The 230,686-nt window shown below is 59.0% G+C and carries 175 protein-coding genes, 4 tRNA genes, 4 pseudogenes and 2 riboswitches (1 of these 185 cut by a window edge); of the genes and pseudogenes, 91 read left to right on the top strand and 92 right to left on the bottom strand.

The features are described from left to right. Both BLU71_RS09730 and BLU71_RS09725 read right to left on the bottom strand, forming a co-directional pair. Positions 1-386, bottom strand: partial view of a LysR family transcriptional regulator gene (locus BLU71_RS09730; protein ID WP_042610327.1) — the start only. The gene continues 478 nt to the left of window position 1, outside the view; 386 of the gene's 864 nt are visible here — the first part of the coding sequence; the start codon lies at positions 384-386; the stop codon falls past the left edge of the window. A 109-nt stretch (positions 387-495) separates the two neighbouring features. Further along, the gene (locus BLU71_RS09725) at positions 496-2,223 is read right to left on the bottom strand and encodes a hydrogenase maturation protein (protein WP_083352935.1); all 1,728 of its coding nucleotides are present in this window, start codon (positions 2,221-2,223) and stop codon (positions 496-498) included. Between the two features lie 407 nt (positions 2,224-2,630). Here BLU71_RS09725 and BLU71_RS09720 point away from each other — a divergent pair, with 407 nt between their 5' ends. Both BLU71_RS09720 and BLU71_RS09715 read left to right on the top strand, forming a co-directional pair. Then, entirely contained in the window at positions 2,631-3,107 is a 477-nt protein-coding gene (locus BLU71_RS09720; protein ID WP_064361793.1) for an antitoxin Xre/MbcA/ParS toxin-binding domain-containing protein, read from the top strand. Further along, a complete protein-coding gene (locus BLU71_RS09715; protein ID WP_064361792.1) occupies positions 3,104-3,598 on the top strand; it encodes an RES family NAD+ phosphorylase in 495 nt (164 codons plus the stop codon). The genes BLU71_RS09720 and BLU71_RS09715 overlap by 4 nt, the downstream gene beginning before the upstream one ends. Positions 3,599-3,704: 106 nt before the next feature. Here the strand turns inward: BLU71_RS09715 and BLU71_RS09710 are convergent, their stop codons facing one another. After that, positions 3,705-4,022 (bottom strand): SCP2 sterol-binding domain-containing protein, encoded by a 318-nt coding sequence (locus BLU71_RS09710; protein ID WP_042610331.1) that lies wholly within the window; start codon positions 4,020-4,022, stop codon positions 3,705-3,707. 63 nt (positions 4,023-4,085) lie between these two features. Beyond that, entirely contained in the window at positions 4,086-4,796 is a 711-nt protein-coding gene (locus tag BLU71_RS09705; protein ID WP_064361791.1) for a histidine phosphatase family protein, read from the bottom strand. 204 nt (positions 4,797-5,000) lie between these two features. Here BLU71_RS09705 and sohB point away from each other — a divergent pair, with 204 nt between their 5' ends. Beyond that, the gene (gene sohB / locus BLU71_RS09700) at positions 5,001-6,032 is read left to right on the top strand and encodes a protease SohB (protein ID WP_083352934.1); all 1,032 of its coding nucleotides are present in this window, start codon (positions 5,001-5,003) and stop codon (positions 6,030-6,032) included. Between the two features lie 66 nt (positions 6,033-6,098). On the opposite strand, the gene BLU71_RS09695 is transcribed toward sohB, so the two are convergent. The 3 genes from BLU71_RS09695 to BLU71_RS09685 all read right to left on the bottom strand — a co-directional run bounded on the left by BLU71_RS09695 (position 6,099) and on the right by BLU71_RS09685 (position 8,940). Further along, complete coding sequence (locus BLU71_RS09695; RefSeq protein WP_039758643.1) at positions 6,099-6,593, bottom strand: DUF934 domain-containing protein; 495 nt, start codon at positions 6,591-6,593, stop codon at positions 6,099-6,101. Further along, entirely contained in the window at positions 6,577-8,235 is a 1,659-nt protein-coding gene (locus tag BLU71_RS09690) for a nitrite/sulfite reductase (RefSeq protein WP_042610334.1), read from the bottom strand. Before BLU71_RS09690 ends, BLU71_RS09695 begins: the two co-directional genes overlap by 17 nt. Positions 8,236-8,721: 486 nt before the next feature. After that, entirely contained in the window at positions 8,722-8,940 is a 219-nt protein-coding gene (locus BLU71_RS09685; RefSeq protein WP_042610335.1) for a DUF2970 domain-containing protein, read from the bottom strand. A 158-nt stretch (positions 8,941-9,098) separates the two neighbouring features. Between BLU71_RS09685 and BLU71_RS09680 the strand changes: the two genes are divergently transcribed. Continuing rightward, entirely contained in the window at positions 9,099-16,310 is a 7,212-nt protein-coding gene (locus tag BLU71_RS09680) for an NEL-type E3 ubiquitin ligase domain-containing protein (protein WP_083352933.1), read from the top strand. 139 nt (positions 16,311-16,449) lie between these two features. After that, entirely contained in the window at positions 16,450-23,805 is a 7,356-nt protein-coding gene (locus tag BLU71_RS09675) for a dermonecrotic toxin domain-containing protein (RefSeq protein WP_083352932.1), read from the top strand. A gap of 51 nt (positions 23,806-23,856) precedes the next feature. Here the strand turns inward: BLU71_RS09675 and metH are convergent, their stop codons facing one another. Further along, entirely contained in the window at positions 23,857-27,567 is a 3,711-nt protein-coding gene (gene metH / locus BLU71_RS09670; protein ID WP_083352931.1) for a methionine synthase, read from the bottom strand. Positions 27,568-27,721: 154 nt separating this feature from the next. Here metH and BLU71_RS09665 point away from each other — a divergent pair, with 154 nt between their 5' ends. Continuing rightward, the gene (locus BLU71_RS09665; RefSeq protein WP_083352930.1) at positions 27,722-30,016 is read left to right on the top strand and encodes a fatty acid cis/trans isomerase; all 2,295 of its coding nucleotides are present in this window, start codon (positions 27,722-27,724) and stop codon (positions 30,014-30,016) included. Positions 30,017-30,126: 110 nt separating this feature from the next. Here the strand turns inward: BLU71_RS09665 and BLU71_RS09660 are convergent, their stop codons facing one another. After that, complete coding sequence (locus BLU71_RS09660) at positions 30,127-34,584, bottom strand: SET domain-containing protein-lysine N-methyltransferase (protein WP_083352929.1); 4,458 nt, start codon at positions 34,582-34,584, stop codon at positions 30,127-30,129. A gap of 272 nt (positions 34,585-34,856) precedes the next feature. Between BLU71_RS09660 and nfuA the strand changes: the two genes are divergently transcribed. Further along, positions 34,857-35,441, top strand: a complete 585-nt coding sequence (nfuA, locus tag BLU71_RS09655; protein ID WP_003225494.1) for a Fe-S biogenesis protein NfuA — start codon at positions 34,857-34,859, stop codon at positions 35,439-35,441. A 166-nt stretch (positions 35,442-35,607) separates the two neighbouring features. Here nfuA and cobM read toward each other — a convergent pair whose 3' ends face one another. The 10 genes from cobM to BLU71_RS09605 form a co-directional block, all read right to left on the bottom strand. Then, positions 35,608-36,354, bottom strand: coding sequence for a precorrin-4 C(11)-methyltransferase (cobM, locus tag BLU71_RS09650; RefSeq protein WP_083352928.1), 747 nt, complete (start codon positions 36,352-36,354; stop codon positions 35,608-35,610). A gap of 78 nt (positions 36,355-36,432) precedes the next feature. After that, positions 36,433-36,846, bottom strand: a complete 414-nt coding sequence (locus BLU71_RS09645) for a cobalamin biosynthesis protein (RefSeq protein ID WP_083352927.1) — start codon at positions 36,844-36,846, stop codon at positions 36,433-36,435. Continuing rightward, positions 36,843-37,544, bottom strand: coding sequence for a CbtA family protein (locus BLU71_RS09640; protein ID WP_065617194.1), 702 nt, complete (start codon positions 37,542-37,544; stop codon positions 36,843-36,845). The genes BLU71_RS09645 and BLU71_RS09640 overlap by 4 nt, the downstream gene beginning before the upstream one ends. An 11-nt stretch (positions 37,545-37,555) precedes the next feature. After that, positions 37,556-37,753, bottom strand: coding sequence for a CbtB domain-containing protein (locus tag BLU71_RS09635; protein ID WP_042610342.1), 198 nt, complete (start codon positions 37,751-37,753; stop codon positions 37,556-37,558). A gap of 122 nt (positions 37,754-37,875) precedes the next feature. Continuing rightward, positions 37,876-38,096, bottom strand: a riboswitch (cobalamin riboswitch). Between the two features lie 33 nt (positions 38,097-38,129). Continuing rightward, positions 38,130-38,456: an AzlD domain-containing protein gene (locus BLU71_RS09630; protein WP_042610343.1), complete on the bottom strand. Its 327-nt coding sequence runs from the start codon at positions 38,454-38,456 to the stop codon at positions 38,130-38,132. Beyond that, a complete protein-coding gene (locus BLU71_RS09625; RefSeq protein WP_083352926.1) occupies positions 38,443-39,141 on the bottom strand; it encodes an AzlC family ABC transporter permease in 699 nt (232 codons plus the stop codon). Before BLU71_RS09625 ends, BLU71_RS09630 begins: the two co-directional genes overlap by 14 nt. Continuing rightward, positions 39,131-40,048, bottom strand: coding sequence for a sugar phosphate isomerase/epimerase family protein (locus tag BLU71_RS09620; RefSeq protein ID WP_083352925.1), 918 nt, complete (start codon positions 40,046-40,048; stop codon positions 39,131-39,133). The genes BLU71_RS09625 and BLU71_RS09620 overlap by 11 nt, the downstream gene beginning before the upstream one ends. After that, positions 40,045-42,465, bottom strand: coding sequence for an ATP-grasp domain-containing protein (locus BLU71_RS09615; RefSeq protein WP_064361779.1), 2,421 nt, complete (start codon positions 42,463-42,465; stop codon positions 40,045-40,047). The genes BLU71_RS09620 and BLU71_RS09615 overlap by 4 nt, the downstream gene beginning before the upstream one ends. Beyond that, positions 42,462-43,742, bottom strand: coding sequence for a hypothetical protein (locus BLU71_RS09610; RefSeq protein ID WP_064361778.1), 1,281 nt, complete (start codon positions 43,740-43,742; stop codon positions 42,462-42,464). Before BLU71_RS09610 ends, BLU71_RS09615 begins: the two co-directional genes overlap by 4 nt. Beyond that, the gene (locus tag BLU71_RS09605; protein ID WP_156889226.1) at positions 43,742-44,494 is read right to left on the bottom strand and encodes a 2OG-Fe dioxygenase family protein; all 753 of its coding nucleotides are present in this window, start codon (positions 44,492-44,494) and stop codon (positions 43,742-43,744) included. The genes BLU71_RS09610 and BLU71_RS09605 overlap by 1 nt, the downstream gene beginning before the upstream one ends. 347 nt (positions 44,495-44,841) lie before the next feature. After that, positions 44,842-45,047: riboswitch (cobalamin riboswitch) on the top strand. A gap of 98 nt (positions 45,048-45,145) precedes the next feature. Here BLU71_RS09605 and cobW point away from each other — a divergent pair. The 5 genes from cobW to BLU71_RS09580 all read left to right on the top strand — a co-directional run bounded on the left by cobW (position 45,146) and on the right by BLU71_RS09580 (position 53,906). Next, on the top strand, positions 45,146-46,210 hold the full coding sequence (gene cobW / locus BLU71_RS09600; protein WP_042610347.1) for a cobalamin biosynthesis protein CobW: 1,065 nt from the start codon (positions 45,146-45,148) through the stop codon (positions 46,208-46,210). Positions 46,211-46,213: 3 nt separating this feature from the next. Further along, a complete protein-coding gene (cobN, locus tag BLU71_RS09595; protein WP_083352924.1) occupies positions 46,214-50,062 on the top strand; it encodes a cobaltochelatase subunit CobN in 3,849 nt (1,282 codons plus the stop codon). 217 nt (positions 50,063-50,279) lie between these two features. Further along, positions 50,280-51,290 (top strand): ATP-binding protein, encoded by a 1,011-nt coding sequence (locus BLU71_RS09590; protein ID WP_083352923.1) that lies wholly within the window; start codon positions 50,280-50,282, stop codon positions 51,288-51,290. Continuing rightward, positions 51,206-51,955 carry a vWA domain-containing protein gene (locus BLU71_RS09585; RefSeq protein WP_083352922.1) on the top strand — a complete coding sequence of 250 codons (750 nt, stop codon included), beginning with the start codon at positions 51,206-51,208 and terminating at the stop codon, positions 51,953-51,955. The genes BLU71_RS09590 and BLU71_RS09585 overlap by 85 nt, the downstream gene beginning before the upstream one ends. 391 nt (positions 51,956-52,346) lie before the next feature. Beyond that, on the top strand, positions 52,347-53,906 hold the full coding sequence (locus BLU71_RS09580) for a TerC family protein (protein ID WP_064361773.1): 1,560 nt from the start codon (positions 52,347-52,349) through the stop codon (positions 53,904-53,906). 138 nt (positions 53,907-54,044) lie between these two features. Here BLU71_RS09580 and BLU71_RS09575 read toward each other — a convergent pair whose 3' ends face one another. Further along, positions 54,045-54,476: a thioredoxin family protein gene (locus BLU71_RS09575; RefSeq protein WP_083352921.1), complete on the bottom strand. Its 432-nt coding sequence runs from the start codon at positions 54,474-54,476 to the stop codon at positions 54,045-54,047. A 92-nt stretch (positions 54,477-54,568) separates the two neighbouring features. Next, positions 54,569-54,970 (bottom strand): hypothetical protein, encoded by a 402-nt coding sequence (locus tag BLU71_RS09570; protein ID WP_083352920.1) that lies wholly within the window; start codon positions 54,968-54,970, stop codon positions 54,569-54,571. 417 nt (positions 54,971-55,387) lie between these two features. On the opposite strand from BLU71_RS09570, the gene BLU71_RS09565 reads away from it, so the two are divergent. The 8 genes from BLU71_RS09565 to BLU71_RS09530 all read left to right on the top strand — a co-directional run bounded on the left by BLU71_RS09565 (position 55,388) and on the right by BLU71_RS09530 (position 62,037). Then, entirely contained in the window at positions 55,388-56,236 is an 849-nt protein-coding gene (locus BLU71_RS09565) for a transporter substrate-binding domain-containing protein (protein WP_064361771.1), read from the top strand. Positions 56,237-56,287: 51 nt separating this feature from the next. Next, positions 56,288-56,950 (top strand): amino acid ABC transporter permease, encoded by a 663-nt coding sequence (locus BLU71_RS09560; RefSeq protein WP_024012746.1) that lies wholly within the window; start codon positions 56,288-56,290, stop codon positions 56,948-56,950. 9 nt (positions 56,951-56,959) lie between these two features. Then, positions 56,960-57,622 carry an amino acid ABC transporter permease gene (locus BLU71_RS09555; RefSeq protein ID WP_042610356.1) on the top strand — a complete coding sequence of 221 codons (663 nt, stop codon included), beginning with the start codon at positions 56,960-56,962 and terminating at the stop codon, positions 57,620-57,622. Further along, the gene (locus tag BLU71_RS09550) at positions 57,619-58,410 is read left to right on the top strand and encodes an amino acid ABC transporter ATP-binding protein (RefSeq protein ID WP_064361770.1); all 792 of its coding nucleotides are present in this window, start codon (positions 57,619-57,621) and stop codon (positions 58,408-58,410) included. Before BLU71_RS09555 ends, BLU71_RS09550 begins: the two co-directional genes overlap by 4 nt. Positions 58,411-58,441: 31 nt before the next feature. Continuing rightward, a complete protein-coding gene (locus BLU71_RS09545; protein ID WP_042610358.1) occupies positions 58,442-58,831 on the top strand; it encodes a RidA family protein in 390 nt (129 codons plus the stop codon). A 129-nt stretch (positions 58,832-58,960) separates the two neighbouring features. Then, positions 58,961-59,725, top strand: coding sequence for an IclR family transcriptional regulator (locus BLU71_RS09540; protein WP_042610359.1), 765 nt, complete (start codon positions 58,961-58,963; stop codon positions 59,723-59,725). A gap of 38 nt (positions 59,726-59,763) precedes the next feature. Beyond that, positions 59,764-60,978, top strand: a complete 1,215-nt coding sequence (locus tag BLU71_RS09535) for an amino acid deaminase (protein ID WP_083352919.1) — start codon at positions 59,764-59,766, stop codon at positions 60,976-60,978. A gap of 135 nt (positions 60,979-61,113) precedes the next feature. After that, the gene (locus BLU71_RS09530; RefSeq protein ID WP_083352918.1) at positions 61,114-62,037 is read left to right on the top strand and encodes a sugar kinase; all 924 of its coding nucleotides are present in this window, start codon (positions 61,114-61,116) and stop codon (positions 62,035-62,037) included. A 115-nt stretch (positions 62,038-62,152) separates the two neighbouring features. Here BLU71_RS09530 and BLU71_RS09525 read toward each other — a convergent pair whose 3' ends face one another. Together BLU71_RS09525 and BLU71_RS09520 are read right to left on the bottom strand one after the other, a co-directional pair. Next, positions 62,153-62,428 carry a peptidylprolyl isomerase gene (locus BLU71_RS09525; RefSeq protein ID WP_083352917.1) on the bottom strand — a complete coding sequence of 92 codons (276 nt, stop codon included), beginning with the start codon at positions 62,426-62,428 and terminating at the stop codon, positions 62,153-62,155. A gap of 52 nt (positions 62,429-62,480) precedes the next feature. Next, positions 62,481-65,018: a hybrid sensor histidine kinase/response regulator gene (locus BLU71_RS09520; protein WP_083352916.1), complete on the bottom strand. Its 2,538-nt coding sequence runs from the start codon at positions 65,016-65,018 to the stop codon at positions 62,481-62,483. Positions 65,019-65,127: 109 nt separating this feature from the next. Between BLU71_RS09520 and BLU71_RS09515 the strand changes: the two genes are divergently transcribed. Both BLU71_RS09515 and BLU71_RS09510 read left to right on the top strand, forming a co-directional pair. Further along, positions 65,128-66,237: a PilT/PilU family type 4a pilus ATPase gene (locus tag BLU71_RS09515; RefSeq protein ID WP_083352915.1), complete on the top strand. Its 1,110-nt coding sequence runs from the start codon at positions 65,128-65,130 to the stop codon at positions 66,235-66,237. A gap of 127 nt (positions 66,238-66,364) precedes the next feature. After that, positions 66,365-70,006: a hypothetical protein gene (locus tag BLU71_RS09510; protein ID WP_083352914.1), complete on the top strand. Its 3,642-nt coding sequence runs from the start codon at positions 66,365-66,367 to the stop codon at positions 70,004-70,006. Positions 70,007-70,072: 66 nt separating this feature from the next. Here the strand turns inward: BLU71_RS09510 and BLU71_RS09505 are convergent, their stop codons facing one another. The 10 genes from BLU71_RS09505 to BLU71_RS09460 form a co-directional block, all read right to left on the bottom strand. Next, positions 70,073-72,028, bottom strand: a complete 1,956-nt coding sequence (locus BLU71_RS09505; RefSeq protein ID WP_083352913.1) for an acetoacetate--CoA ligase — start codon at positions 72,026-72,028, stop codon at positions 70,073-70,075. 150 nt (positions 72,029-72,178) lie between these two features. Next, positions 72,179-72,952 (bottom strand): 3-hydroxybutyrate dehydrogenase, encoded by a 774-nt coding sequence (gene hbdH, locus BLU71_RS09500; protein WP_064361762.1) that lies wholly within the window; start codon positions 72,950-72,952, stop codon positions 72,179-72,181. Positions 72,953-72,959: 7 nt separating this feature from the next. After that, the gene (locus BLU71_RS09495) at positions 72,960-74,351 is read right to left on the bottom strand and encodes a GntP family permease (protein ID WP_065617212.1); all 1,392 of its coding nucleotides are present in this window, start codon (positions 74,349-74,351) and stop codon (positions 72,960-72,962) included. 283 nt (positions 74,352-74,634) lie between these two features. Then, a complete protein-coding gene (locus BLU71_RS09490; RefSeq protein WP_042610368.1) occupies positions 74,635-76,041 on the bottom strand; it encodes a sigma-54 interaction domain-containing protein in 1,407 nt (468 codons plus the stop codon). Between the two features lie 132 nt (positions 76,042-76,173). Then, on the bottom strand, positions 76,174-77,748 hold the full coding sequence (locus BLU71_RS09485) for an ABC transporter ATP-binding protein (protein ID WP_083352912.1): 1,575 nt from the start codon (positions 77,746-77,748) through the stop codon (positions 76,174-76,176). Positions 77,749-77,757: 9 nt separating this feature from the next. Beyond that, positions 77,758-78,780 (bottom strand): ABC transporter permease, encoded by a 1,023-nt coding sequence (locus tag BLU71_RS09480; RefSeq protein WP_042610370.1) that lies wholly within the window; start codon positions 78,778-78,780, stop codon positions 77,758-77,760. Continuing rightward, complete coding sequence (locus tag BLU71_RS09475) at positions 78,780-79,841, bottom strand: microcin C ABC transporter permease YejB (RefSeq protein ID WP_083352911.1); 1,062 nt, start codon at positions 79,839-79,841, stop codon at positions 78,780-78,782. Before BLU71_RS09475 ends, BLU71_RS09480 begins: the two co-directional genes overlap by 1 nt. Next, complete coding sequence (locus tag BLU71_RS09470) at positions 79,841-81,709, bottom strand: extracellular solute-binding protein (RefSeq protein ID WP_083352910.1); 1,869 nt, start codon at positions 81,707-81,709, stop codon at positions 79,841-79,843. The genes BLU71_RS09475 and BLU71_RS09470 overlap by 1 nt, the downstream gene beginning before the upstream one ends. 130 nt (positions 81,710-81,839) lie before the next feature. After that, entirely contained in the window at positions 81,840-82,121 is a 282-nt protein-coding gene (locus tag BLU71_RS09465) for a peptidylprolyl isomerase (RefSeq protein ID WP_042610373.1), read from the bottom strand. Positions 82,122-82,216: 95 nt separating this feature from the next. Beyond that, positions 82,217-83,086 (bottom strand): esterase/lipase family protein, encoded by an 870-nt coding sequence (locus BLU71_RS09460; RefSeq protein WP_064362039.1) that lies wholly within the window; start codon positions 83,084-83,086, stop codon positions 82,217-82,219. A gap of 333 nt (positions 83,087-83,419) precedes the next feature. Here BLU71_RS09460 and BLU71_RS09455 point away from each other — a divergent pair, with 333 nt between their 5' ends. Further along, positions 83,420-84,499, top strand: a complete 1,080-nt coding sequence (locus BLU71_RS09455; RefSeq protein WP_083352909.1) for a hypothetical protein — start codon at positions 83,420-83,422, stop codon at positions 84,497-84,499. A 51-nt stretch (positions 84,500-84,550) separates the two neighbouring features. Here the strand turns inward: BLU71_RS09455 and BLU71_RS09450 are convergent, their stop codons facing one another. Next, positions 84,551-85,624, bottom strand: coding sequence for a 3-deoxy-7-phosphoheptulonate synthase (locus tag BLU71_RS09450; protein WP_083352908.1), 1,074 nt, complete (start codon positions 85,622-85,624; stop codon positions 84,551-84,553). Between the two features lie 336 nt (positions 85,625-85,960). Further along, positions 85,961-86,089, bottom strand: coding sequence for a hypothetical protein (locus BLU71_RS27900; RefSeq protein ID WP_265583234.1), 129 nt, complete (start codon positions 86,087-86,089; stop codon positions 85,961-85,963). Between the two features lie 143 nt (positions 86,090-86,232). Here BLU71_RS27900 and BLU71_RS09445 point away from each other — a divergent pair, with 143 nt between their 5' ends. The 6 genes from BLU71_RS09445 to BLU71_RS09420 all read left to right on the top strand — a co-directional run bounded on the left by BLU71_RS09445 (position 86,233) and on the right by BLU71_RS09420 (position 90,120). Beyond that, the gene (locus BLU71_RS09445; RefSeq protein WP_064361754.1) at positions 86,233-86,676 is read left to right on the top strand and encodes a GNAT family N-acetyltransferase; all 444 of its coding nucleotides are present in this window, start codon (positions 86,233-86,235) and stop codon (positions 86,674-86,676) included. A gap of 127 nt (positions 86,677-86,803) precedes the next feature. Next, complete coding sequence (gene uvrY, locus BLU71_RS09440) at positions 86,804-87,445, top strand: UvrY/SirA/GacA family response regulator transcription factor (protein ID WP_083352907.1); 642 nt, start codon at positions 86,804-86,806, stop codon at positions 87,443-87,445. A 2-nt stretch (positions 87,446-87,447) separates the two neighbouring features. Then, positions 87,448-89,271, top strand: a complete 1,824-nt coding sequence (uvrC, locus tag BLU71_RS09435; protein WP_042610377.1) for an excinuclease ABC subunit UvrC — start codon at positions 87,448-87,450, stop codon at positions 89,269-89,271. Between the two features lie 32 nt (positions 89,272-89,303). Next, complete coding sequence (gene pgsA, locus BLU71_RS09430; RefSeq protein ID WP_042610378.1) at positions 89,304-89,864, top strand: CDP-diacylglycerol--glycerol-3-phosphate 3-phosphatidyltransferase; 561 nt, start codon at positions 89,304-89,306, stop codon at positions 89,862-89,864. Between the two features lie 60 nt (positions 89,865-89,924). Further along, a tRNA-Gly gene (locus BLU71_RS09425) sits at positions 89,925-90,000 on the top strand. A gap of 46 nt (positions 90,001-90,046) precedes the next feature. Continuing rightward, positions 90,047-90,120 (top strand) — tRNA-Cys (locus BLU71_RS09420). Positions 90,121-90,205: 85 nt separating this feature from the next. Here the strand turns inward: BLU71_RS09420 and BLU71_RS09415 are convergent. Beyond that, positions 90,206-90,739 carry a GAF domain-containing protein gene (locus BLU71_RS09415; protein ID WP_371919855.1) on the bottom strand — a complete coding sequence of 178 codons (534 nt, stop codon included), beginning with the start codon at positions 90,737-90,739 and terminating at the stop codon, positions 90,206-90,208. A 502-nt stretch (positions 90,740-91,241) separates the two neighbouring features. Here BLU71_RS09415 and BLU71_RS09410 point away from each other — a divergent pair. Further along, positions 91,242-91,328: transfer RNA gene (locus BLU71_RS09410), tRNA-Leu, on the top strand. A gap of 93 nt (positions 91,329-91,421) precedes the next feature. Here BLU71_RS09410 and BLU71_RS09405 read toward each other — a convergent pair. Next, a pseudogene (locus BLU71_RS09405) lies at positions 91,422-92,090 on the bottom strand (tyrosine-type recombinase/integrase); the annotation flags it as partial. Between BLU71_RS09405 and BLU71_RS09400 the strand changes: the two are divergent. From BLU71_RS09400 to BLU71_RS09390, 3 genes and pseudogenes are all read left to right on the top strand, one after another. Beyond that, positions 92,087-93,010, top strand: a pseudogene (locus tag BLU71_RS09400) (VapE domain-containing protein); the annotation flags it as partial. The pseudogenes BLU71_RS09405 and BLU71_RS09400 overlap by 4 nt on opposite strands. Beyond that, positions 93,003-93,362, top strand: coding sequence for a hypothetical protein (locus BLU71_RS09395; protein WP_083352906.1), 360 nt, complete (start codon positions 93,003-93,005; stop codon positions 93,360-93,362). The pseudogene BLU71_RS09400 and the gene BLU71_RS09395, both read left to right, overlap by 8 nt. A 535-nt stretch (positions 93,363-93,897) precedes the next feature. Beyond that, positions 93,898-94,230, top strand: a complete 333-nt coding sequence (locus BLU71_RS09390) for a phage holin family protein (RefSeq protein WP_008080174.1) — start codon at positions 93,898-93,900, stop codon at positions 94,228-94,230. 137 nt (positions 94,231-94,367) lie between these two features. On the opposite strand, the gene BLU71_RS09385 is transcribed toward BLU71_RS09390, so the two are convergent. Then, the gene (locus tag BLU71_RS09385; protein ID WP_083352905.1) at positions 94,368-94,568 is read right to left on the bottom strand and encodes a KTSC domain-containing protein; all 201 of its coding nucleotides are present in this window, start codon (positions 94,566-94,568) and stop codon (positions 94,368-94,370) included. A 348-nt stretch (positions 94,569-94,916) separates the two neighbouring features. Continuing rightward, complete coding sequence (locus BLU71_RS09375; protein ID WP_083352903.1) at positions 94,917-98,204, bottom strand: hypothetical protein; 3,288 nt, start codon at positions 98,202-98,204, stop codon at positions 94,917-94,919. Positions 98,205-99,002: 798 nt separating this feature from the next. On the opposite strand from BLU71_RS09375, the gene BLU71_RS09370 reads away from it, so the two are divergent. Together BLU71_RS09370 and BLU71_RS27300 are read left to right on the top strand one after the other, a co-directional pair. Continuing rightward, positions 99,003-100,586 (top strand): hypothetical protein, encoded by a 1,584-nt coding sequence (locus BLU71_RS09370; RefSeq protein WP_083352902.1) that lies wholly within the window; start codon positions 99,003-99,005, stop codon positions 100,584-100,586. A gap of 488 nt (positions 100,587-101,074) precedes the next feature. Further along, positions 101,075-101,965, top strand: coding sequence for a hypothetical protein (locus BLU71_RS27300; RefSeq protein ID WP_156889225.1), 891 nt, complete (start codon positions 101,075-101,077; stop codon positions 101,963-101,965). A 266-nt stretch (positions 101,966-102,231) separates the two neighbouring features. On the opposite strand, the gene BLU71_RS09365 is transcribed toward BLU71_RS27300, so the two are convergent. Both BLU71_RS09365 and BLU71_RS09360 read right to left on the bottom strand, forming a co-directional pair. After that, a complete protein-coding gene (locus BLU71_RS09365) occupies positions 102,232-103,053 on the bottom strand; it encodes a hypothetical protein (RefSeq protein WP_156889224.1) in 822 nt (273 codons plus the stop codon). Positions 103,054-103,939: 886 nt separating this feature from the next. Beyond that, a complete protein-coding gene (locus BLU71_RS09360) occupies positions 103,940-104,266 on the bottom strand; it encodes a hypothetical protein (protein WP_083352900.1) in 327 nt (108 codons plus the stop codon). Between the two features lie 823 nt (positions 104,267-105,089). Between BLU71_RS09360 and BLU71_RS09355 the strand changes: the two genes are divergently transcribed. After that, entirely contained in the window at positions 105,090-111,113 is a 6,024-nt protein-coding gene (locus BLU71_RS09355) for a hypothetical protein (protein WP_156889223.1), read from the top strand. Further along, complete coding sequence (locus BLU71_RS09350; protein WP_083352898.1) at positions 111,101-115,450, top strand: hypothetical protein; 4,350 nt, start codon at positions 111,101-111,103, stop codon at positions 115,448-115,450. The genes BLU71_RS09355 and BLU71_RS09350 overlap by 13 nt, the downstream gene beginning before the upstream one ends. Before the next feature lie 268 nt (positions 115,451-115,718). On the opposite strand, the gene BLU71_RS27560 is transcribed toward BLU71_RS09350, so the two are convergent. Together BLU71_RS27560 and BLU71_RS09340 are read right to left on the bottom strand one after the other, a co-directional pair. Continuing rightward, on the bottom strand, positions 115,719-116,738 hold the full coding sequence (locus tag BLU71_RS27560) for an HNH endonuclease (protein WP_231982501.1): 1,020 nt from the start codon (positions 116,736-116,738) through the stop codon (positions 115,719-115,721). 137 nt (positions 116,739-116,875) lie between these two features. Beyond that, complete coding sequence (locus BLU71_RS09340; RefSeq protein ID WP_083352897.1) at positions 116,876-118,015, bottom strand: PD-(D/E)XK nuclease family protein; 1,140 nt, start codon at positions 118,013-118,015, stop codon at positions 116,876-116,878. 759 nt (positions 118,016-118,774) lie between these two features. On the opposite strand from BLU71_RS09340, the gene BLU71_RS09335 reads away from it, so the two are divergent. From BLU71_RS09335 to BLU71_RS27895, 3 genes are all read left to right on the top strand, one after another. After that, a complete protein-coding gene (locus tag BLU71_RS09335) occupies positions 118,775-120,187 on the top strand; it encodes a hypothetical protein (RefSeq protein ID WP_083352896.1) in 1,413 nt (470 codons plus the stop codon). A 127-nt stretch (positions 120,188-120,314) separates the two neighbouring features. Next, on the top strand, positions 120,315-125,486 hold the full coding sequence (locus BLU71_RS09330) for a hypothetical protein (RefSeq protein WP_083352895.1): 5,172 nt from the start codon (positions 120,315-120,317) through the stop codon (positions 125,484-125,486). A 435-nt stretch (positions 125,487-125,921) separates the two neighbouring features. Then, positions 125,922-126,050: a hypothetical protein gene (locus tag BLU71_RS27895; RefSeq protein ID WP_256590071.1), complete on the top strand. Its 129-nt coding sequence runs from the start codon at positions 125,922-125,924 to the stop codon at positions 126,048-126,050. Between the two features lie 37 nt (positions 126,051-126,087). On the opposite strand, the gene BLU71_RS09320 is transcribed toward BLU71_RS27895, so the two are convergent. The 5 genes from BLU71_RS09320 to BLU71_RS09300 form a co-directional block, all read right to left on the bottom strand. Then, positions 126,088-127,515: an MFS transporter gene (locus BLU71_RS09320; RefSeq protein WP_328810045.1), complete on the bottom strand. Its 1,428-nt coding sequence runs from the start codon at positions 127,513-127,515 to the stop codon at positions 126,088-126,090. A gap of 151 nt (positions 127,516-127,666) precedes the next feature. Next, positions 127,667-128,818: an MFS transporter gene (locus BLU71_RS09315; RefSeq protein WP_083352892.1), complete on the bottom strand. Its 1,152-nt coding sequence runs from the start codon at positions 128,816-128,818 to the stop codon at positions 127,667-127,669. Positions 128,819-128,833: 15 nt separating this feature from the next. Then, positions 128,834-130,069 (bottom strand): aromatic ring-hydroxylating oxygenase subunit alpha, encoded by a 1,236-nt coding sequence (locus BLU71_RS09310; RefSeq protein ID WP_042610381.1) that lies wholly within the window; start codon positions 130,067-130,069, stop codon positions 128,834-128,836. A gap of 155 nt (positions 130,070-130,224) precedes the next feature. Next, a complete protein-coding gene (locus BLU71_RS09305; RefSeq protein WP_083352891.1) occupies positions 130,225-131,571 on the bottom strand; it encodes an MmgE/PrpD family protein in 1,347 nt (448 codons plus the stop codon). Positions 131,572-131,711: 140 nt separating this feature from the next. Then, entirely contained in the window at positions 131,712-132,671 is a 960-nt protein-coding gene (locus BLU71_RS09300; RefSeq protein WP_064361751.1) for a LysR family transcriptional regulator, read from the bottom strand. 369 nt (positions 132,672-133,040) lie between these two features. Here BLU71_RS09300 and BLU71_RS09295 point away from each other — a divergent pair, with 369 nt between their 5' ends. The 7 genes from BLU71_RS09295 to BLU71_RS09265 all read left to right on the top strand — a co-directional run bounded on the left by BLU71_RS09295 (position 133,041) and on the right by BLU71_RS09265 (position 141,165). After that, on the top strand, positions 133,041-134,075 hold the full coding sequence (locus tag BLU71_RS09295) for a quaternary amine ABC transporter ATP-binding protein (protein ID WP_083352890.1): 1,035 nt from the start codon (positions 133,041-133,043) through the stop codon (positions 134,073-134,075). A gap of 51 nt (positions 134,076-134,126) precedes the next feature. Then, positions 134,127-135,080 carry a glycine betaine/L-proline ABC transporter permease ProW gene (gene proW, locus BLU71_RS09290; RefSeq protein ID WP_042610385.1) on the top strand — a complete coding sequence of 318 codons (954 nt, stop codon included), beginning with the start codon at positions 134,127-134,129 and terminating at the stop codon, positions 135,078-135,080. A gap of 42 nt (positions 135,081-135,122) precedes the next feature. After that, positions 135,123-136,133, top strand: coding sequence for a glycine betaine/L-proline ABC transporter substrate-binding protein ProX (gene proX / locus BLU71_RS09285; RefSeq protein WP_042610386.1), 1,011 nt, complete (start codon positions 135,123-135,125; stop codon positions 136,131-136,133). Between the two features lie 86 nt (positions 136,134-136,219). Further along, entirely contained in the window at positions 136,220-137,281 is a 1,062-nt protein-coding gene (locus tag BLU71_RS09280) for a GlxA family transcriptional regulator (protein ID WP_083352889.1), read from the top strand. 125 nt (positions 137,282-137,406) lie between these two features. After that, complete coding sequence (locus BLU71_RS09275) at positions 137,407-138,723, top strand: NAD(P)/FAD-dependent oxidoreductase (RefSeq protein WP_065617223.1); 1,317 nt, start codon at positions 137,407-137,409, stop codon at positions 138,721-138,723. Between the two features lie 47 nt (positions 138,724-138,770). Further along, a complete protein-coding gene (locus BLU71_RS09270; RefSeq protein ID WP_083352888.1) occupies positions 138,771-139,673 on the top strand; it encodes a dihydrodipicolinate synthase family protein in 903 nt (300 codons plus the stop codon). A gap of 1 nt (position 139,674) precedes the next feature. After that, positions 139,675-141,165: an aldehyde dehydrogenase gene (locus BLU71_RS09265; RefSeq protein ID WP_083352887.1), complete on the top strand. Its 1,491-nt coding sequence runs from the start codon at positions 139,675-139,677 to the stop codon at positions 141,163-141,165. A gap of 93 nt (positions 141,166-141,258) precedes the next feature. Here the strand turns inward: BLU71_RS09265 and BLU71_RS09260 are convergent. The 3 genes and pseudogenes from BLU71_RS09260 to BLU71_RS27725 all read right to left on the bottom strand — a co-directional run. Then, positions 141,259-141,429: pseudogene (locus BLU71_RS09260) on the bottom strand (polysaccharide lyase family 7 protein); the annotation flags it as partial. A gap of 42 nt (positions 141,430-141,471) precedes the next feature. Next, positions 141,472-142,647, bottom strand: coding sequence for an MFS transporter (locus BLU71_RS09255; protein WP_159245235.1), 1,176 nt, complete (start codon positions 142,645-142,647; stop codon positions 141,472-141,474). Between the two features lie 280 nt (positions 142,648-142,927). Further along, a pseudogene (locus BLU71_RS27725) lies at positions 142,928-143,128 on the bottom strand (hypothetical protein); the annotation flags it as partial. Here BLU71_RS27725 and BLU71_RS09245 point away from each other — a divergent pair. Continuing rightward, positions 143,121-143,303 carry a hypothetical protein gene (locus BLU71_RS09245; RefSeq protein WP_223259148.1) on the top strand — a complete coding sequence of 61 codons (183 nt, stop codon included), beginning with the start codon at positions 143,121-143,123 and terminating at the stop codon, positions 143,301-143,303. The pseudogene BLU71_RS27725 and the gene BLU71_RS09245 overlap by 8 nt on opposite strands. A 13-nt stretch (positions 143,304-143,316) precedes the next feature. Here BLU71_RS09245 and galE (BLU71_RS09240) read toward each other — a convergent pair whose 3' ends face one another. Further along, the gene (galE, locus tag BLU71_RS09240) at positions 143,317-144,342 is read right to left on the bottom strand and encodes a UDP-glucose 4-epimerase GalE (RefSeq protein ID WP_083352885.1); all 1,026 of its coding nucleotides are present in this window, start codon (positions 144,340-144,342) and stop codon (positions 143,317-143,319) included. A gap of 321 nt (positions 144,343-144,663) precedes the next feature. On the opposite strand from galE (BLU71_RS09240), the gene BLU71_RS09235 reads away from it, so the two are divergent. Genes BLU71_RS09235 through BLU71_RS09220 form a run of 4 tightly spaced genes read left to right on the top strand, consistent with a single transcriptional unit; the run spans position 144,664 to position 149,946 of the window. Continuing rightward, a complete protein-coding gene (locus BLU71_RS09235) occupies positions 144,664-145,833 on the top strand; it encodes a glycosyltransferase family 1 protein (protein ID WP_083352884.1) in 1,170 nt (389 codons plus the stop codon). Beyond that, complete coding sequence (glf, locus tag BLU71_RS09230) at positions 145,821-146,993, top strand: UDP-galactopyranose mutase (protein WP_083352883.1); 1,173 nt, start codon at positions 145,821-145,823, stop codon at positions 146,991-146,993. Before BLU71_RS09235 ends, glf begins: the two co-directional genes overlap by 13 nt. Continuing rightward, entirely contained in the window at positions 146,990-148,189 is a 1,200-nt protein-coding gene (locus BLU71_RS09225) for a beta-glucosidase (RefSeq protein WP_083352882.1), read from the top strand. The genes glf and BLU71_RS09225 overlap by 4 nt, the downstream gene beginning before the upstream one ends. After that, complete coding sequence (locus tag BLU71_RS09220; protein WP_083352881.1) at positions 148,186-149,946, top strand: ABC transporter ATP-binding protein; 1,761 nt, start codon at positions 148,186-148,188, stop codon at positions 149,944-149,946. Before BLU71_RS09225 ends, BLU71_RS09220 begins: the two co-directional genes overlap by 4 nt. Before the next feature lie 8 nt (positions 149,947-149,954). On the opposite strand, the gene BLU71_RS09215 is transcribed toward BLU71_RS09220, so the two are convergent. The 14 genes from BLU71_RS09215 to rfaH form a co-directional block, all read right to left on the bottom strand. Beyond that, positions 149,955-151,433, bottom strand: a complete 1,479-nt coding sequence (locus tag BLU71_RS09215; RefSeq protein ID WP_083352880.1) for a family 16 glycosylhydrolase — start codon at positions 151,431-151,433, stop codon at positions 149,955-149,957. A 31-nt stretch (positions 151,434-151,464) separates the two neighbouring features. After that, positions 151,465-152,520, bottom strand: coding sequence for a UDP-glucose 4-epimerase GalE (gene galE / locus BLU71_RS09210; RefSeq protein WP_083354319.1), 1,056 nt, complete (start codon positions 152,518-152,520; stop codon positions 151,465-151,467). A gap of 31 nt (positions 152,521-152,551) precedes the next feature. Then, positions 152,552-153,970 (bottom strand): oligosaccharide flippase family protein, encoded by a 1,419-nt coding sequence (locus BLU71_RS09205; protein ID WP_065617235.1) that lies wholly within the window; start codon positions 153,968-153,970, stop codon positions 152,552-152,554. Positions 153,971-153,987: 17 nt separating this feature from the next. Beyond that, a complete protein-coding gene (locus tag BLU71_RS09200) occupies positions 153,988-154,917 on the bottom strand; it encodes a glycosyltransferase family 2 protein (RefSeq protein ID WP_083352879.1) in 930 nt (309 codons plus the stop codon). After that, a complete protein-coding gene (locus tag BLU71_RS09195) occupies positions 154,911-156,218 on the bottom strand; it encodes an O-antigen ligase family protein (RefSeq protein ID WP_083352878.1) in 1,308 nt (435 codons plus the stop codon). The genes BLU71_RS09200 and BLU71_RS09195 overlap by 7 nt, the downstream gene beginning before the upstream one ends. A gap of 1 nt (position 156,219) precedes the next feature. Beyond that, entirely contained in the window at positions 156,220-157,326 is a 1,107-nt protein-coding gene (locus BLU71_RS09190; RefSeq protein ID WP_083352877.1) for a glycosyltransferase, read from the bottom strand. Beyond that, a complete protein-coding gene (locus BLU71_RS09185; RefSeq protein WP_083352876.1) occupies positions 157,323-158,402 on the bottom strand; it encodes a glycosyltransferase in 1,080 nt (359 codons plus the stop codon). The genes BLU71_RS09190 and BLU71_RS09185 overlap by 4 nt, the downstream gene beginning before the upstream one ends. 11 nt (positions 158,403-158,413) lie before the next feature. Continuing rightward, positions 158,414-159,121, bottom strand: a complete 708-nt coding sequence (locus BLU71_RS09180; RefSeq protein WP_065617238.1) for a WecB/TagA/CpsF family glycosyltransferase — start codon at positions 159,119-159,121, stop codon at positions 158,414-158,416. Beyond that, a complete protein-coding gene (locus BLU71_RS09175; RefSeq protein ID WP_083352875.1) occupies positions 159,118-160,476 on the bottom strand; it encodes a UDP-glucose dehydrogenase family protein in 1,359 nt (452 codons plus the stop codon). Before BLU71_RS09175 ends, BLU71_RS09180 begins: the two co-directional genes overlap by 4 nt. A 46-nt stretch (positions 160,477-160,522) precedes the next feature. Then, positions 160,523-161,914, bottom strand: coding sequence for an undecaprenyl-phosphate glucose phosphotransferase (locus BLU71_RS09170; protein WP_083352874.1), 1,392 nt, complete (start codon positions 161,912-161,914; stop codon positions 160,523-160,525). A 66-nt stretch (positions 161,915-161,980) separates the two neighbouring features. Continuing rightward, positions 161,981-164,290 (bottom strand): GumC family protein, encoded by a 2,310-nt coding sequence (locus BLU71_RS09165; RefSeq protein WP_083352873.1) that lies wholly within the window; start codon positions 164,288-164,290, stop codon positions 161,981-161,983. 2 nt (positions 164,291-164,292) lie between these two features. Continuing rightward, a complete protein-coding gene (locus BLU71_RS09160) occupies positions 164,293-164,826 on the bottom strand; it encodes a polysaccharide biosynthesis/export family protein (RefSeq protein WP_042609790.1) in 534 nt (177 codons plus the stop codon). A 12-nt stretch (positions 164,827-164,838) separates the two neighbouring features. Then, positions 164,839-165,999, bottom strand: a complete 1,161-nt coding sequence (locus tag BLU71_RS09155) for an outer membrane beta-barrel protein (protein WP_083352872.1) — start codon at positions 165,997-165,999, stop codon at positions 164,839-164,841. Between the two features lie 51 nt (positions 166,000-166,050). Beyond that, a complete protein-coding gene (rfaH, locus tag BLU71_RS09150; RefSeq protein WP_083352871.1) occupies positions 166,051-166,569 on the bottom strand; it encodes a transcription/translation regulatory transformer protein RfaH in 519 nt (172 codons plus the stop codon). Positions 166,570-167,255: 686 nt separating this feature from the next. On the opposite strand from rfaH, the gene BLU71_RS09145 reads away from it, so the two are divergent. Then, positions 167,256-168,230, top strand: a complete 975-nt coding sequence (locus BLU71_RS09145; protein WP_083352870.1) for an NAD-dependent epimerase — start codon at positions 167,256-167,258, stop codon at positions 168,228-168,230. 1 nt (position 168,231) lies between these two features. Here BLU71_RS09145 and BLU71_RS09140 read toward each other — a convergent pair whose 3' ends face one another. Together BLU71_RS09140 and BLU71_RS09135 are read right to left on the bottom strand one after the other, a co-directional pair. Continuing rightward, complete coding sequence (locus BLU71_RS09140; protein WP_083352869.1) at positions 168,232-168,441, bottom strand: hypothetical protein; 210 nt, start codon at positions 168,439-168,441, stop codon at positions 168,232-168,234. Between the two features lie 94 nt (positions 168,442-168,535). Then, positions 168,536-169,462 carry an alpha/beta hydrolase gene (locus tag BLU71_RS09135; protein ID WP_065617243.1) on the bottom strand — a complete coding sequence of 309 codons (927 nt, stop codon included), beginning with the start codon at positions 169,460-169,462 and terminating at the stop codon, positions 168,536-168,538. A gap of 118 nt (positions 169,463-169,580) precedes the next feature. Between BLU71_RS09135 and BLU71_RS09130 the strand changes: the two genes are divergently transcribed. Continuing rightward, positions 169,581-170,486, top strand: a complete 906-nt coding sequence (locus BLU71_RS09130; RefSeq protein WP_083352868.1) for a LysR family transcriptional regulator — start codon at positions 169,581-169,583, stop codon at positions 170,484-170,486. Positions 170,487-170,625: 139 nt separating this feature from the next. Here BLU71_RS09130 and BLU71_RS09125 read toward each other — a convergent pair whose 3' ends face one another. From BLU71_RS09125 to BLU71_RS09115, 3 genes are all read right to left on the bottom strand, one after another. Continuing rightward, complete coding sequence (locus BLU71_RS09125; protein WP_231982499.1) at positions 170,626-173,085, bottom strand: fimbria/pilus outer membrane usher protein; 2,460 nt, start codon at positions 173,083-173,085, stop codon at positions 170,626-170,628. 197 nt (positions 173,086-173,282) lie between these two features. Beyond that, complete coding sequence (locus BLU71_RS09120) at positions 173,283-174,032, bottom strand: molecular chaperone (RefSeq protein ID WP_064361721.1); 750 nt, start codon at positions 174,030-174,032, stop codon at positions 173,283-173,285. Positions 174,033-174,101: 69 nt separating this feature from the next. After that, positions 174,102-174,707 (bottom strand): fimbrial protein, encoded by a 606-nt coding sequence (locus BLU71_RS09115; RefSeq protein WP_083352866.1) that lies wholly within the window; start codon positions 174,705-174,707, stop codon positions 174,102-174,104. 322 nt (positions 174,708-175,029) lie between these two features. Between BLU71_RS09115 and BLU71_RS09110 the strand changes: the two genes are divergently transcribed. From BLU71_RS09110 to BLU71_RS09085, 6 genes are all read left to right on the top strand, one after another. Further along, a complete protein-coding gene (locus BLU71_RS09110) occupies positions 175,030-176,250 on the top strand; it encodes an EAL domain-containing protein (RefSeq protein ID WP_042609797.1) in 1,221 nt (406 codons plus the stop codon). Positions 176,251-176,424: 174 nt separating this feature from the next. Next, positions 176,425-177,132: a response regulator transcription factor gene (locus BLU71_RS09105; protein ID WP_042609798.1), complete on the top strand. Its 708-nt coding sequence runs from the start codon at positions 176,425-176,427 to the stop codon at positions 177,130-177,132. A gap of 7 nt (positions 177,133-177,139) precedes the next feature. Beyond that, positions 177,140-180,772 carry a transporter substrate-binding domain-containing protein gene (locus BLU71_RS09100; protein WP_083352865.1) on the top strand — a complete coding sequence of 1,211 codons (3,633 nt, stop codon included), beginning with the start codon at positions 177,140-177,142 and terminating at the stop codon, positions 180,770-180,772. Positions 180,773-180,875: 103 nt separating this feature from the next. Then, the gene (locus BLU71_RS09095) at positions 180,876-181,253 is read left to right on the top strand and encodes a type 1 fimbrial protein (protein WP_064361719.1); all 378 of its coding nucleotides are present in this window, start codon (positions 180,876-180,878) and stop codon (positions 181,251-181,253) included. A gap of 309 nt (positions 181,254-181,562) precedes the next feature. Beyond that, a complete protein-coding gene (locus tag BLU71_RS09090) occupies positions 181,563-182,024 on the top strand; it encodes a hypothetical protein (RefSeq protein ID WP_065617246.1) in 462 nt (153 codons plus the stop codon). Positions 182,025-182,139: 115 nt separating this feature from the next. Continuing rightward, complete coding sequence (locus tag BLU71_RS09085) at positions 182,140-183,768, top strand: methyl-accepting chemotaxis protein (protein ID WP_083352864.1); 1,629 nt, start codon at positions 182,140-182,142, stop codon at positions 183,766-183,768. A 37-nt stretch (positions 183,769-183,805) separates the two neighbouring features. On the opposite strand, the gene BLU71_RS09080 is transcribed toward BLU71_RS09085, so the two are convergent. Continuing rightward, positions 183,806-184,387, bottom strand: coding sequence for a hypothetical protein (locus tag BLU71_RS09080; RefSeq protein WP_083352863.1), 582 nt, complete (start codon positions 184,385-184,387; stop codon positions 183,806-183,808). Between the two features lie 325 nt (positions 184,388-184,712). Between BLU71_RS09080 and BLU71_RS09075 the strand changes: the two genes are divergently transcribed. Further along, positions 184,713-185,669 (top strand): fimbrial protein, encoded by a 957-nt coding sequence (locus tag BLU71_RS09075; protein ID WP_064361716.1) that lies wholly within the window; start codon positions 184,713-184,715, stop codon positions 185,667-185,669. Here the strand turns inward: BLU71_RS09075 and BLU71_RS09070 are convergent. The 3 genes from BLU71_RS09070 to ppk2 form a co-directional block, all read right to left on the bottom strand. Beyond that, complete coding sequence (locus BLU71_RS09070; protein ID WP_064361715.1) at positions 185,664-186,023, bottom strand: response regulator; 360 nt, start codon at positions 186,021-186,023, stop codon at positions 185,664-185,666. The two genes, BLU71_RS09075 and BLU71_RS09070, sit on opposite strands and share 6 nt — an antisense overlap. A 23-nt stretch (positions 186,024-186,046) precedes the next feature. After that, entirely contained in the window at positions 186,047-187,486 is a 1,440-nt protein-coding gene (locus tag BLU71_RS09065) for an ATPase domain-containing protein (RefSeq protein ID WP_083352862.1), read from the bottom strand. 249 nt (positions 187,487-187,735) lie between these two features. Then, positions 187,736-188,653, bottom strand: a complete 918-nt coding sequence (gene ppk2 / locus BLU71_RS09060; protein WP_042609805.1) for a polyphosphate kinase 2 — start codon at positions 188,651-188,653, stop codon at positions 187,736-187,738. Positions 188,654-188,830: 177 nt separating this feature from the next. Between ppk2 and pstS the strand changes: the two genes are divergently transcribed. From pstS to BLU71_RS09030, 6 genes are all read left to right on the top strand, one after another. Then, positions 188,831-189,862 (top strand): phosphate ABC transporter substrate-binding protein PstS, encoded by a 1,032-nt coding sequence (pstS, locus tag BLU71_RS09055; RefSeq protein ID WP_064361713.1) that lies wholly within the window; start codon positions 188,831-188,833, stop codon positions 189,860-189,862. Between the two features lie 74 nt (positions 189,863-189,936). Next, positions 189,937-190,902 (top strand): phosphate ABC transporter permease subunit PstC, encoded by a 966-nt coding sequence (pstC, locus tag BLU71_RS09050; protein ID WP_042609807.1) that lies wholly within the window; start codon positions 189,937-189,939, stop codon positions 190,900-190,902. Further along, positions 190,902-191,813 carry a phosphate ABC transporter permease PstA gene (gene pstA, locus BLU71_RS09045; protein WP_083352861.1) on the top strand — a complete coding sequence of 304 codons (912 nt, stop codon included), beginning with the start codon at positions 190,902-190,904 and terminating at the stop codon, positions 191,811-191,813. The genes pstC and pstA overlap by 1 nt, the downstream gene beginning before the upstream one ends. A gap of 75 nt (positions 191,814-191,888) precedes the next feature. Further along, positions 191,889-192,650, top strand: a complete 762-nt coding sequence (pstB, locus tag BLU71_RS09040) for a phosphate ABC transporter ATP-binding protein PstB (RefSeq protein WP_016774591.1) — start codon at positions 191,889-191,891, stop codon at positions 192,648-192,650. 93 nt (positions 192,651-192,743) lie between these two features. Next, positions 192,744-193,442 carry a hypothetical protein gene (locus BLU71_RS09035; RefSeq protein ID WP_083352860.1) on the top strand — a complete coding sequence of 233 codons (699 nt, stop codon included), beginning with the start codon at positions 192,744-192,746 and terminating at the stop codon, positions 193,440-193,442. After that, the gene (locus BLU71_RS09030) at positions 193,442-194,083 is read left to right on the top strand and encodes a hypothetical protein (protein WP_173867325.1); all 642 of its coding nucleotides are present in this window, start codon (positions 193,442-193,444) and stop codon (positions 194,081-194,083) included. Before BLU71_RS09035 ends, BLU71_RS09030 begins: the two co-directional genes overlap by 1 nt. 36 nt (positions 194,084-194,119) lie before the next feature. Here BLU71_RS09030 and BLU71_RS09025 read toward each other — a convergent pair whose 3' ends face one another. The 3 genes from BLU71_RS09025 to BLU71_RS09015 form a co-directional block, all read right to left on the bottom strand. Then, on the bottom strand, positions 194,120-194,512 hold the full coding sequence (locus tag BLU71_RS09025) for a RidA family protein (protein ID WP_082367688.1): 393 nt from the start codon (positions 194,510-194,512) through the stop codon (positions 194,120-194,122). Positions 194,513-194,745: 233 nt separating this feature from the next. Continuing rightward, a complete protein-coding gene (locus BLU71_RS09020; RefSeq protein WP_083352859.1) occupies positions 194,746-195,777 on the bottom strand; it encodes a chorismate mutase in 1,032 nt (343 codons plus the stop codon). A 34-nt stretch (positions 195,778-195,811) separates the two neighbouring features. Beyond that, positions 195,812-196,633 carry an NAD(P)-dependent oxidoreductase gene (locus tag BLU71_RS09015; protein WP_231982498.1) on the bottom strand — a complete coding sequence of 274 codons (822 nt, stop codon included), beginning with the start codon at positions 196,631-196,633 and terminating at the stop codon, positions 195,812-195,814. A gap of 148 nt (positions 196,634-196,781) precedes the next feature. Here BLU71_RS09015 and BLU71_RS09010 point away from each other — a divergent pair, with 148 nt between their 5' ends. Beyond that, positions 196,782-197,642: a LysR family transcriptional regulator gene (locus BLU71_RS09010; RefSeq protein ID WP_042609812.1), complete on the top strand. Its 861-nt coding sequence runs from the start codon at positions 196,782-196,784 to the stop codon at positions 197,640-197,642. 1 nt (position 197,643) lies between these two features. On the opposite strand, the gene BLU71_RS09005 is transcribed toward BLU71_RS09010, so the two are convergent. Then, positions 197,644-199,155 carry an MFS transporter gene (locus tag BLU71_RS09005; protein WP_231982496.1) on the bottom strand — a complete coding sequence of 504 codons (1,512 nt, stop codon included), beginning with the start codon at positions 199,153-199,155 and terminating at the stop codon, positions 197,644-197,646. Positions 199,156-199,323: 168 nt separating this feature from the next. Here BLU71_RS09005 and BLU71_RS09000 point away from each other — a divergent pair, with 168 nt between their 5' ends. Beyond that, positions 199,324-200,082 (top strand): SDR family oxidoreductase, encoded by a 759-nt coding sequence (locus tag BLU71_RS09000; protein WP_064361704.1) that lies wholly within the window; start codon positions 199,324-199,326, stop codon positions 200,080-200,082. Positions 200,083-200,161: 79 nt separating this feature from the next. Continuing rightward, positions 200,162-200,668, top strand: a complete 507-nt coding sequence (locus BLU71_RS08995; RefSeq protein WP_064361703.1) for a nuclear transport factor 2 family protein — start codon at positions 200,162-200,164, stop codon at positions 200,666-200,668. Here BLU71_RS08995 and BLU71_RS08990 read toward each other — a convergent pair. After that, on the bottom strand, positions 200,640-202,028 hold the full coding sequence (locus BLU71_RS08990; RefSeq protein ID WP_064361702.1) for a heavy metal sensor histidine kinase: 1,389 nt from the start codon (positions 202,026-202,028) through the stop codon (positions 200,640-200,642). The two genes, BLU71_RS08995 and BLU71_RS08990, sit on opposite strands and share 29 nt — an antisense overlap. Continuing rightward, a complete protein-coding gene (locus BLU71_RS08985) occupies positions 202,001-202,696 on the bottom strand; it encodes a heavy metal response regulator transcription factor (RefSeq protein ID WP_083352856.1) in 696 nt (231 codons plus the stop codon). The genes BLU71_RS08990 and BLU71_RS08985 overlap by 28 nt, the downstream gene beginning before the upstream one ends. Before the next feature lie 215 nt (positions 202,697-202,911). Here BLU71_RS08985 and BLU71_RS08980 point away from each other — a divergent pair, with 215 nt between their 5' ends. From BLU71_RS08980 to BLU71_RS08970, 3 genes are all read left to right on the top strand, one after another. After that, a complete protein-coding gene (locus BLU71_RS08980; RefSeq protein ID WP_083352855.1) occupies positions 202,912-203,520 on the top strand; it encodes a hypothetical protein in 609 nt (202 codons plus the stop codon). A gap of 71 nt (positions 203,521-203,591) precedes the next feature. Further along, complete coding sequence (locus BLU71_RS08975) at positions 203,592-204,209, top strand: cytochrome b/b6 domain-containing protein (protein ID WP_083352854.1); 618 nt, start codon at positions 203,592-203,594, stop codon at positions 204,207-204,209. After that, positions 204,206-204,976, top strand: a complete 771-nt coding sequence (locus BLU71_RS08970; protein ID WP_064361699.1) for a molybdopterin-dependent oxidoreductase — start codon at positions 204,206-204,208, stop codon at positions 204,974-204,976. Before BLU71_RS08975 ends, BLU71_RS08970 begins: the two co-directional genes overlap by 4 nt. A 771-nt stretch (positions 204,977-205,747) precedes the next feature. Here the strand turns inward: BLU71_RS08970 and BLU71_RS08965 are convergent. Next, positions 205,748-206,632: an AraC family transcriptional regulator gene (locus tag BLU71_RS08965; RefSeq protein WP_173867322.1), complete on the bottom strand. Its 885-nt coding sequence runs from the start codon at positions 206,630-206,632 to the stop codon at positions 205,748-205,750. Between the two features lie 137 nt (positions 206,633-206,769). Between BLU71_RS08965 and BLU71_RS08960 the strand changes: the two genes are divergently transcribed. The 3 genes from BLU71_RS08960 to BLU71_RS08950 are packed head-to-tail and all read left to right on the top strand — an operon-like array spanning position 206,770 to position 208,924. Further along, complete coding sequence (locus BLU71_RS08960; RefSeq protein WP_083352853.1) at positions 206,770-207,513, top strand: SDR family NAD(P)-dependent oxidoreductase; 744 nt, start codon at positions 206,770-206,772, stop codon at positions 207,511-207,513. Between the two features lie 35 nt (positions 207,514-207,548). Continuing rightward, the gene (locus BLU71_RS08955; RefSeq protein WP_083352852.1) at positions 207,549-207,950 is read left to right on the top strand and encodes a VOC family protein; all 402 of its coding nucleotides are present in this window, start codon (positions 207,549-207,551) and stop codon (positions 207,948-207,950) included. Beyond that, a complete protein-coding gene (locus BLU71_RS08950) occupies positions 207,947-208,924 on the top strand; it encodes a saccharopine dehydrogenase family protein (protein ID WP_083352851.1) in 978 nt (325 codons plus the stop codon). Before BLU71_RS08955 ends, BLU71_RS08950 begins: the two co-directional genes overlap by 4 nt. Before the next feature lie 18 nt (positions 208,925-208,942). On the opposite strand, the gene BLU71_RS08945 is transcribed toward BLU71_RS08950, so the two are convergent. Beyond that, positions 208,943-209,548, bottom strand: a complete 606-nt coding sequence (locus BLU71_RS08945) for a TetR/AcrR family transcriptional regulator (protein ID WP_083352850.1) — start codon at positions 209,546-209,548, stop codon at positions 208,943-208,945. A gap of 174 nt (positions 209,549-209,722) precedes the next feature. Between BLU71_RS08945 and BLU71_RS08940 the strand changes: the two genes are divergently transcribed. Together BLU71_RS08940 and BLU71_RS08935 are read left to right on the top strand one after the other, a co-directional pair. Beyond that, the gene (locus BLU71_RS08940) at positions 209,723-210,463 is read left to right on the top strand and encodes an SDR family NAD(P)-dependent oxidoreductase (RefSeq protein ID WP_083352849.1); all 741 of its coding nucleotides are present in this window, start codon (positions 209,723-209,725) and stop codon (positions 210,461-210,463) included. Between the two features lie 46 nt (positions 210,464-210,509). Beyond that, positions 210,510-210,983: a nuclear transport factor 2 family protein gene (locus BLU71_RS08935; RefSeq protein ID WP_083352848.1), complete on the top strand. Its 474-nt coding sequence runs from the start codon at positions 210,510-210,512 to the stop codon at positions 210,981-210,983. Positions 210,984-211,101: 118 nt separating this feature from the next. On the opposite strand, the gene BLU71_RS27555 is transcribed toward BLU71_RS08935, so the two are convergent. After that, the gene (locus BLU71_RS27555) at positions 211,102-211,254 is read right to left on the bottom strand and encodes a hypothetical protein (protein WP_197680936.1); all 153 of its coding nucleotides are present in this window, start codon (positions 211,252-211,254) and stop codon (positions 211,102-211,104) included. Here BLU71_RS27555 and BLU71_RS08930 point away from each other — a divergent pair. After that, positions 211,204-211,836, top strand: a complete 633-nt coding sequence (locus BLU71_RS08930; protein ID WP_197680946.1) for an SDR family NAD(P)-dependent oxidoreductase — start codon at positions 211,204-211,206, stop codon at positions 211,834-211,836. The genes BLU71_RS27555 and BLU71_RS08930 overlap by 51 nt on opposite strands. 209 nt (positions 211,837-212,045) lie before the next feature. Here the strand turns inward: BLU71_RS08930 and BLU71_RS08925 are convergent. After that, positions 212,046-212,133 (bottom strand) — tRNA-Ser (locus BLU71_RS08925). 123 nt (positions 212,134-212,256) lie between these two features. Between BLU71_RS08925 and BLU71_RS08920 the strand changes: the two genes are divergently transcribed. Next, the gene (locus BLU71_RS08920) at positions 212,257-212,928 is read left to right on the top strand and encodes a Bax inhibitor-1/YccA family protein (protein WP_042609827.1); all 672 of its coding nucleotides are present in this window, start codon (positions 212,257-212,259) and stop codon (positions 212,926-212,928) included. A 65-nt stretch (positions 212,929-212,993) separates the two neighbouring features. On the opposite strand, the gene BLU71_RS08915 is transcribed toward BLU71_RS08920, so the two are convergent. Then, entirely contained in the window at positions 212,994-213,323 is a 330-nt protein-coding gene (locus BLU71_RS08915) for a YceK/YidQ family lipoprotein (RefSeq protein ID WP_042609828.1), read from the bottom strand. 58 nt (positions 213,324-213,381) lie between these two features. Then, positions 213,382-213,819 (bottom strand): Lrp/AsnC family transcriptional regulator, encoded by a 438-nt coding sequence (locus BLU71_RS08910; RefSeq protein ID WP_042609829.1) that lies wholly within the window; start codon positions 213,817-213,819, stop codon positions 213,382-213,384. Between the two features lie 148 nt (positions 213,820-213,967). On the opposite strand from BLU71_RS08910, the gene BLU71_RS08905 reads away from it, so the two are divergent. After that, complete coding sequence (locus BLU71_RS08905) at positions 213,968-214,861, top strand: DMT family transporter (RefSeq protein WP_083352847.1); 894 nt, start codon at positions 213,968-213,970, stop codon at positions 214,859-214,861. A gap of 3 nt (positions 214,862-214,864) precedes the next feature. On the opposite strand, the gene BLU71_RS08900 is transcribed toward BLU71_RS08905, so the two are convergent. The 4 genes from BLU71_RS08900 to BLU71_RS08885 all read right to left on the bottom strand — a co-directional run bounded on the left by BLU71_RS08900 (position 214,865) and on the right by BLU71_RS08885 (position 219,013). Further along, positions 214,865-215,905: an FUSC family protein gene (locus BLU71_RS08900; RefSeq protein WP_172667926.1), complete on the bottom strand. Its 1,041-nt coding sequence runs from the start codon at positions 215,903-215,905 to the stop codon at positions 214,865-214,867. Between the two features lie 57 nt (positions 215,906-215,962). Next, complete coding sequence (locus BLU71_RS08895) at positions 215,963-216,922, bottom strand: HlyD family secretion protein (protein WP_056785734.1); 960 nt, start codon at positions 216,920-216,922, stop codon at positions 215,963-215,965. Between the two features lie 2 nt (positions 216,923-216,924). After that, positions 216,925-217,281, bottom strand: coding sequence for a DUF3302 domain-containing protein (locus BLU71_RS08890; protein WP_064361692.1), 357 nt, complete (start codon positions 217,279-217,281; stop codon positions 216,925-216,927). A 106-nt stretch (positions 217,282-217,387) separates the two neighbouring features. Then, complete coding sequence (locus BLU71_RS08885; protein ID WP_083352846.1) at positions 217,388-219,013, bottom strand: NADP-dependent glyceraldehyde-3-phosphate dehydrogenase; 1,626 nt, start codon at positions 219,011-219,013, stop codon at positions 217,388-217,390. 391 nt (positions 219,014-219,404) lie between these two features. Here BLU71_RS08885 and BLU71_RS28125 point away from each other — a divergent pair, with 391 nt between their 5' ends. From BLU71_RS28125 to BLU71_RS08835, 10 genes are all read left to right on the top strand, one after another. Next, positions 219,405-220,016 carry a transposase gene (locus BLU71_RS28125; RefSeq protein WP_080902524.1) on the top strand — a complete coding sequence of 204 codons (612 nt, stop codon included), beginning with the start codon at positions 219,405-219,407 and terminating at the stop codon, positions 220,014-220,016. 54 nt (positions 220,017-220,070) lie between these two features. After that, a complete protein-coding gene (locus tag BLU71_RS08875) occupies positions 220,071-221,669 on the top strand; it encodes a ShlB/FhaC/HecB family hemolysin secretion/activation protein (protein WP_083352845.1) in 1,599 nt (532 codons plus the stop codon). 12 nt (positions 221,670-221,681) lie between these two features. Further along, complete coding sequence (locus tag BLU71_RS08870) at positions 221,682-223,481, top strand: DUF2341 domain-containing protein (protein WP_083352844.1); 1,800 nt, start codon at positions 221,682-221,684, stop codon at positions 223,479-223,481. A gap of 11 nt (positions 223,482-223,492) precedes the next feature. Next, on the top strand, positions 223,493-223,918 hold the full coding sequence (locus BLU71_RS08865; protein WP_007915482.1) for an ExbD/TolR family protein: 426 nt from the start codon (positions 223,493-223,495) through the stop codon (positions 223,916-223,918). Positions 223,919-223,921: 3 nt separating this feature from the next. Continuing rightward, positions 223,922-224,626 (top strand): energy transducer TonB family protein, encoded by a 705-nt coding sequence (locus BLU71_RS08860; protein ID WP_064361688.1) that lies wholly within the window; start codon positions 223,922-223,924, stop codon positions 224,624-224,626. Positions 224,627-224,663: 37 nt separating this feature from the next. Continuing rightward, positions 224,664-226,361: a putative porin gene (locus BLU71_RS08855; protein WP_064361687.1), complete on the top strand. Its 1,698-nt coding sequence runs from the start codon at positions 224,664-224,666 to the stop codon at positions 226,359-226,361. A 17-nt stretch (positions 226,362-226,378) separates the two neighbouring features. Next, positions 226,379-227,008: a hypothetical protein gene (locus tag BLU71_RS08850; protein WP_064361686.1), complete on the top strand. Its 630-nt coding sequence runs from the start codon at positions 226,379-226,381 to the stop codon at positions 227,006-227,008. A 30-nt stretch (positions 227,009-227,038) separates the two neighbouring features. Beyond that, positions 227,039-227,509, top strand: coding sequence for a YbjN domain-containing protein (locus BLU71_RS08845; RefSeq protein ID WP_083352843.1), 471 nt, complete (start codon positions 227,039-227,041; stop codon positions 227,507-227,509). Then, on the top strand, positions 227,506-228,453 hold the full coding sequence (locus tag BLU71_RS08840; protein WP_083352842.1) for a peptidylprolyl isomerase: 948 nt from the start codon (positions 227,506-227,508) through the stop codon (positions 228,451-228,453). The genes BLU71_RS08845 and BLU71_RS08840 overlap by 4 nt, the downstream gene beginning before the upstream one ends. 141 nt (positions 228,454-228,594) lie before the next feature. Further along, the gene (locus tag BLU71_RS08835) at positions 228,595-229,575 is read left to right on the top strand and encodes a LysR family transcriptional regulator (protein WP_065617268.1); all 981 of its coding nucleotides are present in this window, start codon (positions 228,595-228,597) and stop codon (positions 229,573-229,575) included. 170 nt (positions 229,576-229,745) lie between these two features. Here the strand turns inward: BLU71_RS08835 and BLU71_RS08830 are convergent, their stop codons facing one another. After that, complete coding sequence (locus BLU71_RS08830; RefSeq protein ID WP_042610027.1) at positions 229,746-230,105, bottom strand: DUF6124 family protein; 360 nt, start codon at positions 230,103-230,105, stop codon at positions 229,746-229,748. Positions 230,106-230,686 lie beyond the last annotated feature (581 nt).

The raw sequence follows: 230,686 nt of genomic DNA, 5'->3' as shown, positions 1-230,686 counted from the left end.
TCGCCATCGCGGATTTCCATGCGCAACGCATGTCCGGGGATTTTCTCGCGCAGCTCCGCCGCCCAGCTAAGCATCAGCGGATTGCACAGGCTGACCTCGCCACCGATGTGCAGAACGTTGTGATAACCCTCGGGCAGCGGCAAGTCGCGGCGCGCGGCTTCCCAGGTCTGCACCAGTTGATTGGCGTAGATCACGAACGCTTCGCCATTGGCCGTCAACTTCGCCCCGGCGCGATTGCGCACGAACAGCGTACTGCCCAATTGGCTTTCGAGTTTCTGCACCCGTGCGGTGATCGCGGTTTGCGTGACGAACAGCTTCTGCGCGGCGGCGGCGAGACTGCCGTGACGAACGATTTCGAGAAAAGTGCGGGCGAGGTCGATGTCCATGAGGCGGGGCCGGTGTCTGGAGGTGGCGCGCATTGTAAGTCAAAAGCCCCTCACCCTGGCCCTCACCCTGGGGGAGGGCCAGGGTGAGGGGAAAGCAGACACCACAAGATCAACTGGCCAACTCGGTGCGCTCAAGCAAGCCCACTCGCGCCCAATCCTCTATGAGGCGCGCCGGCGTGCCACACACCCTGCGCTTGTAGACGAAGTGGCTGCACTTTTCGGCAAAGCGATTGCGGTCATGCAGCATGTCCTCCTGCATTTGCTCCAGCTCCGCGTCTCGGCATCGACGGATCAGTGCCTGATCGATCCGCAACTTGCGTTCGCGCACCGCCGCATAAGCGGGATCACTCAATACGCTATTCGCTCGTTGCAGCAGCCACAGGGAAAACTCGTCCGGACAGCGCGGGCCGATCTCCTGAACCATGCCCAGTTGCCAGGCTTGCACCGCACTGATCGGCAGGCAGGCCTGGGTCAATTGCTCGGCGATCGTCGGGCCGACGGCGCGGGGCAGGCTGTAGGTCCAGTATTCCGAGCCATACAGACCCATGCTTTTGTAGTGCGGATTGAGCACGATATCGGCGCGGGCAAACACGATGTCCGCCGCCAGCGCCAGCATCACGCCGCCCGCGCCGGCGTTGCCGGTCACGCCGCTGACCACCAGTTGCCGCGCGCTGAGCAGTTCGGCGCAGACATCGTCGATTGCCTGAATGTTGGCCCAGGCTTCGGCGCCGGGATCCTGCGCGCCTTGAATCACGTTCAGGTGCACGCCGTTGGAAAAACTGCCCCGGCCGCCCCTGATCAGCAGCACTTGCGTATCCCGGGCCTTGGCCCAACGCAGTGCCGCGACCAGGCGCTGGCATTGCTCGGTGCTCATCGCGCCGTTGTAGAACTCGAACGTCAGTTCCCCGACATGCCCGGACTCACGGTAACGAATCGGCTGATACGCTTCGTCGCTGAACGGCTGTGTGGCGATCGACCAGCTCAGCACTGGCACATGGTTGAGTTGTCCGGCCAGCACATGCCGGGCCGGTTGCTTGAAGGTTTCCTCGCTGGGTTGAGGTTTGCGTCGCAGCGCGCCGATCCACAGGCTCTGGTCGCCGGCAGCGATCAACACCGCGTCGTCATGCACCGCAAGAATCTCGCCGGGCGTGCCTCTTCGCGAGTCAAGGTGAGCGTCATACAGGTAATACTGCCCGCCAGCCAGACTTGCCAGCACGCCCGGTTGCCCGTCTGCTGCGTCGATACAGCGCTTGATGAAGCGCGCGCAATCGTGCCAGCTGAAGCTGCGATCAGCCTGTTTCATGTTCGGTTGCAAGCGCCCGCGCACGCTGGGATCGGCGTAATCCAGTTCGACCGGCCGCAACCCTTCGACGAATTTTTCCACCACCTCGCGGATGCACACCAGCGCCGCATCGCTGACGCGGCCGTTGTACAACTCGGATTTGCGCATGCCCGCAGGCAGGTTGAATTCGCAGGTGGCCCACACCGGCCCGGCGTCCATTTCTTCGACCGCCTGCAGCGCGGTGACACCCCAGATCGGCAGTTCGTTGCTGATCGCCCAATCCAGTGCGCTGGCGCCGCGGTCGCCAACGATGCCGGGATGAATGATCACCACCGGACGCCGGGCATCGGCCCAAAGTGCCTGTGGCACACGGTCCTTGAGGAACGGGCAGATCACCAGGTCGGCGCCGCTGTGCTCGACCTGTTCACACACCGAAGCCGGGTCGGTAAACAGCACCACGCTGGGCAAGTGCCCAGCGTGACGCAGTTCCAGCCAGGCCCGTTGCGTCAGGCCGTTGAACGCTGACGCCAGCAGAATGATCTTGAGCGATTGCATGGGATTCTTCCTTGAGTGAGTCGGCCGCAGGCTCCCGGTGAGCCTTCCCTGGCTTTCGATGGAGCGGGAAGCGTACGCAGTGCTTGCACGTCCACAGGTGACCGAGGTCAACGTTGTGTCAGGCAAGGCGAGAATTCACGCGCTGAAATTTCCGTTCAGGTCCTACGGAAACAGGAGTGTTTCGATCAGATACGTGGATATTTCTGACGACTTTTTCAGGTTGGTCGTCGGACGCTGGGGCTATAGCATCAGTCCTGACATTGAAGTCATCGAGCGCACAGATCGCTCCGGACCCGGACAAAGGATGGAACATGCGAATCCCACTGATTGAAAGCCATACGCCTGCTTATTCCCCTCGCCATTACTGGCGCGACGATCGCGCCAGATGCCCCTCGGAGGACGTCGCCATGCCGACTGCCAAAGCGCCCCGGCTCACCGGCTTGAAGAAGCTCGAGGGCAAGCCTCTGGAGTTGCTGTTGCGTGGACAGGACACCGGCGACGACCCGATGCTCGTCCTGCGCTGCACAAGCGAAGGATTCGAGCTGCTCGATGTGGTCAACATGATTGCCTCCTCCGAGCTGTACCAGCAGGGCGAGATGGTCAAACGCATCACCGGCAGATCCGTGAGAACTGTGCGACGTCTGCTCAAGGAAGGCGCGCCGGTGCGTCTGGACACGCCGCAGAGCATCCTCGCCTGGCAATATGCCGCGGCACTGGAACTGGCCACCGAAGTGTTCGGGCGTCAGGCCAAGGCCGAATCCTGGCTGGAGCAACGCGCAACGTACTTCTACGGCTATGTGCCACTCGATCTGGTTGGACATGCGTTGGGGTTCAGGATGGTGGAGGAGTATCTGAACCAGATCAAATACGGGGTTTATCAATGAATCCCTTGCCCTGGGATGATCGCTGGTACGCCTGGCGGCTGGATCGCGCGGTGTACAGCGAAACCTGGGACAGCGGTCTGGGTTCGAAACGGGACGGCGGCCGCTGGAATACGCCTGGACGGCGAGTCGTGTACGCGTCAGTCGATCCATCCACGGCGATTCTCGAGGTGGCCGCCCATGGCAGTTTCGACGCGCTTGATCAGGAACCCTATGTGTTGACCTGTTTTGAAATCGTTCACCAAGCCAGCGTGAGAATCGTGCAGCCGGAGGATGTGCCCAATCCGCACTGGCTCACCCCGATGAAAACCTCGCCCAACCAGCGAAAGTTTGCCGATGCACTGTTGGCTGAACACCCTTTTGTATTGGTGCCTTCGGTGGCAACGAGGCACTCGTGGAATTTGCTGGTGAGTTGCGATCTGGCGGAGGGTCAGTTCAGGATGGTTTCGCAAGAGCGGTTCGGGCTGGATACGCGGTTGTTGCAGGAGGTTTGATCGTATCTCCGCGAGCGGAGGACGAAGCCGAGCCCTGCGCTGATTCCCCTTGCATGAACGACAAATCCCGCCACAAGGGCGGGATTTGTTTGAACCCAGCAGCTTCTTACGAAGGGAACAGCTCGGACAGTTTCATCGACAGCATCATGTCGCCTTCAACGCGCAGCTTGCCGCCCATGAACGCCTGCATGCCGTCGGTTTCGCCGCTGACGATACCTTTCAGGGTTTCGCTGTCCAGCACCAGCGTGCAGTTGGCGTCCGGGTTTTCACCTTCCTGGATGTCGCAGGTGCCGTCTTTGACGATCAGTGCGTATTGCTTGTCTTCGTCGGTGATGTTGAAACCGAAGACCAGGTCCAGACCGGCAGCGGCTGCTGGGTTGAACTTGGCTTGCATTGCTTTTACGGCATCAGCTACGGAGGTCATGGTTCGATCCTTTCTTGGTCATGGGAGCTGGGTGGTTACAGCCAGGGTCACAGTAAGCCGGACTCAGCGAAAAGTGATGAGTTCCGGGGCCTTCAGCAGTTGCAGGTGTGCGTGACTGTTGAAGGAAGCCAGAGCCACCTCGCGACCGCGGAACTTCAGCTGGTTGAGCGAGGTGTTGACGATTTGCCAGTTCAGTTCAAAGGCCTGTCGGGCAGGCATTTGTGTAATCAGGTGGAGCAGGGCGGTGATGGTGCCGCCGGAAGTGAACACGGCGATTTTCTGGTTTTTTTCCGCCACATCGAGAATACGGTGCAGACCGGCCTGAACGCGCTCGACGAAACCCAGCCAGCTTTCCAGCCCCGGGGTGTCATGAGTGCCCGCGAGCCAGCGTTCGACGATCAAAGCAAAGATGCGCTGGAATTCACCGCGGTTCTGCGCGGCATTGCGCAGGATGTCGAGAGCTTCCGGCTCTTCCGGCAGCATCGCCGGGAGCAGGGCGCGGATGACCGCATCGGCATCGAATTCGTTGAAGGCGGAATCGGTTTCAAGAACGGGAACCGGCAGGCCTCTGGCACTGAATTGTTCCAGTGCACTGGTGGCGGTGTGCTGTTGACGACGCAGGTCACCGGCAAGGCAGCGGTCGAAGTTGATGCCCAGATCGGCAAGGTGCTGGCCGAGGATTTCTGCCTGACGCACGCCGGTCGGTGACAGAACGTCGTAATCGTCTGCACCAAAGGAGGCCTGGCCATGTCGTATCAAGTAGATGCTGCCCACGTCCGCGTCGTCCCGGTACGTTGAAGGTCAGGCGAGGTTATGAGGATGGCGGAGAGCTGTCAATGAAAAAACATACGCTTGTTTGAAATGCCCGTTACAGGCGTGTTGCCAGAGGTTTCACGGCTGGCCGACGAGCCGGCGCATGGGTATGCTGGAGCCATTCCGCGTGTGTTTCACGTTCACGCATTGCATTGAGGAGTCTCTGTGGATTTTTTCACCGAATACGCCAGCTTCCTGGCCAAGACTGTCACCCTGGTGGTCGCCATTCTGGTGGTGCTCGCCAGTTTCGCCGCGTTGCGCAGCAAGGGACGGCGCAAATCGGCGGGCCAGTTGCAAGTCAGCAAACTCAACGATTTCTACAAAGGTCTGCGTGAGCGCCTGGAGCAGACCCTGCTCGACAAGGATCAGCTCAAGGCATTGCGCAAGGGCCAAGCGAAAACCGAAAAAACCGCGAAGAAGCAGCAGACCCAGCCAGAGCCGAAGTCCCGGGTATTCGTGCTCGACTTCGACGGCGATATCAAGGCTTCGGCCACCGAGAGCCTGCGTCACGAGATCACCGCGCTGTTGACCCTGGCCACGCCGAAGGACGAAGTGGTTCTGCGCCTGGAAAGCGGCGGCGGCATGGTGCACAGCTACGGTCTGGCGTCGTCACAACTGGCCCGAATCCGCGATGCGGGCGTGCCATTGACCGTTTGCATCGACAAGGTCGCGGCCAGCGGCGGCTACATGATGGCGTGCATCGGCGACAAGATCATCAGCGCTCCATTCGCGATACTCGGTTCCATCGGTGTGGTCGCGCAGTTGCCTAACGTCAACCGCCTGCTGAAGAAGCATGACATCGATTTCGAAGTGCTGACTGCCGGTGAATATAAGCGCACCCTGACGGTGTTTGGCGAAAACACCGAAAAGGGCCGTGAGAAATTTCAGGAAGACCTCGACATTACCCATCAGCTGTTCAAGAACTTCGTCGCCCGTTATCGCCCGCAATTGGCAATTGATGAAGTGGCCACCGGCGAAATCTGGCTGGGGATCGCTGCCCTGGAAAACCAGCTGGTGGACGAACTGAAGACCAGCGATGAATATCTGGCGCAGAAAGCCAGACAGGCCGAGGTTTACCATCTGCACTACGCCGAGCGCAAAAGCCTGCAGGAACGCATCGGCATGGCTGCCAGCGGTTCGGTGGATCGTGTGCTGTTGAGCTGGTGGAGCCGCCTCACCCAGCAACGCTTCTGGTAAACAAGCAGGCATAAAAAAACGCCGGTCAATGACCGGCGTTTTTGTGTCCGCAGTAAACCCGCAGGCTTAGCGCCGACGAAACAACGGCAGCGGCTCGTCACTGGCGGCCTGGTAGGTCACCGAGAAGTCCTTGAGACCTTCCAGCGCTTCGTACGGATCTTTGTCCGCACGAATGGCAAAGGCATCAAAGCCGCAGCGGTGCATGTAAAACAGCTGGTCGCGCAGCACGTCACCAATTGCCCGCAGTTCGCCTTTGAAACCGTAACGGTCGCGCAGCAGACGGGCATTGGAGTAACTGCGGCCATCGGTGAACGCCGGGAAATTCAGCGCGATCACTTGAAACTCACTGACGTCTTCACCGATCTCTTCGGCTTCCTCGTCGGCATCCAGCCACACGCCCAGACCGCCATCACGGGCCTTGAGCATGCGGCTGTGTTCGCGCCATAACTGCAGAGGAACGATCAGATCGTCGCAGTTGCTGATCTCGTCGATGTTGAAATCCTTGGGCAGCAAGTGCCAGGTTTCGTCGACGACTTCGTTGTTCTTAATGATTCGCTGCATAGACGCGTTCCTTGAAGAGGTCGATGCCAATACGCTGGTAGGTGTCGATGAAGCGCTCGTCTTCGGTGCGTTGCTCAACGTACACGTCGATCAGCTTGGAGATCACGTCCGGCATGGCTTCCTGAGCGAAGGACGGGCCGAGGATCTTGCCCAGGCTCGCATCCCGGCTGGCGCTGCCGCCGAGGGAGACCTGATAGAACTCTTCGCCTTTCTTGTCCACGCCGAGGATGCCGATGTGGCCCACGTGGTGGTGACCGCAGGCGTTCATGCAGCCGGAGATGTTCAGGTCCAGCTCACCGATATCGAACAGGTAGTCCAGATCGTCGAAACGACGCTGGATCGATTCGGCGATCGGGATCGACTTGGCGTTGGCCAGCGAGCAGAAGTCGCCGCCCGGGCAGCAGATGATGTCGGTCAGCAGGCCGATGTTCGGCGTGGCGAAACCGCCTTCACGCAACTCGCCCCACAGGGTGAACAACTGACTCTGCTCGACGTCGGCAAGAATGATGTTCTGCTCGTGGGAGGTGCGCAGCTGACCGAAGCTGTAGCGGTCGGCCAGATCGGCGACGGCGTCGAGCTGTTTGTCGGTGATGTCGCCCGGGGCAACACCGGTCGGCTTCAGCGACAGCGTCACAGCGACATAGCCAGGCTTCTTGTGCGCCAGGGTGTTGCGGCTGCGCCAGCGGGCGAAACCCGGATGCTCTTTGTCCAGATCGGCCAATTGCGCGGTCTGGTTTTCGAGGGTCTTGTAGTCCGGATCGACGAAGTGCTTCGCAACGCGATGCAGTTCGGCTTCGGTCAGCGTGGTCTGGCCACCGCGCAGGTGCTCCATTTCCGCATCGACTTTCTGCGCGAACACTTCTGGAGTCAGCGCTTTGACGAGGATCTTGATCCGCGCCTTGTATTTGTTGTCACGACGGCCATAGCGGTTGTACACACGCAGAATGGCGTCGAGGTAGCTCAACAGGTCCTGCCATGGCAGGAATTCGTTGATGAATGCGCCTACCACCGGCGTACGACCGAGGCCACCGCCAACCAGCACGCGGAAGCCCAACTCGCCAGCAGCGTTATGGACAGGTTCCAGACCGATATCGTGGACTTCAATGGCAGCACGGTCACTGGTCGAACCGTTGACGGCGATCTTGAACTTGCGCGGCAGGTAGGCGAATTCCGGGTGGAACGTGGTCCACTGACGAACGATCTCGCACCATGGGCGTGGATCGATCACTTCATCGGCGGCGACGCCGGCAAACTGATCGGTGGTGACGTTGCGCAGGCAGTTGCCGCTGGTCTGAATAGCGTGCATCTGCACGGTCGCGAGTTCGGCGAGAATGTCCGGGATGTCTTCCACGGCCGGCCAGTTGAACTGCACGTTCTGCCGCGTACTGATGTGGGCGTAGCCCTTGTCGTAGTCGCGGGCAATCCTGGCCATCATGCGCACCTGGCGCGAAGTCAGTTGGCCGTAAGGCACCGCCACCCGCAACATCGGTGCGAAGCGCTGGATGTACAGGCCATTCTGCAGGCGCAGGGGGCGGAATTCTTCTTCGCTCAGCTCACCTGCCAGATAGCGTCGGGTCTGATCACGGAACTGCTTGACGCGGTCCTCGATGATCCGCTGATCGTACTCGTCGTATACGTACATATAAGTCCTGTTCTCAGGCTTGGGCTACTCGGAAAACGCTGCGTTTTCGCTTGCTGGAGTCCGATGATGCCTCTGCAATTCTGCGCGCACGGCCGCGCACTCCTGACGGAGCCGGGGCAATATACCCGTTTGCAGTTATGCGCAAAAGTGATGTTTGAGTATATGGAAAGAACCAAATCGCCTAACACGCATCACTGTCAACTAATCCACATTTGTAGTGCGGACAATCATCGTCTTAACTGTGATCGAGTCTTTGTGCAATCACCGATAAAACCGACAAGAGGCGATGCAATGAGCAACCCGACCAAAGCCAGAAAAAGCGACAGCAGTGTCGACGCATGGGCCATTCTGTTCCTGATCATTCTCGTAGTAGGGACAGCGGTCTTCTGGGTCAGCCACCAGTAAGCCAGGTTCCGGGCCTTTTCCTGGGCCCGGCCCCCTGCGCATCCGCATGAAGCCATGTAGCCAACGCCTCAGCGTGCCGGTTCACACGCCGGCCAGATGCAGCACCAGTTTGACGATGGCAAACAGCGTCAACCCGAACAGCGCCGTGAACAGAATGCCCAACATCACGAAATGACTGGGTTTGCCATGGGTAAAGTCTCGTTCCCTGTTTTTGCCGCTTTGTACGCCGAACGCCGCTGCCATGACGCTTTGCAACATTTGCCAAAAGGTCGGCGGTTTGTTGTCGACTGGATCGTCCATAAATCCCTCCGCTGAAAGTTGTGCCTCTCAAGCATAGTCAAATAGCGCTCGGCTGTTCGCAGACACGTCGTTACAACTGCCGCCTCTGCCTATATCCCTGTACCGCTGAAGCCACCCATACAAGTGATGTGCTGTCGCTCCATTTACAGGAGCGATGTATGTTTCCCGATTTTCTTATTCCTCAAGCCACGGACAAGCCCGCACCACCGCCTGCTACCGAGAGCCTGCACGGGCCTTTTCTGGAGGCTGCGGTGCCGCCATGGCTGATCGATGCTTCTGCTCTGAGAAAGGCCGAGTTCAAACAGGCCAGGACCGTCCTGCCGAACTGGTACAGCACCATGGAACCGGCACACCGTCGTGTTTTGCATGAAAGCTACGGCCACAGTTTCAGCACGCAGACGCGATTGGACCAGACCATGGCAGCGTTCAAGGACATTGATGCGTTCGCCCGGCCCATCCTGATGCAGGCGCTGAAAAGCCGTTTTCAGGTCGAGGTTGATGTCGACAAAACCCTGTTATGCCTCCGGCGCCCCATACGCGCCGGTCTCCTCGGCGAGGAAATCGGAACTTACGAATCCTTGACGCTCCCTTTGCTGCAGGCGGCGCTGCACAACTTCGAAAGTGACGAATGTCGGTACGGGGCGTTTCACCGCAGCTCCGGGTTCGCAATCCAGAACCCTGCCACGGAGGTCTACACGGCTGTGCCGGTAAATGTGTCGGTCAGAAACTTTCTCGGTCTGTGCCGTGAACTGGATATCGGTGCGAAGTATCAGGCCTATCTCGATTCTTTTTTCCATCCCGAAAACCCCAAGGCCGAGGCGAGGTTGCGCCGGCGGTTCATTGCCAGCCAGAAAACAGCCATGCGTGCGGCGGCTGATCGGGCTTTGTTGACCAAGGACATTCTGCCGGAAGACCACGCGATGATCATTTCGGTCATCAGAGGCGAGCGACATCCCAGAATCGGTCGCAATCAGGTCTGGTTTCAGGACCTGAGCCTGATGAGGCACAGGTTGGTGGGCTGTGTTGCGTTCAAGATCGCCGAAAGGAATCGCCCCACCGAGGCAGTGATTCTTTATGTGCCGAATGATCCGGTACATCCGCTGAAGCGCTATACCGGTACGCAAATGCAGAGCACCTTCAAGCGGCTGCTGACCGCTCGTGTTCCAGGGCAGTCGGCAGACATCGAACCGACGCCTTACCAGCGGTTTCTGAGCCAGTTCTTGCCCTACGAAAAACGTCCTTACTACTTCAGCCAGTTCGTGAAGGTTGCCGACTCTGCGTCCGACTGGCTGACGTCGCCCTGGCGCAAAATACTGGAAGCCACACTGACCGCAATCGAGATATGGAAAACCTCGCCCAAATACGCGAAGAGAGTGCCGGAGCCCGATCCCTACATTGCCGCCGCGTTGATGCCCCACGTGCAGGCTTTTCCCTGGGCTGCCAATTCCGACCTCTGGACTTACCTCTATGAAAAGCACCGCGAGAAGGTCTTCGCTGATGCCCGCTGCCACGCGGTTCCAACCGCCGACGTGGACGCCAGTGCACGAAACGCCAAACTGTCAGGCCTGCTGCAATTCGGCCTGCTGGCGCTGAATGTGGCGTCGATGTTTGTGCCGGTGCTGGGCGAGATCATGCTGGTGGTGATGGCCGGCCAGTTGTTGTTCGAAACCATCGAGGGCGTGGTCGAATGGAGCGAGGGTGACAGGCACGCCGCCAAGGCGCACTTCGTGGATGTAGCGGAGAACCTCGCGCAGATTGCAGTCATGGCGGCAGTCGGCGCGGGTTTCAAACGGCTGACGGCGGTAAAGCCGGAGCCGCTGATCGAGCAACTGCATCCCGTGACTCTGCCCACTGGCGAAACCCGTCTGTGGAAGCCCGACTTCAGTGGCTATGAACAGCACCTCACGTTGAGTGGATCAGTGCGGCCGAATGCACAGGGGCAGTACCGGATCGACGGCAAAATCTGTTTCCGCCATGGCGGCAGGTTCTACGAACAGACACTCGATGAGTCAACCGCTCAATGGCGTCTCAAACATCCCAGCGATGCCGACGCTTATCAGCCAGTCCTGAGTCATAACGGTCAGGGCGCCTGGCGGCTGGCGCTGGAGCAGCCGATGGACTGGGAGCGACTGACCCTGCTGCGGCGCATGGGGCATATCACCGACGACTTCAGCGATGAATCCCTGTTGATGCTCGCCGATATCAGCGCCGTCAGTGACAACGCCTTGCGCAAAATGCACATGGATCATCTACCGCCTCCTCCTGAATTGCACGACGCGATGCGCCTGTTTCGCGCCGATAGGGGAGCCAGGCAAATGATCGAGCAACTGCGCGGAGCGAGGCCCATTGATGAGGGGTATCTGTACGCACTGCCTCTGGTCACCGAAATGCCGCACTGGCCGGCTGATCGGGTACTGGAGTTTTTCCTCGGTGCCGAGGGCGAAGGATCGTCGATTCGGTACGGTGCGCAGACGTCACTGCCCGGGTTTGATCGCAAACCGGTCATCCGTATCAGCCGTGCGCAGGTATTGAACGGAGAAATGCCTGCACGAATTCTGGCAGCGCTGCAGGAAAACGAAGTACGCCAGCTCCTGGGCCCGGCCGACGCGCAGTTTCGTCCAGCGAGGCCAGACGCATTCAGTCGCAGGCTCGCCGATTATGCCCATACACGACAGTCGGCCATTTTCGACAGCCTTTACCGAGGCAGCGAACCGCTGGGCATACGCGGGCGCATGCTGCAGCGTGAATGTCCCGGACTCAGCGATGCGGCCGCAGAGGATGTGCTCGATCATGCAACGGCGGCGGAACTGGCTCGAATGGACGCTGCCGGGCGCTCCCCGTTGAAAATGCTCGAAGAGGCTCGCTGGCATGCTCGCCAGGGACGCCAGGTTCGTGCATTCGCCGGTTTGCACAGCGAGAACCTGGCTTCGGCAGACAGCCGAAGGCTGGCACTGTTTGCGCTGGAACAGTTGCCAGGATGGCCGCAGACATTGCGCCTGGAAATTCGCGAGGGCAGCACAACCGGCGCACTGCTCGACAGCATCGGTGGGCCTGCGGCACCGGTGAAACGCTATCTGGTGAAGAACGGGCCTGCTTATCAGGCCTTCGGTGATCACGCAGAAGCGCTCAACAGGTTATCGAATGCAGAGGACAGCTTCTATCATTCGCTCCTGCACGCGCTGCCCGATGACATACGCTTGGCCATTGACTTGCCGGAAGGAAGCCCTGGCAGCGAACTGCAACATAAAATCATCGGCTCGGCCCATGCGCATCGACGCCAAGCTGCGCACGTTCTGGCGCCGCAAGCCAAAGCGTTCAAACCACCGGTGCGGGTGAGCGCGAGGCTCAAGGGCTATTACGCCAGTGGCCGTGGACCAAACCTTTCGCCATCCCTGGAGTCACGGGTGGCGCATCTCTATCCGCAGGCGCGGCAGGCCGAGGCGTTCCTCACCCAGCAACGCGGCAGAAGTAATGCGCAGATCTTCAGCGAACTGGAGTCCCGGCGGGAAGACTGGGAAAGACTCGATACCACCCTGGAGCAATGGCAGGCTGGCCCGACCGGGAGCCAGGCCGCGCTGCACCGGGCGCAAGTGGCTCAGGCACTCAGGAATGCCTGGCGCAATGGCCCGCTGGCCGGGCAAGAAGTCGAAGCCGGGCGTCTCTCGCTGGTGTGCGATACGCCGTTGCCTGCGCTCTCCACACACTTTGCCCATATCAATGAACTGTCCCTGACGGGACTGGGCATAACGGATGCCAATGCGGACAGTTTTCTGGCGGCCTTCCCGAATGTCACGGATTTGTCGATCGGCGAACTGGGGCAACCTGCCGTTGGCCCCATGTCTGGGACCGGCGCGCTGACGACCCTGCCGGAGGCGGTCGGCCGAATGCCCGGACTGACCCGTCTGCGTTTTTCCACCGATGCGGCGTTACTGGCGCCAAGCTTTTCTCAACGGCTCAGCTCGCTTGCCAGGCTGGAAGCGCTGCGCATCGATTACTCAGGAGTCGATTCAACCACTCTGCATGAACTTGACCTGACGCCATTGACCCGCCTGCGCAGCCTGCGCATTGACGCGCCCCGTGCCTTGTGGCGATGGCCCGCGTACGTTGAGCGCCTTGCGCTTCTTGAGCGTCTGGATCTGACGCATACGTTGATAGAGACGCTGCCCGAATCGCTGTATCACGATCAAGAGCAGCTTTGGACCGGGCTGGCGCTCGACTGGTCGAGGGTGACCCCGGCGACCTTCCGGCGCGCTTACGAATACGTCAGCCGATATTCCGGCCCACTGGGCCACCTGCTCGATCTGCATCAGATGGTCGGCGAGTTCTGCCGCGCCGAACTCGACACGATGGCGCCAATGCCGAATTTCACTGACCCGTTATCCGCAGCGTTCAACGCGGCCTGGGGGACACCGCAGGCCAGAGTTACCGCCATCGAACAGCTTCGGGCGGAGCATGAAGCCATTTTCGCGGCGTTCTACACACCCTCCCTGCGGCATGGAACACGCTATGCGACCCTCCGGCGCCAGTGGTCCACGGGGCCCAACGCCGACGTTGTCAACGCGCTCAAAACCAGCTGGTATGGGACGGTTCGCCAACGGTACGGCCTGACCGCCAACGTGGCGACATTTGACCTGCCGGTGACCCGATCAGGCCACGCCATATCGCCGGCTACAGACTTGATCACCGAGTTGCCGCGACTGCCGGCAGCCAGTTTCTCCCACGTGCGTACAGTGCGCCTGGGAAGGCTGGACGTCCCCATTGAACAGGCTCGGCACTTTCTCCGCGCGTTCAGTCATGTCGAATCACTTGAATTCAGCGGTAATACCTTCACCGAGCTGCCCTTTGCGCCGGATGAGCTGTCAGCGCTGACGCATCTGGATGCAGCGGGGAACAGGATCGAGGTTACGCCTGTCGTGCAGCGGCAGATCGACGGGTTGCAGCGTCTCAGAAGGTTGAATTTGAGTAACAACCCGCTGGGCAACATCGATGTCAGCCTTTTGAGCCGATTGCGTGCCCTGAGCCTGAGATCGACGCAGTTGCGAACCTGGCCCGCCGGTGCCGAAAACCTGCCTCGGTTGACCTGGCTCGACCTGCGAGACAACCGGGTCTCGTCACTGCCCCCGTCGGTGTTGACCCATCCCGACGCGCTGATGAGAGCCAACCTGACCGGTAACGTATTCAGTCCTGAGGGTGAAGCAAGCCTGCACGCGGCGCTGCGGCGTATCGAGCAGGAACGGTGGCTGGGGCAGGGCACACTGGCGCGATTCGGCGCAGAACCGGTACCGGAGGCTTTCCCTCCTGCGGAAACAGGCTGGTCGTTTATCGAGCTGATGCTCTCGCTTCCGGAAGCTGCGACGGTGCTTCAAGGGCAAACGGGGCCGTCGACGCAGTTGCAACGACTGACTCGCCTCATGCCGGTCGAGCAAGCGCGGCTTCACTTGCAGAATCTGCGGGCGTCGGGGGCGAGCGATGCGCAGGTCGAAGCACGGATCACCGAATGGCAGCACCTTGGCGAGGCATTGGTCCGTCGGGCGAATGATTGGCTGTACACCCGCGAAGTGCGCACGGACACCTACAGGACCAATGCGCGAGACCGATCGGTCGCGGCGAGGCGCCTCTTCGAAGCCTGGCTGGACGGGCTCACAGAGCCTGTCGACAGGGCCCGGCTGGATCTGGATTTCCAAGGCCTGCAAACCGGTGATTTGCCGGAACTGGCAGTGCCGATTCCTGCAGTCAGAACGCTGGATCTGAGCCGCGTGGGCATGACCACGCGGGGCTCGGACGGGTTTCTCGCCGCTTTTCCCCATGTCGAAACCTTGTACATCAGTGGCAATCCCCTGGGGTCGGTGCCTGCGCCGGTACTGCGAATGCAGCATCTGCAACATCTGGAGATGCAGTATTGCGATCTCGCGGACGCGACGGAGCTTTACCCGTTGCTGGCCCGTGCGCGCCTTCGCAGGCTGGATGTCGGCTACAACGAACTTCGTGTCTTCAACCCGCCCGACTTTGGCGCTGTCCAGACCCTGGACCTGCGTTACAACCACCTGACTGCATGGCCTGGCCGTGTATTCGAGGCGCCGCAGTTGCACAGCTTGAACCTGAGCGGCAACGAGCTCACACGCATTCCCGGGGAATTGTTCAGCGGCGAGCACGAGCGTCTGATCCGGGGGACTGATCTCTCCGAAAATCGACGCTTGTCCCTTTCTGCTTTGCAGGACATGCGCCGCTATGCGCGTGAGCAGTCGGCGTCGCACGTGCTGGGAATGTCACGCCGAAACATTGAAACGATGATCGACACACACCTTTTCGGCGATCTGTTCGGTGGCGCAGAAGCGGCCGGAATTCCCGAAGACGACGTCGGCAATGTGGACCTTGATGATCCTGAGGCCGCTGTCCTGCCTGTCGAAGAGGTCCTGGATCCGCTCAACGATGTGGCCCCGAGATCAAGAGATCCGTGGCTCCAGCGCAGCGACGTGACGCTTGCGGCTCGCAGGGCGGACATCTGGGCGCAACTGGCGCAAGAGCCCGATCACCAGCGTTTTTTTCAGTTGCTGCGTTTGTTGCGCGACACGGACGACTTCCGGCTGGTACCGGCCGACCTGACGCGCAGAATGTGGGATGTCATGCAAGCAGCCACCGAGAGCAGCGAACTGCGCCAGTTGCTGTTTCTCGGCGCTGAAAGCCATGGCACGTGCCCGGACGGGCGGATTCTGACATTCAGCGACATGGAAGTGCGGGTGTCGGTGTATCGGGCACTGCACGACATCCCGGTGCATCGGATGGCTCTAAAGGGCCGGGCTTTATTGCGTCTGTCCCGGCAATTGTTTCGTCTGGACAGGATCGAGACGCTGGCTGACGCCGCAGGGCGGGGCAGGGATCGTGCCGAGGTGCGCCTGAAATATCGTATCGGTCTGACCGGTGGCTGGGGCGATGGGGTGGATCTGCCCGGGCAGCCGGCCTACATGCTCTATGACGAACCCCTCAGCGGTGAACTGCTGACTCAGACCCGGGCCTCGATCCTCGAGGCGGAGCGGACCGATGCACTGCCACTGAGCATGATCGCCCGCGATTACTGGATCACCTATCTGGAGGAACGTCTCCCGCTGGAGATGCAGGCGATTGACTCCGCGGTTGATCAGCAACGCCAAGAACGCTGGAGTGCATTGGATGATCGGCTCTCCCGGGGTGAAATCGATGCGCGAGAGTACGATCGGGAACTGGTCGAGCTGGGCAAGGCCATGGAACGGCTGCTCACCCAGAAACGTCTCGAGCTGACACGTCGGGAGATCGTCGATCTGCAGAGCTTTGCCGATGAGGCCGCAGAAGGAGATCGAGTCACACCGACACCGGGACCTTCGAGCCGCCCTTGACGGGCGCGGGCTGGCGTTGAAGATTGCGCCGTGAGTGATACATATCAGGTTACTCACGGCCGCACCGGCAATACCCGGATACCGCAGATCCGCTGACGGGACATGGTCTGCTGATCGCTCCATCAAACCAGGAGTGATCATGGTCACTATCCCATCCAACCCAGAGACGCCGCACGCTGCGCCGCTCGCACGAGTTGTCGCTGGCAGCCAGCCGACAAAGCTCAATACAACGCAAAGCCTGCACCGGGATTTTCTCGAAAAGTCCATCCCGCCGTGGCTGTCCGGCGCTTCGTCACAACGGCGCGAAGCGCTCAAGAACCTTCCGACTGCGCTGCCAGCGTGGTACCTCGACGCGACGCCGGAACAACGCAAGACGCTGGCCGACAGCATGAAGGCCAGTGTTGTCGCCCAGAACGATCTGGATAGAACCATGGCGACCCTTCAGGACGTCGAGACATTTGCCAGGCCATTGCTGCTCAAAGCGCTCAAGGACCGGCATCAATTACAAATCGATGTCGACAAGACGTTCCTGTGCCTGCGGCGTCCCGTCGAACTGGGCATTGAAAAGATCGAGCTGGCGTCCTTCGAGGTCCTCAAACTGTCGATGCTGGAAGCCGCGCTGCACAACTTCGAAGCTGACGAATGCAAGCAGGGCGCTTATCACCCGACATCGGGTTTCGTGGTAGCCACCTCCACCCCAGATACATTCGAGCACGTGAGCATCGGCCTGACGGTGACGCAGTTCCTGACGCTTTGCCGAGAGCTGGATGTCGGCAAGCAGTATCAGAGCTATTTGACGACATTCTTCCACCCGGACGATGCGGTGGCAGAGGCGGTGCTCAGCGAGCGCTTCATTGCCAGCCAAAAGGCGACGATGCGCGCCGCAGCCGATCAGGCGCTGTTGCAAAAAGACATTGAGCCGACGGATCACGCAATGATTGTGTCGGTGATCAACGGCAACATGCACCCGTGGATGGGCGATAAACAGGTCTGGTTCAGTGACCTGGGCGTGATGAAAAAAAGGCTCACCGGGTGCGTGGTGTTTGTCATTTGCCAGAAGTACCGCTACGGCGACGAGCTGATTCTTTACATCCCTCACGATCCGGAGCACCCGCTCAAGCGCTACACCGTCCAGCAGATGCGCGATGAGTTCAAGCGCTTGCTCACCGCCCGCGATCCCGTCCAAGAGCCCGGCGCAGAACCGACCGCGTACCAGCGCTTTCTCAGCGAGTTTCTGCCGTATGACCAGCGTGCCTATTATTTCAGCCAGTTCAGACAAAAGGCGGCCGGTTCCCCGAGCGATGCCTGGGCAATATGGCGCTCGCCATGGCTGGCTGTGGCGCAGGTACTGGCGGGCGGTTCGGTGTTCACCCGGATCCGTGAGCTGCCACCCGAGCGTGAGATCAGGTGGGATCCTGTGCCGGATCCCTACATTGCGCCATCGACGTTCGGTCGCAGCGGACGGGGGATTTGGGCGCCCAATGAGGATCTCTGGCAATACCTTTACACCCAGAGCCGCGCCAAGGTATTGGCCGACGCACGCAGCCATGCCGTGCCATCGGCGGATGTCGATGCGAAGGCCCGGGACGCCAAGCTCGCTCATCTGCTGCAGATCGGCATGCTCGGCCTGAACCTGGTCTCGATGTTCGTGCCGGTGCTGGGCGAGGTCATGATGGTGGTGATGGCCGGGCAATTGCTGAATGAGACCCTGGAAGGCGCGATTGAATGGAGTGAGGGCGATCGTCGGGCGGCGAAGGATCACCTGATCGATGTCGCGGAGAATCTGGCGCAGATTGCGTTGATGGCGGGGGTGGGGGCCGGGGTGCAGAAAATCTCCAGTGCCAGAGCCGTGCCGGTCATCGAGCGGCTGCAGCCGGTAACACTGCCCGACGGCGAAGCTCGTCTGTGGAGAGCCGACCTGAGAGCCTACGAGTCCGCTGTCACGCTGCCAGACAGCCCCGGCCCGAACCCTGCCGGCCAGCATGTGCTGGAAGGTCAGACCTTCATCCGCCAGGGCGGTAAGGTCTACGAGCAGTTTTACGATGAGTCGATCAGCAAATGGCGCATCAAGCACCCGACCGATGCCCGCGCCTGGCAGCCAGTGCTCGAGAGCAACGGACGCGGTGCCTGGCGGCATACGCTGGAGCGGCCGCGGGACTGGGATCGTCTGACCCTGCTGCGGCGCATCGGCCACGAAACCGAAGCCTTCACCGACGCGCAGTTGATCAAGGCTGCCGATATCAGCGGTGTCAGCGACGCCGCTCTGCGCAAGATGCACGTCGATTCTGCGCTGCCTCCACCGGAACTGACCCAGGCCATGCGCGTGATGCAGGCGGATAGCAACGCGGCACTGGTAGTCGAACAGTTGCGCGGGACAAAACCGATCGACGAACTGTATCTCTATGCGTTGCCGCTGATCACCGAAATGCCGCGCTGGCCGGCGAACCGGGTGCTGGAAGTATTCGACGGCGAGCAACTGTCCGGCAAGTCGGTCAGGTACGGTTTCGCACGGCGCTTTCGCGACGTCGGCGTCAAGGCACCGATTCAGATATCGCGGGCCGATATTCTCAGCGGTGGCCTGCCAGCACATATCCTTGCGGCGCTGGACGAGTCGGAAGTCACCCGGCTCCTGGGCGAGCAAGGCGCACGCGTGCGCGATGCCCGGCCGGCAGAGTTCGGCAAGCAGATCGCCGACTACGCCGACACTCGTCAGCCGGCGATCTACGACAGCCTCTACAAGGGAACCGACCCCATCGATTCCCGGATTGCGCGTTTGCAGAAGGCCTGCCCTGGACTCAGCGAACCCGCGGCACAAACGGTGCTGGCCCATGGACGCCCCGATGATCTCGAGCGACTGGACTCAGGCCATCGAGTGCCGCTACGCCTGCTGGAAGAGGCACGCTGGTACGCCCGTCAAAGCCGACAAGTAGCGGCCTATGCCGGCCTGCGCAGTGAAAACGTCGCTTCGGCGGACAGCCGGCGCTTGGCGTTGCACACGCTGGAGCAGTTGCCGGGTTGGACCGACAGCGTTCGCATTGAAGTTCGCGAGGGCAATGACGCCGGCCTGCTGCTCGACAGCATCGGCAGTGAAACAGCCAGCGAGAAGAAATACCTGATCAAGAAAGGCGCTCAGTTTCAGGCGTTCGACGACCGCGGTCTTGCACTCAACAGCCTGCCGCGCAACGGCGACAACTTTTACTCATCAATCATGCACGCCCTGCCTGATGACGTACGCCGCAGCCTCGGTGTGCCCGAGGTGGGGCAGTCCGCCCGGTTACAGAAAAAGATCATCGATCATGCCGATCGGCATCAGGCAGATGCGCCTGCGCTGCTCGCGCCGCAGGTCAAATGGATCAAGCCGCCCGTGCGTGTGAACACTACGTTGATCGGTTACCCCGCGAGCGGACGCGGCGCCGGGTTGCAAATGAACCTGACCGATCATGTGTGCGATGTCTATCCGCAGCTTACCTACGAACAGGCTAACGGTTTCATTCTCGAGCAGTACCGGACGGGTAAAGACGACAACGCGATTTTCCAGCTGTTGCAATCACGCCGCGAAGAATGGCAGCAGTTGAACAGGACGCTGGATGAATGGGCAGGCACATCCACGGCGGCGCCTTGGGAACGTTCTGCAACGGATCACAAGTTTCGCGCCGCGCAAGCGTTGAAAACCTGCTGGCGCAACGCCTTGTCCACCGGAGTTTCAGGTGCCGATGAACTTTCGATACTCACTTATGACCCCCTGCCAGAGCTGACGGCAGACTTCGCCCATGTGCGTAAACTTTCGATTGGCGGCAATGGCATCACCGACGCCAATGCGGACGCGTTTCTGGCGCGATTTGCCAACGTGCAAAAGCTGTCGCTGGGGGAGCGTGGCAGTCTGTTTGGCGCCTACATGGCGCATGAGCAGGCACTGACGACTTTGCCTCTGACTGTGACCCGGATGTCTGCACTGAGGAAACTCAAGTTCAGGACGGCAGCCACGGTGATGGCCTCCGACCTGTCGAGCAGACTGAGTACGCTGACCGCCCTTGAGGAGCTTCATCTTGCTTTCCTCGACGGTGGGAGCCATGCCGCTGGCCTGGATCTGACGCCCCTCAAACGCCTGAAGAAACTCCGGATCGAAGCGTCGGGCCTGACGCAATGGCCGGCCTATGTGCAGCAACTGCCTGAACTGGAACGACTGGACCTGACGCAGACCGCCATCGCTTCCATTCCCCAATCGCTCTATGTCGGACACGAAAGACTCTGGGCAGGTTTGTCGCTGGACTGGTCCATGTTCTCCCATGAAGCGTTCAAACCCGCTTACGACTATGTGAAAAACTACATGGGGCAGTGGCGACATCTGGTTGATCTGGACTTGATGGTTCGCCGCTATTGCGCCGGAGAACTGCAGTTCCTCACGGGCGAAGCCGGCCGCCTCAACCCGTTGCCTCAGCGCATCATGACCCTCTGGAATACCCCGGAAACCCGGCTCAAGGCTGTGGAGATTCTGCGTGTAGAGCACACCGCGATTTTCCGCCAGTTCTACGAAGCCAGCGCATCCGATGGATTGCGCACTGCAATTCCCGCCGCCCGCTGGCAAGCGCAGCCCAATGCACGGGTGGTACGTGCTCTGGAAAAGAACTGGCGTGCAGCCATCCGCCGGCGCTATCGCTTGAACGACGACGTTCGCCCTTTCAATGGGACGAACTGGGCAGCCAGTATCGATCTCGACGATGCCGGTGTGTTTGAACTGGTGGACACTGCATGGGTACAGGGCGAGGAGTCGGTCAGTGAGCTGCCGCGATTGCCAACCGGTGCGTTTGCTCACGTGCAGAGCGTTCGGCTGGACCGGTTGAATGTGCCGATCGACCAGATTCGCGATTTTCTCCAGGCATTCAGTGGCACCACCAGCCTGGAAGTCACCGCATGCGGATTGACAGAACTGCCGGTCCGGCCCGCCGATGCAAGCCACCTGACGCAACTGGACGTGTCTCTCAACCTTATCGGCGTTACCCCTGAGGTGCAGAGCCAGTTCAATGCCCTGAACAAACTGGAGCATCTCAATGCGCGGCTCAATCGCCTGGACACACTGGACGTTTCTCGCCTGACCGGGCTCAAGACGTTGAACCTCAGCTCCAATGGCTTCAATCAATGGCCGACCGGGGCGGAAAGCCTGCCGCACTTGCGGACATTGGATTTACGACATAACACCATTGGGTCGCTCCCCGATCAGGTGCTTGCCAACGACGCTGTGCTGCTGAAGACCCGTCTGCAGAACAACCGCTTCAGTACTCAAGGCGAGGCGGACATGCGGGCGGCGCAGCGCCGGATTGAAATGTCCGTTGGTTTGCCGGAAGGCGCCTTGCAACGGTTCGACGCGCAAACGGCGTCATTGCCGGCCAATCCAAGCGCGACCCCGCCGGAAAGTGCGCTGGAGCGCGCCGGCCAGCTGTTAGCGCTTGCGCCCGTTGCTGCAACTGGCGCCAGTTCCGACATGAGTGCCCGTGTGCTGGAGATATTTCCCTCGCTGACCCTTGAACAAGCGCAAGCCAGCGTTGCCCGATTGCGCGTTGAAGGCCTGTCCCCGGAGCAAATGGCGGACAGGCTGACCCAGTGGCGAGCAAGTGACGAGACGCTGACGCGTGAGTTGAACGGCTGGATTTTCGGCGCGGCGCCAGGACCTGGTGAAAGCGTGTCATCGTCCACAAGGTTCTTCAACGCGACGAGGATCCGCAATTGCTGGCGGGACGGTCTGACTGGGCTTTCCGAGTCTGCCGGACCAACGCTGAGCCTTTCAGCGGGGGTCATGAGCGATCTGCCCGCGCTGTCAAACGTGTTTGCCCATGTGCGGACACTGGATCTGACAGGGGTCAAGTTTTCAGTCGATAGCTTCAACCTCTTTTGCCCGGCGTTCCCTGAGTTGACCACCCTGAAACTCAACGGCAATGCACTGGAGCGGCTGCCCGAAGCTGTCGGTCGTCTGACCCGCCTGGAACGTCTGGAGTTGAGCGGTAATCGGCTGGCCGTGGCACAAACCGTGTATCAGCACGCGGGTGGGTCGCAGTTGCGCTGGCTCGACCTCAGCCACAATCAGCTGGAGGAGTTCAGCGCCACCAGCTTCCCCCGTCTGGAGACCCTCGATCTCAGCCAGAACGGGCTGGGATTCTGGCCTGATGGCGTGCTCGATCTGGCGCATTTGCAACGCCTGGACCTGTCGGGGAACAACATCATGGTCTTTCCGGATCGGCTGTTGGATGGCAACCATGAAGCGCTGGTGGACGGCACCGACCTGTCCGAAAACTCGCTGTCGCTCAATGGCCTGCAGCAACTGCGCGAATACAGTGCGGCCAACGCAGACCGTGATGTCATGGGTTATTCCCAGGATTTTCTGCAGGGTGAAATTGCCGAACGCGAATTGGAGACCGATAGCGATTCGGATTCTGGCTCCGGTCAGGGATCGGATTCTGACTCCGACTCCGACAGCGATGGCCCAAGTGGGGATGGCGGTGCCAGGCCCGTTGATACCCGCGCCGTCGTGCAGGCAGCGGAGTTCATTGCCTATCCGGCGCGAGATACGGCAGCGCCAGCGATGGCCGCCTGGATGACGTACACCCATGCAGATGCGCAAGCCGCGCGGCAGGCGTTATGGCTGCAATTGGCTGATCAGGACAACCATGAGCCGTTCTTTCATTTGCTCTCGACCTTGCCCGATACCCTCGAATTCAGTTTGTCAGGTGCCGATCTGACCCATCGGGTCTGGCAAGTCATCGAGGCGGCCACGGAAAATGCCCAACTGCGCAACCTGTTGTTTCTCAACGCCGAAACCCACGGCACCTGCCCTGATGGGCGAATCCTGTCGTTCAGCGAGCTGGAAACCCGCGTCTATGAATACATCGCCCTGCGCGATATTCCACGACACCGCCCGGAGCAGCGCGGCAGGGCCTTGCTTGATCTGAGTCGACGTCTGTTCCGCCTGGAAAGGGTTGACCGACTGGCCGAAGCTGCCGCTAGGTACAAGGACCGCGCGGAAGTCCGCCTGCAATACCGCATCGGCATGACTCGCGGCTGGCCGGACGGCCTGGAATTGCCGGCTCAACCAGAGCACATGCTGTACGCCACACCGATTCGCGGGCAGCGGTTGATTGATGCGCGTGCAGCCGTTCTCGCCGATGAAGCGTCGGACATGTTTCTGGAGGATCTGATCGGTCGCGATTACTGGATCCGCTATTTGCGCGAGCGCAACCCCGAGGTATTCGAGACACTCGAAAGCAACGCGAGCCGGCGTCAGGAGGAGGTCGAGGACCTCTACCCGGACAAAGACGATAGCGAAGCGACTCGTAACCGCTATCTGGAGGCGATGGCCGCACTGGAGATCGAACTGGCGGAAGCGCGCATTGAAAAGTTGAAAGAACTGTCTCGCGTGCAAATGCAGAGTCTGGCACTGGCGGGCGAAGGCACGGCACAACCTGATCCTTCTTCACCGCAGCCCGGCCCATCATGGCGCCCGTGAGCGGATGAATGATGAGGCCCGGGAGCAAGGTGCTGTCGGGCCTCATGCATCTCAGCTGTCGTAACCCAGATTCGGCGCCAGCCAGCGCTCGGTCACGCTCAGGTCCTGGCCTTTGCGCGCGGTGTAGCTCTGCACCTGGTCCTTGTCGATCTTGCCCACGGCAAAGTACTGCGCCTGCGGATGGGCAAAGTACCAGCCACTGACTGCAGCAGCGGGGAACATCGCGTAGTGCTCGGTGAGGAACACGCCGCTGCGCCCGGCACGCATTTCGGCCGCTTCCGGGTCCAGCAGGGTGAACAGCGCGGCTTTCTCGGTGTGATCCGGGCAGGCCGGGTAGCCGGGAGCGGGGCGGATGCCACGGTATTGCTCTTTGATCAGCGCATCGTTATCGAGGGTTTCGTCCTTGGCATAACCCCAGTGCTCTTTGCGCACTTGCTGGTGCAGCCATTCCGCGCAGGCCTCGGCCAAGCGGTCGGCGAGGGCCTTGACCATGATCGAGTTGTAGTCGTCGCCAGCGTCCTGATAGGCCTTGGCCACTTCTTCGGCGCCGATGCCGGCAGTGGTAATGAAACCGCCGACGTAATCGGTGACTTCGCTGTCCTTCGGCGCAACGAAGTCGGCGAGGCAGAAGTTCGGTTTGCCGTCGGTCTTGATGATCTGCTGACGCAGGTGATGCAGCCTGGCCAACGGCTTGCCGTTATCGTCGTACAGCTCGATATCGTCTTCGTTGACCTGATTGGCCGGCCAGAAACCGAATACCGCGCGGGCGCTGATCAGCTTTTCGTCGATCAGCTTGGCGAGCATTTCCCGGGCGTCCTTGTACAGCGCGGTGGCGGCTTCACCGACCACTTCGTCCTCGAGGATGCGCGGGAATTTGCCGGCCAGGTCCCAGGAGATGAAAAACGGTGTCCAGTCGATGTATTCGGCCAGCACCTTCAAATCGATATTGTCGAGCACCTTGCTGCCGGTGAAGGTCGGTTGCACTGGCTGATAGCTGGCCCAGTCGAATTGTGGCTTCTTGGCGATCGCGGCGGCATAGCTCAGGCGTTCGGTGCGGGCGCTGCGATTGGACGTGCGCTCGCGCACGTCGATGTATTCCAGACGGGTTTTCTCGACGAAACCGGCTTTCAATTCCTTGGACAGCAACTGCGTCGCCACACCCACGGCGCGCGAGGCGTCGGTCACATAGACCACGGCATCGTTGCTGTACTTCGGCTCGATCTTCACCGCCGTGTGCGCCTTGGAGGTGGTCGCGCCACCGATCATCAGCGGCAGATGGAAATCCTGACGCTGCATTTCGCGGGCGACGTGGACCATTTCATCCAGCGACGGGGTGATCAGGCCGGAGAGGCCGATGATGTCGCATTTCTGTTCCTTGGCGACCTGCAGGATCTTCTCGGCCGGAACCATCACGCCGAGGTCGACGATGTCATAGCCGTTGCAGCCGAGCACCACGCCAACGATGTTCTTGCCGATGTCGTGCACATCGCCTTTCACCGTGGCCATGAGGATCTTGCCCTTGGCTTCCGGTTTGTCGCCTTTTTCCAGTTCGATGAACGGAATCAAGTGGGCCACGGCCTGCTTCATGACGCGGGCGGATTTGACCACTTGCGGGAGGAACATTTTGCCGGCGCCGAACAGGTCGCCGACGATGTTCATGCCGGACATCAACGGGCCTTCGATCACTTCGATCGGCCGCGCAAACGACTGTCGGGACTCTTCGGTGTCTTCGACGATGTGCGTGGTGATGCCCTTGACCAGCGCGTGTTCCAGACGCTTGTTGACGTCCCAGTTGCGCCACTCTTCGGTCTCGGCTTCCTTGACGCTGCCGTCGCCCTTGTACTTGTCGGCAATGGCGAGGAGGGCGTCGGTGCCGTCCGGGGTGCGGTTGAGGATCACGTCCTCGACAGCGTCGCGCAGCTCCACCGGGATCTGATCGTAGATCTCCAGCTGACCGGCGTTGACGATGCCCATGGTCAGGCCGGCGCGGATCGCGTAGAGCAGGAACACCGAGTGAATCGCCTCACGCACCGGGTTGTTGCCACGGAACGAGAACGACACGTTGGACACACCGCCGGAGCTCAGCGCATACGGCAGCTCGTCGCGGATGTAGGCGCAGGCATTGATGAAGTCGACGGCGTAGTTGTTGTGCTCTTCGATGCCGGTGGCGACGGCGAAGATGTTCGGGTCGAAGATGATGTCTTCCGGCGGGAAGCCGACTTCATTGACCAGAATGTCGTAGGAGCGTTTGCAGATCTCTTTCTTGCGCGCTTCGGTGTCGGCCTGACCGGCTTCGTCGAAGGCCATCACCACCACTGCAGCACCGTAGCGCTTGCACAGTCGGGCGTGATGGATGAACTGCTCGACGCCTTCTTTCATGCTGATCGAGTTGACGATGCCCTTGCCCTGAATGCACTTGAGGCCGGCTTCGATGACTTCCCATTTCGACGAGTCGATCATGATCGGCACACGCGAGATGTCCGGTTCGCCGGCGATCAGATTGAGGAAGGTGACCATGGCCTTCTTCGAATCGAGCATGCCCTCGTCCATGTTGATGTCGATGATCTGCGCGCCGGCCTCGACCTGCTGCAGAGCGACTTCGAGGGCTTCGGTGTAGTTGTCTTCACGAATCAGCCGGGCGAACTTTGCCGAACCGGTAATGTTGGTGCGCTCGCCGACGTTGACGAACAGCGAGCTGCGATCGATGGTGAACGGCTCGAGGCCCGAGAGGCGGCAGGCTTTGGGAATGTCCGGAATCTGTCGCGGTGCATAACCGGCCACGGCGTTCGCGATGGCTTCGATGTGCCCCGGCGTGGTGCCGCAGCAGCCGCCGACGATGTTGAGGAAACCGCTCTGGGCGAACTCCTCGATGACTTTGGCGGTTTGCGATGGCAGTTCGTCATACTCGCCGAATTCATTCGGCAGGCCGGCGTTCGGGTGCGCGGAAACGTGGGTGCTGGCCTTGTTCGACAGCTCTTCCAGGTACGGGCGCAGTTCGCTGGCACCAAGGGCGCAGTTCAGCCCCACGGAAATCGGCTTGGCGTGGGCCACCGAGTTCCAGAACGCTTCGGTGGTCTGGCCGGACAGGGTGCGGCCGGAGGCGTCGGTGATCGTGCCGGAAATCATGATCGGCAGTTCGATATGCAGTTCTTCGAACACACCTTGCACGGCGAAGATCGCCGCTTTGGCGTTGAGGGTGTCGAAGATCGTCTCGATCAGGATCAGGTCGGCGCCGCCCTCGATCAGGCCCTTGGTGGCTTCGGTGTAGTTTTCTACCAGCTCGTCGAAGGTCACGTTGCGGTAGCCGGGGTTGTTGACGTCGGGCGACAGCGAGCAGGTGCGGCTGGTCGGGCCGAGCACACCGGCGACGAAGCGCGGCCTGGCCGGATTTTCGGCGGTCTTGGCGTCGGCAATCTTGCGCGCCAGACGTGCGCCTTCTACGTTTAACTCGTATGCCAGCTCTTCCATGCCGTAATCGGCCATGGAAATGCGCGTGGCGTTGAAGGTGTTGGTTTCGAGAATGTCGGCGCCGGCGTCCAGATAGGCTTTTTCGATGCCGCCGATCACGTCCGGACGAGTGATCACCAGCAAGTCGTTGTTGCCCTTGACGTCACTCGGCCAGTCGGCGAAGCGCTTGCCGCGATAATCCTGCTCTTCGAGCTTGTAGCTCTGGATCATCGTGCCCATCCCGCCGTCGAGAATCAGGATGCGCTCTTTGAGGGCTTGCTTGAGAGCTTGAAGGCGGACGCTGCGATCGGACATGTGGACTACTCGAAAAGACCATTACGAAGGAGCGGGATCATAGCAAACCTGTGCGCTTTTAGAGCACGTGCGGCTTTTGCATGAATATCGCTCATGTTGGTACGAGCGTCATAACGGTAGAATCGCAGCCTTTTTTACCATCGGGATCAGCAGCATGCCGTACCGCGTCATCAGTTTATTGTTGCTGGTCCTGAGCGGGAGCGTCGCGGCGCAAGATCCCGCGATGCCGCCTTCGATTTCCTACAGCAGGGACATCCAACCGATCTTCACCGAGAAGTGCGTGGCCTGCCATGCCTGTTACGACTCGGCGTGCCAGCTCAATCTGGGCAGTGGCGAAGGCGCCGCCCGCGGCGCGAGCAAGATGCCGGTGTACGACGGCGAACGCACCCAGGCCGCACCGACAACGCGACTGTTCTATGACGCCTTCGGCAAGCGCGCCTGGCAGCAGAAAGACTTCTATTCGGTGCTCGACGCCCAGGGCAGTCAGGCCGCGCTGATGGCGCGCATGCTCGAACTCGGCCACAAGACCCCGCTGACGCCGAACGCCAGGCTGCCCGAAGACATCGTCCTGGGGCTGAACCGCAACAATCTCTGCGCGATGCCTGGCGAATTCGACGCTTATGCCGGGGCGCACCCGAAAGAAGGCATGCCGCTGGCCGTCACCGGCCTGACCGATCAGCAGTACCAGACCTTGCAGCGCTGGCTGGCGTCTGGCGCACCGATCGACGAGCAGAGCCTGGCGCCGAGCGCGAAAGAAGCGATGCAGATCGCCCAATGGGAAAACCTGCTTAACGCCCCCGGTGCCCGGCAAAGTCTGGTCGGGCGCTGGCTGTTCGAGCACTGGTACCTGGCGCACATCTATTTCAAGGATGGCGAGCCGGGGCATTATTTCCAGTGGGTGCGTTCGCGCACGCCGAGTGGGCAGCCGATCGACCTGATCGCCACTCGCCGCCCCAACGACGACCCGGGCACGCGGGTGTATTACCGCTTGTGGCCGGTGCAGGGGGTGATCGTGCACAAGACGCACATCACGTATCCGCTGAGCGCGGCGAAAATGGCCCGGATCAAAAGCCTGTTCTACAACGGTAACTGGCAGGTCAACGCGCTGCCGGGCTACGGGCCACAGAGCCGCGCCAATCCGTTCGCCACGTTCGAAGCGATTCCAGCCCAGGCGCGCTATCAGTTCATGCTCGATAACGCCGAATACTTCGTCCGTACTTTCATTCGCGGGCCGGTGTGCCGTGGGCAGATCGCGACCGATGTGATCCGCGACAACTTCTGGGCGCTGTTCCAGGCGCCGGAGCATGACCTCTATATCACCGACCCGAACTACCGCGGCCAGGCCACGCCGCTGCTGGCGATGCCGGGGCAGAACGACGACGTCGGCAGCGTGCTGAGCCTGTGGCGCGACTACCGCGACAAGCGCAACGAATACGAAGCCCTGCGCCGCGACAGCTACGCCGATCTGCCGGCGCCGAGCTGGTCGACGCTGTGGGCCGGCAACGACAACGCCCTGTTGAGCATCTTCCGCCACTTTGACAGCGCCTCGGTAACCAAGGGTTTGATCGGCGAGGTGCCGCAGACGATGTGGCTGTTCGACTATCCGCTGCTGGAGCGCACCTATTACCAGCTCGCGGTCAATTTCGACGTGTTCGGCAACGTCTCCCATCAAGCGCAGACCCGCCTGTATTTCGACCTGATCCGCAACGGTGCCGAGCAGAATTTTCTGCGCCTGATGCCCGCCGACTCTCGCGAGGACTACCTCAATGATTGGTACCAGGATGGCGGCCAGTTCAAGATGTGGCTCGATTATGAGGCGATCGACGACGACAAACCGACTGCGCTGAAACTCGACGAAAAAGATCCGAAACGTGATTTCGCCTTGCAGTTGCTGACGCGCTACGGCGATCTGAATGCGCGGCCGGATCCGATCAACCGCTGCGACGGTGCTTATTGCTCACGGCCAAATATCGATCCGGCGTTGCAGAACGCAGAGCAGGCCTTGAGCCGTCTGGCCTCGCGCCCGGCAGCCGGGCTGAAAGTCATCGATCAGTTGCCCGAAGCGACCATGCTGCGTGTTGAGACGGCCAGCGGCAAGCGCGAGGTCTACAGCCTGCTACGCAACCGGGCACACAGCAACGTGGCGTTTTTGCTCGGTGAGTCGCGACGCTATCAGCCAGGGCTCGACACCCTGACGATCTATCCCGGCGTACTCACCAGTTACCCGAACTTCATGTTCAATGTGCCGGCCGCGCAGGTTCCAGCATTTGTCGATGCCATGGAAAACGCCCGGGACGCGAACCGGTTCGAGAAAATCGTCGAGCGCTGGGGCATTCGCCGCAGTCATCCGCAGTTCTGGGAGTATTTCCACGATTTGAGCCAGTACATCCACGAAACCGACCCGGTGGAAGAGGGTGTACTGGACATGAACCGGTACGAAAATCTTTGATCGGCCGTGGGCAGATGCTGTGTGAGCAGCGTTCATCTGTCTTCTGTCGGTGGTGCACGTATTCCTCTGTGCACCACCGAAGCGGCTGAAAACCTGATAAGCCGGGGCGGTCAAGGTTTCAGGTGTTTCCAGTAACTGGCGCCGTAATCGAGAAACAGCTCGCCACCCGCCGGGATTTTTTCCCACGCGACAAAGAACACCATGTACTTGCCGACGCAGATCGAACCGACGTTCTCCACGCCGATATTGGTCTGGCCGGGTACGTTGATGGCGTTGATCAGGCTCAGCACATTGCTGTTGCCGTGCCCGCTCAGGGTGGCGTTCTTGGTTGCCGTTTCGTAAAGATAGGTACTGACTTTCTCTGTGGATTTTTCAAGTATTTCCTCGCGCAGGGATTTGCCGGTGCGGTGCAGTTTGCCGATGTAAGGGCCGAGCACTTCATAAGGTTCGATATCGACCTTGGCGAACACCGATAAACCCCGCTCGGGACCTTCGGTCGGTCTCCTGATCTCGAAAAGTTGAGTCAGCCTCGCATGGTGCCGACCTTCGTCGGCGATCCACTCGTGGATATCCTCGGTGATGCGCCGGGTCATCTCTTTGAGTCTGGCACCCTGGAAGTGCGCAAAGAGCCGGTTGGCCTCAGTGATCGCGATATGTTCGATATCGCCTTCCAGCTTGCGCGTCAGGCTTGTTCGCACATCCGTCGGATCCTGCAGAATGGGCGCGTTGTTGTTGATCTGGTGCCCGAGCGAAGGTGTCAGGTCCTGTGGCAGGGTGGCGGTAACGTCCAGTCGAGGACGCTTGGAAGGGCCAGCCGTGGGTGGCGAGGATGGCCCGTCGCTGTGCGCAGTCGAGGGTTCGGGTGAATGCCTGACAGCCGATTTTTTCGCGGTGCCCGGGGGCAGTGATTTACGCGCGAGCAAGACCTCCGAATCCGTCGCTGCGACCCTTTGCAAGGTTTCCGCTACGGCACTTCTCAGTTGCCCGGCGTCGTTGACGAAGGTTGCCCAGAGCACGGGGTTCAAATTGTTCTCAGCGACAAACGCGTTCATCGTGCTGGCCGACCGTGTCACGTCGTAGCGCGCCCGCCATTGCTGAAGATGCTCTGGGGTCAGCGGGGTGAAGGCCTGGTGGTTTGCATAGGTTGCCAACACGGTGCCCGGCGCCCTGAAGCTGCCATCCATGTTGACATGGGCGAGGAAATCCTGAGGGTCCAGGTTGTGCTCGGCAGCGAATCCTTCGCGGGTCAGGCGGTTGCGACTGTCCTGCGACAGCGTCCGCCATTGCTCAAGATTGTCGAAGGAAATGGCCGTGCGAGCCGTGCCGGCCTGGTCCAGCAGTTGTTGGCCAAGGGGTTTCAACTGGCCCTGGGTGTGGACGAACTGCTGAAACGCCGCCCGATCCAGACCGTGCTTCTTCGCAAAAGCTTTTATGGCGATGTCCAGCATCACTTCGCTGAACTGCGACCACTTTTCCAGGTGCAAGGCTGTTACCGCGTTCGGCTGATCGGGCGCGCCACCAGCCACCCTGATTTCCTTTGTGTACCAATGCCCGGGTTTCACCGACGACAGGTTGATCGACAGGTCGCGGTTGGTTTTCGGGTTGACCAACACCACAGAAAAGCTGTTTTCCCCGGTCTGCGCTGTTTCTGCGATAAACCCGTAGGAGTTGTCCCTGACCTGGTAGACGGCAATGGTGCCGCGCTCGTCGATGTTGCAGATGAATTTCTGGTTATAGTCCGCACGAAAGAATATGCCGCGCGAGTCCGCTTTCAGGCCTTGAATCCAGTGCGGTTCTACCGCGTATCGACGTATCAGGGGGTTGCTGTTGCTGATCACCGTGACGGGTGGCCGGTAGCGCGGGCCGAACGCTTGATGGGAGACAGGGTCGATCAGGCGAAAGTCGGGCGCTGCGGCGGTGCCGACATTGCGCATGGGAATATCGGCGATGCCTTCCACGGTGCACAATTGGTCGCCGGCTCGATGCGGCACCCAGGTCGCAGGATCGACCGGACTGAGATGGCGCGCAGCAATGGTGCCGTCGCGCAGGTGTGCGATGCCCATCCGCACGTGTCGCAAGGTCGCGCTACTCAGTTTGCCGAGAGCAAAGCGACCCAGTCTGAGCAGGGCAATAACGCTCTCCAGAGGATTGAGCTCCCGCAGCGTAGAAACAAGCAACGTTCGTGTCAGGGTGGAGAGCCTTGGCAACGCGAGGCGCAGCCCGATTCTGCCAGCGCCGCTCAACAGACGGGTACAACCCGCAATGTACTTGCCGACGGGCAAGCCGAAAGACACCACATCGGTAAACAGGCCCAGGCCGCCAGACTCGATGCGTCTAGGATCACCCGATGTCAGGTCGTCGATGGAACCCCAGAACGGCACGAACATTTTTCCCCAGAAGGTCATGTCCTCGATAAAGTCCCGACCGATGTCCATGCTGCGCGTCGCTTTACGGGTCTGTTCCAGTAACGCTGGCTCATCCTTGAAGAACAGTTCTCTGGCGATCATCGCGGCCAGTTTTTCAGCTCGCGCCGACGTCAGGTTGTTCGCGGCAAAGGGCAGCGTCCGCGCCGCAACGTCCGGGGTTCGCTGTTCGATTGCAACAGCCTCGAACGTCTCGCCGAACTGTTCCACGATCAATACCGCTTGCTGGTTTTCCCTGGGTTTCGAGCCATCGCGGTAGGCTTCCCAGTCGAAGGGCAATTCAGTGCCTTTTCTGAAGGCGCCTCGGCTGGTCCGGCTGCTTGACCCGACCTTCTCGACGACAATCTCACCGCCCACTTGCAGCGACTTCATCTCTTTGCGCAGGCGCACAACGCCTGCGAACGGGAAAACTTCAATGTAACGTGGGTCGGTCGGGTAGGCAGGGTTGAGCGTGCGCAAAATAAACCCCGAGCGCGCACGAACGGCGTCGGTGTTCGTCCGGTTCTCATGCTCCACCTGGGTGTCATGCAGTGGCAGCCTTAACGAGTAAACGACCACTTCGTCGCGCTCAAGATCGGTGCCGCACGCCGGCAGGTACTGGCTCAGTAATGTTCTGATGAGCGTCGCGTAGGCGGCTCGCGGAGTATCCAGCCAGTTGCGGAAGGCCTCGTCGAATGCCGCGTCGGTGTCGTAACGAAAGCGGCTCGGGGGTCTGGACGCGAGGTTTTGCATTGCACTGACCATGTCGCGTTCGTGCTGCTCGAGTGTCTGCACTGCCAGCTCGACTTCACTCAGCGAGTACGGCGCATGACGAATTCCCAGCAGTCCCGTTTCCACTGCCCAATCCAGCGCAGAACGCGCTTTGGCTGCCGTTACCAGCCGCTGCTGCTCAACATCATCGGCATGCGCCTGATAATGCTCGGCTGGCAGGTTGAGCAGTTGTTCGAACGTCATATGCCGGGATGACCCGGGGGCAATGGTTTCGGCCAGAATAAAGCCGCTCTTGAAATTGGCCCAGGTGCTAGAAGTGCCGTAAGGAAGCTCCTCGGGAATGTCCTCGACCCAGGCTTCGCTGGCGATATTGCTTCTGAAAATCGCGACTGCCAGTAAGGCGGTGGTTTGATTGACGCCAAGCGTTCGTTGGAAATGCTCGACCAGCGATTGCCGTATGCAAGCGTAGCGGCTGCCGGTTTCGATAAGGATCTGCAACTCGTTTCGATGATTACTGTTGGCGTCGGGTTTTACCGTTAACCAGAGCGCTCGCCACAACAGTTTTTTCAACACGCCAGGGGGGCACTGCTGGTTGTCGCCTGCACCGTACCAGTCCAGTTCGTTGGCAATGCGTTGAGCCAGTTGCAGGTTCTTTGCAGAACCCAAAGCGGTTTCCAGGAGAGCGACGGGGGTGGTGTTGGCCAATTTCTCCAGTTTGTCATTGAGTTTTTCCGGCAGCAGGTTTGCCAACAGCGAACGGGATGTTTGCACTTTAATCTGGCGAACAATGCGCATGATCGCTTGATCACCCGCAGCGCCCAACAGGTGCTCAATGTCACTGACGTGCCCGTCATGTCCAAGCAGCCACAGTGCGCGATGGTCAACCAGATTGTGCAGAAGGCGCTGCCAGTCGGCGCTGGTGGCGGGCCGCTGCGGTTGCAGCGAGTAGTAGGCAAGCACCAGATCGAGCCTGACCGAGCCGTCGCTTTTGACGCCGTTGCCGACTTTACGGTGAATATCCAGCAAGACATCGACGTCGATAGACCAGTAGACCGGGACCTCTCTGAGAATCACTGAGTGACCGGCTATGCTGAAAACTTCCGGGGGGGAGGGCGCTGGCGTTTTGGCGGAGCTCAAGTGGAACGATACAAGGTCGTATAGGAAGTCATTGCCTAGAGGCGATTTATCGACGCCGCCCGGCGTTGAAATATGCCTGATAAAGTCTTCATCCTTTTCCAGCTTGTTCAAAACCCGAAATGCTTCCCGGCATTCGCGCCCCAGCGCAGAACTGGCAGGAGGGTGATAGTAAAGGTCGCGTGGGTCACTGTTGAAATGCTCACCAACGAGGGTGTGCAGGTAGCTGATCAGGTGGTTGAGATCCTGCAGTCTGCGCGGTGGCGTTCGGCTATAGAACCCTGATAACGATGTATTCATTGAGCGCCTTTGAAATAAGTGCAATGGAACTTGCAAGTAAACGAAGGCGGTGAATATATCGGCCGAAAAAATCCCCGAGGCATACATATATATGCCTTGTGCCTGTTTCAGTATCCATTTGTTTACGTGGCCGTCCGCGCGCGCAAGCGGGCCTGACGATGCCACGAGGCGCTGGGCGGAACGACGAATCCGGCGTTTTCCGACAAAAATACTAGGACTTTGTCAGCCGCGTCATTTGGCGTAAACTGCGCCCAAGCCTGCGAGGAGTTTTTATGACCGCTATTACCATTACCGACGCCGCCCATGATTATCTGGCCGATCTGCTCTCCAAGCAGAACACCCCGGGCATCGGCATCCGCGTTTTCATCACCCAGCCTGGCACTCAGTACGCCGAAACCTGCATTGCGTACTGCAAGCCGGGCGAAGAGAAGCCTGAAGATACGGCGCTGGGGCTGAAAAGCTTCACCGCGTACATCGATTCCTTCAGCGAAGCGTTTCTTGACGACGCGGTCGTCGATTACGCGACCGACCGGATGGGCGGCCAGCTGACCATCAAGGCGCCGAACGCCAAAGTACCGATGGTCAACGCCGACAGCCCGGTCAACGAGCGCATCAACTATTACCTGCAAACCGAGATCAACCCGGGGCTGGCCAGCCACGGCGGTCAGGTCAGCCTGATCGATGTGGTCGAGGACGGCATCGCCGTGTTGCAGTTCGGTGGCGGCTGCCAGGGCTGCGGCCAGGCTGACGTGACCCTGAAGGAAGGCATCGAGCGCACTTTGCTCGAGCGCATCCCGGAACTCAAAGGTGTACGTGACGTGACCGACCATACGCAGAAAGAAAACGCCTACTACTAAGGCGTTCGCTGTGTACTGAAACGGCGCTGTGGCGAGGGAGCTTGCTCCCGCTTGACTGCGTAGCAGTCACAACTCAGGCGACGCATCTACCCGTGATGAATGGGTTGTCTGATGCTGGGATCGCTCCGCGATCCAGCGGGAGCAAGCGCCCTCGCCACACTTGTTTTCAGGGTCTGTACAGATGCGCATGCCCGGCGCGATACAACGAAGACTCGCTGAACACCTCACTGCCCAACACTCGCCCGACCAGAATCAGCGCCGTACGCCGAAACCCCTTGGTCTCGACCTTCCCGGCAATGTCCGCCAGCGTGCCAACCACCCAGTCCTGATCCGGCCACGTCGCCCGATGAATCACTGCAATCGGACAATCCGCGCCGTAATGCGGCCGCAGTTCGACCAGTATCTTCTCCAGATGATTGACCCCCAGATGAATCGCCATGGTCGCACCATGCTGCGCCAGGCTCGCCAGTTCTTCGCCGGCCGGCATCGCCGTCTTGTCGGCATAGCGAGTGAGGATCACGCTTTGCGAGATGTCCGGCAGGGTCAGCTCGGCGCCCAGCAGCGCTGCGCAGGCCGCTGTGGCGGTGACACCAGGGATTATCTCGAAAGGAATCTGCAACTCACGCAAATAACGGATCTGCTCGCCAATCGCCCCATACAGACTCGGATCTCCCGAATGCACACGCGCGACATCCTGACCTTTGGCATGGGCGGCCCTGATCAAATCGATGATCTGTTCCAGATGCAGTTCAGCGCTGTTGACCACGGTTTCGGCCTGGTGACCTTCCAGCACTGCCGTCGGCACCAGTGAACCGGCGTAGATGATCACCGGGCAATTGCGAATCAGGCGTTGGCCTTTGACGGTGATGAGTTCCGGGTCGCCGGGGCCGGCGCCGATGAAGTAGACGGTCATCGTTGAATCCTTGAGGAGAAGCGCAGCCGCACTTCAAATGAAGTGTGCTCATGATCGATGGCGGGAATTATCCGGATTTTACCCCGCACCGGCCAATGCCAGCGTGGCCTGGGCATATTTCTGCCGGGAAATCAGCAGTTTTGCCGGCGCCTGAATCAGCTGCTCGGCCAGGGCCAGCGCAGCGCTTTCGGCGACGCCGTAGCAACCGGTGCGCTCGAAAGCGATCTGCGAATGATGGCTGAGACGCGGCTGGTAAACGGCCAGTTCGGCACTGCTGAAGTACTGCAACGGCAGATTCAACTGGGTGGCCAGCTCCAGCAGACCCGGTTCGTCGCGCTTCAGATCGATACTGGCCAACGCCTTGATGGCTCGCAGTTCAATGCGATGCGCCTGCAACGCCTGATCGAGCAGCGCGCGCAGCGTACTGGCCGGGCAGCCGCGCTGGCAGCCAAAACCGACAACCAGCGGCTGCGCGGCGCGGTCATCGGTCATGCCTGATAATGGCCCGCGCTTTTGCGGCGGAACAACCACGCACTGATCAGGCCCAGGGCCAGCCAGAACGCTATGTTGGTCAGCTGCGAAGCGATTTTGAACTGGGTTTCCAGTGCCTCGGGCGCGAGCATGGCATGCACTTGCGGTTGCGGCGCGCCGATCACATGGGGCACGGCAAGGATCGCCACACCGAGGATCTTCATCAACCAGTGGCGGCTGAAGGCGAGCAGAGCCAGACCGACCGCGGTCGAAGCGGCAGTGCCGATCCACCAGATCTGCCGCGACGCCAGATCGGCAGCTGCGGTACCCGGCAACTCCGGTGGCAGGCCCAGGGTCGGTGCGAGAACGAACGTGGCGTAACCGGCCAGACCCCAGAGCGGACCTTGCGAAGTCCTGGTCGGCGCGCGCAGGGTGTATAGGCCGGCGAGCATCAGGGCGAAACCCACCGCCACCACCAGATTACCGCCAGTGGTCGAGACCACGCGTTGCCAGCCGTCTTCCGGTTCCCAGGCTTCGGCATCATGGCTGTGGGCAGCGGTGCCGGCGGCGTGCTCGTGGACTTCGGCGACCGGTTCGGATTTCTCGAAGGTTTCGGCCTGAAGAATCAATGGCGATACCCAGAAACTTTGCAGCAGGGTCAGCAGCAGGGCGGCCAGCAAGCCGGTGAAGCCTGCGGTTTGCGCGATACGCTTGATCATCTCGGCAGACCTCAGTGGCACGGGAACGCGGCGCTGTGGCGGGTATCGTGAGCGGCGTTGTGCACCGCTTCGATGTGCGAGAAACCGGCGAACCAGACCAGGCTGGCACCGAGGATCGAGGCGAAGAGGGCGGCAGCCACGCGTTGGCCCAAAGTGGCTGTACTGGAGATGTGGTCAGTTTGGCTGGCGGTATTGCTGATGATCGACATAGCGCTTCCCTCTGAAATGTCAGCGGGTGAATCGAGCGCATGAAAATCCCTGCGAGCCGGGCACGCGGGGATTTCGAACAGCGCCCGCCCACCGCGGGTTTGTTTGTGGTCAGCGGCACGGGTGCGCGCTGGGTGTTGCGGGCCGGTCTCCGGGCTCACGAGGGGTTGGCACCAGGCCGACCTGCAAGCATCACCTTCCCATGCCGGGGCACAGTGGATCTGACGCTTCGCTCGCTTACCGTTGCGGGGGCAGCACCGGACTGACATGGGCTTTGAGTAAAGCACATGATTCACCGGTTTCCCGTTTCACCCTGTGAAGGGCACCCGTAACAAGGTGTGTAGGAGAGCATGGGCGGCGATGGCCGTCAATCGACCGCTAGCGCATTGCGAGCAGCACGTATAACGCCAAAGCGATCAGAAACGCATAGTAGGACTTGATTCGCGTCAGGCTCAGCAACCAGGCCAGCGCCACTGGCGCCACCCACGGCATGTTCTCCGCGTGCTGTCTGACCAGGGGATAAAGCGAACCCGCCAGCAGACTCACCAGCATCGCCACCGAAGTGTATTTGCCCAATCGATCGATAAAGGTGCGGGCGCCGCCCGACAGCCGTTCGACATTGACTGCCAGGGGCAGCAAGCGGCAGATCGCCGACACCAGTGCGCAGATCGCCACGTACAGCCAGAACGTACTAGGGTCGGTCATAGGCATAACTCGTCAGGACCGTGACCGCAAGCACCAGCAACAGGCTGATCTCGCCCAGCCACAACAGGCTCGCGGCGCTGGCCAGGCCGGCAATCCATTGCCCGTGGAAGCTCTGACGGTCGCGGGCCATCTTGCCCAGCGAAGCACTGAGGAAGATCGCGATTACCACGCTGGCGTGATCCATCAAGGCATTGTCGGCCAGGCTGGCGAAGCAATAGCCGGCCACGGTGCCAAGCAGAGCGGCGGCATACAGTAAAAAACACACGGTGTTGGCGTAGCGGCGGCTGAGCGGTTGCTGCTCCTTGCGAATCGACATCAGCGTAAAGGCTGCATTGGCCATCACCGCCAGCGCCGGGATGAACGCTTTGACCGGGCCATCAAGGCTGGATTTCAAGCTCAAGGTGAATACCAGAAAACGCAAATTGATACTCAGCGCCGAGACCAGCACCCCAAAGGCATTGAGCAGATGCGCGGGCGTCTCCAGCAGCGTCAGTTGCAATGGCGAGGCCATCACCGTGCCGCTGAACACCACCATGGCCGGCAACTCCAGGCCATGACGACGCCCGAGCATGCCGATCAGGGTGAAGGTCAGCAAGAGCGAGAACACGAAAGGCAGCGCGTCGCGGATGCCGGTCGCTATCTCGCTGTGTACCGCAGGTTTCGCCAGACTCGTTTCAGCCGGCATGGGTGTTCTGTCGCGCGTCGGCAAGTAAGGTCTCTACGCCCTGTTTGTAGGCCAGGGCCTTCTCCAGGTAATACTCGGTGGAAAAGCGCGGGATGAATTCCTCCACCACCGCCACGCCCCGATAACCATTGACCGCGAAACGATTGAGCACGTCGCTCAGACGCAGGTCGCCTTCGCCGATCGGCAGGTGCTGATGATGCGTGCCATTGAGGTCAGCGATGTGCAGGTGGCGGGTAACCGGTGCCAGTGCGGCGATGGCTGCGAACAAATCGTCGCCGTAGGGCATCAGCGAACAGAGGTGCGTTACGTCGATGGTCACGAAGCAACCCGTCTCGCGATGGAACCGCAGGTGTTCCTCGACCGTGAATACCGGGAACTTCGGACGCTGGCCACCCATGTTTTCCAGGCACAGAGCGATGCCGGTGGTATTGCAACGGGCCTTGACCTGATTGATCGCGGCGATCAGATTGTCCAGCAGTTCACCATTGTCCAGTTGGTCCTTGTAGCCAGGATGGAACGTCACGCTGGTAGCGCCGGCGGTACGGGAGAACTCCACGGCCGCGCTGAGACAATCCACGGCCTGTGCACGCTCAGCCTGATCCGCAGAACACAGGTTGTACTGACGCCCCCACCACCCGGCATGCACCGTGAGCGTGATGCCGTGTCGATGGGTAAAGTCGCGGATCTGGCCTGCCAGCTGGGCACGTTGACCGGTGTCCAGAGACCAGAACACCTGTTCGGCATCCTCGCCGATTTCGAACTCCACCGCCTTGAAGTACCGGGCCAGATCGGTGATCGAACCAAGAATGTCGGCCGGGTTGTCGTATACGTTAGTGGAAAACGAGATCAGCGGAAAGTCGCGGCTGATCGGTCCATCGATGTAGTACAGCGTCTGGTCTTGGGTCATTGCACCTGTCCTTGGGTAGTGAAGGGAGGATTGGAAATCGCGGCATTGAAAAGCGCCGGGTCATCCGCGTCACTGCAGGCCAGCAACACGTAACCGTGGCGATCGGCGGAGCGGCGGATCGGACGGCCGAACCTGTCCTGATTGAGGCTCGCGCGCAGTGCGAACGGCTGCTGCAGGAGACGGGCCTTGAGTGGCTGCGGATCGGTTGCAGGGTCTGCTTCGATGTAGCGGATGGCCATTTTCACGAACTGTTTTGCAGGCGCCGGCAGCGCAATACCGGTCATGCCGGCGATAGTGCTGGCGGCGAGGTGCACGCCTGTGGTTTTCCAGACCATTTCCCAGATCTGGTCACCGCCGAAGCGGGTCTGGGTTTCGATGAAATGCAGGCGTGAACCGTCGAGTTTGATCTCGGTATGCGCCGGCCCCCAACGATTGCCCATGCGTTCGAGCAGCCACAGCACTGCGTCTTCGATCCGGGCGCGACTGGCGCTGTCGAGTGCGGCGGGAAAATCATGCCCGGTTTCGACGTAACCCGGCGCGCCACTGGTGTGTTTGCGGGTAATGCCGAGAATCTGATGGTGGCCGTCCAGGCTCAGGGACTCGACGCTGTATTCGTCACCCCGGGCGAACGCTTCGATCAGATTACGACCTGCGAGCGCCAGACCTTCGGCATCTTCCGCCGTGTCGATGGCGTAGACGCCCAGGCTGCCTGAGCCATCGACGGGTTTGACAATGGCCGGGCCGTGGCGAAGCACGAAGGCGCGAACGTCCTCGACACTGTTGACCGCGCCAGCCGGCAACTCGTAGCGGCTGCCCTGGAGCAACTGGCGGAAGCGCAACTTGTCGCGGCTGACTTCGACGCTGCGCAGGCTGTTGTGGCTGATACCCAGTTGTTCACCCAGTTGCGAGGCGGGCAACAGACCCAGTTCCGAGAACGATACAACGGCGTCGAAGGGGCGTTGCTGGTGCAGCCGCTCGATCGTTTCGCGGTAGGCCGACAGGTCGGCGATATCCGCCGTCAGCACCAGCGTTGCCTGCTGACGCTGGTAATCCGTCACATCGGCTGGCTGTTGCACAAGGGTAAAGCGCAGCTGTCGCGCCGTGTCCCAATCCAGTCCCGAATCGCGCCCGCCGATCACCAGAACATGTCTGGTATCCGCTGCCCTGGCGTTTTCGCCATACACATCGATGTCCGCAACCGCCAGCAGTGACTGGCGCAGGCTTGCGGTGTCGGACTGTCTGAATTCGAGGTAAAGATAGTTTTGAAACCCGTTGCTGACCGGGCCGATGGCCTCTCCCGGATTCACGTAGGCGTACCAGCGCTGAAAACCCGGCACAGCGCTAATGCGTTCGGCGTGATGCAGGCCGTCAAAGAGACGGTCGGAACGGGCAAAGGGTGTGGCGATGCCGAACGGTGTTGGCGTCTGACTGGCCGAAGGCAGCGGTTGTGCACTGAGCGCCCGGTGGTAGCAGACATCCAGTGCCAGGTCCCAGGCTTGACGGATGACGTGAATCCGGCTGCCGCCCGGGCGTGCGCCGACTTCGAGGATTCGCGGGCCGTTGGCAGTGAGAATGAATTCGACATGGGCAAAGGTGCCCTTGAGCTCAAGGGCTTTGACCGCATCGTGGGCCAGGCGCTGGCAGCGCTCGTGCAGATGCGCATCGGCTGCAAGGGTCGAAGGCGTGTAACGGGCGAAGTGGTGGAAATCACCGCGACCGATATCGATACCGGCGATGACATCGACAATGGCAAAGCTGTGGATCGTGCCGTCCGGTTCAATCGCGCAATCAATGGAGTGATTGGACCCCTGAAGGAATTCCTCCAGCAGCAACTCATCGCTCTCGCGGGTTTTGCCGGCGACATACCGCAGCAGCATTGGCCATTCATGGGTCGCGTAATCGAGCAGCTCCTGTCGGTCATGGATGCAGCGCACGAACAGACTGCTGTAGAGGCTGGCCGGTTTGAGAATGAACGGGTAGGGCAGTTCAGCAGGGCGTGCCAGCAGATCGTCGATGCGCACTTCACGTGACACCACGTGCAGATCAGGGTTGTCCGATCGCAGGAAACGTTGACGCTGCAGCACCTTGTCGAGGGTGTTCTCGACGTTGCGGTGCAGATGAGCCAGTGCCGGAATTGCCGCGCACAGCTGCGCCGAGATGGCGACGTAGCTCTCACGGAAGTTCAGCACGCTGGTGAAGCGGTGCTGGTTGAGCAACTGTTGCGTCAGTTCAATCAGTTCGGCCGTCAGTCCTTTGGAAAAGTCGTACAGCGCGACCGGCAAAATCCGCTTCGCGTCGGCGATCTTGCTGGTTTTGCGGCTGTCGGCAATCAGCAGGGGCGTGATGCCCTCGGCCAGCAGGCCCTCGTATTCGCCATCGCGGATGTTGCCAAGAATCAGGCAGGCTGGCGCGCTCATTGGCATGTCTCCTGATCGAAGCTGTAGTGAACCTGGTTCAGGCGCTGGCAAATATGCGCCAAACGGATCCGGTCGACGCCGTTTGCACCGCCATTGAGGACGTTACGGATAATCTGCGCCAACGCCTCGAGATCCTCTGGGGTGATGCCCAGGCGGGTGATTTCCTGAAGTCCGAAGCGCAGGCAATCCCGACCGTTCACTTGTTTGTTGTTGACCCGGATGCCCAGCTCGTTGAGCTGCTGCGCCGCGCGCCTCGCCTGTTCGCCTTCCAGCAGCAGCAAGTGCGTGTCGGTGGGGTGCAGTTTCCAGCCTGGAATGTCGACCAGCGCGTCGTGCAGTTGCTGGCTATTGGCGCACATGCGTCGAGCGTAGGCCTGGCCGAAACACTCGGTTTCCATGAGGGTGACGAACAGTTGCAGCAAACCGGGCAGATTGGGCGACGACACCAGGCCGCCGCTGAGCGTCTGCTCGATCGACCGGGCCAGGTCGGCGCGGCGCGTGACGATCAGCGCCCGGTGCGGACCGGCCATGGACTTGTGGGTGTTGCCTTGCAGGATGTCGGCACCGTCGTCGAGCGGATTCGGGAATGCCTGACCTGCGATCAGTCCGAAAGTGTGCGAGGCGTCATAGAAAATCAGGGTTCGCTCGAGGCCGCAGCGGTCGAGCAATGCGCGCAACGGTCTGATGGCGATGGCGCGGATGGTCAGGCCATGATCGATCAGCACCGCCGAGGGAGGCGCAGCGAGTGACTGAACAACTTGCTGGAAATGCTCGAGATCGATTTGTCCGTCTGCTGTCAGCCTGCAATAAACGCTGTGTCTGCCGATTCGTCGTACCAGAGGTCCAGTGGCAAAATGGCCGCCGCTCTCGGGCGCCAGCGACACAATGGTATCCCCCGGTTCGGTCAGGGCGGCCAATACGCTCAGGGTGCAATGGACGCCGGAGAGTACGCGATATTCAACAAATGGCGCGTTGAACATCGCCTGCGCAGCTTGCGTCGCCAACGCCTTCAATGTCTCGACTTCAGGAAAGTGTTCGATCTGCATACCGTTGAATTCGGCGGCGTAGCGCTGCCCGTCAATGGCCTTGGCGTTGAACAGATAGCGCTCGTAGTGCCGGTTTTGCCCGAGCGTCCGCGCAGTGTCTGACAGGATGTTTTCATTGGCCGTCAACGACAGTGTGGAAGTTCGCCGCGAACAGGCTTGCTGGAACTGCTTCAGAATAAAATCATGGGTGCCAGGCAGGGCGATGGGAAGTGCATGATTTGAATGATTCATTAGAAGTCCGCCAGGTCGAAGTCAATGATCAACATGTCGCGGCTGCCGCGATCGGAATTAAAGCCTGATGTTTGCAATGGAGAAACATCGTGCATAAGTATCCGGTCATTCAACACGATAGTTTCCAGATAATCCGTAAGCGTTGCGTTGAACACACAGCCGCTATCGTCATGGAATATCCGGCTCTCGCCGCCAATGACATGCTGGCGATTGATCAGGTGTTGAAAAACAAAATCATGCCCGTCACGATGCCGGCCCTCGGGCGTGGCGTGCCCGCTATGGCCTGGATCGCAGAGGATGCGGAACTGATGGCAGGTCACTAGCCAGTCACGCCGGCCGACCGTCAACTCCATCAGCGCCAGGTCGGCGGCCAGCAACGAGCGCAATACTGCGGACTCGATAAACGTCGCTTCGCTGCGCTGATAAGTGCGCTGGACGCCGCCCAGCAGCGGATTGTGCGCTTCGGTCTGAAAAAAGTGGCAGTCGGGCAACGGCGTCCACTGGCCTTCGCGGTGGCGATATTCGAACTTGCAGATGCGCCGCTCGCGGGTACCGTTCTCCGCGCTCAAGTACGCATCGGCGCACAAACGCTCCCAGGTCGCATTGAAGTCGCGGAACGCGTCCCGACCGAGCGATGCAAGTTCTGCCATTGGATAATCGTAACTGTGCGCGTAGTGGCAATTACCCAGTAATTCGGAAAGTTGTTTTAATACGGCTTGGTCTGATTGCCGTAATGCATTGCCAGCGCTCACGGTGCTGACTCGCTTACAGTCTGGTTATGAAAAAACAGGATTGAACGCTGACGAAAATCAGGCATGCAGAAAATCCTTTTAGGTGTGATTCATAGTCCGTATGAATATTTATAGTTCATATCCTGTTTCAAATTATCAAATTGGTTTTTGTAAAGAAATGTAATGGGGTTGTTTAATAGCTCTAATTCACGCTCTAGCGCGAGTTGCGTTTTAATGCGTGCATCCATATATGTAGGAAATAACTTACAGACAATTTTTCAAATGAGAACTGATCGCGGCTTATATATGAAAGATTCATGTTCATATAGCGGCGACGTTGCAGCTGTTGACCCGCCTCCCGGGCATGCGTAGCCTTGCGCTTTCGAGGTTCTTCGGCACTTGCCGAAGCTAAGAAGGGAACGCGGTCGAAGCCGCGGCTGCCCCCGCAACTGTGAACGGTGATGTTCGTTGCCACGCCACTGCAGGCTCAAGCCAGCGGGAAGGCGCAACGAATGCCAGGCCCGGCGCCTGAACACCGTCAGCCAGGAGACCTGCCTCGTCACAGATTCTCACTACAACCGGGCGGGGTGATCCGGTGGCGAATGCTTCCGACGCGCACGCGCGCTGCCGGTTCTCGTCCCGTATGCCCGCCGCTTGCCAAAGGGCATACCGATGAAAACACTGGCCAAACTTCCCGTCACCATCGTCACCGGTTTCCTCGGTTCGGGCAAAACCACGCTGCTGCGCCATATGCTCGACAACGCTCAGGGCCGGCGCATCGCGGTGATCGTCAACGAGTTTGGCGAGCTGGGCATCGACGGGGAAATCCTCAAGCAATGCACCATCGGCTGCACCGAAGAAGAGGCCAGTGGCCGGGTGTACGAATTGGCCAATGGCTGCCTGTGCTGCACGGTGCAGGAAGAGTTCTTCCCGGTAATGCGTGAACTGGTTGCCCGCCGGGGTGACCTCGATCACATCCTTATCGAAACCTCCGGCCTGGCCCTGCCCAAGCCGTTGGTGCAAGCCTTCCAGTGGCCGGAAATCCGCAGCGCCTGCACCGTCGACGCGGTGATCACCGTGGTCGACAGCCCGGCCGTGGCCGCTGGCACCTTTGCCGCGTTCCCGGATCAGGTCGACGCCCAGCGCAAGCTCGATCCGAATCTCGACCATGAATCGCCGCTGCACGAGCTGTTCGCCGATCAACTGGCCAGCGCCGATCTGGTCATCCTCAACAAGGCCGATCAGACCAGCCCGGAAGATCTGGCTCGGGTACGCGCTGAAGTCGCCGAAGAACTGCCGCCAGCAGTGAAAATCATCGAAGCCAGCAACGGTCGCCTGCCACTCGACGTGCTGATCGGCCTCGGTGCCGGTTCCGAGGAGCACATCGACAGCCGCCATAGCCACCACGATCACCACCACGACGGTGATGACGACGACCACGATCACGACGCCTTCGATTCGATCTCCATCGAACTGCCGCAGGCTGATGAAAGCCTGCTGCTCGATGCGTTGACGCAACTGGTGGTGCAACACGGCATCCTGCGCGTGAAAGGTTTCGCGGCAATTCCGAACAAGCCGATGCGCCTGTTGATCCAGGGGGTGGGCACGCGTTTCGACAAGCATTTCGACCGCCAGTGGGGCGCCGAAGAAGCCCGCGTCACGCGCCTGGTGCTGATCGGTCAGGAACTCGATGCTGCGCAGCTCGAAGCGCAATTGCGCGCTGCGCTCAGCGTTTAACTCATGCACCTGCTCAGGACCCAGCCCGGCGGATTCGTCTCGGATGACAACATTGCCGACCTCGGACAAACCCCGGCCGAGCTGGTAATCCTGTGCAGCGGCGATTCCAGCCTGGCGCTGCTCGCCGAAGCTGCGCAGCAATTGCCGGAGGATTATCCGAGCCTGCGTCTGGCCAACCCGATGCAGGTGCAGAATCACGCGTCGGTCGATCTGTACGTGGACGAAGTGCTGCGCCACGCCAAGGTCATTCTGATCTCGCTGCACGGCGGCATCGCCTATTGGCGCTATGGTGTCGAGCGGCTGATCGAACTGTCCGAACGCGGCGTGCAACTGATTCTGGTGCCCGGCGACGACCGCCCGGATCCCGAGCTCAGCGACTTGAGCACGGTCAGCGCCGAAGCACGGGATCGCCTCTGGCAATTCCTGCGTCAGGGCGGCATGGGCAATGCGCTGGATTTCTTCCGGTGCCTGGGCAACCAATGGTTCGCCCGCGATTACCCGTGGAGCGAACCGCAGACCCTGCCGCGTACGGCGATTTATCACCCACAGAAAAACAGCGCTGCCCTGAGCGACTGGCAAGCCGAGTGGCTGCCTGCTCAACCAGTGGCGGCGCTGTTGTTTTATCGCTCGCACTTGCAAGCGGCGAACACCGCGTTCATCGATGTGTTCTGTCAGCGTTTGCAGGCGGCCGGGCTCAATCCGCTGCCGATCGCGGTGGCCAGTCTGAAAGAACCGGGCTGCCTGTCGGTGGTCGAGGAGTGGCTGGATGAGGTCGAGGCCGGGGTGATTCTCAACACCACCGGTTTTGCCCAATCGAGCCCCGAGGCGCCGCATCTGCGCCCGTTTCGCCGCAACATTCCGGTGATCCAGGCAATCTGCGCCCAGGACAACGAGCCCGGCTGGCGCGACAGCGAACAGGGTCTTGGGCCGCGGGATCTGGCGATGCACATTGCCTTGCCGGAACTCGATGGACGCATCATCAGTCGGCCGATCAGCTTCAAGGATCTGGCCTGGCGCAGCGAGCGCAGTCAGTCCGATGTGGTCTGCTACCGCGCCCAGCCCGAGCGCATGGATTTCGTCGCCGAACTGGCGCGGCGCTGGATCGATCTGGCGCGCGTGCCCAACGGCGAGAAACGCATCGCGCTGATCCTCGCCAACTACCCGACCCGCGACGGCCGCATCGGCAACGGTGTCGGCCTCGATACGCCGGCAGCGGCGCTGAACATCCTGCGCGCACTGCGCGAACACGGTTATCCGGTCACTGCCGAGTTGCCCGACAGCGGCACCGAGCTGATTCAGCAACTGCTCGGCGGGGTCAGCAATGACCTCGACAGCCTTGACCTGCGCCCATGCCAGCAAAGCCTGGCGATGGACGATTACCTGGCGATGTTCAACGCGCTGCCGGAAGCGAATCGCGCTGCGGTGCTCGAGCGGTGGGGATCGCCACACAACGATCCGATGTGCCGCGACGGGCGCCTGATGATCGCCGGCCTGCGGTTCGCTCTGACCTTCGTCGGCATTCAACCGGCGCGCGGGTATCAGGTCGATCCGAGCGCGGTGTATCACGACCCGGACCTGGTGCCGCCGCACGGCTATCTGGCGTTCTATTTCTGGTTGCGCAACACCTACGGCGCTCACGGCGTAATCCATGTCGGCAAGCACGGCAACCTTGAATGGCTTCCGGGCAAAGGCGTCGGTCTATCAGAGAATTGCTGGCCGGACGCACTGCTCGGGCCGCTACCGAATGTCTATCCGTTTATCGTCAACGACCCGGGCGAGGGCGCTCAGGCCAAACGGCGCACGCAAGCGGTGATCATCGACCATTTGATGCCGCCGCTGACCCGCGCCGAAACCTATGGGCCGCTGCGCAATCTGGAGTTGCTCGCCGACGAATATTACGAGGCGCAACTGCTCGATCCACGCCGCGCCCGTGAGCTTCAGCGCGACATTCTGCAACTGGTGCGTGACACGCAAATCGACCGCGAATTGCAGCTGGATGCTGCGCTCGACAGCGATGCCGATGCGGCGATCTGGCTGCCACGTCTGGACACTTATCTGTGCGATTTGAAGGAATCGCAGATTCGCGATGGCTTGCACATCTTCGGTGAGTCGCCGAGCGGGCGCTTGCGCATTGACACGTTACTGGCGTTGCTGCGGATTCCGCGCGGTGACGGCAAGGGCGCGCAGTCGAGCCTGTTGCGGGCCTTGGCCAAGGCGTTTGAATTGGCCTTCGATCCGCTGGATTGCACATTGGCCGATCCGTGGAACGGCCCGCGACCGAGCGAGTTGCAGGCCGTCAGCGATGAACTGTGGCGCACCGCCGGCGACACCCGCGAACGGCTCGAACTGTTTGCCACCGACCTGATCTCCCAGACACTGCAATCCCCCTGTAGGAGTGAGCCTGCTCGCGATGGCGGCGGATCAGGCAATTCAGTGTTGAATGACACACCGCTATCGCGAGCAGGCTCGCTCCTACAGGGATCGGGGTGGTCTGACGTAAATGTAATCATCCAGTCCCTGCGCGAAGTCGTCGCCCCACGCCTCGACGCTTGCGGCCCGGCGGAAATGCGCGGCCTGCTCGACGCCCTCAGCGGTCGTTTCGTCCCGGCCGGCCCCAGCGGCGCACCCAGCCGTGGCCGCCTCGACGTGCTGCCCACCGGGCGCAACTTCTACTCGGTGGACGTGCGAAATCTGCCGACGACCACCGCGTGGCGCATCGGCTTCCAATCCGCCACGCTGATTCTCGAACGGCATCTGCAGGATCACGGCGATCATTTGCGCCAGCTCGGCCTGTCCGTCTGGGGCACCGCGACCATGCGCACCGGCGGCGATGACATTGCTCAGGCCATGGCGCTGATGGGCGTGCGTCCGGTCTGGGCCACGGGCAGTCAGCGCGTGGATGATTTCGAGATTCTGCCGCTGAGTCTGCTCGATCGCCCAAGGGTCGACGTGACGCTGCGGGTCTCGGGTTTTTTCCGTGATGCATTTGCCAATCTGATCCGCCTGTTCGACGCCGCCGTGCAAGCGGTGGCCGCGCTGGACGAACCGGACGACTTGAATCCACTGGCCGCCAAAGTGCGTGCCGAGCGCGAGGTTCTGTTGGAATCGGGCGTCGATGAAGATACCGCGCGGCGTCAGGCCGGGTGGCGGATCTTCGGCGCCAAGCCGGGGGCTTATGGCGCCGGTGTGCAAGGCGCGATCGACGGGCGTCTGTGGCAGACCCGCGAAGACCTCGCCGAGGTTTACCTGAACTGGGGCGCCTATGCTTACGGCAGCGCTGACGAGGGTACGGCGGCACGTGAGCAATTCAGCCAGCGCCTCAGCCAGGTGCAGGCAGTCCTGCAAAACCAGGACAACCGCGAGCATGACCTGCTCGATTCCAACGATTATTACCAGTTTCAGGGCGGCATGCTCGCTGCGGTGGAAAGCCTGCGCGGCGAGGCGGCGGCCAGCTATCACGGCGATCACAGTCAGCCGGATCTGCCGAAGATCCGTACCTTGAAGGAAGAGCTGAACCGCGTAGTGCGCTCGCGGGCAGCGAATCCGAAGTGGATCGACGGGGTCAAGCGTCACGGCTACAAAGGCGCGTTCGAACTCGCTGCGACCGTTGATAATCTGTTCGCCTTCGATGCGACCACGCAGTTGATTGATGATCATCAATACGCGTTGCTGGCGGATGCGTATTTGCTCGATCCGGCGACGCGGGATTTTGTCCGTGAGCATAATCCCCACGCGCTGCGCGACATGACCGAGCGCATGCTCGAGGCGCAGCAGCGGGGGATGTGGCAGGAGCCGGGGGCTTATAAAGAAGCGTTAGAGAACTTGCTCTTGGATATAGAGGAAGACATGTAACCGCTCAGAGCTACCCTCACCCCAGCCCTCTCCCGGAGGGAGAGGGAGCCGATCTTTAGCGCTGTCGAAATGTGTGTCGCACCGATGCATCAGGTCGACGGAACTCGAAAGACCAACACGGTCAGTTCCCTCTCCCTCTGGGAGAGGGCTAGGGTGAGGGCAACAACTGCCACACCTAAATTTCAAGACCACTCACGACCACGAAAGAGAAAACCTGATGACCGACACCCCGCATTTCCCGCTCTCCGCCGTGGTCGGCGCCGATGACCTGAAACTCGCCCTGTGCCTGACGGCCATCGACCCGAAAATCGGTGGCGTGCTGATCGAAGGTCCGCGTGGCATGGCCAAGTCGACACTGGCGCGGGGCTTGGCGGATCTGCTCGCCAGCGGCCAATTCGTCACCTTGCCGCTGGGTGCTACCGAAGAGCGTCTGGTCGGCACGCTCGATCTTGACGCCGCCCTGAGCGACGGTCGCGCGAAGTTTTCCCCGGGGGTGCTGGCCAAGGCCGACGGTGGCGTGCTGTACGTCGATGAAGTCAATCTGCTGCCCGACCACCTGGTGGACCTGCTGCTCGATGTCGCCGCCAGTGGCACCAACCTGATCGAGCGCGACGGCATTTCCCATCGACATTCGGCGAAATTCGTCCTGATCGGCACCATGAACCCGGAAGAGGGCGAGTTGCGCCCGCAATTGCTCGATCGATTCGGCTTGAATGTCGCTCTCAGCGGCCATACCGCGCCGACCGAGCGCGGACAGATCATTCGCCGACGGCTGGATTTCGACAGCGGTCCGCAGGCGTTCTGCGCGCAGTGGGAAACCGAGCAACACGCCTTGCGCTCGCGCTGTGAAAGCGCCCGGAAGCTGTTGGTGGAAATCCCTCTGGACGATGCAGCATTGGCGTTGATTACCGAGCGTTGTTTCGCTGCTGGCGTCGATGGCTTGCGCGCCGATCTGGTGTGGTTGCGCGCGGCCCGCGCCCATGCCGCGTGGCGTGGCGCGGATGCGATTGCCGAGCAGGACATCGATGCCGTGGCCGAATTTGCCTTGCGCCATCGCCGTCGCGAACAACCTTCGGCCAACGCTGAGTCGCCTGCGCCACCGCCGTCAGGTGCAGAGAGCAAACCCGGCGAAGGGCAGGGCCAATGGGGCGAAATGCCGGCCACCGCGCAACTTGCCGGCGCCCGTCGCGAAGTCCCGAGCTGGCCGCCGCAGGCAAAAAAGCCCTAGGCATTCGCCCCCGATCCGACGCGGGGGCGAATGCCAGACCCCGCGCCGGACGCCTCGCCAATGGTCGCCAGGGCCAACGGCAGAGCGCCAGCAGCGGTTCGGTGAACTGGCCGGGGACGCTGCTCAACGGTCGCCCTCGGAACCGCGCTGATCTGCTGTTTCAGCAGCGCACCCGTTCACCCCACGAAGTCTGGTTGGTGATCGTCGATGCGTCGGCCTCGACCCGTCGCCATCGGGCCTTGAGCGACGCCAAAGGCCTGCTCGCGCAATTGTTCGACGATGCCTACCGCCAGCGGGCGCGGCTGGCCTTGCTGACGGCCAGTGGTGCCGTGCCGAAGTGGCAGGTGCAAGGTTTGAAGGCATCCAGTGGCCTGCGTCTCTGGCTCGACGGTTTGGGCGCCGGTGGCGGCACGCCGCTGCTTGCGGCGCTGGAGCAGGCGCAGCAATGGCTGACGGTGCGGCGCAAACACTTTCCCACTGAAATGCAGCGCTGTCTGATCCTGACCGATGGTCGGGTGAAAGACCTGTCGGCGCTGCCAGCGTTGGCGTGCCCGGCACTGCTGATCGACATCGAGCGCGGGCCGATTCGACTGGGCCGGGCGAAGGAACTGGCGACAGCGCTGCAAGCGCAGTATCGGCATATCGATGAGCCGGTTTCTCTCTGATACTTTCTGTGTTTGCTCGGGCCTCATCGCGAGCAGGCTCACTCCTACATTTGGAATGCGTTCCCCTGTAGGCGTGAGCCGGCTCGCGATGGGGCCAACACAATCAACCCATCTCTCCAGGCTGTACAGATTTTGAAATGATTTGCCGCTGTGGAGCGGACCCTTCGACCCTGTACGCTCCAAGGCCATTTTTCATTCAGGATTTACATGAACACCCTCTCGGAGCCTCCCAGTCAGCACTCTCCAACGCGCCTTCGTGCGGCCTTGATCCATTCGCAGCATCCCGTCTTCCGACTCCCGACTATGGTTGTTAACGCGGCTCTTGAGCCTTCGCGTTGCACTTCGCCGTGTCCGGCAGCCTGAATTCACTGAAGAGAGATCGAGACGTTTTATGGAATGGTTAGCGGATCCCACGGCCTGGTTAGGCCTGTTGACTCTGATCGTGCTGGAACTGGTGCTGGGTATCGACAACCTGGTGTTCATTGCAATCCTGGCCGACAAACTGCCGCCGCATCAGCGTGATCGCGCGCGCATCATCGGCCTGTCGCTGGCGTTGATCATGCGCCTGGGTCTGTTGGCGAGTATTTCCTGGCTGGTCACGCTGACGCAGCCGTTGTTCGAGGTGTTCGACAAGAGCTTCTCCGGGCGTGACCTGATCATGCTGTTCGGTGGGGTGTTCCTGTTGTTCAAGGCCACCATGGAATTGCACGAACGCCTCGAAGGCCACGTCGGCGAGCGCTCGACCAACACCGCCTATGCGCTGTTCTGGCCGATCGTGGCGCAAATCGTGGTACTCGACGCGGTGTTCTCGCTCGACGCGGTGATAACCGCCGTGGGCATGGTCGATGAACTGGCAGTGATGATGATCGCCGTGATCATCTCAATCGGCCTGATGATCGTCGCCAGCAAACCGCTGACCCGTTTCGTCAACGCGCACCCGACCGTGATCATGCTGTGTCTGGGCTTCCTGATGATGATCGGTTTTGCCCTGACTGCAGAAGGTCTGGGTTTCCACATCCCGAAAGGTTATCTGTATGCGGCGATCGGGTTCTCGATCCTCATCGAAGTGTTCAACCAGATCGCCCGGGCACGCCGCAAACGCTCAATGCAGGGCTTGCGTCCGCTGCGCGAGCGCACTGCGCATGCGGTAATGCGCTTGCTCGGCGGGCGCAAACTCGCAGTGGAGGAGGTCGGTGAGGAGATTTCCGATTTGCTCGACAACGGTGAAGCGCCGGTTGCCGAGCTGTTCGACCGCCGTGAGCGGGTGATGATCAGCGGCGTGCTGCAACTGGCGGAACGGCCGATTCGCCAACTGATGACGGTACGCGCCGATGTCGACCTGATCGACCTGGCCGATGATGCCGAGACCATTCGTACGAAGTTGATGCATTCGTCCTACTCGCGCTTGCCGTTGATTCGCGATGGCGCGGTGGATGAGCCGTTGGGCTTCGTACACAAGAAGGAACTGCTCAAGGAGTATCTGGCCGGCAACGAGCCGAACCTTGAGCATCTGGCCCGCAAGACCCTCAATCTGCTCGAAAGTTATTCGATCCTCAATGCGCTGGAGCAAATGCGCGCGGCCTCGACGCACATTGCTTTCGTGGTCAACGAGTTCGGTGATTTTGTCGGCGTGCTGACCATGACAGATATCCTCGAGTCGATCGCCGGCGAGTTACCCGATGCCAGCGAAATCGAAGGCCCGGACGTGGTCGAAGAGCGTGGTGGATTCCTCGTCAGTGGTGCGCTGCCCTTGGCACGAGTGCGCCAGCGCACCGGCTTCGGCGCTGAGCCTACCGAGGACTATCAGACCATGGCCGGGTTGGTCATGAGTCTTCTGGATCGCTTGCCGATGATGGGCGACCGACTGGAATACGAAGGCTGGCAACTGACCGTCAAAGCCGTTGAAGAACGACGCGTCACGCGGGTGCTGCTGGAGCGCGCTGCCGCGTAATACTCGCGCTTTTTTTACCAGCTGTGCCGGCCTTTTCGCGAGCAGGCTCGCTCCCACATTGCAACGCGGTTCGATGTGGGAGCGAGCCTGCTCGCGAAGGCGATTTGGCATGCACTTCACATCTCTGGTGAGGCTCGTTCAGAACATCCGGCGCAGGCGTGCAAGTGGGACTGTATGCAAAGTACGGAGTGTTCGGCGTAACCAAGCCAGATCATGCGTTCGTTTGCGCGCGGCAACGGGCGCTTTGGTCTTGCCGATATGCACGGCAAAATCCCGCGCGAGAGTTTCTTCCGTCCCAATGCCTTTGAGTTTTTTGAGCAACCTGCCGTTTTTGTAGAACAGCACTGTAGGCGTGCCGGCCACGTTCGGATGGCGAGGCGATTGGCTGGTGTTGAGCATATAGATGTTGGCGCGCAGCCGGTAAGGCTCGGCAATCTGCCGAAAGATCGGCCCTGCCCATTCGCAGGCGGGGCAGTGTTCATTGGCGAAATAAAGAATGACCGGGCGCCAGGTTTTCAGGGCTTCGCGGTACGTATCTGGCAGGACTGCCATCGGTGCTCTGGAACTCATCGAATGATCCTTTTTTCGAGTGAAACGGTTACGTGCTCGTGGAAAAAACGAGTTGCCCCTGATGACTGGCAACTCTTTTTTACAACTATGCGTCAGAGCAGCTTGGAAAGAGTTACGTCACCGAAGTAGGAACCATATTCACCGTTAGTCCCGTCATTGGATTCCAGTTTGACAGTGAACTTCAAAGTCGAAATCTGCGTCGTGAATTTTTCGGATTTGACTGTCCAGTCCTGACCACCTGCGACGTTGAGGTAAACCGGCTCGCCAGTCGGAACAGGCTGCACGGTAATGCGACCCGCAAATCCGGCCAGCGTTTTCATCCTTGCCGATAACATAAATGTCCCTCCGCCGCCTTCCCCAGTCAGGACCTCCTGACTAATGGAATGCGGAGTTCCAACGATGCAGTGACCGGTCACGAACTTGACGTCAGATGGATTGGACACCCAATGCATGCCCTGTTGAGAGAAGTCGCCGTTCTTGATCAGATTAGCCATGTCAATAGTCCTGTTGAGTGAGAGTCATAAGTGCCGCTGCCGCCCTCGTAAGGGCTGATCCAGTAAGCCTGCCGAGTTCATCGCGCACAACTGTCAACTCTGACAGGTAGACAGCTAAATCAGATAAACGGTATCCACGCAAATTGATCTCAATTGGCGTTTGCGCTCGCCTCATAAACGCTCACAACGTGCTCCCAAATGTGACGTCACTTCCCTCTACTGGGTAGTTATGGGACGCGGGTTTTCGGGGCAGCCCCTTTGCGGGGATGCGCTCTGTCCGTTAACGCACTGAATCATTTCAAGTTTCACGGCTGTCGCATTTTACGCTGAGGCTGTGGCACACTTTCTGCTGTCTATTCCGTAGTAACAAACCGTGTTCCGGTATAGCGGAATAAACACAATTCTGGAGTGCTTGCCATGCATCGCCGTCCTTCGTTATTCAAAGCGTGTGTTTTTGTTCTTGCAGCTTCTTCTTCGCTCGTCGGCCTGGTCCAAGCGGCTGACAGCAAGCTCGACAGTGTTCTCGCCCGTGGCAAGTTGATCGTGGGCACCGGCAGCACCAATGCGCCGTGGCACTTTCAAGGCGCGGACGGCAAGTTGCAGGGTTTTGATATCGACATCGCCAGGATGGTGGCCAAGGGGTTGTTCAATGACCCGAGCAAAGTCGAGTTCGTGGTGCAGTCGTCCGATGCACGGATTCCCAATCTGCTGACCGACAAGGTCGACATGAGCTGCCAGTTCATCACCGTCACCGCCAGCCGTGCGCAGCAAGTGGCGTTCACCCTGCCGTATTACCGCGAAGGTGTCGGCCTGCTGTTGCCTAACAACAGCAAGTACAAGGAAATCGAGGACCTGCAAGCGGCAGGCGATGACGTCACCGTGGCGGTGCTGCAGAACGTGTACGCCGAAGAATTGGTGCATCAGGCGCTGCCCAAGGCCAAGGTCGATCAGTACGACAGCGTTGACCTGATGTATCAGGCGGTGAACTCCGGCCGTGCCGATGCCGCCGCCACCGATCAGTCGTCGGTCAAATACCTGATGGTGCAGAACCCCGGCCGTTACCGCAGCCCGAGCTATGCCTGGAGCCCGCAGACTTACGCCTGTGCGGTCAAGCGCGGCGATCAGGACTGGCTGAACTTCGTCAACACCGCGCTGCATGAAGCCATGACAGGCGTTGAATTCCCGACCTACGCGGCATCATTCAAGCAATGGTTCGGCGTGGACCTGCCATCTCCAGCCATCGGTTTCCCAGTCGAATTCAAATGATCCCGTGAGAGTGGGGCGATTAGCGTCGCCCCGCTCAAGGTACTGCTGACCATGAACTATCAGTTGAACTTTGCCGCCGTGTGGCGCGATTTCGACACCTTGCTGGCGGGGCTCGGTCTGGGCTTGCAGTTGGCGCTGGTGTCGATCGCCATCGGCTGCGTGATCGGCCTGCTGATGGCGTTTGCCTTGCTGTCGAAGCATCGCGCCTTGCGGGTGCTGGCCTCGGTGTACGTCACGGTGGTGCGTAATACGCCGATCCTGGTGTTGATTCTGTTGATCTACTTTGCACTGCCAAGCCTCGGGATTCGTCTGGACAAGATTCCCTCGTTCATCATCACGCTGTCGCTGTATGCCGGCGCGTACCTGACCGAAGTGTTCCGTGGCGGCTTGCTGAGCATCCCCAAAGGGCAGCGCGAAGCTGGCCTGGCGATCGGCCTCGGCGAGTGGCAAGTGAAGGCCTACGTCACCGTTCCGGTGATGCTGCGCAACGTCTTGCCGGCGCTGTCGAACAACTTCATTTCGCTGTTCAAGGACACTTCGCTGGCCGCTGCGATTGCGGTGCCGGAGCTGACTTATTACGCGCGCAAGATCAACGTCGAAAGCTACCGGGTAATCGAAACCTGGCTGGTGACCACGGCGTTGTATGTCGCGGCCTGTTACCTCATTGCCATGCTGCTGCGTTACCTCGAGCAGCGTCTGGCGATCCGTCGATAGGAGGCTGCGATGTACCAATCTCCCAGTTGGTTGCATGAATTGTGGCTCGCCCGCGAGCCGTTGTGGCAGGGCTTTCTGACCAGTGTGCAAGTCTCGGCGCTGGCCATTGTCCTCGGCACTTTGCTCGGTGTGGTTGCCGGTCTGGTGCTGACTTATGGCAAGTTCTGGATGCGCGCACCGTTCCGCGTTTACGTCGATCTGATTCGCGGCACGCCAGTGTTCGTGCTGGTGCTGGCCTGCTTTTACATGGCGCCAGCGCTCGGTTGGCAGATCAGCGCGTTTCAGGCCGGTGCCCTGGGCCTGACGCTGTTCTGCGGCTCCCACGTCGCCGAAATCGTGCGCGGCGCGCTGCAAGCCTTACCGCGCGGGCAGATGGAGGCGGGCAAAGCCATCGGCCTGACGTTCTACCAATCCCTTGGCTACGTACTGTTGCCTCAGGCATTGCGGCAGATCCTGCCGACCTGGGTCAACTCGTCCACCGAAATCGTCAAAGCCTCGACTTTGCTTTCGGTGATCGGCGTCGCCGAACTGCTGCTCAGCACGCAACAGATCATCGCCCGGAATTTCATGACCCTGGAGTTCTACCTGTTCGCCGGTTTTCTGTTCTTCGTCATCAACTACGGCATCGAATTACTCGGCCGGCACATTGAAAAGCGGGTGGCCCTGCCATGACTCAAGCTCACGTTGCTTCACAGGATCAGGCGCTGCTGGACATTCGCGGCCTGCACAAACAGTACGGCGCGGTGGAAGTGCTCAAGGGTGTCGACCTGAGCATGCAGCGCGGCAACGTCGTCACCCTGATCGGCTCCAGCGGTTCCGGCAAGACGACGCTGCTGCGTTGCGTGAACATGCTCGAGGAGTTCCAGGGCGGGCAGATCCTGCTCGACGGCGAGTCCATCGGTTACGACGAGGTCAACGGCAAACGCGTGCGTCACCCCGAAAAGGTCATTGCTCGCCATCGCGCGATGACCGGCATGGCCTTCCAGCAGTTCAACCTTTTTCCGCACCTGACCGCGTTGCAGAACGTCACATTGGGCCTGCTCAAGGTGAAGAAGATGCACAAGGATGAAGCCGTGGTGCTCGCCGAAAAATGGCTGGAGCGTGTCGGCCTGCTGGAGCGGCGCAATCACTTTCCCGGTCAGTTGTCCGGCGGCCAGCAACAGCGGGTGGCCATCGCCCGGGCGATTGCGATGAACCCGAGCCTGATGCTCTTCGACGAAGTCACTTCGGCCCTCGACCCGGAGCTGGTCGGTGAGGTGCTCAATGTCATCAAGGGTCTGGCCGAAGACGGCATGACCATGTTGCTGGTGACCCACGAAATGCGGTTTGCCTTCGAGGTCTCGGACAAGATCGTTTTCATGAATCAAGGGCGCATCGAAGAGCAGGGACCTCCCAAGGAACTGTTCGAACGCCCGCAATCGCCGCGTCTGGCGGAATTTCTCAAGAGCACGCGGTTTTGAATCTGTACTTTTGCAATCAGGAGAAACACCCATGAGCATTACGCGTTACGGCACCGGCAGCACCGCCGCCGGCGGCCAGCCTCGTCCATTCGCCCGCGCTGTGGAAGCGGATGGTTGGCTGCACGTGTCCGGTCAGGTACCGGCGGTGGATGGCGAGATCATTGTCGGCGGCATCGTCGAGCAGACCCACCAGACCATGAAGAACCTGGTCGCGATTCTCGAAGAGGCCGGTTATGGCCTTGAGGACGTGGTCCGTGCCGGTGTGTGGCTGGACGATCCACGGGACTTCAGCAGCTTCAACAAGGTTTTCGCCGAGTATTTCAAACCCGAACACGCCCCGGCGCGCGCCTGTGTGCAGGCGAGCATGATGGTGGATTGTAAGGTTGAGATTGACTGCATTGCCTACAAGAAAAAGGCCTGATACACCGCGGCTCTTGTAGGAGCTGCCGAAGGCTGCGATCTTTTGGCATTTTTGGATGCGCCAGAAAGGCAAGATCAAAAGATCGCAGCCTGCGGCAGCTCCTACAGGGAATATCGAGTGAGTAATGACATGACCGAAGACACCATCAAACGCCGGGCACGCGGTCTGGACCGGGCGTTCGATATCCTCGATTTTCTCAAGGAAATCGGCCAGCCTTTGCGCCCCAATGATATCGCCAACGGCATCGGCAGCCCGAAATCCACGGTCTACGAACTGGTCGCCTCCTTGCTGGAACGGCGCATTCTGGAGCCAGTGGGCAAGGACGGCCACGTCTATCTGGGCCGCCAGTTGTACTTCCTCGGTCAGGCCCATCTGCGTCATTTCGATCTCAGCCGCGAGGCCGATCAGGCCTTGCAGGAGATCGTCAGCCAGACCCGCGAAACCGCGCAGATGTGCCTGCTCAACGGGCGCAAATATACGGTCGCGTTGATGAAGGAGGGTGAGCGGCATTTCCGCATCTCCTCCGACATCGGTGAAAACGCGCCGATCCCGTGGACCGCCTCCGGGCGCCTGCTGCTCGCGCACTTGAGCGATCAGCAGATCATCGACCTGATCGACGAGGACGACTACATCCTGCCCGACGGCGAGCGCCTGCCGCTGGAACGCTTTCTGGCGGAGATTCGTCAGGCCGGCATCGATGGCTTTTTCTCCTTCGACAGCGTCGCCGACACCTTCACCCATTGCTTCGCCGCGCCGGTCAAAGACCCGCAGGGCGTGGCGATTTGTACCCTGTGCATCGTCGCTCCGCGCGCCGATGCGAAAAACAACTACAACGACTATCGCCGGGTGCTGATTGAAAGCGCCAACAGCCTCGCCCGGCGTATCAACGAATAACCGCGGCTGCCTGCGGCCGCGACTGCGAGGATTGGACCATGACCACTGCCATCAACTCTGCCGTAGACAAAGGTGACGCCGCGACTGGCGCGCAACTGACCCGCGACGTCAGCCTGCCCGCGCTGGTGCTGCACCGCGAGGCGCTGGAGCACAACATCCGCTGGATGCAGAAATTTGTCAGCGACAGCGGCGCCGAACTCGCGCCCCACGGCAAAACCAGCATGACCCCGGCGCTGTTCAAGCGGCAGCTCGACGCGGGTGCCTGGGGCATCACCCTCGCCAGCGCCACCCAGACCCGCGCCGCTTACGCCCATGGCGTGCGCCGGGTGTTGATGGCCAATCAACTGGTCGGCACGCCGAACATGGCGTTGATTGCCGATCTGCTCGCTGATCCGACGTTCGATTTCCATTGCATGGTCGATCACCCGGACAACGTCGCCGACCTCGGGGCTTACTTCGCGTCCCGTGGGGTCAGGCTCAACGTGATGATCGAATACGGCGTGGTCGGCGGGCGCTGCGGTTGCCGCAGCGAGCAGGAAGTCATCGAGCTGGCCAAGGCCATCGATGCGCAACCGGCGCTGGCCCTGACCGGTATCGAAGGTTATGAGGGCGTGATCCACGGCGATCACGCGGTCAGCGGCATTCGCGAATTTGCCGCGTCGCTGGTACGCCTGGCCGTGCAGCTGCAGGACAGCGGCGCTTTCGCAATCGCCAAACCGATCATCACCGCATCGGGTTCGGCCTGGTATGACCTGATTGCCGAATCCTTCGAAACGCAGAACGCCGCTGGGCGTTTCCTCAGCGTGTTGCGCCCGGGCAGTTACGTGGCGCACGACCATGGCATCTACAAAGAAGCGCAGTGCTGCGTGCTCGAGCGTCGCAGCGATCTGCACGAAGGCCTGCGCCCGGCGCTGGAAGTCTGGGCTCATGTGCAATCGTTGCCGGAACCGGGTTTTGCGGTGATCGCCCTGGGCAAACGTGACGTCGCATTCGATGCCGGTCTGCCGGTGCCGCTGTTGCGCTACAAGGCCGGCGTGGTGCCGGCGGTGGGGGATGATGTCGGTGCGTGCAAGGTCACGGCGGTGATGGATCAGCATGCATTCATGACCGTGGCACCGGGTGTAGAACTGCGGGTCGGCGACATCATTTCCTTTGGTACTTCGCATCCGTGCCTGACGTTCGACAAATGGCGTGTTGGGTTGCTGGTGGATGATCAGTTGGCGGTCATCGAGACCATGGAAACTTGCTTCTAAGGCTTGAGATTGCGTTGCGGCGGCTGATCGCGAGCAGGCTCACTCCTACATTTGGAACGCATTTCAATTGTAGGAGTGAGCCTGCTCGCGATAGCACCAGAACAGCCACCACCGAACCCCCAGAGATCCCACCCGATGAAAATCCCCCGCAACACCCCGCGCATCGCCCTGATCGGCGAATGCATGATCGAACTGCAACAACGTGCCGACGGCAGTCTGCAGCAAAGTTTTGGTGGCGATACCCTCAATACCGCGGTTTACCTGTCCCGGGCCATGGGCGACAAGGCGCAGGTCGATTACGTCACTGCGCTGGGTGATGACAGTTTCAGCGACGCCATGTGCCAGATCTGGCGCAGCGAGGGCATCGGCCTGGACAGGGTGCAGCGCTTGCCGGGCCGTTTGCCCGGTTTGTACTGCATCCAGACCGATGCCAACGGCGAGCGGCGATTTCTGTACTGGCGCAACGAAGCGGCGGTACGCGATTGCTTTACCACGCCCGCGGCCGAGCCGATCCTCGCGGCCCTGCCGGACTACGACGTGCTGTATTTCAGCGGCATCACCCTCGCCGTACTCGGCATGCAAGGCCGCGCCCGACTGATCAGGACGTTGAGCGAAGCGCGGCAGCGCGATGCGCGCATCGTGTTCGACAACAACTATCGCCCACGCCTGTGGGCTTCGGTGGAGGAGGCGCGGGCGGCGTATCGCAGCGTCCTGCCTTATGTCGATCTGGCGTTGCTGACCGTGGATGATGAACAGGCATTGTTCGGGTTTCCCGACGCGCAAGAGGTGTTCGCCGCCTATGCGCAGTTCGGCACACCGGAGGTGGTACTCAAGCGTGGCGCCGAGGCGTGTCTGATTCGTTGCGCGGGGGAGACGTTTGAAGTGCCGGCGCACAAGGTCGACAAGGTAGTCGACACCACGGCGGCGGGGGATTCGTTCAGCGCGGCGTACCTGGCCAGGCGCTTGCTCGGCGGCAGTCCGGCAGAGGCGGCGCAGGCGGGGCATGAATTGGCCAGCCGGGTGATACAGGTGCCCGGAGCGCTGATCCCCCGAACTTGAAATGCAATTCCTGTAGGAGCTGCCGAAGGCTGCGATCTTTTGATCTTGACCCGCAAAAGCAAGATCAAAAGATCGCAGCCTCGTTGCACTCGTCAGCTCCTACAGCGAGCAGCGATCAATCCCGATAAAACACCTGCACCAGGTGATAGCCAAACTTGCTCTTGATCGGCCCATGCACGGTGCGCAGCGGTTTCTTGAAGATCACCGCGTCAATCGCGCCGACCATCTGTCCCGGGCGCACTTCATCCAGATCGCCGCCGCGTTTGCCGGACGGGCAGGTCGAGAATTTCTTCGCCAGGACATCGAACGCTTCGCCCTTGGCGATGCGCTGTTTGAGTTGTTCGGCCTCTTCGGCGGTTTTCACCAGAATGTGGCGGGCTTGGGCTTTCATCGTGCAATACCTGATAACGGGGTGACAGCGGGGCGCGCGATTATGCCCCAACTCACGGCCTCGGGTTGCTCAACTTGCGGATCTTGCTTGCCAGCACTTCAAGGACGAAGGGTTTGGCGACCATGTCCATGCCTTCTTCGAGAAAGCCCTGACGCTCGGCAGCAATCTGCGCATAGCCAGTCATGAACAACACTTTCAGACTCGGACGATGCTGGCGAGCGATCTCGGCCAACTGGCGGCCGTTCATGCCGGGCAGCCCGACATCGGTGACCAGCAGATCGACGCGTTGCGCGGATTCGAGCAAGGGCAGGGCGGTCTGGGCGTTCTCCGCTTCGACGGTTTTGTAGCCCAGTTCCTTGAGCAGATCGAGCACCAGCATGCGCACTGCCGGGTCATCCTCGACCACGATCGCGGTCTCGCCCGAGGATGAAGCGGCGATCGGCTCGGCGGTTTCGATTGAGGTGGTTTCCGTTGTCGGCTCCAGCAAACGCGGCAAGTACAGGCGCACGCAAGTGCCTTGGCCCGGCACACTGTCGAGGCTTACATGTCCGCCGGACTGTTGGGCGAATCCGTAAATCATCGACAACCCCAGGCCGGTGCCCTGGCCGATCGGTTTGGTGGTGAAAAACGGATCGAACGCCTTGGCCCGAATCGACGGGGTCATGCCGGTGCCATTGTCACTGACCGCGAGCATCACGTATTCCCCGGCCTTCACCGGCTCGAGAATGGTGATGTCGCTGCTGTCGAGATACACGTTCGCGGTCTGGATAAGTAACGTGCCGCCTTCCGGCATCGCATCGCGGGCGTTGATCACCAGATTGAGCAGAGCATTTTCCAACTGACTGACGTCGGTGCTGACCGGCCACACATCGTCGGGCAGGCGCAGTTGCAGATCGATCGGATCGCCCTTGGTGCGGCGGATCAGGTCTTCCAGCGAATGCACCAGCTCGTTGACGTTCAGTTGCTTGCGATCCAGCGACTGGCGCCGCGAGAACGCCAGCAAACGATGGGTCAGCGCCGCCGCGCGATTGGCCGATGAGACCGCCGCTTCGGTGAAACGGCCGATCTCGTCGGCGCGACCATTGGCGATGTAGCGCTGCATCAGGTCGAGACTGCCGATGATGCCGGTGAGCATGTTATTGAAGTCGTGGGCGATGCCGCCGGTGAGCTGGCCGACAGCCTCCATTTTTTGCGCGTGACGCAAGGCATCTTCCGCGCGCTCGCGTTCGAACATCTCGTTCTGCAGACGCTGATTGGCCTGGGCCAGTTGTTCGGTGCGTGCGCTGACCCGCTCTTCAAGCGTTTCATTGAGATTGCGCAAGGCTTCTTCGGTTTTCTTGCGCTCGGTTTCGTCGATCACAAAGATGTAGAAGCCGTTCACCGCACCGTCCGCGCCATGACGTGGCAGATAGTTCATCAAGGCATGACGGATGCTGCCATCGCGGTGTGGGGTGTAGAAACTGAAAGAACAGGAGCGTCCGGCCAGCGCTTCGGCAATGTACGGTGCGCGCAGGAAGTAGGCTTCTTCGCCAACCACTTCGCGGATCGTGCGCCCGTACAATTCCTGCGGCGTCAGGCCGTACCAATCGAGGTACGCCGCGTTGTTCAGGCGGAAACGCTCTTCGGCGTCGACATAGCTGATCAGGATCGGCATGGCGTTGATGATCAGCTGCAGCTCGGTCTGGCTCTGACGCAGCGCCTGTTCGGTGTGTTTGCGTTCGGTCAGGTCCAGCGCCGCGCCGAGAAAGCGCATGGGTCGACCGTGATGATCCTTGTAGCAGCGCCCGCGCGCGAAGACCCAGCGCAGCGTGCCGTCGGCTTGCAACAGGCGGTACTCCTCGGCGTACTCGGTGCCGTTCGTGATGCAGTACTTGATGCCGCGCGCGACCATGGCGCGGTCTTCCGGGTGCACGCCGTGCAGGTAGTCGCTGATCGGCAGCTGTGCGGCGGCGGCTGGATCGACACCGTGCAGTTCGGCAAAGTGCGCGTCGGCAATGAAACGGTCTTCGCCAATGTCCCAGTCCCACGTGCCGACGGCATCAGCCGCGGCCAGGGCCAGTTGCAGGCGTTCTTCGGACTGACGCTGGGCCTTGAGGCTTTCCTCGGAGCGGCGCTGCAATTCCAGGGCGATGCGTCGGCGTTCGTTGGTTTCGATGGCCGTGATCAGAATTCCCGCCACTTGTGCGCTTTCATCACGAATCGGGCTGTAAGTCAGATCCAGCCAGAAGTCGGTTTTTTTGCCGTCGCGCTGTACCGTGAAACGCTGCTCACTGAAGCTGCGAACCTGTCCCTGCAACACCGCCTGATAAATCGGCTCGGAAAAATCCCGCACTTCCGGCCAGACCTCATGCGTCGGCTGTCCGAACGCTTGCGGATGCTTGCTGCCGGCGAGCAGGGCGAAACCATTGTTGTAGATCTGCGTCAGCTCAGGGCCCCATAACAGCAGCATCGGCATCGGTGAATGAATCACGATATCCACTGCCGTGCGCAGGCTCTGCGGCCAGGTGCCGGCAGCGCCCAGCGGGCTGCGGCTCCAGTCGGTGCGGGCAATCAGGGCCTGAGCGTCATCGGTGGTGGGTACAGCATTCATGTTTCAATCCTGAGCGTGGTTCGGTGAGACGAGGTCTATCATTGTTGCAGGAGCCGCGCCAAGCGTAGGCCAAATCTGCTCATCCAATGCTTCGCGGGTGCTTTCAGCCATGGAAATCGATGCACTGTTATCAACATTGTCGCAAAAAAACGGTTCGGATCTGTTCCTCTCCACCGGCGCACCGCCCAGCGCGCGCGTTGACGGTGTGTTGACGGCATTGAACGATCAGCCATTCAAACCCGGCGAAACCGCGGCAATCGCCACCTCCCTGATGGACGCTGAGCAGCGCCGGGAGTTCGACCGGGATCTGGAAATGAACCTGGCAATCTCCCGAACGGGCGTCGGGCGGTTCCGGGTGAACATTTTCAAGCAGCGCAACGACGTCTCGATCGTCATCCGCAACGTCAAACTCGACATTCCGCAATTCGAAGACTTGAAGCTGCCGCCAGTGTTGCTCGAGACGGTGATGCTCAAACGCGGCCTGATTCTCTTCGTCGGCGCCACCAGTTCAGGCAAGTCAACCTCGCTGGCCGCCCTGATCGACCACCGCAACCGCCACAGTGCCGGGCACATCGTGACCATCGAGGACCCGATCGAATATATCCATCGGCACAAGCGTTCGATCATCAACCAGCGTGAAGTCGGCGTCGACACGCGCAGCTTTCATGCCGCGCTGAAGAACACCCTGCGCCAGGCCCCGGACGTCGTATTGATCGGCGAAATCCGTGATCGCGAAACCATGGAACATGCATTGTCATTCGCCGATACCGGGCATCTGGTGCTGTCGACGTTGCACGCGACCAATGCCAATCAGGCACTCGATCGAATCATCAATATGTTTCCCGAGGAGCGGCGCGAGCAGCTTTTGCAAACCCTGGGCAACAACCTGAAGGCTTGTGTATCGCAAAGACTTGTACGCACGGTTGACGGGCAGAGAAGAGCAGCGGTGGAAGTCATGCTGGGGAATCCGACTATTGAAGATCACATTCGGAGAAATGAGTTGGGTGAGTTGAAAGGCATAATGGAAAAATCCATCGATTTGGGCATGCAGACCTTTGATGGTGCTCTTTACAACCTGGTTCTGGAGGGGGCGATCACTATGGAAGAAGCATTCAAGAATGCAGACTCCATAAATAACATCAGGCTGCGATTAAAACTTTCCGGCGAATCAATTGATGCGCAGGGCCGCCATTCTGGCGGCTGGAGTTTGTTGGAGTAAAAAATCGTGTAGTTGCAGTTGTTGTTTTAAGTGTTGAGAAATATCGGTTAATAAACCTTCGCTTGAAGGTTTAATGCGTTTGTTTAAGGTTGCGTTCGTTGTTTAATTGTTGAATAAAGGACGCAATATGAGAGTAAGAAGTGTTTTTGAACAAAGCGCTGTGTTGACCGCAGAAGATAATAATTTCTGCTCGGAGGCTGATCAGTTTGAGCGGGCAGAGATTGTAAGTCGAATTTCCGGTAGTTATCAGGCCGGTTCGTCTTTACCGGATTTTGAGATGTTAAGTCTGGATTTACAGCCAGGTTCATCCATGCATTATGTGCAAAAACCTTTTAGCGATCTGCTCGCGAAGTGTGTAAATCGTTACGAACCGGGCGCGATTGCAATACTCAAGGGCGATGGGTTGTTAATGGCTGATGGGCTTGAGCAGGTGGCGGCTAGAATCAAGTCCGCGCCCGAAGCTCATGACGATTTTGAAGTGCTCAAAGACGGCCTCAATCTGACCGGAGGTCAAATCTGGTCGAATGGAAAGGCGAGTTACGCACAGTGGTTGCGCTTTCATGGTTTGCATGTCCCTACAGACATTGATCAACTGACGAAGTTGGTGGAATTTTTGACCTTGAGGTGGTCAGCAGCGGATCAGCTTCCCGATTACTGGGAGTGCATCAATGGCGGCGTGATCACATTGACCGCTGAAGAATGTAAAGAAATTCGTGATTTGACGACGGAGTTTTTTTCAGGCTCTTTGCTGGACATTTTGTATGAGCAGATCAAGCCGAAGTTGGCGGATCGCATTTCTTGGGAAAGTGCAGGTGATGTTGTTGCCCAGTTGATAGGCCATCAGTATTCACAGGCTCAGGCCAAGCGCTATATCGAAAGGTTGGCGTGGTGGGGGGCAAATAGTGATGAGGCGCTGGACAGTCAAAGACGTTCATCCGTCCTGTACACTGCGATTATTCTTCAGCTTGATCCGTTGATCGGTACCCAGCATAGGAGAAACTGTATTGCTGGTTTCGATATCTATGACCCCGAAACAGCGGCTGATCAATCTTTGAGTGTTGTCCGGGAAAACATTGAGAGTCACCTTGTTGACAGCAAGAAAATTTCTCGCCTGCTTGTTCCACTGGCATCTCACTTACTATTGTCTTCCATCGCCCCGGCGTTGCTGGTTAAAAACATTCCGGCATGGCTTACTGCGGGCTCTATAAGTTGGGTGGTTTTTTCGCAAACGGTTGGCTCTATCGAAATGACTGCCAAAGGCGCATCGCGCCTTATGACATATGACCAGGTTATGAAATTTGCTGATCTGGAATCGATCAGTAAATCAATTAGCGCTCTGCAGGGTCTGGCTTTGATCGATGCCGCTACGGACTGGGGGTTGATCAATGAGGTGATCACGCCCGAGGACATACAGACAACTATTGGAGAAGCAACGCAACGGGCAATGAATGCCTATCAAAACCACGTGGAGACTATTGTCAAAGGCACCAAAGCCTTCACTGCCCCCGTGCCAAATCGCAGGCGGATTGCTTTGGCCGCTCTGGAGCCGGCGCTGCCGAATTGCGATTTTCTGGAAGAGCCGATACTTCGCCCGAATACGTTTTCCGATTTGAGGCACTCTATACTCGAGTTGCAAATAGAGGACGAACTTGCTTCCGGCCAGTGGGACTGGAATAAACAACCCCACATACTTACTCAGTATCCACTGCTGCAATACTGTACTCCCACCCGAGTCGCCTTTTTGGCAGAGACGCGCGAGTATCACAAAAATATTCATGCCGCCATGGAAACAAACATAAAAATGGCGCTGGCGGGTATGCCACGTCAAGACCGGGATGTATTTGAAAGGAGCAGAATTACATTCTTTACAGTCCGTCGAACCGCCGGGACATTTATTCATGAGCCGGTAGATCACAGACAGACAAGTGCCGACCGGCAGGAAACGAAAGTTGTAGAGATCCAGGCTGATAAAGATCGTGCCCGAGGTCGATTTGCGCTGATAATGATCGCATCCCATGGCAATAATGAACTTCTATGCTACGAAATGTTCAGCTTGTTGGGTGAGTGTCGTAGAAATGATGCGCTGGGGGCTTTGATAAAGAATACCGGCAAAATGAGTATGCCATCCAGGCTGGATTATAAGGGCGGGCTTAACGACAAACATCCTCCAGTCCCAGAAACGCATAACGTCCCGATCGACATAAGCAGCTATATGAACGGTACTCAAGCGAACCCGAATTCAGCAGGTTCGATGATAATCGAGAAGCTCGGCACGATCGCAGCACCAATCATCGAGTCTGGCAGCAAAAAAAGTTATTATCAGTACTTCATCAGTGCACAGGCGCAGAATATTGCGAAGTTCATAGTCGCCAATCGTCCTATTGGCAGCGTAGATGAGCTGCTGGAGACATTTACTGATCTTACGGAGAAAGAGAAAAAAGCGCGGCAATACGATGAGGCGGTAACGTTTGTAATCGATCTGATTGTGCCGTTCAAAAAATGCATCGAGGACCTGGCGTCCGCAGAAAGAAATAAAGTTGTCGATGGTATCTACGGTTGTTCCATGGACGCTATTGGTGTTTTGTTTACGCTTGTAGGTGCTCCGGTCAAGGTGCTTAATATCGCTACAAAGTCGATATCGCAGACTGCCAAACTTGCTAAATTCCTGAAGTATGGTTTGCAATTGGCGGTCTCGACCTTCAATCCGATTGATGGGTTACCCTCGACGGGTTACAAAATTTCAAAAATATTAATCAGAAATGGATTGAGCTTGGCGCCCAAGGGGTTGAGGCTTCTAGATGCTGCTTCCTCGCAACTGAAAAACTTCACGGGGGGCAGACATTCCACTGATTTGATTCAGGCTGCCAGCCTTCCAGCGCTCGGGCAGGGGAAGTGGCGACCTCGCAGCGGGGCTCTTACTGCGCTGAGTGTCAGTGCGTTCAAGAAAAGTAATCATTGGTATGCGCTCACCCGGAGCGGTAAGCCTTGGGGAAAAAAGCTGCCGAACTTCGAATTCAAGTGTTCGTTTACTCTCCCAAGTGTACGACCAGAAAGTCTTACGAAACATATCATCGAACACGGCCTGCGCATTTCTAAGCAGAAGTTGGATTCCGCAATTACTGTATTGACGAACTCCCGGATCAATCTGGATACCGACCTGGCGATCGGTCTGTTTTTGGGGACTACGGACAATGGTCGCTCGAAGATCGAGGCACTACTAAAGACTGTAAGACTCGACTTTGCAGGGGTTTCCGCGAGTAATTTCTTTCTTGATCCGCTGAAGACTGATGATCAGGTCGTCAGTGTCGATGTCAATCAATACAACGAGTGGAAAAAAGCAGAGTTGCATGCTCGGAATGAAGTGCAGTTCATGACGGTTAACAATCAGAATCTCAATGTGGGTTTTGAATTCAGCAGATTCAATTATGGAGCAGTTGCCGATGATCTGTTACATGAGATGTGTCGAGCACAGGCCGGAACGGTAGATTACGCTTATGCTCCGGCGGCAATACGAAACAAGACCCAGCACTGTGACGTTAGCCGGTTATTGAATTTCGCTGCAGGGCACATACCTTATATTGGCCCAGCTGCTGGCGATGGTAGCGCTTTGCAAAACGCGGACTCGATTGCAATGCTGGTAGCTTTGCTCAGCCAGAAAGAGTCTGATCCATCAGAATTCAATATGAACATGACACGTCTGAAGTCTGCAGTTAAAAGGAGCGCAGGTCGAAAGATCACCGAGGAAGTCTGGTTGAATCTCAACGATTAAGCGTCCAGACCATTCCCGGGCCATTAGCCTGTGACTCGCGAATGGTCACCTTGACCTTTGCAATATTCACTGCTCAAGCTCCCACCGATCCCGAAACTGCTCCAGCGCTTCGGGATTGGCCAGCGCATCGGTATTTTTTACCGGTCGCCCATGCACCATCTCGCGCACAGCCAGTTCCACGACCTTGCCGCTGATGGTGCGTGGAATGTCTGTCACCGCCACAATTTTCGCCGGTACATGCCTTGGGGAGGTGTTGGCGCGGATCACCTGACGGATGCGCTGCTCCAGTGCTTCATCCAGTTCCAGCCCTTCGCGCAACCTGACAAACAGCACAACCCGCACATCATCCTGCCACTGCTGACCGATGGCGACGCTGTCCTGTACTTCGGTGATCTTCTCGACCTGACGATAGATTTCCGCTGTACCGATGCGCACGCCACCCGGATTCAGCACCGCGTCCGAGCGGCCATGGATCATCATTGCGCCATGGGGCAATTGTTCGGCGTAGTCACCCTGCGCCCAGAAGCCGGGAAAGAGACTGAAATAGGACTGGCGCAGTTTTGTGCCGTCAGGATCATTCCACAACCCGATCGGCATCGCCGGAAAATGCCGGGTGCAGACCAGTTCACCTTTTTCACCGATCACCGGCTGACCAGCGTCGTTCCACACCTCAACGGCCATGCCCAGGCTCTTGCCCATGATTTCTCCGCGGCGGACCGGTGACAGCGGATTGCCGTTGACGAAGCAGGAAACGATGTCCGTGCCACCGGACATCGACGCCAGGCATACGTCGGTTTTGAAGTCGCGATAAACGAAATCATAGCTTTGCGGCGACAGCGCCGAGCCCGTACACAGCAGTGTTTTCAAGCTGCTCAAGTCATGACTGTCACGGGGTCTGGCGCCGCCGCTTTCCAATGTGGCGAGGAACTTGGGACTGGTGCCAAACACGCTGATGCGCTCGTCGTCGATCAGGTCGAGCAGACGCTGAGGGTCCGGGTGGAACGGCGAGCCGTCGTAGAGCACCACGGCGCTGCCCACCGCGAGTGCCGAGACCAGCCAGTTCCACATCATCCAGCCGCAGGTCGTGTAGTAGAACAAGCGATCACCAGGACCGAGGTCGCAGTGCAAACCATGCTCCTTGACGAGTTGCAGCAGCACGCCGCCGGTGCTGTGGACGATGCATTTCGGCACGCCAGTGGTGCCGCTGGAGTACAGCACGTAGAGCGGATGGTTGAACGGCACCGGGGTGAAATCCGGCTCGCAACCCGGTTCGTAGAAATCTTGCCACAGAGTGACTTCGGCGTCGGTCTGGTAGTCGTCGATGCGGGCTTGCGGACGGGCGTACGGCACGATGATCAACTGCTGCAGCGACGGCAGTTGCGCCAGGATTTCGTTGAGCTTTGCGGTCTGATCGAGGGTTTTTCCGGCGTATTGATAGCCCGCGCAGGTGAGCAGCAGTTTCGGTTCGATCTGGCCAAAGCGATCGATCACGCCGTGGGTACCAAAGTCTGGTGACGAGCACGACCAGATCGCGCCAAGGCTGGTAGTGGCCAGCATCGCCACCAGTGTTTGCCAGGTGTTGGGCATGCACGCGGCGACGCGATCGCCGTATCCAATGCCCACCGCGCGCAGGCTGGCCTGGAAGCCTGCCACATGTTCGGCCAGTTCGGCCCAGGTCAGTTGCTCGCGCTGGCCATTTTCCGCAACGGCGACCACCGCCACGGCATCGTCGCGACGGCGCAGCAGGTGTTCGGCGAAGTTCAGCGTCGCGCCAGGAAACCACTCGGCGCTGGGCATCTGCGCACCTTCGTGGAAAACGGCGTCGGGTTGGGTATGGAAGCGGATGTCGAAGAAATCGACGATCGCCTGCCAGAAATCGCCGCGCTGCTCGATGCTCCATTGGTGCAGGGCAGGGTAGTCATCGAGCTGCAGCGAATGCCGCTGATTGATCTCGCGCCGAAACACGTCCATACGCGAACGGGCGATACGCTGCGGGTCGGGTTGCCAGAGGATGTCGGACATGGGTTGGCTCTTCTTATCTGATTCGTACAGGCCACGGAAATCATCTCCTGTGGGAGCGAGCCTGCTCGCGAAAGCGTTGTGTCAGAATCCCGAACTGTGTCTGATTTACCGCTATCGCGAGCAGGCTCACTCCTACAGGAGCGGGCAGGATTATTGCGCCAACCATCCGCCATCAATATTCCACGCCGCCCCGCGCACCTGGCTGCCAGCCTCGCTGCACAAAAACAGTACCAGCTCACCCAGATGCTCCGGCGTAACGAACTCCAGCGAAGGCTGTTTCTCGGCGAGCAGGTCATGCTGCGCCTGCTGCGGATCGACGCCCTTGGCCGCACGATCATCGATCTGCTTCTGCACCAGCGGCGTCAACACCCAGCCCGGACAGATCGCGTTGCAGGTGACATGGCTGGTCGCGGTTTCCAGCCCGACCACTTTGGTCAGGCCGATCACACCATGTTTGGCTGCGACATACGCGGCTTTGCCGGTGGAGCCGACCTGGCCATGCACCGACGCGATATTGATGATCCGTCCCCAGTTTTTCTCGCGCATGCCCGGCAAGCTCAAGCGAGTGCTGTGAAACACCGATGACAGGTTGATCGCGATGATCGAATCCCAGCGCTCGACTGGAAATTCTTCCACCGCCGCCACGTGTTGAATACCCGCGTTGTTGACCAGAATGTCGACGCCGCCAAACTCACGCTCGGCGTAAGCGATCATGTCGGCAATCTGCGCCGGGTCGCTGACATCGGCGGGATGATGGCCGACCTTGCCGCCGAACCGAGCGACCTCGGCAATCACCTTCGAGGCGTCGCCGAAACCATTGAGAATCAGGTTGGCGCCGGCCTGCGCCAGGCTCAGCGCGATGCCCAGGCCGATGCCGCTGGTGGAGCCGGTTACCAGCGCTGTCTTGCCGGAAAGAGTGGTCATGAATACCTCACACAATGCCAGTGGCGTAGAAAGTGCCGATCACCACGAAAACCGCCAGGGTCTTGATCAGCGTAATACAGAAAATGTCTTTGTAGGCTTCACGGTGGGTCAGCCCGGTCACCGCCAGCAGCGTGATCACCGCGCCGTTGTGCGGCAGGGTGTCCATGCCGCCACTGGCCATCGCGGCGACGCGGTGCAGCACTTCCAGCGGAATATTCGCCGCATGCGCCGCACTGATGAACTGCTCGGACATCGCCGCCAGCGCAATGCTCATGCCGCCCGAAGCCGAACCGGTGATGCCGGCGAGCAGCGTCACGGTGATGGCTTCGTTGACCAGTGGATTGGGGATTTGCTTGAGCCAGTCGGCCAACACCAGAAAGCCGGGCAGTGAGGCGATGACCGCACCAAAACCGTATTCGGACGCGGTGTTCATCGCCGCCAGCAACGCACCGCTGACTGCGCTTTTGCTGCCTTCGGCAAGCTTGCTGCGAATCGCCTGAAAGCCGAACGCCAACACCATGAGGATGCCGACCAGCAACGCCGCCTGCACCGCCCAGATCGCCGTGAGCTTGGCGATTTCGGTCGTGACTGGCGCGGCCATGCCCGGCAGGGCGAGGCTGTGGGTCTTGCCATACCACTGCGGAATCCACTGGGTGAACAGCAGGTTCATGATCCCGACCGCCAGCAATGGCGACAGCGCGATCCACGGGTTCGGCAGTTGGAGGTCTTCAGCGGTTTCCGGTTCGTTGCGCAGTTCGGTGCCATAGCCTTCACCGGCACGCTGCGCCTTGTTGCGCTGGCGCTGCAAAAACAGCATGCCGGCGCAGAACACGAATATCGTGCCGATCACGCCCAGCCACGGCGCCGCCCATGCGGTGGTATTGAAAAACGTGCTGGGGATGATGTTCTGGATCTGCGGCGTGCCGGGCAGGGCGTCCATGGTGAACGAGAACGCACCGAGCGCGATGGTCGCCGGGATCAAGCGCTTGGGAATATTGCTTTGGCGAAACATCTCGGCGGCGAACGGGTACACCGCAAACACCACGACAAATAACGACACGCCGCCGTAAGTCAGCAGGGCGCAAACCAGCACGATCACCAGCATCGCTTGCCGGGTGCCGAGCAAGCGAATCGCGGCGGCGACAATCGACCGCGAGAAGCCGGACAGTTCGATCAGCTTGCCAAACACTGCGCCGAGCAGGAAGACGGGAAAGTAGAGCTTGATGAAACCGACCATCTTGTCCATGAACACCCCGGTAAACGCGGGCGCGACGGCGGATGGATCGGTGAGCAGGACCGCGCCGAGGGCAGCGATCGGGGCGAAGAGGATAACGCTGTAGCCACGGTAGGCGGCGAGCATCAGCAGCGTCAGCGCTGCCAGGGCAATGATCACACTCATGGTGTGTCTCTCCAGGATTGTTGTTTTTATGGGGGGAACGGGTGGAGAGGCTGTAGCGATTACTGTGCCAAAACCCTAACCGATTGATATCTATGAATATTCTCTACGGTAAGGTCAGCATCTTGAGTGATTTGTCTCTATTTTGAGACGGCTAAAAGATCGCAGCCTTCGGCAGCTCCTACGTGGATTGTCGTATTTACCCTGTAGGAGCTGCCGAAGGCTGCGATCTTTTGATCTTGAAAAACCTATCTAAAAAAAGAGATTGCTGTCTCTTTAGCGAGACTCAAACGATTCCCAACGCCAGCATTTTCTTGTACAGCGTCGACCGCCCCAGCCCTAACCGCGCCGCAGCCTCCGGCACTTTCCCCGCGCATTGCGCCAGGGCCGACTCAATCAACTGCCGATCAAAACGCGCTCGCGCCTGGGCGAATGTCTCACCTACGGCGGCTTGTACGCCCGGATCGGCCGTGCGCTCAACCGGGGTGAACGACCCAATCGCCCCGCGAATATCCTGCTCGGTCAGCAGTAAGTCATCACTGAGCAGCGCCGCCCGTTCAAGCACATTGCGCAACTCGCGAATGTTGCCCGGCCACGCATGCTGGCCGAGCAGCGCCAGCGCATCGCGGTGCAATTCGTGCTGGCTGCGCAGTTCCTCCAGAATCGCCTCGCTCAGCGCGGGCAGGTCATCAAGCCGCTCACGCAGCGGCGGCACCTGGATTGGCAGGACGTTGAGGCGGTAGTACAAATCGGCGCGAAATTCGCCACGCTTGATCGCCGCCTGCAAATCTGTCGAAGTCGCGGCGATCACCCGCACATCGCTCTGAATCACTTCATTGGAGCCGACCGGTTCGAATTCCTTTTCCTGCAAAACCCGCAGCAGTTTGCTTTGCAGCGGCAGCGGCATATCGCCGATCTCGTCGAGAAACAGCGTGCCGCCCTGAGCGATCTGCAATTTGCCGGTACGGCCCTTGCGATCAGCACCGGTAAACGCGCCCGGTGCCGTGCCGAAGAACTCGGCTTCCAGCAAAGCCTCCGGAATGGCCGCGCTGTTGATGCTGACGAAGGCTTTGTGCGCCCGTGGCGAGGCGCTGTGAATGGCTTGCGCAAGCAATTCCTTGCCGGTGCCGGTTTCGCCGAGCAGCAACACCGGCGAATCAGCGCTGGCACTGCGCCGGGCGCGGCGTTTGACTTCGAGGCTGGCAGCGCTGGTGCCGATGAAATGGGCGAAGTTGTATTTGGTCTGCCGCGCGCGCAGCAGCGAGCGGGTCGAGGCCAGTTCTTCCTGCATGCTCAGGTAGCGCTTGAGCATCGGCGACAGCGTGCGCAATTCGTCGAACAGGGCAAAACCGATGGCGCCGATCACACTGCCGGCGTCGTCATGGATGGGCAGGCGCATCACCACCAGCGGTTCCTTCGGTGTGTCCTGCATGTCCAGCAGAATGGGGCGACCGGTGCGCACCACTTCGCGCAGCAGGCTGCCGGGGATCACGCTTTCGCAGGGTTTGCCGATGGCGCCTGCCGCAGATTCAAGACCAAAGCGCCGGGCGTAGCGCTCATTCATCCAGACGATGTTCGCATCGCGATCGACAATCACCGTGCCTTCACTGGACTGCTCGATGATCTCGAACAGCGAACGGATCGCCAGAGTGCGAACCCGTTGATAGTCCTTGAGGCTTTCGGTGGTGTTCATCTGCAAGGTCCTGAAAATATTTCGCCTGTTGAGGCTTCATCGCGAGCAGGCTCACTCCTACAGGGGGAACGCATTCCAATTGTAGGAGTGAGCCTGCTCGCGAATGCCGCGCCGCGGATTAACAGAAAAAACCTACCCCGGATGCGCCGCCGCCAACAGCTCTTTGGTGTACGGATGCTGCGGGTTATCGAACACGTTGTGACTGGCACCCCGCTCGACGACTTGGCCGTCCTTGATCACGATCATGTCATGGGCGAGGGCGCGCACCACCGCCAGATCGTGGCTGATGAACAGATAAGTCAAACCGTGTTTTTCCTGCAGGTCACGGAGCAGGGCGACCACTTGTTTCTGCACCGTGCGATCGAGTGCGGAGGTCGGTTCATCGAGCAGGATCAGCGCCGGTTTCAGCACCAGCGCCCGCGCGATGGCGATGCGCTGACGCTGGCCGCCGGAGAATTCATGCGGGTAGCGATGGCGGCTTTCCGGGTCGAGGCCGACTTCCCTGAGCACGCGAATCACTTGCTCGTCGCATTCGTTAGCCGTCGACTCACAATGCACTTCCAGACCTTCGCTGATGATCTGCGCCACCGACATGCGCGGGCTGAGGCTGCCAAACGGGTCCTGAAACACCACCTGCATTTGCCGCCGCCACGGTCGCAGTTGCTTTTGATTGAGGCCGTCGAGCGCTGCGCCCTGAAAGCGAATGCTGCCCTCGGAGTCGAGCAAACGCAGGATCGCCTGACCCAGCGTCGACTTGCCCGAACCAGATTCGCCAACGATGCCCAGGGTCTTACCGCGCTGAATATTCAAACTGATGCCGTCAACTGCGCGCAAATATTGCTTGCGCTGGAACAGTCCGCCAGCGACCTGAAAATCGACGCGCAGGTCTGCCACTTCCAGCACGTTTTCACGCTCGTCACGGGGCAGGGCTTCACCTTCGGGCTCCGCGTTCAACAGCACGCAGCTGTAAGGGTGTTTCGGCTCGGTGAACAGGGTTTCGCAGGGCGCCTGCTCGACAATCTCGCCGGCCTTCATCACACAGACGCGCTGAGCAATGCTGCGTACCAGATTGAGATCGTGGCTGATCAGCAGCAGCGACATGCCCAAGCGCTGTTGCAGGGATTTGAGCAGCAAGAGAATCTTGCGCTGCACGGTGACGTCCAGTGCCGTGGTCGGTTCGTCAGCAATCAACAACTCCGGTTCGCAGGCTAGCGCCATGGCGATCATCACCCTCTGCCGTTGCCCGCCAGAGAGTTGATGCGGATAGGCCTTCAGCCGTTCCCGGGGCTTCTGGATGCCGACCAGTCCGAGCAGTTCGAGAATGCGCTGCTGCGCTTGCTTGCCGCCCAGGCCACGGTGCAGCAGCAGGGTTTCGCCGATCTGCTTTTCGATGGTGTGCAAGGGATTGAGCGAGGTCATCGGCTCCTGAAAGATCATGGCGATGCGATTGCCGCGCAGTTCTCGCAAGACTTTCGGATCGGCGCCCAGCAGCTCCTGCCCTCGATAGCGGATGCTGCCACGGGATTGCGCCTCAGTGTCGGGCAGCAGTTGCAGGATCGAATGCGCCGTCACCGATTTCCCCGAACCCGATTCGCCGACGAGTGCCAGGCATTCACCGGGGCGGATATCCAGGCACAGGTCACGCACCACCGTCTGGCCATGGAAGGCGACATTGAGGTTGCGGATTTCAATCAGGTTGTCAGTCATGGTCACGCTTCAGGATCGAGGGTCAAAAGCGTCACGCAACGCTTCGCCGATGAATACCAGTAATGAAAGGATCAGCGCCAGGGTGAAGAACGCGGTCAAGCCAAGCCATGGCGCTTGCAGGTTCTGCTTGCCCTGACCGATCAGCTCGCCCAGCGAAGCACTGCCGGCCGGCATGCCGAAGCCGAGGAAATCCAGCGCGGTCAGCGTCGAGATGGCCCCGGTCAGAATGAACGGCAGGTAGCTCAGCGTGGCGTTCATCGCGTTGGGCAGGATGTGCCGGAAGATCACCTTGCGGTCAGTCAGACCCAGGGCGCGCGCGGCTTTGACGTATTCCAGATTGCGCCCGCGCAGGAACTCGGCGCGCACCACGTCCACCAGGGCCAGCCAGGAAAACAGCGCCATGATCCCCAGCAGCCACCAGAAATTCGGCTCGACGAAACCGGAAAGAATGATCAGCAGATACAGCACCGGCAGTCCCGACCAGACTTCCAGTACGCGCTGCCCGAGCAGATCGACCCAGCCACCGTAATAGCCCTGCAACGCGCCGGCAGCGATGCCGATCAGCGCACTGACGAAGGTCAGCATCAACGCAAACAGGATCGACACCCGAGCGCCAAAAATGACCCGCGCCAGCACATCGCGGGCCTGATCATCGGTGCCCAGCCAGTTGACCGACGTTGGTGGGCTCGGCGCCGGTTTGTTCAAGTCGTAGTTGGGCGTGTCGTCGCTGAACGGAATCGGCGGGAACAATAACCAGCCGCCCTCCTTGCGGATCAGGTTCTGCACGTACTCGCTGCGATAATCAGCCTGGAAGGGCAGTTGCCCGCCGAATTCCTGCTCGGTGTGGCGCTTGAGCACCGGGAAGTACCACTGTCCCTGATAACTGACCATCAGCGGCTTGTCGTTGGCGATCAATTCGCCGCCCAGCGTCAGCATGAACAGGCCGATGAACAACCACAGCGACCACCAGCCGCGACGGTTTTTCTTGAAACGTTCGAAACGGCGGCGCCCCAAAGGCGAGAGCGTGAGCATCAGGCGTTCCTCGCGGCGAAGTCGATACGCGGGTCGACCAGGGTGTAGCACAGGTCGCCGAGCAGTTTTATCAGCAGACCGAACAGGGTGAAGATGAATAGCGAGCCGAACACCACCGGATAGTCCCGTGAAACCGCCGCTTCGTAGCTCATGCGCCCAAGGCCGTCGAGGGAGAAGATCACTTCGATCAGCAGGGAGCCGGCGAAGAATACGCTGATGAACGCCTGAGGAATCCCGGACACCACCAGCAGCATGGCGTTGCGGAACACATGTCCGTACAGCACACGGCGTTCGCTCAAGCCCTTGGCCCGGGCGGTGACCACGTACTGCCGGGTGATCTCATTGAGGAACGAGTTTTTCGTCAGGATGGTCAGGGTGGCGAACCCGCCGATCACCAGCGCGGTGACCGGCAACACCAGATGCCAGAAGTAATCGGCGATCTTGCCCAGCGTCGACAGCGATTCGAAGTTGTCCGAAACCAGTCCGCGCACCGGAAACCAGTTCAGCGAAGTGCCGCCGGCAAATACCACGATCAGGAACATCGCGAACAGAAACGCCGGCATCGCATAGCCAATGATGATCGCTGTGCTGCTCCAGATATCGAAATGGCTGCCGTGGTGCACGGCCTTGCGGATGCCCAGCGGGATCGACACGAGATAGGTGATCAGGGTCGCCCACAGCCCGAGCGAAATGGTCACCGGCATCTTTTCCAGAATCAGGTCGGTGACTGTTGCGCCGCGAAAGAAGCTCTTGCCGAAATCGAGCTGCGCATAGTTTTTCAGCATCAGCCACAGGCGTTCGTGGGCAGGCTTGTCGAAGCCGTACTGTTTTTCGATGTCCTTGATCAGTTGCGGATCCAGGCCACGGCTGGCGCGCGAAGCGTTGCTCGATGTCTCGCTGGCTCCGCCGCCGGCACTGGCACCGCCGATGCCTTGCAGATGGGCGATGGCTTGTTCCACCGGTCCGCCGGGCGCGGCCTGAATGATCACGAAATTGACCAGCAGGATGATCACCAGCGTCGGAATGATCAGCAGCAGGCGCCGCAGTATGTAACCCCACATCAGTGCGGCCCTCCGGGTCTGCTGCGACTGATTTTCTCAGCGGTCATTTGTTGATTGGTCAGCGGTGTCCGACTGATTTCCCACCAGCTCTCGATGGCTTCGTCATTGCTGGCCTGCACTGTCGGAATGCCGAAGCGGTTCCACCAGACGGTCGAGGTGCCTGGCGGGTAATAGTTGGGAATCCAGTAGTAATTCCATTGCAGCACCCGGTCCAAAGCATGGGCGTAATGCAGCATGTCCGATTGGGTCGAGGCGCGGATCAGGCCGTTGATCAAGGTGTCAACCGCCGGGTTTTTCAGCACCATGTAATTGTTCGCGCCCGGATCGTTGGCTGCCGCCGAACCGAAATAGTTGAGCAGCTCGCCGCCGGGGGAGGTGGTGACGGGATAGCCGGTAACGATCATGTCGTAGTCGCGGCTCATCAGGCGGTTGACGTACTGCGAGGCATCGATGCGGCGGATATTGAGTTCGATGCCGATCTGTTTCAGGGTGCGCTTGTAGGGCAGCAGCAGGCGATCCATTCCGTTCTGGCTGACCAGAAAGGTGAAACTCAACGGCTCGCCGGCGCTGTTCACCAGTTGGTCGCCGTCCGGTTTCCAGCCGGCCTGTTCGAGCAGATCGAGCGCTTGCAGTTGCTTGTCGCGGATGATGCCGCTGCCATCGGTCTTCGGTGCTTCGAAGACTTTGCTGAAAACTTCCTCAGGTACCTGGCCGCGCAGCGGTTCAAGGATTTTCAATTCCTGCGCATCGGGCAACTGCCGGGCGGCGAGATCGGTATTGGAAAAGTAGCTCTGCTGGCGGATATAGACGTTGCGCATCATCTGCCGGTTGCTCCATTCGAAATCCCAGAGCATCGCCAGTGCCTGGCGCACACGACGGTCCTGGAACATCGGTTTTTGCAGATTGAACACGAAGCCCTGAGCCGACTGCGGCGCTTCGGTGGCGAGGTGGGCTTTCTGCAAACGGCCATCGCTAAGAGCTGGGCTGTCGTAGCCGATCGAGTAGCCGGTCGCGGAAAATTCGCGGTTGTAGTCATAGGCGCCGCCACGCAACACCTGGCGGGCGACGTCGGTATCGCCGAAGTACTCGATGCTGAAATGGTCGAAGTTGTACAGGCCGCGACTCACCGGCAGGTCCTTGCCCCACCAGTCGCCATTGCGTTCGAAGGTAATGCTGCGCCCGGAATCGACTTTGCCGACCCGGTACGGCCCGCTGCCCAGTGGCGGTTCATAGCCACCGCCGCCAGCGAAATCGCGACTCTTCCACCAATGTTCGGGGAACACCGGCAGGGTCGCGATATCCAGCGGCAGGGTGCGGTTTTCGTTGCTTTTGAAGTCGAAGCGCACGGTCAGCGGCGCTTCGATTTCGACGTCCTTGACGTCGGCGAACTGGGTGCGATAACGCAGGCTGCCCTGGGTCATCAGCAGGTTGTAGGTATAGCGAACGTCTTCGGCGGTGATCTGTTTGCCATCGGCAAAGCGCGCCTTGGGATTGATGAAGAAACGCAGCGACAGCCCGTCGTCCGAACGCTCCATTTTCTCCGCGACCAGACCATAGACGGTGTAAGGCTCATCGAGCGAGCGTTGCGCCAATGGAGAATAAAGGAGCCCGTCGATCTGTGTGACACCGATGCCTTTGTCTATATAAGGCAGCAAATGGTCGAAGTGACCGATTTCGATCGCCGAGCGACGCATCGTCCCGCCCTTCGGCGCTTGCGGATTGGTGTAGTCGAAATGGCTGAAGCCGTCGGGGTATTTGGCCGGTTCACCGTAAACGGTCAACGCGTGTTGCGGCGCAGCGTTGACACCGGCGGCACCCGTGAGCAGGGCGAGGGCGGTGAACAGCAGTGTGGGAAAAACCAGTCGCATCGTCAGCCTTGGAACGGAAAATCGATAAGCGCAAGTTGTACGCGAGCCGCGCGTCACTCGCCAGCCGTATATGTAACTGAAACACAACGGCCCACCAGAAGGCGGGCCGTTATCGCAATCGGACGACGAATCAGTCCTGACGGCTGGTGACTTCCAGCAGGTGGTAACCGAACTGGGTCTTCACCGGGCCTTGCACGACATTGATTGGCGCGCTGAACACCACGGTGTCGAATTCCTTGACCATCTGGCCAGGACCGAAAGAACCCAGATCACCGCCCTGGCGGCTGGACGGGCAGGTGGAGTTGGTCTTGGCGACTTCGGCGAAATCAGCGCCGGCTTCGATCTGAGCCTTGAGTTCGTTGCACTTGTCTTCGCTGGAAACCAGGATGTGGCGGGCAGTGGCTTTAGCCATGGGGAATTCTCCGAACTGTTTCAATAAAAGGTGGAGCCTACCGGAATCAGTGGGCGAATTCTCGGCAAAGTTCCATTCTCGATGGCAGAACCGATTCAGAGATCCGCCGCTCGCAGGCGCCGTGCATGTTCGACATACAGGTCAATCGGATCGGGTGATGGCCCGTTTACGCCAGTGGTACGCCGCAGGCTGGCCAGATGATCCATTGGATAATCAGAGCGGATCACTTGCCCCAGATGGGTACTGAAGCGTCCGACGAAACCGTCGTTCTGCTGGGGTTCGGTGGTGAAGTATTGCGACAGCCGCCGGCATATGTCCTGAACCGGATCCAGCGCTGGCAGCGTCGATTGGGGGACAACCCCGCTCCACGAGTAATAGCGCACCCCATTGACCTGCCCGGGGCCGTGGCCACCCCAGGTTTGCGGCAGTCCCTGCGGAAACCTGTCATTGAATTGACCGACGCCGACCGTGGTCAGTGCGTTGAGCGCGGCCAATGCATTCTGCGGCAGTGCCACATTACCGCTGAGTAGCGACAATAAATCAGCAAACTGCGTCGCCACGTTTTGTGCGACGGCCTCCGGCAGCTTGCCCGGGATCAGCGCATTGCGCAGGAAGTCGGCGAGCTCCGAGCCATGGTTCGGACCACTGACGGAGGTGACTGAAGCGACGACGTTTGGTGCAAGCGCCGCCGCGTAGCGTGCAGCGAGTGCGCCTTGGCTGTGTCCGATCAGGTTGACTTTCTTCGCGCCTGTGCCTCGCAGCACACAGGCAATCTGTGACAGCAATTGCTCACCCCTCATTTCGTTGTTGTGAGTCGCCGAAAGGTGTGGAACAAACAATCGGCAGCCGGCCGATTTCAGCGCGGACTTGACGTCATGGAACAGCTCGAAATGACCGATACGCTCGAACCCGAACAGACCGTGGACCAACAGGATGGGATAACGAGTTGTAGCATTCCGTTGCATGTTCTTACCTTTTTCGTAGAAGTTCATCGGGAAATCACCGGGCCACTCTAAAACACTCATCTCGTTGAAGAAGTACGAAGAGGCTTCACGTTGCGTTTGAAAATGGAATAGGGGGCGTACGAAATTTCGGATACCTGTGAAATCCGAATCGGAAGTTCATTGGGTCGTTTGTCGGCATAAGAGCCCCAAGCCCCCACTTGCCTACTTTGCGAGTAGCGATTACGCCGGCTTCGCGACGTATGCGGCTGACAGCCAGGACAGTCAAAGAAGTCCTCAATGTAGGTGTCGGTGTCGTCATCCAGGGCGGCACGTTATCCATGGAGTGGAGACGAAATGAATCACCATGAAATCGAGTTTTGCTGGCGCATGCATCAGCCGGTCGCGGCTCAAGTGTCAGCCGAACCGCTGTTCGCGCCGACGATCGACGGTCTGGAGGGCAGCGTCCTCGACCCTTCGCTAACCAGGGTCGTCGTACGGATCGCGCCCTACGCCAACATGACCTGTGGCGATCAGTTGGTGCTGTACTGGGAGGGGCTGGATATCGAAGGTTTTGCCTATCAATACGAGAGGATCCGGTTTATCAGCCAAGCCCAGGTGGGCAAAGACGTCATCTTCGTCATCAAGGGCATGCATGTGGCCGCGCTGGACGGAGGTTCGCTGCAGGTCTACTGGGCACTGCAAAGTCCGCGCGTCCCCGGCCCCGTGGAGTCTGCTCGCTTGCAATTGTCTGTGGGGGATGTCCGTCCGCAGCTGTTGGCGCCGCAGATAGAGGGCTCGGTCAACGGGGCGCTGGAGCCGTTGCGCGTTGCCGAAGGCACGCTGGTGACGCTGCAACCTTACGCGCGAATGTCCGTGGGCGACCGGGTGATGTTGTCTTGGCACGGAGATACCTCGCCCGAGATTTTCACCGATGCATTGAAGGTGGAGGCCTATGCGGTTGGGCAAAGCCTTTCATTCTGGGTGCCGGGCAGCTGCATCGAAGCCCATCGCGGTGGCGAGGTGGTTGTCGGTTACCGTGTCGAACAACCCTGCGCAACCATTCGAACGTCAGAGCCCGCCACGGTTTTCATCGGGCCTGCGGCGCGTGCGCAACTGGTTGCGCCGGATGTTGTCGGCGCGATTGAAGACGTGTTGTCAGTGAAGGATTCGGTAGACGGGGTTGCCATTCTCATTGAGGACGCGCAAGTGCAGGAGGATGAGTTGGTCTATCTCAAGCTTGACGGCGAATTTTTCAGCCACCGGGATGACCTTGAAATCACTCCGGAGATGGCCGGGCAACCGCTGAGTTTCACCGTCCCTCACCGCTTCTGGCGCGAACATCACGGCACTACAGTCGAAATTGGCTACACGGTTGAACGCCTGGATGACGTCAGTCAGCAATCCGCGGTGAGACGGATCAACGTAGTGGCATAGCCTGCGAACTGCAGCCCTCCACGCTCTGCGTAAGCGGGAGGGCGCTTGCGATCAACGTTGGGTTTGCGCGAAGCGTCGCGCCGCGTCAGTCAACAATTGTTCCGTTGCGTCGAAGCCGAGGCAGCCATCGGTGATCGACACGCCGTAGCGCAGGGAATTGCTCAGCGGCTGGCAGCCTTCGAAGAGGTGCGATTCCAGCATCATGCCGATCAGCGAGCGGTCGCCACGCAGTCGCTGCTCAAGAACGTCGTTGAAGACTGCTGGCTGACGCAGTGGATCCTTGCCGCTGTTGGCATGGCTGCAATCGACCATGATGCGGCTCGGGATTTTCAGTCGGCTGAGCTCGGCGCTGATCTTGGCCACGCTGGTCGCGTCGTAGTTTGGCCCTTGATGGCCGCCGCGCAGCACCATGTGGGTGTCAGCGTTGCCAGCGGTCTGCACGATCGCTGGATGCCCTTGGCTATCCACGCCGAAGTGCCGATGCGGATGGGCTGCCGAACGCATGGCGTCGACAGCAACGGCGGCGCCACCGTCGGTGCCGTTCTTGAAACCCACCGGCATGTTCAGGCCGCTGGCCATTTCCCGGTGAATCTGCGATTCGGTGGTGCGGGCACCAATGGCCACCCAGCTGAGCAGGTCATCGAAGTAGTTAGCGGCCATGGGTTGTAGCAGCTCGGTGGCCACCGGCAGACCGAGACGGATCATTTCCAGCATGAGTTCGCGGGACAGCGTCAGGCCCGTAGCCATGTCGTCAGTGCCGTCCAGATGCGGATCGTAGGCCAGGCCTTTCCAGCCGACCGTCGTACGCGGCTTTTCAACGTAGGCGCGCATGACCAGCAGCATTTCCTCGCTCACATCCTGGGCCAGGCGAGCGAGTCTGGCAGCGTATTCGATTGCTGATTGCGGGTCATGGATAGAGCAGGGGCCAACGATCACCAGCAGGCGCGGGTCTTCGCCGTTGAGGATGGCGCGCACCGCCTGGCGGTGGGCATTGACCTGCTGATGCAGGGAATGGCTGAGCGGAAATTGCTGTTTGAGTTGCAACGAGCTGGGCAGACGCAGGGTCAGTGCTTCGTTGGCAGAATCGAGTGTTGACAGGGGCAGAGCGGAAACTGAAGAGTTCATGTTCGGTCTTCCTGGGCGGATGGCGGGTATTTCCCGCGCGCTCGGCCCTACTGGGGTGTTCGACAAATGGCCGTACTGGCTAGGGGTGTGTGTTTGCCACCTGTGGGTGACCGATCGGAGGCGGCAGGCTGTCCCGAGCGGAGGCTGGTAAATCGCCAGGCGCTAAAGCTGTCGTAACGGTAATAAGTGGCGTAGTTCATGATGTAATCCTCGAATTGTCTGGTGTGGTGCTGGAAAATATTGGGCCTGAAAAAACAAAACCCCCGATCGGGAAGCCGACCGGGGGTTGAGAAATCTCTGGTAGGCGACCCGTTTTTCATGGGCGCCGTTTGGGTATCAGGCGCGCCAGTGGCTAAACCAATACCCAAAATAAAAACTGGCAGGAGCGCACACGTCATTCACCCGGGCAGGCGCAATCGAGCGCGGGGCGCTGGCGATGCGTGACTGTGCGAGGGCGTTGAACATGGTTTTCTCCGTTGAGTGCGCCGAGCTTACTCGACGCTGGTGCGCATCAGCAATCAGAAAATGCTATTACCAGTTGAGCGAAAGCGCTATCGCTGGCAAATGATTCGGGTTGAGTAAATTTTTGTGATTATGGAGGGGGCTGAATGAGCTACCGAATTCGGCATGCCACCGATGATGACCTGGATTTCGCGCGGGGCCTGACCTGTCGCAACATGCTGCGCTATTACATTGACCACGATCTGTTGTGGCAGGACGAAGCGTTCGACGCAGGCTGGCACTATCGTGACAGCTGGTTGATTGTCCGGGACGAAACCCCAATCGGGTTTTTCAGTCTGAGCCAGGATGCGCGGGCGCTGTACGTCCGCGAATTGCAGATCGATCAGGCGTGGCAAGGGCAGGGCGCCGGTTCCTGGGCCATTGATCAGGTTATCGGCATGGCCCTTCAGGCAAGACGACCGGCGCTGCGGTTGACGGTGTTCGATAACAACCCGGCGCAAAAACTGTATGTGCGCAAAGGACTGCGCATCGTCGGCAGGGATGAGTATTTCCTGAGGATGCAGCTCGATTTAAGTACAGCTGTGCTCTGAAACCCACAGCCGGCAAGCCCTCAATGACGAATTGAAACTTTTTAAATGCGGCTTTCCGCTAGGTCTGTCAGGCACTTTTTGCTAAGGTGTCCGGCATCCCAATAAGACCATATCGCGAGGTGTCTGCTTGATTAGGGTGCTAGTGGTCGATGACCATGATCTCGTTCGTACAGGCATTACACGGATGCTGGCCGATATCGATGGCCTGCAGGTGGTGGGTCAGGCCGAATCAGGTGAAGAGTCCCTGATCAAGGCACGGGAGTTGAAGCCTGACGTCGTGCTAATGGACGTCAAGATGCCAGGCATCGGCGGCCTCGAAGCCACTCGAAAACTGCTGCGCAGCCACCCCGACATCAAGGTGGTTGCTGTCACCGTGTGCGAGGAAGACCCTTTCCCGACGCGTCTGCTGCAGGCTGGCGCCGCCGGTTACCTGACCAAAGGGGCAGGCTTGCCGGAAATGGTCCAGCCCATTCGCCTGGTGTTCGCCGGCCAGCGCTACATCAGTCCGCAGATCGCCCAGCAGTTGGCGATCAAGTCCTTCCAGCCAACCAATGACTCGCCATTCGATGCCCTGTCCGAGCGGGAAATCCAGATCGCATTGATGATTGTCGGTTGCCAGAAGGTGCAGATCATTTCCGACAAACTGTGCCTGTCGCCGAAAACCGTGAACACCTACCGCTACCGCATTTTCGAGAAACTTTCGATCAGCAGCGACGTTGAGTTGACGCTCCTCGCGGTACGACATGGCATGGTGGATGCCAGCGCCTGACCATGACCGAAATATTTGATTCCAGTGCGTTCCTGTCCACCGTCAGCGGTCGCCCCGGCGTCTATCGCATGTTCGACAGCGAGGCGCGTCTGCTCTATGTGGGTAAAGCGAAAAACCTGAAGAAACGCCTGGCGAGCTATTTTCGCAAGACCGGCCTGGCGCCAAAAACCGCCGCCCTGGTCGGGCGCATCGCTCAGGTCGAAACCACCATCACAGCCAACGAAACCGAAGCGCTGTTGCTGGAACAGACGCTGATCAAGGAGTGGCGCCCGCCCTACAACATCCTGCTGCGTGACGATAAGTCCTATCCCTATGTGTTTTTGTCGGATGGGCAGTTTCCGCGCCTGAGCATTCATCGCGGCGCCAAAAAAGCCAAGGGCAAGTATTTCGGCCCGTACCCGAGTGCCGGTGCCATCCGCGAGAGCCTGAGCATTCTGCAAAAAACCTTCTTTGTCCGTCAGTGCGAAGACAGCTATTACAAGAATCGCACCCGTCCATGCCTGCAATATCAGATCAAGCGCTGCAAGGCGCCTTGTGTGGGTCTGGTCGAGCCTGATGTCTACGCCGAAGACGTGCGCCACTCGGTGATGTTCCTTGAAGGCCGCAGCCACGCGTTGACCAATGAGCTGTCCACGGCGATGGAAGAAGCGGCGATCAATCTCGAATTCGAGCGTGCCGCCGAATTGCGCGACCAAATTGCTTTGCTGCGCCGCGTTCAGGATCAGCAAAGCATGGAGGGCGGCACCGGTGATATCGATGTCATCGCGGCCTTCGTCAACCCCGGTGGCGCCTGTGTCCACCTGATCAGCGTGCGCGGCGGGCGAGTGCTGGGCAGCAAGAATTTCTTCCCCCAGGTCGGCATCGAGGAAGAAGTTTCCGAAGTCATGGCGGCCTTTCTCGGCCAGTACTACATCAGTAGCCCCGAACGGGATCTGCCGAGCGAATTGATCGTCAACGTGGTTCACGAGGACTTCCCGGCCCTGATCGAAGGCATCCATACCTTGCGCGGCCGCGAATTGGCGATCAGCCACCGGGTGCGCGGTACGCGAGCGCGCTGGCAGCAACTGGCCGTGACCAACGCTGAGCAAGCGTTGGGCGCGCGGCTGGCCAATCGTCAGCACACGGCTGCGCGATTCGACGCGCTGGCCGAGGTGTTGAACCTCGACGAGCCGCCGCAACGCCTGGAATGCTATGACATCAGTCATTCCAGCGGCGAGGCGACGGTGGCCTCGTGCGTGGTCTTCGGGCCGGAAGGGGCAATCAAGTCGGATTACCGTCGCTACAACATCGAAGGCGTCACCGCCGGCGACGATTATGCGGCCATGCACCAGGCGCTGACCCGCCGCTTCAGCAAACTCAAGGACGGCGAGGGCAAGTTGCCGGACATCCTGCTGGTCGACGGTGGCAAGGGCCAGCTGTCGATGGCCCGTGATGTCCTCAACGAACTGGCCGTGCCCGACCTGATCCTTTTGGGCGTCGCCAAAGGTGCCACCCGCAAGGCCGGTTTCGAAACGTTGTATCTGAATGATGCAGCCCACGAGTTCACATTGCGCGGCGATTCGCCTGCCTTGCACCTGATCCAGCAGATCCGCGATGAGGCGCATCGCTTCGCGATTACGGGACACCGCGCCCGCCGCGGCAAGACGCGCCGCACCTCAACGCTGGAAGGCGTGGCAGGGGTAGGGCCGACCCGGCGCCGTGACCTGTTGAAACATTTTGGTGGATTGCAGGAGCTGTCTCGTGCAAGCATCGAAGAGATCGCCAAAGCCCCGGGGATCAGTAAAAAGCTCGCTGAGTCGATTTATGCGAACCTGCATAGTGAGTAGAATGCCCCTTCACCTCGTAGCCAGTTGTGCCGATGAATATCCCTAATCTGATTACCGTTCTACGCGTCCTGCTCATCCCGATCTTCATTTTGCTGTTCTATCTGCCTTACGAATGGAGTTACATGGCCTCCGCCTCGGTGTTCGCCTTCGCGGCCGCCACCGACTGGCTCGATGGTTATCTGGCGCGCCGACTGGAGCAAAGCACTCCCTTCGGTGCGTTTCTCGATCCGGTCGCCGACAAGCTGATGGTGGCTGTTGCCCTGGTCCTGCTGGTGCAGGAACACGGCAATCTCTGGCTCACGCTGCCCGCAGCGGTCATCATCGGTCGTGAGATCGTGATTTCGGCGCTGCGCGAATGGATGGCCGAGCTCGGCGCCCGGGCACAGGTAGCAGTTTCGAATCTGGGCAAATGGAAAACCGCGGCGCAGATGCTCGCGCTGGTGATCCTGCTGGCCCATCCAAAGGCGTTCAGCTTCTGGGTCGTGCTCGGTTATACGCTGCTGATGGTCTCTGCAGGGCTGACCCTGTGGTCGATGGTTCAATACCTTCGCGCCGCCTGGCCGCACCTGAAGACCGATGTCGAAAAGAAATAAAACTTTTTTGAATCAAGGGGTTGACGGGGCTTCTTAATTCTATAGAATGCGCCACACCAAGCGGGAATAGCTCAGTTGGTAGAGCACGACCTTGCCAAGGTCGGGGTCGCGAGTTCGAGTCTCGTTTCCCGCTCCAATTTGTACAGTGTTTGTTGTTGCGCTACTGACAGCGAATACTTTGAGGCCGAGTAGCAAAATGGTTATGCAGTGGATTGCAAATCCACCTACGCCGGTTCGATTCCGACCTCGGCCTCCACTATCAAAAACCCCGTAGATCAATGATCTACGGGGTTTTTTGTTGTCTGCAAGAAAGTTGGGTAATCCTCGACCAATGAACAGGGCTACTCAGTCAGGCACGCCCCGGTCTTGATATGGGTAACGCCCTCAACAGTCAGATTCGAGAAAAAGATACAGCCGATAAGCCGTGCGAACAGCGTCAATGTTTCTGCCATATCCGGGTTGTCGAACAGCACAGACCTTGAATCCAAAGCACACAGTGCGCCCCACAATCTGCCATCCGGCAGGAAAACAGGCGCGCCTGCGTAGCTCTCGATCGAATACTGCTTCACCACAGGACGTGACGAAAGTCGTCCATCCTGGCTGATTTGTGGAAGGAAGAGGGCTTGAGGATTTCTGCGAAACTCACTGCAAAGCGTGGTTTCCAGATCCAGCGTATCACCGACGTTTATCCCCAGTTCAATCGGATCGTAGGCGGAACAGACGATCCACTCGGTTTCCGTGAATTTGGCAATGCCGGCAAAGCGCGTACCGGTCAGACGGGTGACAAGCTGCAGGATGTTGGTGGTCGCTTCGATCTCGGCGATCGCGGAGCGCTCCTCGGGGCTCAAGGACGCTTTGAGAACGGTGTCACTCATTTGCATAGGGTCAAATCTCCTGATTGCTGGTACATCCCTGAGCTGGGCTCTGGTGACGTGTTGTGGAAGTCAGCGCCCGTGGGGGCGGGGTCGTGGTGAAAGGTGCAGACTGGTTTGGTCCAATCGCTGATTCCGGCGTCATCGTTTAGCGTAGACACCTCGGCGAGTTATGGGTTGCTTCTTCATATCGCCAATGCAGAAAAATCTCTGGCCTGGGATGCGAAAGCAGTGGTAACCTTCTGATCTTATTGATGTTTCGCTTTAATTACGTGCCCGGTTGCCTCGATTTACCGGCAGCTTCGGCTCTACTTCAAGCAGGCTTCGTAGCTCAATGATTCCAATGACTTTTGCTAATCAGTCGCCAGCAAGATTTAGTCTTCAAATCTACCACTGCGAACTTGCTTCACCGGGACGTCATGTATATATTCCCCGCTCGGCTTTTCAAGCAGCCATCCTCTCAGGACCGCAACCGAAAAGCTGAGCAACGCAACACCGCGCTACCGCCCGAATGGCGAAACTGGTAGACGCATGGGACTTAAAATCCCCCGCTCGTAAGGGCGTGCCGGTTCGATTCCGGCTTCGGGCACCATGAATATCAAGGGCTTGCATGACATACCTCATGCAAGCCCTTAGTTCTTTTTTCCGCAATCAAAAAATCTTTTCCGCAATTCGTGACCGTCATTCACTTCGTAGGGGTAACCTTCATCCCCTTGCGCATTCGGATGTACTGTTCTGTCATCCCAACGGTTGTATGTCCTAGCTGGTCCCTAGCTTCTCGGATGCTCCCTGTTGACTCCTCCTTATCCGTCGCCGCTTTTGCTCTTAGGTCGCGCATCTGAAATTCTGCTTTTGGAATTCCGGCTGCTTCCCTGGCGTCATCAAACCGCTTTCTGAGCATGCTGGTCGTCATTGGCTGCCCAGAGTCGATTACTACCAGACGTGTTGATCTGATTTTGTGTCCAGCCTTTCGTGTCATGATTCGATCGATTACGACTTTGAGCTCACCAATGATCTCGATCCTTCGTTTAGCCCCTGTCTTGCCTTGCTGAACGGAGAGCTTTCCGTCTTTTATGTCTCGCTCATCCATCTTCAATGTGTCTGCGATCCTCTGGCCTGTTAGGTAGAACAGGTCCAAGGCGTCCCTCAATGGCTGATCGGCATGCCGGTAGGCTCTGGCAAGTACGTCGTCTTCAACATATATGTCGCGACCGGTTTCTTTATTGCCTTTCACGCCTGAGCAAGGATTTGCCAAGGATGTATAGCCATTCTCGCGAGCAAAGTTCCAGATAGAGCTGAGTAGTGCCTTCTCCCGATTCGCGCGAATAGGTGCTGTCTTGCCACGATGACGAATGGGATCGCGTGCCGCGCCTGGAGCGTTGGCTGACGGATGTCATGGGGGTGAAGGCAACCGACTACACCTCTAAGGTCGGCAAGCGCTGGATGATCTCGGCCGTGGCGCGGGTGATGAAGCCCGGCTGTAAAGCTGACTCGGTGATGATCCTCGAAGGTGTACAAGGCGCCGGTAAGTCGACCGCGATGAGCATGCTCGGCGGTGAGTGGTTTATGGATACGCCGTTTGCCCTCGGTGACAAGGACGGCTTCCAGGCGATCCGCGGTAAGTGGATCGTCGAGCTGGGCGAACTGGACAGCTTCAACAAGGCCGAGAGCACCAAGGCCAAGCAGTTCTTCTCAGCGTCGACCGACACCTACCGCGAAAGCTATGGCCGCAGAACCCTGGACGTGCCACGCCATTGTGTGTTCGTCGGTACCACCAACCAGGACGAGTATCTCAAGGACGCCACCGGCAACCGCCGCTATTGGCCGGTGGCCTGTACCAAGGTCGACGTGGCGTTGCTGCTCGAGATCCGCGACCAACTGTGGGCCGAAGCGATGTTCTGTTTTGAGGCCGGCGATCTCTGGTGGGTAACGCGAGAGGAAGCGCCGATGTTCAGCGAGGAACAGGACGAACGCTTTGTAGTGGACGAATGGGAAACGCCCATCCTGACCTGGCTCGAAGAGTCGCAAATCGGCGAGACCACCACCGGCAGTGAGGTAATGAGTCAGGCGCTCAAGCTCGATCCCGGTCATTGGGGCAAACCGGAGCAGATGCGCGTGGGTGCGATCCTACATCGACTGGGCTGGCGACGGTTCCGTTTGGGCGCCCTGAGCAAGAGCGGCCAGCGGCCTTGGGCGTACAAGAAACCGGAGGGTTGGGGCAGGGCGCCTGCGCTGGAACAACCTGAGTTCGAGGAGCCGTGCTTCGATGATTAAGGCGATCGATATGGCCCTCAAGCAACGGGCACAGGAGCTGCATAGCGATGAGGTGGCCGCCGGTTACTCGGGCGGCAACATGGTCGCGATGATGATGGAAAGCGGGGGCCAGCTTGTGCGCGGAAGGCGCGGGAGCAGGGTGCCGCTGGAAGCCTCACTGGACATCGAACGCATCATCAAGAAGCGCCTCGACCCCGAGCTGATGACGGTGGTGCAGGTACATTACTTCCAGCCTGACGCGCCCTTGGCGACGCGTCTGACGCGCTGTGGTTGCACACGCAACGTCTACTACCAGCGTCTGCACGACGCCCACATTGTGGTCGAGCACTTCCTCCTGGGGGAAGCGGCTTGATCGTGGGCATACCTCTGGCTCACGCCGTCCCACCGACCTGTGTCCGTCCTACTGCATTTGCAGTCGTGGGACGGGCGCAGGCCCCGTCGTTGTTGGGCTGTCCCACCGTCCCACCTTTTTTGCCTCCCACCCGTGTATGCGTAGCGGGTACAGGTAAGCGCGTTCACGCGCACGCGTGCTTTTTAAATTTCTCTCTATACACGAGAAAAGAGAAAGAAAAGTAGGACGGTGGGGCAACGCCCCAATCTGCGGGACTTTCAGACGTCCCACCTTGTTTTAGAGAAGTGGGACGTATGGGACGCCGTTAAATCAACAGAAGCAAAAGCCAGCCGGGTTGAGATATTCACCGACATTCGCCAGCCGTTCACCGGGCGTCACCCACACATTCACCGGATGGCATTAAAACGGTCTTGCTGCCACCAGAATCGAGCTGTAAAAAGGGGCCATCTTCGATGGGTGCGACCGCAAAGCGCGGCAGGCCACCCACCACTGACCCGGCCATAGCGCCGGGTCTTTTTGTTTAAGGGGCAGGGCAATGACGAACGAGCAACAGGCACTGGCAGAGATGCCTATCTGGTTGGTGATTGCCTTGTCCCTGGTTGGCGGCGTGTCCGGCGAGATGTGGCGCGCTGACAAGGATGGGGCACGCGGTTGGGCGTTACTGCGCCGCCTCGCACTTCGGTCCGGTGCCTGCATCGTCTGCGGCGTGTCAGCGATGATGTTGCTGTTCGGCGCGGGCCTGTCGATCTGGACAGCGGGCGCCCTGGGTTGCCTGACCGCGATGGCCGGCGCGGACGTCGCCATCGGCTTGTACGAACGCTGGGTGGCCAAGCGGCTGGACCTGAGCGAGGCCGAGCCGAAGGCATGAGCCGGGCAGGCCGGGTAGGGCGCAGATTTTACGGGTCCTCCCTGAGGGCCGCCCCCTACACGGGTTATCGAACTCGCGGATTCTCTCTAGCTGAAACCTTTGCAGGGATGTCCGTCTTTCCAAGTGGAGGACGGGGCTCAGCACTGATAACGATCACGGATGTGCTGGTTGTAGTAGGCGCCTTTGGACACCGCGGCCATCAAGCCATTGTGGATGGCTGATGGGACGCCGCAGAAATCGTAAGAGTGACCCTGTTCAAAGCGGATCCTCATTCGTCTTGTTGCTGAGTCGTAGCCAACGGCGGTCATCGCACTGGAACGCACGGCAATCATTTCCATGACATCTCTCCCTCTGACGGATCGTCCACTGATGCTAGTCGAGCGAAGCGGATCTGCAGCCCAGGCCACCGAAAAGTCGCCGGGGACCCTGAGGACTTTCGAAGGACACGGGGTCGGAAACCCGCGGGATCGTGTTAGTGGGAGGTCCACCAGCTTACTGAAATTTCAATCCATTGAAATCTTGAAAGGATTCATTGAAAAGCTGCTGAAAAGCAGGGCTCATGAGAGAGTCCAGCTGTCTGTCGAAAAACGCCAAGTGGAGACGGTCGGCAGCTCGCCCAGCGACATCACTAGTAATCATTCGGTCGAGCGCCGAGCGATCCTCCGGGTCGTCTTACCCTTTAAAGCTTAGGCGTCCCAGTTCCCTGGCCAGATCGCGTACAGCGTGTTCACCTGCATCTGTCCACGCTCGTAGGCATAAAACTCTCCCCTCACTTCCCGGGGTTTCGAACGCCATTCAGTCGGGTTCTCGGTCACTGTCTCGTCAGAACGACGATACAGAGGCGTCACCGAGGGCTTGATATAGCGTTTCTCAATGTCTTTTTCCACAGGGCGTAGGTTCGACAGTAAGTGCGCGCCACAATGCGCAGGGAACGCAACCGCAGCTAATCCGTTGTCGTAGGCTACCTGGATAGCCACATCGAAGAACGCATCCACGATTGATGCGGTGGAGTGTGTGGCCAGCATGTCATCCATCGGGTTGATGGCACGAATAATCAAACAGTTTCGGGTAGGGTGCAGGGCCGCAATAGGCTCGAAATAGACAAGCGCCATACCGACAAGGCGCCGTTGCTTCGGGTCGAAGACCACCAGATGCGCATGTCGGGGCTCGTTCCACATTTTCGTGTTGTTACGCGTGCACAGATCGGCGGCATGCTTGGCAAAGAAGCTCGCCGGGTGTTTGGACAGGATGGCGTTCAACTGCGTGGCCATCTTGGCCGACTTGCCCTTGCTGAACTTTTTCCGCTCTCGCATGACCCAGCGCTGGCAAACTTCTAGGACAATCTTCTGGGTTTGACGTAGCGCCTCGCGCAACTGAACATGCCCACTGCTGTCTGGTGGAAGGTCTACTTCACCGATCAGGCGAGTGGCTAGGAACGCGGCATCCGTCTCAGAGAATCGCCGTACAAAGGTATCTACATGACAATCGAGTGCGTCCGGCAGCGTACTCGAGAACATTTTGTCCAACTGTTCCAGTCGTTCGACAACGTCGGGCCCTTCCTGGGGCATATGCACGATAGTTTCTAGATCTTGTGCGATCCATTGCCCAGCCAGTGAATCCCGGTGCGCGGCTGCAAAGAGTACGCCCAAGTGTGCAGCGAGAGACCAGGGGTCACTCGCACTCTGTTTCAGGCGCTTGGCACGAAGATATTTGCAGGCATCAAAAATGTGCTCGGATCTGTAAGGCGAAAACTTATCGGCATACAATTTTGCATGCTCCAGTGCTAGCAGACTACTGCGCTCGAGCGGCGCTTTTAACTCGCGAATGGCGCTAACCCATTCCATAACGTAGTTCTGACGCAATACCAGCGCTGACAGATGGGACTGGCACCCATAGACCTCGGGCCAGGTACAACTCACCGAGTTGGTAGTAGTTCGGTACAGCATGGCAACGGCATCCGCCTCCATTTCTCCAAGCTGTGTACAAGATGGACCTCCCCCAGCAAGTAACTCATCAATCAAGGGTGTTAGTGCAGCCAATTGATTTCGCAATACCAGTGGTGGCTCCCAGGCATGGCGTAAAACGCTGCTCAGCAAGATGCCTCCGGTCTCTGCCAGGATCATTGGCAAAATCGGCAACAGCGCAGAGTGCTCAGTGGCGTTCAACGTTGCATAGGACTGATCGTATGCGGCTTGCGCAGCGTCATCAGCCGGGTATGGTCGACGCCCCAATTGCTGGACAGTGCGCTCGCGGATCGCACTGCTTATACAGGCATTGTTGTTCTCAACGAATGAGAAGTTATTCCTGTTGTACGCGTCGTCCAGCAGCAGTGTGTAGGTGGCATCCGTACTACCCCAGGAACGCAGATCGTGTACACCGTGGGCATGAAAATACCACTCTCGAATCGCCTGAACAGACGTCAGTCCCTTTTGTTGGACCAGGAAACTCAGGATCCCACGGCCGAATTTCACAATAGGTTCCGCCCGTTGCATATGCCAGAAATCCGGCAATCCAACGCTTTGGCTCAGATATTGATAGGCATCGCTGTTCCCCCCCTGGAGGGCCTGTCGAATCCATTCGGCGACGGCCTCCAGCGACTGGTCTTTGCCTCGGCTGTCGAGTACTCCAAGCCATCGGTCGAGTTCGGTGGGACGTGTACCCTTGTAGCAGACCTGGAAAGCCATCACCCCCAGCGCATTTCCGTAGCCGTATTGAAGCAGTACTCGCAGATAGTCCGACAGCTTATCTGGCTCGTGGAGATAGTCGGTGCATTGTGCAATCTGCTCGATGCTCAATGAGTATGGTGCGCCCGCCAGAAGCTGGATCTCCGCCAGGGGTACAATACCTTCGGTGCGTTGGCTGATGGCGAGAATCAGTGATTGACACTGGGGTAGTTTTTCTACGGTTGCTCCTAGCGCCTTCAGCACTCGAATCAACGGGATGGATGGTGTTGTTGATGATTGCAGCAACCGCTTGAAGCGTGCGATTTCTGTCGGTGTGCGAGCCATAACTTCATCAACCACACACGACCAGATGCCTGGTTTGGCACGCCACAACAGACTCTTGGATACTTCAAATACGGCGTTAAGATCACCCACACCGGCGCTTTTTAGGCTATTTAGGTTCGCGCTCAGATAGGCAGGGTTGAAAGCAGAAATCTGATGATGAAAAATCCCTGCGATTTGCTCTCGGGCAATACCATAGCCGAGCATCAGGCGGATCATGCGTCGGATGACGTGTCGCGTCGCCGCATTGGTTTCGCGCCGTTGATAGTCCCGGCTTTCCTTATAGACGAGCCAGTCAAACTCTTCAGCGGAGGTGACGATCTTTTCCCGAACAAGAATCCAGGCAAGTTCTCCCTCCAACCGTCGGTGTCCATAATGTGCGTAAGGCAGTACCTCTGCCACCTTGTACAATCCGAAATGGTGCGCCACCTGAATCCATTGTGGATCCATCACCTGTAAATCTTTCGCCCCTGGCGCAGAGGGAGGTTCCAGGCATCGGAGCGACGCGTCGATGCTGGGGGAGTAATAGACGTTCTGACCAAACCTATTAAAACCCAGTACGCGCTTAAAGTGGTTGTCGTATAGGTAGCTCCGCCCCTCGAAGGTCTTCACCTGGGTCATCACACTACGGACATGAGGCCACGTAAGGCGTAGCGGGACGAACCACTGGCCGAATTTTCGGAAGGCTGACCACTCTTCCGCAATCAAAGGCACCGTCGCCGGAATGCACAGTGCCCGGCGGATGTAAGGCTCCGCAGTGGGAGTCTCATCGAGCAGGGGGTGTACGTTGTCGCGAATCCATTCGCGCATCTGACGGACCTGCTCACGAAGTGCCAGAAAAGGATGGGGCTTATCTTCATAATCGGAGTGCCAATGTTTGTCCTGGAAGCGACTCACTTCGAAGCTTTTCAAAACTTTGGCGCGGAATGCACGGTACCCATGCAACTGGGCAATATTCGAGTCGCTCAATGTTCTTCCTTTTTGCTCTTGCTCGTTACCGGTAAAAACATCCGATCAGAAGCTCATGCCATTAACGTCGAGAGTGGCAAAGATGCTTGCTCAACTCCACCGAAGTTAATGCATTTTATCTCCGATCTTCAGCAGCCCGGCTGGCCCATGATCGTGACAGGTGCGTCGGCTGGCGCTGCATGGGCTGAATCTCGACGCCCAACACACTGCCGAATACTTTCGCCGTATGGGGCGAAAGCGGTCAAGCGCCAGCACCTGCTTTCGATCATGAGGAGATATTCAACTGTGTCTAGGAAACACGTGGCAATTCACTGAACCCTGACAGGCAGCTATCAGCCCTGAGTGTGAATACGCTTCGCCAAAATTGAAGTACGCGGGTCTATGTTAAATCTGAAATTAATCGGCACGTCAGCAGATGTGGATTTCGCTTAGAACGCGATTCCCCGTCCAGTTTTGAGTACTTGTCGCGCTGAAAGACGTTTTTCCACAGTCTCGGCCGATTGCTGCCTGCCACGATCAGCTGAAACAGCCCCAGACCTGCCAGTAGCCATCGTCAGAAATCGCCCAAAGGTTTTTGTTGCGAACGTCTGCCACGACTTACGGCAGTCTATGATTTAGCCGCTGGCCGGTTAGCGGACACCAAAGGCGTCAACGGGTTAGAGCCTTGGAAGACAAACGGGGGCAGACCACAATTGCACTGATCATGCTGTTTTCGGCATGATGCAATTATGCCGCGATCGTGGTGATCTTTTTATTTAGAGACTTGATTCGACTTGAGCAGGGACAGCGAGGTAATGCATGGCGCGGGATAAGTATGTATTTAAAGATTCGTCACGGATTTACAAGCAAGCATGCGATCTGGCTCTTGTCTTGCGTAGCAGTATCAACGGCGCCACTGAATGGTTTTCAGAGGCTGTGCAGGAACTGGAATCTCGTGGATTAAACTCCCTTCACGACGATAATCAATGGCTTCAGGCCATTGACTTCGCCAGACAGCGCGTGAACTCTATCGCGAGCTCGATTGACCCCCGCATCGCAATCCCCGCTCTATTGCAGGCGGTGGATGACTTTTATTACCACGACAAAAACTGGAAGCATGAGGTACCCATTTGTGGTTCCGCCATGAAAACTTCAATCGCGGAGATCTGGCCAAATCGCAATGTTCAGACGGCAGTTAACAGAAGCGCTGCGCAACTGGTCAAGTTGGTATCGGCTGTCATGGCCTGGGAGCAATTGACCGGAAGCTATGAACACTACAAGGTTTTTGGATTTGGCCCGGTTACTTTCCAATCCAAGGGCTTTGAATACTCTAGTGATAGGGACAGAGAGGTATTGGACCACTGGAACGCAATGGCTCTGCCCTACGGGACAAACCAGAGAACGCTGGCGCAATCCAAGGCGGTTATTCTTGAGTCTCCGAAGGAGTTTTGCGACGCAGTGTCGCTCGTGCTGAAAGGGCAGAAGCCGAGTTCTATCAAGCTCTTCGCCGGTACCGTATTTGCGCTGGCTGGAAATAACCCGGACTTTTGGTCAGGACTCAATGCCCGCCTGGCTCTCCTGTCATGCGCTGCCCGGTTCAAGTTGGCCGGTTCGCAGGATCACGGCGGAGTCGTGTTGTTCGAGGAGTTTATAGCCGCCTCTGCTGGCTTTGGTCTGGGAGCTGAATCGGCGCAAATGAGCATCAAGGCCTGCTTCTGGCAACAGGACTGGTACCGGGATCGGATGAAGGGCTACCCATCGAACATGTTGGTTGAAAGACCCGCGTTACGCATCGACAACAAGACTTTTGCCACGTCCATTTCGACGATTGTCGACTCGATAAACTGTTTTGTTGAACACTCGGTTTTTCGCTACATGGGTTATGGCGGTGCTCCAGTGGACGAGGAAGCATTCCGGGTACATGTTTCATTGCCGTTTGAGACGGATGCGGTGGAGGTATTCCAAGAGGCTGGCTGGAAGGCCAGTGGGGTTAGCCATGCTGGTTACTGGGCTGCCAACAATTGTCAGTTGATGCACCCTGATGGCTCGAAGGTGCCTGGAGAGATTGATGTGTTGGCTTTGCATCCTTCCGGCCTACTGGCGCTGGTTGTTGAGTGCAAGGTGCTTTCTCAACCTTTTTCAATGAGCAAATTGACTAATGTGGTTGGTAAGCTGGGGGAAGCTGACCAGGATGGCTTTCATGCGAATTTGGAAAAGAAGGTCAACTGGCTGGCAGCTGTACCCGCTCTGCGGGGAGCTCAGGTCGAGGGCGCGCTGTTGGTGGACCAGGGCAGTTTTCTCGGTGAGGGGGCCAAGCATCCGGTTGTTGATCTCGAGCATTTGCGCGTCTTGCTTGGCGATTTAAACGAACAGGTAGCGATGGCCGTTGCTGAGAAATCGTGAGATCAGAATGGCGAGTTTGAGGTGGTGATCAGCTGCACCTTTTCACTAGCTGATGCTGCTTCAGGTCTCAGGCATGCTGTGACGAGCGAGACTCTCAGCAGGACTGTCTTAGTGCTTTGAACGCGGAGTTGCGCCAAGTTTTGCTGGTACAACTGATATTCCATTTACTAGCGAAGTCACGAGTACCAACATCATTGTTGCTATTGCAGCTGGCAAATATTAAATGAGAGCTTTAACCTTTCCTCAGTGGGGATATTTATGGGGGGGCAGTCGGCGTGCTCGCAGCAGGGAGCGTGAAATTGACATAAAGTTTTGGGCTGGGGGAAAACCTGAAGCGCCAGACGCCATATAGCTATGTTTATCAGCTCCACGAGCAAATTTACTGGAAATAGTTTGCGATTGTAGGAGCGGGACTATAAAGTCTGGAGTCCGTAGACAATGCAACAAGCTGCAATGCGCAAGCACTAGGAAAAGGAAGTCCAGTCGAAATGATATACGTTGACTCAACAGATAACACTCTCGATCAAAAAGTCAAAACCGTTTGCGCACCACTTTTCGCTAGTGACCAGTTCTTGCAAAGTGGTCATAGTGAGAGCACTACCAACGCGACAGTAACATTCGTCCAGTTAGATGCACGTGTATATGCTGTCACCTGCCATCATGTCCTTGCTGCATTTCTTAGTGAAGCCTTAAAAACGGGGCATCGAATCGTTCCTTCGATTCATTCGGGGCGCGCTATACATCAGTTCCATTGGTATGGACCCCAGGGGCAATACCGATGGTCATTTACCAGCTGTCGCGACTTTCCTTCGTTCGATATGATCAATGACGAGAAAGCGCTTGCCAATCTTGAACGCCAGAATTTGGAACGACCAGACATCGCGATAGCGGATTTGAGCGATATCTGGCCCGTGCTGCGAGATGTTCGAGGTGCACAGGCTATTAACTTGGACAATTGGGTGGATCCAAACTGGTTAGTGACCCAGCCTGTATGGCTAGCGTTCGGATTTCCCAATGGGCACAAGTACAGTTCTAGCGACATGCTAGCCGCTCCGATGCCACGTGTAGCCGTTGAGCTTGCGTCCTCGGTTCCTTCACCAGAAAAGCCTACATACACACTATGCTCGACACTTGCGGTTGAACACGGTTGGGGATTTAGCGGACTCAGCGGAGGCCCCGTATTAGTTGCCCATACAACCGAAGATTGTTATGCATATGTGGGAATTACTTTTGAAGGAAGCCCCAGCACAAAAGAGATGGAAAGTAACCCGGAATCGTTTCTGGGGAAGCGAGATATCCTCCTGATGGGCTATTATCTGACGCCGAGTATTTTTCGTGAGTGGCTCACACAATTAAAATTTGGTGTGGAACTTTCCTGATATCAAACGTGTTCTCAGCTGCCGCAGAACGCTTGCTTTTGGCCGATTATTGTCTTTGGCGAAGGGCTGCAATCCACAACCCAAAGCTGACACTTACGGAGTGCGTCACTGGAGTGTCTCAAAATATTCGAGAACTCCTGTCTGTGGCTCTGTGGTGAAACTGTAAGTCATATCGCCAGTACACCTTTAACAGTTGACTAAACTCAGGTATGTTTTGCTCATCAGAAGGCAATGCTGCCTATCTCGTCAAGCCGTTTACAGGATAACTACATTAATTTACGATATTCCTCTACCGATATTGTATTTATGTCCGGCAGGATCGTGGGAAAAATAGCATCATTACTAACAATTACATTGTCATGATCGACGAGATATATTGTGTGAAGTACATCTAGTAAGTCGTTTTTTGACGCTGCCTCCCGAAGGCATTTTCTTTTCAAGTCATAGCCAAAATTTGCAAAAAAATATAAATCAAGACTATTATTATAGGTGCTCAATATTTCCTGGTCACTCAGCTTTGAGTCTGGATATAGAGCTTTATAAGTTGCAGGTGCGTCCTTCTGCTTCATGCGCTCCATTATGACCCGTGAAGGATGCAAGTTCTTAGGCAAGTTTTTCAAGTAGTCAGGCGTCTCACGCTCAGGCGAGAACAATTTATCTAAATCTAAGCGAACGGTCTTTGGAGGTGGAGCGGGAACAGCATAGGCTGTAGTTACCTCGGTTTGAAAAACCTTTGTACCAAACTCATACCGCTCAATAACTTTATCGTAATCGTGCTGCGTCAATTCAGTATTTAATAAAATGCTCCGTATCTTATCCTTCACTGCCTCTGATTCAAGCACATATGCTCCGCCTCCAAAGGCCAACTCCATCATCTCAAATGGCATAAAATCTATAAGTCTAAGTTCAGTAGCCTGAATAGATTTAAGTACAGCCAACCTAACATTGCTATCCTTTGACCTGCCGATACCCTTAGTTAGCTCAAAAAGTGAAAAAGTTGACGTATAAGATTGTTTTAGTAGTTCTTTGTTGTCGCCTATGGAACCTCCAAGTGCTCTCAAGGCGTTGGTTTCTAGATAATATTTCAATTCAAATACCCCCGAGTATTCCACTTTAAAAGTTTCTAAAATCTAAGCCCGCAAGATACCAATCTTGCCAACAAAATATTCTTTTTACGCTTCAAAACCTTTTAGGATGTTCTTGGCGTCAAATAGCTGACAGGTCATTAGCTCGATTTAGTTTAGCCTTGAAGGGTGTCATTTGGCCATTATTATTCTCTAGGGCTCTGCTGGCTGGACACTTAACCGGAAGCTGTCTGTTTTGTGTGCCAGCTATGAGCCCCACTGGTCAATCATGAGCGGCCGCTATTGGCCGAGGCTGTGTGAAAACGTTTTTCAGCGCGACAGGTACTCAAAAACCGGACTGGAAATCGCGCTTCTACGTGAAATCCACATCTGCCTGAAGTGCCGGTAAATTTCAGATTTAACGTAGGCGCGCACACTTCAATTTTGGCGAAGCGTTTCTACACACTCTGGACCCAAAGCGGCCGCTCAGGTGGAACTCAAATGACGGTTCGACGAGGCTCAACCGGGGAGTAGAGACTATGCGGAAACGTACTCCTAGATTGATGTTGAGGGGACAAACTGTGCACCTCTTCACCTGCGGAGAACAGATATGTAATCAATCTACTGACTGAGCGTAGAGCAATGCGAGTTTCTGTTCGGTAGCTGATAGTTTACGTCCAATATCATGACGAGCCACCGCACGCGAGGCTTGCTGTCGTGCAGCGGGTGATCAAGCAACGTGGGATGTCTTACCCCAGGCATTGATGTTTGCCGAGCAGTATGTGGAGCTCAATTGCCCGAATTGATGCGGCTATTAGGAGGATATGGCGAAAACACCTATGAGGAGTGTCTCCTGATTGCGTAATTCAAAACCTGAAGTAAAGTCTGCACGCTACACCGAGCCAAATGACTAGATATCGACAGCTTTGTCTGCGGTCCAATTAAAGGCAGTACCGCTTTCGTCGGAGTTTCCGGTACCGACTTGCCCCTCAACGGCGGTTTCTGCGTCGAATCCGCCGCGCATGTCGCCTACGCGCGAGGTTCCGTCCATTTTTTGAAGCACGCAAAGTCGCGAAGCACCGACGCCAATATATGTGTACTTGCCCTTTTTGGTCGTAAAAATGTTGGCTGCCGGACCGACAATGAGCCAAGTCTGCTCCTTCGTATTGAATTCAAAACCTGCACTGTGCGGAGTGCTTTCAATGGTCTTTAAAAGCACGGTTAAAGAGCGGCTCATGTAACCTCCAGGTGAAAAAAATTGCGAAAAAAATTTTGTTATTCACGCACCATAGTACGGTTGCTGGCAATTTCAAGGAGCTATCAGATGTGACGGGCAGAAAGCGTTGGCTCTAACATGAGTAGCAGTGATATGAGTTGCCCGCGTCGGGATTGTCACCAGCCGACCAGCTACCTTCGCAAGAATGGATAGAGTGACGCCCACGTGCCAATCAAAGCACTAAAATCAGCCCTTCACGCAGATCGTACCGCGAGGAGCTGGGGATCAGCACCAAGCGTGACCATTGAGTTGGGTGCGCTCTTGCCGCGGCGTCATTCGACAAGTCGCAGTTCCAATTCATCCCGCCTGCCGCGTTAGCGCGCTTGTGTCAGCATTTTCGTGCAGCACTCAAAAAAATCCATTGTTTTGAAATTTCCGCGAGTTTTTAAAAACGACGATCTTTTTCGGATTATTCAACTAACATTCTTTTTGATCTGTAAATGCACAATTTTCCCGAAAGGAAGTCATGTCACGCAAAGGGGGCTGCATGGTGCACGTCTCGCTCAATAGTACCGCTATCGAGAGTTTGGCTGCTCGTCGACGGAGCGGTCTTCGCCCAGTCCAACAGTCGGAGCTGCCACCGATATCTCGGCGCAACTTCATCAAAGCTATGGTAACAGGTATCGTTGCGCTGTCTTGCAGTCCCTTATATGCGCTCAGCCTGAAGTCGCGCCATGCCAGCGCCCAGCTATGCGCCAACGGTACACCGATCTGGTCGCTCGATACCGGCTGGCTGGCTGGTGCTCCGCTACTTCAAATGGTCGAGCACGGCGGGAAAACGATATTGTCACTGTCCGGTGCGCGCTATCCGGGTACAGACGTCAGCGCCGATTTCGAGGCGACGTTCGACCTGCGCGCCGACATGCCGACCATGTTGCTACGTCACGCGCTCGATCCACGGACAGTTGAGGTAGCCTTGTTTGCGTGGCTGGCCGGCGACGAGGCTGTCGAGTTTCAAGACCAAGCCCAAGTCTTCGCCGGCGCGGCCGGTGCGTTCCTCAATCTGCGCCAGTTGGTGCACGCTCAGGTACGTTTTTTCCCTTCGCTGGCGCTGGCAGCGACCGCGCCGGGAGGCTGGCACCTCGGCGGCACTGAATTTCGGGGATTGGCCGATAGCGTGGTGTTGTCGCGCCCAGCGGAAACGGTGCTGCTCGATTCGCGATCGCCGCTGCTGCGTAGCCAGATGTTAATACATGCAGGCGCCGGTCAGGCGCGCATTGCGCCGCGGATACGAGCAAAACAATGCAACGGTTACTCGGTCAGTACGGTATCAATGGCCTCGTTGCGACTGGAGCAGGCTGAAGACGCTCAAGGCGCAAGGCACCACGCTTTTCTGGCCGAAGGTGTGGGTGCCGCGGTTGTAAGCCGAGAAGACGTCGCAAGTGCGAGGAGCCAAGGCGCCCGCGTATTGGCACGCGACCCCGAGTATGCCCGTTCGGTGACCGCAGACGGCGCCACGAGCGCGTTGTGGCTCGCAGCCCAAGGCCAGGCTGTAACGCCGTTCGGCAACAGTGTTCTGGTGTCGCGACCGGCGGATCCCGGCGAGCCGGTACGTCTGCAATCGGACGCCAGCGGGATTGCAGTCAGCTGTTGCGCGCACCCCCATACCGTCGCAGTCGCTTCCGATGCCAACGTCAGTGTCACAATCCGCTTTCCGAGGGCTCCGCGGGTTCCAGGCGGTACCGCCGCCAAGATCTGCCCGTTTACATTCGCACATAAGGAAATCTCACTTGATGGCGCGGAGATCACTTTTAAACGGCCAGCAAACGCGCTGATTTTACGCTTTTGTCTCGATGGCTTCAGGCTTGTGCGCAACTGGAGGGGTATCAGCCTACGCGCTAGCGAGGGGTGCCGTCTGACCGTATTGACGGGAGCGCAGTCGGTACTTGAGGAAACGTTCTTTGTTCCGCCGCACCAATTCAGCGATAAACCTGAGCTGCCGCAGGACATTCTTACTCGCTATTTAGAGAACGAAAAAAACAAATACCTTCTGAGCGGAAAACCCGCATCAGGTTGGCCGGTGGAGCAACTACTGCTGACGAAAGCCTTGGAAAGGCCGGCCGATCCGGCAACACCTGAATATGAGGCCACGAACAGGTTTGAGTCGCAGGCCGTAATATCGGGCGATTCGCAACTGGTGTACCGACTGGCGCCAGAGCGTAGCCTAGCCGCCCAGGCACGACTGAAGAAACTCACTCTGTCGCTTGGCAGCCTGCTTGATGCCGAACTGTGGAAGCTGGTTGTGGTCCAGGATGCGGCTAGTGACGAGTCCCGACGGAAGGCGGTCACCGGCGCTCCTATTCAAGTGAGCAAGGCCGTGCCGCCGGCCGACGCCACCTATCTCGAACTGCCCACCTCGCTCTATGTGTCGCCAGACGAGGGTGGCCGCTTCCGGCCGTCCGGTCTGGCAACGCCATTGCCCGGCCAACATCACGATATTTTCCGCCTAGTTGGCGATGTTGGTCAGACTCGTTCTGGAATGCCGCTGCGGGCGATCGCGTCGCGCGGGTTTACGCTGAACAAGCAACTTCCCGGGCATTTCGATCCGGTGCATGCCGATAATCCCGATCCAACTGGCTTTCGCACCTCGCTTGACATGCGCGACCGTAGCGAACTGGTATGGCTGACCTCGCAGTGGGATCAGCCCGCGTTGCTGGGCACCCGGGACGTGCGGGCGGACCATGGCGGCACGCACGAGAAGGGCGTCGGCATTTATGTCCCCCAACCGTTCTACGCCGACGCGCTGTTGCTTTCGTCGATGGGCGGAACACTCAAGTCGCTTGGCCGGTGGGACCCACCATCGTTGACGAGTGCCGGTTTCGCACTGAGCGTCGAACGCTGGGAGCATCGCGAGACATTCGGCAGGCTGTGCAGCGAAACTCTTGTCTACAAAGGGTTCTTGTTGCCATTCGGCATTCGCGCATCGCTGCTGAAAGTAACGGAGCGGCGCGAGGTCAAGTTACCGGAGCTTGGCGTGCTATCGCTGCCGATGCAGAAATTTTTCATCGAGATCAGCAACCCGCTGGTGCAATACAGCGAGTCGCTGGCGCCCTACGCTGGCAGGACGTGGCCATTCCTGAAGATCGAGCTCGAGTTGCGCGAGCGCCTGCAAATTGAAGACCCAACACTTTCAGGGCTTTGCGGTTTTGGACAGTCAGCGTTCAAGATCTGCGTCGAGCGTGGTCATGGCTACCTATTCGGTTTTGACATCGACGGTGACCCCAAGCGCAAGGGCACGGCGATGCTAGCGTTCGTGGAAAACACTATCGCGCACAATCTCGCAGCTATGATCGCGGTTACTGGAGCCTTCAATCGTAGTTCGCAGACAACGTGGGGCCACAAGCAGCAAGCATGCGCACCGCTCGGATCAGATGAGCTTAGCCAGTACGACATGAATCTGCTTAATGCCAAGGTGCGCTACGCGCCGCCGCGCACATCTGACGATACCTCGTACGTGACAACACGTATGAGTGTGCGGCTCGGCCTACATGAGAATCTGGTCAACAGTGCTGTTATCGAAGCCAGCGGTAAGCCACCCACTTATCCTGAAATGCAGGGCGCCTCGATCGTCATTCCGGCACTGAACCGCCTGACTGGACAGGACCCACAGATGTCCACCGAGGTTATGATTGCCCCATTGTTCCGGCAAGTCGGGTTCGATGCGCCTGGGGCGGCTACGATGAGTAACGAGAGCGAGGTCTTTCTTAGCCTGCAAACGCCTGTGGCGATGTCGTTTTCCGGCAAAGGTGAGCGAGCAGGGGCAGTCGGCACGCCGAACATGAATGCGCACTTTCTGTCGCGATCGGTTGGATTGATGGGGCAGACGGCCCAAGTGCTGCACACGTCCCCGAGTAGCGCGGGGTTGTCGCAGCTGGCAAGTGGCGCTTCGTCAAAAGTGAGCTTCAGCGGTTCCGACTTGTTTAGTCCAGACGCAAAGCTCCTCGGCGTGCTCAAGTTGGCCGACCTTTGCGAGGTGCTCGATCTGAAGGAAGTGCCGCACTTTATCGAGTCGGCGCGCCACCAAGTGGACGCTGCGGGTGAAGATATTGGCATCAAAATATGCCAGTTCGTCAGTGCCAGCAAGCCTGTACTGGCCGATGTCTTACACGACCTGGCGACGGAATTGGCGAAGTACAAATCGTTACTCCCGCTCCAAGAACATTTGCAAGAGTTTGGCAGTGCTATAAACGCGATCTCTTGTACCGGAAAGCTTGATGTCGCCATCGCAGTTGAGCAGATCGCAGTCGCGGGTGGGGCGCTCGAGAAGGCGCGTCGCTTTGTCGAAAACCTAATGCAGAACCCGGCTTTGCTGCTTCCTACTGATATTACCAGCCTCATCACGAAGTGGCTCAAGCTGGTGGCCGACTTGGAACTTGCATATCGCGACCTCAGGGACGGAGTCGAACAACAACTGGCATTGCTCAAAGCCGAAATCATTGCAGCAGTGCGAGAAATAGAAGCCGAAGCCGGGGCGGCGGTATCAGTGCAGCTAAATAGAGCCTGCGCTGAACTGGTCGATTACCTGTATAGGCTGGTCACCCTCGTGCTGCCGCCCGACCAGCAGGTAGAGCAACTTCTCGTACTCTATCAGCAGTTTCAGAAAGTCTACCTCGATGTCTTCGGCTTGTATCGGGAGCTGAGTTATTACTGGGAGGTTTGTGAGCCTTCGCTGGCAGCCGTCGCCAGAGATTGCCTGCTAGCCGCGGCCGGTGCTGCAAATAGTTTCATCAGCCAGCTTTGCAGAGCTATCGAAGCACCGTTGCACAAGCTTGATGAGGTGCTGCGCAGTTGGCCAGAGAGTGAGTATGAGGAGGCGCGCGCTTTTTTTCGCCGGGTGGAACCGTCAGTGGACGAACTGACGGCTGCTTACCTCGCGCTGAGCACTTACGATCCAAGTAATTTTACGCGGGTGGTTGGACATCTCGAGCGGTTTTGGCGTGCGTTGATTGATATCGACCAGGTGCTTGGTCAGCCGCGAACCACCAAACTTCGTTTGTCCGGTGGCGCAACGGCCTACCTGAATGTGGTGCGCGACCAGGTTACGGATGTCCGCACGATACTGGCCGATACGTTCCGGAAACTTGGACTCCTGAGCGTGGAGGTGGCGGGCAGCGGGCGACGAGAAGTCAATCAGATCTTGCAAGACCTGGTAAGCCAGATTGGCGCCAGCGTACGGGCTATCTCAGCTGTGCTGAATGGCGCCACTCAGATGTGGCAAAACGCTTCGCTTAACGATAACGAAGTTATCGGTCGTGGCATCGAACTGGTCAAACTTTGCGTCATTGTCCAGGGGCGATTGCAAAATATCGCAATGCCATTGCCGAGGCCGTCGCTGTATATCTTATGCCCTCCGTCGATCAACGCACTGCATGCACGGATCATGATAGTGCTGCGGGTTATCGACGAAAAACTACGGGCTTGGCTGCTGGCACTGGTACCCACCGTCGACCCCGATTGGCTGAAAATGGTGAACGAGTTCGAATACCTACTCGGACCGGATGGCGCTGCACGTTTGAAAAAACTGGTCAACGCACTCTACAACACTCGCCAGACGCTAGTGACCGACAGCGCTAAGCTCGACAATATTGGGGGGCCGCCCTTCGATGATGTAATCAAAACGATTGAAGAAATTCAGCTCAGCTGGCGGGAACTAGGAGCAGAAATCAAGCGCATCGGCGAAGCTCCGGACCGCCACGTCATCATGCTAATTGAAGGAAAGCTCCGCGATATGGCGTCGCAGCTGATTCCCGCTGAGATCAAGCTCGATTTCGATTTCAAGACCATCATCAAGAAAGGCGTGGCGATCTTTGAGCCTGGTAGCGCTTCGACTCCAAACGAGGCGACACTGAAATTGTGTGCGCATATTCGCCACAATCTACTCAGTGGTGCGTCATCTTCCGACTTTACCGGCGTACTCACTAGTTTCCGTCTGAACCTGCTTGACCTGTTGATCATCAGTTTCAGGGAAGTGAAATTTGAGTCTATATCCGGTTCCGGATCGAAATTGTATCCTCCCCAAATCGACGACGTCGGGTTCAAGGGGTGCCTCAGTGTCGTCGATGGACTCAGAGCTTTTTTCAAGGGAGGCAACGGACCGTACGTGCTTCCGGTGCCAAATGGCATGCGCGCCGGCTATCGCATCAACCCTGGCACGATCCCGTTAGCCGGCATGATCATTCAGAATATGGTTATCGACGCTGGAATCGAAATTCCGTTCGACGACCGCGCAGCGGTTACGACGTTTAGCGTGTCGTCCCGCGCCAGCCCAGCCTTACTATTCATCGCTCCATATGGCGGTACGATGTTTTTCGGTGTCGAGATGGCCGGCGACCGGCTCGTATCGATCGAGGCGGAATTTGCCGCCGGCCTGGTAGCGGCATTTGACCTTGGCGCTGTCAAAGGCGATGGCCGAATTACGCTCGGCTTTTATTTCAAACAGTCGAGCTCTGGGCCGCTGCTTAGTGGGTTCTTCTTCGCCGGCGGCTCAGGAAATGTGCTTGGTATTATTTCAATCAGCGTCGCGTTGCGTATTGCTCTGGTGTACGAGAACTCCCGAGTTACTGGTCATGGTGAGTTTTCGGTCGAAATCGGCTGCTCGCCCTTTGAGTGGTCACTTAATTACAGCGTCGATTACGCCGTTTCCAACGCGGCTGCGAGTCGTCGGCTGCTGGGCCCTGACACTGCGCAGGTGCCTGAAAAACATATTTACGGTAAGCAGGAGCCGCTGTCGGTATTCCTGCACGAGCCGACCTGGCGCAAGTTTCAGGCGGCGTATACCAGACCTGGGGAGGTCGCGTGCCCAATTTGAATTGCTCCACCCAGGCCAATAGTTCAGAAGACCCGATCACGATCGGATGGATTGTCATTCCCAAGGGCGTTTCTACGCGCAGTAAGGGTTCCGGTACGGTCCAGGTGCTGGCGTTAACGACGATGGCGCTGTTCAAGCAGCAGACGTTTTCCGACCGTGGACCGTTCGATGCCGCAGGCGTCGTCCAGAACTGGCCAGAATGGGTCAAGAAAAATCTACGGGCATTTGAGGTCAGCATTGCCGTTGACAGTGGAGCGCCGCCGCTGCATATCGAGCACGTGCTACCCCAGGCGGTGCTCGATACCATCTCCACCAACTTGTGGGACACCTTCTTCGCCCACGTCACGCGGCCGGCGACCAACGTCCACAATGCATTTGCAGCGAAGTCTACTCCGATTACGCTGCGCGACCCCGTTACCGCATTTGCGCGGGGCGCGCAGGATATTGTCGCCCACCTTGTTACGCACCAGATGACGCAACTAGTGCCGACGGCGCAAGCGTTATCCGGTCATCCCCCCGGAATGTCCGCAGCGATCGACAGCCTTTTCCCACGAGTGGAAGACAATGCGGTCACTGCAGACGCCCACGAATCCTGGCAGCGCGTCCTGCGAACTGAATACGCCGCGCTAGCGAATATTTTTCTCCCACCCAAGCCAACCCTGAGCGAACTGACTGCAGCCCGTACCCCGCAGGATCGCTCCATGCTGTCGAGCGCCGAGCAGCAGCTGCTACAAAATATCGACGCGGCGTATCGGCCGCAGTTGGCCCCAACAACAGCGGGCAAACCCGACGTAGCTATGGTCACTACAGTGTTTTCGGCCAATTCGCGCAACCAGTTGTTGAAAAGCATATATCAGCTCAATGTGGCCAAGGAAACGGACTCGCGCTTGTTTTCCAAGTGGGTTGAGCCCCAAAAGAGTCGCGATAATGAGTGGTGGAAGCTGGCCGTTGCGCAACTGGTCACTGGACTGCCGTACAAGCCAGAAGTGAATAGCACCGCCTCGGACGAGGATCGCTACAACAGCGCTCAAAACCGGCTAGCAATGCTGATGGCAGAGCCGGGCATGCTGAGCAGTATCGGTATGCTGTTCGACTTCGAAATCGAAGTACCAGCTCTGGCGCAGGAGTCGCAGATATCGGTGCAACCGCAGTGGCGCAGCGTCGCTGGTTTCTGCGATAGCGGTCAGGCTTGCGTTATGGGACCCGAGGGCACCCCGTTGCCACGAGCGGAGGCTTCCACGTCCGTAAAGCTGGACACGCGGTCGCAGGCAATGCGGGGCGTATTCGACCCCCGCGGCTACCTGCGGCTGGGTGCCGACTATTCGAAGAGCGGGCCACAGTTCATGCTATCTGACTTTCGCGTTGATGAAGCGCTGATGACACTACAGAACGGGGCCCAGACCGACCGTAACCGTATGCCGGAATATTCGCCCGGCGCCAACCGCTTCACCCTTCCGCCGGTTGCAATTGGTGAAATACACTCGCATGACTTGATCCTACACTGGATAATGCGACCCGATTTAGCAATTGCGCAACGTAGCCAAGCGAACACACTGGTGTTTCTCGACGACTTGGTGATAGGCATTCGCCCGCATCTCGGGCGCCTATGCGGTGACCGGATCGACTGGTTCGACCTGACCTCACGCACCGTTAGTTATGCAACCGTGAAACGGGCACGCTCACAGGCCGACCTGGCGCGCGACGCTGGCTTTTCGCCTCTGGTGCAATCGGATAAGCGCGATCAATCGACGTCGAGCGTATCGGAAGCTTTGTGCAACTGGAACGGCTGGGGCATTGGCAGCCGGCAACCCAATGCCGTTGCCTCGTCCGTGTTTGGGAAGGAGGAATCGGTGACGCCGAGCTCGCTTCCACCGTTTCGCTTTGGTGACCAGGTGTACATGGGCGCGCGCCTGGTGCTGCGCGATGGTTCCTCCCTGAAGACCGCGCAACAGGCAGCCGTTGCGTTCGGACAGAGCGACACCGGCCGAGACCCACTGCTGAGTGTGGGTAGCCATGCCGGCGGTAAGCAGGAGCCATTCCGGTTGCTTCGCTGGGAACGGCTGAAGGCGCCAGTGGTGTTGCTCGCAGGAGCAATGGGACCGCCCGAATGGTGGCCGGCCGAGCACGCCACTCGGATGGTGGTGGCCACCGGTCTGCAGAATGGGCGTAGCAACCACCGGCATTCGCGCCGCTTCATCGTGCCAGGTAAAGAAGAGGACATGTATTCCACGTGGAAAAACGGCATGTTCGAGCAGGTCAAGCCGAAAGAGTCCGCGTTCGCCAATGTCGCGATGGACGACAAGGGGCAATTCGTGCTGGTGCCATCCGCTGGCGCTGGCGCTGACGGACGCGAGCCCGCCTTCAAACGCACTGGCTTGTCCGGCGGCAAACCGCGGAGTATGCCGTATCATCCTGATCCCCTTGTCACTCGGATCCGCATCTACGCGGCGCGCCGTTCGTGTCCCGGCAGCGGCCACTGGATCCCGGTATGCGACCGCGCGGGCAAGCCGGTACTCGCCGAGTTCCAGCTTTACCATAAGCGCCGTTGGCCGAATGCGCGGGAAGTCCAAGTGGACCTGCACGCAGCCGAGCGGGACGGCCACCTCCTGTTTGTCGCCGACCACCAGCGATCGGTGCTCGATGTGTACCTACCGCAGGGAGAGTCAATGGTGCTGGTGGTAGCCCCGCTCGGTGATCTCGACATACTGGACCAGCGCCACGCCTTCGGCCCCCGCCGCGTAAAGGCGATGCTGGCAAAGGTCGGCAGCCCCACGTTGCAAGCGATGGACGAAGGGATGTTACGCTCGCTTGACTCCGGACTGATGCAATTCCTCGCTAACCAGACAATGATTGACATTGAGCACGTATTGGACCGGCCTGCTCAGCTTCCCCTGTTACAGCTGAAGCTCGACGGGCGTGGGGAAAACGACACCAGTCAACTTTTCGAAGCCAGCCTTGAATTTGATCCCGGTAGCACCGGCACGATCGAGGTGTACGGTAGTTGGGTCGAGTACGAGGGCAGCTTGGCGAGCCTGATTAAGGCGCACGCGGAAGGGCGGGGCGGCGAACCGCCGCGTTCATTCGTGCGCGAGGCACAGCGTTATGAGCACCATGAACTCGGTTCCGACATCATCGGGGGCGATCCGGTCAACAACACTGCGGTGCGCCCGCTGATGTCGAAGACTCTGCCGTGCAGGCATGAACTGCATGACCAAAAACACCGCGAAATCGTCTACTGGGCGCGCGGAATCAGCTCTGTCTCGAGCCTGGTAGACGACGCGACGCGCCGAATGGTGGGGGACAGTTTCGCTTGGCCGACGCTTACCTCGGGCCACTTCGACGCCCTTGCCGAGCTCGCAAGCCAGCCCGGCCCTCGCCATCACCACATCCTGGCGTCGAGGAAGCCGAAGCCACCTTCGTTGATGGCCGTGCTGCCCGCTTTTGCGTTTCGAACCGAAAGGACTTCGACGGCTATACGCCGCACTCGCACCAGTGTGCTGGCGGTTCACATGGACTGCGACTGGTTCGACAGCGGAAACGGTGAATTGCTGGCACTGGTGCTACTCGGGCAGGTGGACCCGGCCGACCGGTTCGGTGATGTCCGCGAGCGCTTCGAAAAGCTGGCCTCGTTTTGGGGGGCAGATCCGACTCGACAAGGGGGGGAGAGTCTAGCGCGCCTGCCCGACTATCTCACCGCTAGCCACTTGGGCGGCGCACCGCAGGTGGTCGACTATCCACTCGACGTTTCCGACCGTAAAGGTGCGCAAATGCGCATGGCGCTGTACCAGCCGGTGTTCTGTGCTGAAGAGGGCAGCTGGCGAGCCGAGATTGCGGTCGTCAATCCGAGCGCGGTGTCGCGCCCGTTCGTGCGCCTGGCATTTTGCCGTTATCAGTTCCATGGGCTGCCGCTGTGCCAGGTATCGGAAATTGTGGTGGCTGACTACGCTCAACTGTCGGACGAGCGCGAGGCGGTAATCATGCGCGACCGCGGCAACAAGGAGTTGCTTAAGGTGACGGTGTTCGGCGTTTCGTTTGAAGGAAACACGCAGAGCGTGCAGCCGCGCATGTTCGGCTGGTTGGAACGTCGCTGCGCCCATCACGAGGGTGGTGGCGAGTCTGCGTGGGTGGCGGATGGGGAGCCCTCAGAATGGCCACGCAGTGTGCGCGAAGGCCAAGCCTGCTGGCATGGAGAGTTGAACACGGGGAAGGTGCCCGGCCGCGACCGGCTCCGGGTGGCGATCCTGGAGGAGGAGCACTATCGACGCGCCGACAGGGCCGACAGCCACGGTGCGATTACGGTGTACTTCGATCTGGTTCCGCTCGATGACCGAGATTGATCAGCTCCTTTTTTACTGTGGCAGACTACACGCTGGCAACCTGTGCGGGCATTCTCCTAGAGAAATCCGCTGTCGGCCGATAGCTGCCCTTCGCGACGGGCTGCTATCGGCCGAATGCGGTTATCCGATTCGTTAATGCGTGCGGCTCATTTGTGCTTATCGAACTTTACCAGCTTCAAATTTGATGCGGAGTCTGACCTTGTTAGCCTGGAAAATCTGCGCTCTTAATATCTGTCCACCAACGTCGGAACAGGCCACAGTTTCTCGTTTAGTCGCACCATCCACACTGACTCGAGTGCCAATCCAACGCTTCTGGGCTTACTCGGTGTGAATTTTGTTTTGGCTGACGAAGCGGGGAACCATCCAACTTTCCATAATCGGTACCTTCCAGTTTTGGTGACACCTGTACGACCATCGCCTCGGATTCGATGGCGATCAGTCCTAGATCGAACAAGGTATGGATGTCCGCTCGTAAAAGCAGCCCATTGGATACAACGTTTGTGTGGCCTACTTTGTAGGGGTGGATGTGCGCGGCCTCGAGCACGGCGGGCAAGTTGCAGCCCGTGATGGCACAGGCGTCGCCATAGGCGTCCATTAGAGCTTTGCGGAAAGCGGGTTGCCCTCTGCGACGGATGATGTCGGCGGATACGCGCTTTCTGGCATCGACTACGTCTGTGGGGTCAAAGATGGCTGCTTGTTCAGCAGTATCCTCGGCGACTGCTAGTGCTTCTTCGACAGGATTCGAAACCCGTCGAATAGAGACGCCAAATCGGCTCCCCGATGATGTGTCGGGGTAAATTTCCCAAATGCCATGCTGAGCCGAATCGTAAGTCTCAAAGATGCCCTTGCCGACCTTGAACAGCCTGTCGTAGCGGTTGCCCTGGTCAGTCCTTCGAGGCTTTTCATTTTGTGAGTAGCCAGTGCGGGCAGGGGAGTTAACAGCCATCATGTAGAGGTCTGCCAGGCTTTTGGTGTTGTACCCCGGATCACGGGTGAGGATCCAATCTTCGACCTGCTTTCGACTGGCGGTGCCTCCAAGTTGAGTTACAGTGGTAAGAGCTTTCTCCCACGTGCGACTGTCTTCAAGTTTGTTTGCTCCTGTGTCTTCTTCAGGAGTCTCCCCTTGAATGAGTCGGATCATTCTGGCCTTCATGTCCGTCCCAACATTAACAGCAGGCTTTAGGCCTGGTATCCACGCCAAATCCAGCTCATTGCGCACTGCAGATATGTTCTGCATTCGATATTCGAATGCTTTTGTAGAGCGATCAAACCGCAGCCAGATCCTCATAAACCTGCTTCTTTGAGAAACTAACTCCTGACTCTTGCTTCTCTGCCATTCGGCGGTAGGCCTCGACAGCCGCGAGTAGCTCTTCGTTGCTCCAACCCTTGGTCATAGCTCGTCTTCCTTCGAATGTTTTTCTGCTTTTAGGCGAACTGCTGGTGAGCACGCTGCCACAGTTCGTGCGCACTATCGATCAGGCTGACTGCAATCGACTCTCTCGTCTCCGGATCTCGGAGGAGCACCAGATCCTCATTTGAAGGAGCATGGAAATTCACATTGACCTCAGGGTACTTCCAGAACAGGTAGCCCGAATTGCGAGCGCTGGGCGCGATCTCTTTACTTAGCGCAAATAGTCGCTCCCGGTCTTCCGGGAACTGCTCACCGTCACAGTAGTAACCACAGTAGAGACGGTGGTTGAGCTCGATGTACACGCCGCCCTGCATAAAATTGAAGGGGAAGTAGAGACCGATGAATTTACTGTTTTTGATCTTCTTGTAATAAGCGGAAACTGTTTCCTTCGTGGCCGTAACTTCTGGCTTGCCGAGGTACGGATACTGGCTTGCTTGGCAAGCCGCCATGCGCTCCCAAATATCGAACTGCAGGTCGGCCAGTACGGACTTGAATGCATGGTTGATGTCGGCAATTACGAAAAGGTTCTCGCCCTGCAGGATCTGTTCTTTCAGCTTGCTCATGTAGACCTCGCCCTGATCACTGGATGTCAACTTTTGGAGTAGTTCGATGTACTGGAAAACGCTTTCCCGCACGCCGGGCTCGCGGGCAACCAGTGGGATACAGTCCTTCAGCCAAGCGATGATCTCGGTTTCGTAGCTGAGAAGAATTACAGGCAGGGACTTGCTACTTTGTTCGCTGGGCCCGGCACCATCCAAGGTGAGGTATGTGGTCCAAATCTCGCGGTAGCCTTCCACCTGCATTCGCTGGTGGTAACGCCAGAGCTGCTCGTCTTGGTCGCCGGCGTAGATCTTGTTTTCGATGATCACTGCCTGCTTAGATTGGTTGCGAACCAGGATGTCTATGCTCCGATACTCGGCTTCGACAATCGCATTCTCCGAATCGAAGTTCTGGATACCCACTCGCTTCAACAGCAGATTTAGCAGCGCTGTTCCCTGGTTATGGGTAGCTTTAGGGTCGAGTAGGAAGGCGAGGAAGCGTGAGTGAAGCCGAACCTCATCACTTGAGCTGCGGAGTACGGAGAAGAGGTTGAAGCCTGCCGGGCGCTGATACCTCGCACGCAGTAGAGCCACGGTTTGCAAAAAATCGTCCATGAAAGAGAGTCCCTAATTAAGGCCGAGTTACGGCGCGTAGTATCAGGCAAAGCACGCTCTGATGTAATGGCTATTTGATGTCTATGGCTTCGAGTAATCCGGAATTAGCCCCGGCTTTTCTAGACACTCGATGACCCGGTTTGGCTGTTTAAAGCTGCCTATCGAAATGCCATCGAACGCATTCTTCATTATTGGTAGCGCTGCTTGATTCGGCGGGAGAAGTGGCATCGTAGGGTCGGGGTTGCGGAAACGACCCAAATGATGCGGAAATGATCCAGAAATGGTGGAACAGAAATCGTGAGTTCCAGAAACGACAAAGCCCTGAATAATCAGGGCTTTGTCGTGCTTAAAATGGCGGAGGCGATGGGATTCGAACTCATGGACCTGTTACAGTCGACGGTTTTCAAGTCTGATGAATAATCTTTATATTTTAGTACCTTAGGGCGATTGGTTTCCGCATAAACAGTGTTGGTCAATGCTTGGGCAAAATCTAAAAGAAATGGATGGGAGCCTATTTTTGGAAACAATTCTTGGTGTTTTTATCTTAATCGTGGACATAAACTCTCTAAAAAATTCGCTAGTTCGAAAAATCCCCGGCCGAAAACAGCTCATGAGCACAGAGTTAGGCATGCTCTGTCATTTGATGGTCGATTTTCTTGGTGATAGATATAAAGCACCATGAGTACCTATGTCTTCGCCTGTTGACACCGCTGACAAATGAAGCTGCTCTGTGGCTCAAGAATGTCTATGGAGATATAAATGATCGCTTCCGAAAAAATGATTGATGCGATGCGTGATGGAAAGCTGGAGTTGCACTGTGTGAGTGTATCCATTACTCAAAAATGTGTAGGCGGTCTTTGCCTTAGAGGTTATGGGGTTATAAGGGTTAATCAGGTAGGAACTATCTATCTTGAGTTTATTTGTATGGAGGCTAACAATAAGCCACCTTCTAATGTAAGTGGTTTTCATGTGTCATTCCCGAATGATTCGTTGGATAAAAATCAAAAATTATATTTGGAGGCTAACTCGCTAGAGGGTCATAAAATATTTGCTGAAGGGTTTTCGTTACGTATAAGTGTGTTTCATATGCGGGCGCCTTATAAGATTCATGTTTTTATTAATGAAGTGTATTTTGTTGAGGAGGATATAAGCAAGTCTGACTCGAAAAACTATATGTATTTTGAGCTTTTAGAAAAACCCAGGATTCCGACAAATAAAATGAATTCTGAGTCGGACAGTTATGGAGGGGAGTCGCATACATGGAATGAGTCAGATTTGCAGATTGAAGGTGCTACAGTAAACGTTATAAACAAGGAGAATAGAGTTGAGGTTCGGGTGAGGGGCGAATTCGTCGCGGATGAACTTTATCGATCATTACTTTTTTATATTGGTCTCTCCTCAGGCGTAATGCCACAACCCTACTGCGTTATCAAACGAGTAGGCAGCGAAACAGTTATGCATTTCAAGACTGTACGCAACAGCTTACGAGGAAAGGCGATGCCAGCGCCTATAAGTGATTCGGTCGTCGGCGAAGGTTTTCCGGCGTGCCATTACGCAATTCTTGCTTCAATGCTTAGAGTTAAGCGAAATAATCCGCTGCGTTTCGAGAGTGCATACAGTCAATGGCAGCGTGTCTGGCATTCTTTTCAATCCGAAAATAATATTTCTATTCTCACCCTTGCAGTAGCAGTTGAGGGGTTGCTAAACGATGTATTTATACCGGAGTTAAAGTTGGCTAGCTCAGATGGGGAGTTAGAGACTGCGAAAGTGGCGTTGATTGATGAGCTTGGAAAGTTAGATGTGCGGGATGATCATAAGCAAACATTGATTTCAAGTGTTGTGCGTTGGGGGAATATACATCCTGGTAAGGCGCTAGGGATCCTCATCGATAAAGGATTGGTATTGCGGACTGAAAAAAAAGCATGGAATGATCTGCGTAACTCAGCTGCGCATCCAATGTTTAAGGAAAATGATAATTTAAACCAACTCAAGGAGCAATGGCGGATTTCAAATACACTCACACTGTTTTATCGATTAGTGTTGAACATTTTTGAATATGATGGGCCCATGTATGAGTTTCGGGCGAATGAGAAGCCTAATTTTTTCAAGAGGGAATATGTGCGAGTATTAGATGTTGAGTACTCCGGTACGTGCGGCGGAGACAATAGATGAAGGTAAAAACCAGGTGGATGACTGGGTTGGGTAGGAGGGTGATATGCAGTACGTCGCATATTCCTCTTTTCGCCAATAATATCAAAATTGCCTCAGTTGCGGTCCGTTCAGAGTTTGAACATAGGGTATGCTTGCCGAAGGGGCGACCATTCGCCTGGCTATCGATAATGGACGTGGAGTTCGGATAGAAATGGAGTACGGCTCAAGCCCGGCCTCGCGAGGGCCGGCCGGCGCTTATATTGAGGGCGAACTTGGTGCCCTCTACTTGCTCGCACTGCTGACGGGTAATCGTGCACCAGGTATGCCAACCGCACGTGTCGCCAGCGTCCGATTTCAGGGCACAGAGCAAGGGTTTGAGCTTGATGACCTAATCATTTCTGGCGTGGGGCGAGACGGCGACGCCATCCTCGAAATTCAGTCGAAGCGGGATATCACTTTCTCGCCGGGCGACAGCGTCTATCAAGGAGTCGCCTTCCAAATTGCGCGGAGTGTTGCACGTACTGTTTCGGCGGATCGACACCTTCTCGGAATCGCGACGCAGCGGACCAGCCGCAAAATTTCCGGCGCTTATCAAGATGTGCTTAAGTGGGCTCATTTGATGGAGAGCGCGACGGTCTTTTTTGCTCGGCTAGATACTAAAGGCGTCGCGAGCAAGGATATGCGTGACTTCGTCGAGACGACGCGAAAACATCTGGTAGCCGGCGGTGTTCCCGATGACGATGATGTGATCTGGCGGCTATTACGACGGATAGTAATTCTCGAGTTTGACTTTGAAGCGACGTCTCCAATCACCCGGACTTATGGACTTGCGCTAGCACGGATGGCGCTTAGTGACGAGGACGTTAATCGTGCTGAAGCGCTTTGGAGTCGGCTGGTCGACTTGTCAATTAAGATCGGGACTACCGGTGGTGAAGTCGACCGAAAAACCTTAGGGGCCAATCTGGCCGAGGCAGGTTTCCGGCTTGCTGGCGACCGCGAATATGGTCCGGCACGCATTAAACTCGCGGAGCTTGTGCAGAACACGCTTGCTCATATTGGCACGACTGTAGCGGGGGTAACCTTGCCGCGGCAAGAAGCAATCGCTGCGTTCGACGAGGCTCCCGAAGTGCATCGTTTCGTCGAGGTCCGCGGGGATCCCGGCGTCGGTAAATCCTGGGTTCTTCGCCATCTCGCTGAACGTGTTTCGCGCCAGGCACCGATCATCGTCCTCGACCGGGATTCAACGCCTCCAGGGGGCTGGCTGCCGTTTTCAAACAGTCTTGGTATCCCAGGATCGGCTGTCGAATTCCTGACAGATCTGGCCGCAAGCGGCGGAGCGGTCCTCTTCATCGATGGCCTGGACATGTTCGACGATCCCGGTCGCCAGCGCACTATCGCTGAGCTCATGAGGGCAGCGAGCGCGATCCCAAGCTTCAAGGTGATTGTCACAACACGCACGTGCGGCAACATCGATATTGAACGCTGGCTCGACGATCAAATCACTGCCGCAATGGGGGGGGCGTACTCGATTCAGGTCGGGCCCCTATCGGAGGGTGAAGTTGCGACACTTGTCGATCAAGCGCCGAATCTCCGATCGCTGTTGGACTCGAGGTGTCCAGCCGCTGGGCTAGCCCGAAATCTTTACCGTTTGTCCCGGCTTCTCAAAGTGCCTAGCTCTACTGGGGTCAGGACCGAAGCTGCGATGGCTGATTTCTGGTGGAAGAGTGCGGATGGCGCACCTGCGCATGACACCCGCGCTGCGCAGCGGTTGATAGCCGGGCTTGCCGCAAGTGCCCTAAGGGGAGAAGGAGGGATTGAAGTTTCCGAAGATTCGGCAGCGCGTTCACACTTGATTGAGACTATGACGCTCAGGGAGATACGACGCGACCGGCTCGACTTCTATCATGATGTATTGCGCGACTGGGCAATAGGCAGTTATATCGCCGAGAACCCACAGCAATTGGACGCTCTGGACATTAGCGTACCGGTCTCGCCGCGGGTTGCCCGTGGTATCGAGTTCGCCGCTCGCCTCGCGCTTGAGTCGGATGCAGACTGCCGCGGATGGCTCCAGTTGCTCGTGCAGCTCTCGGTACCAGAGGCGCATGGGTCGTGGCGGCGTCAGGCGATCCTTGCTTTGTCGCGTTCAGAGGTCACATACGAATTGCTCGAAAAGTGCAGCACCGAATTACTTGCGGACGGTGCGGCCCTCCTCGTTGAATTGTGCACAACGATTGCTGCGGTCGAAACCGTTGCGACTTCCGACCTGATGACGATGTCGGACTCTACCAAGATCGATATGCCGCGTTCCTTTCGGACAGACGTCACCGGTTCTTCCATTGTGGTGCTGCGGTGGATACTGACGCATTCGGCCGAGATATCGATATCAGCAATCTCCGCAGTGATAGAGCTGGTAAAAATTCAGCTCTATTTTCTCAGCCATCTTCAGATGTTCGCCCATCAAACGGCTGTCATGCTGTTCGGTTGGCTGCGACAGCTAGATATTCGCGATGTCGCGGTGACGATCCCAGGAGAGCGATACCCTAAACGAATAGCGGGCGACTCGCGAAGTAGCATGATCGAGCAACTTCGCCTAACGGCTCTATTGCTCGGAAAGTTCGCACCTGATGAGCTCAAAGCCTATCTCAGGGAGGTCGGCAGCGAACGGGACATCTACAAAGTCGATGCAATCCGGCAATTTTCGAAAGTGATTGCGCCGGTTGCGCCAGCCGAACTGGCGGATCTCGTGTTAGCGAGCCTCCTTAAGACACATGACCAGCGTGGTCTTCGTGGCCGCATAATGGAGCAGGCCTTCACTTTCGCCGACAGCAAATACTTGCCGGCTTCGCCAGCGCAGCCCCCATTCCTCGATCTTTTGGAGTCCGCGCCCAACGAAGGATTAAAGCTGATCCGGAGACTAGTCAAGGAAGCGATTGCATTCAGCACTGACTCGCATGCAACCGAAGATCCAGGCTTTAAACTCGTTTTCGGCGCTAGTCCCCGCGTGTTTCCCCATGCCGACAGCTATCTCTGGTCGCGGGATCAATGCCGCGATTATGCGACGGCCTCCGGGCTTAAGGCGTTGGAAGCGTGGAGCCAGCAAAGGCTCGATGATGGTGTCCCGGTCGATGAAGTGCTCGCGGATATTTTCGGTCCCGATGGGAGCTGTGCGGCGTACGTTCTAGTTGCGGTCGATACGCTACTTTCGCATTTGGAAGTATCCCGCGATGCGCTTGCGCCGTTGATCGCAGATCCGGAACTGCTGGCCACCGACCGCATGCGTCGAGATCATGATCAGCTTGGGTTGCGTATTGATCAGTTCGCAATTGCGAAGGAGCCGAACAACAAGGTCAGGCTTGCTGACTTGAAGAGTCGCCCGTCTCGACACATAACCTTGTCCGACGTGGTGCACTTTTATCTGGGAGACGATCCAGTGGCGAACCGTCTGCGCGAGCAGTTGGGTAACGCTGTCGCCAGCCTCGAGCCCATCCAATCCTACTCGAACTGGAGCGACGCGCGGTTCGTTGCGCGGGTTACCAACAATATGCTGCAACGATCGAACTGGACTGACATCGGGGGCGGAAGACTAAGCTACCGACCGCCTGCGGACGAAGCTGCACATCTCGAAGCGATGGAGAAACAACGGATAGCATTCATGCGTTCAACCGAGATTGAATCGAGCATCGAACTCGCGATCGCCGGCGGCAGTGAATACGCCAACGCCGCAACGGCGCGCGATGAGGTCGCACATGCGGACGGCGATCTTCCTGACGATACCGATACCGATGCACTCAGGTCGCGATCAACTCGCCTTATCACGACCGCCTTGCTAGTGGCTCGGGATGGAGACGACGGACTACTTGACACCAATGAGGGGTGGGTCCGCGAAGTCGTTGCCATCGCGCTTGAGGAGCATTCCGACCGAGGTTCCGGATCAGAAGATATGCTGCGCTTCAATCGGCCGGCTATTGCCATCCTCACTCTAATCCATCTTTGGGCGCGGAAGGGGAAAGAGACGGACCGGAACTCCCTGATTCAACTAGCGACGCGAGAGGACCGTAGCGCAGCGCCAGCATTCGCAGCCGGACTCGGTCGGGTCCTGAAAACTGAGCCCAAACTCTTCAAGGCAGCCATGCGCGCTGCGTTCGCAAGCATGATTTGGCGCTGGAAGAGCTACGACGAGGAGGATGAGGCAGAGCATGCGCGCTTCGACGCTGAGCGGACAGCGGCGGTTGATGGCGCGGTAGCGGCCGAAATCGCCTGGCTGGATGGCGAGGCCGAACCTGCATGGCCGGCTTGGCCAGAAGAACACCCGCTGCTGCGACGTAGTTCGCGACTCCACGTTTCTCGACTCGTCACGCCGACAGAGTTTGAGGAAGACAACGTGATCCAATCTGCGGAGGTCGAGCCATCGTCGGTCATCCACGTCAACAGTAAGGCGGCAGCGCAATGGCTGGCGATGGTACAGACCGCGCGCAAGGGTTCAATCGATTGGCGGCAGGAGGTGGTCGAAGTTTATGTCGACTGGACCGCTCGGATGAACGGACTAGGTCTACCCTTAGATACTGAGATTGATCACGATCCGGGCGATTGGAATACTCAGTACTATGCGCTGTTCGCTGAGCGCCTACTCGAGGCTACTGATGCAGCGTTCGAAACTGATCTGAAACTTGTGACGGATCTGCCGGATTTGCCGTTTAGCGAGGTCGCGCAAACTGTCATCCACTCGGCTGACATTCTTTATTTCAATGATCCGCAGCGCCCAGCCGCAAGGCCAGCGGGTTTACGTGTCCGTTTGGCACAACGCGTGATGACACTCCACAGGTGGCGATATGCCGATGACCCGGCCAACTCACGGATTGACATGCAGAGCGGTGGAATCGTCGCAAAGATATTGTTAAATACTTACAACCCTTTCAACGGGACGCAGAGTTATTTACCACCCGTATTGTTCGATCGCCTTGACCCGCTCCTTCCAGCGCTTAGACCGCTGCTGCCTGGTGGGCCGACGGCATTTGTCGCAATGTGCACGATGAATCTTCTCCTAGTTGCGACACGCACGCGCCATCTCGACTTTCTGCTTGACGCCACTGAAGCATGGTTTGATCGCACTCAGGCACCTGCGCTGTGGGTTGACCGTGGTATTGGACGCAAAGTGGTCAAATGGCTGGAAGCAGCGTTCATCCAAGAGCCGGCGCTACTAAATCCTGGACATCCATTACGCACGAGAATTGATCGCGCGCTTGGTCGATTAGTCAGTATTGGTATTGCCGAGGCACGCGATCTCGAACTGAAAGTGGAAGGCGCGGATGACGCTGAATAGGCAAGAAATTTTAGCTGAGTAGGCGCTGGCAGCAATCATTATTCTTAGCCGGTATATGATCACCAACATTTAGCTCGATTTGGGCTGAGCGACAATAGCGTGGCGTTCCGCAATTTTTTTTGAGCGCCTGATTGTATTGATTAAAAAAGGTGTGGGAAATCGCAATAAGCGGAAAATTTATCGAGCTAACTGTCTGATTTTTATAGATAAAATTATGGACTTAAAATCCCCCGCTCGTAAGGGCGTGCCGGTTCGATTCCGGCTTCGGGCACCATCTTTCAACAAGGGCCTGCGAGCGAAAGCGACGCAGGCCTTTGTGCATTTCCGCTTCCCTGTTTTTGCTCTCTCCGCCTCGGGTGGAGCGATGTTCGAAATCCGGAACTGCCAGCCCTTCGCCGATGCCGAAATAGCAACGACAACGACGAGGGCCGACACATGACTGACGAAAAAACCGAAGCGCCGGAAGATCTCCCCGATGAACCGACCCCTGCGCATTCCACTGAAGAAGAGCGCGAGCGCTTGAAAGACTTCAACAAGGACGGGATCCCGCCGGGGAGTTGCTGATCACAAGGAGTCAGGCGTTTCCCCGACGTCTGACTCTTCAACTCCCAGCGGCACTCGACTCGGCCTGCGTCACCAATTCCCCGCTGATCGCATCGACCATGGCCGGATGCTCCTCTGCTGCCACGCGCAAATCCTCGGTGACCCGTAACTCTGCACCCGTCGGCGAAAAAGTCGCTGCCGCTGCGAAGGGGGCAGGGTTGGCCGGCACCGGGCGTTTGCCGCGGCGCCAGAAGAAAAAGCTGACCATGCACAGATTGACCATTGCGAATACCCAGAACAGGCCGTTGGCGCCGAACGAGTTCATCACCGGCGAGATCATCATCGGGCTGATGGCCGAGCCCAGCGAGTTGATCAGCAGCAAACCCTGAATCATCGGCACCAGCGCTTCGGCGGGGGCGCGGTCGGCGGCGTGGCTGACGGCAACCGGGTACAGCGCGAACACGCCGCCACCGAGCAGAAACAGCATCGCTGCGAGCATGGTCGAGGACAGCGGCATCAGCACGATCACCAGCGATAACGCAGTGCACGCCACCGCCAGCAGGGTCAGCACTTGCAAGCGATCCGTGCGGTCGGACCAGCGGCCGACCGGGTACTGCAGAAGCATCGCGCCGAGGATCGTCCAGGCCATCATGCTGCCGACTTCACCGACATCCAGACCGCTGCGTTGCAGATACAGCGGCAGCAAGGTGTAGATCGCCGCGATGGTCACCCCCGAGCCGAAACAGCCGACCAGCCCGGTCGGCGTTACGCCCAGCAGTTGTCGAGGCTTGAGCGGCTCGACCTGATCGAGCAGCGGCGACACCCGTGGCAGGATCACGATCGGCAGCACCGACAGCGCAGCGAGCATGCCGGCGACCATGAACGGCGCGCTGTCGCTCATGCCGGTGATGGTTCCCAGCGTGGCCTGGCCCAAAACGCCGGCGCCATAGAGGACGATCATGTACAGCGCGAGCAAGCGTCCGCGAATCTTCTCGTCACCCGCCAGCAGCAGCCAGCTTTCGATCACCAGAAACACCCCGACCGTGGCCCAGCCATTGATCAGGCGCAGGACGAGCCAGCCCCAAGTGTGATAGAACAAGCCCTGCATCAGGATCGTCACGGCAATCAGTGAGGCGAAGCTGCCGTAGGCGCGAATGTGGCCGATGCGCAGGATCAGCCGGTCATTGAACACCGCGCCCAGGGTCAGGCCCATGAAGTAGGCTGATGAAACAATCCCGATCATTGTCGCCGAGGCACCGGCGGCGTCCAGGCGAAGGGTGGTCAGGGAGGAAAGAAAACCGTTGCCCAGAGCAATAATGAACAGCCCGAGCAGGGGCGCCAGCGCCATGGCCAGCAAACGCGGAGACATAAAAACCTCAAGAAATCGAACAGCGCAACGTGCGCCTCTGCGCGTGCGGTTGCCAGGCTGGAACAGGTGTTGGGCAAGTGTCTGCCGGTCGGGCAGGGTTGTGGTGTCGGACGACATGGCCGCCCCTCTAGTTCGCGTCTGCGACAAGACAGCCGAATGCAGGAGCGCGCGGGATTCTAAGGCTTGTGCAGGATTTGCCAATAGCTGAAGGCTGCGACGTTAGGACGCAGGCCTCAGAGACTGTCGATCCGCCCCAATGGGCGCCGCGTCAAGCCTTGAGAAACCTCGCGGCGCAACTGACGAACAGCAACAGCAACACCACGCCACCCAGCGCGAAGACCAGCGAACTGAAATGGGCGAGCATGCCGATGAACGCCGGCCCCATCAGAATCCCCGCGTAGCCCATGGAAATGATCGCCGGAATGGCCGTGCGCTGCGGCATGCGCTGTTGCCGACCGGCGGCGCTGAATAATACCGGGACGATGTTCGAGCATCCGGCGCCGACCAGCGCGTAGCCCAGCAATGACGCCGGCCAGCCATCGAACACCAGTGAAACCAGCATGCCGACTGCCGCGCAGATGCCGCCCAGTGTCACCACGCGAATGCCGCCCAGTCGTCTGACAATCGCGTCTCCGGTCAGCCGTCCGAGGGTCATTGCCGCGGCGAAACAGGCGTAGCCCAAACCTGCGTAGCTCGCTGGCATATCGCGCTGTGAAGCCAGAAACACCGCGCTCCAATCGAGCATTGCGCCTTCGGTGAGGAACACGATGAAGCAGAGGATCCCCAGTAGCAGGACGATTCCGCGCGGAATCGCGAAGATCGGCCCGTCGCGTTCGGTGCCATAAGGCAACAGGTTCGGCGCAGCCTTGTACAGCGAGGCAACGATGATCGCCACCAGGCACAACACCGCCAACAGCGGATCGAGCCCGAGGCTGAGCATCGCCGTCATCGCGCCAGCACCGGCGATCCCGCCCACGCTGTAGAGCCCGTGGAAACCCGATTGCAGGGTTTCGCCGCTGTTCTTTTCGACGATGATCGACTGGATATTGATCGCGCAATCGAGCATGCCCATGCTCGCGCCGAACAACAGTACGGTGAGCGCCAGCCCGGGCAACCACGCCAGATGGCTCAGCATCGGCAGCACCGCACACAAGACCAGGGTTGAAGCGATGATCACCGGCCGGCAGCCAAATCGCGCGGTCAGGTAACCGGCGAACGGCATGGCCACGATCGAACCGATGCCAAAGCCCAGCAACAACAGGCCCAGACCACCTTCGTCCAGGCCGGTGCGCGCTTTTACCAGCGGAACCAGCGGCGCCCACGCCGACATGACGATGCCAGTGATCAGGAAAACGATCCGCGTGGACGCGCGTTCGCCGTGGTTTTCGCGAATTGCCAGGGACGATGTGCATCCACTCATGGACAGATGCGCCAATCAACCAACCGACTTCAACGAAATCGGCCCTTTCAGCCGATCCATCATCGTCGCGCAGTACCAGTCATCGAACTGACAGACCCCGGTTTCGGCGGTTTCCGAATACGGGCCGGGTTCGTAGGAAGGCGAGGTCACCCCGCGTTGGGTGCCTTCGACCAGCGTGCGGTCCTGATCGTTGGTGGCAATCCACACTTTGGTCAGGCGCTCGATGTCGTAGTCAACGCCTTCAACGGCCGTGTTGTGCACCAGCCATTTGGTGGTGACCAGTGTTTCGGTAGCGCTGATCGGCAGCACACGGAAACTCAGCGCATGGTCGCCAAGGAAATGGTTCCAGGTCGACGGGTAGTGGAAGTACAGCAGCGCGCCGATGTCGGCTTCGGAGGTTTTGTCGAGGCGACCATTGACCGCCGGCTTGCCGTCCATGGTGTAGCTGACGGCGCCGGATGAAAGCGGGATGCGCGTCATGCGGAACTGGCCATTGATGTCCATTACCAGACGGCTGGGCAATCCGGCCTTTTCGCACTTGGCCCAGTACGCCGACAGCTCGGGATCATCTTCACCGCTGATGCCACCGACTGACAGGTTATCGACAAACGAATGCAGGAGTTCTGGGTGTGAGCCGTCGCAGTGATAGCACTCGCGATTGTTTTCAAAAACCAGTTTCCAGTTGCCTTTCTCGATGATGTTCGACTCGAACGCGACTTTGCAGTCCGCAAGGTAGTGCGGCGCGACAAAGGGGCTGACGGCCTTGCGGAAACCTTCGAAGTCCGGCGCCTTCGCGGCCACGCAGACATAAATGTAGGTATCGACGATTTCGCAGTGCACGCTTTTCAGGTTGTATTGGGACTTGTCGAAGTCCTGCCCCATGTTGCCAGCGAATAACAGGTTGCCATCCAGCTCGTAAGTCCACTTGTGATACGGGCAAACCATTTTCGCCACTTTGCCATGGTCGGCCTCACAGATTTTCGCGCCACGGTGCCGACAGGCGTTGTGAAAAGCCCGAACCTCACCGTCCTTGCCGCGAACGACGGCCACCGGGTAGTCACCAATCTGCAGGGTGAAGTACTGCCCCGGTTTGGTGATTTCGAAGGTGTGGCCGGCGAAGATCCAGTCCTTGTGCCAGATCTGCTCAAGATCCTGACGGTAAACGTCCTCACTGCGGTAGAGCGCGCCCGGCAGCGAATGCCACGGCTTGCGTTGTGCGATCAGGTCATAAACGCTTTGCTTGTTGTTCATTGTTATCCTCCCAGGACTTCGATCTTGAGCGGTCACCTTTAACCGTGACTTTCTACATAAGCGAACGATAAGCCTCAGCCTATCGGGCGCAGGACAAACGCCACAACCGACATTTGCTGCGGGCAATTAATGATTTGCGGTTATCGATGGACGGTTCACGGTGACGACGGTATCGCTTGAAAAACAGGCTGCAGGGCGGTGATCGCGCAGCGGGCCTGGGCGATGTCCCTGATCGCCGTTTTCACAGCGGTACTGCGCTCATGGCCGAGACCCTGAGCGAACAGATCAAACTTTTGCTGCAGCTCTTCGACGCTCAAAGGCGTGTGCGGATCGCCGCGCGCAGCGGTGATCGGGCTGACCAGCACTTGGCCATTTTTCAAGGTAATGCTCAGCCGCGAGAGGATTTCCTCTGGGAATCGCGCCGAGATATCGGCGGCTTCAACGATATCGATGCGGGCGCTGAGGGCGAGAATATTCGGCGCAGAAATCGCCGAACCGGTGACTTCCTCAGGACCGACCTTGCCTCTGACAACCAGCGCTGCCAGCGGAAATGCGAGGGCGTATTGCGCTTGATCGGCGTCCTTCGGCGAATGCCCCTGCAGGCACATCGATTCATAAAACGTTTCCACCCGGATGGTTTCGATCGAATCGGCAGCAAGCAGCGGATGTTGCCGTTGCAGCTCGAGCATCGCCGTCAGCGCTGGTTGCGCCCAGCGGCAGACCGGCCAGGGCTTGAAGTACTGGCTGTCGATTTCCCAACGCTGACCGAGGTCGCGCCAGTGTTCCGCGACCGTAACGTCTTCGACCGTTTCCGCCGGCGCCCCGGTGATGCCTTCCATGGCCATGAACAGCGCGTTCAGACCGGCGAATGCGCCTGCGCCGTGTGCATCACGCAGCATTGTCGGCGCCTGCACCACGCGCATCATCGGGCAACGCGCGCTGAAGTATTCGGCAATGCCCAAAGCGTGGCGAAAGGTGGCCTCATCCAGACCCAGCAATCGCGCCCCGGCGCAGACCACCCCCAGCGCGGAAAAGCCACCGGAAGCGTGATAGGTGGGCGAGGTCGCCATCAGTGCCGAGCCGGCACGCAGTGCGGTTTCGTAACCAATGCACAGAGCGCTCAGCAGCTCATGCCCAGTGATGGATCGGCCCTGATGATGCAGCGCATCGGCGAGGGCAAGCACGGCGGGTACCACGGTTGCCCCGGCATGGCCCTTGGATTTGAAGTGGCCTTCATGGGCATCGAGGCTGTCAGCGCTGAAGCCGCCGGCCCAGGCTGCGCCGAGCACATTGACGCGCTGCCCGGCAAAGATCATGCGACTGCTATAGAGCCCGGCCGGATAGTGCCGTTCGGCAAACCGGCGCATGGCGACAGTGGTGTCATTGCTCGCCGCGCCGGCCATGACACCGATGATATCCAGCAGACTGTTTTGCACGATGGCGCGGGTTTTCTGCGGAGCGTCGAGAAAATCAAAATCGCGAGAGAATTCGAAGAGTGACATGCAGCAAGCCCTTCCTGTGTGTTGAGCGCGACCGTGCTTGGTCGGCGCCGCTCAACAATGGGTCAGGCGAGGGAGCTGCTCCAGCGACATTTTCGTCGGGCTATTGATAACCAAAACGCCCGACGCTGGCGCAGCGCAGATCAACGGCGGGGAAACTTCGCCAGAATCCATTCGCGAAAGCGCCGCAATTCATCTTCATTGTCGGAATTTTCCCGGCAGCTCAAGTAGTGCCAACTGTTGCGCAACTGCACCTGTTGCTCGATCGGTCGCACCAGCAGGCCCTGCTGCACCAGCGAGGTGACCAGATGATTCCAGCCCAGCGCGATGCCTTGGTGAGTCAGGACCATGCTGATCAGCAGGTTGTAATCGTTGGCGTTGAAGATCTGCGGACTGTTGGTCGGGCGGTCGTCGATATCGATCGCCTGAAACGCCAGCCACACGCCCCAGTCGACGTGTTCGGCGACCTGCGAGCGGCCGTAAGGGCTGAGATTCAGCAACGCCGAATCGCGCACGCCCTCGATGGTGGAGATTTCCGGGTGCTGCTCCAGGTACTGCGGCGTGCACACCGGGTAGATCACGTCGTGGCACAGCGGATAGCTTCTATAACCTTCGCGGATCCGCGAAATCTTGGTGATGAAGATGTCCGGCTGCACGCCGGGCTCCATGGTCAGGAAGTTCTGCGTGGTGATCAGATTGAGTTCGATGTCCGGGCACTGAGCGAAGAATTCCTGCAAATGATTCGACAGCCACAATGCGGAAAAGGCCGGTGAGCAGCAGATCGTGAGCACCTTCTTGCTCGACTGGCTGCTGCGGATGCGTTCGGCGGCCTGGGCGATGTTGACGAACGACAATTGCGCGGCATCGAAGAACACCGCACCGGCGGCGGTCAGTTCGACCGCGCGACCCACCCGGGTAAATAGTTGCGCGCCCAGATAGCTTTCCAGTTCGCGTATCTGCCGACTGATCGCCGCTTGCGAAACGCACAACGCCTCGGCGGCGCGGGTGAAGCTTTCGTACTTGGCGGCCGCGACAAATGCCTTCACAGCCCGCAAGGACGGCATTTTCAACAGGATGGTGTCAGGGTCGACATGCTTGGTCATTCGTACACTCTCCTAACGATACAGCTCCCCAACGAAGCGCGAGGAGGGTAACGGAACGCTCTTCGCAGGGCCACGCCAGCGTCGCTTTGGGAATAGACCCGGTCGCTCACGGTGCGAAGCCGAAGGATCAGCCATGGCCGACCCTGCAACCGATAACCCGACGTTATCGAATTGTCCCTGTAAATGTAGTTGGATTAAGCGAGGTGATGCTAATAGATTTGCAACATCCCCTCTTTCCTGGGCACCCAAAAATAATAAAAGGAAACCCGTCGTGAAGACATTTATTGATTACCGCTGCCGTTCAAACATGGTTTCACTCAATTGCTCGTCGTTTAAAGCGATCGAAGTGCGACACGAAGGAGGCATGGTATGACAAGTTCCGACGAGATCATCTGCGTAAAGAATGTTTTCAAAGTCTTCGGCAACCAGCCAGCGCTGGCCATGAAGATGATTGAAGAGGGCGCCTCGAAAGCTGAAGTATTCAAAAAGACCGGTCAGGCAATTGGTGTATTCGACGCCAACTTTTCCGTTCGACGAGGCGAAATCTTCGTGATCATGGGTTTGTCCGGCTCCGGCAAATCGACCATGGTCCGCCTGTTCAACCGGTTGATCGAGCCGACCTCCGGCAAGATCTTCCTTAACGGCAAGGAGATCACCGGTCTGGCCGACAAGGACCTGCTGCAAGTCCGCCGCAAGGACATGGGCATGGTCTTCCAGTCGTTCGCCCTGATGCCGCACATGAGCGTGATCGACAACGTCAGTTTCGGTCTGGAAATCAGCGGCGTCAGCGAGAAAGAACGCTACTGCCGGGCCATGGGCGCACTCGAGCAGGTCGGGCTTTCCGGCCAGGAATTCAGCTTCCCCCATCAACTTTCCGGCGGCATGCAGCAGCGCGTCGGCCTGGCTCGCGCGCTGGCCAACGACCCTGCCATTCTGCTGATGGACGAAGCGTTCTCGGCACTCGACCCGATGATTCGCAGCGAGATGCAGGGCGAATTGATCAAGCTTCAGGCCGAGCAGGATCGCACGATCATTTTCATCTCCCACGACATTGAAGAAGCGGTGCGCATCGGCCATCGCATCGCGATCATGGAGGGCGGGCGCGTGGTGCAGATCGGCACGCCGCGTGAACTGCTGTGCAATCCGGTGAATAAATATGTGAGGGATTTCTTCAATGGTTTCGACACCAGTCGAATATTGAAGGCCGGCGATATCGCTCAGCAGGATTCGAATGTTGTTTATTTGCCGGGCAGTCAAGTAACCATCAAGGCTGAAGCCTCATTGCGCGACATCTTTCATATAGTCGCGGCTTCGGCAACGCCAATGCCGGTAGTGGATGAAGTTGGACTTTATAAAGGTTCGATTTCCCAGGGGCATTTACTGAGCTGCCTGAGTAACAGCTGAACTCCGAACAGTCAGAATTGATTAAGCAGTTTCTGCGGGCGAGGTAGCACCATGTCAGATTTCAATATTCTGGATCCTTTCCAGAGCATCAATATTCCCTTCGGTGCGTGGGTCGAAACCGCGCTCAAATACCTGGTCGGTAACTTTCGCGAAGTATTCCGCTCGATCCGCTGGCCGGTCGACCAGGTTCTCGACGGCGTGCAGTGGAGCCTGCTGTCGGTGCCGCCGACGGTGTTCATCATCATTGCCGGGCTGATCAGTTGGCAGATCGGCGGCAAACGCATCGCTCTTTTCAGCGTCGCCACGCTCACCGGCCTCGGCCTGATCGGCGTGTGGAATGACGCCATGGTCACTCTGGCTCTGGTGCTGACCTCGCTGTTGTTCTGCGCGGTCATCGGCATTCCGCTGGGCATCCTCTGTGCGCGCAGTGATCGCACGGAAATGATCATCCGCCCGGTACTCGACGCCATGCAGACGTTGCCGGCATTCGTCTATCTGGTGCCAGTGGTCATGCTCTTCGGCATCGGCAACGTCCCCGGGGTGATCGTCACCATCATCTTCTCGGTCGCGCCACTGGTGCGCCTGACCAACCTTGGCATCCGCCAGGTGCCCGCCGACAAAGTCGAAGCGGCGAGGGCCTTCGGCTGCACGGCCACGCAAATGCTGCTGAAGGTGCAATTGCCACTGGCGGCGCCAACGATGATGGCCGGGCTCAACCAGACGCTGATGTTGTCGCTGTCGATGGTGGTGGTCGCCTCGATGATCTCGGTGGGCGGTCTCGGCTTGATGGTATTGAGCGGCATCGGTCGCCTCGACATGGGCCTGGCCAGTGTCGGCGGCGCCGGGCTGGTGTTGCTGGCGGTGTTCCTCGATCGATTGACCCAGGCCATGGGTGAACGCAGCAGTGACCTGGCCACCGGTCAGCGCTGGTATGAGAGCGGCCCGGTGGGGCTGCTGATGAAACTGAAGAAAAAGAAGTCCATTGCACGTCCCGTGACCAATTGAGTTTGCCTGCTCACCCATAAACACTTTCAAGCGTGGTGAAACATGAAACTGACAACTCTCAAGAAAAGCCTGATGGCGTCGCTGTTCGCTACATTGCTGTGCTCGGCGGTCCACGCGGCAGATGCCAACAAACCGGGCGCCGGTGTGTCGATCACGCCGATTTTCCCGAGCATCGCCGAAGAGCGTTTCCGCGGTGAGGTGGTGCTCGCCGGACTCAAGGAATTGGGCTACGACGTCAAAGCGCCGAAAGAAGTCGATTATCCGGCGATGTTCCTTGCGCTGTCCTACGGCGATGCGGATTTCACCGTGCATGAATGGGAAAACCTGCACCAGGCGTTTTATGAAAAGGCCGGCGGCGACGATGTGATGGTAAAAGTCGGGCAGGTCATGAAAGGTGTGCTGCAGGGCTACATGATCGACAAGAAGACCGCCGACGCCTACCAGATCAAGGACCTCGCCGATCTGAAGAAACCGGAGATCGCCAAACTGTTCGACAGCAACGGCGATGGCAAGGCCGACCTGACCGGCTGCAACCCGGGCTGGGGCTGCGAAATCATGATCGAGCATCACATGAAAGCCTATGGTCTCGGCCCGACCGTGGTGGATAACCGCGGCTCGTATTTCGCCTTGATGGCCGACACCATCGCGCGCTATCAGCAGGGTAAACCGGTGTTGTTCTTCACCTGGGTGCCGCAGTGGATTGCCGGCGTGCTGGTGGAAGGGCGCGATGTGGTCTGGCTGCCAGTGCCGTTCACCTCGCTGCCGGATGGCAAGGAAAGCAAAGACACCTTCCATGACGGCAAGAACCTCGGGTTCCCGGTGGACACGATCAATGCCGTGATGAACAAGGAGTTCGCCGAGAAGAACCCGGTGGCGCGCAAATTCCTCTCCGAGGTCAGCATCCCTCCCAGCGCGGAAAGCGAGCAGAACCTGCGCATGCAGAAGGGTGAAAAATCCCTCGCCGACATCAAGCGCCACGCCGCGGAATGGATCAAGGCCAATCAGCAGGCTTATGACGGTTGGTTGAGCGACGCACGCGCGGCGGCGAAGTAATCGGTTCGACCACAGTGTGCGGCGGCTCAGCCCGTCGCCCACGTTACGGTCGCAGGTGTCAGTGAACGGCGAGTGAGTGAGCGAAGATGGAAACCTTTCAGAGCCCGTTGAAGCAGCAAAACACCGGCTTTCGCCAGTCCGCATCCGTCTCCGGACAAGCGCGCGTGGTGCGAGTGGCCTTCGTATTGCTGGACCATTTCTCCCTGACGACGCTTTCCACGGCAATGGATGCATTGGCCACTGGCAACCTGATTTGCGGCGAAACGCAGTACCGGATCTCGACCTGGTCGCTTCAGGGCGGATCGGTCGAAAGCGATGTCGGCGTGCCGGTGTCTTCGCAACGACTGGTTGCAGAAGGCTTCAACCATGACGCGGTGATCGTGATCGGCGGTCAGCGCGTCAGGCTGGCAGCGCATCTGCTGCTGCGCCGTGTGCTGAAGAAAACCGCGGGCAAGGGCATCGTTGCCGGATGCTGGAATGCGGCGTTCCATCTGGCTGATGCAGGGTTGCTCGGCGCCGAGGAGTTCGCCTGTCACAGCGACAGTTGCGGTCTGATCGGCGAGTACTTCCCGCAGTTGAAAGCGTCCAGCCGTGAATTCATCTTCGCTCAGCGCCGAGCCACCTGCGCCAACGCTCACTCGGCTCTGGATATGACCCTGGCGATCATGCAGGAACTGGGTTCGCGTAACGATGCGACGCTGTTAGATGAAATCAGAAGGGTGCATCAGCCGGCACGGGGCAAACCTGCGATGACTGCCGACGGTGTTCGGCCTGCAGCGATTCCCAGGCCGCTGAACATCGCCATCGACCTGATGGAAAACAACATCGAGGAGCCGATGGAAATTGATGCCATCGCCAGCCATGTCGGAGTGTCGCGCCGGCAACTGGAGCGGCGGTTCGCGCGCTATCTGAATGCCGCGCCCAATCGCTATTACCTGGAGTTGCGCCTGACCCGGGCGCGGCAATTGATTGTGCAAAGTGATCGCTCGATGACCGATGTGGCACTGGCGACGGGATTTGTCAGTTATCCGCACTTCTACAAGCGCTTCAAGGATCTGTTCGGCTTACCGCCGATGACGTTCAGGGATTACTACTACGCCGGCGACGCTGCCAGCAGCGGGCGTTATGCCGTAGCCGCCAACTACTGAATAACGCGCGCGAACTGACTGTTTGCGCCAGTAACGGTTTTTATCAGTTCCGGATCAACGCCACTGCGTGCGTTCGCTTTGTGCCGCGTGCGTTTTGCAACTTCAACGATTAACGGTTCAACACTATGAAAGTCAGTTCATTACCCGCCGACGATGACAGTTGTGGCTGGTTTCATCTGAGCAAACCGCGCAGCCCCGAGCCTGCGCACCGTGGGCAGCGTTCGGCGCGGTGGGTGATCATCGGCGCCGGCTTCACCGGACTCGCCTGCGCGCGGCAACTGGCGTTGAATTTTCCCGACGACGAAGTGGTCTTGGTCGAAGCGCAGGAAGTTGGATTGGGCCCCTCGGGACGCAATGCCGGTTTTGCCATTGATCTGCCGCACGATATTGGTGCCGATGATTACATCGGTGATATCGCACTGGCCCGGACCAGTCTGAAACTCAATCTGGCCGGCCAATCGATCCTGCGGGATCTGGTCGATCAATACCGCATCGACTGCCAGATGAAGGCGTGCGGCAAATATCAGGCAGCCGTGGAGAATCGCGGTATCGCCGTACTCGATGCCTACCGCCGCGGTCTGGAGAAGCTTGACCAGCCGTTTCAAATGATCGACGCCGATGAATTGCCAGAACATCTCGGTACGCATTTCTATCGCAAGGCGTTGTTCACGCCGGGTGCGGTGTTGCTGCAGCCTTCCGGGCTGGTCAAAGGCCTGGCCGATAATCTGCCGGCCAACGTCACGCTGTATGAGCGCACGCCAATTCTCGAAGTGGAGTACGGCGCGAAGACCGTGCTCAGACATGCCCACGGCAGCATCACGGCCGACAAACTGATTCTGGCGAACAACTCGTTCGGCATGCGTTTCGGTTTCCTGCAGGGACGCATGTTGCCGATCTACACCTACGCCAGCATCACCCGGCAGTTGACCGAGGAAGAGCAGGCGCGCCTGGGCGGCAAACCGTTCTGGGGTGCCATTCCGGCAGACCCGTTCGGCACCACGGTACGCCGCACGCCGGACAACCGCTTGCTGATCCGCAACAGTTTCACCTTCAACCCCGACGGCCGCAGCAACCGCAAATACAACGAGCGTTTCGTGCGTCGGCACAAAGCCTCGTTCGACCAGCGTTTCCCGATGCTGCCCGACGTCACGTTCGACTACACCTGGGGCGGCGCGCTGGCCATGTCGCGCAATCACAACGGCTTCTTCGGTGAGCTCGCACCCAACGTCTATGGCGCGCTGGGCTGCAACGGCCTCGGCGTCACCCGCGGCACCGTCACCGGCAAGTTGCTGGCCGACTGGCTGGCCGGCCAGCGCGACGGACTGATCGATTTCCTCTTGCAGACGCCCGGCCCCAACAGCAACCCGCCTGAACCGTTCCTCTCGCTCGGGGTGAACATGAACCTCAAGTGGGGGCAGTACCGCGCCGGCAGAGAAAGCTGAAACACCTGAAGCCCGAATCCTGAATATTGAACCCTGGAGAAAACGCGATGAACTTTGATGGAATCTTTACCCCGGCCATTACCCCGTTGTCCGCCGATGGCCAGATCGACTATGCGGCGTTCTCCGAGGTGATCGAATACCTGATCGAGTCCGGGGTGCACGGCATCGTGATCGGCGGGTCGACCGGCGAGTATTACGCGCACACCGCAGAGGAGCGGGTCGCCGTGGCCCGGCGCGCGAAAGAGGTGATTCGCGGGCGCCTGCCACTGGTGGTCGGTACCGGCGGCATCCGTACCGAGGATTCGGTGTACTTCGCCGAGCAGGCCAAGGCATTGCAAGCAGACGCGATCCTGGTCGGTTCACCGCCCTATGCCTTGCCGACCCAGAAGGAGATCGCCGCCCACGTGCTCGCCGTGGACAAGGCCGCCGGTCTGCCGATCATGCTTTACAACTACCCGTCGCGGATGGGCGTGGCGATGGGCGACGAGTTCTTCGCCGCCATTGCCGACTGCAAGAACATCGCCGCGATCAAGGAAAGCTCGGGCGAGACCAGCCGCCTGCATCGTCTGGCTCACTCGCACCCGCAGATTCAGTTGTCCTGCGGCTGGGATGATCAGGCGCTGGAGTTCTTTGCCTGGGGCGCGCGCAGCTGGGTCTGCGCCGGTTCCAACTTCATCCCGCGTGAACACATTGCGCTGTACCAAGCCTGTGTTCTCGAGAAGAACTTCGACAAGGGCCGGCGGATCATGTCGGCGATGTTGCCGCTGATGGATGTCCTCGAAAGTGGCAAGTTCGTCCAGTCGATCAAGCATGGCAGCCAACTCAGCGGCCTGCGTGCCGGCGGTGTTCGCGCGCCGCTGCAAGCGCTTGAGCCTGCCGAGAAAGAGCAACTGAAAAGCGTGATTGAAACCCTGCAGAAGAATGTCGCGCGCATTGTCGAGGAGGCTTGAAATGGCAGACCTGCTGAGTAAAGAGCAATACCGTGAACTGGCAGCCAGGCTTGAGTTTCGCCATCAGGCATTCATCAATGGCCGGTTTTGCCCGGCAAAATCCGGCAAGACGTTCACCACGAACAATCCGGCCACCGAGCAGGTGCTGAGCGAGATTGCCGCGTGTGATGCCGAAGATATCGATCAGGCCGTCGCCGCAGCGAAAGCAGCGTTCGATGACGGCCGCTGGCAGTCACTCGCACCCTCGGCGCGCAAGTCGGTGTTGCTGCGCTTTGCCCAATTGCTGGAGGACAACGCCCATGAACTGGCGGTGCTGGAAAGCCTCGACAGCGGCAAGCCGATCCGCGAATGCCAGACCATCGACGTGCCTGAGACCATCCATACCTTGCGCTGGCACGCCGAGCTGATCGACAAGATTTACGACGCCACGGCGCCGGTCGGTTCTGGCGCGGTGACCATGGTCGTGCGCGAGCCGATCGGCGTGGTCGGGCTGGTGCTGCCGTGGAATTTCCCGCTGCTGATGCTCGCCTGGAAAATCGGCCCGTCGCTGGCCGCAGGCTGTTCGATCGTGGTCAAACCGGCCAAGGAAACCACCCTGAGCACCTTGCGCGTTGCCGAACTGGCGCATCAGGCGGGGATTCCTGCCGGCGTGTTCAACGTCGTCCCCGGCGGCGGTAAAGAGGCCGGCGAGCCATTGGGTCGGCACCCCGACGTGGCGATGGTCAGCTTCACCGGCTCGACCGACACCGGGCGGCTGTTCCTCAAATACTCAAGCGAATCCAACCTCAAGCGCATCGTGCTGGAGTGCGGCGGCAAGAACCCGGCGGTGGTGATGAATGATGTCGAAGACATCGATGTGGTCGCGCAGCATGTGGTCAATGGCGCGTTCTGGAACATGGGCGAAAACTGCTCGGCCTCGTCGCGGCTGATCGTCCACGCCGAGATCAAGGAGGAACTCTTGCAGCGCGTGCAGGCGCACCTCGGCGATTGGAAAATGGGCGACCCCCTTGACCCTGAGAACCGCTTGGGTTCGATGATCAGCAAGGCGCATTTCGACAAGGTGCGTTCGTATCTTGATATTGCCCGCGATGAAAACCTTAACGTGCTGGTGGGCGGCCAGACCCGCAACGATATTTTCGTCGAGCCGACCATCGTCGATGGCGTCAGCCGTGACAGTCGCCTGTTCCAGGAAGAAATCTTCGGCCCGGTGCTGAGCGTCACGACTTTTCAGACCGTCGATGAAGCCATCGCGCTGGCCAATGACACCGCCTATGGATTGGCCGCTTCGGCGTATACCGGCAACCTGCGCCACGCGCTGAAACTGTCGCGCGGTATTCGCGCCGGGATCGTCACGGTCAATTGCTTCGGCGAGGGCGATGCCTCGACGCCGTTCGGCGGCTACAAGGAATCGGGTTTCGGCGGCCGCGACAAGTCGATCTGGGCGCACGACCAATACACTGAACTGAAAACCATCTGGATCGACGCGTCGTAATTGGCGTTTGGATTTACCCGAGGGCCTGCCAGCACACCCTGCGCAGGCCCTTGCGCGTATCAGCCGCCTAGGTATGCGAAATCAACAGATCACTGATGGGCCCTTGGTCGGCGCGGACAGTTGCAGCGAGCCGTCCGGCAGCATCGAGACGATACCGGGGAACTGCGCAATGGCCTCGGCGCCGTTGAGTTCAAGTGCAACCGGGTTGGTTGCCGAGACGGGAACCGGAGTGGAGAGGGTGAGATTGCTGATATTTACGGCCATGGTTTCTACTCCTGACGATAAAAATCATTGGCGCTTCAAGCCTTAGGTAACTCCTGAGCCGCACATTTGCCTGCGCGGACTTTCACCACCTATCGGACTCAGCAGCATGGCGACGCACGCGGCCGCCGCAAAAACACACAAGGCAACGATCACGCCAGCAGCCTCCAGCACCGCGCCGAAGATTGGCGTGCCGGCGGTCTGACCGAGTGCCAACAGCAAAAACGGAATGCCCAGCCCCAGGTCCGGGCGATCCGGCAACAGGCTGATGCCTTGCAGCAGATAAACCCCTGACGAAACGATATACGCCGCGCCAAACAGGCACATCGCTGCAAGGCCCAAGCCGGCCGAGACGGAAGCAGCGGCGAGCCCCAGCGTGCCGAGGGCGATGCCGGCCAGCGCCAGATGCTGCATGCGTGCGACACCGAAGCGCCCTGTGAGCACGCCGGTCATGCAGCCGCTGATCCCCGCCGCGCCCAACACGATCCAGGCCCATGCAATCGACTGATCGCTGAAACTGGCCTGGCTGCGCAGGATATCGGCGCCGAATGTCCAGACCGCGGTGCTCGCCAATCCCATCAGGAAAGCGCTGGCGCACAACGGCAGCACACCAGGCCGACGCAGCATGAGCAGCGAAAAACTCTGCGAGGCCTCATGCTGAACCCGGCGCGGTACGGCAAACCACAGCCAGAGCGTGACGCCGATGCCGATCAAGGCAAACAGCGCATACAGCTCGCGCCATTGCCCGGCGGCCCCGATCGCGGCCAGGCCGGAAAAAACGATACCGACCGCCGTCCCGGCATTGATAAAGCCATTGGCGCGTGGGCGGTCCGCATCAACCAGACGCGCCGCCACCGCACTGGCCAGTGGCGGCGAGGTCAGACCCGTGCTCAATCCCGCCAGCGCCACGCCGCAGCCCAACGCCAATCCCGACGAAGCGATAACCACCAGGCCCATCCCCAGCGTTGCAGCCGCGCCGGCCATGACCGTCAACCCGCGCGGACTGACCTTGCCGTTGCAGACAAACGTCGCAACGATGCCTACGCAATAAGCGGCAAAAGCGCTGCCGCCGATCCAGCCGGCAGCGGACACGCTCAGCGCCAGATCCTGACGGATCTGCGGCAGCAACAGTCCATAAGCGAAGCGCGCCAGGCCATAGGACAACGCCGTCAGCGCGAACGCGGCCGCGACCAGATTGAGGCTGCGTCGATCAAGACTCACGATGAAAGCGTGTCGATGGCGCGAGGGTCGTATGAATAGTCAACGCCGCACCCGCAGGTACATCCCGCGCGGGCGCAACGGGAGGGGGAAAGATCAATAGCCATCAGTGTCCTCGAGATTGTCTGTTGCTGAAGTCGTTACCGCTTCTGATAACGGACCTGCCTCTGGGTTTGATGATTTTCCACCGTACCCGATGGATGGTAGAGCGAAGGGCGAGGGCAGCACCCCGTTCAGCGGCGTCAGTGCGCCAGCATGTTGTGGTGGATGCTGCCCATGCGAAAACCTGCACCACACCCAGCGCGACCACCACCCAGGCGGTGACGCTGCGCGGCAGGGTCGGGTACATGACCAGGCCAAAGGGAATCACCGTAAGGATCACCGAAATGATGAAACCGACCATGTACGAACGACTGGTGCCATGGCTGGTGCCGGCACTGCTATGAATCGGGCTCTGGTTAGACGGCGACGTGGAAATGTTCATCAGCGTCTACACCGCGACCGGCGAATGCGCCTACGAGCGCATCAGGAAACTGCCCGGCATCGAATGGGCGGTCGAGGATGCGCTCAAGCGCGGTATCGATCAGGCGGAACGCATCGCTGGCGGCGAGTCCGGGCGATTAACGTGTGCCGACGCGCACGGTCACGACAATGAATGACCGTGCGCAACGTTCAATTGGCCTGGCGCACGTCGACCTGCCCAAGCTGATTGCACTGCCAGCGCCAGGCATCGGCGAGCATGCACGGCAATGAGCGGCTCGCCTGCCAGTCCAGTTCTTCGAGGGCTTTATGCGGGTCCGCCCAGCACTGCGCGATGTCGCCCGGGCGCCGCGCTTCAATACGCAACGGGATCTTGATACCAATGACCTGTTCGAACGCGCTGACGACCTCCAGCACCGAATAGCCGCGCCCGGTACCCAGGTTCCAGACGCTCATGCCATGGCGATCGCGCAAGGCGTCGAGCGCGCAGACATGACCGAGCGCAAGGTCGACCACGTGCAGGTAATCGCGAATACCGGTGCCGTCCGGAGTCGGGTAATCGTTGCCGAACACTGACAGCTGCGCGCGTCGACCACTGGCGACTTCCAGCAGATAGGGCAGCAGGTTGTTGGGCGTGCTGGTGGGCGCCTCGCCGAGCAGGCCGGAAGGATGCGCACCGATCGGATTGAAATAGCGCAGCAGACCGATCGACCAGCGCGGGTCGGAGCTGGCGACACTCTTCATGATGTTTTCCGACATCAGCTTCGACATGCCGTAGGGATTGGTCGGCTGGCCGGTGGCGCAGTTTTCGTTGATCGGCAGGGTGGCGCAGTCGCCGTAAACAGTGGCCGATGAACTGAACAGCAGATGGAACACTCCAGCCTGGGCCATGGCCTGGCACAAGGTCAGGCTGCCGCCGACATTGGTGTCGAAATAGCGCAGGGGCTCGCGCACGCTTTCACCGACCGCTTTCAACCCGGCGCAATGCACCACGGCATCGATCGGGTAATCGTGCAAAAGATTATCGAGCAGTCGTCGATTGCGCACATCACCCTGAATGAACTCCGGTCGTTTTCCCGCCAGCGTACTGATGCGCTCGATCGCTGCGCGCTGGCTGTTGCACAAGTTGTCGAGAATCAACACGTCCACGCCCTGGCCCAGCCATTCCAGTGCGACGTGCGCACCAATGTATCCCGCACCACCGGTAATCAAGATCATGCGCCCGCCCTCCCAAGTACTGCCATCGGCCGATGGCTTTGTGCATGGTTTCGAGGCGCCTGTGCGGCGGCAAAAACCATGTTGTCCTGGACGGTAGGGGATGGATTGTCCGGCGAGTTCAACTTCGTTTGCCGGCCGGTATGTGCAGTTCATCGGCTGCGCCCAAGGTTGGGCTGAACGACGTGTGAACGCCGCTATTCCAACCTTCAAGAGCCTTACGGCCTCATCGAGAAATGCCCTGCACTTGCAGTGCCGACAAGTGAGACGGCCCGGTGGCTCGGCACTGTGTCGACTTGTTTTCCCCGATGAGGAATTTTCGCCATGAACCTTGCAGAACAACCCGAGGCGCTCGCACTGGCGAGTGCGCAGAATGCTCTCGAAACATCCCTTCAGGTGCGGCCCACGCTGGTGTGCCTGTCGCATTTGCGCTGGGGCTTTGTCTATCAGCGGCCGCAGCACGTCATGTCGCGATTGGCCAAGCACTACGACGTGGTGTTTTTCGAGGAACCGGTATTTATCGCAGACGCCACGCCCAGACTCGAACTTTCGAATCCAGCAGCAGGGATAGAGGTCGCGGTGCCGCAGTTGCCCCTCGGCATGAGTGGCGAGGCGATTGCTCAGGCGCAGCGGCAATTGCTCGATGAACACCTCGCCGGCCGCGTTCAGGGCGATCTGCTGCGGTGGTACCTCACGCCGATGAGCCTGCTGTTTACCGAGCACCTCGACGCTCGCGTCACCATCTATGACTGCATGGATGAACTGTCGGCGTTCATGGGCGCGCCCGCGCAATTGATCGATATGGAGCAGCAACTGCTGGCCCGCGCCGACGTGGTGTTCACCGGTGGCTACAGCCTGTGGGAGGTCAAGCAGCGCCAGCACGGCAATGCCTATCCGGTGCCGAGCAGCGTCGACATCGCGCATTTCGCCGCGGCGCGGCAGGCATTGCCGGAACCGCCGGATCAGGCAGCGATTGCGCGGCCACGCCTGGGCTTTTTCGGCGTGATCGACGAACGCTTCGATATCGAGTTGATCGAGCGCGTGGCGACGATGCGCCCTGACTGGCAGATCGCGCTGATCGGGCCGGTGGTGAAGATTGATCCGCAGACGCTGCCGCAACGTCCGAACATTCATTATCTGGGTTCGAAGCAATACACCGAACTGCCGGATTACCTGGCGGGTTGGGACGTGGCGCTGATGCCGTTCGCCCTCAATGCGTCCACGCGCTACATCAGCCCGACCAAGACCCCGGAGTATCTGGCGGGCGGTTGCCCGGTGGTGTCGACGCCGATTCACGACGTGGTCAGCGGCTACGGCGAGAGCGGCGCGGTGTTCATTGCCGCCACTGCCGAGGCTTTTGTCGAGGCGATCGAGAAAGCTTTGGCACTCAAAGGCACGCCGGAATTTCTGCAGTGCGCCGATGCCGCCATCGCTGGCATGTCGTGGGACAACACCAGTCGCTTCATGCAGGAGCAGATCGAATGCCTACGATAAGCCTGGAGCGCGCAAAGTCCTGCCCATCCTACGACTACCTGATCGTCGGTGCCGGGTTCGCCGGTAGTGTCATCGCCGAGCGTCTGGCCGAAGGATTGGGCCGTCGGGTATTGCTGATCGACCGGCGCCCGCACATCGCCGGCAATGCCTACGACCACTACGACGCCGCCGGCGTGATGGTGCATCGTTACGGTCCGCATATCTTTCACACCAATGCCCAGCGCATTGTCGACTACCTGTCGCGCTTCACTGAATGGCGACCTTACGAACATCGCGTCCTCGCCCAGGTAGACGGCCAACTGCTGCCGATTCCGATCAATCTGACCACGCTGAACAGGCTCTACGGCTTGTCGATGTCCTCCGAGGAAGCCGAGGTGTTCCTCGCCGAGCGCGCCGAACCGGTGGCGACCATTCGCACTTCCGAAGATGTGGTGGTCAATCAGATCGGCCGTGAACTCTACGAGAAATTCTTTCGTGGCTACACGCGCAAGCAGTGGGGGCTGGATCCGTCGGCGCTGGATAAATCGGTGACCTCGCGCATTCCGACGCGAACCAGCGAAGACGACCGCTATTTCGGCGATACCTTCCAGATCATGCCCATGGCCGGCTACACGCAAATGTTCGAACGCATGCTCGATCACCCAAACATCGATCTGTTGCTCAGTACGGATTTCAAGGCTGTGCGCGACGAGGTGAAGTACGAGCATCTGATCTACTGCGGCCCGATCGACGAATACTTCGATTTCCAGCTGGGCCACTTGCCGTATCGATCCCTGCGTTTCGAGCACCAGACACTCGAACAGGAACACTATCAGCCGGTAGCGGTGGTGAATTATCCGCACCCGGACGTGCCGTACACCCGCATCACTGAATACAAACACCTGACCGGGCAAACGCACCCGTGCACCAGCATTACTTACGAATATCCGTGTGACGACGGCGACCCGTATTACCCGGTGCCCCGGGCGGAAAATACCGAACTTTACAAACGCTACCGCGCACTCGCCGAGCAGACGCCGAACGTCACGTTCCTTGGGCGGCTGGGCACCTACAAGTACTACAACATGGATCAGGTGGTGGGGCAGGCGCTGGCCCTGTATCGGGATATTCAAGCGGCGCAGGCACCCGCCATTGCCGCAACCGAGACCGATGCTTCATGACCGCGCAGCCGAAAGGCGACGAACCCGAGCCCGGCGCAGGCGCTCATTCGATCTTCAGCAGCTTCGTCATGGCCGGTTTCGAATGTTCCAGTCAGCGCCGCCAGGATGGTCGGCGCCTGGACCTGCTGGCCGACACCGGACACGCGCGCTGGGTGGACAAGGATTACCAGCGACTGAGCGGGTTGAACATTCGTTGTGCCCGCGACGGCTTGCGCTGGCACCTGATCGAACGCAGCCCCGGTCGCTATGACTGGAGCAGCTTCGTGCCGATGCTCAAAGCCGCGCAAGCGCAGCAGGTGCAAGTGGTCTGGGATCTGTGCCATTACGGTTATCCGGATGACCTGGATTTCTGGCGCCCGGCATTCGTCGAGCGTTTTGCCCGTTTCGCCGCTGCTGCAGCGACGGTGATGCTGGACGAGGGCGTCAGCGTGCCGTTCTACTCGCCGATCAATGAGATTTCGTTCTGGAGTTGGGCGGGGGGCGAGGTCGCGTACTTCAACCCGACCGCACGCGGGCGCGCGCAGGAACTCAAGCATCAACTGGTGCGGGCGAGCATCGCTGCGATCGAAGCGATTCGCGAACGGGCGCCCCATGCTCGGTTCGTCCAGTGCGATCCGTTGATCCATGTGATCGCCGGCTCCAGGCGCAGCGACGATATCGAAGCGGCCGAAGCCTATCGGCTGTCGCAATTTCAGGCGTGGGATCTGCTCACTGGCCGTGAATGGCCCGGCCTGGGCGGGCAGGAGCATTACCTGGATATCATCGGCGCCAATTTCTATGCGCATAACCAGTGGTATTACCACGGCCGGCGCATCCTTCGCGGCGAGCGCGACTTCCGACCGTTGTCGGGCATGCTCAAGGAACTGCACCAGCGTTATCAGCGGCCAATACTGATCGCTGAAACCGGGGCCGAAGATGAAGAACGCCTGCCGTGGCTGGCTTACATCCTTGATCAGACGCTGCTGGCCCTCGAACGCGGTGTGCCGGTGCAGGGGATCTGCTGGTACCCGTTTCTCGATTACCCAGGCTGGGATAACGGCCGGTATTGCCCGACCGGAGTGTTCGGCTACCCCGATGGCGAGGGCGAGCGCGCGGCATTTCACCCGCTGCACGTCGAGCTGGCGCAGGTGCCCGAGCGGGTTGCCGCCTGTTTGCGCAGGGTCAATGGCGGGCACATTGAGGGGCGCGGGAGATGAACTTCCAGCAAATGCGCGATGAGCCCTTGCCGGCGTCGGCCGCTGCCTTCTTATGGCGCTACATCAGAATTCGTCCGGCGCACTTCATCGCCATGGTCGCACTGGTGATGGGCGCGGCGTGCTGTGCGGTAGTGGTGCAGTACGGCATGAAACTGCTGGTCGACGCCATGGCCGCGGGGTCGGCGGCGGACCAGGTCTGGCACGCGTTCGGCCTGTTCATGGCGTTGATCGTGATGGAAAACCTGCTGTGGCGCCTCGGCGGCTGGGTCGGCTGCCACACTATCGTCGGCAGTTGCGCCGATTTGCGGGTGGACCTGTTTCATCACCTGACCGGCCACCCGATGCGCTATTTCAAGCGGCACTTCTCCGGCTCGCTGGCCAATCGCGTCTCGGCGATCGGCGCTGCTGCCGACAAGGTCTATGGCGGGTTGACCTGGCGCATCGTGCCGCCGTGCGTGGATTTCATCGGTGCCGTGGCTTTGCTGTTGGCGGTGCACGGGGGCATGGCACTGGCCCTGATCGGCTGCGTGATCGTGGTCGCTGCGCTGATCACCGTGTTCGGCGTGCGCGGCCGCAGCCGACACATCGCTTTCGCGTCGCAGTCGGCGCGGGTCGGTGGCGAGATTGTCGATCTGGTGTCCAATGTCTGGACGATCAAGGCGTTCTCCGGGCGGCAACGCGAGCGTCTGCGCCTGGAGCGCGAGATCGGCATCGAGGCCGATTCGCACCGCAGCAGCTGGATGTACATGGAGAAGGCGCGGGTGCTGCACGACATCTGCCTGACCGTGATGGCGGGCGGCATGCTCGGCTGGGCAATCCTGCTCTGGCGAGCGGGGCAGGTCACGGCGGGCGATGTGGTGATGGTCAGCGCGTTGACCTTTCGCATCCTGCACGGTTCGCGCGAACTGGCGCTGGCCCTGGTGGAAACCAGCCAGCAGATGGGTGTCATCAGCGAGACGCTGGGCATCGTCGCCCAGCCCCACGAACTCAGCGACACCGCGGAAGAACTGGCACCGACCCGTGGCCATATCAAGATGCTCGACGTGGGCTATGCGTACCCGGACGGGCGCAAAGTCTTCGAGCATTTTTTCCTGGATATCCCGGCGGGACAAAGCGTCGGCATTGCCGGCACTTCGGGCTCGGGAAAATCGACGTTGCTCGGTTTGCTGCAACGCCTGGATGACGTGCGCAGCGGGGTCATCCTGATCGACGACCGCGACATCCGTTCGGTCAGCCAGGACAGTTTGCGCCGGCAGATCGCCGTGGTGCCGCAAGAGCCCACGCTGTTCAATCGCAGCATTCTGGAAAACATCGGCTACGGCCAGCCCCATGCCACCGAGCAGCAGATCATCGCAGCGGCGCATCAGGCGTTTTGCGACGAATTCGTCCAGGCGCTACCGCAGGGTTATCACACCCCGGTCGGTGAGCGCGGAGTGACCTTGTCCGGTGGCCAGCGCCAGCGTCTGGGGTTGGCGCGAGCGTTTCTGAAGGACGCACCGATCCTGATTCTCGACGAGGCGACCTCGGCACTGGATTCCGATTCGGAAGCGATCATCCAGCGTGCACTGAGCAACCTGATGCGCGGCAGGACAGTCCTCGCGGTGGCGCACCGCCTCTCGACCATCGCCAATTTCGACCGGGTGCTGGTGCTGGAGGACGGCGAGATCGTGCAGGACGGCACGCCGCAAGAGTTGCGCGAAAGTCAGGGACGGTTCCGCACGCTCTGGCAGATGCAGGCGATGGTGCACAACCGTTGAACGCGGGCCTATTGCGCTGAGCGTGTCCAGACCCTGACGTAATCAATGCGAAACACCGACGGCAGGTCAGCATCGTCGACCACCCCGAACCAGTCCCACATCGCTTCGCTGTCGAAAACGATTTGCATGGGGAAGTGCCAATAGGTGTTCTTCGCCTCCCGGACCAGAACGCCGTCGACGTACCAGCGCAACGTCTCGGGTTGCCAGTCGAAACCGTACACATGAAAGGTACTGGCCAGCCGCCAAGGGGCGTTCCAGGTGCTGCCGGAACTCAGGTGTTGATCATTCTGCGGTCTGGCCCAGACATGGGCGTTCATGTTGTACCGGCGGTCGAACGCTTCGTTGCGGGTTTTGCCGCCGATTTCGAAGATGTCGATTTCCGTGGCGTTGTCCGGCAGCCCGGTCCACGCCAGCCAGAACGCACTGGAGCCGGCAGAGTTCATCGGCTTCGCCCGGGCTTCGTAATAGCCGTACATCCCCCGTTCATGGGTGCGGACCATCGCCGAGCTGTAGTCCTTGTAGCCCAAGGCGACGTATTTCTCCGGGAGGGTCTGCTTGCGGAAAGTGATGTTCAGATTACCGCTGCCGACCTTGGCGTTCTCCGGTAAAAACAGCGCCGGTTTGCGCCCGAGGGAATCGGTGCCGGTGGCGTTGTTGACGTGCCAGCGTTCGGCATCGAGCGTGCTGCCGTTGAATTCGTCGGACAGCCGCGTATCGAGCTTCCAGCCGCCGGCATTGGCCTGATCCGACAACGGCAGATCGGGGGTAACGTGCGTCGGGGTCGGGCCTAACGGGCCAACCCGGGTCCACGCATCGGCCTGCTGCGGAACCACGACCGCCCACTTTTGCGCCAGATACTCGAACACGGTGCGGCGTTCGTCCTGATTGCTGAATGGACGGTCATACACCAGCACTTCGGCGATGTCGCCACGGAGGATTTCCGAGGTGCCGACCACGTTGCGCGCCACCGCGAACGGGCCGATCGGCACGTCACTGGTTTCCAGCAACGCCAGCGCCGGCTCGTAGGCGCTGGTCTGCTGCACGCTGATGCCGAAATTCGGCGCGACGTTGTCGTTGTCCGCCAGTTGCGGGCGGGAGCTGAACAGTCGTTGCCAGGCCTTGCCGCCGGCCTGCTCGGGCAGACGTCGCGAGACGACGAACACCGTCACCGGGCCTTTGCTTGTGCGAATCGCCTGGCCCATGAACGCTGCGGTGCCGCTGAAACGCACCACACCGTGGCCGTTGAGGGCGTTGTCGACCCGCGTCGGCAAGGTCGTCGCCGCGCGGTTGTCGACGGTGACGTCATTGCCCTTGCCGGATTTATCCAGCCAGCGCACGACCTGGTTTTGCCCCTCCAGTGTCATCGCGGCCGGGTCATTGCCGTCCAGCCACAACACCAGGCCTTCAGTGACCGGTCCTGGAATATTGGCGTTGGCGCCAGCGCTCAGCAGCAGCAAGACAAACAGCATGCATGGTGATCTGTTCATGAGTCGTCCCTAACGTGAGTTGGCGGCGTTGTTACGTACCCACCGCCAGCAGCGGCGCCGGTTGCGGGCGGTAGCCCCATGGGTTGCTGGTCTGCCAGCGCCAGCTGTCGATGAGCATTTGTGTCAGCTCGCGTTGCGCGCGCCAGCCCAGTTCGCGCCCGGCCTTGCTTGCATCGGCGCGGCATTCGGCGACATCACCGGCGCGGCGCGGGGCGAAGCGGTAGGGGATGCGCAGACCGGTGACGTCTTCGAAGGCGCTGATGATCTGCAACACGCTGTAGCCGGTGCCGCTGCCGAGATTCCAAACGTGCAGGCCATGCTCGTCGCCCTGCAAAACCTCCAGCGCTTTGAGATGACCAGCAGCCAGATCCAGCACATGGATGTAATCGCGAATACAGGTGCCGTCGACGGTCGGATAGTCGTTGCCATAAACGGTCAACGCCGCGCGCTGGCCGCTGGCAACCTCGGTCAGGCACGGCAGCAGGTTGTTCGGCCGACCGTTGGGCGCCTCGCCGATCAGCCCGCTCTCGTGCGCGCCTATCGGGTTGAAGTAGCGCAGCACGGCAATGTTCCAGCGCGCGTCGGCGACGGCGAGGTCGCTGAGCAATTCTTCGATCACCAGCTTCGAGCGTCCGTAAGGATTGGCCGGTTTGCCGGTGCCATGCGATTCCACGATCGGCATCACGGTCGACTCTCCGTAGACAGTGGCCGATGAACTGAACACCAGATTGAACACGTGGGCGCGGGCCATCGCCTGACACAGGTTCAGCGTGCCGACCACGTTGTTGGCGTAGTAATCCATCGGCCGACGCATGCTTTGCGCAACCGCTTTGAGACCGGCGAAATGCAGCACCGCGTCGATCGCGTAGGTGCTGAAAATCTCCTCCAGCAACGCCGCGTCGCGGATATCGCCTTCGATGAAATCGATGTGCGAATGACTCAACAGCTCGAGCCGTGTGATGGCCTCGCGGCTGCTGTTGCACAGGTTGTCGAGGATCAGAACCGAGTGTCCGGACTCGATCAACTGCAATGCCGTGTGCGAACCGATGTAGCCGGCACCGCCCGTGATCAACGTGGTTTTGCGCATGACGACGTGCTCCATTGCGAGGAAATCCGGCTCAGCGGGCGGTGAACACCAACTTGAATTCTTGCGGCCAGCGCGGGTGCAGCAGGCTGTAGGCCAAGGCGTAGGTCAGCGTGCCGATGGCGATGTCGCCCGCCAGGTGCGCATAACCGGACAGGCCGGTCTGCCGCGACAGCCACATCACCACCACGACCATCACGACAGAGGCAAGCAGGCTGCGGTAACTGGACTGGAAGAAGCTGCGCCAGTCGTAACCGATGGCGGCGTGCAGGCCGCGCACCTGCAATGGCGTGATCAGCAGCATGCGCAGCAGCAATGCCAGCGCCGCCGCCATGCCGCCGTAGCTTGCCCCGAGCAGATACACCAGCGCCAGCGCGAGCAGGGTGGTGGCGACTTCGGCCTTGAGCGTCAGATGTGTGCGATTGACCGCCACCAGCGCAGTGGTCGCATACAGCGCCAGATTGCCCAGCGCCGCCGTGCCGGCGAGCACTTGCAACAAGGGAATCGCGTCGGCCCATTTCGCGCCGAAGATCAGCAGGATGATGTCTTCGGCGGTCAGGGCGATGCCGAAAAACAGCGGGGTCAGCACGAAGCCGCTGATTGCCGTGGAATCGCCGATGACGCCGATCAGCCGCGCCGGTTCGGCACTGCGCCGGGCGAACACCGGCAGGGCGTAGCTCATCAAGCCGTTGTAGATCGCCGAGCGCGGCAGGTCGATGATGCGCATCGCCAGGTTGAACATGCCCACCGCGTGCGCCCCGGCAGTCAGGCCGAGAATCAGGTTGACGCCGCGTTGCAGGGTTTGCGAACTCATGACATTGACGCAGACCGGAAGTCCGGCGCGCAGCAGTTCGCCCAGCACCTGGCGGTCGATCAGCAAGGGAATGCGCCGACGCTCGCTGCGCATCAGCACCAGCGTGGAAATGCCGTCCATGATCAGCGCCTGCGCGACCACCGCCCACGGGCCGAAACCCAGCAGCGCAACAGCCACGCCGCCAACCCCGCCAGCGACTTTGCCGAGCAAGGTGCGCGAGGCCAGCAGCTTGAAATTGCCGCTACGGCGCATCTGTGCCACATACACCCGGGCCATCAGGGTGAAGAGGATTTTCACCGAGGCCACGGCGGTCATCCAGCGCAACGCGGTGGACGGCGTATACAGCACCACCGCCAACGAGATCAACGCAATCGACAACAGACTGACCAGCACCGCAAACCAGAACACGCTGCTGATGTGTTTGTCTTCCATCCGCTGCAGGCGCACCAGCGGGTCTTCGAGCATCGACGAGAACAGAATGCCCACCATTTCGACCACGGCGATGATCAGCGTGCCGATGCCCAGCTCGGTCGGCGTCAGCAAATGCGCGTAGACGACAAAGGTAATCATCGACAGGAAAATCAGGCCGAACTTCTCGGTGAAAATCCATACGAGGGTCATCAGGCGACGGTTGGCCATGGCGCGATCCCCGACACTCAGCGGCTGTTGCCCAGGCTTTTCAAGCAGGCGTAGAGGTAGCGCAGGGTCGGTTTGCCCTGGGAGAAAAACAGCGTCTGCCACGAATGCCCGAGCATCTGCCGGAACACCTCGATGACCCGTGGGTGATCGCCGCGCCGGGAAAACGCATTGAGAAACTCCGCGTGATTGGCGAGGACGAAATAGATCCGCTGCTGCTTGTTCAGCCGGGTGCCGTAGCGTGCCAGGTACAGCTGAATGAAGCGCAGCTTGTGCGGGTAATACTTGTGCGGTTGCGCGGTGATGTTGGCGGCGTTGACCGCGCGCCAGTGCAGGATCTGCGGCACGCTGTGGATCTCGCTGATTTCCGCGATGCGCGTCCACAGCAGACGATCCTCGGCGAAGCGCAGGCTCTGATCAAAGCCGCCAATGGCGACGATGATTTCGCGCAGGGCGAGTACGCCGGAGGTGCCGTTGATGATGTTTTCGCGCATGAAATCGGCAAAGTGGTCACCGTGTTTGCAGCGGTCCTCCAACTGGCGTTTGCCGTCACTGAATTCGCTCATCTGAAAACAATCGATCAGACCGACCTTGCGCCCCTGTTGGCGCAGTTCGGCGTGCAGGGTCAGTTGTTTTTGCAGTTTCTCGGGATGCCAGCGGTCATCGGCATCGAGGAAGGCGATGAAGGTTTCCTCGGCACTGAACACGCCGCGATTGCGCGCACTGGCCGGGCCTTGGTTGGGCTGCTGCAACAGCACGATGGGAAAGGGCGCGGCGTACTGCTTGACGATCTCTGGCCCGGCATCGCTGGAACCGTCATCGACGACGATGACTTTGTCCGGCAGGCGGGTTTGTGCACTCACCGAATCCAGCGTGCGTTGGATGCTGGCGGCGGCGTTGTACAGCGGAATCACCACGCACACGGTGACGGCCGAGGGATCATTCAGCATGGGCGTTGCTCCCTGAAAGTGGTGCGTATCGGCCGAGCGCTGGCGACTGGCAGCGGCTGCGTACGGGCGACGAGGTGGTGGCGGAAGGTCAGGCTGAGCACGCAGAAAATCAGGAACTCGCCCGAGCGATAGTTGGGGATCACATAGGCGACGTAATTGGTGACCACAAACAGGCCGATGATCACCAGCGCACAGGCCTGATAGCGCGCCGACTGATCCGCCGTGATCGCCCGATAACGCTTGCTCAGCGTCTGGGCAAACATCAGCAGCAGAGCAATCAGCTGAATCAGGCCGCCGTTGAGCAGGGTTTCGACGTAGCCGCTGTGGGCATTGCCGATGTAGCCCCAGCGGGTAATGAACGCATCGGCATCTGCGCTGGCCCAGAACGCGCCGAAGCCGTAGCCCTTGAGAAATTGCGCATCGATCAGCGGCTGCAACAGCTCCCAGATCAACGTGCGGTCAGTGAGTGACGGGTCGCGGCCGACCAGTTCCAGCAGCATGGCGTAGTTGGCGTAAAGCACCCCACACAAGAGGAAGAACACCAGCGTCGCGGCGGTGAAGGCCAGCAGGGAGCGGTTGATGCGCAAGCGGATCAGCGTGATGAAGTAGGCGTAACTGGCGGTGCCGGCGACGATCAGCGCAATCGCCGTGGCCGACTGCGCCAGGCCAATGGCGATGAGCGCGAACAGCCCGTAGAGGATTGCCAGCGGGTTGCGTTGGCGGATCATCGGCAGCAGCAACAGGATCGCAATCGCGTTCAGGCGTGCGCCAGCGTTCTTTTCCGCGAACACGCCGCGAAAGGCACCGTCACGGATGCCACCGGAAATGAAGGCGATGTCCGGGCGAATCACGGCGAAGATCAACCCGACCAGCGCCGCCGCACCGATCACGCAACCGAACAGAAAAGCGATCCGCTCGATGCTGTAGCGCCAGGCGATGAAACCGGCGAAGAACACTACGCTGAGCAGCGCGACGAAACGCTTGAAGCTGAGCATCGGCTCGCTCGACCAACTGATCGACGCCGCCACGCAGCCGAGGAACACCAGCAAAAACAGGTTCTGCCGGTAGAAGCTCTTGCTGAGAAAAACCTTGTGGCGGATGAAAAAGAACAGCGGCACCAGCAAGGTCAGCAAGCCGCAGACCTGATTGGCCAGATTGCCTTCCAGATCCTGCTGCGCATCGTCCAGCGTGCTGACATTGCCCAGGCGCAGAAAGAAGCCGATCACTTGCGTATAGAACAGCACGCCAAACAAGGTGAAGGCGTCGGCCAGCGTCGAATAACGCACTTGCAGGCGGTTCATCTCAGCGCCTCCCGAGTAACGCCTTGAGGTAGGTCTGCACCGCGCGAGCGCTGACAAAACGCGAGGCAGCATCGATGCGACGCTGGCGATGCAGGGCGCGCGGCGCGGACATTTGTGCGCTGATCGCGGCGGCGAGAGCGTTCGGGTCGTCGACCTCGACCAAGGGCGCGACGGCGCCGTCGGCGAGAATTTCCTGCGGGCCATACGGGCAGCGCGTCGCCACTACCGGCGTGCCGGTCGACAAGGCTTCGACCAAGGCATTGGGGCTGCCCTCGAAACGCGACGACAAGACAAAGCAATCTGCCCGAGCGATCTCGGCGATTGGATCACTGGCGTAACCCGGCAGATCGCAACGCTGTGCAACGCCGAGCGCTGTCGCTTGGGCCAGCAGTTCGCCGCGCAGGGCGCCTTCGCCGAAGATGATCAGCCGCGCATCGCCTCGCGGCAGGCGGGCGAAGGCGTCGATCAGGGAGTCGAACCCTTTTTGCTGCGCCAGCCGACCCACGGCGACGATCACCGGGGTGGTTTTGTCCTTGAGCCAGGGATGGCTGGGCGCGGCGGCAGGTTTTTCGCGAAAATCGTTGTCGAGCACCGGGTTGTCGGCGGTGGTCACATCGCGCGGACGGGCGATGGTGGTGTCGACCAGATCTTCGGCAACGCCTTGCGACACGCAGATCACCGGGTTGGGAATCAGCCGGTATAGCCACGGCGCCAGCCAGTAGGCGAGCTTCACCGACAGGGCCGGGTTGACGTGCTTGTCCCGCGAGAATGCATTGCGCTCGCTGACATGCAGCCGCGCCAAAGTCCCGGACAGCACAGCCGCGGCAATCGCCACGACGTTGACGTGGGTGAGGGCGGCCAGTTGCGCGTCGTATTGATTGCTGCGCAAAAAACGCGTCAGCGCCGGCACCGCCGCTGCGCTGCGCGGACTGTCGAGCAGCACTTGCCTGACCCGTGGGTCGAGCGCCGGTTGATTGATGCCGGCACCGGTGAGCATCAGCAACGTGACTTCGTTGCCGGCTTCAACCAAGGCACCGGCGAGGCGCACCATCATTTTTTCAGCGCCGCCGGCGCCGAGGTCCTGGAGGATGATCAGCAGTTTTTTCATCGGTTCCACACCTGGTAATAAGCCTGAGCGGCGTACTGGCTGGTATAGGGCTGGATCGCTTCGCTGACCGAGCGTCGGGCCGGTGTCGCGGGTTCGCGGCTGGCCAGACTGTCGAGCAGCGCCTCGGCCAGGGCCGGCACATCGTTGACCTTGACCAAGCGCCCGAGGCGTCCGTCGTCGAGCAACTCCCGCGGCCCGCTGCCGCAATCGCTGGAAATCACCGCCGTGCCCAGCGCCAGCGCCTCGACCAGCACCGTCGGCAAACCTTCGTGCAATGAGCTGAGCACCAACACCTGCGCATGGCGAATCAGCGGATAGGGATTGCGCAGATGCCCGGTGAAATGCACCAGACGTTCGATGCCCAGTCGTTGCGCCTGCGCTTCGAGCTCCGCGCGCAACGGGCCGTCGCCGGCAATCACCAGATAGGGCAGCGTGCGCTGTTGCGCTGCCAGCGCATAGGCTTCGAGCAACAGATCGAAGCCCTTGGTTTCCACCAGTCGGCCGATCCCCAGCCAGTAATGATGGGGCACACCACCGGGCAACGGCGCTTGTGCCGCATGCAACAGTTGCTCGCTGATCACCGCGTTCGGGCAATAACGGATGCGCGGCTGGCCCCAGGGCATCAACCCGGCAAGCGACTGGCGCAAACCTTGGGACACCGCGACCACCTTGCCGCTGCCGCACAGATACAGCGCGTACAACAGGCGCAGGCTGGCGCGCCCGGTGTTCTGCTCGGCGCAATCCAGTGCAGCGTGGCGGGTGTAGATGACTTGGCACGGACTGCCCAAGGTGGCGAACCAGGTGCAGAGATTGGCCTGCTCCTTGGCGCCGATCAGATGCGTCACGCCTTCGCGAAGAATCAAGCGGCGCAGCAGCACGATCGATTTCAGCCAGCCAACGAGGCCGCCGCCACCACCGGCAAGGCTTGGCGCGCCGTCGACGTTGGGCGAGTCGCCGTTCATGACGAAAAAACTCACCCGCCGGCCGTCCGCCAGGAACTGCTCGGCGAGGCGTTGCTGCACGCACTCGACGCCGCCGCCAGTCTGGTAATCCTTGAGCGTGAACAGAATATGCATCGGCACAATCCTCATGGGGCGGTGACATTGATCGCCACTTGCTGGCGCAGAATCAGTTCGGTCAGGCGCAGGGCATTGCTCGGGTAGTCGAGCAGGTAACGCTTGATCGTGTGCGGCTCGCGGTACATGCGGTAGAAGGCGCGCAGGTGCAGGCGGTTGATGGCGTCGGGGTAGTAGCGCTCGCTGGCATTCGCCTCCTGACGAATGAAACCGCCGCAGGTGAATGCCACGCCGCTGAAGCCACCGCGCAACGCATCGAGGACAAAGCGCTCCTGCAGCCCGGCGCCGAGGCCGACCAGCAGCAGGTTGGTCCGCTGCCGACGGATGTCAGCCTGCAGCGCCGCGCCTTGCTCGGCGTCGAAGTAACCGTTGTGCGCGCCAACCAGCTGCAGGCGCGGGTACTGCGTGCCGAGCTTCTCCACGAAACGATCAAGCTCCGCCTGCCGCGCGCCGACTACGTAGACGCGTTTGCCGCGTTGCTCGGACTCGCGCAACACCGGATCGGCAATCGAGGTGAAATCGAAACTGACCCGCTCCACCGCGCGCCCGGTAATGCGCGACATGAACCCGGACATCAGCATGCCGTCGCAGAAATACGCCAGCGACGGCGGCGGTTGGCGGATGAAACTGCCGATCGAGGCGAAGTTGAGAAAGGAGAACGCCCGGTTCGATTCCAGCAGCGCCGGCGAATAACGATCCAGCAATTCCAGGCGGATCATGACGCGAGATCCTGTGCTTCGGCGGCGCAGGTCGGCCGGCCCATGCTGATGTAGGTGAAGCCGCGCGCGCTGAGGCGTTGCGGATCGAACAGGTTGCGGCCATCGAAGATCAGCGGGTTTTTCAGCTGGCGGGCGAGCAATTCGAAGTCCGGCGCGCGAAACGATTGCCACTCGGTGACGATCACCAGCGCGTCGGCATTTTTCAGCGCCGCCTCTTTGGTGCCGGCCAGGGTCAGGTCGTCCCGCGGGCCGTAAAGCTGCTGCGCCTGCTCCATGGCTTTCGGGTCGAACGCCTGCACGCTGGCGCCAGCACGCCACAAGGCCTCCATCAACACGCGGCTGGGGGCTTCGCGCATGTCGTCGGTGTTGGGCTTGAAACTCAGGCCCCAGAGGGCAAAGGTTTTGCCTTCAAGGGCACCGTTGAAGTGATCGGCAATCTTGTGGAACAGCGTGCTTTTCTGCTCATTGTTGCGCGACTCCACCGCCCTGAGCAGGCGCGCATCGATGTCGACGCCGTGGGCGGCATGGATCAGCGCACGCACATCCTTGGGAAAACACGAACCGCCGTAACCGATGCCGGGATAGATGAACTGGTAGCCGATGCGCGGATCCGAACCGATGCCGTGGCGGACCATTTCGATGTCGGCGCCAAGCTTTTCGGCAAGCCCGGCCATCTCGTTCATGAAGCTGATCTTGGTCGCCAGCATGCAGTTGGCGGCGTACTTGGTCAGCTCGGCGCTGCGCACGTCCATGACGATGATTTTTTCGCGGTTGCGATTGAACGGTTCGTACAGCTCGCGCATCACCGCTTCGGCGCGGGGGCTGTCGGTGCCGATGATGATTCGGTCCGGGCGCATGCAGTCGTCGACCGCGCAGCCTTCCTTGAGGAATTCCGGGTTGGACACCACATCGAAGGTCAGTGCAGCGCGTCCGCTTTCGCCGAGGATGGCGTTGATGCACTCGCGCACCCGATCCGCCGTACCCACCGGGACCGTGGATTTGTCGACGATGATCTGCTCGCCGCGCAGGTGCTCGCCGATGGTACGGGCGACGCTCAGCACATGTTTGAGATCCGCCGAACCGTCCTCGTCCGGTGGGGTACCAACGGCGATCAACAACACGTCGCCGTGCTTTACCGCAGCGGCCAGATCATTGCCGAATTGCAGGCGACCGCTGTGATGGTTTTCCCGCACCAGGCTTTTCAGCCCCGGTTCGTAAATGGGCAGGCTGCCGTCGTTCAAGGCCTGCACCTTGGCCGCGTCGACATCCACACACAGCACGTTGTGGCCGACCTCGGCCAGCGCGGCGCCCTGGACCAGTCCGACATAACCGATACCGAATACACTCACATTCATGGGAAAACCTCATGCGCGGTGGGGTGGGCCAGAGCGCTGGCCGCTGTCAGTAGATGTTTTTCGAGAACAGGGTGAAGGGCGTCTTCAGCAGGATCTTGATGTCCAGCCACAGCGACCATTGATTGATGTAATTGAGGTCCTGGGCGACCCGGCGCTGCATCTTCTCCACGGTCTCGGTTTCGCCGCGGTGCCCGGTGATCTGCGCCAGACCGGTGATGCCAGGCTTGAGCCGATGCCGCGCCATGTAGGCGCGCACCTTGCCGGTGTAATAGATGTTGTGGGTGACGGCGTGCGGGCGCGGCCCGACCAGCGCCATGTGCCCGAACAGCACGTTGAACAGTTGCGGCAGTTCGTCGATGGAGCTGCGCCGCAGAAAGCGTCCCAGCGGCGTGACGCGGTCATCGTCGCGGGTGGCCTGACGCACTTGTTGATCGTCGTGCACGCGCATCGAGCGAAACTTCCACACGCGGATCACTTCGCCGTCGCAGCCATGGCGGTTCTGCTTGAACAGCACGGGCCCCGGCGACGTCAGCTTGACCGCGATGGCCACGCCGAGCAGCAGCGGGCTGAGCAGAATCAGCGCCACCGCTGCGACGCTGCGTTCGAACAGGTCCTTGCAGAACAGGCTGCCGGGGTGCGAGGTGAGCAGGCTTTCGTTGAGGTAGATCGCCGGCATCCGCTCGATCTCGGAGATCGAATGATTGAGCAACACCATGCTGCCCAGATCCGGAATCCACACCACGTCGACGTTCATGTCGAGCAGGTTGATGTAAAACGCTTCGATGGTCGCCGCCTCGGCCATCGGCAGCACGATGTACACCCGCCGCGCCTGCAAGCGGGTGATGATCTCGCGGATGTCTTCGACCTCGCCGAGCAGCGGCAGAATGCTTGGCGCCGGGCCGCTGTCGGCTTTCGCCGCGACGAAACCGAGCAGCAGCGCGCGATCCGGGTCGAGGAGTTTGCGCGCCAGCTCATGGGCGGTCGGGCAGGTGCCGATGATCACCGCGCGGCGCTCGTTGCAGATCATCTTGGTGTACATGCGCACGAACAGATGCAGCGGCAGAAACGTCGCCGCCTGAGCAAGAAAACCCACCACCGCCCAGACAATCACCACCTGCCGGGAAAACAACGCGCTGGTCTGGGTGACGAAGGCGATGCTCATCAGCAGCCCGAGCAGAATCAGCCAGCCGGCGAGCAAGCGTCCGAGCCCGACCAGCAGGCCATGACGTTTGTGATAGACCTGGACGAGGCTGTAGACCGGCATCGAGCCGAGCACGGTGAGGATGATCAGCAGCCGGTATTCACTGGGCAAGGCGCCGATGCGCCAGTGCACCAGCACCATCAGCAACAGGTTCACCAGGGTCATTGCGCACAACCATTGCCCCCAGAAAGTGAGGCCGCGACGCTGTGCCATTTGCGCGGAATATTGCGAGGTCATCGGCACGATCTCCGATTCATCGAACAGGGAAGGGATGGCTGCTGCCGGGCGGCACGGCCCGGAGGATCAGCGCGGGGCGAAGTCGTAGTCGTAGAAGGAACGGGAATGGCCATGGCCGTACTTGCGCGCCTTGCGCAGATCGACCTGATTGAGCACCACGCCGAATACGGGCGCCTGGCTCTGCTGCAACACGGCAATGCTTTTGCGCACCTGGCCGACCGGCGTGCTCTGCGCCTTGACCACGTAGATCACCGCGTCGGAATGCTGCGCCAGCAACAGCGCGTCGCTGACGATTTCCGCTGGCGGCGAATCGATGATGATGTGCCGGTAGCGCGACTTGAGAATGTGCAACAACCGGCCGAGGCGTGGCGAACTGAGCAAATCCTGCGCGGGGGCCACGGCGTTGCTCGAACTGCTCGAGGCTTTCAGTCGTGGTGCGTCGAACGGATCCAGCATCGACGGTGCCAGGCAGCCGGCCGGAAGCATGTCGAGATTGCCGACGCTGCGAATGCAGTCTTCCAGCCGCGCGGTGCCGGCCATGAGGTTGGCGAGGCCGGGGCTCTCTGGCGGGAAATCGAAGTTCAGCGACAGCGTCGGCTGCCGCATGTCGGCATCGATCAGCAGCACCCGTTCCAGCGGCGCCAGCGACGAAGCGAGGTTGTTGGCGATGGTGCTCTTGCCTTCGCCGGACACCGAGGACGTGACCAGCACCACCTGCGCCGGGCGCTCGTTGTTTTGCAGCATCAGCCAGGTGCGCAGGTTGCGGATGGTTTCGCAGAAGCGCGGGTGATCGTTGTCTTCGAACAGCCGCGCCAATTGTCGACGGCTCTTCTTCATCACCAGCGGCACCACGCTGAGCAACGGCACATTGAGCAGGCTCTCGACGGTGTCGTCGGTCTTGAAGGTGTTGCTCAGCGTATCGAAGAGGAAGGCGAGGGCGACGCCAACCACCGCAGCCACCAGCGCAACGATCGCAAGAATCAGGTTCTTGCGCGGTTTGCTGGCTTCCAGCGGCGCGATCGCCGGGTCGACGATGCGCGCCTTGGCCGAATCCATATCCGAGGTGGCGGCGGTTTCCTTGAGACGAGTGACGAAGGTTTCATACAGCGCGCGGGTGCTGTCGACTTCACGCTGGAATTCGCGCAGCTGGAATTCCTTGCGCGAAATGTCCTGAATCTGCGCCTTGTTGCTGTTGAAGGATTTGCGCAACGCGTCCTCGCTGGCCACCGCCAGTTGATATTGGCGTTCGATGCCGGCGACCACTTGCTGCACCTGCAGACGCAGGCTGTTGGCCGCCGTGCGTTGTTCGGAACGGGCGGATATCAGTGTCGGGTGCTTGGGCCCGTAGCGGCCCGACAACTCCTCGACCTTGGCCTGGGCCTTGGCCAGGTCGGCCTGGAACTGCTGAATCAGCGGGTTGCTCAGCACCGCCGGCACACTCGACAAGCGACTGATGTCGCCGTTGCTCAAGGACTGCGCCTGACGGAACTGGCTCTCCGCTTCGGCGCGATCGCGGCGTGCATCGATCATGCGGTTGCCGGTCATTTGCAGTTCGTTGGCACTGATCGTCGCGACACCGTCGACATCGACCAGACCCTGTTCTTCGCGATACCCCTGCAACTTGTTTTCGGCTACGCGCAGGTTGTCGCGCAACTCGACCAGGCGGGTGTTCATCCAGCTGGTGTTGTTTTGCGAAGACTTGAGGCTGGTGTCCTGCTGGCTGTCGATGAAGCCTTGGGCAAGGGCATTGGCCACCGCCGCAGCGAGGGCCGGGTCGGGCAGTTCGACGTCGATTTCCAGCAACTGGCTCTTGCCGACAAACTTGACGCTGGTGTGCAGCATCAGGTTTTGCGTGACGTCGTTGAATACCTGTTCTTCCGTTGCTGGCGGCTTCGGTGGCGGCAGCAGATCCAGCCATGGCAGCCATTGGTCGCGGTTGAGATCGGCCAGCCATTGGCGCGGGGTGAACCAGCTCTGCGCCTGCTGGCGCGGATCGGTGATCGGATTCGTAGTCAGGCCGAGTTTGCGCACGGCGCGCTCGGCCAGTTCCCGCGATTGCAGCAGGGCTTGCTGGGTCTGCAGGTAATCGGTGGTGGTGGCGCCTCCGGCTTCAGCGGCTTGCTGAAAACTCATGACGGGCGGCGTCTTGTCCTTGATCAGCAACGTCGCACTGCCGACGTACTGCGGCGTGATGAACGACAGCGCCGCCACGGCCAGCGCGCAACTGAGCAGCACCAGCCAGGCGATGTTCCACTTCGCTGACCAGATCACGCGCCACAGGTGCAGCAGATCAAGGGTGTCCGATTCATCGGCCGCTTGCGTTTGCGAGTGGCTCTGAAGCGGACGTTCGAGGTAGGTGCTTGGGCTGTTGTCCATGATCAGAAAAAGCCTTGTGCAATGGAAATGGTGTCGCCGGGGGCGATGACGGTGGTGCGCGAGATGTTTTCAGTGACCGGCGGGCCGCCGCTGCCGCGCAGGATCGTCACGCGTTTCATTGAGGCGCGTTCGGTGAGGCCGCCACCCAGCGCAATGGCTTTTTCCAGGGTCAGGCCGGGCTGGAACGGATAGCTGCCGGGCTTTTGCACTTCGCCATTGATGTAGAACGGGCGGTATTCGATCTGGCTGAGGCTGACTTTCGGATCGACCAGATAGCCTTGCTTGAGGCCGTCGACGATCTTCTGTTCGACCTGATTGGGCGTCAGGCCCTTGGCGACGATTTCGCCGAGAAACGGGTAGGAGAAGGTGCCGGCGTCGTTCAGGCGGATCTTCTTGAAGCTCAGTTCCGGCTCGCCGAACACCGTGATGCGCAAGACATCGCCGGCAGCAAGGCGGTAATCGGCGTTGCTGTCCGCCGCCTCGACCGTGGGCACTGTCCAGAGCAGCAACAACAGTAAAATCAGGCGCGAGTGCATGGCCCAACCCTCCTACAGACTGACGTCGAAAGTGATCTGGAAGACGTTGCGGGTGAAGCTTTCGTTGTCGGCATCGGAGTCGTTGTCGCGGTGCCGATAGGCGAGTTCGACGTCCAGCCAGCGGCGCATTTCGTAAATCACGCCGAGTTTGTAATCCTGCAGATCGTCGCTGCGGTCCTGGCCTTCGTAGACGTAATGGCCCATGCCGACTTCGGCAACGCTGGTGATGCGTTCGGTCCAGCCGTGGCGCCAGCCGACCTGAGTGAAGGTGGCCTTCACCGCGTCGGAGCCGTCGTCGCCTTCGGCCATGGCCTGGCGGGCGAGGAAGGTAAACGTCGAGTAGGTGCGCGGTTTCCACGCCAGATCCACTTGCCAGGTCGGGTTGCTCAGATCGTCGGAGCCGCTCTGGTCGAAGTTCTTGCGCTCGTAGCCGACGCGCAATTTGCCGGTGGTTTTTGCGGTCATGTCCCATTCGGCCCCGGCCAGCACCGCATCGGAGCGACTGCTGCGCGGGCTGTTCGATTGCAGGTAGTCGAAGCGCGTGTGGTCGTATTCGAGCAGGCTGCGGGTCTTGCTGCCGAGGCGGTGATACCAGGTGGTGGTGAGGTTGCTGGTGTTGCGCTCCTTGTCATCGTTGATGCCATCGGCGTTGTCATAGCGCAGTTGGGCGTAGCTGGCGCCGAGGTCGATCTGGTTCAGCGCGCTGCGCGCACCGAAGGTGTAGACGCCGCCGACGCGCTTGCTTTCGATCTTGTCGTTGATGCCGTCGACGGCGGTCGAGGTGGTGCGCTCGTATTTGCGCGCCTCGGCTTCGAGTTTCAGCCGATGCCGGTCGGTGAACTCCATGATGCTGTCGGCGCGCAGACGCTGGGCGGTGTTCGAAGCGTCCGAGGCGCTGTGATAGATGTAGCGGGTCGGCTCCCAGATCACCCGCGTAGCGCTGTTGCGATCCTCGGCCTTGAGCTCGAAGGCCGGCGCCAGGCGGGTGACCATGGTTGACTCGACGTCATGTTCGACTTCACGAAAGTTGTCGTCGTAGCTTTCCGACAAGGCGAAGGTCGGGGTGAAATCGAAGCCGTAGACATTGATCGCTTGCGGCTCAACGCTCCAGGCAGCTTCGGGTGCGCAGCAGGCGACGACTAAAACCAGGGAACAGCGAGGCTTCAGAGCCATGGATCACGCTCCTGATAGAGGGGGTCGGTGTCAGGGCGAAGCGGATCCGGACTATTGTCGCTGGCGTTCGAGGTAACTCAGCGGGACGCTTACGTGTTGTTGGCGGTTGAGGAAATTGAGCAGGATCATCACGCGCTCATCGCCCTGCATGGACAGGAACACACCTTCGAGCGGGGACAGTGGACCCTGGACGATCTGCAAAGGTTCGCCAGGCTTGAGCGTCGGCTCGGCGGGAAAGCCGATCGACTCTTGGCTGCGTTCACGCAATTGTGCGATCACGTCTTCATCGACCCGGGCCGGCACATGGTTGAATTCGACGATGCGACTGACGCCGCGGGTCGAGCGAATCGGCGCCCAATTATCGTCACGGCTCAACTGAATGAACACGTAGCCGGGGAACAGCGATTCCAGGATTCGTTGGCGTTTGCCACGAATACTGCGCTCGCTCATCAGCTGCGGCCGAAAGGTCGAATAGTTCTGTTGCTGCAGATTGAGTTGTGCCCGTTCATCCTGGCGGGGCTTGCACTGCAATAAATACCAGTTAGAACCGTTGCGGCAAACCGTTAGCATGCTGGAGTACTCCATACATAGCGATCGTTTAAGCAAGGCGGCCGATAACGTGGGACGAGCCGTCATGCTTGCTAGTAGGTAGTAGGCTGATCAAGGCAAAGTGCCGAGCCAGATGCATCAATGTTTATTGGCAGAAGAAGTGTTTCAAAAATGAATCAACTTAGGTGGGTTATTGTTATATCGGTGGCCGTCTTGGATATAACGATCCGGCGACTTTTGTTTAGGCAAAGCTACCGCACGGTTCGCAGTTGCGACCTTCAGGATCCAATTACATAAGTAGCCAGAGAGCGGGAAAGTGCGCATCAGCGCGAGCTCATCGGGCAGGGATTAGTTATCGGCCAGTCTTTGCAAGCTGTCAATTAATAACAGTCAAAAAGACTGCCTTTCATCCGCTGATGATGGCCGTGTTTTGCAAGTCATTGATTCGTAAGGGTGAAATCTATTCGTCGGATTTTTTAAACTTTTCCGAGTTATTGAAGTCGTCGCGATTAGATGGCGGCTGTGATAGCAAATTAGTTTCAATCTTACATCTTTCACTGCGCAAAAAGTGCGGTCATTAAATGCCTTGCGTCGGATGTCGCTGGCTTCAGCAACTTGGCTCGTCTATGAATAGTTGCCGCCAGACTGTTGTGATATGTCCGGCAATGCGCATCCCTTGAAAGTCGAGCTGGTAAATCGGGGTAATCATGAGCGTTCTGGTAACGGGGGCAGCAGGGTTTATCGGTTATCACACGGCCATGCGTTTAAGTCGCGAGGGGTTTTCGGTCGTTGGCATCGATAATCTGAATCCTTACTACGACGTCAAACTCAAACAGGCGCGGTTGCACAGATTGCAAACGCTGACCAATTTCACTTTCCACCGGCTGGACATCGTCGACCAGGCAGCATTGACCGCGCTGTTCGTGGAGGGCCGATTCAAACAGGTCATTCACCTCGCCGCGCAGGCCGGAGTCCGCTACTCCCTCGACAATCCCGACGCCTACGCGCAATCGAATCTGGTCGGCTTTCTCAACGTCCTCGAAGCCTGCCGGCATCATCCGCCGGCCCACTTGATCTACGCCTCCAGCAGCTCGGTCTATGGTGCCAACATCCGGATGCCGTTTCGCGAAGACGATCAGGTCGATCAGCCGGTTTCGCTGTACGCCGCGACTAAACGCGCCAACGAACTGCTCGCGCACAGCTACTGCCATCTCTACGGATTACAGGCTACCGGCCTGCGCTTTTTCACCGTGTACGGCCCGTGGGGTCGACCGGACATGGCGCTGTTCAAATTCACCGAGGCGATGCTGCAAGGGCGCGCCATCGACCTCTATAACCAAGGCGAAATGGCGCGGGATTTCACCTATATCGACGACATCGTCGAAGCGATTTTCCGCTTGCTCGACAAACCGCCCGCGCTCAGCGACGAGCGCGGCACCAACCGCCTGTTCAATATCGGCCGGGGCAGTCCGGTCGCGCTGATGAGCTTCGTCGAATGCCTGGAGCAGGCATTGGGCATCAAGGCGCAACGTCGCTATTTGCCGATGCAGGAGGGCGATGTGCTGAAAACCTGGGCCGACGTGTCGGCGCTGGCACGCTGCATCGACTTCAGCCCGCAGGTGCCGATCGAGCAGGGCGTGCAGGCGTTCGTGCAGTGGTATCGAGAGTTCTATCAGGTCTGATTCAGTGCAGGGTGACGGCCCTGCGACTTTCCCCGATGCGGATCCGGTCAAGAGCGCGATTCAGCGCATCCAGTGCATCGAGCAGCGCCTTGGCCTCGGCTTCACGCCCGTCGCCCCACAGGCGCTCGGCCATTTTGTTCAAGGCCAGAATCGCACGCTCGATGTCGGCTGCGCTCGCGGTTTTGTCAGGGGCTGGTGGTTTTTTCGGCATTCAGGGTTCCTCGGCGGACGGCAAACCACCATACCGCCAAGGCGCCGAGCAATACAGCCAGAAGTGCCCCCGATCAGCCGCGGATGCTGTCTGATCAGCGATTAGCCCCAATCAACCCCGTCTCGATAAACCGCACCGAACTCTCCAGCGCCTGGTGCCCCTCGGCCAGTATGGCCGCGTAGAAATGCCAGGCGTGAAACATACCAGGCCACACTTCAAGATTGACCCGGACGCGGTTGTCCGCCAGGTGACTGGCCAGACGCATGGCGTCACTGAGCATCAGTTCGTTTTCGCCGATCTGCACAAGAATCGGTGGCAACCCGGTGACGTCGGCGAACACCGGCGAGGCCAGCGGATGGTTGGCCAAGGTGTCGCCGAGAAAGGCTCGCGCGAGGATGTCCAGCACTGGCTTGGAGTTCAGCGGATCAAGGCCTTCACGATTGCTCATGGAGGCTCCGGTGTGTTCGAGGTTGGCCCATGGCGAGATGGACGAACCCACTGCGGGCAAGGGCAAGCCTTTGGATTTTGCCGCGACCATCACGCTGACCACCATCGCGCCACCCGCCGACTCGCCTGCGAAGGCAATCTTGCTGGCGGCGATGTTCTGCTCAAGCAACCACTCGTAGGCGCGCAAAGTGTCATCGATGGGGGCGGGGAATTGATGCTCCGGTGCGAGGCGGTAATCCGGCATGTACACCCGCGCGCCAAGCATTTTCGCGTAGTTGCCGCCGATGCCGTGGTAGCCGTCCGGTCGACCGACGATGTAGGCACCGCCGTGGATGTACATCAGCACCGCGTCGGTCTTGAGCTCATCTGGAGTCACCAGCGTAGCGGACACGCCGCCCATGTTGATTGCTTCAAACCTCACGCCAGCCGGCGGCTGATTCTGCCCGAGCATTTTTGCGTAGGCATCGCGGATGTCGCTCATCTTTGTGGTGGTATCGGTGCCCTTGAGCACGGGTACCAGATCGCTGAGGCTGTTGGCCCAGGTTTGCACGGCTGCTTTTACTTCAGTGTTCATATGACCTCGATCAGGCGTTAGTGATGGCTTAACTAATCGAGATGTTATGCTCATGATTAGGGAATAGGGTTCCCTATAACCGGTGCCAACCCGCCTGAATGCCAAACCCGGAGGCCTCATGGAACTGCATAACCTGAACGACATCGCCGCCTTCGTCGCCTCGGTGGATACCGGAAGTTTTACGGCGGCGGCCAGGCAACTCGGGCTGACCCGCTCGGCCGTCGGTAAATCGATCGTGCGCCTCGAATCGCGTCTGCAGGTGCGCCTGCTTAACCGCACAACCCGCAGCCTGAGCCTGACCGACGATGGTCGGGTGCTGTATGAGCGATGTGTGGGCATCTTGCAGGATCTGGACGAGGTCGAAGAGGCTTTGGCGTTCCGCCGTACGACGCCCAGCGGCCGCTTGCGCATGAGCCTGCCGGTAGCACTGGGCCGGCTGCACGTTGTGCAGCACATCGAGCGCTGCTTGAGAGACTGGCCGTCGCTCGCCATCGACGCGACGTTTTCCGATCGGCTGGTCGACCTGATCGACGAGGGTTTCGATCTGGCGATTCGCATCGGTCCGCCCAAGGAAGACTCCGGGCTACTCACGCGCACGGTGGCTTACCAGCAAATGATCACCTGTGCCTCGCCCAGATATCTGCATGAGCATCAGGCACCGCAGACACCTGAAGATCTTGCCGGGCATGCGTGCCTGCATTTCGTCAGCGGCGGCCGATTGCTCCCGTGGAATTTTCGCGTCAATGGTCAGCCTGTGCCTGTCATTCATGCCGGACGGCTGCAGATGGACAGCGCCGAAGCCTTGCATCAGGCGACTGCCGCAGGCCTCGGTATCGCGACGTTGCCATCCTATGTGGTCAACGATGACTTGCGCAGTGGCAAGCTCGTGCAGTTGCTCGCAGATTACGCCGAGGCTGCCGAGCCTATCCGGGTTATTTACCCGAGCAAGCGACACCTGTCGCCGAAGATTCGGCTGTTCATCGACAGGCTGGTGGAAGCGTGGTCGCCGGCGCCTTGGGAATGATTGCCGGTCTTTGCAGCTGTTTTGCAAATTCCGACGGTATTGATGACGGCAATGTCCAAACCGCGCGCATTAAAAACGCCCTGAATCATCAGGGCTGAGTTTTGGCTGAGGGGCATAGAGTGACAAGCTAGCGGTCGATCTACTTCGCGCTCGAAGAGCAGGCCAACCGGTATTGCTCGTAGTTCAAACCTTCAACCTTTTCCGGCAGCTTGTATGGCACGGGGCAGCTTTTGCCCTGCCACTTGATGGTGATGACACCGTGGTCTTTGGTCACCAGCGCCAGGGCTTTGCCCGTCGGATCGGACAATGCCAGTTGCTTGCCGTCGCTATCCAACAGCACGGCGCCGAATGGAATTGCCTGTCCGTTGGCGTCGTACAGCTCAAACTGGACGCGTCTGCCTTTGCTACCTTCGAAGCGTGCGAGAACCACCGAACCGCGTCTTGGCACCAGTTGCTGAGTGGCATTGTCCAGCTCGATCTCACCACCCAGGTTACGCGTGTCCAGCGTCACCCAGTTCACGCGATACGGTTGCGCGTTAGGCAAAACCGCGTAGCCGTTCAGGCCGGTTTTCACGCCTGAATAGCTGCTGACTTCTACGCCCGACATGCCGGGCACTTCCACCAGGCCGAACGTTTCGCCGACGGTCTGGCCCATATTGATGCCGCCTGCATGGGCCACCAGCGATCCGGCTGCACTCAGGTTCTGTGATTCATAGCCATTGCCTCGGCTGTAACCCAAGCTCAGGTCGCCCATCGATGTGCGGGTACTCAGGCTCAGCGAGCCAGAACGATCGCCCTGGACACTGCGCCCGGTCTGCACCGAGTAGTAGGTGTCGCTGTCCTCGGTCAGATAACCGTTGATCCCGGCTTGGGTGTTGGTTCCTGTATTTTGATGGTTGCTGGAAATGTAGGCACGCGGTGCGCGAGGCGTCGATCCGAGCGGGAAGGAAATCGAAACGCTCAGTTGTGTGTCGTTGTTGGTCTCACCGCGCGCGCCGAATTCCTGGGTTTTGCTCAGGCTGATGTTGTAGTTCAGGTCGCGCCAGTTGTTGTTGTAACCGGCGGAAAAGCTCCGCGAGCCGCCGCGATCCCAATAGCGCTGGTCACTGGCGTTCAAGTACAGCGAGCCGAACTGACGTGCTTCGCCCAAGGTCTGGTTGACCGTAAAATCGGTGCGGGTTTTGGAATTACCCAGGCGTCGGGTTGCGCCGGCGCTGGTGTCCTGCACATGGTCGGTCAGCGTGCGGTAACCCTCGGTCGAATAACGATAGGCGGCGAGGGTGAAGCTGGTATCGGTGCCGGTGAAGGTCTTTGCATAGAGCGCGCGTATGCTGCTGCCCTGGGTGGTTTTGCCAAAGGCCTTGCTGGACGATTGCGTGACGTCCAGGGACATCGCGCCAATCGAGGTATTCTTCGCCGCGCCGAATGAGAGCGCCTTGAAACCATTGCTGGCCTGAAGGCCGGCAATGCCTGTCAGGTTGCTGGTCAAGCCATAGGCGAACGTGCCGCTGAGGAAGGCCGGCTTGTCGTAGCCCTCGCTGTTGTTATTGAATTTGCCGCTCGACAGGCTGTACTTCAACTGTCCCTCACGCACCATCGTCGGCAGGGCGGAGAATGCCTGGCGGGTGACCTTGCGCCGTCCATCCGCTTCAACAATGGTGATCTCCAGATCGCCGTTGGAGCCCGATGGATAGATATCACTGATCTCGAACGGGCCCGGCGGCACGTTGGTGGTGTAGAGAATGTAGTTATCCTGGCGGACCTCGATCGTTGCATTGGTTTCAGCCACGCCACGAATGATCGGCGCATAGCCGCGCTCACTGTCTGCGCGCATGCCCTCATCAGAGGCCACTTTGACGCCTTGATAGCGCACGCTGTCGAACAGATCCGAATCGGAAAAGATTTCACCCGCACTCAGTTGCCCCTTGATCGCCGTGAGGTCGCGCTGGATGAAGGTACGGTTGCTGACGAACCGATTGGGCCGGCCGGTGGCGCTGCTCAGGTTGGACTCGTTGCGCAAACGCCAGGCGCCCAGGTTTATGCCATTGCGCAGCCCGAGGTTATTGGAGATTTGCGTCGAGTAATCGGTTTTGCTGCGGGTGCTGCTCAACTGATAGTTGATGAAGCCGGCGGCCACGCCTTCGTCCCAAAGCTCAGGATCGACATAACCACGCATGCCACGAGCCATCGCCACCTGCGGCACGCTGATATTGAGGCGCAGGCGGTTGGCGTCAAAACTGAGACTGGCTTGCTCGATCATCGCGGGCAGGTCGTAGTGATCGGCAGGGTGTTGCTCGTCAACCAGACCTTGCTCACGCAGTTTGCGCATGTCCACACCCAGCTGCTGTAACAGTTCCAGGGTGATGCGCGGTTCGACTTTGCCGTTGACCGGGTTGGCCGCAAAATCAACGTCGCGTCGACCGACCAGCGTGCCGTTGCTGTAAACGTCAACGCGATATTGGCCCGGCAGTACGCTGTTGGCATTCAACAAGGGTTGCAGATCGACCGCCGATGAGCCTTCAAGGAACAGCGTGTTGAAAGATTCACTCGCCACTGCGGCCGGGGCTTCGGCACCCACGGCAAATCCACAAATGGCCATGTTGATTGCAAAGCACAATGGATGCAGGCAGCCCAACGCCGTTTTGTTTTTCTGACGCGCAACGTGATGCTTAACACAACTTGGAGATGTGTGGTGTTGGGAGGAAAACATGCAATTTGCCTTATCAGTCCGTGTTGCTTCAACCGGAGTCCGGAACTTGTGAATAGCTTGTAAGTTGGCAGGGTAGGGCGGGGAAGTTACTGCGCGGAGGCATCTTTCACGCGCTCGGCATGACTTTCGGTGGCGCTCAGTGGTGCGTCAAATCTTTGTTGTGCGCCGTAGTCGTTAATGGCTGAAAAACTCAAGCGCGAAGAGCCGGCTGGCAACTCTTTCAGATTGAACGAACGGACTTCGCCGGGAACGATCATTGTCGAATCAATTACCAGCTCCGCTTTTTTTCCAGCAGCGATTTTCAGATCTGCCAGCGATACGTGGTAATTGCTCTGGTTTTTTACTTGCAGCATCGACTTGCCAGCCTGTGTAACCAACTGCCATGCAAGTTGCTCCGGCGCCTTTGCGGCGTCACCGGCGAGTCCGTCCGGGCGGAAGAAAACCTTGATGCGCTGACGCACCGCCAGTTGCAGCGTATTGACATCGGCAGCACTGGCCTGGGGGATTTCCTGCACGTTCAGCCACACCACTGACTCTTTGTCCGCAGGCATGCCGCGGCCCTCATAAAGTATCCTCAGCAGTTGCTGTTGATTGGGCTCGAGTTTGGCCAGCGGTGGGGTCACCGCGAAAGGCGGCGCGCTGCCAGCGGCGTCGCCGGCATCCAGCCACGATTGCGCCAGAATGGTTTGCCCGCCATTGCGCACGGTGACGTTCGCTTCTTTGTGCGCGCCATCGAAAATGATCCGGGTGGAACTCAAGGAAATGCTGGCGAATGCCGAGTGCGTCATCAACACTCCGGCAAGTCCCAGGCAAAGCGGAAAATAGCGACTTAACATAGTGTTCACCGATTAATTCAGGCTGGGAAGGACAGGGCACAGCGGCCCCGTCCAGGTATTGCGCGCTGCTTATTCGTATTCGAGAACGAACGGCAGAGTGGCGTTACCGGTACCTGCAGTAGCAGCGGTCTTGTCGCCGGTGGTGACGTAAGCAGCTGCGAACGACAGGGTGCCGTCGCCGCCAGTGGTGCCGTCGCCAGTCAGGCTGGTCTGCACTTTGGCGGTGGCTTCGGAGCTCAGATCGATCAACTGGCCATTGCTGTCCAGCAGCGCGATACCGACGCCTTTGGCCGCATCGGTACCTTGCAGCTTGAGCACCTTCTTGCCATCAACCAGGCCCGAACCGCCGTTTACGGTTGGTTTGAACAGCATCGAAACCTTGGTGCCGGCGTTGCAGTTCACTTTCAGGTTGAAATCGTTGGCAGCCACACGACCGGCGCCCGGGGCAGAGTCGGTGCCCATGTCCTTGATCGAAACGCTGCCCATGTCCACGGCAATCATCTTGTCGTTACCCGAAGCGCCGTCTACCGAGCAGGCGTCGTTATTGATAACGCCGGTGAAGCTGATTTGACCGCTGCCGCCCTTGACAGCTTTGGCGGCTTCTTCTTCAGCCACTGCGCCAGTGGAGGCAGCCAGTACGGAAAGAGTGAGTACTGCGAAAGCGAACTTTTTCATGTTTATATCCGAAGTTATTGTGAAGTGCTGCATTGAAATGCCAGGCCATCTTAGGTCTGTGTTAGTTGTAAGTCTTTGAGATTTGTCTTAAAGCGCGACAAGTGCGAGCAAGTCAGCACTATCGCAAGTGCGCAGCTATATTTGCGGTCAATGGTGTGGCGAACTAAATGAGACAATTCTCAAAGTCGTGCAGTTTGTGTCTGGTTAGTATTCGCGAGTGCAGAAATTCTCAGTCAATGCAAAGTTTGTGAGCGGGCGTCCTGCTTGAAAGATGATTCAGACTTTCCACTATTAATGGCTGATAGAAAGAGGTTCCGGGTTTGTGAACACGCTTCGTTTATTGGTATTGGAAGATCACGCCTTCCAGCGCACGGCGGCGGTCAGTGCGCTTAATAGCTTGGGTTACAAAAATATCTTTCAGGCGGCTGACGGCAAGGATGCGCTGGCCGTGATTTCCCAGGCAGGGGGCGTGGACGTTGCGTTGTGTGACCTGAGCATGGCCGGGATGGATGGTTTGACGTTTTTGCGCCTGGCGAGAGAGGCCGGATTGATTCGCGCAGTGATCATCTGCAGTTCACTGCCTGAAGACCTGTTGCGCACGGTTGACCGGATCGTCACGTTGCAGGGCCTGGAATTGCTCGGCAGTGTCGGCAAGCCGTTGATGGTCGATGTGCTGGCGCCGTTGTTGGCTCGCTACCGGCCGCACACTCAGGTCGATGCCAAAGTGGCGGAAAGTCAGCTCGATCAGCCTTCGGAGAGCGAAGTGCTTGAAGCCATTCGCCGGCAGGAATTTCGCGCGTACTTCCAGCCCAAGTTTCATCTGCGCAGTGGTGAGGTGGATGGCGCCGAAGTGCTGGTGCGCTGGCAGAGCCCCAGTCGCGGATTGCTTTCGCCGGGTATGTTCTTGCCAACGATCGAGCGTTGCGGGCTGCTCGACGAAATGTTTTTCAGCCTGCTTACGCAAGGGCTGAGTCTGCAGCGTTTCGTGCAGTCCCACGGCAAACCGTTCAAGCTGGCATTCAATCTCGACGTCACGCAGATGGCCAACCCGAACCTCGTCGACCGGATCAAGGCGCTGCTGCGCATCCACGGCGCCTCGCCAGCCGGGCTAATATTCGAGCTGACGGAAACCGGTCTGCTGCAGATGCCCGAGATCAGCATGGAAAACATGGTGCGCCTGCGCATGCTGGGTTTCAGCCTGGCGATCGATGATTTCGGTGTCGGCTATTCTTCGCTGGAGCGCCTGTGTCAGATGCCGTTCAACGAAATCAAACTCGACGCCGGTTTCGTGCAGAATTTCCAGCAGGCGCGCTACAGCGCGGTCATCCACGGTGCGCTGGCCCTGGCGCGCGAGCTGGACATGCGAGTGGTGGCAGAAGGCATCGAAACCGCCGATCAGGTTCACCACCTGGCGCGGCTGGGTTGTCAGTGGGGGCAGGGCTTCTTCTATGCTCGCCCCATGAACTGGGCGCATCTGGTCGACTGGCGTTTCGAGGGGCAAAAGTCGTCCTGGCGCCGCGCCATAGGCACGTCCGATCGTTGATGCGAGCGGGCAGTCTGACTTTTGGGACAAAGCCCTATTTCGTCGCGCCTGCAAAACACTCATGATGTGCCGAGAAATCAATCAGATGCACCTGAATGCTTCGGTAATGCCCGGGATTGGCTGCGGTTGCCAAGTGCTGATGGTTCTCCAACCCTCCTCATCATGGAGCTATTCATGCATTGGTCAGTCGTGAATCCGTTACGCGTTGCCATCCTTGATGATCACTCGCTCATACGTCTGGCGATGAAATCGCGGCTGACGCGCGAAGCCGAGTTCAGTGTCGTGGGTGTGTACGGGAGCAGCGCGCAGTTGCTCGCCGGGTTGCGCGAGATCGAAATCGACCTGCTGATACTCGACTACAAGCTGCACGATGGGGAGCTGGACGGGCTTAATCTGATCCGTCTGCTGCGCAAGCAATATCCGGGCATGCGCATTCTCGTCTCATCTTCCGAAGAACGCCCGGCGGTGGTGAACATGGCGATCGGGGCGGGCGTCAGCGGATTCTTCGGCAAGTCGCAGTCGGTCGATGACCTGATCACCGCCATCCGCAGTGCTGCGTCCGGGCAGTTGTACCTGTCGCCGGAAATGGCCTTCGAGCTCGATGTGCTGCCTGCGTCGGTCGATGAACCTGCCGGTGCCAATGACGACGGCGCGGCGCACAGCGACGATTTCCTCAGCAATCCTCTGCTGTCACCGAAAGAGAAAGAAGTCTTGCGCTGCTGCCTGGAGGGAATGGGAGTGACGCAGATCGCTTTGAAGTTCTCGCGCAGTCGCAAAACCATCAGCGGGCAAAAACAGGCCGCTTTCAAAAAGCTTGGCATTCGTGGTGATGCAGAGCTGTTCAAGTTGCAGCACAGCCTGACGGCGGACAACCAGGGATAACTCGCTTATGTTTCATCTGTTGCGCGGTGTTTTGCTAGCCAGTGTGCTTTTCGTGTTCGGTAGCGGGTTGTTGTGGGCAGCAGAGCCGCGCACTCTGCAGGTGTTCGGTCGATCGGACTGCAAGGAGCTGCAGCTCGATCTGGCCAATGAAGACTGGAGTTGGCTGCGGCAGAAGCGCAGTCTGGTGCTGGGCTCGGCGCTTCCGGATTTCCCGCCCTATGTCATGACCGCCAGCGGTACACGTTACGAGGGGATTGCCGCCGACATCGCCTGCATTATCGGCCAGGCCTTGCACGTCGAAGTTACCGTCAAGGCTTATCCCGACCGTCGCGACGCCATGGCGGCGCTCGAGCGTGGCGACATCGACATGTTGGGCAGCTCCAACAGTTTCGAGTTGATCGATGGCCTCGTCACGCTCAGCAAACCTTATGTCGAAGACGTGCCGGCGATGTTCATGCGCGGCGATGATCGGCGACCGATGCCGGCCAATCTGGCCGGTTTGCGTATTGCGGTTGCCGACGATTACCTGCCTTCCAGTCAATTGCACGGGTTGTATCCCAACGCCGAGTTCGTGCTTTTTCCATCGAACGAGCTGGCACTGGCTGCGCTGGCCTTTGGCAAAGTCGATCTGTTCCTGGGCGACACGGTGTCCAGCAATTATCTGATCAACCTCAACTACTTTAACTATGTGCGTCTGCACTCTTTCGTCAAAACCCAAACCAGCGGTTTCAGCTTCGCCTTGCGCCGAGGTAATGATCAGCTGCTGCGTCTGATCGACTCGGTCATCGAGTCGATGGGTGAGGGGAAGATAGGCGAGATCACCAAGCGCTGGTCCGGCGGCGGCGGGGCGCTGACACCCAAACGTATTGACCTGACACCCGGCGAGGCACGCTGGCTTGAGCTGCACCCGGTGGCGCGTTTCGTGATCAATGACGATCAGGCACCCTTTGCGTTCTTTGATGGCGATGGCAATTTTGGCGGGATTGGCGCTGATCTGTTGGAGCTGATTCAGCGCCGCACCGGTTTGCAGATCGATGTAGAACGCACTGACAGTTTTTCCAGCCTGAGCACGCGTCTGCTTGATGGCAGCGCCGATATCTCGCTGCTGACGCCAACCGTCTCGCGTGAAGTCGGCATGCGTTTCACTCATCCGTTTCTCGCCAGTCCCTTCGTGATCGTCACTACCAAGGATGCAGGCGCGCCTTCAAGCCTGCAGGAACTGCGCGGCAAGCGTGTCGCGGTTCCCGAAAGCTCGGCGGAGCGCGAGCTGCTCAAGGATTATCCCGACATCGAGATCGTCGACAACGAAACAGTGCTGGGCGCGCTGGCTGACGTGAAAGACGGGCGGGCAGACGCGATGATTACCACGTTGCACAGTGCGCGTTATTACATCGCTCACATTTATAGCGACAGTTTGCGCATCTCCAACATCGTCGGCATGAACAAAGGGTTCCTCGCCTTTGCCGCCCGGCGCGCCGATACCGAACTGGTCAGCATTCTGAACAAGGCGCTGCTGAGCATTCCGCCAGACGAGCTGGACGTGATCCTCAACCGTTGGCGTCCCATCGCAGCGTTCTCGGGACTGTCGTGGCGCGACTACAAGGCGTTGATCTACCAGATCAGCGCTGGCGCCTTCCTGATTATCTTGGGATCGCTGGCGTGGAATTTCTATATCCGCCGGCAGATCCGCGAACGCAGTCGTGCAGAGCGTTTGCTTGGCGATCAGCTGAAGTTCATGGGGGCGCTGATCAACGGCACGCCGCATCCCATTTACGTTCGTGATCGGGAAGGTCGACTTGTCACCTGCAATAACAACTATCTGCAAACCTTTGGCCTGATAGAAAAGGATGTGATCGGCAAGACCGTGCTCGAAAGCGGCAAGCGCAATCGTCAGGAGGCGTTGCAATTTCACGACGACTACCTGCGCGTCATCGAACAGGATGAACCTTACGAGGTGGATCGCACGCTGCATGTCGGTGATACACGGCTGATCATTTACCACTGGATCCAGCCTTATCACGACACCGCGGGTGAGGTCAGGGGCGTGATCTGCGGCTGGATCGACATCAGCGAACGGCGCGAACTGATCGAGGAATTGCGTGCGGCGAAAGAGCTGGCTGACGAGTCGAGCCGCGCCAAAACCACGTTCCTGGCGACCATGAGCCACGAGATCCGTACGCCAATGAGTGCCGTGATCGGCATGCTCGAACTCACCCTCAAGCGTGCCGAGCAGGGCCACTTCGATCGACCGGCGATTGAAGTGGCCTACGACTCGGCGAAAGGTCTGCTGGAACTGATCGGCGATATCCTCGACGTGGTACGCATCGAGTCCGGCCATGTCAGCCTTTCGCCGAAACGTGCCAACCTGCGCGAATTGGTCGAATCCGTGGCGCGGGTGTTCGACGGCCTCGCCAGGCAGAAGAGCCTGGTGTTGAAGCTCGACATTGACGCGACTGTCGGCTGTGACGTGCTGGTTGATCCGATGCGCTTTCAGCAGGTGCTCTCAAACCTCGTGGGTAACGCGATCAAGTTTACCGACACCGGTCATGTCAGCGTCTCGATTCGTGGTCAACGCCTCGCTGACGAGCGTTTGCAGGTCGACCTCAAAGTCGAGGACACCGGAATCGGCATTTCCAGCGCCGATCTGCAGAACCTGTTCCAGCCGTTTTCGCAAGCCAATCACGGCCCCTCGAACAGGGGCGGCACCGGTCTGGGACTGGCCATCTCACGTTCGTTGTGCGAATTGATGGGCGGGCGGCTGAATATCACCAGTACGTTGGGCAAAGGCACCTGCCTGGAAGTGTCGCTGTTCTTCAACATTCTCAGCCCGATCGGCGGCAAGGTGCTGCCTGTTTCGGTTATTCAGGACAAACCGGTCCCGACACTCAGGATCCTCGTAGTCGATGACCAGAGCGCCAACCGCTTGCTACTCACGCAGCAGCTGAGTTTCCTTGGCCAGGCGGTGCGTGATGCTGCCGATGGTGCCCAGGCCTTGGCGTTGTGGCGCTCGGAGCCGTTCGACATTGTGATCACCGACTGCAACATGCCGGTCATGAACGGCTATGAGCTGGCCCGCACCATTCGCCAGGATGAGCGCGACAGTGGTGGCGCACCGTGCATTGTGCTGGGCTTTACAGCCAACGCGCAGCCGGAAGAAAAAGTGAAATGCCGAGAGGCGGGCATGGATGATTGTCTGTTCAAGCCGATCAGCCTCAGCACCTTGTCGACCATGCTTGCCGGCTGGGAAAAAAATCTTGAACCCGAGCCGGTTGAAAGTCCGCCTGCGGCGACTGTCAAGGAGCTGGGTTCGATCCGCGAGCGTCTTGACGAGCTCACCGGCGGTGACCTCGACATGATGAAAGAACTGCTGCGCGAGGCGCTGTCGAGTTGCGAAAAGGACTTGGAGGAGTTGCATTCGCTGATTCCCGAAAGCGATCCCGGGCTGTTGGCTGACCTGGCGCACAGAATCAAGGGCGCGGCGCGGATTGTGGCCGAACATCAGGTCATCGAGGCGTGTAACGAGCTTGAGGCCGAGTGCGAAGCGCCGGTCATCGATCCATTGGATATCAATCGCAGCGCGCTGAAGCTGGAGCACGCACAGGCTGATCTGATCAAGAAAATCAAACGGGTCGAGCTGTAACTGTATCGAGGCAGGGCCATGCTGACTGGCCTTGCATGGAAGCGGACGCTAAAGATCATTTTGCAACGGGCGATACCTTGGTTAATAACCATGGAGTTTCGCGATGATCATTCGACGTCCTTTATTGATTGCCTGTCTTTGCCTGCTCGGTGTCGACACCGTCACCGCGGCCCAGTCTGCACCCGTCAGCGGGGTGATTCGCTTCAGCGGACAGATTGTCGAGACGAGTTGCATGGCGAGTGGCAGCAGCCATTTTTCTGTCGAGCTGCTTGACTGCCCGCAGGCAAGCACCGGGCAGATCTTCACGGTGAAAAACGTCAGTGCGGCAGGGCGGGGTGAGCCGCGCCAGCAAGTGTTCGTGAAAATGATTGCCGATACCCATGAACAGGAAAAATACTACGACCAGCGTCTGCTACTGACAGACAACAAGGGCCACCAGATAACGACCGGTAATTACGTCGTGACGATGACGCTGCCTTGATGGCTTGGAAAGAATGAATCTGCGCCCCTTGTTTCAAGGTTACTGACAAAAAGGGGCGTCACTAATGAGAATTGTCTGGTTCGTGCAGAACCGTCCCGCGCTTCAGGCTCGCCGCCGCCCTCCCGCGTCACAGAATCCCTCCTTCAACACCACTTGAACCAGGCCGCGCCAACGTTAGCGTGGGCTGTCATCAAGGTGTGGGTTACGTTAAGCGATCCCCCTCGCCATTTTTGAGACAAGTCTCATATCAGACAGATTGGCCCTTGGTTATTTTCTTGAAAGGAAGAATGGAGCTGCCAAAGGTGTCCGATGTTTCTTGAAAATAACCGAAGTCGATCCTTGCGGATCCTGATCGCCGACAGCGATGTGCGCAGAGGCCAGTCGATCGAACAGCAGTTCAACAAGCTGGGCTGTCTCAGCGTGTTGAACGTGTGTACATATCGCGACCTGAGAATACTGACGTATTACTGCCCCCAACGGTTGAGCCTGGTCGTCGTCAATGCTGAGCTGCTCAGCGAGATGGCAATGGATCCGCTGGATTTTTTCGGGGAAAACCCGCTGATTCGTCATCTGCTGATTTTCAACCCCAGTGATGATCATCAGTGGTCGAAGACCTTCTTCAACCCGCATCCGCAACGCTGGATGCGCCTGGTCTCGAAAATCAACCTGCCGCGCCTGGCGGATTTTCTGATGCTGGCCGATCCGGCGCTCAAGGAACTTGCGGAGCCGGCCTCGCCCGACTCCACGCTCTCTTCGTGCGCGAACCGCTAGCTGCTGCACCTTCCCGCGATGATCCATGTACGCGCTGCGGCGCTATTGCCCAGCGCCTGCTGCGCTGCCCACTCGTTTGCCCCATTGTCTTGAATACACTCTAAGGTAAGGCATCATGCTGCTTCGTAAACTCAATCTCGCGCCGCGTTCGGCGCTGTGTTTCGGCTTGTTCTGTCTCATGATTATCGCGATCGGACTGATCGCCCTGCAGCAAGTCGACTTGCTCAACAAGGCAGAAACGTACGTTGAGACCACGATCGTGCCGAGCATCAAACTGCTCGGCCAACTGGATCGTGAGTTCATCGAAATCAAGGGTAATAACGCCCGCTTGCGCAATCCCATCGAAACCCCCGAGCGCAAGGCCCAGGCGCTGATGGACATTCAGCAGTCCCGTCAACTGATCAAGAAACATCAGCGAGCGCTCATTGATCTGCTGGCCACCGACGCTGGGCGCGAGGCGTTCGAGGAGTTTGCCAAAGCGCAAAAGGTCAATGATCTTGCGCAGGACCAGTACCTCGAAACAGTGGGGAGCGGGCAGCTCGAGGCGGCCATCGCGCTGTCCAAGAATCAGATGCGTGTTGCCTCGGACGGCGTACAGGTCGCACTCAAGAAGCTGATCGCGCTGAACGAGATCCAAGCCTATGAGGCGGGCAAGCAGGCCGACAATGTCTACGAACACACGCTGTTGATCGTCGGTGTGTTCATCATCATTGCCATCGGTGCTTCGTTGGCCCTGGCTGTGTTGTATACCCGCAGCCTGACGGTGCCAATTGCAGGCTCGCTGAGGGTGGCGGAATGCATCGCCGCCAACGATCTGAGCGAAACCATTGCGCTCGATGGCTCCGATGAGGCGGCGCAGATGCTGTCGTCGCTGGCGGCGATGCAGGCCAGTCTGCGCGATGCGCTGATCATGATCCGCGATTCGTCCACCCAACTGGCTGAAACCTCGGAGGTCATGCACGGCGTGACGGAAGATATCTCGCGTATCACTCAGCGTCAGAGCCATGAAATCGAAATGGCTGCCACCGCCGTGACTGAAATGAGCGCAGCGGTGGAGCAGGTTGCAGACAATGCCGCATCGACCTCGCAACTGACCTCGGAATCCAGTGCCGCTGCCGTTGCCGGTCGTACCCGGGTCAGTGAAACGGTCGCAGCAATCAATCTGATGGTCTCCAGTGTGCACAGCACCTCGGCTGAGGTGCAGGCGCTATCAACCATGGCGAGCGATATCAGCAGCGTGCTTGACGTCATTCGCGAGGTCGCCGAACAAACCAATCTGCTCGCCTTGAACGCAGCGATCGAAGCGGCGCGGGCGGGGGAAGCGGGCCGCGGTTTTGCCGTGGTTGCTGATGAGGTGAGAGGCCTGGCGCAGCGTACTCAGAAATCGACCGAGGACATCGAGTCCATGGTCAGCTCCATTCAGTCGGGCACCAGCCGCGCAGTTACGTCCATGAGCCACACCCGCGCTCAGGCTGAGAGAACGCTCGAAATGGCCAATATCGCCGGAGAAGTGCTGACCGATATCACTGGCTCGCTGAATCTCATCAACGAACGAAACCTGCTGATGGCGACCGCTGCCGAAGAGCAGGCTCAGGTTGCGCGTGAAGTCGACCGCAGCCTGATCAGCATTCGTGACCTGTCCTGTGAAACCGCAGAAGGATCGAAACAGACGGCTGTTGCATCGGCGGAGCTCTCGCAGTTAGCGGCGTCGCTGAACAAATTGACCAAGGAATTCAAGCTCTGACTGTGAGGGTAAAGCCCTGGTTGCCAGGGCTTTTTAATCAGTGCTTGATCGGTGAAGTGAGGTCTTGCGCATCCGGTTCATCATTTTGAGCTGGCGATGCGGTTTGTGCTGTCAGCTGTTCAATGCAGGTGGCGAGTTGTTTTTCATAGCTTTCAAGCACTGCTTCGGCTTCAGCTTCGCGCTCATCCCGCAGACGAAAGAAGTCGTCGCGACTGAGCTGGTCTGCTACGAGTCGGATATTTTGCTCGATGATCGCGCAGAGTGAGTCTTCGTCCTCTAATGCAGCGCTGGTTTGTGCTGCGCGTTGAGTGTTTTCCAGTTCGGTCTTTGCCGCCTCGGCGGCCTTCGCCTGTTCCTTCGCGGTAAGCAGGTCGGTTTCCAGGGCCTGCTTTTGTTTCGTCAGACGCTTGAGTTCAGCGGTCATTGACTGGATGGTATCGGAGCGTTGTGTGAGCTGGATCTCCTGCTGTTGCACCACGGCCTTCAGTGGAAACAGATTGTTGAGCTCATAACCGGCGACGACAGTCATGGCGATCAGCGCCAGTGCAAGAATCGTCAGGCAGTAGAGGGCGGCGTTGCTGTGGGGTTTTGCGCTATTGAGGGTATCGAGGGCTCTCACGGAATCGGTTCTCCTATCAAGAACAGTCAGTGTAATGGCCGAGTGTCACTGTGCCTTTAAGACGAGTCTTAAATTGGGCTTTAGTTATTTGCGCTGCGAAAGTGTGATACTAAACAGCGTTTCTGTTTGTAGACTTTTCAGGTTTGGCAGGGTGGTTATTAATCTATGAGAATTGTCTTGTTATTGAATAAATAAATTTTTGCTCAAGTGTTCTTTTTTTATTATCTTCTCGTTCCGGTCGTGGTGATATTCCTGCCAATTAAATAGGTGTGGCTACGTCAGCCATTCAGTTGTTTGCACGCTAGGTAGAGTCAGAGAGAGTGTTATGAAGTTATGCCGTGTATTAATTGTCGGGCTCTTGTATATGTTGTCGTCAAACGCAATGGCGGCGATCTGCGAATTTTATCCGGACAATTCCATGGGCAATATGCAGGTTATCCTGCCGGCCACTCTCTCGGTACCACGTGACGCGCCGAATGGCACGGTTATTTATGAAAGCCCTATCGTGACGCTGGGTCCCATTCCCAGTTCTTTCAGGTGCTCCGCAGTGCACAATGAAGGTGTACGCAATAATGTCGGCATTACTCAGCCGGGCGTGGAGATTTTTCCTATCGGGAATACCGGAATCGGCTGGCAATGGGTCCGACCGCCATCGGGGAAAGCGTGGAAGGGCTTTCCAGGAACTACCGACACTGCTGGCGGTTGGGGTTGGAATGGTTCTGAGCACATCTTGCGTTTTGTAAAGACGGGCACTATTTCCGGCAGTGCGACGATACCTTCAGGCCAACTGGGGACATTTGTCGCTGCTGAAATCGAGCCTTTGGCAATGAATACCAGCGGCACACGAATCGTCTCGCAGTCTTGTGAAACACCTGATGTGAAAGTGGATATGGGTAGCTACACCATGAGCGATTTTTTGCAGAACGGTGACTATGCCAAGGAGAAATACTTCTTTCTTGATATGAAAAACTGTCCTCCTGGAATCAATAACTTCAGGTACTCCTTTTCGCCCACTGCGGGCAGCCCTGCATGGAGTGCTGATACCGGCGTGGTAAACCTCAACAGTAACTCGACTGCCAAAGGGCTGGCGTTGCAAATGCGCTTCAGTGACAGAAAGATACTCAAACTGAACCAGAATTACATAATGAAAGCGCCAACATCGAGCGGCGGTAATGCATCCGTTTCCTTGCAAGCTCGTTTCGTGCGCATTGAACCTTCCAATGCGCAAATGAGAGCGGGCGATGCCAATGCCGAAATTGCCTTCGTCGTCGAGTATCTATGAGCCCAACAACTTCTTCACCTCAGCCACAATCACCGCAATGTCGAACGGCTTGGGCACCACCACATCGAACAGGTCCGAGCGCTGCATGCCGATGTGCGCCTGGGCGCCACTCATCAGGATGATCGGCAGGTGTTTGACGGAGGGCTGGGCACGCACGGCTTCGGCGAATTCGAGGCCGTCCATGACCGGCATCATGAAGTCCGTGATGACCAGGGCTGGACGTTCTCTTTCCAGCACTTCGAGAGCCTTCTTGCCATTGCTCGCGGTCACAGTCATGAAGCCCTCATCCTCAAGCGCAAAGCCAAGAATGTCGGCAATCAGATACTCGTCGTCGACTACCAGGATGGTGGTCATGTTATTTCAACCCGCTTGCAGACTTACGAAATTGAACCAGGCAATGACTCAGCTGTGACTGAAGGTTCATTTTTCAAAGCCTTTTCCAGGAACACATCTTGATCACGGATAACCACCTCGAACCGCGACGGGTTGTAGGAGCTATCACGTATCTTGAGAATGGAAAGCGTCCTGTGAAGTTCAGCGTGATTTTCAAAGAACCGCATGAGCATCAGGTTGTCGACAATACTGGACAGGTCAGAGGTCGGTGCGCTGACTTCGGAACCGAACAAATCGCGCATTTCCCAAGAGGCGAACAACGTGACGCCTCTGGATCGCAGCTCGTTCATCAATGCGCTGAAAAAGTCGGTGATGCGTTCCGGGGTGGTAGAAACCCGCGTCATGCCGCTGAGGCTATCGATAAACAGGCGCTTGATGCCTTTTTCATCGACCAGGCTCAGCAGGCGTGCGCCGAGGCCGTCCAGCAAGCCTTCGGTGGTGGGCTGCCAGGCAATGCTCAGCGCACCGCTGTGTTCCATTTGTTCAATATCGATGCCCAGCGAACGGCCTTTGAGGCGCAGCCGCTGCGGGCTTTCATAGAAACCGAAATGCAGGCCCGGCGCTTCCGGCGTCGACTGCGCGATGAACTTCAGACCCAGGGTGGTCTTGCCGATCCCCGAAGGACCCATGACCAGCGTCACGCTGGAGCTGTGCAAGCCGCCTCCGAGGATGTCGTCCAGCGAGGCAATGCCGCTTGGGATGCGCGTCATGTCCGCGCTGTCCGGGGCGGACGGGCGTTTGTACAGCGTTTCCAGGCGAGGGTAGATCACCAGGCCGTTATCGGTGATTTCACATTCGTGGACACCGGTCAACGCGCCGCTGCCGCGGGTCTTGCGCAAATGAATGCGGCGCACCGAGCGGGTACCGAACAGCTCTTCGCCCATTTCGATGACGCCGTCGACCATGGTGTGCTCGGGGCTGCCGTCGTCCAGTCGCGAGCTGGTGAGAAACAGCACGGTGCAACCGGCAAACGCCGCATGGCCTTGCAGTTCGGAGATGAATTTTTTCGTGTCGATCGGCGAATCGGCTTTGGACCGTGCATTGAGCAGGCCGTCAACGACCATGACGGTCGCCTTCTGCCGGGTGATTTCGCGGCGAAGCAGCTTCACCACCTCATCGAGGCCTTCGTTTTCCAGCGTGTCGAATGCGCTGACAAACTGTATTTCGGCGCCAACACGCGAGGCGTCGAAGAAGCTCATGGTCGACAGGAACTGAAACAGCCGGTCGTGGGATTCGGCCAGCAACGTGGCGACCAGAACACGACCGCCGTTGCGGGCATGATGAAACCCGAGCTGATTGGCAAGGATGGTCTTGCCGGAACCCGGGCGCCCTTGAATGATGTACGAAGCACCCGCGACAAGGCCTCCCTGAAGCAGCGCGTCGAGTCCTTCGATCCCGCTTTGAAGGCGTTTTAGCTTTTCCACAATGCGACCCTGATCTGAATAAACAGGCTTGTTCAGCCGAATGGTTTAAATGCTAACGCCATTTCCGGTTGAGGGCCATTAAGGTTGAGGGAAAGTAGCGTTTTTGCAACGTGAGCCTGACGAGCGACTGCTCGCGATCAGGGAGTAGGGACACCGGCGGCACGGGAAGATTCGCTTTTCCGATCCCGGAAACGACAAAGCCCCGAATAACCGGGGCTTTGTCGTTCCAAGTGCTCGTTTGGGCCAGGCCTAATAGACCTGAGGCACGATGAGTTCCGGGGGTGTGGGAATGCGCGAATAGTCTTCCTGCCTGACGCGTTGCGGCAGTTCGATTACCGGCATTTCCACCTCTTCGTACGGCATCTGCCCGAGCAGGTGATGGATGCAGTTGAGCCGGGCTTTCTTTTTATCGTCAGCTTGTACCACCCACCACGGCGCTTCGGCGATGTGCGTGCGTTCAAGCATGATTTCCTTGGCCTTGGTATAGGCTTCCCAACGCCTGCGGGACTCCAGATCCATGGGGCTGAGTTTCCACTGCTTGAGCGGATCATGGATGCGACTGAGAAAGCGCAGATGCTGTTCCTGGTCGGAAATGGAGAACCAGTATTTGATCAGCTGGATGCCGGAGCGGGCGAGCATGCGTTCGAATTCCGGCACCGTACGAAAGAATTCCTCGTACTGGTATTCATTGCAGAACCCCATCACTTGTTCCACACCCGCGCGGTTGTACCAGCTACGGTCGAACAACACGATTTCACCCGCCGCCGGCAGGTGCGAGACGTAGCGCTGGAAGTACCACTGAGTGCGTTCGCGGTCGTTGGGGGCGGGTAGGGCGGCGACCCTGCAGACCCTGGGATTCAGGCGTTGGGTGATGCGTTTGATGACACCGCCTTTACCAGCGGCGTCCCGTCCCTCGAACAGGATCACGACTTTGTGGCCCGTCTTGACCACCCAGCTCTGCAGCTTTACCAGTTCGCCTTGCAGGCGGAACAGTTCGCTGAAGTAAGTCCTTCGCGCATCCTTCTCGGGATCCTCTTGCACATGCTCATCGAACAATGCGTTGAGGTCATGGCCGTCTTCGGATAATTCAAGTTCCAGCTCTTCGTCACTGTGATCAAGCAGCTCACGGTGGATGCGCTGTATTAGCGTGTCGTCTGTGGGGAACATGGCAGGGGCTCGCGGCTGAGGATGGCAAAGTGTTAGGCACATTTTGTTACGAACCCATTACATCCATGTGCGCCGCTGCGGTGAGGGCAGGAGGGTACCGTTTGCCACCTCGCTTTCATGAAAACGTCACAAAACTGCTGCAGAGTTCGGGAGCCCGTAATCACTAGGTGTCATTTAATGAAACGTTCGATGAAGTCTGCTGCACTCGCCATTGCGGTATCTCTTTGTGCCACCTCGGCCTCCTTTGCAGCAGAAAATGTTCGCCTGACGGGGTCAGGAGCTAGTTTCCCGGCACCGATCTACCTGACCTGGTTCAAGGATTTCAGCAAGAAATCCGATGGCGTCACTGTGGATTACCAATCCAAGGGCAGCGGCGCGGGCGTACAGGATTTCTTGAACAAAACCGTAGATTTCGCTGCCAGTGACTCGGCAATGAAAGACGAAGATATCGCCAAGGTCGCCGAAGGCGTGCAGTTGCTGCCGATGACTGCCGGGGAAATCGTGCTGGCCTACAACCTGCCGGGCAATCCCAAGGGTCTAAAGCTGCCACGCGAGGTGTATTCCAACATTTTCCTGGGCAAGATCACGCGCTGGAACGATCCGCAGATCGTCGCTGCCAACCCGGACCTGAAACTGTCCGATACGCCGATCACGGTTGTCGTGCGTGCAGATTCCAGCGGTACGACTGCGGTATTCACCAAGCACCTGGCAACCGTCAACGCCGAGTTCAAGCAGGCGCTGGGTGAGGGCAACACCGTCAACTGGCCGGCCAGTGACAAGTTCATCAAATCGCCGAAAAACGATGGCGTAACGGCTACCGTGCGCCAGACGCCGGGTGCGATTGGTTACATCGAATATGGCTTCGCCAAACTCGCCAAGGTCGACTTTGCCCAGTTGCAGAACAAGGCTGGCAATTACGTAGTGCCAAACGCCGAAAGCGGTGCCGAGGCCCTGGCGGCAGTGAAGATGCCGGAAAACCTGGTGGCCTGGCTGCCTGATCCGGACGGTGCCAAGTCCTATCCGATCACCTCTTATACCTGGATGATTTTCCGCAAGGACAATGGCAATCCGGCCAAGGCCAAGGCCATGCGTGAAATGGTCGAATACAGCCTGACCGAGGGGCAGAAGATTGCCGATTCGATGGGCTACATCCCGTTGCCGCAATCGGTCGTCGAACAGGTTCGCAAAGCGTCCGCCAACATTCAGTAACGCCGTGAGGTCTCTCTCGGCGTGTGCGTCTGCGCCACGCCGGGAGAGTTTCCCCCCTGTTCCGGACTTAGCCCATGAACAAACCTTTTGTCGTACCGGTTAATCCCGACTCTGCCTGCCAGCCACCCTCGACGAAGGACTTCCTGGTGGATCGCACCTTTCGCGCGCTGGCGCGAATCGGCGTGGTGCTGATTCTTGCGCTGGTATTTGCGCTGGTGTTCGAAGTCGGACGCAAGGCACTTCCCGGTATGGAGAAGCACGGCTTCGATGTGCTGCTGGGCAGCGTGTGGGACGTCAACCAAGGCAAATACGGCATCCTGCCGGCCATCTGGGGCACGCTTTACAGCGCCTTCATCGCGCTGTTGATCGCCGGTTTCTTCGGCGTGAGCATGGCGATTTTCCTGACCCAGGATTTCCTGCCGACCAAGCTCGCTGCGCTGTTTCGGACCATCGTCGAACTGCTGGCAGCCATTCCCAGCGTGGTCTATGGCCTGTGGGGGATCTACGTGGTGATCCCGGCGATTCGGCCGCTGACGACCTGGTTGAACAGCGAACTGGGCTGGATTCCCTTTTTCGGCACATCCCTGAGCGGTCCAGGCCTGCTGCCCGCAGCGCTGGTGCTGGCGATCATGATTCTGCCGACCATTGCCGCCGTGTCGCAGGACGCGCTGACGGCTGTGCCGATGAAAACCAAACAGGCCGCGTACGGCATGGGCACTACCCATTGGGAAGCGATTCTCAAAGTGATGGTGCCTTCGGCGGCCACCGGCATATTCGGTTCTCTGGTGCTGGGCCTGGGGCGCGCGCTGGGTGAAACGATGGCGCTGGCGATGCTGGTCGGCAACGCCAACAACATTTCCCTCTCGCTGTTTGCCCCCGCCAACACGCTTGCCGCTCTGCTGGCGCTGAACTTCCCCGAAGCCGGGCCGAACGAGATCGAGGTGTTGATGTACGCCGCGCTGGTGCTGATGCTGATTACGCTGATCGTGAACATCTTCGGTTCGATGATCATGATGTACGCCCAACGGGGTAACAAGTGATGACTGATCTGACCGCAGCAACAGATTTGACGGCACCAACAGGCGCCCTGCCCAGCTTACAACGCAGGTTCGAAGGCCGCGCGCTGCGCAGCCTGATCCTGACCACCCTGGTCTGGGCAGGTGCTCTGCTGGCCAGCGTGCCGCTGATTTCCGTGCTCTACATGCTGATCACTCGTGGTGGCGCGCGCCTGAACCTGGAAGTCTTCACCGAACTGCCACCGACTGGCTTCGAGATGGGCGGCGGTTTTGGCAACGCGATGGCAGGTACCTTTGTAATGGTCGGTATCGCGGCAGCGATCGCGGTGCCGGTCGGGATCATGGCGGCGATCTTCCTGGCTGAGCTGGGGCCGGACAGCAAACTGGGCAACGCCGCGCGTTTCGCCGCCAAAATGCTCACGGGCCTGCCGTCGATCCTGGCAGGGGTGTTCGCCTATGCCCTGGTGGTGATGACAACCGGCACGTACTCGGCACCGGCCGGTGGCGTGGCACTGGCGGTCCTGATGCTGCCGATCGTCGTGCTGACCGCGGAAGAATCGATGCGGATGGTGCCCAAGATCATGAAGGATGCCGCTTATGGCATGGGCTGCACTCGCTCGCAGGTGATCTGGAAAATCATCTTGCCGACCGGCATGCCGGCGATCCTGACTGGCGTGATGCTCGCCGTGGCGCGTGCCGCAGGCGAGACGGCACCGCTGTTGTTTACCGCGCTGTTCAGCAATTACTGGATCTACCACCAAGGCAATCTCGACGTCATGAACCCGACTGCCTCGCTGGCGGTGCTGATCTACAACTTCTCCGGCATGCCTTTCGATAACCAGCTCGAGCTCGCATGGGCGGCCTCGTTGGTGCTGGTGATGATCGTGCTGTTCGTGAACATCATCAGCCGTATTTTCGGCAAGCCCAAGTATTAAGAACGGGAGCAACTGATTTTGAACGTATCCACTGCGCAAATAGCCGCTCCGTTTGTCACCCAGGCGCCTGTAGTCATGGACTGCAAACTGGACAAGATTTTCTACGGGAATTTCATGGCGGTACGTGACAGTCACGTGCCGATCGAGAAAAACAAGATCACTGGATTCATCGGGCCCTCAGGCTGCGGCAAGAGCACCGTGCTGCGTAGCCTCAACCGGATGAACGACTTGGTGAAGGGGTTTCGTTTCGAGGGTCATGTGCATTTCCTCGGACAGGACGTCTACGGCAAGGGTGTCGACCCGGTGGTCGTGCGCCGCTACATCGGCATGGTGTTTCAACAGCCAAACCCGTTTTCGATGAGCATCTTCGACAACGTTGCGTTTGGTCTGCGCCTCAATCGCTACAAGGGCGATATCGGCGATCGCGTCAAGCATGCGCTGCAAGGCGCCGCGCTGTGGGATGAAGTCAAGGACAAGCTCAAGGTCAGCGGCCTGTCGCTCTCCGGTGGCCAGCAGCAACGCCTGTGTATCGCCCGGGCAATCGCCACCGAGCCGGAAGTCCTGCTGCTGGATGAGCCTTGTTCGGCACTCGACCCGATCGCTACCCGACGGGTCGAAGAATTGATGGTCGAGTTGAAGAAGGACTACACCATCGCACTGGTCACTCACAACATGCAGCAAGCCATCCGTGTCGCTGACACGACGGCGTTTTTCTCGGTGGATATTTCCCAGGGCACGCGCACGGGCTATCTGGTCGAGATGGGCCCGACGGCGCAGATCTTCGACAATCCGCGGGAACAGATGACCGGCGATTACATCAGCGGCAAGTTCAGCTAAGTCACAGCACCGGTCACGGCCGCCTACCTGCACAAGCCAAATGGATTTGGCGGGCACCGGCGGACATTTACCAAGCGTTTCCAAGGAGCTCCAATGCCTGCCAAGCACCGTCTTGATTTGCCTGCGATTGAACGCGCACTGCGTAACGTGCAGAGCCGTTTCGCCGAGCTCAGCCGGCACTTCACCGAGCCCCGAGACCCGTTCACTGACGAAGTCCTGAACAATGTGCTTGAAGGTTATGCGTTGGTTGACGAATATGTTGCCCGCGGCGTCGACCTGTTCGATCTGCAGCAACTGAACCTGATGCTGGAGATCAATGCCACGGTGCTGTGTGGCCGGGATCCGGCACGCCGGCTCGAATACGCCCAGCATCTGGCAGCCACCGAAGCGCACTTCTTCAACAATGTTGAGGGAGGCATCAAGGACTTGTACAACTGGTATTGCGCGTATCGCAGTGAATCGGTCTGGAAGCGTGCAGCGGGGGTCTACGTACGGATTCTCAGCAAGCCGCAGCTGTTTATCGAAGGCAATAACCGCAGTGGCTCGCTGATTGTCAGCTACCTGCTGATGCGGGCGGGGCTGCCTCCGTTCGTGCTGACGCTTGAAAACGCCGAGGGCTATTTCAACCCGTCCTCGGTCATCCGCAACTCCGCCAAGCATGGCGTCAAGGCGTTGTACGAATTGCCCAAGATCAAGAAAAAATACGCAGCATTTTTAGAAGAACAGGCGCCCGAACCAATGAAGTTCTTTCTCAAAGACAAGCCCCTGCCTGTCTCCCACGGTGGCCATTGATGAGCGGGGCTCCAGCATCGGCCAAATGCAGAACCTTCGCCAGCCGGGCAGGGCAGGCCATCCGCTGCGCTCTGCCACAGCTGTTCAGGCGTCAGCGCATACGAATTTCGTTCGATATCGATGACACGCTCGCTTGCCAGCTCCACCACTGCGCAGTCGAGAAAAGCCGACTTCCCGCCTGTATTCATCGTTGGCTGGGTGAGCCGTTGCGCATGGGCACGCGATCGCTGATCCGCGAGCTGCGCCGCCAGGACTGCAGCATCTGGGTCTACACCTCATCCGGGCGCACGCCGTCCTATATCAGGCGCTGGTTGGCGCTGTACGGCATCCGCGTCGACGGCGTGGTCAACAGCGTGCTGCACAACCGTGCCCTGACGGCGCACGGGATGTCGAATGCGCCTTCAAAATATCCGCCAGCGTTCGATATTGACTTGCATGTCGATGATTCGGAGGGCGTCCAGCTTGAAGGCAAGGATCATGGCTTCCGGGTGGTCGTGGTGCATCCCGAGGATGATCGCTGGGCGCAGAAAGTGCTGGATTCGGTGGCCAAGGTCCAGGCGCAGCTCGCTTGGCAGCAGATGTTCAGACATAAAAAGCCGGTGCCACAACGGGCGGAGACGTTCTTTGAGCCGCTTGGCTGAGCGAGTACGCGTTGGCTATCTGGACAGCAGCGCTTTTTATCGCTCTACGGCGACGCATTTGATCTCCACGAGAAGGCCAGGTCGAGCCAACTCACTGACACCAATGCAGGTCCACGTGCAAGTGCTTCTCGGAAAGACTTTATCCTTTACGCGTCTGAAAATTGGCATGTGACGGTGCATGTTGACGTGGTAAGTTGTCATTTCTACGACATCTTCAAATTTACAGCCACCTGCCTCCAAGACGACCCGGAGATTGTCCCATGCAGCCAAGAACTGCTGCTCAGGGTCTTCGATAACGGATAATTCCGGCGTCCTGCCTACCTGACCCGCGCAGTAGAGAGTTTTTCCTACCTTTACTGCTGGTGCATAACCAGCACGCTCGCAGATCAATCTCATGCCATCTGGAACAATGATCTGACGATCAGTCATGATTGCGGAGCCCCAAAGTTAGAACGGTTACGAAAGCTAACTCAGGGGCCAGAGCCGCGTCCACTCAGTTCACTTCTCATCTATTAATCAACCCCACAGGTGCTTTTAGCCGCTGCTGAGTCTTTTTGAACTCATTACCTAATGTGGCTACCTCGATCGATGCAAAAGGCGCGAGCCGGGAGCGTTACTGATCAGAAGCATTTCGATGGTTGGTTCGCTACTAGGCTGGCTCGTCAGTTCGTGTCGTCATCACCTTGAAATATATCTGCGTAAAGTCGCGCGACTGTAGGGGTAAGGTTATGACCGGTAGGAATGAGAAAGTCGGCGTGTGGTGCGAGCCGTTTTACGTAGATGACTTCGTAAACCCTGCGCACGATTCCAGGTGCTGTTTCTTCCCGGTCCAGGCCAGGCATTATCCCTACCGCTTTGTAACCGGCTTGCTCCAGTGCTTGTTGCATATACGGCGTGCGGGTTGTTGCCATGCCATAGATCAGCCCCGCGCCGATGAACGTGCCGATTTTTTCTCCCAGGTCCTGGGCCGCAACGGCCAGTCTGGCTTGTCTGTGCGGTTTGGCTACCGCGCCGACCCGCCCGAAAATAACGTCAGCACCGTCAATTTTTTCCCACGTGGCGATAGCGACAATCTCATCGTTCTGGCGGACGACGGTAGCAAATATGCCTCGATCCAGATCTTCTTCGAGCACCACGTTGTCTGCGTAGAACTGCTGGTCCAGAAACGGGCTTGCCAACCCCACCGAAATGGAGGGAAACCATGTCCGGAAAAAATCTGTCGCGACATTGATCTCCTCACGTTTCAGGTAATCCCAACTGTAGCCATAGGGTAAATCGGTGAAGCTGCGAATTTGCTCGATCGTTGGCCATTTCATGCGGTTCTGCTCGTTTGTCTGATTGCTTCGATAAGTGGCGCCGGGGTCAGCCCCGAGGGGTGGGGTTATTGGGGGTGTCGGGGCATGCCTGGCGGCGATCTGCCTGTGGCGCTCGACCACTTCGCCAATGACCAACTGCATCAGCCTCTGCACGATGGCCGTATCCAGCTCAGCCTCCTGAGCAAGTGCTGCCAGACGCTGGTATTGCTGCTGCTCTCTGGCCTCGTCTACCGCAGGCAACTGATATCGGGCTTTGAGCAATCCGACCTCATCGGTACAGCGAAACCGTTCCGCGAGCAGATGGATGAGCGCGGCGTCGATATTGTCGATGGTTTTCCTGAATGTTGAGAGTTGACGCGCGATGTCGGAGTTTTCCATGAATGACCTCGTGACAGGTGTTCGAAAGAGCTTCTCAATGATTCGTCTGCTGAACGAAAACCGACCAGTCCTTGTCGCCATCCCCCCTGGCTACCGCCGACTTCATTTTCAATCGAACGGCATCCGCCGCTGGCAGCTCCAGCCCTTTGAGACGACCCGCATCGATCGCCAGATTCATATCCTTGAGGCCAAGCGACAGTTTGAATCCCGGTTCAAAATTGCTGCTGACGATGTTCTGCCCATAACGTTGATAACTGGGGCAGGCGAACAGGGTCTGGGTCATGAGCTTGATGAAAATCGAAGGGCTCAGTCCGTGGCGTTGAACGAGTCCGCTGGCTTCGCCCAGAGACTGGATGGCTTGGGTGATCATCATGTTGCCGGCGATTTTCGCGATACAGGCCTGTTCAGGTTGATCGCCCAGATACCAGGTTTTTTTCCCGAGCAGGTCGAGCAGCGGTTGGACGGTCGAGACAGCGGCCTGCGATCCGGCCGCCAGGATATTCAACTCGCCCTTGGCCGCCACGGCGGGCACGCCGAAAACCGGCGCCGCGATCAATGGCATGCCGACGGCTTCATGTTCTCGCTGCAACTCCAACATCAGCGAAGGCGACAAGGTCGACATCACGACATGCACGCAAGCTTCGTCTGCAGTTTCCAGAACAGCGCTGGAGAGCAGCACTTGCCTGACGGCGGCGTCATCGGCCAGAAGAGTGATGACTACCTCTTGCTGGAACGCCGAGGCCGGCGTTTCGATAACGCTGATGCCTTCGAGATCCTTGATCGCCGCGTGACTGCGGTTCCATGCCGAGACGTGATGGCCAGCGCGGACGAGCAGTGGAATGATCGCTCTGCCCATGCTTCCCACTCCGATAAAACCAATCTTCATTTGCAGTCTCCGGTTGGTATTCGACGACGGTGAATGCAGACAAGTATGTCGGGCACGGGATTGCTACGGCACTGCCATTGCTGCACTCTCACTGTTCATTTTTGTAAGGGGGCAGAGCATGGACTGGAGTGATGTGCGGGTCTTTCTCGCGATTGCCCGCAGCGGGTCATTGGGGGCTGCCGCCAAGCTGTTGGGGGTCAGCCATCCGACCGTGGGGCGGCGCTTGCAGGTGCTGGAACAGTTCAGTGGCCAACCCGTTTTCCTGCGTACCAACCAAGGTCTCGTGTTGACCGACAGCGGCGAGAAGCTCCTCAGCCTCGCGCAGGAAATGGAGCAAAGTGCGTTGGCCATCGAAAGGCGCCTCGCGGGGGACAGCGCACAGCCTGAAGGTGTGCTGCGCATTTCCTGCGCTGACTGGTTCGCCTGTTATGTCCTGGCCCCGGTGCTGAGTGAACTGCGCCGTCGTTATCCATTGATCGTGCCCGAGGTCATTGCCGGGCATCGATTGTTTGATCTGGCTCGCCGCGACGCCGACATCGCGTTTCGAATCGTTCCGTTCACCGAACCCGATATCGTGCACCGCAAGCTGATCTCCCTGACTTACGGGTTATACGCAGCCGTTGGATCTGCTGACCCTGAGCCACAGGGCGCCGGGCTGGGTCTGATCACCATGAGTGTTGCCCAATCTCATTATCCCGATGTGCAGTGGCTGCAGCAGCGTTACCCTCTGGCGCGTACCGTGTTTACCAGTAGCAGCCGCACAGTCCAGGCGCAAATGTGTGTGCAGGGGCAGGGCGTCGCGGTATTGCCCCGCGCTTTGGGCGACCAGTTGACGGCGCTGCGTCTGATCGATTCAGATGAACCGCCACCAGGCCGCGACATTTGGATGGGCTACCACCAGGACATGCGCCAGATGGACAGTCTGCGCGCGCTTGCCGACCTGGCCTCCGTCATGATTGGCACTCAGGCAGGCGGTTGATTCACTCTGCCGGCTGCATGGCCGCCGTTTGCAGCTCTGCAGCAGATTGGCGCGCCAGACTCAGACTCAGTCCTGCGCCTACCACCAGACACGCAGCGATGCACAGTATGGCGACGGTGAAGGCGTGGGTGATGGCCGCCGCGTCCGTGTCCTTGCCCAGAAGCGTGTAAAAAATGCCACCGATGATCGCTACGCTCAGTGCCGTGCTGATTTGCAGTGTGGAACTGGTGATGCCCGCAATCATGCCGGAATACGCCGGTGCCACGCGTCCAGTGATCATGCGCATCAATGTCGGAAGGGCCAGTCCTTGTCCGAAACCGATCAGAAAGAGAATCACGGCAAGGGACAGCGCAGAGGGCGTGACGGCGGTTGGCGTGTGCGCCACGAGCCAGGCCAATAGCACGAACCCCAGCACTTCGAGTGCCATTCCGAAGGGATTCACATAAGACCCCAGCAAACGCCGGAATAGATGGGTGGCGAGCGGCCCCAGCAAGAAACCAGCGCCGAATGGCAGAAAGACCAGACCTGCACTGAGCGGGCTCGTATGCAGCGCTCCCTGTAAATAGATGGAAAACAGCAGGAAGAACACGCCGATCGCGTAAAAAGTCAGCGCCACCAGCAATGCCCGGCCCAGCCCGGGCGCACGCAGTGCAGCAGGGTTCAGCAACGGCGCGCCTTGCGCTTGATACAAGCGGGCTTCGTAGCGCCAGAACAGCCAGGCCAGCAGTGGCACCGCCGCCAGCGACAGCCAGGCCCACCACGGCCAGCCCGCTTCACGTCCCTCGATCAGTGGAACGATCAGCGCCGCAAGCGTCACCATCGACAACAGCGTTCCACCCAGATCCAGCTTGCTGGTCTGGGGTGCGCGGGTTTCCTTGACCACGGGGATGGCGATCAGAATGACCAGCAACGCAATCGGTAGATTCACCAGAAATATCGTCCGCCAGCCCAGGTTCATCAGGTTGAGCGAGATCAGAATCCCGCCAAGTGCCTGGCCGACTACCGACGCCAAACCAAACACCGCACCGTACAGGCTCAACGCCAAGGGTTTTTCCGACTCAGGGAATATCGCCTGCACTGAAGCGAGTGCCTGCGGCGCCATTACAGCGGCCGTCACGCCTTGCAGCGAGCGTCCGGCGATCAACACCCAGGGTGACTCGGCGATACCGCAGATCAGTGAGGCGACGGCAAAGCCAATCAGGCCAACGAAGAACATTCTCATGCGGCCAAAGATGTCACCAAGCCGTCCGCCGGTGATCAGTGTCACGGCATACAGCGCCGCGTAAGAAGAGATGATCAACTGTTCGGCAGAGGAGGCCGTGCCTAGCGATTGCTGAATCGAAGGCAGCGCTACGTTCACGATGAAGAAATCCAGCGGCGGCAAGAATGCACCGACCAACAGGATGGCGAACATCAGCCAGCGCCGCTGTTCCGGAAGGGCTACTATTTTCTCAGGCATAAGGTCTCCTTTCTGAAACCCTTCGGCTCCAGAATATTTTCGATTGCGGGTCATGCTTTGAATCAGCTGACTTCAATCTAAACGATCAAACCCTGGCTGACGCCTCACATAAATGAACGGCCAATGTTCATTTATGGCAGTGCCGCTACGCCCCTGCCTCCTCGCACAATGGCCGCACTGTGGTTCCAGTCGAGCCACACAACCGAAATCGAGGAGTCAGTTATGTCGGGTAAATTCGCTGATCAGGTCGCAGTCGTCACCGGCGCGTCCACCGGGATCGGATTTGCGATTGCACAGGGTTTGATTGCCGAGGGCGCCAGGCGCGTTTACATCACCGGGCGTTCTGCAGCCACGCTGGAGGCTGCGGTGGCCAAGCTTGGCGACAGGGCGGTCGCGGTCATTTCCGATGTCGCGCGCCAGGTTGATCTGGACGAGCTCAAGGCGACGATTGAGGCGCACGACGATCAACTGGACTCAGTGTTTGCCAATGCGGGTATTTGTGAAAAGAACCCGCTGGGCGAGACCACCGAGGCCGCCTATTTCAACATGTTCGACATCAACGTAAAGGGAGTCTTTTTTACTGTACAGACGTTGATGCCATTGTTGAAAAATGGCGCTTCGATCGTACTGACGGCCTCTATCTGTTCCAGCAATGGCATGGAAGGACTGAGCCTCTACAACGCGTCCAAAGCCGCGGTACGTTCCTTTGCCAGGACGTGGGCCAACGAACTCAAAGGTCGCAAGATCAGAGCGAATGTCCTGAGCCCTGGCTTCACCCGCACACCGCTGATGGATAACGGCTTGAAGATGAGCGAAAGCGACGTCGCCGCGCTGCGTCAGCACGTCGAGCAGATCACGCCATTGGGGTACATGGCCGAGCCTGAGGAAATCGCCTCGTCGGCGCTGTTTCTTGCGTCTGCCGATGCGAAATATGTCAACGGTGTGGAGTTGATGGTCGACGGCGGCCTGTCGCAGATCTGACCACGTGCTCAACCGTAGCGCAGCCCTCGCGCAGGGCTGCCTTCCTCGCTTATGCGCAGCCCCTGCAGGAAACCTCATCATGAACAATGAACAACTGACAGCCCGACTGGACGCCCTGGAAAGTCGCGCCGCCATCGAGTCGCTGATCAGCGCCTACGCCAATGCTTTCGACCGCATCGACGCCTCGCTTCTTAGCTCAATCTGGCACGAAGAGTCGACACTGGATCTACCGGGTTTTGGCCAGGCTGGAAACCGTGACGAAATCCTGGCGATGGCGCAAAACAGCTGGCGCCAGATGCCCCATATGCACCACTGGATGGCCAACCCGCTGATTGAAATCGAGGGTGACAGCGCAGTGGGCACGGTAGCTGCGGATTGCCTGTTTCATGACATTGAAAAAGGCCCGGTGCAAGTCAGCGGTCTTTACCACGACAGGTTTGAACGTCGGTACGGAAAGTGGGCGTTCCTGTCACGTCGTTTTGAACTGCACTTCCTGACGCCGTTAAAAGATTGGGTACCCGCAGCGGGCGAAGAACAGTTTGCAGCGGTCGAGCAGCTCAAGGGAACGACAGCGAAAAACGAATAGTCCCGGCCCTTGGCTGTTCGACACCCACGTGGCCGCCATGCAGTTGCATGATGGCCACGACAATGGCGAGGCCAAGCCCGTAGGAGTCGGAATTCTGGTGCCGAGACGCATCGCCACGGTAAAAGCGGTCGAAGAGTTTGCCCAGGGTTTCGTCGCCCAGCACCGGCCCTTGGTTCTCCACTTCAATCCGGGTACCTCCGTGGGTTTCCAATACCCGTATCAGAATCTCGGTGCCCTCGTAAGCGTAGCGAACAGCGTTCGCCACCAGGTTGCTCAACGCTCTGCGCAGCAGCAAGGGGTCAGCGAGCACGATACCATCGCCCGTTATTTGGAAGCTCATTCGCCGCTCTTCAGCCAAGCCCTCAAAATACTCAGCGATGCGCTGTGATTCGTCATGCAGCGACAGTTGCTGGCGCTCCACTACGGCTTGCGCTTCATCGGCGCGCGCCAGAAACAGAATGCTTTCGACGATGCGCGAGATCCGTTCGAGTTCTTCAAGGTTCGAAGCGATCAGCGCCTGATATTCGTCCTCGCTACGGCGTTGGCGAAGGGCAACCTGACAATGTCCCATCAACGACCCGACCGGCGTGCGGATTTCATGGGCAAGGTCGGCGGAAAATTGTGTCAGTCGCTGATAACCCTGAGCAAGACGATCAAGCATCGCGTTATAGGCGTCACTCAGCTGTTGCAATTCAACCGGCGTGTCGGCGCTGTCCATGCGGCTGTGCAGACGCTCAGGCGTTATGGCTGCGGCATGGGCGGCCATTTTGCGCAGCGGACGCAGCCCGCGACGCAATAACAGATAACCCAGCAACGCGGTTGCCAGAAAGGCAAGGGCCACGGCCAGGTAGATGCGCTCGCGATACGCTGCAAGCATCGCCATTTCCTTGCCCATAAGGTGGGCGGCCGTCAATCGGACTACACGGCCACCCGACGTCGTGACTACGGAGGCGGCGCGCAGCCTTGTTCCCGAGTCGGTCACGCCGCTGCGCAGATCACTGACGCTCAGCTTTGTGTCCTGGCCGATTACCGGCAGTTCAGGCAACGTGACGTTGAGTGGATTGACCTGGATGACCGGTGGTTGCCCCGGCTCTTCAATGATGAAGATGTCGTCTTCGCTGTCGAGCATGTTCTTGAAAATCTGCGGGCTGTCGCGCAGCTTTTCGATGGCGAGTTCGTAATGCAGGAGCTTGCGAAAATGCTCCAGACGGCCCATCACCGCGTGATCGCTGTAGATCAATACCGAGGCTTTCATCGTCTGATACAGATAGAAGCCCGCGCCGGCCACGGCCAGCATCGCGACCATGGCAAACGCCACGGTCGATCGCAGCGTCAGCGAGGGTTGGCGTCGGAACCGCATGGCCTCACCTCGCAGACATAGCCGATACCGCGAATGGTATGGATCAGCTTGATCGGGTAGGGCTGGTCGACCTTGTTGCGCAGGCGATTGACAGCGACGTCCACCACGTTGGTATCGCTGTCGAAATTCATGTCCCAGACTTCCGAAGCGATTTGTGTCCTGGACAACACATCGCCGGCTCGACGCAGAAACAGATGCAGCAGGGCGAACTCCTTGTTGGTCAGCACGATCACCTGTTGTTGGCGGGTCACGCGGCGCCGGACCAGATCCAGTTCGAGATCGGCAAGGTGGAAATGGTCGGCTTCGCGCACGACACCGCGGCGCAGAATAGTGCGGATGCGCAACAGCAGTTCGGTAAACGAAAAAGGTTTGATCAGGTAATCATCGGCGCCCAGTTCCAGACCGCGAATGCGGTCTTGCAGCTGGTCGCGCGCGGTGAGGAACAGCACGGGGACATCTTGTCTGGCGCGCAACAGCTCGATGATCTGAAAGCCGTCAATCCCGGGCAACATGACGTCCAGCACGATCAGGTCATAGGTCGTATGCAAGGCCATGTGCAGACCGTCGGCGCCGTGCTGGGTCCAGTCGACGTTGTAACCGGACTCGCCGAGCCCCTTTTTCAGGTACTCACCTGTTTTGGTGTCATCTTCGATCAGCAGGATATGCATCGTCAGGCGCGCTCGGGTCTCTTAATGACGGGATTCAGCCCGCGACATCGGTATCTCGGCTGTGCAGTGTAGCGGGATGAACGGGCGCAGTCGGTTACATTTCTGTCATTCATGGTCAGGGTTGGCGAATGACAAAAATGTCATTCGGCGGTCATCGTGACGTCCCGGTCTGCGGTCGAGGATGGCGACACATCAACCCATGAGGAATTGTCGCCATGCAACTCAAAAACGCCCTGTCCACTACGTTCGGTTTGGTGATGCTCAGCGCTGCCGTCATTGCCACCGCCGCTGACATGCCGGTCATCAAACCACTGCGCGGTACGGTGGAAAGCGTCAGCAACAACACGCTGACCTTCACTGTCCGCTCTGGCGCCCAGCAGACGATCGGACTGACTGACAAGACCGGTATCAACCGGGTATCGAAAGCCAGTCTCGACTCAATCAAGTCCGACAGTTTCATCGGCTCGGCGGCCATCCCGCAGGCCAATGGAACACTGAAGGCGCTGGAGGTCACGGTATTCGATGCCAGCCTCAAGGGCAGCGGCGAAGGTCATTACGGTTGGCAGAACGCAGACGGCAGCACTGGCACCATGACCAACGGCACCGTGGGCAAACTGTCCAAAACCGACGGCCGCACGTTGACCGTCAACTACCAGGGCGGTGAGAAACAAATCGTCGTGCCGGATGACGTGCCTATCGCCTACGTCGAGCCAGGCAAAGCCGATGAGCTGGTCAAAGGAACGAAAATCGTCGTGTTCCCCGCTGCAGATGGCACCGCACGCGGCATTGCAGTCGGCAAGGATGGCTTCCAGCCACCGATGTAATCATCTGAGAAAGCTTGAGCGTTGCCGTCTGGCAACGCTCCGCTACACGGAAGGCTTGCAAGGGGAACCACGTGAGACAGAAGAAACTGCATCCCTGGCCGGTTCGCCTCACCCATTGGCTCAATGCGGCCTGCATGGTCTGCATGTTCATGAGCGGTTGGGCTATCTACAACGCCTCGCCACTTTTCAGTTTCAGGTTTCCGGTGTCATTGACCGTGGGCGGTTGGCTGGGCGGGGCACTTGCCTGGCATTTTGCGTTCATGTGGCTGCTGATCAACGGCGCAATCTATGTGCTGTACGGGTTGGCCAGTCGTCATTTCAAACGTGAGCTGCTGCCCATCGGCATTGCCGCATTGAAGCATGATCTGACCGATGCCTTGCGCTTTCGGCTGGTGCATGAAAAGGGTGTCTATAACGCAGTACAGCGCCTGATGTACTGGATCGTGCTGGCGGCAGGTGTACTGATCGTGATCTCGGGTGTAGCGATCTGGAAACCGGTTCAACTTCAAGAGCTGGTCGCGTTACTGGGCGGCTATGACGTTGCTCGTTACGTACATTTCGCGGCCATGACGATGATTGCAGCGTTTGTGGTGATTCATCTGGTCTTGGTGATTCTGGTACCGAAAACCCTGTTGCCAATGATCACGGGTGGAGTGCGCACGCCTGACAACGGGAAAAACGGGTCATGACTGAATCCACAAAAACAACGCGTCAGCGCGTCAGGATTGAACCTGCGCAACAGCTTGAACTGGAAAACATTCAGCGCCGGCATTTTCTTCGGGCCGGCCTGACGGTGGGCGCGATGTCGATGCTGACCGGTTGCAACCTGCAGGACGGCGATCAGGTCGACAAAGTGCTTTGGGCCATGTCGCGTTGGAACGACCGGGTCCAGGCGTGGCTGTTCAGTGGACGGAAACTGGCGCCGACCTTCGCCCGCGCGCAGATCACCAAGCCGTTTCCGTTCAACGCTTTCTATGGTGAGGACGATATCCCTGAAGTAGACCTGACCAGTTACTCGCTCGCCGTCTCCGGCCGGATCAGGGACAAGGCGCCGTGGACACTCGAAAGCTTGCGCAAGCTGCCGCAACGCAGCGATATCACTCGGCTGATCTGTGTTGAGGGCTGGAGCGCGATCGGGCAATGGGGAGGTGTACCGCTGAAAACCTTCCTGGAACACATCGGCGCCGACACCACAGCGAAATTTGTCGGTTTCAAATGTGCCGATCGTTACTACTCCAGTCTGGACATGCCGACTGCCTTGCACCCGCAGACGCTGTTGGCACTGGATTACGCTGACGTGGCGCTGCCGCCCGAGTACGGCTATCCGCTGAGGGTTCGGGTCCCCACCAAACTGGGCTTCAAAAACCCCAAGCATGTTGTCGAGATTTTCGTCAGCAACGACAACCCGGGCGGGTATTGGGAAGACCAGGGCTACAACTGGTTCAGCGGGATCTGATGAAGCAAAGAACGGAACTGTCACGCCAGGAACACTGGCGAGATTCATGACACCAAGCGTGATATGAGGCATGCCGATGACCGGTATTTCTGCAGTACCGCCAGCACCATCCGTCTTGCCGACATCAGAACCCAGGATGCGGGCAACGAGTGATGGAGCAGATTTCCAATCTCTCTTGCAGGCTCAGTCCAGGCCACCTTTACAACAGTCGGATAAAGCTCGCACTCGGATGCTCTTTGATAATCTTGCCGCATGTACCTTCAATGGCGAAAAAAGAGCTATCTGCTCTGATGTTATCGGCACAGGGGGACTGAATGCGTTCGCCATTGCAGTGGCTCTCTCGCCGCTAACCGTCACCTGGGTACCGACCGAGATTGTTCGAGCGCCACTGCGTTCGCCTGGAATACGGACTTTTCGCCGCCGCAATCCCTCTTCAGCCGAGAGCTCCTTCCTCAACCGGTCAAATTCGGAGGATAGGGGTTACGATTAGACGGGTCTCGAAAGCTTGCTCGCCGTAGGCCAGTATTATTAAGGGAGAAGCAGATACCGCCAATTCTCACCTGTGGCGTTGAATGGTCTTTCGTTCGCCTGAAGTAGAAGGCCCGATGGCTTTCCCGATTGGCAATCTTCGAATGCTTCGCTAAGGACAGCATTGGGTCGATACGGCCAGCCGGACGATGTGGCGGGCGCCGTAGCGTTTTTTGGTAGGACCTGACGCTATATCACCGGGGCCACCTTGAATGTAGATGGTGGCCAGAACAGCCAAACGGCTTAAGCCCGTGTGTCCGCCAAAATTCGCGCGGCATCCCGCGCCGGCGGCAAGCCAAAAACACGGGCGTAGTCACGGCTGAACTGGGTGGGGCTTTCATAGCCCACCTCAAAGGCCGCCGTGGTGACGCTCATGGCGCTGGACACCAACAGCGTGCGGGCCTGGAGCAGCCGAACGCGCTTCTGATACTGCAACGGGCTCAGGTTGGTGACTGCTTTGAAATGGCGGTGAAAGGCCGAGACACTCATCGCTGCTTTCTCTGCCAGGTCGTCGACACGAATGGGCTCGGCGAAGTCGCGACGAATCCATTGAATGGCCAAACTGACTCGCGCCATGGCAGTATCCGGAGCTGCAATTTCCCGCAGCATCCAGCCCTGTGGCCCCTGCAACACACGGTAGAGAATTTCCCGCTCATACGCCGGCGCCAGTGCGTTGATGTCTTGCGGACGCTCCATCAGTCGCAACATACGCACCCACGCGTCCATGAGTTCGGGCGTCACTGCTGCTACGGAAAAGCCGTTCTCCTGTCCAACGCGCTCGGCAGGTTTGGGCAGGTCTGCCAGCAGCGTGGCGAGAATCGTCGGGTCCAATGTAAGGCTCACGGCCAGGTACGGCGCGCCTGTGGCGGAGGGGTGCACCCTGCCCACGGCCGGCAACTCGATGGACATCACAAAGTAAGTCGCTGGGTCGTAGCGCAAGGTGCGGTCGCCCACGGTCATCGACTTACTGCCCTGCAAAATCAAGTTGATCATCGGGTCGTACACAGCGGCCAACAGGTGTTCAGGAACCTCGCCTTGCACCATGGCGACGCGGGGAATGCCGGTTTGCGTACGCCGGTTCTCGGCGTGGGCGGCCAGCGCCCGGAGTTCGTTCAGTTGATTATTCATGGTGAGCATCTGACGCCAGAGCGGGTGGGCAGTGCAAGAAAAAAGCAGAAACGGGCAGGTTTCGAGTAGAAACCGCTGCGTGGCTGCTCGGGGTAATCGCTACTGTGGAACCTGTTCAATCCACACCGAGGCAGACCATGAGCGTCATTCTTATCACCGGGGGCAGCCGTGGCATCGGCGCAAGTACCGCTGCCCTCTGCGCCGAGCGAGGTATGGGCGTAGTCCTGACCTATAACAACAACCCGAAATCGGCGCAGGCAGTGGTCCAGCAGATTCAGGCAGGTGGTGGCAAAGCCGTTGCGCTGAAACTGGATGTGGCCGACGTGAGCAGCTTTGGCGCCTTTGTTGAAACGGTTCGGCAGGTCTTGCAGCAGGTATGGGGTGCGTCGCACCTTGAGGGCGTAGTCAATAACGCCGGGTACGGGCTGTTCAATCCAATCGCGACAGTCAGCGAAGAGCAATTCGATGGGTTGTTCAACGTCCACCTCAAGGGCCCGTTTTTTCTGACCCAGACACTGCTGCCGTTGCTGGCCGATGGTGCCAGCATCGTCAACCTCACCAGCGCCACGACCCGTGTGGCCACAGTGGGTGTTGCGCCATACGCCGCGTTCAAAGGCGGCCTGGAAGTGTTGACCCGTTACATGGCCAAGGAGTTTGGCGTACGCCGGATTCGTGCTAACGCCGTCTCGCCAGGGGCCATTCGTACAGAGTTGGGTGGCGGCCTGAACGATGAGTTCGAAGCGTTGCTCGCCGGGCAAACCGCGTTGGGGCGGGTGGGTGAGCCAGAAGATGTGGGCCTTGTTATCGCCACGTTGCTGTCGGCGGAAAGTGCCTGGATCAATGCGCAGACCATTGAGGTTGCTGGCGGTTATAGGGTTTAGAACCCTCCACACACCCTTCAAGCGAGGTAAATACCATGCTCGACCATGTCTTTATTTCTGTCGCAGACCTGGAGCGCTCCATCGCGTTCTACAGCGCCGCGCTGCCACCGCTGGGCATCACCAGCCGTCTTGACTACGACGGAAGGGATGGCCCGCCCGGCCATCCCGACCTCAAGGGGTTTGGGGCACACGGACGTGTATTTTTCTGGTTGCGCGAAGGCGTTGTTGAAGGGCGCGCGGCGCATATCGGCTTTGTCGCCAATAGCCGCGCGGAGGTAGATGCCGCATACGCTGCCGCTATTCAGGCCGGCGGCACAGACAACGGTCTGCCTGGCGCCCGTTTGTACTACGACCCCGAGTATTACGCTGCCAATGTGCTGGACCCGGACGGCTATAGCCTCGAATTCGTCTACAAAAAATGGCAGCACAGCGCATGAAGAAACTATTGATATACGGCGCTGCAGGCTACACCGGTGCCATGGTTGCAGAACAAGCCAAGGCCGGTGGACTGAACGTTGAAATTGCCGGTCGCGATGCCGCCAAGCTGCGAAAAGTGGCCGAGCGACTGGGCGTGCCCTACCGGGTATTTTCGCTCGATGAGCCACTATCTCGGGCCTTGGAAGGAGTGGATGTACTCCTGAACTGCGCGGGACCGTTTGCACTCACCGCGCAACCATTGATGCACGCTTGCATCGCGACTGGTGTTAGCTACCTGGATATCACCGCCGAAATTAACGTTTACCGATTGGCTGAGCGGCTCAGTTTGCAGGCTGCCAAAGCGGGGGTGATGTTGCTGCCCGGTGTTGGCTGGGACGTGGTGCCAACCGACTGCCTGGCCATGCACGTAGCGAAGCGTGTGCTTAGCCCTCAATCACTGTGTGTTGCACTTCAGGTGGCGGGGTCCATGTCGAGAGGTTCGGCAATCAGCGCTAGCGAAATCGTCGGCGCTGGCTTGATGGCGCGGATTGATGGGCGATTGGTTGCCACGCCCGACGCCCAGCCACGCTTGTTCGACTTTGGTGACGGCCCGGTTCTCTGCGCTCCTCTGTCCTTTGGTGACTTGATCACCGCTTGGCACTCGACTGCCATCCCCAATATCGCCATGTACGTTCACGTCACCGGTGATGCCTTTCCCACCGGTGATCTGGGACAACTGCCTGATGGACCTAGCGCCGAGCAGCGATTGGCGCAACCGGCTCGCGCGGTCGTGGAAGTGCTCGATGCTGACGGGACCGTCGCGCGCTCGGTGATCGGGACGGTGAACGGTTATTCCTATACGCCTCTGGCCGCAGTAGAGGCTGCGCGCAGAGTATTAGGCGGTGAAATCAGGCAGGGATTTGCAACGCCGGCACAGTTGTTTGGCGTCGGCTTTGCTCAAAGCATTCCCGGTACGTGGGTGACAGACCGGTAAATGGTCCGTTGATCATTCTTACGCAGATTGTGCCCGGTCCTGCGGGCCTGCCAGTTCATTGCTGATGAACCTTCCAGCGGTCTGCGCTACCTCGATTAGTCGTTTGCGCGACATGCCATTGCACGCGGAGGCTGAAAGCCCGCGCAACGTAACCGTAATGAAATCCGCGAGGGTTTGCGCGTTATCCGGCTGCACGTTATCCAGGTATGCGCGTATGACTTTAAGGCCTCCGTCGGCCAGCTTTTCAGCCATCTTGCGTGCCACTTCGTCATCGGCACGCAAGCCCTCGGTAATCATGCAGCCGCGCAACGTGTGATCTTTTCCATATTGCTTTGCAGCGGCGACCAACATCGCGCAAAGCGCTTCCCCCGGCGGGCGTTCCGGCGCCAGGATCCTGTCCAGCGGGAGGGCGTTTTCGCTGGCATAGAGCTGCATCGCCCGCTCAAACAACTCGGCTTTGCTGCCGTATGCCGCGTAGAAGCTTGGCGGCTTGATATCCATGGCGTCCACCAGATCGTTAAGGCTCACGGCGTCGAAACCGTGTTCATGGAACATGGCCTGAGCAATGGCGACCCCCGCTTCTCTGTCGAAAGCTGGGCGACGTTGGCGAGTTTTCTCGTTCATGGTGACCTCGTGGATGAGCGCGCAGTGTAGCGATCACTAAATTCAACATCAAATGTCCGATGCTGACTACTTGGTTTATATAGTGAGTACTAAATAAGTTGCGTGGCTGATTGCGCGCATGTAGTGTGCGCTACATAAATTTGATTTTCCAAATCGCCTGTAGAGGACATCGCAATGCAATTTCAAGACAAAGTCGTTCTGGTCACCGGTGGGTCGTCGGGCCTTGGGCTCGCCATTGCCCAAGAGTTGGTGGAGCAGGGGGCTCATGTGGTCATCACTGGTCGCCGGGAGGCGCAGCTCAATGATGCCGTAACCATCCTGGGCGATCGTGCTACCGCAATTGTGGCGGATGTTTCAATCGCGGAAGATTTGGTGGCGCTGTTCGGCAAGATCAAGTCGCATCACGGCCGCATCGACGTACTCGTAGCGAACGCCGGCATGGGCGAAGTAGAGCCCTTGGGCAGCATTACGGAAGCGTATTTCGACCGCGTGTTCAACACGAATGTGAAAGGCGTGACCTTCACCGTTCAGGGGGCGCTCGCCCTTATGGGCAAGGGAAGCAGCATCGTCATTATTGGCTCCACGGCCTCTATTGATCCGGGTCCAGGCCTGAGCGTGTATGGCGCGACTAAGGCCGCACTTCGAGCCTTGGTAAGAAGCTGGGTGCTCGACATTCGCGGCAGTGGGGTGCGGATCAATATGGTCAGTCCGGGCCCCGTCGACACCGATTCGTTGCGCAAGATGCTGGCCGAGCAGGCCGACGAAGTAATCAAGGCGTTGAGTGAAAAAAGCACCATCGGCCGTATCGGCCAGGCCCACGAAATCGGTAAAGCCGTGGCGTTTCTGGCCAGTGATGCCGCGAGCTACATCAATGGCGTGGAGCTATTCGCCGACGGCGGCGCCTCTCAGGTGTGACTTCATCGCTTTGACCCCTGCTCGCCCTCAATCCCTGGAGAAAAACATGAGTGATACCCCGCAACTGCTTGCACGTCTTGCCGCCGAGAGCGCCATCCATCGCCTTCACGCTACCTATATTCATCGTCTGGACAGTGGCGATTTTGCCGGTGTGGCAGACGTGCTCAAGCATTCCGTGCTTCATGTTCTTGGCACCGAAGTGTCCACTCGGGAGGGCTTGTTGGCGTTCTTCAGAGCCGGCCTGCAAGTGCATGAAGACGGCACGCCGTGCACCTGGCACTCCATCACCAACGTGCTGATTGATGTCGCGCCCTCGAGCGATAAGGCGAGTTCGGCCAGCTATTACACTGTGCATCAACAGCTTGATGGATTCCCCTTGCAGCCTATTTGCACCGGCAAGTATCTCGACGAATTTGAATTGCACGATGGCGAATGGCGATTCAGTCGACGCGAGGTGACGTTGCGCTTCGCCGGTGACCTTCAGCACCACGTGCAAGGCGCGCAGCGCCATCTAGTTTAGAGCGCCTGGTGGGAAAAGCACGTCCCGCGCCGTTCCTGAATGGTTGGGGGGCGGCTTGGCTTCTCGCCCATCTCGCATGAATGCTTGTTATGCCAAGGCGTTTTTAATCCCGAGGAATTCAAATTTGAATAGCAAACGACAGGCGCTGATCACTGGTGCCAACAAAGGCATTGGGCTCGCGATTGCCAAAGGTCTTGCCGAGGCCGGCTTTTTTGTCTGAATCGGCGCACGCGATGTAACACGCGGAAAATACGCCGTTGCTGAGCTGCATAAAGCAGGACTCAACGCCGGTTTTCTTGAATTGGATGTTGCAGACGACACCAGCGTGCAAGACGCTGCCACGACTCTGGCTGCGCACATTGAGGCGCTTGATGTACTGGTCAACAATGCCGGCATTGCAGTCGACATGACGCGGGCGCCCAGCCAGGTTCGCATGCAGGACATGAAGGCTGTTTATGAGGTCAATCTGTTTGGCCCAGTGCGCGTCACCCAAGCGTTTTTGCCTTTGCTCAAGGCCGCCGATCAGGCACGGATTGTCATGATGGGCAGCGGCGTAGGCTCACTGACGTTGATCACCGACCCTACGTCGCTCTATTCGACTGTCAACCTGCTTGACTACACCTCTTCGAAAGTCGCGCTCAATGCAGTCACCATCTCCTTCGCCAAGGAGCTGGCGCCTTTGGGCATCAAGGTGAACGCGGTCGAGCCTGGTCATGTCAGGACCGATCTTAATGACAACTCGGGTGTGCTAACCCCTGCAGAGGGTGCGGCTATCGCGATCAAAATGGCATTGCTCGAATCTGACGGCCCTACTGGTGGCTTCTTTGGAAGCCATGGTCGGCAACCGTGGTAATTCCTGAATACTTCAACCTTTTGCCCCACTCCATGCACGTCGGTTGCATCAAATCCGCCCGTTGAAATCAAGTGGAGGAGGGCGATCTGAAGGTGGAGTTGCGGAAATGAGCGAATAGATGCGGAAACGCTACGCATAGCTTGAGGTAGAAATCTCAAATCCCGGAAACGACAAAGCCCTGAATAATCAGGGCTTTGTCGTATCAAATATGGCGGAGGCGATGGGATTCGAACTCATGGACCTGTTACAGTCGACGGTTTTCAAGACCGTTGCCTTAAACCACTCGGCCACACCTCCGTTTGCGTTGCGGGCGCCATAATACCTGAATGAAACACACTGTCAAACTCTCTGCATGGCTTGTTACAGAGCGTCTGTTATGATCTTTGCGACTGAACGTTTCAAACCAACAGGAGTGTCGCCATGCGCGAACAGGATTACGCAGTTAATAACAGCGTGCAGGCTGAGCAGCTAGAGGTTAGCCGCGTCCTGCGCAACACTTATGGTCTCTTGGCTCTGACCCTCGCATTCAGCGGTGTGATGGCCTTCGTAGCCCAGCAGATGCGTGTCGGCTACCCGAACATTTTCGTGGTGCTGATCGGCTTCTACGGGCTGTTCTTCCTCACCAACAAACTCCGTGATTCCGCGTGGGGCCTGGTGTCCGCGTTTGCGTTGACCGGTTTCATGGGGTTCCTGCTCGGCCCGATCCTCAACCGTTACCTGGGCATGCAGGGCGGCGCTGAAGTGGTCAGCTCGGCATTCGCCATGACCGCACTGGTGTTCGGTGGCCTGTCGGCCTACGTCCTGATCTCGCGCAAGGACATGAGCTTCCTGAGCGGTTTCATCACCGCCGGTTTCTTCGTGTTGCTGGGTGCGGTAGTCGCCAGCTTCTTCTTCCAGATCAGCGGCCTGCAACTGGCGATCAGCGCCGGCTTCGTGCTGTTCTCGTCGGTCTGCATTCTGTTTCAGACCAGCGCGATCATCCACGGCGGCGAGCGCAACTACATCATGGCGACCATCAGCCTGTATGTATCGATCTACAACCTGTTCGTCAGCCTGCTGCAACTGTTCGGCATCATGAGCCGCGACGACTGATCTTCACGGCTGTAATAAAAAACCCGCTTCGGCGGGTTTTTTATTGTCTGGAGAAAAGTGTCTGCTCAGTTGATGACGATGCTGCCATCCATTTGCTGACGGTAGATCGTGTAGGGCAGCAGCAGGGTGTCGAGTGCGCCGGATACCACGGCGTCCACCAGCACCACGGGAATTGCCGCGTTGCGGTGATCATCGGGATCGATGCCTGAGGCCAGCGGTGCGTTCAGCGTGCAGAAATCATAGGCGAGGCCGCTGTAGATTCTCGGTACCGCGCCGCAATAACTTTTCTGCTCTTTGAGTCCGTCAACGGCAGCCTGATCGTGGCGCGCCACCGTTTGAATCGTGCCGCAACCGCCGAGCAGCAGGGCCGCCAGCAGCATTGCCTGAGTTTTCATACCGCCATTCCTTAGCTGTGAAAAACCACAATTTACGCCGATCAGATGCAAAAGGCACCTAGGCCATCGGTGGCAGTCGCCGCTTGACCGGGGTCTTCTTGACGATCGCCGTATTGGTTTCCGCCAATGTATTGAGGCGGTCGAGCAGGGTGTCGAGCTGTTCCATCGAGCGCACATGCAGGCGGGCGATAAAGCAGTCCTCACCGGTGACCTTGTCGCACTCGGTGAACTCCGGGATCGACATGATCTGCCGTTCCACCTCCTGCAATTGCCCGGGCAGAGGTCGTACCCGGACGATCGCCTGTAGCTGATAGCCAAAACATTTCGGGTCTACCTCCACCGTATAGCCCTTGAGCACGCCGCGTTCTTCCAGGCGCCGTAGCCGCTCGGCCACGCTCGGCGACGACAGGCCGCTGATCTGCGCCAGCGCTTTAAGTGAACGCCGGGAATCTTCCATCAAGGCACCGATGAGAACCTGGTCGATATCGTCAGTCATGTGCGAAATCCCGTATTAGGCAAAAGGTGCAAAACACCCACGATAAAAAAGGCCAAAAGGGAGTTTAGCCTGCTTTATGCACTGGAGCAGCCTGGCGCTCGCTTGGCATACTTTCGCCATGCTTCACCCTAGCCTCAGGAGAACAATGATGGACAACGCAATCCGCCGCGGCTCGCTGGAAATGACCGCCGCCATGCTGATATCCGGGACGATCGGCTGGTTCGTGCTGGTTTCCGGGCAACCGGTGCTCGACGTGGTGTTCTGGCGCTGCGTGTTCGGCGCCGGGACCTTGCTGTTGATCTGCGCCGCGTTCGGCTTCCTGCGCCCAGGGATTCTGACCCGCACAACGTTTCTGCTGGCGGTGCTCAGCGGAATGGCGATTGTCGGTAATTGGGTGTTGCTGTTCGCGTCCTATTCCCGCGCCTCGATTGCGATCGGCACGGCGGTGTATAACGTGCAGCCGTTCATGCTGGTCGGTCTGGCGGCCTTGTTTCTTGGCGAAAAAATCACCTTGCAGAAGCTGTTCTGGCTGGCAGTTTCCTTCATGGGCATGCTGGCAATCGTCAGCGCCCATGGCACTCAAGGGGAGAGCGGTAACGATTATTTGCTGGGGATTGCTCTCGCCTTGGGTGCGGCGTTTCTGTATGCGATTGCCGCACTGATCATCAAGCGCCTGACCGGCACGCCGCCACATCTGATCGCGCTGATTCAAGTCTGCACTGGCGTATTGTTGCTCGCGCCGTTCGCGCATTTCGGTGCGCTGCCGCAAGGTGCCGACGCCTGGGCCAGTCTGGTGACATTGGGTATCGTTCACACCGGTCTGATGTATGTGTTGCTCTACGGCGCCATTCAAAAGTTGCCGACAGCGCTGACCGGCGCGCTGTCGTTCATCTATCCGATTGCGGCGATTTTCGTCGACTGGTTCGCCTTCGGCCACCGCCTGGAACTGCTGCAATGGATCGGAGTGGCGGCGATTCTGCTGGCCGCCGCCGGCATGCAACAAGGCTGGGGCTGGAAAACCCGGCGGCTGGCGGCACAGTAAGGTTCAGATGTTCCAGCGCGGCGCGGTGGCCGCCAGACGTTGGCGCATTTCGCTGATATTGGCTGCCAGTTGTCGCGTCAGCATCCGATAGCCGTCCAGCGTATTGGCAACCGGCGCATCCAGGTCCGCTGCCGGCAGTTCCATCGGACGCTCCAGCCGCTGCGACGCGCCGGTTTTCAACGCGCGGGCCATGCCGATCAGCTGCACGCGAATCTGCCGGTGCTCAGCCTTCAACGCCGTTTGCAGATGCGCCGTGGCCGCGGGGTCGCTAGCATTGGGGCGGATATTGCCGAGGATTTCCAGGGTGCTGATGCACATGCGCAGGTTGCGCTGAATGGCGTCGAGTTCGGTCATGGAGATTTTCACTTCCTTGGACACCGACGGCATCAGCGAGCGTAATTGCACCATCACCGCGCCGACTTTGCTCATCAGCCGCACATGTTCGTCGGCGCTGACCGCTTCACCGTTGATGATGCGCCCGTACACCGTGGCGCAATCGCGCAAGGCATCGGCGAGGTTGTAGCGCCACGAGTAGACCGCGTACAGCGGGAGGGCGAAGGAAAAAGCCAGGGCGAGGGCGATGCCGATCAAGATGTCGACACCGCGCCACAGACCATCGGTGATCGGGTTGTCGCCATGTCCGGCGACGATGAACACGGTGATGGCCGAGAGCAGGGCGGTGTAGCCACCCTTGCCGATCGCGTGATACGAGAAAAAGCCACACACCACGGCCATGGAAAAATAGGTCAGCCACGGCAGGCCCAGCCACGCATGTTGCGCCACCAGCGCCAACCCGACCCCTGCACCGATCAACGTGCCAATGGCGCGCTCGGCGGCTTTCTTGCCGATATTGCCGTGGTGCTGCAAACCACCGATCACCACCAGCATCGTCACCGATGCCCACTCGCCGTGGGGAAGGTTGATGCCGGTGGTCAACAGAATCGTCGCCAGCAACCCCAGCGCGACCCGAACGGAATGGATCAGTCGGGCGTGGCGGTAGCGCCGATACGGGTCCAGCAGCGGGCGCAGGATTCGGCGCAACAGCGGTGGCAGGCGGTGGGAGCTGTAAGTAGTCAGTGCGAACCTCGTGAGTCAGTCAAATCAATGGAAGGGGAAAATGTAATTCATCCAGGCCGACATGCGCAGCAGGATTTTGCGCATCGCGCCGATGTGATGGAAGTGCTGGCTGTACAGCGCCGCCTGTCCGTAAGCGCCGCCAGGCATGAGCGCGCTGTATTCGGCGAAAGCCGGGTCAGTGATTTCAATGATCACCGGCACCCGTCCCGCCGGTGGCGAGCCGGTGTAGCTGATCAGCGTGCCGGAAGGCTGCACCTGCCCCTCGGCGATCACGCCAATCACGCTTTTTACCCGTCCCGCAAAGACCTTGCCGGGAATGCCATCGAAGGCCACTTCGGCCTCATCGCCCACTGTCAGACGGAGCAGGCTGTTCTGACGCATCCACGCGGCAAAATACTGACCTTCCTGGGGAATAAACACCATCGACGGGCGCAGCGGCAGCTTGCTCGCCATCATCCCCGGTCGCAGCGAAACATGGGTCACAAAGCCTTTGCTCGGCGCCCGCACCACGGTGTTGTCCAGCTCGAACTGAGCATTGTCCAGTTGCGCCTGCAGATCGTCAGTGCGGGCGATGGCCGCGTCCAGTTCGCGTTGAGTACCGAAGTTGCGGCGAATCAGTTCGGTGATGCGATAACGGTCGCCCTTGGCGGCTACCAGCTGCGCCTTGAGGGATTTGAGCCGGTTCTGAAAAGGCGTAGGGTCGATGCGAAACAGCACGTCGCCTTTTTCCAGAGGCTCGTTGCCCTTGACCGGCACGTCGATGACCTGGCCGCTGACGATCGGAATCACCGGCACCGAGACAAAGTAGGAGCGCGCCACCTCGGAATAGGGATGGTTGTAGTTCATGGTGAAAATCAGCGCGCCGATGATCAGCACACCACCCAGAACAGCCGTGGGCACCGTCCACTTGTTCAGCGGAATGCGGAAGATCTTGAAGATGGCGACACAGAGTGCGGCGTAGGTGAGGATGAGCAACAGATCCATGCTCAGATCCCCCGCGTATCGGCAGCAGGGGCAGCAGGAGACTGCGCTTCGAGTCGCTCGATGCGGTCCTGCAGCTCCAGCACTTGCTGCTCCAGCCGGATGACATGGTTTTGCACGGGTTTGCCATCACCGAAGCCCCAGCCGCGGTCCTCCCGGTAGGCCATCGCCCAAATCCACAAAAACGGCCAGAGCGCATGCAGGGTGAACAGGCTGACCCAGCCCGTGGCATGAATGGCATCCTGGTGCGGGTGCTTGCGGTGGACGGCGATCTCGTACGGGATGTCATGCAGCACGATGATCCCGTAAAACAGCACGAGACCGACAAACACCAACAGGCCCAACGCGAAGTAATCGAGCATGGTCAGCCTCCCGGGCATCCAGTAATGCTGGGCTCAGTGTAGACACTGAAACGCCGGGAGGCGGCCGCTATCGGGCAGGATTAACCGACTCTGCCCGATAGCCGACTCAGAAGATGTAATCGGTGGTCAGGAAGCTCGAATCACGCCCGCGAATGATCTCGCTGATCAAATCCTTGTTGCTCTCTTGGAATTTGGTCGCCACCAGCGTGCGGATCGAGAACACCCGCAAAGCATCGTGAACCGAGAGCGTGCCTTCGGCGGAGTTCTTGCGGCCGTTGAACGGGTAAGTGTCCGGACCGCGCTGGCACTGGGCGTTGAGGTTGATTCGGCCGACCTGATTGGCGAAGGTGTCGACCAGTCGGCCGACCGCGACCGGGTTGGTGCCGAAGATGCTCAGCTGTTGGCCGAAATCCGACTCCAGCACATAGTCGATCACGGTATCGAGATGACGGTACGGCACAATCGGCACGACCGGGCCGAATTGCTCTTCCTGATACACGCGCATCTGCGGGTTCACCGGGTACAGCACCGCCGGATAGAAGAACGACGCGCGGGATTCGCCGCCATTCGGGTTGACCACTTGCGCACCCTTGCTCTGCGCATCTGCCACCAGACCGTGCAGATAATCCACCTTGCCGGACTCCGGCAGCGGCGTCAGCGAAACACCGCTGTCCCACGGCATGCCCGGTTTCAGCGTGGCCAGTTTGGCGTTGAATTTCTCGATGAAGCTGTCGACCACGTCTTCATGCACAAAGAGGATTTTCAGCGCGGTGCAGCGCTGGCCGTTGAACGACAGTGAGCCGGTGACTGCTTCGCTGACAGCATTGTCGAGATCGACTTCGGGCAAGACGATGCCAGGGTTCTTCGCATCCAGACCAAGAGCGGCGCGCAAACGGTGTGGTTTCGGGTGCAGCTTCTTCAGGTCGCTGGCGGCCTTATTGGTGCCGATGAAAGCGAAAATGTCGATCTTGCCGCTGGCCATCAGTGCGCTGACAGTCTCGCGGCCGCTGCCGTAGATCACGTTGATCACACCGCTCGGGAAGCTGTCGCGGAAGGCTTCGAGCAATGGCCGAATCAAAAGCACGCCGAGCTTGGCCGGTTTGAACACCACGGTGTTACCCATGATCAGCGCCGGGATCAGCGTGGTGAAGGTTTCGTTCAGCGGATAGTTGTAAGGGCCCATGCACAGTGCGACGCCGAGTGGCACGCGGCGGATCTGGCCGAGGGTGTCCTGCTCCAGCTCGAAGCGGCTGGAGCGGCGATCAAGTTCTTTCAGGGCGTTGATGGTGTCGACGATGTAATCGCAGGTGCGATCGAATTCTTTTTCCGAGTCCTTGAGGTTTTTGCCAATCTCCCACATCAGTAGCTTGACCACGGCTTCGCGCTGCTCACGCATGCGGCCGAGGAACGCTTCGACATGCTGGATGCGCTCGGCCACGCGCATGGTTGGCCACAGGCCCTGGCCGCGGTCGTAGGCGCGGACGGCGGCATCAAGGGCGGTGAGGGCGGTGTCGGCATCCAGCAGCGGTGTGCTGCCGAGAATGACCTGTTCTTCACCGTTTGCACCTTTCAGGTAGACCGGGCTGCGCACCTGCGCGAGTGGGCCGTCCCAGCGGCGCAACTGGCCGTCGACCAGATATTCGCGTTGCTCGACCTGAGCCTCAAGGCGGTATTTTTCCGGGATGTCGCTGACAGAAGGGAACAGATTGCCAAGGATGTTTGCTGTGGTCATGTCGCTACCCCGTGTTGATGTCCGCATGCAGATCAAAAAGTCTCTACAGGTTATACGCCTGAATGCCCGTTGATTTAACCCCGTGAATGTCACGCGAATGTCACGCAACGGTGCTCCCACAGGTTCATGTGCACAACCACAAATCCCCTGTAGGAGTGAGCCTGCTCGCGATTGCGGTGTGTCAGTCACAGAAGAGTTGGCTGACCTGACGCCATCGCGAGCAGGCTCACTCCTACAGGGGGGCGGCGCAACCGATATGGCCTCCGGTAATGAAGCTTTTATGACAAAAGTTCGGTAGCCCTTTGCCAGTCCGGTCATGCCTGTGTAACGCGCTTGAGGGGCCTTTAGAGGCGCACTTTGCAAGCCGAGGCGGGACGCCGGGAGTGAGGCAATGGGGACTATGGAACGCTATTCGAAAGTGGGCATGCAGGAGCTCGATCAACGCCTGTCGAAGATCGTCGAGGCCGCGCGCAAGAAGCCGGTTTCGGTGTATCGCTACGGCGCGCCGTGGGTCTGGATCGTCTCGCAGGAGGACTGGCAGGGCGCTCTGAAAGAAGTGTCCAGCTACATTCCGCCGGGCCATTCGCTGGTGTTGTTGCGCCCGCAGATCGACGATCTGCTCGACGCTCACCAGGATCTGCTGCGCGACCTGAACGCCGCGCCCGGCATGCTCATTCCCGCGCAAACGGTCATGCACATCCTGCTCCTGCAACTGCTGTATTCGGTGCCCAGCGAACAGCAACTCTATGAACAGCTCAACTACAACCTGCTGTTCCGCTGGTTCGTCGGCCTCGGCCTGAACCAGAAAGTCTGGAGTTTCACTGCCCTCAGTCGCGACATCGCCACGTTGCTCAACGAGCCGCGCGCGGTGCTGCTGATTCAGAAAATCATCGGCGAAGTGTTCTGCGGCGCGTTGCTGCAAATGCCCGAGTTCTCGCTGAACTTCGCGCTGTTGCACACCTGGCTGGGCAAGCACGCGTGCGCCACAACGATCAGCAATTGACGCATCACACCGGGCGCTAACGCCCACAGGTCATCGCGAATTTCAGGGGGTAGTGTGGAACGGATTTTCACGTCACGGCTGGCGCTGTGGGGCTGGCTGCTGGTGACGGCGGGCGCGCAGCCGGCGCTGGCCGAGGAGGGTACAGACGCGCCCGGCGCGCAGCGTCTGGTCGACGTCAACGAGTACTTCGTGCGCGGCAACACCGTGCTCGATGCGCGGGCGATCGAAGAAGCGGTGTACCCGTTTCTCGGCCCGCAGAAAGCCTTGAGCGACATCGAAGGCGCCCGCGATGCGTTGCAGAAGGCCTATCAGGAACGCGGCTATCAATCGGTGTTCGTCGAGCTGCCGGAGCAGGCCGTGGCCGATGGCATCGTCTATCTGCAAGTCAGCGAAACCAAGGTCGGCCGGGTGCGTGTGGTCGGCGCCAAACACTATTCGCCGCTGGACATTCGCGACAACGTCCCGGCGCTGAAGGAAGGCGAGGTGCCGGACTTCGCCAAGGTCCAGGGCGAACTGGCGCAGCTCAACAAGACCCCGGGCCGTCAGGTCATGCCATTGGTGCGCGAAGGTCAGCGGCCCGGCACCATGGATGTCGACTTGCAGGTTGAGGACCAGAACCCGTGGACTGCCAGCGTCGGTCTCAATAACGACTACAGCGCCGACACCGAGAAGCTGCGCAGCGTCACTAGCCTCGGCTACAACAACCTTTGGCAGCTCGGCCACAGCGTCAACCTGACGTTCTTCACCGCACCCCAGGAAACCGACAACGCCAAGGTCTGGTCCGGTTCCTACACCGCGCCGCTGAGCGAACGCTGGAGCGTGCAATTCTCCGGTTACCAGTCCGACAGCAACGTCGCCACCATCGGCGGCAGCAACGTCCTCGGCAAAGGGCATTCCTACGGTGTCGCGGCGATTTACACGCTGCCCTCAAGCGGCAACTGGTCGAACTCGCTGTCGGCCGGCATCGATTTCAAGGACTTCGACGAGCGCCTGAGCCTGTCCGGCGAAAGCGACAAGGTGCCGCTGAAATACGCGCCGTTCACCTTCGCCTACAACGGTTATCGCTACAGCGAAAAGAGCCAGCTCGGCCTCGGTCTGAGCCTGGTTGCCGCTACACGCAGCGTATTCGGCTACGGCAGCGACGACGATGACTTCGACTACAAACGCTACCGCGCCAAACCGAGTTTCGCCGTGCTCAAGGGCGACACCAATTACACCTGGACCTTCGACAACGACTGGCAGAGCGCGAGCAAAGCGGCGTTCCAACTGGCCTCGGGGCCGCTGGTTTCCAACGAGCAATTCTCCGCCGGCGGCGCCACCTCGGTGCGCGGTTATCTGGCCGCCGAACGCACGGCAGACGACGGCTACTTGCTCAGCCAGGAATTGCGCACACCGTCGCTGGCGAAATTCGCTGGCACGTGGATGCAGGACTGGCGCTTCTACGCCTTCGCCGAAGGTGCGCAGCTGTACCTGCGCGACGAACTGCCGGACCAGGACGCCAATTACGCCCTGGCCAGCGTCGGCCTCGGCACCCGCGCCAGCCTGAGCAAATGGCTGTCCGGCAGCCTCGACTGGGGCTACCCGCTACTCGAAGGGCCGAACACCTCGAAACAGGAATCGCGCCTGCACTTCAACCTTCAAGCCACTTTCTAACGGAGCACGTCCATGCAACGCCTTCTCCTTTCGTTGTTGATCTGCCTGGGCTTCGTGCTCCCGGCCACGGCCCAGGCCTGGTGGCAGGACGACTGGCATTACCGCAAACAGATTGCCGTCGACACGACCCCGCAAGGCGCGGCGATCAATCAGGCCCTCGGCCGCACCGCGCTGCTGGTGCGCCTGCACACCGGCAACTTCACTTTTGACGGCGTCAAAGAGGACGGCTCCGACCTGCGCTTCGTCGCTGCCGATGACAAAACCGTGCTCAACCACCAGATCGAAAGCTTCGATGCGTTGATGGGCATGGCGCTGATCTGGGTCGATGTGCCGAATGTCGAGGGCGGTCAGCGTCAGGACATCTGGATGTATTACGGCAACCAGAAAGCCCCGGCCACCGGCAACGGCCAGTTGACCTTCGATCCGAGTTACACCGCGCTCTATCACTTCGACGGCGCCACCGGCACGCCGGCGAAAGACACCACGGCGTACGGCAACACTGCGCAGAGCGCGACTGGCGCAGCGATTGATGGCGTGGTCGGGCGCGCCTTGCAGTTCAGCGGTCAGCCGTTGTTGCTGCCGGCCAGTCCGTCGCTGCAACATAATCCTGGCAGCGCATTCACCTTCAGTGCCTGGCTGCGACTGGATCAGGCCAGTGGCGAGCAACTGATTCTCGCTCGGCGCGAAGGCACGCAAAGTCTGCTGATCGGCGTCAGCCAGGGCCTGCCGTTCGTGGAGATCGACGGCCAGCGCGCCGCGGCCACCCAGGCGCTGACACCGGCGCAATGGCAACACGTTGCGCTCACCGCCGAAGGTTCGAAAGTCACCCTGTACATCAACGGTCGCGAGAGCGCGGTGCTGGCTCAAGCGATGCCGGCGTTCAACTCGGTCATGGCCATCGGCGCCGATCTGCACGAAGGTGCGTTCCAGCCATTCGCTGGCGCTATCGACGAACTGCGCCTGTCGAAAGTCGCCCGTCCGGCCGCGCTATTGCTGGCCGATGCGACCTCGCAAGGCGCCGAGTCGAAACTGGTGGCTTACGGCGTCGATGAAGAACAGTCCGGGTTTGGCTTCGGCAGCCTTGGTTTCCTGCTTAATGCGGTGCCAATTGACGCCTGGGTGATCATCGCCGTGCTGGTGCTGATGATGTTCCAGTCGTGGATCATCATGCTGCGCAAGAACCGCAGCCTCAGCCGCGTCACCGCTGCCAACGAAGACTTCCGCGTGCAGTTCGCCAAGGTCGGCACGCGCCTGGAAATGTTCGCCGACGATGCGCAACTGGCCCAGCGCCTGCAGCACTCGTCGCTGTGGCGCTTGTATCTGGTAGCAGTCAAAGAGATCCGCACCCGCCGCGAGCAGGGCGCGGATACCTCGTCGGTTTCCGCCGCGACCATCGAAGCCATTCGCTGCTCGATGGATGGCGTGCGCACCCGCGAAAACCAGCAGTTGAGTTCGAAACTCTCGACCCTGTCCAACGCCATCGCCGGTGGCCCGTACATCGGCCTGCTCGGCACGGTGTTGGGGATCATGGTGGTGTTCCTCGGCACGGCGATGGCCGGCGACGTCAACATCAATGCCATTGCGCCGGGCATGGCGGCCGCGTTGCTCGCGACCGCCATGGGCCTGTTCGTCGCGATTCCGGCGCTGTTTGGCTACAACCGCCTGATCACCCGCAACAAGGAAGTCAGCGCCGACATGCGCGTGTTCGTCGACGAGTTCATTACCCGTCTGGCGGAGATGCACGGCGAGAGCCAGTTCAGTGAGTCGTCGCACCAGCGCGGCCATCACGCCAACCACTCTGTACCGGCCTGAGGAGCACTGCCATGGCGTCCGTAAATGCCTCCCATGACGATGACGAAGATGCCGCGGTGGACAGCATCAACATCACCCCGCTGGTCGACGTGCTGATGGTGGTGCTGGTGATGTTCATCCTCACCGCCACCGCGCAGGTCTCCGGGATCCAGATCAACCTGCCCAAGGCCAGCGCTTCGGTGTCGCTGTCGGAGGCCAAGACCAAGGCGATCTCGGTCAACGACGGCGGCCAGGTGTTCCTCGATGCCTATCCGGTGACGCTGGCCGAACTGGAAGAGCGCCTGCGCATCGAGAAGGCGCAAAGCCCGGATTTCCCGGTGATCGTGCGCGGCGATGCGACGGTGCAGTACCAGAAAGTCATCGAAGTGCTCGATCTGCTGCGTCGGCTCGAACTGTCCCAGGTCGGTCTCGTCACCGGCAAACCGAGTCAGGGCTGAGTCATGACCGCACAACTCCCGATCGAGCCGCCGCCCGTGAAAAAGTCGCCGTTGCGCTATGTGAAGTGGGGCGCCGGATTGCTGGTCGGCGCGCTCGCCGCGTGGTTCCTCTGGCAGTGGGCCAATGACATGGCCGGCGTGCGCCGTGAAGCGCCGAAGGTGCCGACGATCATTCCGTTGCCGCCACCGCCACCTCCGCCCCCGGAGAAACCACCGGAGCCGGAAACCCCGGTGGAAGAAAAAGTCGTCGAGCCTGAGCCAACGCCGGAGCCGGAAGAGGTCAAGCCTGAAGAAGAGGCGCCGCCATCGCCGGCAGACGATCTGGCCAACCCGATGCAGATGGACGGCGATGCTCAGGCCGGCAGCGATGCTTTCAACATCGGCGCGGGCAAGGGCGGCGGCATGGCCGGCGCGGGTGGCGGGCGGCTGGGCACGGGCACGTACAGCCAGTTTCTGGCGTTCACCTTCCAGCGTCTGCTGCGCGAGAACCCCGACCTGCGCAACCTCGCGTTCTCGCTGCAGGCCGACGTCTGGCTGAGCAGCGTCGGCGAGATCACCCGTGTCGAGCTGATCAAGTCCAGCGGCAACCCGCAAATCGATACCCAGGTGCTGGCCGCTTTACGCGGTGCGCCGGCGCTCAGCGAACGGCCTCCGGCCTCCATCACTTTACCTGTGCGCCTGTCCCTGCAAGGGCGGCGTCCGGGCTAACCCATTTTCAAGCTTCGGCAAAAGGAGTTGTGTGCAGATGATTTCCAACGTGAATCGATTGTCCCTGGCGGTCGGCATGGTCATTGCGACCCTGGTCGGTCAGGCCGTGGCAGCGCCCGCGCCTTCGGAGAACGCCACGATCAATCTGATCCGCTTGCTGGTCGAGCAGGGCATTCTGAAACAGGACAAGGCCGACGCGCTGATCGCCCAGGCGCAGAACGAAGCCGCGCAGGCCAAACAAGCGGCGGCTTCAACTGCGGTAGCGGCCGGGCCGGTCGCCGCGCCGGGGGATGTGCGCGTGCAATACGTGCCGGCAGCGGTGCGCGACCAGATCCGCGATCAGGTCAAAGCCGAGGTCATGGCCACCGCCAAACAGGAAAACTGGGCAGCGCCGAATACCTTCCCGGACTGGGCCTCGCGCATCAGTTTCGATGGCGACATTCGTCTGCGTGACGAATCGCGTTACTACTCGGGCAACAACAGCAACGAAATCGTCGACTTCGCCAAGCTCAACAACAACGGCCCGTACGACGTGAACCCCAACAGCAGCACCAGCCTGCCGCCGTTGCTCAACACCCGCGAGGACCGCGAAAACCTCTTTCGCCTGCGCGCACGGCTGGGCATGAAAGCGGTGATCTCGGAGGAATGGACCGCCGGCATTCGCATCGGCACCGGTTCGGACAACAACCCGGTTTCGACTACGCAGAACCTCGGCGGCGGCTTCGCCAAAAAAGACATCTGGCTCGATCAGGGCTACCTGAGCTGGAAGCCAATGGACGAACTGACCCTGACCGGCGGGCGCTTCGCCAACCCGTTCATGTCCACCGACATGCTCTATTCCAACGACCTGAATTTCGACGGTGTGGCGGCGATTTTCGACCACAAGCTCAACCGCGATTGGGGCGTGTTCGGCACCGTCGGCGCGTTCCCGGTGGATTACACCAACGACACTTCCAGCAGCAACGGTTTCGACAAGGAAGAGAGCGACAACAAGTGGCTGTACGGCGCGCAACTCGGGGCGAAGTGGGCGATCAACAGCAACAACCGCCTGAAGGGTGCGCTGGCCTACTACCGTTTCGACGACATTCAGGGTCAGCGCTCCAGCCCTTGCGAACCGTGGGCCGGCGCGCCGGGCTGCGACAGCGACGGCACTCGCGCAGCGTTCATGCAGAAGGGCAACAGCGTGTTCCTGCTGCGTGACATCACGCCAAACCCGCTCAACCCGAGCGCCACGCCGCAGCCGCAATTTGTCGGGCTTGCGTCCGAGTTCAACCTGCTCGATCTCAACGTCGTGTGGGACGCCGACCTGCCGCAGGACTTCAAACTGCGCAGCCAGGGCAACTACATCCACAACCTCAGCTACGACGAAGGCGACATGCGCAAGCGTTCGGCCGGGCAGATCGTCAACAACCTCGACAGCAACGGCGAGATCGAAAGCGGCGCCAACGCATGGATGGTGCAGTTCACCCTCGGCAACGCGCTGGACCTCAAGCGCAAGGGCGACTGGAACCTGTTCGCCGGCTACAAGTACATCCAGCCTGACGCTTTGCCCGATGGCTTCAACGACTCGTCGTTCCACCTCGGCGGAACCAACGCCAAGGGCTATTTCATGGGCGGCAACTACGGCCTGGCGAAGAACGTTTCCGCAACGGGCCGCTGGATGAGCACCGAAGCGGTGTACGGCGCGCCGTTCGACATCGACGTCTTGCAGCTTGAGATCAACACGCGCTTCTAGGGCGCCGGGAGAGCTTTATGAACACGCGTTTTCTGGCGTTGGGCCTGGGTTTATTGATTGCCAGCGGGGCGAGCGCCGAAGGCATGGAGGAACGCTTGCGCACGCAATTGCGCAGCACCACCCAGCAATTGCAGGCGCTGCAGAGTCAGCAGGCCCAGGCCAGCGCCGCGCAACTGGCGGCGCAGAATGAAGCCAAGGCTGCTCAGGCGCAGATCAAGCAATTGACTGCCGAACTGGCTAAAGCCAAAGGCCTCGCCGAGCAATTGGCCGGGCAGCAACAAAGCCTGCACAGCCAGGCCCAGGCGCAAGTGGCGGCCAGCGCTGAGCAGACCGGTAAGTTCAAGAAGGCCTATGACGATTTGCTGGTTCTTGCCCGCGGCAAAGAAGCCGAACGGGCGAAGCTGCAAGCGCAACTGGCGGAACGTGACACACAAGTGCAGCAATGTTCAGTCAAGAATCAGCAAATGTACGGCGTCGCCAAACAGATCCTGACGGCCTACGAAAACATCGACGTCGCCGAAGTGATGAAGATCCGCCAGCCCTTCGCCGGCAGTGCCCGGGTCAAGTTCGATGAACTGGCCCAGGGCTTTGGCGACGAGCTCTACAAAACCCAATTCGACGCGCCGCAAGCCGCGATCGCGCACTGATTTATAAGACTCACGAGCAAGGAAAAAGCCATGACTCAATTGATCACCCACGTTTCCCCGCAATCGCTGACCGAGGTATTGCAAGCCGCTGGTTATCGCGTCAACCCGAGCGAACAGAACGGCATCGTCCAGTTGCTCAGCGCCAGCCAGGGCATCGGCTACGCCGTGCGTTTTGGCAATCCGGCGCTGGAGCAGGGCAGCTTTGTCGATTTCACCTTCAGCTGCGCCCTGCGCGTGCAGGGTGATTTGCCCCAGGGCGTCGCGGAGCAGTGGAACGCGACGCGGCGGTTTGCGCGGTTGTCGTTGCAGGGCGAATTTCTGGTCATGGAAATGGACGTGGTGGTGGCCGCTGGCGTGAGCAATGAGCACCTGCGTGGCAACCTGGAATTGTGGGATCGCCTGTTGCAGGAGTTCATCGTTTACCTGCGCGATTTCAGCCAGAGCGCGGGTGCGCAAACCGCCAAATCCGCCGTCGACGAAGCAGAGGAAGTCGCGCTGTGAAAAAGCCAGCCGTGGTGATCGGCGCCGGTGCGGTGGCGTTGTTGGTGGTGGCCGTGGCGCTAGTGCTGCGACCGGGGAGTGATCCGGTTGCCGCTCAGCAGCCGTCGCCGGTAATGACGGTTGCAGCCGGGCCAGCCGTGGCGCGATTGGGCAATCAACAGGTTTCGCCAGAGGAATTGCAGGCGCTGCTCGAGACTGTCCCGGCGCAAACCCGTGAACAACTGCGCGGCAACCGTGAGGCACTGGAGCGCTGGATCCGTTCGCGACTGGCGGAGAAAGCCGTGCTGGAGCAGGCCGATGCGCAGGGTTGGGCACAGCGTCCCGACGTAGCGCGGCAGACCCGGGCGGCGACGGAGCAGATCGTGTTTCGTGATTATTTGCGCTCGGTGAGCCAGGTGCCGGCGGAGTACCCAAGTGCGGCTGAGTTGCAGCAGGCGTACGACGCCGGCAAGGCCAATTGGCAGACGCCGGCGCTGTATCGGGTCAGTCAGATTTTCCTGGGTGTCGGCGATACGACGAGTGTGGAAACGGTGCGCAAACAAGCCGCCGAGTTGAGCAAGAAAGCTCAGGCCGCTCCGGGGGATTTTGCCACGCTGGCTACGCAGTATTCGCAGGATCGCGTCACGGCCGAGCGGGGCGGTGATACCGGGCTGCAACCGCTGCAGCAACTGGTGCCTGAGGTGCGTGGCGCCGTGGCGCGGCTCAAGGTTGGCGCGGTGTCCGATCCCGTGCAGAGCACGGCCGGATTCCACGTGATCAAACTCACCGAGCAACAACCGGCCCGCACCGCCACCCTCGATGAACTGCGCGATCAACTGACCCAGGCCCTGCGTGCGCAACGCCAGGAACAGATCGCCCAGGCCTACCTGGACGGCATGCTAAACACCGCCACCCTGAGCATCGACGGCGCTGAACTCAACAAAATCCTCGAGGACCACCGCTAGCCCCCTGTAGGAGTGAGCCTGCTCGCGATAGCGGTATGTCAGGTTAAGAAATGTCGGCTGACACACCGCTATCGCGAGCAGGCTCACTCCTACAAAGGAATTGCGAAACGACAACCACATTAGATCGACAGGGAGTCATCAATGTCATTCACCGAACCCGCAGGACGCCCGGGCGCCGCTGATTACCACTCGCCTCAATCCAGACCCGAATCCTGGCTCGCCCAGGCCGCCACCATCGACAGCGAAGTCGCCCGATACTTCCTGGTCAGCGCCCGCTGCGGCTGCTTCATGCAGGCCGCGCGCAGCCTCAACGTGCGCTCGACCCTGCTGCGCAAACAACTCGCGCAACTCGAACAGCAACTGCAACACAGCCTGTTCAGTTTTCAGGGCAGCAACCTCAGCCTCACCCGCGAAGGCCAGCAACTGCAGGCCCGACTCATCACCCTGGCCCACGAACGCAAACTTCCGGTCATCGAGCAACCGCTGATCCGCCTCGCCATCGCCGAATCCATCCTCCACGACATCCTCGGCCGCGACCTCATCGCACTGCTGCGGCGCAACGCCAGCCTGCGCCTGGAAATCATCGCCCTCGACAGTGAGCTGGCGTTACGTGCCGTCAGCGCCGACATAGTCCTCTGGCTCGCGCCCGGTGAAAGCCCAACTCCCGGCCCGACGTTCACCACCAGCGAGCCGCAACACCTGGCGCGGATCGAGTATCTGCCGCACATTGCCAAGCGCTATTCACGGGTGACGGCGCGCCCGGAAACGCCGGAAGATCTGGCGGATTTCATGCTGGTGCAATGGCAGCATGATCGACAGGTGGAGAGTTTCAGACCATGGAATGAGCTGGTGGAGCAGAGATTGGCCGGAGTCGTGCAGATGCAGTCCTATGAGTTGATGCTGGAGATGATCCGCTGCAGCGCCTGCATCGGTTTGCTTCCGGCATATATGAGCCGCTTTGACCGGGGCCTTACCGCACTGCCCGGATTATTCGCCGAGACCATGCAGCTCCACGCATGGCTTGCGGTCAACGCCGACTCGCACAACGTGCCCGAAACCAAAGTCCTCACCGACCTCATCCAGCAAACCTTCAACGAACGCCACGAATGGTTCCAGCCTTGACCCGATCCCCTGTAGGAGTGAGCCTGCTCGCGAACGCAATCTGCCAGTCGAAGCTTCAGTGACTGACAAACCGCCTTCGCGAGCAGGCTCGCTCCCACAAATTCGGCGCTGTAACCGCAGCCGTGAGAGCGACACGAATCCCCTGTGGGAACGATCATCGTGACGCAGCGCTACTGCGGCAACTCCAGATTATCCAGCACCCGATTCACCGCCAGTTCTCCGAGCATGATCAACTGCGCGATCCCCATCAGCGTCCGCCGCTGGGATGGTTTGACCAGCCCGGCGAATTCCTGGGCGATGGTTTTGGCCGAGGCGAGGGTTTCGCAGGCGTTGGCCAGCAGGTCTTCGTTTTTGGTGTCAGCGGTGACGGCGTACATGGCGCGAGGGCTGAAGGGTGGTGGCGTGGAGCCGGGTGGGCAGAGGTAGTGATCGAGGGCGCGGTCGGCGGCTTGGTGGAGTTTTTTGGAATCGAGGGATTCGTAGGGGGAGGTGGGGTCGGTTTCGGGTGGGTTGGGTGTTGGTTTGATCATGGGCGAAGCCTCTAGAGTGGTGAAACTGCCACCGTTCGCTGCTAACGAAGGAGGTGGCGGCTGTACGCGGGTTAGCAGACCAGGACTCTAGAACCCGGCGCACCGAAGTGCCCCACGCAAAGCCGCCATAATGGCAACACCTTGTGCGTCTAGAGATAACCCGGGCTGCTAAACCCGATCACTGAACATTCAGCGACCGCACCACAATAGAACCCGACCCCAAGGTGCACAAGCCGGCGGATTCTGGCGTAGCTGTAGGCAATGGCGCAAGAATTCGTAGCCTGAAAGGCGTGTCTGAAGGTGTCTTTTAAACGCTTCGTTTAAATCGAAGAGCTCCGCCGAACCCGATGGCCCCTTCGCGAGCAAGCTCGCTCCCACATTTGAAACGCGGTCAAACTGTGGGAGCGAGCTTGCTCGCGAAAAGGCCATCCCGGTCAGCAGAAAAATCTCGGTCAAGCCTCGCTGTTTGAATGACTGGTTAATAGTGGAGTTTTTATATCGACACCCGGCAACGCAAAACCGCCTCGGTTGAACGAGGCGGTATTTTCAGCTTGAACTGCGTATTTATAAATATGTAAGTG

Source organism: Pseudomonas moraviensis (assembly GCF_900105805.1).
In the GTDB taxonomy this organism is placed as follows: Bacteria; Pseudomonadota; Gammaproteobacteria; order Pseudomonadales; family Pseudomonadaceae; genus Aquipseudomonas; species Aquipseudomonas moraviensis_A.
Note: the sequence above shows the minus strand (reverse complement) of the source record. Positions and strands in the feature narration are given on the sequence as shown.

Bases quoted from the DNA above. Each gene is read 5' to 3' on its own strand.
- pgsA (WP_042610378.1), top strand. From the start codon at position 89,304: ATGAATATCCCTAATCTGATTACCGTTCTACGCGTCCTGCTCATCCCG.
- BLU71_RS09610 (WP_064361778.1), bottom strand. From the start codon at position 43,742: ATGAATCATTCAAATCATGCACTTCCCATCGCCCTGCCTGGCACCCAT.
- BLU71_RS09010 (WP_042609812.1), top strand. From the start codon at position 196,782: ATGGACTGGAGTGATGTGCGGGTCTTTCTCGCGATTGCCCGCAGCGGG.
- BLU71_RS09245 (WP_223259148.1), top strand. From the start codon at position 143,121: ATGTTCATCAGCGTCTACACCGCGACCGGCGAATGCGCCTACGAGCGC.
- BLU71_RS27895 (WP_256590071.1), top strand. From the start codon at position 125,922: ATGACTGACGAAAAAACCGAAGCGCCGGAAGATCTCCCCGATGAACCG.
- BLU71_RS09445 (WP_064361754.1), top strand. From the start codon at position 86,233: ATGAGCTACCGAATTCGGCATGCCACCGATGATGACCTGGATTTCGCG.
- BLU71_RS08905 (WP_083352847.1), top strand. From the start codon at position 213,968: ATGGACAACGCAATCCGCCGCGGCTCGCTGGAAATGACCGCCGCCATG.
- BLU71_RS09675 (WP_083352932.1), top strand. From the start codon at position 16,450: ATGGTCACTATCCCATCCAACCCAGAGACGCCGCACGCTGCGCCGCTC.
- BLU71_RS09215 (WP_083352880.1), bottom strand. From the start codon at position 151,433: ATGAACAGATCACCATGCATGCTGTTTGTCTTGCTGCTGCTGAGCGCT.
- BLU71_RS27900 (WP_265583234.1), bottom strand. From the start codon at position 86,089: ATGTTCAACGCCCTCGCACAGTCACGCATCGCCAGCGCCCCGCGCTCG.
- BLU71_RS09535 (WP_083352919.1), top strand. From the start codon at position 59,764: ATGACCACTGCCATCAACTCTGCCGTAGACAAAGGTGACGCCGCGACT.
- BLU71_RS09275 (WP_065617223.1), top strand. From the start codon at position 137,407: ATGAAAGTCAGTTCATTACCCGCCGACGATGACAGTTGTGGCTGGTTT.
- pstS (WP_064361713.1), top strand. From the start codon at position 188,831: ATGAAACGTTCGATGAAGTCTGCTGCACTCGCCATTGCGGTATCTCTT.
- BLU71_RS09035 (WP_083352860.1), top strand. From the start codon at position 192,744: ATGCCTGCCAAGCACCGTCTTGATTTGCCTGCGATTGAACGCGCACTG.
- BLU71_RS09095 (WP_064361719.1), top strand. From the start codon at position 180,876: ATGATCATTCGACGTCCTTTATTGATTGCCTGTCTTTGCCTGCTCGGT.
- BLU71_RS09395 (WP_083352906.1), top strand. From the start codon at position 93,003: ATGATTAAGGCGATCGATATGGCCCTCAAGCAACGGGCACAGGAGCTG.
- proX (WP_042610386.1), top strand. From the start codon at position 135,123: ATGAAACTGACAACTCTCAAGAAAAGCCTGATGGCGTCGCTGTTCGCT.
- BLU71_RS09695 (WP_039758643.1), bottom strand. From the start codon at position 6,593: ATGCAGCGAATCATTAAGAACAACGAAGTCGTCGACGAAACCTGGCAC.
- BLU71_RS09280 (WP_083352889.1), top strand. From the start codon at position 136,220: ATGGAAACCTTTCAGAGCCCGTTGAAGCAGCAAAACACCGGCTTTCGC.
- BLU71_RS09135 (WP_065617243.1), bottom strand. From the start codon at position 169,462: ATGAACACTGAAGTAAAAGCAGCCGTGCAAACCTGGGCCAACAGCCTC.
- BLU71_RS09200 (WP_083352879.1), bottom strand. From the start codon at position 154,917: ATGCTGAATGATCCCTCGGCCGTCACCGTGTGCGTGGTGATTCCGCTG.
- uvrC (WP_042610377.1), top strand. From the start codon at position 87,448: ATGACCGAAATATTTGATTCCAGTGCGTTCCTGTCCACCGTCAGCGGT.
- BLU71_RS09545 (WP_042610358.1), top strand. From the start codon at position 58,442: ATGAGCATTACGCGTTACGGCACCGGCAGCACCGCCGCCGGCGGCCAG.
- BLU71_RS09025 (WP_082367688.1), bottom strand. From the start codon at position 194,512: ATGACTGATCGTCAGATCATTGTTCCAGATGGCATGAGATTGATCTGC.
- BLU71_RS08890 (WP_064361692.1), bottom strand. From the start codon at position 217,281: ATGCTCGATTACTTCGCGTTGGGCCTGTTGGTGTTTGTCGGTCTCGTG.
- BLU71_RS09140 (WP_083352869.1), bottom strand. From the start codon at position 168,441: ATGCCGAAAAAACCACCAGCCCCTGACAAAACCGCGAGCGCAGCCGAC.
- BLU71_RS09665 (WP_083352930.1), top strand. From the start codon at position 27,722: ATGCCGTACCGCGTCATCAGTTTATTGTTGCTGGTCCTGAGCGGGAGC.
- BLU71_RS09575 (WP_083352921.1), bottom strand. From the start codon at position 54,476: ATGAGTTCCAGAGCACCGATGGCAGTCCTGCCAGATACGTACCGCGAA.
- BLU71_RS09120 (WP_064361721.1), bottom strand. From the start codon at position 174,032: ATGTTAAGTCGCTATTTTCCGCTTTGCCTGGGACTTGCCGGAGTGTTG.
- BLU71_RS09465 (WP_042610373.1), bottom strand. From the start codon at position 82,121: ATGGCTAAAGCCACTGCCCGCCACATCCTGGTTTCCAGCGAAGACAAG.
- BLU71_RS09075 (WP_064361716.1), top strand. From the start codon at position 184,713: ATGAAGTTATGCCGTGTATTAATTGTCGGGCTCTTGTATATGTTGTCG.
- BLU71_RS09340 (WP_083352897.1), bottom strand. From the start codon at position 118,015: ATGGACGATTTTTTGCAAACCGTGGCTCTACTGCGTGCGAGGTATCAG.
- BLU71_RS09685 (WP_042610335.1), bottom strand. From the start codon at position 8,940: ATGGACGATCCAGTCGACAACAAACCGCCGACCTTTTGGCAAATGTTG.
- BLU71_RS08915 (WP_042609828.1), bottom strand. From the start codon at position 213,323: ATGAAAACTCAGGCAATGCTGCTGGCGGCCCTGCTGCTCGGCGGTTGC.
- BLU71_RS09370 (WP_083352902.1), top strand. From the start codon at position 99,003: ATGGCGCGGGATAAGTATGTATTTAAAGATTCGTCACGGATTTACAAG.
- BLU71_RS09625 (WP_083352926.1), bottom strand. From the start codon at position 39,141: ATGCCGGCTGAAACGAGTCTGGCGAAACCTGCGGTACACAGCGAGATA.
- cobW (WP_042610347.1), top strand. From the start codon at position 45,146: ATGAAAACACTGGCCAAACTTCCCGTCACCATCGTCACCGGTTTCCTC.
- BLU71_RS09295 (WP_083352890.1), top strand. From the start codon at position 133,041: ATGACAAGTTCCGACGAGATCATCTGCGTAAAGAATGTTTTCAAAGTC.
- BLU71_RS09385 (WP_083352905.1), bottom strand. From the start codon at position 94,568: ATGGAAATGATTGCCGTGCGTTCCAGTGCGATGACCGCCGTTGGCTAC.
- BLU71_RS08920 (WP_042609827.1), top strand. From the start codon at position 212,257: ATGCGCGAACAGGATTACGCAGTTAATAACAGCGTGCAGGCTGAGCAG.
- BLU71_RS09320 (WP_328810045.1), bottom strand. From the start codon at position 127,515: ATGTCGTCCGACACCACAACCCTGCCCGACCGGCAGACACTTGCCCAA.
- cobN (WP_083352924.1), top strand. From the start codon at position 46,214: ATGCACCTGCTCAGGACCCAGCCCGGCGGATTCGTCTCGGATGACAAC.
- BLU71_RS09185 (WP_083352876.1), bottom strand. From the start codon at position 158,402: ATGCATATTCTGTTCACGCTCAAGGATTACCAGACTGGCGGCGGCGTC.
- BLU71_RS09335 (WP_083352896.1), top strand. From the start codon at position 118,775: ATGATCGCTTCCGAAAAAATGATTGATGCGATGCGTGATGGAAAGCTG.
- BLU71_RS08870 (WP_083352844.1), top strand. From the start codon at position 221,682: ATGCAACGCCTTCTCCTTTCGTTGTTGATCTGCCTGGGCTTCGTGCTC.
- BLU71_RS09555 (WP_042610356.1), top strand. From the start codon at position 56,960: ATGTACCAATCTCCCAGTTGGTTGCATGAATTGTGGCTCGCCCGCGAG.
- BLU71_RS09690 (WP_042610334.1), bottom strand. From the start codon at position 8,235: ATGTACGTATACGACGAGTACGATCAGCGGATCATCGAGGACCGCGTC.
- nfuA (WP_003225494.1), top strand. From the start codon at position 34,857: ATGACCGCTATTACCATTACCGACGCCGCCCATGATTATCTGGCCGAT.
- BLU71_RS09225 (WP_083352882.1), top strand. From the start codon at position 146,990: ATGACCGCGCAGCCGAAAGGCGACGAACCCGAGCCCGGCGCAGGCGCT.
- BLU71_RS09460 (WP_064362039.1), bottom strand. From the start codon at position 83,086: ATGCAACGGAATGCTACAACTCGTTATCCCATCCTGTTGGTCCACGGT.
- BLU71_RS09305 (WP_083352891.1), bottom strand. From the start codon at position 131,571: ATGTCACTCTTCGAATTCTCTCGCGATTTTGATTTTCTCGACGCTCCG.
- ppk2 (WP_042609805.1), bottom strand. From the start codon at position 188,653: ATGTTCCCCACAGACGACACGCTAATACAGCGCATCCACCGTGAGCTG.
- BLU71_RS09170 (WP_083352874.1), bottom strand. From the start codon at position 161,914: ATGACCTCGCAATATTCCGCGCAAATGGCACAGCGTCGCGGCCTCACT.
- BLU71_RS09270 (WP_083352888.1), top strand. From the start codon at position 138,771: ATGAACTTTGATGGAATCTTTACCCCGGCCATTACCCCGTTGTCCGCC.
- cobM (WP_083352928.1), bottom strand. From the start codon at position 36,354: ATGACCGTCTACTTCATCGGCGCCGGCCCCGGCGACCCGGAACTCATC.
- BLU71_RS09015 (WP_231982498.1), bottom strand. From the start codon at position 196,633: ATGGGCAGAGCGATCATTCCACTGCTCGTCCGCGCTGGCCATCACGTC.
- BLU71_RS09725 (WP_083352935.1), bottom strand. From the start codon at position 2,223: ATGCAATCGCTCAAGATCATTCTGCTGGCGTCAGCGTTCAACGGCCTG.
- BLU71_RS09315 (WP_083352892.1), bottom strand. From the start codon at position 128,818: ATGAGTGGATGCACATCGTCCCTGGCAATTCGCGAAAACCACGGCGAA.
- BLU71_RS09070 (WP_064361715.1), bottom strand. From the start codon at position 186,023: ATGACCACCATCCTGGTAGTCGACGACGAGTATCTGATTGCCGACATT.
- BLU71_RS09155 (WP_083352872.1), bottom strand. From the start codon at position 165,999: ATGGCTCTGAAGCCTCGCTGTTCCCTGGTTTTAGTCGTCGCCTGCTGC.
- BLU71_RS27555 (WP_197680936.1), bottom strand. From the start codon at position 211,254: ATGCAGCTCAGCAACGGCGTATTTTCCGCGTGTTACATCGCGTGCGCC.
- BLU71_RS09485 (WP_083352912.1), bottom strand. From the start codon at position 77,748: ATGACTGACAACCTGATTGAAATCCGCAACCTCAATGTCGCCTTCCAT.
- BLU71_RS09085 (WP_083352864.1), top strand. From the start codon at position 182,140: ATGCTGCTTCGTAAACTCAATCTCGCGCCGCGTTCGGCGCTGTGTTTC.
- BLU71_RS09510 (WP_083352914.1), top strand. From the start codon at position 66,365: ATGAGAGTAAGAAGTGTTTTTGAACAAAGCGCTGTGTTGACCGCAGAA.
- BLU71_RS09090 (WP_065617246.1), top strand. From the start codon at position 181,563: ATGTTTCTTGAAAATAACCGAAGTCGATCCTTGCGGATCCTGATCGCC.
- galE (WP_083352885.1), bottom strand. From the start codon at position 144,342: ATGATCTTGATTACCGGTGGTGCGGGATACATTGGTGCGCACGTCGCA.
- BLU71_RS09680 (WP_083352933.1), top strand. From the start codon at position 9,099: ATGTTTCCCGATTTTCTTATTCCTCAAGCCACGGACAAGCCCGCACCA.
- BLU71_RS09720 (WP_064361793.1), top strand. From the start codon at position 2,631: ATGCCGACTGCCAAAGCGCCCCGGCTCACCGGCTTGAAGAAGCTCGAG.
- BLU71_RS09570 (WP_083352920.1), bottom strand. From the start codon at position 54,970: ATGGCTAATCTGATCAAGAACGGCGACTTCTCTCAACAGGGCATGCAT.
- BLU71_RS09005 (WP_231982496.1), bottom strand. From the start codon at position 199,155: ATGACCCGCAATCGAAAATATTCTGGAGCCGAAGGGTTTCAGAAAGGA.
- BLU71_RS09585 (WP_083352922.1), top strand. From the start codon at position 51,206: ATGGGGCGAAATGCCGGCCACCGCGCAACTTGCCGGCGCCCGTCGCGA.
- BLU71_RS09360 (WP_083352900.1), bottom strand. From the start codon at position 104,266: ATGAGCCGCTCTTTAACCGTGCTTTTAAAGACCATTGAAAGCACTCCG.
- BLU71_RS09550 (WP_064361770.1), top strand. From the start codon at position 57,619: ATGACTCAAGCTCACGTTGCTTCACAGGATCAGGCGCTGCTGGACATT.
- BLU71_RS09660 (WP_083352929.1), bottom strand. From the start codon at position 34,584: ATGAATACATCGTTATCAGGGTTCTATAGCCGAACGCCACCGCGCAGA.
- BLU71_RS08835 (WP_065617268.1), top strand. From the start codon at position 228,595: ATGTCATTCACCGAACCCGCAGGACGCCCGGGCGCCGCTGATTACCAC.
- BLU71_RS09100 (WP_083352865.1), top strand. From the start codon at position 177,140: ATGTTTCATCTGTTGCGCGGTGTTTTGCTAGCCAGTGTGCTTTTCGTG.
- BLU71_RS08960 (WP_083352853.1), top strand. From the start codon at position 206,770: ATGAGCGTCATTCTTATCACCGGGGGCAGCCGTGGCATCGGCGCAAGT.
- BLU71_RS08910 (WP_042609829.1), bottom strand. From the start codon at position 213,819: ATGACTGACGATATCGACCAGGTTCTCATCGGTGCCTTGATGGAAGAT.
- BLU71_RS09540 (WP_042610359.1), top strand. From the start codon at position 58,961: ATGACCGAAGACACCATCAAACGCCGGGCACGCGGTCTGGACCGGGCG.
- hbdH (WP_064361762.1), bottom strand. From the start codon at position 72,952: ATGACCACTCTTTCCGGCAAGACAGCGCTGGTAACCGGCTCCACCAGC.
- glf (WP_083352883.1), top strand. From the start codon at position 145,821: ATGCCTACGATAAGCCTGGAGCGCGCAAAGTCCTGCCCATCCTACGAC.
- BLU71_RS09115 (WP_083352866.1), bottom strand. From the start codon at position 174,707: ATGAAAAAGTTCGCTTTCGCAGTACTCACTCTTTCCGTACTGGCTGCC.
- metH (WP_083352931.1), bottom strand. From the start codon at position 27,567: ATGTCCGATCGCAGCGTCCGCCTTCAAGCTCTCAAGCAAGCCCTCAAA.
- BLU71_RS09470 (WP_083352910.1), bottom strand. From the start codon at position 81,709: ATGCGACTGGTTTTTCCCACACTGCTGTTCACCGCCCTCGCCCTGCTC.
- BLU71_RS09635 (WP_042610342.1), bottom strand. From the start codon at position 37,753: ATGTCGATCATCAGCAATACCGCCAGCCAAACTGACCACATCTCCAGT.
- BLU71_RS09020 (WP_083352859.1), bottom strand. From the start codon at position 195,777: ATGGAAAACTCCGACATCGCGCGTCAACTCTCAACATTCAGGAAAACC.
- BLU71_RS09560 (WP_024012746.1), top strand. From the start codon at position 56,288: ATGAACTATCAGTTGAACTTTGCCGCCGTGTGGCGCGATTTCGACACC.
- BLU71_RS09130 (WP_083352868.1), top strand. From the start codon at position 169,581: ATGGAACTGCATAACCTGAACGACATCGCCGCCTTCGTCGCCTCGGTG.
- BLU71_RS08945 (WP_083352850.1), bottom strand. From the start codon at position 209,548: ATGAACGAGAAAACTCGCCAACGTCGCCCAGCTTTCGACAGAGAAGCG.
- BLU71_RS09195 (WP_083352878.1), bottom strand. From the start codon at position 156,218: ATGAACCGCCTGCAAGTGCGTTATTCGACGCTGGCCGACGCCTTCACC.
- BLU71_RS08885 (WP_083352846.1), bottom strand. From the start codon at position 219,013: ATGACCACAGCAAACATCCTTGGCAATCTGTTCCCTTCTGTCAGCGAC.
- BLU71_RS08980 (WP_083352855.1), top strand. From the start codon at position 202,912: ATGCAACTCAAAAACGCCCTGTCCACTACGTTCGGTTTGGTGATGCTC.
- BLU71_RS09125 (WP_231982499.1), bottom strand. From the start codon at position 173,085: ATGGCCATTTGTGGATTTGCCGTGGGTGCCGAAGCCCCGGCCGCAGTG.
- BLU71_RS09455 (WP_083352909.1), top strand. From the start codon at position 83,420: ATGAATCACCATGAAATCGAGTTTTGCTGGCGCATGCATCAGCCGGTC.
- BLU71_RS09490 (WP_042610368.1), bottom strand. From the start codon at position 76,041: ATGAACACCACCGAAAGCCTCAAGGACTATCAACGGGTTCGCACTCTG.
- BLU71_RS08830 (WP_042610027.1), bottom strand. From the start codon at position 230,105: ATGATCAAACCAACACCCAACCCACCCGAAACCGACCCCACCTCCCCC.
- BLU71_RS09710 (WP_042610331.1), bottom strand. From the start codon at position 4,022: ATGACCTCCGTAGCTGATGCCGTAAAAGCAATGCAAGCCAAGTTCAAC.
- pstA (WP_083352861.1), top strand. From the start codon at position 190,902: ATGACTGATCTGACCGCAGCAACAGATTTGACGGCACCAACAGGCGCC.
- BLU71_RS09530 (WP_083352918.1), top strand. From the start codon at position 61,114: ATGAAAATCCCCCGCAACACCCCGCGCATCGCCCTGATCGGCGAATGC.
- BLU71_RS09525 (WP_083352917.1), bottom strand. From the start codon at position 62,428: ATGAAAGCCCAAGCCCGCCACATTCTGGTGAAAACCGCCGAAGAGGCC.
- BLU71_RS09475 (WP_083352911.1), bottom strand. From the start codon at position 79,841: ATGTGGGGTTACATACTGCGGCGCCTGCTGCTGATCATTCCGACGCTG.
- BLU71_RS08965 (WP_173867322.1), bottom strand. From the start codon at position 206,632: ATGAATAATCAACTGAACGAACTCCGGGCGCTGGCCGCCCACGCCGAG.
- BLU71_RS27560 (WP_231982501.1), bottom strand. From the start codon at position 116,738: ATGAGGATCTGGCTGCGGTTTGATCGCTCTACAAAAGCATTCGAATAT.
- BLU71_RS09160 (WP_042609790.1), bottom strand. From the start codon at position 164,826: ATGCACTCGCGCCTGATTTTACTGTTGTTGCTGCTCTGGACAGTGCCC.
- BLU71_RS08970 (WP_064361699.1), top strand. From the start codon at position 204,206: ATGACTGAATCCACAAAAACAACGCGTCAGCGCGTCAGGATTGAACCT.
- BLU71_RS09145 (WP_083352870.1), top strand. From the start codon at position 167,256: ATGAGCGTTCTGGTAACGGGGGCAGCAGGGTTTATCGGTTATCACACG.
- BLU71_RS09590 (WP_083352923.1), top strand. From the start codon at position 50,280: ATGACCGACACCCCGCATTTCCCGCTCTCCGCCGTGGTCGGCGCCGAT.
- BLU71_RS09190 (WP_083352877.1), bottom strand. From the start codon at position 157,326: ATGAAAAAACTGCTGATCATCCTCCAGGACCTCGGCGCCGGCGGCGCT.
- BLU71_RS09310 (WP_042610381.1), bottom strand. From the start codon at position 130,069: ATGAACAACAAGCAAAGCGTTTATGACCTGATCGCACAACGCAAGCCG.
- BLU71_RS08985 (WP_083352856.1), bottom strand. From the start codon at position 202,696: ATGCATATCCTGCTGATCGAAGATGACACCAAAACAGGTGAGTACCTG.
- BLU71_RS09450 (WP_083352908.1), bottom strand. From the start codon at position 85,624: ATGAACTCTTCAGTTTCCGCTCTGCCCCTGTCAACACTCGATTCTGCC.
- BLU71_RS08935 (WP_083352848.1), top strand. From the start codon at position 210,510: ATGAGTGATACCCCGCAACTGCTTGCACGTCTTGCCGCCGAGAGCGCC.
- BLU71_RS09165 (WP_083352873.1), bottom strand. From the start codon at position 164,290: ATGGACAACAGCCCAAGCACCTACCTCGAACGTCCGCTTCAGAGCCAC.
- galE (WP_083354319.1), bottom strand. From the start codon at position 152,520: ATGCGCAAAACCACGTTGATCACGGGCGGTGCCGGCTACATCGGTTCG.
- BLU71_RS09265 (WP_083352887.1), top strand. From the start codon at position 139,675: ATGGCAGACCTGCTGAGTAAAGAGCAATACCGTGAACTGGCAGCCAGG.
- BLU71_RS09415 (WP_371919855.1), bottom strand. From the start codon at position 90,739: ATGAGTGACACCGTTCTCAAAGCGTCCTTGAGCCCCGAGGAGCGCTCC.
- BLU71_RS09505 (WP_083352913.1), bottom strand. From the start codon at position 72,028: ATGTCCGACATCCTCTGGCAACCCGACCCGCAGCGTATCGCCCGTTCG.
- BLU71_RS09645 (WP_083352927.1), bottom strand. From the start codon at position 36,846: ATGACCGATGACCGCGCCGCGCAGCCGCTGGTTGTCGGTTTTGGCTGC.
- BLU71_RS09220 (WP_083352881.1), top strand. From the start codon at position 148,186: ATGAACTTCCAGCAAATGCGCGATGAGCCCTTGCCGGCGTCGGCCGCT.
- BLU71_RS09715 (WP_064361792.1), top strand. From the start codon at position 3,104: ATGAATCCCTTGCCCTGGGATGATCGCTGGTACGCCTGGCGGCTGGAT.
- BLU71_RS09580 (WP_064361773.1), top strand. From the start codon at position 52,347: ATGGAATGGTTAGCGGATCCCACGGCCTGGTTAGGCCTGTTGACTCTG.
- BLU71_RS09495 (WP_065617212.1), bottom strand. From the start codon at position 74,351: ATGAGTGTGATCATTGCCCTGGCAGCGCTGACGCTGCTGATGCTCGCC.
- BLU71_RS09175 (WP_083352875.1), bottom strand. From the start codon at position 160,476: ATGAATGTGAGTGTATTCGGTATCGGTTATGTCGGACTGGTCCAGGGC.
- BLU71_RS09520 (WP_083352916.1), bottom strand. From the start codon at position 65,018: ATGAATGCTGTACCCACCACCGATGACGCTCAGGCCCTGATTGCCCGC.
- BLU71_RS09515 (WP_083352915.1), top strand. From the start codon at position 65,128: ATGGAAATCGATGCACTGTTATCAACATTGTCGCAAAAAAACGGTTCG.
- BLU71_RS09180 (WP_065617238.1), bottom strand. From the start codon at position 159,121: ATGATCCGCCTGGAATTGCTGGATCGTTATTCGCCGGCGCTGCTGGAA.
- BLU71_RS09620 (WP_083352925.1), bottom strand. From the start codon at position 40,048: ATGACCCAAGACCAGACGCTGTACTACATCGATGGACCGATCAGCCGC.
- BLU71_RS09235 (WP_083352884.1), top strand. From the start codon at position 144,664: ATGAACCTTGCAGAACAACCCGAGGCGCTCGCACTGGCGAGTGCGCAG.
- pstC (WP_042609807.1), top strand. From the start codon at position 189,937: ATGAACAAACCTTTTGTCGTACCGGTTAATCCCGACTCTGCCTGCCAG.
- BLU71_RS08895 (WP_056785734.1), bottom strand. From the start codon at position 216,922: ATGGATCTGTTGCTCATCCTCACCTACGCCGCACTCTGTGTCGCCATC.
- BLU71_RS08845 (WP_083352843.1), top strand. From the start codon at position 227,039: ATGACTCAATTGATCACCCACGTTTCCCCGCAATCGCTGACCGAGGTA.
- BLU71_RS09615 (WP_064361779.1), bottom strand. From the start codon at position 42,465: ATGAGCGCGCCAGCCTGCCTGATTCTTGGCAACATCCGCGATGGCGAA.
- BLU71_RS09105 (WP_042609798.1), top strand. From the start codon at position 176,425: ATGCATTGGTCAGTCGTGAATCCGTTACGCGTTGCCATCCTTGATGAT.
- BLU71_RS09630 (WP_042610343.1), bottom strand. From the start codon at position 38,456: ATGACCGACCCTAGTACGTTCTGGCTGTACGTGGCGATCTGCGCACTG.
- BLU71_RS09480 (WP_042610370.1), bottom strand. From the start codon at position 78,780: ATGCTCACGCTCTCGCCTTTGGGGCGCCGCCGTTTCGAACGTTTCAAG.
- BLU71_RS08855 (WP_064361687.1), top strand. From the start codon at position 224,664: ATGATTTCCAACGTGAATCGATTGTCCCTGGCGGTCGGCATGGTCATT.
- BLU71_RS08860 (WP_064361688.1), top strand. From the start codon at position 223,922: ATGACCGCACAACTCCCGATCGAGCCGCCGCCCGTGAAAAAGTCGCCG.
- BLU71_RS09565 (WP_064361771.1), top strand. From the start codon at position 55,388: ATGCATCGCCGTCCTTCGTTATTCAAAGCGTGTGTTTTTGTTCTTGCA.
- BLU71_RS28125 (WP_080902524.1), top strand. From the start codon at position 219,405: ATGGGGACTATGGAACGCTATTCGAAAGTGGGCATGCAGGAGCTCGAT.
- BLU71_RS08850 (WP_064361686.1), top strand. From the start codon at position 226,379: ATGAACACGCGTTTTCTGGCGTTGGGCCTGGGTTTATTGATTGCCAGC.
- BLU71_RS08990 (WP_064361702.1), bottom strand. From the start codon at position 202,028: ATGCGGTTCCGACGCCAACCCTCGCTGACGCTGCGATCGACCGTGGCG.
- BLU71_RS09390 (WP_008080174.1), top strand. From the start codon at position 93,898: ATGACGAACGAGCAACAGGCACTGGCAGAGATGCCTATCTGGTTGGTG.
- BLU71_RS08865 (WP_007915482.1), top strand. From the start codon at position 223,493: ATGGCGTCCGTAAATGCCTCCCATGACGATGACGAAGATGCCGCGGTG.
- BLU71_RS27300 (WP_156889225.1), top strand. From the start codon at position 101,075: ATGATATACGTTGACTCAACAGATAACACTCTCGATCAAAAAGTCAAA.
- BLU71_RS09030 (WP_173867325.1), top strand. From the start codon at position 193,442: ATGAGCGGGGCTCCAGCATCGGCCAAATGCAGAACCTTCGCCAGCCGG.
- pstB (WP_016774591.1), top strand. From the start codon at position 191,889: ATGGACTGCAAACTGGACAAGATTTTCTACGGGAATTTCATGGCGGTA.
- BLU71_RS09300 (WP_064361751.1), bottom strand. From the start codon at position 132,671: ATGACCAAGCATGTCGACCCTGACACCATCCTGTTGAAAATGCCGTCC.
- BLU71_RS09330 (WP_083352895.1), top strand. From the start codon at position 120,315: ATGCTTGCCGAAGGGGCGACCATTCGCCTGGCTATCGATAATGGACGT.
- BLU71_RS08940 (WP_083352849.1), top strand. From the start codon at position 209,723: ATGCAATTTCAAGACAAAGTCGTTCTGGTCACCGGTGGGTCGTCGGGC.
- BLU71_RS08950 (WP_083352851.1), top strand. From the start codon at position 207,947: ATGAAGAAACTATTGATATACGGCGCTGCAGGCTACACCGGTGCCATG.
- BLU71_RS08995 (WP_064361703.1), top strand. From the start codon at position 200,162: ATGAACAATGAACAACTGACAGCCCGACTGGACGCCCTGGAAAGTCGC.
- rfaH (WP_083352871.1), bottom strand. From the start codon at position 166,569: ATGCTAACGGTTTGCCGCAACGGTTCTAACTGGTATTTATTGCAGTGC.
- proW (WP_042610385.1), top strand. From the start codon at position 134,127: ATGTCAGATTTCAATATTCTGGATCCTTTCCAGAGCATCAATATTCCC.
- BLU71_RS09640 (WP_065617194.1), bottom strand. From the start codon at position 37,544: ATGATCAAGCGTATCGCGCAAACCGCAGGCTTCACCGGCTTGCTGGCC.
- BLU71_RS08955 (WP_083352852.1), top strand. From the start codon at position 207,549: ATGCTCGACCATGTCTTTATTTCTGTCGCAGACCTGGAGCGCTCCATC.
- BLU71_RS09205 (WP_065617235.1), bottom strand. From the start codon at position 153,970: ATGGCCAACCGTCGCCTGATGACCCTCGTATGGATTTTCACCGAGAAG.
- BLU71_RS09000 (WP_064361704.1), top strand. From the start codon at position 199,324: ATGTCGGGTAAATTCGCTGATCAGGTCGCAGTCGTCACCGGCGCGTCC.